Source organism: Photobacterium rosenbergii (assembly GCF_033022775.1).
GTDB lineage: Bacteria > Pseudomonadota > Gammaproteobacteria > Enterobacterales > Vibrionaceae > Photobacterium > Photobacterium rosenbergii_A.
Window position 1 is genome coordinate 1 of sequence record NZ_JAWJZI010000005.1, and the last position, 230,686, is coordinate 230,686.

Here is a 230,686-nt window from a genome sequence, read left to right on the forward strand (position 1 = left end):
ACTTAATGTCTGAGGGTATTTTCACTCAACCGTAGGATCATTCAACTGATCAATGGCTTAACTGATCGGTGTTAGCCCTGAGGCCGCTTCAATTGACTGTTTAGCTTACTGGGTTGTATTAGATAAACAGCAAATAACCCAAAAACATGGCTGCTAGCGAGTAAATCACTGGGTGAACGTCCTTTGCTTTACCAGCCACTACCATTGAGAACGCGTAGCTAACAAAACCCATTGCCATGCCGTTCGCCGGAGAGAAAGAGAGCACGGTGAACATGATGGTAAAGAAGGCAGCGATACGTACTTCAACCACTTCCCAACGGATCTTGGCAATGCGACCAATCATGTAGATACCTACAACAACCATCGCCGGAGCAACCATCGCCGCAGAGAAAATAGAAAAGATTGGGTAGAAGAATAGCGAGGCAAAGAACAAACCCGCAGCCACAACAGCACTCAGACCCGTCTTGGCACCTTGTGATGATGCAATACCTGACTCAGAGAATGCTGTTACAGACGTCGTACCTAGAACCGCACCTACAACTGTACCACCCGCATCCGCGACCAGCGCAGACTTGGCATTTGGCACTTTACCGTCCTTATCAATGATACCCGCATCACGGCCTACACCAACAATGGTGCTCAAACCGTCGAAGAAGTCGACAATCAAGAAAATCAGTACAACAAACAGTAAGTCGAACATTTTCTCAGGCGTGAAACCGGAGAAATCAAATATCTGCCCAAAAGTCGGTGCAATGCTTGGTGGGAGAGAGACAATTGAATCTGGAATCGGCGCGTTGTTGGTACCGAACACGAAATCGGCAGCGACCGTCAGCACAATCGCAGAAATAAAGGCAAAGAAAGTGGCTAGCTTGATATTGCGGATCATACAAGCCAATGCGATAAAGATAGAGATATAAGCAATTGCTACCTGGGGATCTCGGACATCGCCTAGGCTAACAAGAATGATCGGGTTTGATACGATAATACCGGCGTTTTTCAGGCCAAGGAAAGCAATGAACAAACCAAGCGATACTGAAATAGCCAGTTTTAGATCTTCTGGAATAGACTCAATCAAGCTCTTACGGATTGAAGTCATACTCAACAGAAGGTAAATGATACCTGAAATGAAGATACCCAATAGCGCTTCATGCCATACTAAGGCAATAGTGCCGCTCAGTAGAACGCCCTTAAAGAAGCCGTTCATACTCATACCCGGTGCCAGCATAACTGGGTAATTACCCCAAATCCCCATCACCAAGGTAGCTAAGCCTGAAGCAATCGCTGTTGCTGTGAATAGCGCTCCCCTATCCATCCCAGGGATATCCCCCAAAATTGCAGGGTTAACGGCAAGGATGTAGCTCATCGCCAAAAAGGTAATGAAACCTGCATACATTTCTGTCGAAACAGTGGTCTTTCGCTCAGAAAGCTTAAATATCTTTTCCAAATTCACAACAAATCCCTAAGGGCAAAAAATCATAGGAAAGATATTATTAAATAGATACTTAGCATGAGACATCTGAACCAAGATGTATAGCTACTGAGCTACAGAAAAATTGTAGTTTCAAGAATAGGTCTTGAAGTAGAAACTTTTGGTCCGTCTCACCAAAAATATACAATTTAATAATTCTTGGGCGCGGATTTTAATGGTCTGAGTTTTGATTTCAATCTTGCAAAATGAAAAAAGCGACCCCTGAAACATTTTGAAACAATATAAAGCAAACGTTTGCGTCACTATCGTAAAAATGCTTCTCAGTCGTAAACTGACGTTCACCAAATTGATACATTTCTGTCACAATCACCCTATAGGATACTGACAACAAAATGCATAACAGCCTAATATTGCGATAATAAAAAGGAAGCCCATAATGAGCGCCAAACCTGATTCCTCTCATAACGCAGAGCCTGAGTTCAATCAAATCATCGAAAAAGGACTTAACCGCCGTCAGTTCCTCAAAGCCTCTTCAGCAGCAGGTACTGTCGCATTTTTCGGTGCATCTCCACTATCGAGCGCAATTGCGGCATCGAAAGACAACAAGAATTTGATTGGCTTTGAAGCTATTCCTACTTCTACTGAAGATAAAGTCATTGTGCCAAAAGGATACCAAGCTGATGTCCTTATCTCTTGGGGTGATCCACTGTTTAAAGGTGCACCGGCATTTAGCCAAAAGGCTGACAGTAAAGCTCAAGCGCTTCAGTTTGGTGATAACAATGACGGTATGACGTTCTTCCAGATCACTGATGATCGCGGCGTCTTGTCAATCAACAATGAATACACTAACCATGAATACCTTTTTGCCCATCAGGGGAAAGAGATGTCGGCTGATGACGTTCTCAAGTCACAGAACGCTCATGGTATCTCTGTGGTCGAACTGAAAAAGGTCAATGGCCTGTGGGAAGTCAACCTGGAGGGTCGATTAAACCGCCGTATTACCGCTAACACTGAGATGGAATTAACTGGTCCTGCTGCTGGCGATGCTCTACTGAAAACAGCAGCCGACCCTAAAGGCACCCAAGTTCTGGGTACTTTCAATAACTGTGCAAACGGTGAGACGCCTTGGGGCACCTATCTCACCTGTGAGGAAAACTTCAATGGATTGTTTGGTTCAAAGGAAAGTCCAGCCCTTGACAGTAATTACACGCGCTACGGCCTGAATACAAAGGGCTCAGGTTACGATTGGTTTAAGCATGATGATCGTTTTGATCTGGCTAAAAACCCAAATGAACCACACCGTCACGGCTGGGTTGTCGAAATCGATCCGATGAATCCAAATTCGACGCCAAAAAAGCGTACTGCGCTGGGTCGCTTCAAGCATGAGAACGCCGCTTTGACTATCAACAATGACGGTCATGTTGTGGTTTACTTGGGCGATGACGAACGTGGTGAACACCTCTATCGCTTCGTTTCCAAAAACAAATACAACCCGGGCAATTCAACTGCCAACCGCGACATCCTTGATGAAGGCACCTTATATGTGGCCAAGTTCAATGCCAAAGACGGTGAACTGCAAGGTAAAGGCGAATGGATTGAATTAACGTTCGGCAAAAACGGACTAACCAAAGAAAACGGCTTTAATAGCCAGGCTGAAGTGCTAATCTTTGCCCGCAAAGCGGCGACTCAAGTGGGTGCAACGACCATGGACCGTCCAGAATGGGTCGCGGTCAACCCTAAGAATCAGAGCGTTTTCTGCACCCTGACCAACAACAAATACCGTGGTGTTAAGGCTAATCAACCTGTTGATGCCGTCAATCCACGCGAGAAGAACCCGTATGGCCACATCGTACGCTGGATGCCATCAGGCCAAGATCATACCTCGAACAACTTTGATTGGGATTTATATCTGATTGCCGGTAACCCTACCGTACACGAAGGTTTGATGGGGGGCAGTGACAACATTAATGCCGATAACATGTTCAACAGTCCAGACGGTATTGGTTTTGATAATGCCGGACGCCTTTGGATCCAAACAGATGGCAAGTATTCTAATACCGGTGACTTTGCCGGTATGGGGAACAACCAAATGCTGTGTGGCGATCCAGACAGTGGCGAAGTACGTCGTTTCCTGACAGGCCCTATCGCTTGTGAAATTACGGGATTAACATTTAGCCCAGATCAGAAAACCATGTTTATTGGTGTACAGCACCCAGGTGAAGATTTAGCGCCTTCCCATTTCCCTGACGGCGGTAACACAATCCCGCGTTCGTCAGTAATTCGTATCACCCGCACTGATGGCGGTATCATCGGCGCGGCTTAATACAACTAGAACCATAACTCACTAGCTCATTTTGGCGGATTTTCGGATCCGCCTTTTTTCACTGTAGAGTCCTCTTCCCTAGCCAGTTCAATGACACCCCGTTTATCTGCGCTAATGTGCTCACCAAAACGTGTTAGTAATATCTGTAACTTGGGCATGATCTGCCCCTCGCAAAACGGCCGGTTAGGATGATTGAAAAAGTAATTCTGCTTTTCATCATCACAAGGTTCAAACTCACCCGCATCTTCGATCTTTGTCAGCAAAAGATCGTGAAAATCATCTTGGTAAACCTCCACCGCAGCGGCTGCCCTTGCTTTTTGAGTCTCGGAGAAAGCATAAATAATTGAAGGATATCGGCTTCGAAGATCATGATCGGAGGTGCAATGATGAGTATGGAGGTGAACAGCAACTAATACATCTACCGTTATTTTCAATGGATCATATTCCACCAACACTGCTTCATAACGTTCAGTTGCATTTGACGCACTCATCCAACCCTGCTCAGCCGATATCACTCCATCTAGTGACTGGAACACCGCTTCCATACACCAATAACAACTTCCCGAAAAGCCAAGTTGCAGTGTTTTCAACATGTTTACGACCTTACAAACTGTCACCTCTAACCATTGAAGTGTAGCGTGGTCTTAAACTGTTAGGTGTTTTGCCGCTTCGATGCCCTGCTCATAGCCTTGCTGCAATCTCCGGCTATCAGTAGTTACCCGCCCTACCTCAAAATTTTCTGGGGGGGTTATCACCTTAACTTTACAATCTTCTGGCGGGTTAAAGATAAAATCTATTGCCCGATTATAACTATCGGCTCGATCCATCATAGCCTGCGCCAAATTAGGTTTATCATGCAGTAACTTTTTCACCAGCCAAGCACTCCTCGGCGCTTTCTTTCGATAACCTTTCGGGCGAGAAAGCACCACTGTAATGTCCCTGGCTCCCATCTCGTACGCTTTGATAACCGGGATGGAATCGGCCACACCGCCATCCGTCATTTCATAGCCATCCAACTCTGGATAATGCCGATAAGCTAACGGTACTGCACAAGAAGCCTTGAGCAGCTGATTCAGGTTTTGCTCTGTAGCTTGGATATAATGCGGCTCACCATTGTTTACATTGGTTGTCACAACAAACAGCGGGATCGGTTGCTGTTCTAGTTCCCAGCCATCGATAGGGATTTCATCAATCGTCACATCCCAAAGCCAATCTATATCAAGCCAGTGTCCACCGCGTATAAAACGGGGGAAGTCGATAAATTGCTTGCGGCATGAGTAGTCGGTAATCACACGATGTGAGCGACCATACTGCTTTGCCAACCATGCAGCCAAATTCGTTGAGCCCGCAGAAACGCCAATACAGAAATCAAAAGTCCGGTAATCAATATCGAGGAAATGATCCAGCACACCTGCTGCAAAAATCCCTCTCATTGCCCCACCTTCAACGACTAACGCTGACTTTGTTCCTAGTGTGCCTTCTATGATCATGCTGTCTAAAACTCCTTTTGATTCAGACAGTTTAGAATAAGAACACTAAATATTAACTGAAGAGAAGTAACAAATTGCTCAAAATTGGATCTCTGCCAAATTAAATCGACTCATGTGATCTTGGTAGTCAGGATTATCTGGCTGATAAAAAGCAGGAGGCATTCGGTTATCAAGACCAAGTTCGCAAAGAGAATGCCACTCATTACGTGACAGGATCACGTAATCCAAATTTTCATCAAGTAATGTACCAATGGCTTCTACGGTTAATTCGTCATCTCTAACCAATACTTTTAACATGCCCGTTAGCACTGACAAAGGGAGCACCAACTCTTTGATTGTATCTTTACGAGCCTTACATTGCTTAGCCTGTTTTGATGCTTTAGCAAAGCTAAAAATCTGCTGCCAATCCGGTTTTCCTTGCCGAGTAACTAAGTTATGTCGATAGCAATAGTATGCCTCGAGATACTGCTTTAACGAGTGGTAACGTTCGCTATAAACTTCAAGGTAGATATGCTGTAACTCAAGATTGGCATTAAAGTCGTTTGATGCCCCCATACTGACTCCATCTTTTCTATGTGTAACTACATACTGAGTTGGTGTACTCAGCCTGACGGATGCCGACCATACTCACTTTAATTATTGGATCAATGAAATCTTTGAAATTTTTTACTTTCTAGCTAGGTCTACTTGTTTAACATCATCTTAGGTAAAGGAATATTCAATGTTTATCAAAAAAACTTCTCAGCTAACACTGAGTGAGAATGAGGCCACTCCAGAGGCTATTTACAAGCAAAGACGCACCATCTTGAAGGCATTGGGCATTACCGCTGCAAGTATACCGCTCGCACAAACAGCGCAGGCTGGCCTATTTGATGGATTTGGAAAAAAAGAAGCGCCGGTCGATAAAAGGCGCGCATTAGCTTCCGCATCATCACCATACTCAAACAAGGCCTTGTCATTGACCCCTGAAGACAAGGTGCTGCAATACAATAACTTTTATGAGTTCGGAACGGACAAATCCGACCCAGCTGAAAGAGCTCAAAACTTTAAAACCAACCCATGGAACATAGAAATCGGCGGGCTTGTCAGTAAGCCGATCACATTGGGCTATGAAGATCTGTTCAAGTCTTTCCCTATTGAGGAGCGGATTTACCGTCTTCGCTGTGTCGAGGCTTGGTCAATGAATATCCCTTGGCTCGGCTTTCCTTTAGCTGCTTTACTCCGAAAGGCAGGTCCACTCAGCAATGCCAAGTATGTTGCATTTGAAACCCTCTATGATCCCAAACAAATGCCGGGGCAAGCGTCACGCCGCTTAGGGGGGGGTATTGATTACCCTTATGTAGAAGGGCTAAGGCTGGATGAGGCCATGCACCCTTTAACTCTGATGTCTGTTGGTCTATACGGCAAAACATTAGCCCCTCAGAACGGCGCGCCAATTCGGCTGGTCGTGCCATGGAAGTACGGCTTCAAGAGCATTAAATCGGTAGTCAAAATCACATTGACGGACAAACAGCCACCAACGACCTGGAACATACTGGCACCTAACGAATACGGGTTCTATGCCAATGTAAACCCAAAGGTTGACCATCCGCGTTGGAGCCAAGCCAGTGAACGTTTTATTGGCGAAGGCAGTATCTTTAGTAGCCGCCGCCAACCAACCAAGATGTTCAACGGCTATGAGTCACAAGTGGCGTCACTATACAAAGGTTTAGATCTAAAACGTAACTACTGAGCAAACGTTTTAAATCAAATATCAGCTTATACAGCATTAACTTTCGGCCAGGAGAATGACATGCCATTACAAATGACGACTCAATGGCGATTAAAGATGACGCCACGCCAAGTGTTTTGGCTAAAAGTACTGATCCACAGTGTGTCCTTTATTTTTGTTGGCCAGTTAGTATACCTAACGCTTACCGGCAGCTTAGGTGCCGATCCCGTACAAGGGATCAGTCACTACACAGGTAAAGCAGCCTTAAACACCTTATTGCTAACGCTGTGCATTTCACCACTGGCAAAATTGCTTAAAGCAGGGATGCTGGTACGCGTTCGCCGCCTACTCGGCTTGTATTGTTTTTTCTGGGCTGTACTGCACCTAGCAGGTTACGCGGCACTGGATTTAAATTTCAATTGGTCACTCCTGATCGATGAAATTATTAGCAGGCCCTATCTCAGCGTCGGCGCGGTAAGTTGGTTGATCCTATTGGCCTTGGCAATAACGTCGACTCAGGGAATCCAGCGACGGATGGGCAAACACTGGCAGAAACTACATAACTGGGTGTACCTTGCCACCCTACTCGCTCCTATTCATTATATTTGGTCGGTTAAATCAGGGCTTATAGAGCCTATTATCTATATTCTGGTCGCACTTGGGTTGCTGGCATTACGCTACAAAACCTTTCTCAAGGGGCTTCCGGTTAAACTAAACACTATACGTGTTAAATAAGTCACTGTTTCACCCCAACAAAATCACTGATATTAAGTGCTCATAGTCAATTTTCTGATACGATATAGATATCTACGTCCATAACGGACTTTAAGGCTGGAGAAAAGGGTTCCCACTCCAGTCTTTGCTGTGAGCTAGTGGGGCAAACTTGTTTTCTGAGCAACTTATTTCTGAATACCTTTCGACCAGCATTGAGCAGTTTCAACAAGACTGCTCAAAATTGTGCGCACAACATTACCCTACGGTTCACAACCGGGGCATGCGTGAAAACCACTTAGGAAAAGCCCTTTGCCGCAGAATCATGGCAACATTGCAACAGGCAAACCACAATGCTCATTTCTCGCAGCATAAAAACGACGAACAAATCTCACTGCCGGTTTTTGTCATCGATACAACTGAATTCACTATTGCTGTTATCGCTCACCGCCTCCTCAGTGCCAACAAAGCATGCCGTAATGGCCTAATTTCGGGTATTGCCAAGGTTAAGAGCACCCTTTCCTTATCAAAACCCACTTATATCGTAGTGGTAGCCGATCATTGGTTTGATCGCAGCAAAGCCAGTAAAGAAATCCCTGCTTGGTGGCTCGGCCAATTACCTGACAATACCGATGACTATGCCAAAGACGGCATCAAGTTGGTGGATTCAGCGGAACATATTGCCAATCAGTTGCTCAACCAACACCAAGTTTCAGATGGCGAGTATCATCTACATCACCCACTAAAGCGTGAATCAAACAGTAAAACTGTACACAAGTACCTCTTATTGAGTGCCTTTATCCCATTACATAAGTAGTTAGCTATGTCTTCAGCTTCACACCTTTCGCTCAAGGAAGATTCGATCGGTCGTCTTTTCTTGCGCTATACCATGCCCACCATTGCCGCTATGCTGGTGACAGGGATTTATGTCGCTATCGACGGTATGTTCGTTGGCCACTTTATCGGTGAAAATGGCCTTGCCGGCATCATGCTTGGTTACCCGATAGGCTCTGTTCTCTACGCGCTTGGTGCAATGATTGGTATGGGTGCCTCTGCGTTGGTATCAATTAGGCTAGGTGAAGGCAACGAACAACAGGCTAAAAACATTGTTGGCAATGCCCTATCACTTTGCGTGATTACTTCGCTAATTACTTGTACCTTGGGTGTCATTTATGGTGGGCCCTTATTAAGGTGGCTGGGCGCAGAAGGTGAAATCTTACAGATGGCTTCTGATTATCTGTTTTGGTATTTCACCCTTGGTGCCTTTCCTATTATCTCAATGGCTTTTTCTGCCCTGTTGAGAAACGACGGTCAGCCTAATCGCGTCACCTTAATAATGATTTTGGGTGGCGTGCTTAACGTAGTCTTAGACTGGCTGTTTATTGTAGTGATCCCGTGGGAGCTCACCGGTGCAGCCATTGCAACCATGCTATCTCAACTTGCAACAGCCCTACTCTGTCTTCAGCATTTCTTCTCAGATAAAAGCCAGCTTCGCATTACCTGGCAAACACTTAAACTGAGGTGGCATGATATTGGCCAAATATGCCAGCTCGGCTTTTCCAGCCTACTGATGTATCTTTACCTCTCTGTGGTACTGACACTCCATAACAAAGCCTTTTTGTGGGTTGGCAAGCCAATTCATGTGGCGGCATATGGCATTGTTAGCTACACCGAAGCCTTCTTCTATCTTATCTTTGAAGGTATCGCGCTTGGTATCCAGCCGATCACCAGTTACAACACAGGTGCAGGTCAGAACGATAGAGTCATCGCCGTCAGAAATCTCGCTTTTGCTGCAACATTAGGGTTTGCGTTATTAGGTGTGGCATTTATTTATAGCCAGCCAGACTGGCTCGTCTACGCGTTTGCCGGTGATAACCCCGCCCTTCACCCGGTTGCCATCAACGGCATTCAACATTATTTCTGGGGCTTACCAATGGAAGGGATGCTGTTAGTTGGCGCAACCTACTTCCAGTCAATCAACCGTGCTCGCGAAGCTTCGATGCTATCTGGCGGTAAGCTGATCCTCATCAGCCTATTTATTTTTGGTCTCGCAAAAGTATTTGGTGTCGATGGCGTTTGGATCGCTCTGCCTATGTGTAGCAGTGTGTTGACTTTATGGATGATTTACGAGCTACGAAAGCAACATATGAAACAATAACAAACACAGTAAAAAGGGGCGACGCAAACGTTTCGCCCCGTATTTTCGCTGCTTTTTTGCGCGACTTTCATCTATAGCCCACCAAAGAAAGTGACCATGCTCACAGAATGTGATTAGACTGTGCAATACTGATTTCTAATAAATTGCTATTCGGTATTATCTGCGCAATTTCATTGATGTCTGGTGATAATCATGTTCAAAAAAACGCTTGTAGCGGTTTCCCTTGCTGCCGCTTCCCTTGCTAGTGTTTCCAGTTTTGCTGCTGAGAATGTTGATCTGCTAATCAAAAACGCTACCGTCCTGACAATGGATGAAGACAAGAACGTTTATGAAAACGGCCTTGTTGCAGTCAAAGAAAATAAAATTGTCGCAGTGACTGACGGCAGCGATCTTAAAGAGTTTGAAGCTAAAAAAGTTATCGATGCCGACGGTGATATCGTGATGCCGGGTTTGATTAATACCCATACCCACGTATCGATGACGGTGTTCCGCTCTCTGGCTGATGACGTGCCAGACCGCCTACACCGTTACATCTTCCCGCTGGAAGACAAACTGGTGTCACGCGACATGGTTCGTATCGGTGCAGCGCTGGGTAACGTCGAAATGCTAAAAGGCGGTGTGACTACCTACGCAGACATGTACTACTTCGAAGACGAAGTCGCAAAGACTGTTGATGAGATCGGTATGCGTGCTGTTCTAGGCGAAACAGTCATCATGTTCCCTGTCGCTGATGCAGCCAATGCAGATGAAGGTATCAAATACGCAGTGAACTTCATTGAGGAATACAAAGACCACCCGCGTATTACACCAGCTTTTGCCCCTCATGCACCATATACCAACACCACAGAAACACTGAAAAAGATCACCGAACTTTCGCTTAAGTATGATGTGCCTGTTCTGACTCACCTAGCAGAGTCAGACCGTGAAGAAGAAGTGATTGCAGAACGTAGCGATGGCATGTCTCCTGTTGAGTACATGGCAGACATCGGTGCCCTTACCCCTAAACTAGTAGGTGCACACGTCATTCATGTCAGCGACAGCGATATTGAATTGCTGAAAAAGCATGATGTAGGTATTGCCCACAACATGAGTGCCAACATCAAGTCGGCCAAAGGCGTATCTCCTGCTATGAAAATGCAGCAAGAAGGTTTGCGTGTCGGCCTAGGTACAGATGGCCCAATGTCTGGTAACACCATCTCTACCATCGATGAATTCAACCAAGTTGCCAAAGTACACAAGCTAGTCAACCAAGACCGTGCAGCAATGCCTCCAGTAAAAGTCATTGAAATGGCAACTATTGGTGCAGCGCGTGCCCTGCATATGGAAGATACCATCGGCTCACTGGAAGTTGGTAAGCTGGCTGACATCATTGTCATCGATACCAAAGCGCCTAATATGGTGCCGGTTTACAACCCATATTCAGCATTGGTTTACTCGGCTTATGCACCTAACGTCAAGCACACCATCGTAGATGGTAAGATCCTGATGAAAGACCGTGAAATGACAACCGTTGATGAAGAAAAAATCCGCAAAGAAGCGCTGGATTTTGCCGATAAAGTCCGTCAGACAGTGATCGAAAGCGGTGAAGTGGTTCAATAAGTAAAAAACGTCTTCTTCCATCACATATACAACACCGCCTTCTTGGCGGTGTTATTTTATGAGGCGAATTACTGCCTATGATGAAATCAACAATCAAACTTCATTGTTTCCATAAATCTTATTATCTAGAAAAATAGTCACTTTCTCTTTAGGATGCCGGTTCAATTTTAATGTCACAGACACCAAAAAATTATAAGTCCGAGAAATTATGTTCAAGGTAAGAGAAAGACTCCAAACTGTCTCAACACACATACAATTTCGGTGTATCGAAGTTTAGATTGTTTGCTCACTTTGTGATGGTGAGTAGCTTTTTTGTGAGGACTTTAAAGAGGAAAAAAGAGGAAAAAAGAGGCACAAACAGACAAGAACATATAGAGCCATGCTAGGCTCTATATGAAAAGTAAAAGCGACTTAAACGTAGTACGCTTCTACTGTGCCCTTAAGGGTGATAAGGATTGGTTGGCCGCGGCGATCCAACGCTTTTGGTGAAGGAATTTTCACCCAGCCTTCGCTGATGCAGTATTCTTCAACATCAGTACGCTCTTTGCCGTTAAGGCGGATGCCGATCGCATGTTCGAAGCACTCTGCCACGTGGTGTGGGCTACGAGGGTTACATGCAAGATGATCTGGCAATGCTGGTTTAGAATCGCTCATAATTATGACCTGGTTATAGTAAAAAGTGCGTCATTGTAGACAATGCATGCTTGGTACTCAAGCACTGTAATCCTAGTTGAAGCAGTTATTTACCTCAATGCAATTACCTCAAAGCAGACTACTGTTTTTCTACAATCAGGTAAGTATGCAACTCTGGGTATTGGTCAAATTCAAGATGTCTTATCTTACAGCCAGATCGTAGGCTTTGCCTATTTGCTCCGGATTCACTCGACACTGCTCCTTGTAGTTAACACTCCTGGTGATCGCGATCATTGCCAAATGTCAGCCTGATAATCTCTGTGCGCGAGTTATCCAAAAAATTAGTACGACGCACCATCAATCTTACGGACACGGATACTGGCCAGAACCTCTGTCTCAGCCATTTTCATATTAACCGCCAAGACATTCGCATCACATAACTCTGTGGTTACATAATGAGTCAAACAACCACATGTATTGCAGCGGTGAAACTCGACTTCTTTATCGCCCCAGCAATAGAAATCGGTATTCTCCTTACAAGTCACCTCAACTTGCTCAGGTTTAAAGTAAGCCCATGACGCAGCATACCTACGGCATATCGAGCAGTTGCACTCACCCACTTCTTCGGGAGCTGACTCTAGTTTTATACTGACATTACCGCAGTGACAGGTTAATTCCATTTAATTATCCTTATTAATCTCAAGTCAGCAAAAGCTACCCAGATACGGTACTCTTTACGCATGGGCTTTCACGTACTTCTTGACCTTTTTCATCGCCATCTGGCGTTTCAATGGTGAAAGATAGTCAATGAACAAGTTCCCCAGCAGATGATCAATTTCATGTTGCATGACGATAGCTAGAAATTCATCACTCTCGATGGTGATTGAATTACCCTCTCGATCTAAAGCAGACACAACTACAGAAGTGAAGCGCTCTACATCTGCGTAATAGTCAGGCACTGACAAGCAACCTTCCTGCCCCATCGCTTTATCAGTCCCGCTGACAACTTCAGGGTTAACCAGGATGAGTGGTTGATCCCTGCTCTCTGAAAGATCGATAACGACAACAGCTTCTTTGCGACCGACCTGAGTTGATGCCAAACCGATGCCATTATCAGTCGCATAAAGGGTTTCCAGCATATTGTCGATTAATGTTTGAACTGTCTTGATATCCTGTACTTTCTCTGCCTTCACTTTGAGCCTTGGATCAGGTGCTTTAAGAATATCTAAAATTGCCATATATCTTCTATCCCTAACAAATATTCAAAGAACGCTACCACCGAGCTTTACATCTCCCCTTTCTTTGAGTAAATGAGTCAACCTGATAGATATCTAAATCCATTGAGTTCTCCTAATGAAATAAAGTAGGATTGCGCCGTCTCAACCCGCACGTAACGCTAACAGTTCAGGGATATTATCCGTTTCTTTGTACATAGAAAGGTTTTCATCCTGAGACTCGATTGCAATGATAGACATCCTATCAGCTAACTCATTACCTTCAATACCGACATGTCCATTTACATGATGGATTGTAACTTGAGACGATAACTCTTGGTAAACGGAGTATGCTGGCTTAATAATATCCAAGTTTTTAATTTCACCGCCGGGCCTAGTCCAACCTTTTTTCTCCCAACCACTCGCCCACTTAGTAATACAATCGATCGAGTATTTTGAGTCACAGAAAATGCCAACAGTTTTTCCAGTGGCTAGCTTATCCTTGGCAAACAGTAGAGCCTGATTAAGCCCATTGAGCTCCGCTGTATTATTGGTACCCAATGATTGATACATACCATACCAAAGCTCACTGAGTTCGTTGTTCTCATAGATGGCAAGCCCAGTCCCTGCCTCTCCAGGGTTCGGATCACATGCACCATCAGTGTATATTTTTACATCAAATGACATAGCCTCTATTTGCTCTTGAGTTAGTGGCGCTGATTTCAACTTGCTGGACTGTTTGACGGTCTTAGCTTTAGGGGTTCGAGCCTTTGATGGGGCCTTTTTACCAAACGCAACTTCAGCTTCTTCTAACGTCGGAAACGACTTAAACCTTGCTCCTGCAAAGCCATCAACCAGTGACTGACACTTCGGCCAAGTGGTGAATATGCCGGTTTCGCGACCTTTCCAAACTACGTAATATTTTTTTGCCAAACTGGGCTCCTAGCCTGAATTTAATGAATATAAAAACATAACATTAAGGTGATGAGATGGTCTCTTTATACCAGAACCATTGCATCGTAAGCACGAGATGAAAATACCTTCTACTGGTTAAAAGTACAGAAAGATAGTCATATGCTTGAGTATCTTTAGGCGACAAAACCGAACCAGAGCAAGGACGCCAAAAACCTTTTTTTTGAATAGCGCCAGCCCAGGTTAACGGAATACTGTCTAGTGGCCCTGTGCAAAGCTAGCACTTTCGCCTTTATAACTCAGCATTACACACTCACCGAACTATTGATTTCAAATATTTTTGTACCTAATACTTAATGGCATGTCGATGTAATGACATTTTGGGAAAGCGCTCACAACTTCACATGCTCGGCGTGCAGCCACAGATCCAGCATTGGTTCGAACGACTGTTGGCATCTACACTTCTAGGACATTAGCCAATAAGGACACTTCGCATGATTCAACAAGGTCAATCTATACCAAATGGTACGCTTAGCCAGTTAACCGATGATGGGATGCAAAGCCTACCCACCCAAGAGCTATTTGCCAACAAAACAGTGGTGCTATTTGCCGTACCCGGTGCTTTCACGCCAACTTGTTCAGAAGCACATTTGCCCGGTTTCGTGGTCTTGGCAGATAAAATCAAAGCAAAAGGGGTCGACGTAATTGCGTGTGTCGCTGTGAATGATGCTTTTGTCATGCAGGCTTGGGGCGATGCACAAAACGCTTCTGAGCTAATGATGCTGGCAGATGGTGATGCGAGCTTTACCAAATCACTGGGGCTAGAAATGGACACTGAAGGATTTGGTGGTATACGTTCGCAACGGTACGCCATGATTGTTGAAAATGGTGTTGTCAAACAACTGAATGTCGAAGAAGGCGGCCAGTTTGAGGTCAGTTCGGCCGAGGCGATCCTTGCCGCGTTATAACATTGAGATTTCTCTGGATCGGGGGCGAGGCTCCCGATCCCCTCACTCCTTTACTCTTGTTTAGTTTACATTCACTTAATTAACCATCTATTGTTCAATCATTCATTAGCGGCATATTATTAGGTCGCCCCTTATCCCCGAGGCTGTAATCACAGACTCCATCAGGAAAGGTTGCTTTAAGGCTTTCGAGCTTACTGGATACATCTATTGTTCCGTAAACACCCTTTTCAATCGCTTTCTCTACCGAAATCCTGTGACACTTAAATATACTCCCCTGCCACGGTGCCCCTGCTTGAATACGGCTATTACTATATATTGGGTAAGCTTGAGTGCATAGGCCATTGGCTTGTCCATTCCACTTCCCATCAAACACACCCTTTCCAGATGCGTGTATGGTACCTTCAGCATTAAAACACGTATCAACGGCCAATTGCGGTTTTGCAGCTTTGACCTTTTGCTCGTAACTCATCCCATCTGGCATGCCTTTCATTCCCATAAGCCACTCATCCATCAGGGAGTAAGCTTGTTCCACCGGATTGAATTGCTTATGGGATATCCAGATAACATGGTTTTCAGCATGGCTCTTTGCTTCCAAAATCCGTAAGCGGGTCGAGAATGATGCAGAGGTATGATGCATATTCAGGTCATCTTCGAGGTGATGACGGATATCAATGATGGGCAGGCTAACATTGCCGATAAACACTTGACCATATGAGTAAGCTCTTTCGATGGCAGATTGAGGGGCTGAGCGCCTTTTAGCCGGCGTTGTTTTGTCTTCTGTCACATTGTGCTCCCCCCAAAGAGAGAGCCAAAGAGGCGGGATACTCACGCTCAAGCTGAGTTTTTTCTCTGATTCCATGTCACTAAAGGGTTTCCAAGCACCTATTTTCTGATTTATTTCTATAAACTCATCCAGTGAAATCGTTTGTTCGCGCAGTGCCAGCAGACCATACTGTACCCCCACGTTATCCCAAGTCGACTGCGCAAATCCATGTTCGTCTTTGCCATAAACATGAACCAGGTCCTGCCAATAATTCCAATTGACCTTTTCGACGACTGATTCATGGTAATAAGGCTTAAGGAAGCCTTGCCTTGGATTGTTGAGGTAGCTGCTAAGTCCAAAATAGCCATTAATGCATTCGCTATTACCCTGCGGAAATTCAGGCATTTTCAATCGAACGAGCTGGTTTAATGGTTGCAGCCAGCCAAACCTTTGCTCCGCCTCATTAAGAGCTCTTAGCCCTTCAATATGCTGACGGGACTGCCAGTCCTGCCACCTTTCTCTATCACTGGCTCTAAAGCTGAAATAGGTGTTGAGCAAGTCACAATCTAAGGCGTATATCGAGACGCTGACCATATCCGGATAGGAGTACAATGGCAGCAAACCATCCAAAATACCTTCACTGTTTTGAGCAATGAGATATTGGGCAAGTCCTCCACCCGAACCACCAATACCTATGGTATACAAAGGCTCACCAAACAGGCTAACAAACTGGGTCTTTACTCGACGTGCGGTATCTTCAGCAAGTAACATGTTATAGCCATAGCTTGTTTTGTTACCACTTGAAGCGACAACAGCGTAACCTTTTTTAATCTGTGGCAGCTCTTTTTTGATCAAGCGGTGTAGCTTCATTTTCCCTTGGCGAAACCCTAAGCCAGAGCCCCCCTCGAAACGATAAATCAAGCGCTTATTCCATGCTTTAGCACTGTCCTGCGACCCGACCTCATCGAGCTCAATAGGCATGGCGATGGTATAGATATATCGATTAATCGTTCCTTTTTCGATTCGGACAAGGAGCTCTTCGTCACTCGGCGGATTTTGTTGTAACTCTAACTCGCTCCTTGGGGAAATAACATTTTCTTTATCAATGACTACGTAAGAAAGTTGGGTTTTTATCGCACAATCTTTTGAATAGCCAAGAAGTTTCTTACCATTAAACTCTTCGTAGATAGGAACACCGTAGCCCTCTTGGTTATCCACAACGGGCTGCCCGAGACCTGAGTCCACCGTCATACAAAAAAAAGGATATTGGTTCGGGCCAGAGTAGAGAGATTTAACAGGGCCGATCTCACCAACACGTATTGGAAAAGAAAAGGTTTCTTCTGGACGCGGGCTTTGGCTGATATGCCCTTTTATTTCAAGCAGGTAATTAGGCTGTTCAGGAGCGAGTGCTTTCACTTGCCTCTCGACAATAGCGTCTTGATTGTCAAACTGAAGAACAATAGTGATAACAACCAAAAGGCCAATCAAGCCAAATATCAGTTTTTTCATAGTCTCTACGAAGCTTTGTTTACTCTTGTATAGTCTAGCTTCGTTGCAGTACGGCAGGGTCTTGGGACTTAGATTAGAAGATGAAGAGGGAATGACTCATAGGCTAAAAACGAAAAGGAGCACAAAACGTACTCCCTCCAATCAACATATCAATCTGCGTAAATATCTGATCAAATGCTATTAATCATATAGTTACTTAGATTCAATTAAGGCTCTTCATGTTCCGATTCGAGATCTGAACAGAATCTCAGTGTGCCTGTTTCAATATGATGACATAAGGGTGCCCGTCCATTGTGAACATTTTCAACTTCTACCCATTTGCCAGCTGATTGTACGCTTCCAGCAAAAAGGAGTCCGCTAGCCACTACCCCGCTTGTTACGCCGAGTATTTTTTTTGTACGACGCATGTTATGTATCTTGATTGTAATATGCTTTTTCATCTATCTATTCTGTTTTCTTGATTCAAGCCTATTGTGCCTACGACAAAAAAGTCCTAACCCAATAGTGTGTTTGCATTCAAACAGCTGATAACTCAATGACCTAGCCAGCATCAAACTGTCACTTTTTTAACATGACCACCCATAACACTATAAATCAAAAGGAATTTAATGGTCACACCACCCCGTTACAGGGTTGAACATAATGCAAGCTGAACACAAATTAAACAACCCCAAAAATGGTTAAATGTGAGAATTTCGGTGTCATTTTATGAATGGATTAAAGCAAAGCACGACACTACTGACGGCTTGCTATACATGATGCGACGAACCCCACAAACTCGAATTGAAAAGGTTGAAATAGGGAAAATCACCGAAAAGAGATAGATTTTATATTGTCGACACAGTTGATAATGATTACCATTAGCATCGATTGTTGTTACACACTCGATATACGTAAAACACGGAGGGACTTATGGATGTATCACGGTGGGAACAGCACACATTATTGGCCGATAAAGCAGATAAACAAGCAAAACCTATGATGGCGGTGCTTCATTATCACTTGGCCCTTGCAGAGGCTCAGCAACTCTCTCCAAACTCTGGAACACAGGATGAGCTAGATGAACTGCTGACAATCAAGGTCATGTCTTGCCACAACCTGGCAAACTTTTGGCGAATCCACGGTGATGATGAATACGAACTTAAGTACTTGCAGCTAGCTTCAGAAGAAGTGATGGCGCTAATGCCACAGTGCCCAAATACTAGCTGTAAGAGTTTCGTTTCTTCGCTAGGCTGCTGCAAATCTGCATTAATTGAATATTTGAAGCGCCACCCTAACCCGGTGGCAGCAAAGCATGTTGAACAAATGCATTCCACCAGCGACTGCGAGCTAATTGTCAAATTCCAATTACATTAAATGAAGAAGAGAGTGCTATACAATTGAAGCTTGAATCAAGCTGCCATTGAATAGGACTCTCGTCCTGCATGTTTATTCTTACGTTGGAAACTCCCTTTACCCTTTTTCGCCTTCACAACGCGGGTTTTGAACAGTTGGCTAGTAACTACCGCCTTTAACGCATTGTCCTTGATGGTTCCTCTACCAAAATCAGTTTCAACACTATTCTTTTGATTTTGATCTACAACTTCCATTGTCGGAGCCGAGATCTTTCGTTTCTTGCCCATTTTCAATCCTCTTTTAGAGTTAAGTATCAGTTTCTTTTACCTCGAAACGCTGACGATACAGCTTGAGGAAGTGAAGTACAATCTCTCTTGCTACATCTGTCTCGCAATTGGTTAGAAACACCATGCCTGTCTGAGTATGGCGGTTAAACAGCATCTCAGTGCGGATCCCTTTTACCCAGCCGCCATGATGAACAAACCCAGAGATCCCCTTATAGTCAAAGGTACGCCACCCTAGCCCATAATACACATTGCTGAGTTTAGCTCGGTAACGGTATTGATTAGCTCTAATATGCGGCTTATGCATTATCTCCAACAGCGGTGGCTGCAATACCGACGGATTATGACCAAATTGTGCCAACATCCATTTCGATAAATCCTGCGCACTCGCATTCACTCCCGCAGCAGCCGGTACTCGGTAGTAATATGGAGCAGGTTTAACCGGTGCAAAGCCTGCCTTCACTTTCACATGCGGTGTGACGCGGTTTTCTGTTTCTTTGAACCCCTCCATTCCAAAGGAAGCATGATCCATCTCCAATGGGATAAAGATATTCTCCTGGACAAAGGTTGGATAGTCCATACCAACCGCTAAAGCCAACATATCCGCTGCTAAGTTATACACCACATTTTGGTAGCCGTAGCATTTGCCCGGATCACAGACGAACTTTACCCTATCAAGCATCTGGAGGATGCGTGTGTACTTGACATTATCTTCTAACAAATCTGAATAAGCCTGCGGCACCAGCCCAGTTGTATGGGACAGTAAATGACGCAGAGTGACATCTTTTCCCAACAGTGGATCGCTAAACTCTATGTTATCTAAATATGGGACCACATGGGTATCCCACTCTATGGATTTCTGATCAACTAGAATTGACACCGCAGCTGAAGCGAAAGTCTTTGAAATTGACGCTAGCGGAAACACTGTCGCTGAATCAATCTTATCTTTTCCCCCCTTCTCGGTCACTCCATAGCCTCGAAGCAACCGAATGTCGCCATTAATCACAACTGCCAGGGACGCCCCTGGAATACCCTTCTTAACCGCCTTTTTGACATATTGATCAAGTTCAATTGCCATCTCGTCATGCTCAGCACCGACGACAGGGATTGAAGCTAGCCATAGCAAGGCCAGCCCCAGAATCCGATAACTTTTCATCAATTTACTACCTAGCCAAAATAATACTTACCAAAACACGCCAAGGCGTTCGGTTTCTGTTCATTTCATACCGCTTGGCTTTAAGCGTAGACGTATCGCTGAAGTGGCTTTTTTCTCTCAAATGAGAATAATTGTCAGCAATGGGACGTTGTTGACTAGTTAGCAATTTCAAGACGTAAAGTATTTTCGTAGATGATAAATAAATGCTCTTTTTTAGAGCATTTATTTTGAAATTCTTCTAAGATAAGTTTGTTCTTCATTAGTTTTATACAGTGTATTTTTATGCTTTTATCATTAAAATAAATATACATATGTACGCTGAAATATAGGAACACATGTAAGCTGAAATAACTTACATGTGTACGCTTAAATTGAAGGCAAAGGCTATTTTTCTAACAAACGAATATCAAGCGCTGGTGAAGTTAGTATTTTTACACTAAACCAACAGCTCAATACATCACTTAATATTCAAATAGTTACAAAATGGCCCGTGAGGAAATTGGGATGTGGGGCACATTTTTCTCTTTCAATATTTTTATTTCCCATTACAATACTTCGCCTTGATTCGGCTTCAGGCAGTTATAAATAAAAAGGTATCAAGTCATGAAAGTTGTCGATTATTTTAAGCAAAAACGTGATGGCCTATCACTACATGCCTTTGAACTAAAAGACTTACTCTCACCATCTTTACGTGAGCACTGGCTTGATTTTGTTAACCGAGCAAACAGAACGCAACTCGGAGCCCTTGTTATGCATAAACAGTCTGCATCCAATGATGATGTTGTCGAACAGCCGAGTAAAACCAAGATAGAAAAAACTGTTGTGGAAAATATCGCACCCGAAGCTGTTGTTAAAGCACCAGCTCCAATTGAAATGAAGCCTGAAGCAGAAGCCTTGTACAAAGAGCTTACCGCTACCCTTGGTGAAGTGATCCATACTGGTGAATGGATGACTGTTGATCAGGGTCGTATCAACCAATTTGCTGATGTGACTGAAGATCACCAGTGGATTCACACTAACCCAGAGCGTGCTGCTGAAGAATCCCCCTTTAAAACGACTATTGCACACGGCTTTCTGACACTGTCTCTACTGTCGGTTCTAACTGACAGTGTTGACCCTGAGAACCAAAAGTTCCCAACGGCCAAAATGACAGTAAACATGGGCTTCAACAAAATTCGCTTCCCTTACCCGGTGAAGTCTGAAAACCGTATTCGTGCTACGACGAAAATTCAGTCAGTGAAACCTGTTAAGCGAGGCTTGGAGATAGTCCAAGAACTTACTGTACAAATTGAAGGAGTTCGTCGCCCTGGCTGTGTAGCGGAATCCGTTATCCAGCTTCACTTCTAATTAAAGAAGTACAACGCCTTCTCTCTTAGATGCCAAAAGCCAAAGCTTTTGGCATTTTTGTATCTGCCTCTCAAGCCTCCCCATAATCCATAGATCCATAGATCCATAGATCCATAGATCCATAGATCCATATGATATCTTGCCACCCACGCATTCATTAGTTGCACAAGCAAAAAATTACCACTACAATCAACACCCTTAAAAAAACAGCATTCAAAATAATTATCTTTTCTCTGAACAGCTCAACGAATTATTATGATTAGACTCGTTACCGTTATTGTTTTAGTCGGGCTCCTGGCCCTCACAGCAGCGCTCAAGATGCTCAACATTCAACAAGACTCTCGCCGTGCGACACTTCAATCTATCGCGGCAAACATTCACACCATGTCTGAACTCGTTCATACAAAAGCCGAAATCGGTGGCGCACTGTCAAAATGCTATCCAGATAGCAGTGAGGAACTCAGCAAAGCACTAGAAAATAAGAAGGTTTCTTTTTTCCTCGAAGATATCTATATCTGCAACGGCTACCCTTCTGGTCATATCGATAACGTCCGCAGGTCATTCGATATCGACGCGAAGCTCTATGTGACCAACAAGAGTAATGACAATGGCGGTTTGACAGCCCACATCTCCTTCCCAAAAAATGGAGCGTTAAACTACCAATGCAGGGTCATTTATACCGATGCAAAAGGTACCGACTCATATCAAGTAGAATTTATTGATTCAGACTGCTAGAGAGCCGTGCCACGGCAACATTCTTTAGCCACGAAAGTGACTACGCTAGCAACTCCAAACCCTTGAGGAAGGCCCTAGCATCTTGCTGGAACAGGTGGAGATTATTGCGAATTTTTTCATCTTCCCAATCCCACCAAGCCAATGCCTCAAGTTTTGGTCCCATCTCAGGATCTTCAAATCGCGGTCTCAGGACGCGGGCTGGATTGCCGACCACAATTGACCATGACGGGACATCTTTGGTCACCACACTGCCCGCCCCGACAATGGAACCATTGCTTATCGTGACACCAGGCAAAATGATAGCACCATGGCCAATCCACACATCATGGCCGATAACCACTTTGTCTTCTTCACGCCACGCAAACACTTCATCATCGAGAGTCGCAGGGTCATCGCCCAACTGATACTTACCAGGGCGGTAAGTGAAATGATGCAAGGTCGGCCGCCACCAAGGATGGTTACTCGGATTAACCCTGACACTAGCCGCAATAGACGTAAATTTGCCGACGTCGGTAAACATCAGGTTGCTGTCATTCTGGATATAGCTGTAATCACCGACTGACACATTGTTCAAAATGCATCGGTCGGCAATTTCCACCCAACGGCCAAGTTTGACATTATGCAGCTTGCTTGTTTCAGCAATACTTGGCTCAGAAGATAAAGTGGGAGATAGCGGTTGATTCATTATTGCTTACTCATTGTTATGAGCCAACTTGTTCATTCAAAAGCAGTTCGTTTAAAAGCAGTTCTCTCAAGAACTGTTTTCTCAATAGCTACTCGCTCGAAAGTTGTAGACTCAAAAGTTAAATTCCTGTCCATCGGACACAAGAAAGAAGTCACCATCAAAAGCTTGAGGGTTCGCCATGGCCCAGCTTTCAAGGTCATGACCAATATGGATCAAACCCATCTTATTTGGACGGCATTCTTCTTTGAGTGATTTTGCCAGTATCACATCGTTATGATTGCTCGGCTGCTCCCCTGCACTTCTATCAACAGGCGCAAAACTGCAGTCTATAAGCATTAGCTCTAATGGGTTGTCTACAAACCATTGTTTAACCTCTGCTGGTAAATCAACGGTGTCAGTTAGGTATGCGATTCGCTTGCCCTGGCATTCGAAGACATACCCTAAGCAAGGCTTCGAGTGAATCAAAGGCATAGGGGTGATACGGATATCTCGCCAATAGAAATGCTCAAAAGGCTGCCTTGCCGCTTTGAAATCCAAGATGCCGGGATGTTTCAACAGGTCATCACAACCGACTGGGTCATCTGGACCAAATACCGGAATAGATAAATTCATTCCCCAGCGCAGATCAAACAGGGATTGCACATGATCCATGTGGTAATGGGTCAATAAAATACTGTCGATATTCCCAGCGGGAAAGCGTGCCATCAAGTCATCAGCATTGGCATCTATCAACAAGTTTCTGCCTTGGTAGCTGATATACGCCGATGTTTTCCCTCGGGAATATGCCTGATTCGCTCTTGCACGTTCACAAGCAATGCAATGGCAGCCGTATACGGGCAATAGCCGGGCATTACCAGTGCCAATTACCGTGAGCTTCATTGCAGCCTCTCCTTGTTGATTGGCAGCGTATGCTGGCTGAGGCGAGGCATGGCGCTTTGGTACTGGCTGTAATTCTTAATAAATTGTTCAATGGTCTGCTGCAGCGAGCCGCTATTATCCACGACAAAACCACTATCAGGGCATTGGCCGCGGTAGTATTCTGCCCTCGCCAACCTATCTACAATTTGATCCGGCGCCTCACGCCCTCTGGCATACAACCGGGCTTCCAGGACTTCAGCGCTGACGTCAACGATGACAGGCACGACACGATAGCCAAAATCCATCATAGCTTGCTCTAAATAGGCTCTTGAGCCATTGACCACCACATCAAACCCTTGGGATAACCAAAGCTCAATTTCTTTACCTAAGGCATAATTAAAACCATTGGCCTTCCAACTCATAGCAAACAAACCTTGCTGCTTGCGCTGGGCAAACTCCTCAGTTGAGAGTTCGACATGGTTCTCCCCACCCGCCTGTGCAGAACGAGTGATATAACGATGCGCCACCAGTAACTGTTTGGGGTAAAGCGTACGAATCGCCTGAAGCAGGCTGTCTTTGCCTGCTCCCGACGCGCCCATTACATAAAATAAGGTGCCTTGTTTATTCAACGCAGATCTCCTAGCGTTTCTTTTTTTGGCATGTCCCGGTATTAATTAAAATACCTGCTTGCCCTGACGCCAAACACGAGTGACATAAGTGTGATCATGCAAATGGTGTGCAAGGAGTAAATCTGCACGTTTGCCCTCTGCTATCACACCGCGATCGTTGAGTTGAAGTGCCTGTGCAGGGTTAATCGTCGCTAGCTTGGTTGCCTGCGGCAAATCCAAATCATTTCTCTCATCGTCTGCCAACTGGAACAGCGCATCAAGCAGGCTTCCCGGGTAATAGTCTGATGACAGAATATCCAATACGCCCAGGCTCGCGAGTTCATGAGCTGCCACATTGCCTGAATGCGAACCGCCACGGACAACGTTCGGTGCCCCCATCATGACCTTCAAGCCCATCTCATGAGATGTCTTGGCGGCTTCAATAGTGGTTGGAAACTCCGCAATCACCATCCCTAAGTCTTTTGACTCCTGAACGTGCTCGATGGTTGCATCATCATGGCTTGCCATTGGGATATTTCGTTCACGACACTGGCGGGTAATTTCAGCGCGGTTCGCCGCAGACCATTGCTGGGAGCGTGCTACCTGTTCTTTTTCAAAGGCCAACATCTGCTCGTCAGAGAATTTGTATTTTCCTTGGTAGTAATCACGGTATTTCTGAACATTGACGAACTGGCGCTGGCCCGGAGCGTGATCCATCAGTGACACCAAATGTACCTCAGGCAAATTGGCATAACGCTCAAACATACCGACAGTAGTTTCATGCGGTACTTCACAGCGCAAATGCAAGAAATGCTCAGCACGATTTACCCCACGTTTGTGGCTTTCAATAACAGTATCAATCAGGTGATCCAAGTTTTCCTGGCGGCGCCCGCCTTCACGGTAATCACCCAGGGCAACAGCATCGAGTACCGTGGTGATCCCCGAGCCAATCAGCTGGGCATCATGAGCGCTCATGGCAGAGAATGGCGGCCAGTCAACCTCTGGGCGCGGCGTGAAGTACTTTTCAAGGTTGTCGGTATGGAGCTCAATCAAACCCGGCATCAACCAACCGTTCTCGCCGTCATAAGCTTGCGGCAGTTGGCTAAGTGTGTCCGACATAGATTTAATCACACCATTTTCCAACTCAACCGAGCCCTTTACGATTTCGTCTTCAAGGACCATATGTACATTGGTAATAATCACAATTTCTTCCTCATCCCTGAATTAGGCAACATGTACGGCTGCTGAAGCCATTTCAAACTGCAATGATGATTGTTCTGACATCTCGTACAAGCGATCGGCAACCTGCGCCCTCACGTCTTCATCGTGAAATATGCCCACTATTGCTGCACCGCGAGATTTAGCCTCTTCAATCAAACTCACTACAACCGCGCTGTTGGTCGCATCCAATGACGCCGTTGGCTCATCAAGTAGCAAAATCGGGTAATCGACAATAAAGCCCCTCGCGATGTTAACCCGCTGCTGCTCCCCCCCAGAGAAGGTTGCTGGAGCCAAGTGCCATAGGTGCTCAGGCACATTCAAGCGACGAAGCAACTCACTGGCTTTGCGCTTGGCCTCCTCTCGGCAGCCTCCAATTTCTAACATTGGCTGCATAACAACTTCCAGCGCGCTAATACGAGGAATAACGCGTAAGAACTGGCTTACCCACCCCACAGTGTCACGACGAACATTCAGCACTTCTCTTGGAGAAGCACTGACAAGGTCAACCCATTGGTCATTGTGGCGTACTTCAATGGACCCACAATCAACCAGGTAGTTTGCATACAATGCACGAAGCAGGGTTGACTTGCCCGAGCCAGAATGGCCATGCAGTACAACACACTCACCCTGCTCGACACCCATGGATGCATTTTGAAGTACCGGCAACTCAATACCGTTTTGATTATGCAAAACAAAGGTTTTGCTAACATTACAGACTTTCAACATTGGCTTGTTCATGTTCTTTCCTTAGTTTTGCAGTACCGATGAAACCAAAAGCTGGGTGTAAGGATGCTGTGGATCGTCCAGCACCTGATCGGTCAAGCCAGTTTCCACTACATGGCTTTGCTTCATCACCATCAACCGGTGAGCGAGCAAACGCGCAACCGCCAAGTCGTGAGTCACAATAACAACAGCAAGTTCCAGTTCTGTGACTAAGCGGCGCAATAAATCCAATAGTTTTGCCTGAACAGACACATCGAGGCCGCCAGTGGGTTCATCCATAAAAATCAATTTAGGGTGAGTCACCAAGTTGCGCGCAATCTGCAAACGCTGCTGCATACCACCCGAGAAGGTGGTTGGCATGTCGTCAATACGCTCGGCTGGAATTTCAACATCCCCTAGCCACTTCTCGGCTTCATTACGAATTTCACCGTAATGGCTATTGCCAACAGCCATCAACCGCTCGCCAATATTCCCGCCCGCAGAAACACGACTGCGCAAACCGTCCATTGGATGCTGGTGTACCACACCCCACTCTGTACGAAGCAGGTGGCGGCGCTGGCTTTCTGCCATTGCATACAGGTCTTCTATCTGGGTAAGCTGTTGTTCTGCGCCACCACGTAGGTAAAGCACTTCGCCATTGTCAGGTTGCAAGCGGCCAGAAATAGCCTTGAGCAAGGTACTTTTTCCCGAGCCTGATTCGCCAACAATACCCAATACTTCACCAGGGAATAGCTCAAACGATACCTCCGAAAACCCTTTGCCAGGCGCATAGAGTTTGGTGAGGTTTTGCACCGACAGTAGCGGTTGTTCTTTATGGTTTGTCATTTCCATTATCATCTTCTCGCACTGCCTATAGCGTATCCGTTAGTTCTGCGGTTTCAGGTGTGAATCCGGGAGCCTGTGATTCTGAGTTCTTTTCAACCTGCTGGCGGCAGTAGTCGGTATCCGAACAGACAAACATTCGGCTGCCCTCATCATCAATCACCACCTCATCCAAGAAGGTATCAGTCGAGCCACAGATACTGCATGGTTCATCCCACTTCTGTATTTCAAAGGGGTGATCATCAAAATCTAAGCTGTGAACCTTGGTATATGGCGGGATGGCATAAATACGCTTCTCACGGCCTGCGCCAAACAATTGAAGTGCCGCCATGTTGTCCATTTTCGGGTTATCGAATTTCGGAATTGGAGACGGATCCATGATGTAGCGATCATTGACGCGAACCGGATACGCATAAGCGGTAGCGATGTGACCAAAGCGTGCAATATCTTCGTACAGCTTGACGTGCATGATGCCGTACTCCTGTAGGGCATGCATTTTGCGGGTTTCCGTTTCACGCGGTTCGATAAAACGCAGCGGCTCAGGGATCGGCACCTGATAGACAAGGATCTGATCTTCCTCCAGCGCTACTTCAGGTATACGGTGGCGAGTCTGGATGATAGTGGCTTCAGTTGTCGTTTCGGTGGTATTGGCCTCGGCGACGGTTTTGAAAAACTCACGGATAGAAACGGCGTTAGTCGTATCGTCTGCCCCCTGGTCAATCACCTTCAGGGTATCGTCCTGACCAATGATGGTGGCTGTAAGTTGAACGCCACCCGTCCCCCACCCATAGGGCATCGGCATCTCACGACCGCCAAAAGGTACCTGATAGCCAGGAATCGCTACCGCTTTTAGCAGCGCCCTACGGATCATTCGTTTGGTTTGCTCGTCTAGATAACCGTAGTTATAGCCATGATTATGTTTTTGTGACATTTACTTGCCCTCACCGTCTACGTGCTGTGTTGTCATCATTTCATCGTGTTCCTTGTGCATCTTGCGCAGAAGCTCCAATTCAGCTTGGAAATCAACGTAGTGCGGTAGTTTCAGGTGAGAGACAAAACCAGCAGCCTCAACGTTATCGGCATGGGCCAAGACAAATTCTTCATCCTGCGCAGGGCCATCAACAGGCTCATCGTATTCGGCACCTTGCAACGCGCGGTCAACCAGTGCCATCGACATCGCTTTGCGCTCAGTAAAACCAAAGGTCAGGCCATAGCCCCGTGTCAGCTTAGGTTTCTGCTGCTTATTACCAATGAATCCGTTAATCATCTGGCATTCGGTCAACTCAAGCTCACCGATATCAATATCAAAGCTTTCGGCTTCGGTTTCAGATTCGGCGCATAGCTCTTCAGGATTTAGTGACAGCGTCACCTTTCCTGAGCGAATTTCACCGGCAAACGGGTGGTTTCGGCCATACCCTCGTTGGGTCGAATAGCCAAGCGCCAGCAAAAAGCCCTCATCACCACGGGCCAGCTGTTGCAAACGTGCAGAACGGTCACACGGGAAATTGACCGGCTCCATGGTGACATCGTCGGGTTGCTCACCCTTATCCTGTTCAAAAACCATCAAATCCAGCTTTTCAAGAATCCCCATGACTTGTGGGCAAGGTTCACTAGCGCTTTGAGCCCCCTCTTCAGCTGTCGCCTGCTGCGCAATATTTACCGGTTCTTCACCTTCTGCAAGCAAGCTGAAATCCAACAAGCGATGGGTATAGTCATAGGTTGGGCCCAGCAACTGACCGCCAGGTAGGTCTTTGTATGTCGCTGAGATACGACGTTCGATACGCATATCTGAGGTATCAACGGGTTCCAGCACGGCCAAACGAGGTAGCGTGGTACGGTAGGCACGCAACAGGAAGATAGCTTCAACCAAGTCACCACTCGCCTGCTTGATTGCCAATGCCGCTAACTCTTTGTCATAAATGCCGCCCTCGGTCATCACGCGATCGACAGAGCCCGCAAGCTGTTCGCTGATTTGTTCGATGTTTAACTCAGGCAAGTCGATATTGCCTCGGCGCTTTTGTGCCTGAAGTTGGTGTGCGGCTTTAATCGCTTTTTCGCCGCCTTTTACTGCAACGTACATTACATCGCCTCCACTGACGTTGAGCGCGGGATGGCCACCACTTGCTCACCTGAAACAAAAATTAAATCCAAACCTAGAGGAAACGCTTCTCCCTGAGCCAACAAGGTATTTTTTACATCCGATGAAAGCTCACCGAGCTGAATGCAGCATTCATCCTTGATACCCGGACCTGATAACTTGAAGTGCTGGCCAGAAGATACGCTATCTGTTTCGATAACAAGGGTTGTACTGCGGTCGGGGTACTCTTCATTGCCAACGTTAAAGACAAGCTCATTTAGCTTAATCCTTGGCATATCCGTTAAAGCAATGGCGGCAAATGATGCGTTGTACGGGGTTGCATTGGTTGAAGCGCCAGTGTGGAAATGGATATTTTTTGTCGCAGCATTGTCTTGCAAAAACGACGGGGACAGCCACAATGGCGTGCTGTTATCCGCCATCGCAAGTAGCACCTGGCTTGTTGCGGGCATCATTGTTCCGAAACCATGGCAGCGGTCTAATTTAACCAGGGTGCCCGGCTCAGACATTGCCTTAAGCAGGCGTCTGAAACAAAACTGGCTATCATGAACGGCATCTGTGAAAGCCGAGGTAATATGGCTCATCGTATTTCTCCTTTATCTATTACCGCGGCTTAGTCTTCACCACGAACCATGGTGAAAAAGTCTACTTTGCTGCTAGCTACCTCTTGTTGGCGCAGCTCCCTTTCCGCTTGCTTGTCCGCCGCCAGCGGGGAGATGATTTGTGCGAATACGACCTCGTGGTATTGGTCTGCTTGCAGCAATCCATCCAACACAGCTGCTAGCTCTGCATGCTGCTTGTTACGCCCCTGAAGGTAGCTGTAACCCATCTCACCGCCTGCCAGCTGAACCGCTGCACGGGTAATGGTGACATCACCAATATTGAACTGGCGACCTGTGCTTCCCATCCTTGCCCGTACTTGGGCTAGGCCGATCTCTGCCGGGCGGATGATCGTATAATCCGGGGCCAAACCATGTTGGGTTTGGCTCTGCTGCCAAAGGGTTGAGAGTTTTTCAAAACTGGCCTGGGCCAGTACAGACATCCAATGTTTTCGTTTTTCCGTGGTGTCCATTTAGTGCTCCATGACTAATTCAATGACATCGGATCTTGTATTTGAACTCGAATATTCAGCTACTTTTTCCGTGCCTTTGATGACATTTGTGGTACGTATAATTAATAACGGGATACTGCTATTTATTTGTAAAAGTCGGCAGTACTCGGTATTTGGTATTTGGGCGCGAAGACGAGTGCTTTTACGCTCTAATTCGACACCCAATTCTTTTTTAATAAAGTTATGTAGGGAGCCAGATTGAAAATGCTTTATCACTGGCCACCAGCTATAGTCAGACAAATAATGATCAATCACGGTACGTGGAACACCATCCATTTTTCGATATGTCCGCAAATGGATAATCTTACTTTCCGGTTCACAATCAAGCTTTCTGGCCAACCGTTCACTGGCTACAAGCGTACGGGACTGCAGTACTTCACAGCGAGGTAGGGAGCCTTGTTCAAGCAGGTTCCCGGTAAAGTGGGCGCCCGCGTGGAGGTAGTAGTCTGCTGGTTGTCTTAACACCATGTTCCCTTTGCCTTGGTGGCGCAAAATCAACCCTGCGGTTACCAGCTCATCAATGGCTCGTCTCACCGTGTGGCGATTGACTTGAAAATATTTCGCTAATTGTGATTCGGATGGTAAATAATCACCTGCCTGATATTTATGACGTAAGTCATCCTCCAATTCCTTGGCAATTTTTTGATAGACAGGCATTTTCATTTCCTTAAATTTTGGTTTGCTAGTCGGTAAATAGTTATCTAGACATGTAAACCGAAAATTTTTATTCCGTGATTAAATCAATATTTCAATTAAATGAATTTCTTGCGAATGATCTGGGAAACAAAATCAATAATGCTCACCGTAACAATAACAATCAGCATGATGGCTGCAGTTTGCTGCATTTGGAAACCGGAGATAGATTGCCACAACAGCACACCTATACCGCCAGCACCAACCATACCGACAACAGTCGCTGAACGAATGTTCGATTCTAGACGGTAAAGGGAGTAAGAAATCCACAGCGGCATAACTTGTGGAATAACACCATACAGAATCACTTCCAGTGGGTTTGCGCCGGTCGCTTTCACACCTTCAATAGGTCCCGGCTCTATTGCTTCCACCGCCTCGGCAAACAGTTTTGCCAAAACACCCGTGGTATGAATGAACAAGGCCATGACACCGGCAAAAGGACCCAGGCCAACAACCACCACGAATAGCATGGCAAACACCATCTCGTTGATTGCACGCAGGCCGTCCATCAAACGACGTACCGGAAAGGTAACCCAGGTCGGCATTAAGTTTTCTGCGCTCAAAATGCCAAACGGAATAGCCAACAAAATCGAAAGCAAGGTTCCCCAAATACCAATCTGTATCGTGACTAACATTTCGCTTAAATACAGCTCAACATCAGTAAAGTCTGGTGGAAAGAAGTCCTTGAGTAGCTGCACCATATTTTCAGGATGCTCAAAGAACATCATTGGTGCCATTTCTGCGCCTCGCCAAGCCCACATCAAAATGCTAAGTACAATGACCGCGATAACTGCGTTTTTAAGCGAAAGCTTTGATGGCGGCATCAAGTGTTGAGTATTGGTGTGCATCATTTTGTCCTTGTTTGGCAGGGACATCGCCCCTGCCCTCATCCTTTGTTAACCCTGTGCTTTATCTAAGCTTGCATTGAGTGCTTCAATTTCCGCGCTCAGAGAGTCCAGTTCAGCCTGGTACTGAGCAATGCGCTCTTTCTTCACTTTGTCGCTCAGGCGTGGGTTATCTTGGGTTTCTACCAGTGCCTTATATGCTTCCATCTGGCGAATCGGCAGCAACTGGTTATTGTCTGCCGGCGCAAATCCTGACCAAGCCAATAACTTGAGGTTGTCCAGCTGCTGAGGGTTGTCTTTGCCGTAAGCAAGGAAAAATTCCCGAGCCTGTTCTTTGACGTTTTCAGGTATATCCTTGCGCCAAGTAATTACATCCGAAGGGATCAGGTCAGACTGCCACACCACTTTCAACTTGCTGTACAAGTCCGGATTGCTTTGCTTGATGCGTACAAGGTTCATCGTGTGGTTCGTTGCCACATCAACCCGCTTGTTCGCCACTGCCATGGCATTTGAACCATGATTAGCAACGATGGTGCGCTTGAAATCATTCGCCGAAATATGGTTCTGGGCAAACGCATAGTAGTTCGGAACCAAGAAACCTGACGTTGAGTTCGGCTCACCATTACCCAGCATCAAGTCTTTGCGGTTATCAATGACATCTTGCAGTGTATTGATATCTTCATTTTCACTGTTGACCAACAATACGCTGTAATAACCTTGGGTTCCGTCTTTATCGATGTAGCGAGCAAAGATCTCTGCATTGGCTCGGTCAACGGCTTCCATCGCTGATTTATTGCCAAAGTAGGCGAAATCGACTTTCTTGAAGCGCATTCCCTGGATAATGCCAGCATAGTCTGGTGCAAAGTAGGCCTTCACCTTGATACCCAACTCTTCACTCAGATCATCCAACATTGGCTCCCAGCGTTGCTTTAAGTTTTGCTGGGCATCGGTTGCAATAATGCCAAAGTTAATTTCTTTCATGGTTTCCGCCATACTTGTTAGCGGTGATACCAAGCTGGCCGCAAGTGCGATGGAGCAGCCAACTTTTTTGATAGTGGTAAACATGATCATTCCCTGTCAAATTAGTATGATGGAGCCAGTTCAGCACCAACAGGTGCGGTTTCTTGTTGAGGTTTTGCTGCGGTATAGAGCGCTTTCAGTTTTTGCTCTGTTAATTCGGCCGCCGCCCCCTGATAGAAAACTTCCCCTTCACGCAGTGCGATGATCTGTTCACAGTATTTAAGGGCATGGTCAACTTGGTGGAGGGTCACAATAACCGGAATGCCTTCTTTGCGGTTAATGTCCTCGAGCAACTCCATCACGATACGGGATGACTCCGGATCTAATGATGCAATTGGCTCATCGGCGAAAATAATTTTGGCGCGCTGCATAAGCGCACGTGCGATAGCCACGCGTTGCTGCTGCCCGCCAGAAAGTGTTGATACGCGCTGATGGGCAAATTGCTCCATCCCTACACGTTGTAGTGCCTGCAGCGCTCGCTGTTTCTGCTCTGCCGTGAAAGTGCCTGTTAGTGTTCGCCACTTGGGCGTTTCGCTGAGTGCACCAATCAATACATTGGTCAGTACACTCAGTCGGTTCACCAAGTTGAACTGCTGGAAGATATACCCTGCCTGAGCACGGCACTGGCGGATCTGCTTACTCGCTTTTCCCTGAGCCTGGACGGTTTCGCCAAGCACTGATATGTGTGAATCTGTGTCTCTATCCGAAACAACCAAGCCACTTAGATGGCGCATTAACGTTGACTTACCTGAGCCCGATGGACCCAGTAGTGCTGTCATCGAGCGCTCTTTGATTGTCAGGTTTATCCCTTTCAATGCCTGCTTGTTACCGAAAGTCTTATTGATATTGCTGATGCTTATGATGGTATCCATGTCCGTCATCTCATGTCCGATTCGTGGTACAGAGTGCGGGTGAAATATGAATGTTTTATTGATTGTAAATGTCAGACTCGTGACGGGAGCAAACAACAATTAGCTTGTTGTTGTGAGGAAAACTGCCTAATAATCAATGAGCAATGCCAAAAACAAGCCAACAACAGGACAACTTGTCTAGATAACACCGTCAAGAAAGATTCATCAATCACTTAACGGGTGACACCGATATATATCCACAAGGCTTCCAACAGAGATGAGAAAAAACAGAGGGCTCTATTGGACTTACAACTGCCATTATTGCCCCCCGGAGCGCTTATTTCACCATCAGATCGGCCGACTCTTGGTAATGAGCAAACCCAGCAACAAGCTGTAAGCCATTATTTTCAGCGGACAGACGCAATGCATCTAGATCCCCCAAGTACGGTTCGGCTTCATTCTTATTGCTAGTCATATACTGGTACTGTTCGTGTCCTTTACCACAAAGCAGCAAGACATCGCCTGATTGAAGCTCGGCAATTGCTAGTTTGATTGCCAGCAACCGATCCTCAATACATGCACTAGGTTTCTTTGAGCTTAATGGCAATTTACTTGTCAGCGCTTTAAACAAATCGTCCTGATTTACCCCTAATGGATTATCCGTCGTCAGTACCAATTGATCTGAATGCTCAAAGCATAACTCACCGATATCAGCTGCATCTGCTAACCGCTCTCCTGTCACCCCGATAACAGTGACGACTTTACCGGTTTTATGCTCAAGGACATTACGATATAGGTTACTTAGGCTATCGTAATTATGGGCATAATCGAGGATCACAGTTGCACCATTACTAAGCGGGTACACTTCACTGCGTCCTGGCGCCGGCAACATAGACTCGAATAAAGCCAGCACCTCGTTAATAGGCATTCCCAGACCCAGCATAGAAGCAATAATGGCCAGGCTGTTTTCTACATTGAAACGAAACGGCAAACTCGATACCACGTGATGCTCTATCCCTTGATAGTTCAAGGTAAACTGGCTGCCACTGCAGGTTGAGAGCACCTTTGAAGCATAGAGATCTGCGCCTTCATCAACACAGCTAAAAGTGATGACTTCACAACGGCTTCGGCATCGCTCAATCACGGAAAGAGACTGCTCATCATCCAGATTTACAATAGCGACACCACCGGGCTTTAGCCTATCAATAAGCCTTAATTTAGCTTGGATATAGTCTTCACGGTGCTTGTGATAATCAAGATGATCGGAACCAATATTGGTGATGATGACAATATCAAAGTCGATATGTGTCACCCTATCTTGCGATAAAGCATGACTGCTCACTTCCATCACATGATGAGAAACACCACATTTCTCCATCGCATGAAATAGATTCAACAAGGTAATGGCATCTGGCGTCGTGTTATCTAACGGGTAATACACATCATCAAACGAACTACCCAGTGTGCCGGTATATGCCGATTTTCCCGTAAGATTGAGTAGCTGATTAAGACAGTAAGCAACGGTTGTTTTACCGTTAGTTCCCGTCACGCCAATATGCTTGATCTGATCTTGAGGGTAAGCATAGTACTGGTTAATCAAACTGACTGACGTACTATGGCTAGGTGTTACCATGCAAGTTACAGGTAACTCCAAGGGACGATTGGCGATTACACCGCAAGCACCGCGTTCGACTGCATCTTGAGCCGACAAATGGCTATCCCATGTTAAGCCCTGCCGACACACAAACACATCGCCTGGATTCACCTTTTGGCTGTGTGTCTTGAATTCCTTTACAGGTAATAAGGCTAATGAAGTTAATACTTTTTGGTGGCTACTGTTCATGCTGGTCTCACCCTCAAGGGCTTGGTGCTAATAGTTGTTATATCTCATTGTTTAGGGTATTGACTCTTCCAATCAGTTAAAGTCATACACCAAAACAGTGCGTCGATTAATGTCTTCAATGCTGTTATTTTAACGCTTTCTAAGATATCAACGAAAGTTCTTATACCGGGAGCGTCATGTTTGCTTATTCGATAACTCAGTATTGGCTCAACCCGCTTTCTTACCCAGCGCCATATGCTAATGGGCAGGCGGCTACTTTGCGTTACGGCAGCGCGACAGTGAACACCCCAAACAAAAGTGGCTTTCTGATAAAGTAAGACAGACTATTCAGAATAAAGTAGAAAAGCTCAGGGAAATAGAATGCTAAAAATAAAGCCTTTGCGGAAAGCTGATTTAAACAAAGTGTTATCAATACAGGCCAGTGCTGAGCAATTTGCCTTCTCTGCTGACCCTACATCATTTACAAAAACTCATGTCCAAGGCACGCTCCCCTTTCTAATCTGGGAAGGCGAACAAGTCATTGGTTATTTTAAACTTGATACTCTGTTATCACAAAAGCAAAACTACTGTCCTGTAAACAGTTTGGGACTGTGCACTTTACTGGTTGATAAACATCACCCTTTACTTAATCAAATCTTCATCAAGTGTTTTTAAGTCACTGCTTTTACACTATGTTTAAAGAGTGATTAAGAAGGAAGGAGTAAATTAGGATGCCATTGCAAGCTTGTCCACTTTGCGAAAAAGAAATTTCCAAACGTGCAAATACCTGCCCCAATTGCGGTGAACCTGACCCGTTTCGTTACTACAGCCGAAAAAGCTGGATAGAGCGCATCGTATGGACCATCGTCATTGCCGTTATTGTTATCTACAGTTGGGTAGAGTTACTGCCAATGGCCATAGAAGCGCTTCGATAACGTCAAGCCCAAGAGCCAATATCAAGAATAGCTCTCTTCCTTATTGTGCTGCTTCTCTTCTATCTCGCTGATAAGGTTAAGCCTGTATCGGCGAGTTTCTGTGCCATCAAACTTAGCTTCTAACCAAGTGGTCACCAACTGCTTGGCAATGGTTTTCTCAGTGGTCAATGCACCAAGCGTCAACACGTTAGTATCATTATGTTCTTTCGATTGTTTTACCGTGTAGAGATTTGCCCCCATTACAGCACGAACACCGTTAAATTTATTGGCACAAATAGACATACCTACCCCAGTACCACAAATCAAAATACCTAAATCGACTTCACCTTGATTGATTAGCCCCGCAACAGCGGTGGCATAGATGGCTGAATGGGTGCGGGCGGCGTCATTTGTCCCTACATTAACTACCTTGTGGCCAAGCTTTTCGAGTTCGACTATCAAATAACGTTTAAGCTCGACACCCGTATGGTCATTACCTATTGCTATTTTCATATTAAGTCAGTCCTTTGATTATTATTTACTTGGGCGAATATACAAAAGAGCCAGACTCACTAAGTGCAAGTCTGACTCTATTTTATTCAAATAAAAGAACCATTACATTGTCGGCATCACAAAACTGCTGCTGTGTTGTTCAAGACGTACACTTGTAGGCCAACGACTTGTCACTGTCTTCATTCGGGTATAGAAGCGAACACCGTCGTTGCCATGAACATTCAACGGACCAAACACTGAACGCTTCCAGCCTCCGAAGCTATGGAAAGCCATCGGCACAGGAATTGGCACATTCACACCCACCATACCAGCCAGTACATCTTCACTGAACTGGCGAGCCGTTTCGCCATCGCGAGTAAAGATTGCGGTACCGTTACCGTACTCGTGACGATTGATTAGCTCTAGGCCAGTCTGATAGTCAGGCACACGAACGACGGCTAATACCGGGCCAAAAATTTCTTCTTGATAGATAGTCATCTCCGGCGACACATTGTCGAACAGAGTTGGGCCAACGAAGAAGCCATTCTCATGTCCTTCAATACGGATATCACGGCCATCGACTACCAAGGCAGCCCCCTGCTCAACGCCCGATGTGATGTAATCGCAGATCCTGTCTTTATGCTGTGAGGAAATCACAGGTCCCATATCATTTTCTGGGCCTTCCACCACACCCGGACCAACCTTCATCACATCGATTTGTGACTTCAGTTTACTAATAAGCTCGTTAGCCGTTTCATCACCCACAGCGACAACCACAGACAACGCCATACAACGTTCACCTGCCGCACCATAAGCTGCGCCCATGATTGCGTTTGTTGCCATGTCCAAATCGGCATCCGGCATCAAAATACAGTGATTCTTCGCCCCACCAAGAGCCTGGCAACGCTTGCCATGCGCAGAGGCTGTTGAGTAAATATATTCGGCAATCGGTGTTGAACCAACAAAGCTAACAGCCTGAACACGAGGGTCAGTCAGCAATACATCCACCGCTTCTTTGTCACCGTTTACTACGTTGAAAACACCATCTGGTAAGCCGGCTTCTTTTAACAGTTCAGCCAATACCAAGCCAAGTGATGGATCTTTCTCTGAAGGCTTCAAGACAAACGTATTACCGGTTGCTAGGGCAATTGGGAACATCCACATCGGTACCATCGCTGGGAAGTTGAACGGCGTAATACCTGCACATACCCCAAGCGGTTGCATCAGTGAATGGCTATCAACACCCGTTCCCACATTTGCTGAGTGCTCGCCTTTTTGCAGATGCGGAATACCACAGGCAAACTCAACCACTTCAAGGCCACGAGTAACTTCACCCACTGCGTCTGAATACACTTTGCCGTGCTCGTTTGAAATCAGGCGAGCCAATTTGTCCATATTCTGCTCAAGCAATGCCTTGAACTTGAACATTACTCGGGCACGCTTCAATGGTGACGTTTTCGCCCATGCCGGGAACGCTTTATCTGCCGCGGCAATCGCTTCAGCCGTTTCTGCCGCCGAGCTCAGTACTACCTGACGCGTCTGCTCACCGGTTGCGGGGTTGAATACAGGTGCAAAGCGCTGGCTGTGGCTTTCGCTGATTTGACCCTGAATGAAGTTTTGAACTGTTTCCATGTTTTGCTCCTGTAATTACTCTTGGCCTTCGCCATTTAATAGCCCGGCCTCGCGAGCAAGTTTTTGTAAATTGTTAAACCCTAGGGTGGCATAGGTCATTGGGTGGGCTATTGCTGGATCCTGCTCTGCCTCAACTACACACCAACCTTGGTAATTCGCTTTTTTCAGCTGTTCAAACACCGCTGGGTAATTCACACAACCATCACCCGGTACGGTGAACACGCCATCTAATACCGCATCAAGGAAACTGGTTTGACGGTTCTTCACATCAGCCAATACATCAGCACGAACGTCTTTGGTATGGACGTGGTTAATTCGGTGTGCCCAACGCGTTGCTACCTGTACCGGGTCTGCACCGGCAAATGTCAGGTGACCGGTATCAAGCAGCAGCCCGACTTCTTCACTGGTGTACTCCATCAAGTTATCGATATCTTCAGCAGTTTCGATAACAGTCCCCATGTGATGGTGATAGGCGACCTCAACACCTTGGCTTTTGGTGTACTTGGCAAATTCGCTCAGCTTCTTGCCGTACTCTTGCCATTTATCAGCAGGGAAACTAGGGCGTAGACGAACCGGTGTACCTTGTTGGCCATGGATACAATCAGTCACTTCAGCAAAAACCATTACCTTTGCGCCCAACTCGCGAAGTAAGGTGAGGTGTGGTTGAACCGCTTCGATTTCTTCCTCTACCGAGCGAGTCAGCAATTCGCCGGAGTACCAACCTGAGACTAACTTAAGGTCATGATTAGCCAGTATCGGCCCAAGCACACTCGCTTCACGAGGAAACTTGTTACCAAGCTCAAAGCCCGCAAATCCTGCTTGGCGGCCTTCGGTCAAACATGTTTCTAGCGGTGTTTCAGCACCCAGAGACGGCAAGTCATCGTTGGTCCAAGTCAGAGGGTTGATACCTAGTTGAACAGTCATGCTAATTCTCCTTAAATAACTTGCTGTTGTTTGGCAACTTCATACCGTGCTCTGGCAGCACGTACTTGTTCTCGCTCAGACACTTCAGGTACTGCCACTTCCCACCATGAACCGCCCGACTCAGTGGTACTTAGCGGGTCGGTATCAAGGGTAATGACATACGTCGATGTCGCTTGCTTGGCTCGCACGAGGGCTTGCTCTAGCTCAGCTATGTTGGCCACTTTCTCGGCCTGTGCTCCAAGAGAGCGAGCATGGGCAGCAAAATCAGTTTTCGGTGCTCCCTCTTCAATGGTGTTGCAGTCTTGGAGCAAATTATTGAAACCAGCCCCACCGCAAGCGTGTTGAAGGCGGTTAATACATCCGAATCCACGGTTATCCAGTACTACCAGCACCAACTTGTGCCCTAGCATTACCGAAGTTGCTATCTCAGAGTTCAACATCAGGTATGAACCGTCACCTATCATGACGAAGACTTCAGACTCCGGCTTGGCCATCTTGACGCCAAGACCACCGGCAATCTCATAGCCCATGCAAGAAAAGCCATATTCGAGGTGATAGCCTTTATCGTAGCGGGTACGCCATAACTTATGCAGCTCGCCCGGAAGGCCGCCAGCCGCACAAACCACAATATCCTTTTCATCTGCGGCACGGTTAACTGCACCAATCACTTCTGCATCGGTCGGCAGATCTGTGCCACGGTCAGTCATAGCGATTGACACCGTTTCATTCCACTCAAGGCGAAGCGACTCAGCCTTCTGTTTCCAATCAGTACTCACTGGCCAATCCACTAACAGCTCTGTCAGTTTTGGCAATGTTGCCTTGGCATCGGCAACCAATGGCATGCCGTAATGCTTGGTCGCATCAAAACCATTGACGTTAAGCGAGACTATCTTGGCATCTGGCTTAAAAAGCGCTCTTGAGCTAGAGGTAAAGTCTTGCAAACGGCTACCAACAGCGATGATCACATCTGCTTCTGCGGCCATCTTATTGACTGCTGCAGAGCCGGTCACACCAATAGAGCCAAGGTTAGAAGTATGATCCCAAGGCAATGCCCCTTTACCAGCTTGAGTTTCACCAGCAGGTAACTGATAGGTTTCTACAAACTCACGGAATTGATCCAGAGCGCCGGAGTAATGAATACCGCCGCCAGCAATCACCAAAGGCTGATTGGCTTGCTTAATGAGTTCAGCCACTTCAGTCAGTTCATGATTATCTGCGCCTGGGCGGCGTACACGGTGAACCTTTTCGTTAAAGAAATGCAGCGGATAGTCAAACGCCATGGTCTGCACATCTTGCGGTATGGCTATGGTTGCAGGGCCACACTCAACGGGGTCGGTTAACACACGCATCGCTTGCGGCAAACTGTTCAGCAGCTGCTCAGGGCGAGTAATGCGGTCAAAGAAACGACTGACAGGTTTGAAACAATCATTCGGTGTAATGGTTGCGTCACTCCAGTCTTCTACTTGCTGCAGTACTGGATCCGGTTCACGGGTCGCAAAGGTATCTCCAGGTAAAAGCAGAACAGGTAAGCGGTTTACATGAGCCAGCGCCGCAGCTGTCACCATATTTAATGCTCCTGGCCCAACCGATGTTGTCGCAGCCATCATACGCTGACGATTATTCGCCTTGGCAAAGGCAATGGCACTGTGCGCCATTGCTTGCTCATTATGAGCGCGGTAAGTCGGCAAGGTTTCGTTGGCGTGATAGAGCGCTTCACCCAAACCGGCTACATTGCCATGGCCAAAGATGGCAAAGACCCCGGCAAACATAGGCTGAATGTCGCCATCGATATCTATTTTTTGCGCTTGCAGGTATTTCACTAGTGCCTGAGCCATTGTCAGGCGTACAGTATTAACACTCATGATTGATTCCTTTAGCCACGCTGGCGCCACAAGGTAATTAGGTTGTGATAGTTCTGTTTGATTTGTGCAATCAAACCAGCATCGTCAATCTCATTGGCAAGCCACAGGCGAGATGGCTGTCCGAAGATAGTTCTTCCCACCGCAAAGCCCTTCACTACATCGGTACTTGCTGCCGCATTAAACCCAGCTTTCAGCTCTTCTTCTGGTGCATCCAAGCCCAGCAGTACAACACCTCGGCAGTGCTTATCACGCGATTGAATAAGCGCATTAACAGCTTGCCAAGAATCAGCCTCCATCGGTGGAAGTTTCCACCAATCAGGCTTCACCCCTAGGTTGTAGAAACGTTGCATGGCACGCAGATATAGCTCATCAGTGCGTTCCATATCTGCAGGTAAAATCACCTCCAGCAGTAACTCATGCCCTGTTTTGCAGCAGGCTTCATACACTTCACGCACTTGTTTCTCTTGCTCAAGGCGTAATTCGTGATGATCATCTGGGTGGAAGAACACAAGGCACTTCACAACATGCTCAAGCGGCCAATCAATCAACTGAGAACCAATATTGCCGTGTTCTAATTCCAGCGGACGCGAAGCTGGCAGCTCTACCGGTCGTCCAATCCACCAACCTTCGCCAGTAATGTCATTCAGAACATCTTGTCCGAATGTGCTATCGCAAAGTAAACCGGCTTTACCAGACAAACCGGCTTCTTCAGCCACTTCACGGCTCGCCTGAAGGATAAGCTTCTTCAGTGGTTTGATACGGCTGATATCCGTATTGGCTTCACGAGCCATATCGACAAACTGGATACGGTGATCAAACGCAAGGACACAGAGCTCTTCCCACTCTTTATCACGGGTCGTTACACGATGGAGGTGATTAAGCGTTTCATCTAAATCTGGGCGAGGAACGTCATTGGCACGGGCTAAGTAATTGTCTAGCTCTTCTTTAGATGGCATGGCAGGTGCACAACCATGGCGAGAAACTACCAAGGCACCACATGCGTTGGCATAAGCACAGGCTTTTTCCCAACCTTCATTATTGAGGTAGCCACGCAGCAGACCAGACATAAAGGCATCGCCTGCCCCAAGTACATTCAGTACATCAACGCGAACGCCTTCAACGGTAATACCGTCGTCGAGATCATTTGGGATCTCATCAGAAAATACTGAGCAACCTAGCGGACCGCGCTTGCACACTAATTCGGCATTACTCACTTCACGAACGGCTTTCAGTGCTTCAACAGTATCTGTCGAGCCACCAGCGATGTGGAACTCTTCTTCGGTACCGACGATTAAATCGAACAGCCCGAGAACTTCCTGCAACTGCTCAGTTACCTGGCCGGATTCAATAAAGCGCGTTTCGCCATCGCCAAGTGCAGTTAAGCCCCAAAGTACAGGACGGTAATCAATATCAATGGCGGTTTTCACACCATGCTTGCGGGCATAGCGTAAGGCTGTTAAAACCGCTTCGCGAGTGTTGGGATGAGAAAGATGGGTACCTGTTATCGCTAGGCACCGAGCAGATGCAATGTATTGCTCATCAATATCGTCGGCAGTAATCGCCATATCAGCGCAGTTATCACGGTAGAAAATCAGAGGAAAAGTATCTTCATCCTTAATTCCGAGGATCACCAGGGCGGTCAGGCGTTCTTTGTCTGTAATCAAATTACTGGTATCAACACCCACACATTGCAGTTCTTCGCGCAGAAAACGCCCCATGTGTTCATCACCTACCCTTGCCAGCATGGAAGACTTCAAACCTTGCCTTGCTGTGCCATAAGCGACGTTGCCTGATGACCCACCAAGATACTTAGAGAAAGTGCCCATATCCTCTAGACGAGCCCCAATTTGCTGACCATATAGGTCAACAGCAACTCGCCCCAAACAAATAAGATCTAATTTCTTATTGCTGGTATTCATCCTTTTCACTCCTTCCTTTAACTACCGAGTAGTTAAGAACCGTTCTGATATTGATTAAACTGATTCCGACAATCTTTGCTGAGAAACCTATCCCAACCCTCATTGTTTCGATAATCACATAATACGAAATATTCATTTCACTTTAAATCAAAAATGAAATGGAAAATATATTTTGTGATCAAGGTAAAATTTCCTTACCAGTCAGAATCTCGCTCCCAGCAGAAAAGAAATGGAAAATATTTTTCAAACATTTGCAACATACTAACAACAAGGTATCGCTTGCATATTATTTTGTATAATTTCAATAACTTATACTTTTTACAGCATAGCCACTCAAATTTTAACCATAAAAATCATTAATTTAGTGGATAAGATAGCCATTAGACATTGATTCCAGTGAGACATGGTTAACAATTTTGTCATTTACACTCAATCAGTGGTGGTTATTAATTGAGCTCAGGCATATAGTTGTTTACATAAAAATAATAAATTTATTTCAATCAACGTGAACACGCTTTCTGGAGAGACATTTCACTCTAGAAAGTGATAAGCATCTATTTACCGTATTTTTGAAATGTATATTTCACCCAAGAAAACGGTTAGATGCATCATAATAAGGAGGCAACAATGCCGTCACTGATACATGGAATTACTTCTCTAATAACTAACTCTATTTCAACGACAAAGTCCCTATCCAAAGGGATCCTACGTAAGGTCGCGATCATCGGCGCTGTGTTTGTACTGGCTGCCTGTGGCGGTGAGGATGGTGAAGATAAGATTAAGATTGGCGTTGCCATTCCTAACTTCGACGACACCTTCCTGGTCAATATGAAAGACTCTATGGATAAATATGCCAAAGAGATGGGCAACGTAGACTTGATTTTCGTTGATGCAAAAGAAGACACAGTGAAGCAGTTGGGCCAAATCCAAAACTTCATTGTTCAGCAAGTTGACGGCATCATCCTCGTACCGGTAAACACCGATGCGACCCAGCCAATGACAGACAGTATCCAAAAAGCAGGCATCGAACTGGTTTACCTAAACCGTCGCCCTTCTTACCTGCCAGACGGTGTGTCTTATGTCGGTTCTGACGAGCTTCGTTTCGGTGAAGAACAGGCTAAATACGCAGCATCTAAAGTAGAAGGCGGTAACATCGGTATCATCATGGGTATGATGACAGTAGAAGCCGCTATCCTACGTACCCAAGGTGTAGAAGACTTCTTCAAAGACAAGCCTGAATTTAACATCACCCGTAAGCAAACGGGCCTTTGGCAGCGTTCACAGGGTATGATCGTAATGGAAAACTGGATCAACTCTGGCGAGCAGATCGACATTATCCTATCTAACAATGACGACATGGCTTTGGGTGCTATCCAGGCGCTACGTGCTGCGGGTAAACTTGATGACACTATCGTTGTCGGTGTCGATGCAACGCCAGACGGCATCATGGCAATCCAGGATGGTGCATTGGATGCAACCGTATTCCAAGACGGTGTTGGCCAAGCCCGCGGCGCACTTGACGCAGCAATGAATGCCATCAACAAAAAGCCTCAAGAAAAAATTACTTGGATCCCTGCTGAACTTGTTACCAAAGACAACCTAGCTGAATTCCAAGCTAAAAGTTAATCCACCACCCTCTCTATAAATAACTTATCCGGCCCTGCAACAGGCTAGCCACGCGCTAGAGACGTAGGGCCAATTTTGGAGCAATTCTGTATGAGCCAAGTAATACTTGAGATGCGTGGTATTACCAAAACCTTTCCCGGTGTAAAGGCACTTGATAACGTACAGCTTACCCTGAAGAAAGGCCGTGTAATGGCACTCATGGGCGAAAATGGTGCAGGGAAATCAACCTTGATGAAAGTGCTGTTTGGCACATACCAGCGTGATGCTGGCACCATTCGCTACCTAGGGGAACTCGTAGATTTCTCTGGCGCTAAAGAATCTTTAGAGAGCGGGATTTCAATGATTCACCAAGAACTCTCTCCCGTTCTACACCGAAATATTGCCGAAAATATCTGGCTGGGACGCGAGCCATTAAAAGGGCCACTTAAGCTCATCGACCATAAGAAGATGTTCGCTGATACCGAAGCCCTACTGCAGCGTCTGGACTTAGAGCTTGACCCACGAACACTGATGAGTGAGTTGACCGTGGCAACCATGCAGATGGTAGAAATCGCCAAGGCCATTTCCTTCGATTCAAAAATCATCATCATGGACGAGCCAACTTCAGCTCTTACCGATAAAGAAGTCGCCCACCTGTTTGAGATTATCGAAAAGCTTAAATCCCAAGGTGTGGCAATGGTGTATATCAGCCATAAAATGGATGAGATTTTCAAGATCTGTGATGACATCACAGTTTTCCGTGACGGTTGCTACATCGGCGAGCGGGAAGCCCGAGACACCAATCATGATGAACTGGTTCAAATGATGGTTGGCCGTGATCTAGGTGATGTGTTCCCACCTCCTACCGCCAAGCCTGGTAGGACGCGTCTCGAAGTGAAAAACCTCTCCGTTGATGGCTGCTTCCGTGATGTGAATTTCAAACTCCATGAAGGAGAGATCCTCGGGATTGCTGGTCTGGTCGGTGCAGGCCGTACTGAACTTATCGAAACACTGTTTGGTGTACGCGAAAAGGAAACCGGTGAGATATGGATCAACGGTGATAAAGTCGAGATCAAAGCTCCTCAGGACGCCATCAGCCATAAAATGGCTTTCTTGACCGAAGACCGCCGCCATTCAGGTCTTTACCTGATGCTCGATATCTTCGCCAACACCTCTATCGCCCACCTCGACGCTTACAAGAGCCGCGTTGCCAATGTCCTTGATGTCCGCCAAATGCGTAGCGACAGTGAGGATCACTGTAAAAAGCTAAAAGTCAAAACCCCACATATGAACGAGGCTATCGATAACCTCAGTGGTGGTAACCAGCAGAAAGTACTGCTAGCCCGCTGGATGTTAACCAAGCCTGACATCCTGTTCCTCGACGAACCAACCCGAGGCATCGATGTGGGCGCGAAATCCGAAATCTACAAATTGATGCGTCTTTTAACCGGTATGGGTAAGAGCTTGGTCATGATCTCGTCTGAACTACCTGAAGTTATCGGCATGAGTGACCGTGTGTTGGTCATGCATGAAGGGAAACTTAAAGGTGAGCTCAACGGTACTGAAGCGACCCAGGAAAAAATCATGTCAATGGCGTTGGCATAACGACCAGGCCAGCAAAAACATATATTCACTTCTGTTGTTACAGGGTGACGCAATAATTTATCAAGGAAAGTCATTATGATTGCGAAGTTAATAGAAGCAACGTCTGGTGCGAAATCGCCTCAGAATTACAAACGTTTGATTTCTAAATATGCCATCTACTTTGTTTTCATCGCCATGTGTGTGGTGATGTCGATTCTGTCTCCAGTATTCCTTACTGTAGCCAACCTGCTTAACGTTGTTACCCAAATGGCCAGTATCGGCCTGCTAGCACTAGGGGTAACCATCATCATTATCACCCGGGGTATCGACCTGTCGTCCGGTTCGGTACTCGCGGTCGCCGCTGTGGCCTCAGCTAGTATGGCGCAGACCCTCGACTGGGGTATGCGGATGTATCCAGCGATGCCTGAACTGCCGGTAATCGTGCCTATTCTGGTCGCGTTGGCGGTGGGTGCTCTATGTGGTTTCATCAATGGTGCATTGATTGCCTATACCGGTATCCCTCCGTTTATCGCCACTCTGGGTATGATGATCATCGCTCGTGGTGCAGCCCTACTCTACTCTGACGGTCGTCCAGTCAGTAGCTTGATCGATTCTTACCAGTGGATTGGCCAAGGCACCATTGCAGGCATTCCGGTTCCAGTCATCATCTTTATTGTTATGGCTATTGTGTCTTATATCCTGCTGAACTATACCCGCTTCGGTAAATACGCCTACGCTATCGGTGGTAACGAAACAGCAGCGTATGTATCGGGCATCAACGTTAAGAAATACAAAATCTTGGTTTACACCTACGCTGGCCTACTAGCCGGTATCGCGGCGCTTATCCTGTCTGCCCGTATCAACTCAGGTCAGCCTGGCCTTGGTGTGATGTACGAGCTTGATGCCATTGCATCGGCAACGGTAGGTGGTGTATCACACGCCGGTGGTATCGGTACGATTCAGGGCACCATCATTGGTACCATGATCATGGGTGTACTGCAGAATGGTCTCGACCTGCTCAACGTCTCGGCATACTGGCAGCAAGTTGTGAAAGGCTTGGTCATTGTGGTCGCTGTTGTCTTCGACATGAAGCGTCAGAAAAAGAGCAAGTAACCATTAACTCAAATGAGCCATAAAGAAAAAAACAACTCGAGCCTATAAAGAATTAACTTTACTGTAGGACTTCACGTTGAAGTGCCACGTTTCTCCCCCTAGGGTTACGTGGCTTTTTTTCATTTCACGTGTTTTTTTATTTCTAGTGCTAGATCTCAGCACCTAACTGCGTTAGGTACTCTTTCATGAAAACAGTACGCTTTTCAGCTTCAACGATTGCAGACTGGGTGTTCATCGTATCTTTTAGCTTAAAGAGCTTGGTGTAGAAGTGATCGATGGTAAATTGCCGATCATTCAGCTCCCTGTTCTGACTAAATGGATCTTCAGCATCATATAAACCGACACCCAAACTTGAACTGACCTGGATACAACGAGCAACGCCAATCGCGCCAAGTGCATCTAACCTATCGGCATCTTGAACGATCTGAGCTTCTAAGGTTTCAGGCTTTATTTTTGCGCTGAAACTGTGCGCCACAATGGCATGATGGATAGCTTCAAAGTACTTCGCTGGGTAATCAATACTGGCCAGAAACTCTAACGCTTTATCTCCAGCAATCTTTGAACTCTTGGCTCTATCCGGATGATTTTTCGGAAAGGAAAAGCAGTCATGTAAGTAAGCGGCAGGGAGCACTACCTCAAGTTTTGCCCCTTCACTGGCACACAATGTTTTGGCCGTTTTAACCACTCTCAGTACATGATTTAAATCATGCGCAAGATCTTGCTGCATTTCAGATTGGATAAACTCAATAAAGTGTTTTTCGATTTTATTATCAATAGTCGTTTTGAATGTATCTAACACTTTTACTCCTTGTTGGCTTTTTCTATCACCTACTTCAGAAAGTACCATACACGCAACTGGCTTATCGCTCTAGCGTAATATGCTTACACGGCTAATGTTACTTTTTCTTCGCTTACAAGATAAAAACCATTACAATGCGCGCGATTTTAGACGTTAATCGGGCATTTCCATTGAAACTCAGTACAAGACTAAAGCAAATTGAACAAATGGTTCCATCTGGCTACGACTATGTTTGGGATTGCTGCTGTGACCACGGCCTCATCGGTGCGGCACTGCTGTCACGACATGCCGCTCCCAATATTCACTTTGTCGATATTGTGCCTGAGTTAATGACTACAGTAGAAAAAAACCTACAGCGTTTCTATCCTGAGGATCAATGGGAAGTTCACTGTCAGGATGTCGCAACACTTCCTCTAAACCGGTATGACGGGAAGCACCTGGTGATCATTGCAGGTGTGGGCGGTGATTTAATGTGCGACCTTGTAGAATCTATTCAACAGAATCATCAAGATGCTGACTTTGATTTTTTGCTATGTCCGGTAAATAACCCATACACGCTACGTCAAAAACTTAGAGAACATCATTTTGGTTTAAAGAATGAAGTGCTGATTGAAGATAATCGACGCTTTTATGAAATCATGCATGTTACATCGACGGCTGGAGAAAACGGCCCTATCAACGCCGTCGGCTGTAAAATATGGCAATCTGATTCTGATGAGCAAACCGATTTAATCACACGATATATAGCCAAAACCTTGAGCCACTACCGACGCCTTCAACGTGGCAGTGCCGACAATATCGAGGCAATTATCGAAGGTTATAATGCTGTAGTGCCTACGATCGTAATTTAACCTGAGCAGATACAACAATAGAAGAATCAGATGCTGGCTCAATTTCGAAATATCCACCTGATGTTGAAAGTTGACGTGCAGACAGCTTATTTGCACCTAGCTTTCTGAACCAATACGGCGCTAGTGAACATTGTGCAGAACCCGTCGCTAAGTCTTCAGGTATACCGATCTTCGGCGCAAAGTAGCGTAAGACATAGCTGTCAGGCGAGCTTTTAGCCGTGACTATCACTGCATGAAAGTCCTCAATCTTGCTCATCTGGTCATAGTCAGGCACAAAATGAGCGACTGCAGATTCCGACTCTAACACCAAAATTAAATCTCGGGTTGAGTAGGCATCAACGACAGGAGTATTTAAGCCTATTTTGACCATATCTACTGGCAGAGCATTCCAGCTAGGTAAAACAATTTTGTAGCGATCATTGTACTTGGTTATTACAACCTGCCCGTGCTGGCTATTTAGCGTGACTGATTCGCTCCCGTATTTTGATATCAATGCCGCACCAGCCCCTAGACTTCCGTGCCCACAAAGGTTGATTTCACCCTCTAACGAAAACCATCGAATATCGAAGCCTGCTCCGGAGCAAGACTCAACAACAAATGAGGTAACTGGCTGCCCAAGCTTTTGAGTTATTGATAGCAAATCAGACTTACTTGACCACTTTTCTAATTCAACAACTGCACAAGGATTCCCTTGGGCAAAATCGCTACTGAACACATCGTAAATTTGCGCTTTAATAATTCACCGTCCATTGTCTTACTACAGCGTTTTTCCAGTAATCAATGACTTTGACTCAAGCCACTTAAGCACAACCAATGCAGCAACCGAGCAAACGGCTTCATCACGACCATCGATAAATTTAAGCTCTTCAATTTCTGCATCTGGAAGTAACTCACCAGAAAAGTCTGCAAAGTAACAGGTTAACTTAACAGAGACACCTTCAGCTTTGCCGTCAGCTTGAGCAATAAATGTTTCCATGTACTTAATACTTTTTGAGTCAAGCTCAACGGATAGCTCTTCTTTGATTTCGCGGACAAGCGCTTGTTGATCACTTTCGCCGGCTTCACGTTTACCTCCTGGTAGGTAGAACAGCTCTTTGCCTTTCGATCTTACAACTAAAAGCTTGCCATCTTTAATCAACACCCAAGCAAGCTTGTCTATTACTTTAATCATTATGGATCCTAAAAACGACAATATTACCCCAAAAGCCTATCGCCAGGTTATAAACTCGCTCCTTCTGGCACTATCATAGGTAAATCAGTACAACCATAATCCAAACCAAACTGACTTAACAAACAGGTAAGCTGCCCTCTATGGTGCGTTTGGTGATTAAACAGATGTTGTAGAAATTCACCAACCATTCTTTCCATCTTTTGCCCATCTATCGTTGTATACCTCACGATGCGGTTACAACTATCAGAAGTCAAATTGCTTGTGATATCTATGTATATGGAATCAACCCGTTCTCTTAGCTGAACGAGATCATCAAGATTGGAGGCAAACGTATCATTTACCGACCTGGATACGGGCAACTTGTCCAACACTGCAGCGTCCACTGAAACTAAATCATTCGTGACAAGGCGCTGAAGCATTATCAAGTCCCCGAACAATATATGGTTCCAATGCGCCATAATGCTCGGGAAAAAGGATTCGGTATCCTGATACAATTGCTCATGGCTCAGTTGGCGACACACACCCAGAAGTTGTGTATTCATACGTTGGTTGTACAGAGCTAACATTCTAAAATTTGAGGATAAATCCATTTTTTTCCCTTATTAACTATAACCAAGCAAGCATACCAGCGAAGAACAATGCAAGAAGACTCACAAGGCTGGTAGCAAAAGAGATACTTCGTAGTACTTTGAAGTCAAGGTAGTAGAATATCATATGCCCAATGCGAGAAGTCAAATAAGCCAGCGAACAAGTATTTACCACACTCGCACTAGCTGATGATAAGAAGCAAAAAATAACAAAAAGCACAAATATTGCTACACTCTCATTTGTATTTAAATGTGCTCTCGAGGCGCGAAATAAAAAATCACGATGGTTTGACTTAATAGGATAACCTGGGATATGTTTATTTTTAATCGCAATTATATCTGCTATAACCAATTGAATAAACATTAGCAAACCAACTAATCCGATTACGATAATTGATATCTGATATTCTAAAAGAAACTCCATTCTGCCTGCATTCCTGTGTTAAAGTTTTTTGACGGCACTGCCATCCAATTGATAATATTGCTTTTTTATTTACTCAGTTTTCATAGTTAAAGTCCCGTGCAAAAGAGAAATGGACAGAGATTATATTAAGCGTTTTTTGTGACTCTTAGCATTACCCCACTCCAAACAGCACCTATTCTTTTGTTGTCTGATGACTTCCAATCTTGGATGTTGTCCCAAAAAAACGGGTGTTCTTCAAATTCAGTGTCTAGCCATTGATCACGATAGTTAACGATATAATGACTTGTCATAATATCATCCAATGGATAATGAATAACAGGTATTAAAACAGCATCATCTAATGTAGACATATCCCTAAGAGATTGCATCTCACAGCTTAACTTCCTAAGCACCTCATACTCAATTTTGTATTTATCTTTAAGATGTTCAACTGTATATTCGTCATCTATAATCAACTCAACCCTTAACCCTAACTTTTTTAGGGTGTAGGCTATACAAAATATCGGATTAAATCCACCTTCCTTTATAAAACCATCCATCTTAAATGGTGAATAGATACCTGTGATTTTGTATATCTCTTTTGCTAATAAATTTAAATCACCTGATGTGTTGATTTTAACTTCATCACCACAAAAATCTAAATCAGATTCGGAAAAATGATTTAATGTAATTTTCCTTTCCTCTAATCCAAATAACTTTACACATGCAACTACACTGTATGCGCCACATAAATAACTGCCTTCTGGCTGCCTTAGATTCGGCAATACTCCCATACAAACAATACCCTAAGTATCAAATATATTTTCTATAACTATACAGTCACCGCCCCATCCGGGCAGTGAACTATATTAATCATCTTTTTTGATTTTCATCCAAGTAGAGAACAGCAAAACGAAATCACAATGCCTTAGTCAAAGACTGAGCACTGTTCTTGAGAGCTGCTATATCACTATCATTTTCGCTTATTGATTCAACGTAACACGTTCACTTTAGTATCTACGGTTAAAGTAAATATGGCAAGATACCGAGTCGTAAAACATTAACTCAGTCGAAAATCCTCAAAGTTTGTCAAATTCCCACATAACAAAGTAGATATATCAGCCTGAAGTTCGCCATAGCACCTAGCTTATATGAGTTACCTTTTCTTGATGCCAAACCGCTTCACACTCTTTTCTCATCCTTACTAGTTGGAATGTATATTCTAATTACGCATATTGGTGGCCACTTATGAAAAAAACGTTTCATAACAAAGCATAAGCCATTACAATAGATAAAGGAGCAATTGAAGGGAGTGAAAAATGTCTGTTGCCAATAACCTTACCGAACTGCAAGATCAAATACGAACGCGTTATAGCGATCTTAGCAAGCGTTTACAGCAGGTTGCCCGTTATGTGCTAGATAATTCCAACAGTGTTGCTTTCGATACAGTTGCGACTATTGCCAGCCAAGCCGAAGTTCCCCCTTCCACTCTTATCCGCTTTGCTAATGCTTTCGGTTTCAATGGTTTCAACGATATGAAACAACTCTTCCGTCGTAACCTTGTCGAAGAAACCGCGAGCTATACCGAACGGGCCAAACTGTTCAAAGAGCTCGATACCGACCAGAACGCACCGGAAAGCCCGGCGATGATTTTGCAAGAATTTGCTCGTGCCAATGCACAGGCGATGAACCATCTTGCGGCACAAACACCGAGCGATAAACTTGAACAAGCGGTTGAGATCCTCAGTGAGGCGGAAAACATCTACCTGATTGGTCTAAGACGCTCTTTCAGCGTCGCTTCGTACCTTACGTATGCACTGCGCCACTTAGAACGACGAGCCTTCCTTATCGATGGTCTCGGCGGTATGTTCAAAGAGCAGCTCTCGATGATTGGTCCTAAAGATGCAGTACTGTCGATTAGCTTTAGCCCATACGCGCAAGAGACAGTCACCCTTAGCGAAATCGCCTCTCAGGCCGGAGCCAAACAAATCGTTATCACCGACAGCCAGGTAAGCCCACTTGCTACCTTCAGTGACGTCTGCTTTGTGGTCAAAGAAGCCCAAGTTGAAGCTTTCCGCTCACAATCCGCTTCTCTGTGCTTGGCGCAGACATTGGCAGTTTCTTTGGCCTACCGACAAGGTGCAACCAGCGACTTTGTATCAAGCGTGTTGAGTTAGCCACGAAGCACAAATATACAGAATTAGTTTGAGAATGCCGTCCTACTCTATCAATAGAAGTAACGGCATTTTTGTTTCTGCCTAAAATTTTCGTTTCTGCCTAAATTAGCTTTCAGAGGTGATACCCCAATAGAAAAAGCCCCGCAAGTGCGAGGCTTAAAGAGTGATAAAACTTAAGGGGCGATGTCATTGGGGGTAACCGCACCCCACGTCATCACTCAGGAGCTGTTAATTTAAGGTTTGGATAAACCTTAGACCTGAAAGCTTAAAGCTTGATGGTTTTACCCTGCTTCATCGACTCCAGCGCGGCATCCGCCAGCACTAGCGCGTATTCACCATCGGCACCGCCACATTCTGGCTCTTGGCCTTCAAGCACACCTACAAAGTCCTGCCATTCAGCGACATAAGCTGCTTCGTAGCGCTCTAGGAAGAAGTGCTGAGGTTTCGCGGCTACGCAGCCTTCTTCGCCCCAATGCTGCACCAAGTTTTCTTTAACGTTGTGTGCCTGTAGCAAACCTTTCGAACCATGAAGTTCTAGGCGCTGATCATATCCGTAACCAGAGCGACGGCTATTGTTGATAGTTGCAATAGCGCCTGATGGGAAGTTCAAGACCAATACCGCAGTATCGATATCGCCAGCTTCACCGATAGCAGGATCAACCATGCAACTACCGTGCGCAGTGATCGAGACTGGATCCTCACCCATGATAAAACGAGCCATATCCAAATCATGGATAGTCATGTCGCGGAACATACCGCCTGATACTTTGGTGTACTCAGCTGGCGGTGGTGACGGATCACGTGAGGTGATCACCAAAGATTCAGGCTGACCGATCACACCAGCATTAAGCTGATTCTTCACTGTTCTGAACTGAGGGTCATAACGGCGGTTAAAGCCTACCATCATTGGCACACCATGCTGGCGTACAGTAGCCAAACAATCGCGTACTCGGCTGATATCCAGATCAATTGGCTTCTCGCAGAAGATCACTTTGCCATGCTGAGCTGCCATTTCGATCAAGTCGGCATGTGTATGGGTTGCAGAGCAAATACATACAGCGTGTACGTTCGGATCAGACATTGCTTCGTCGATCTCTTGTATTTTCGCGCCATATTCTTCAGAAATCTTCTTCGCACCCTCTAAATATGGGTCGATGATTGAATACAATGTCGTCTTGGGATGCTTTGCAATATTTACAGCATGCACTTGGCCAATCCTGCCAGCGCCGAATAACGCAATATTAAACATGTCTCACTCCTTTGCCGGAAACTAATTATTGATGTTTTCTTGCATATTGCTCTTCGTTAATCCATTGGTGGTCATCTTCCCAGGTAAACAACCATTTACGTGTTGGCCCTGCCATTACATTAAGGTAATAGCTGTCGTAACCTGCAATGGTTGCCACTGGGTGATACCCCTTGGGTACTTGTACGACGTCTCTGTCGTAAACCGCCATGCACTCGTCCAACGAACGGTCGTCGGTGTAGACACGCTGCATACAGAACCCTTGAGCTGGATTCAGACGGTGGTAATAGGTTTCTTCTAGATAGGTTTCGCTTGGCTCAGCGTCCTGATCATGCTTGTGGCTTGGGTAAGAGCTGGTACAGCCTTCATCGGTATACACTTCAACCACCAGTAAGCTATCAGCTTCTTTGTAATCAGGCAGAATATTATGAACGAAACGCTTATTGTTACCTGCTCCACGCTGCTCGGCGTCGATATTGTCTGGTGCAATTAATCGCGTTGGGAAGTTACCCTGGCCTGGCGCAGTACACACCGCCAACTCAAGCTCGGTATTAGCCACCACTTTAATCGCCTCACCTTTTGCGACATACACGGCATAAGGCTTTTTGCGCTCGAACGGGCTCATTCGATCGCCGATATTCTCGAAGGTAGCAGACGGTGTCGTCACGGTGGCAAAGCCACCTACCAACACCAAACAGACTTCATTATCGCTGGCTGGTAAGTCGATGCTTTGACCGCTTTCAAGTTCAAATGCTTGGAATCCTACATAGCCCCAACCTGCTGATTCCGGAGTAATATTCTGGGTATTACCCTGCTGGTCGGGTGCATGATATTTGGAGAGCAGTTTTGACATGGCGGCCTTCCCGTTTCCTATGATTAGAAATTATTTTTCAAAATCATAAGAGAATAAAAAAACCTTTTCAAACCAATTATGAAACAAATAATTCATTTTGTGGGCGAGGTAACACAGCAATAATTTCTTCATTTTTGATGAAATAATTGGCATAAAAAAATGATCTAGCCCGAAAAGAAATCGAGCCAAGCGATATGGCTTGGCTCGTGTATTTTCTATAGGAATATCAGAGGATAATTAACGACGTCTACTTGGAAGCATATCTGTCATTGAGCCTTCTACCAGTTCGGCCGCAAATGCGAAGGTTTCAGCCAATGTCGGGTGGGCATGAACCGTATGGGCGATATCTTTCGCTGTACCACCAAATTGAAGCACTGCAGCTGCTTCGTGAATAAGTTCACCGGCGTTCTCGCCACATATTCCGGCCCCCAACAAAGTGCCCGACTCTTTATCAAACAATGCTTTAGTGACGCCATTGGTTGCGCCTACACTTTGTGCTCGGCCACTGACAAGCCATGGTACTTTTCCAGCTGTGTATTCAATACCTTGTAGTTTGGCTTCTTTCTCAGTCAAACCGACCCAAGCCACTTCTGGGCTCGTGTAAGCTACCGATGGAATCGCAACCGGATGGAATGTAGCATCCATTCCAGAAATCACTTCAGAGGCGACCTTACCTTCATGAGTAGCCTTGTGAGCGAGCATTGGACCTTTGACTATGTCACCAATCGCAAAGATATGCGGAACCGAGGTCTGCATTCTGTCATTGACTTCAACCAGCCCTTGCTCGTTGATATCAACACCGATATTTTCCAGTCCAATTCCTGAAGTATTTGGCCTGCGACCAACAGCAACCAATACAGCATCAAAGACCGCTCTCTCTGGCGCTTTCTTTCCTTCAAAACCAACAACGATACCTTCCGGCTGTGCGGTCATATCCGTGACTTTGGTTTTCGTCAGCATTTGATAGGTCTTTTTCGTTGCCTTAAGCAACGGCTGAACAACGTCTTTATCAGCTGCAGGGATAATCTGATCTTGTGCTTCGACGATAGTAATTTCAGAGCCAAGCGCCGAATATACCTGCGCCATTTCCAGCCCGATGATCCCGCCGCCGATAATCAGCAGTTTTCCTGGGATGAATGGCAAAGACAGTGCATCCGTCGAGTCCCAAACCCTCGAGTCTTCCGGAGCAATAGGCAATTTGACCGAGTGTGAACCAGTCGCGACGATGGCATGTTTAAACTCTACCTGCTGCTCGCTGTCCCCTTTCACTAGCAGTGTATGTTCACCAATGAAGTGTCCCTCACCTTGGACGCGCACTACTTTTCTCGCTTTGGATAGATTAGCGATGCCTTTGGTTAGCTCGGTGATCGTCTCTTCTTTATGGGATCGCAGTGCATCAATATCGATATTGGGCGCGGAGAACGCGATACCCATTTGTGCACCATGCTTAGCATGCTCAACAAGCGATGCCGCATGAAGCAGGGTCTTCGAGGGAATACAGCCCACATTGACACACACACCACCTAATGTATCGCGCTTTTCAACGATACACACCGACAACCCAAGATCTGCAGCCCGAAAAGCTGCTGTATACCCACCGGGTCCACCACCGAGTACAACAACATCTACGTTGATAGATTCCGTCATTACAATTCCTTCTCTGCCTAGTGATTGACTTAAGTTATAAGCATCTGGATGAACAGATTTATCCCAGACTGAAGCAAAAATAAATCGCAAAGTTGGAATTTCCGATATTGGTCCACTTAATTGATAAATTTCGCCACCAAATTGTCTAGCAGCTCAATGTTTATGTTTTACAGCAGCAGAGAGCAGCGCACTAATAAAACACTTTCTAAAGACAAAAAAATGGCCCTTAATACTCATAAATAGAGAAAATAAAGGGCCGAACACTAGAGATTGTAAAGGTAGTGCAGGTGGAACACGTTACATGGAATCAGAGTTTATTTAGTATTAAATGTAAATCATTACCTTTGATAGAAGCCCACCCCGACAAGCTTGTTATCAAGAATGCGGTAGAAGGTGTGTTTATTTTCGACTTTACCCGATGTCGGGTTTAACCAGGGATAGGATATCTCGCCCTGCCCCGTTTCCTCTGCCAGCTTTAGCATCTCTCCTATCATCGGTTTACCTTGGATACTAAAGACCTTACCGACCAAATGTGGTGTAGCGCCATGGGCCAAGAATTCACCGGTGCGTTTATCAAGCACAAACACGTACAAGTCATTTTTCACAAACTGACTATCATGGCGATTGAATGCACCCAGTGCTTGCTGCTCATCGGTAATCAATGCCTTTGTTGCCTCATCTAGAAAGCCTTTAGCCTGATAAGCCACAGCACGCTGCGGGTGATAACCTACGGCCACAATGACATCACCAACTCGTTTGAAGAAAGTACGTTTGGGTTCACCGGAACTGTCGACAGGGTTCGTCCAGTGATACTCCACCACCCCGCCACCTGTCACTCTGGCTTGAGCTATCATGTCTTGGAAGAACAATTTGCCGTACATATCAGCGGTAGATTTTACATTGTCACCCACCAAAACAGCTGATGAACCACCGCTGGCAAGAAAAACGCCATCCATATCGAGCGCATATACATACAACTCGTTATCGGTAAATTGAGCCTGCTTGGCAAAATCACCCACAGCCTCGGCGCCGTCCTGCTGGATATGCTCTACCGCCTTATCCAAGAGCACCATCGCCCTTTGCGCAGCTGGCGTTATGATAGGTGGATTGTCAGTCGTCGTTATGTTCGGCTGATTGGTATCTGATGCCAATACTGTTGGACTTGCCAAACAGCTTAGAGCAACAGCTACACCTAAAGCTATACCAGAGGCTGCACCAAAGCCTATTCCCAAAGACGATTTAAACACTCGAATCCCCATTAGTTTTTTCATATTCACCCCATAACTTCTTAATAGCCAACCAGAGAAGGTAACCACAGACTTAGCTGAGGGAAGAAGGCAATGAGGAATACCCCAACAACGGAAGCCATAACGAACGGATGGATCCTCGCTGTGATTTGTTCCACGGTAGATCCACCAATACCGGATGCGACAAAGATATTCTCCCCCAGTGGCGGCGTAGCAAAACCAATTGAAAGCGTACATACCACAACAATACCTACGTGGGTCGGATCCGCGCCCAGCATATACATAATCGGTAACAGCACAGGCACAATGATCATAATGGCCGCCAGTGTTTCCATGAACATGCCAATAAACAGCAACAACATGATGGTTAACGCCCAAACCATGTACATATTGTCAGTCAGGCTTAGGAGTGAATCAGCCACGACGACTGGGATTTTTTGTTCGATCAGCAACCTGCCAAATACCGTTGCGGCAAACAAAATCAGCAGTACACGTCCGGTGATCCAAGTCGTCGTCGTCAGCGAGTTGATAATATTCTTGAAAACCAATTCACGGTGAACGAATAACCCGATAAACAGGGAATAGAAAATGGCTACAATCGCCGACTCTGTCGGAGTAAAGAGTCCAGAATAAATCCCACCCAGAATCAGGAAGGGCGCCAACAGTGACCAAACACCTCGTCTAAGTGCGACTCGGATATCCCCTGTGGACCAGTTCTCAGTCAAGCCCTTATAACCACGTTTCTTGGCAATCATATAGTTAGTTGCCATCAGGGTTGAGGCCATGATCAAACCTGGGATCACCCCTGCGACAAACAGCTTGGGAATAGAAAGTGACGCAAATTGACCATGCTGTGAAATCGCTTCTGGTGGCGGCATCAACCCCATGGCTGATATGCCAAAGATCACCAAAGGAATTGAGGGTGGAATGATAATACCCAGCCCGCCAGAAGCAGCCGTTACTGCTGATGCATAGCTGCGTTCATAGTCCCTTTTTACCATTGCAGGAACCATCAGCATCCCAACCGCTGCCGTTGTGGCTGGGCCCGAACCTGAAATAGCACCAAAGAACAGACAAGCGACTACAGTTGCCGCCCCCAAGCCGCCAGTAACGGGCCCGGCGAGGCTTTCGGCAATATCCACCAGGCGCTTAGAAATACCAGCCGCTTCCATTAATGCCCCAGCCAGCACGAAAGCAGGCAGTGCCATTAAGGGGAAATTACCCACTGAAGTAAATGCAATTTGCACTAAGGCAATTGGGTTTTTATCCAACACAAGGTAGGCAGCCATCGAGGCCCCAGCCAGAGATACGGTGATCGGTGCGCCCAATATCAGCATCACCAAGAAGCCACCAAATAGTATGAGAGTGAGATATCCTTCCATGAATGGCCCCTATCCTTTAACCCGCCGTCTTTTGAACTTGATAGTCCTGTTTCTGGACCTGATGCTGGTGATTCTGAACTTGTTGATTCTGAGTTTGTAGCTTCTGAATTTTTTTGATTTCTTTGGTATCAGGGTCAACCGCTTCAACCCCCTTAAACAACCGCTCGTAGTTATTCCATAAAATACGGATAGTCATTAAAGTAAATGCGATTGGCAGGATCATATAGAAGTACTTCATCGGAATACCCGTGGTCTGTGACTTCCAGAACAGGTTCATCTTGTTAAAGACAAAATCGTAGCTGAGATAGACAAAATAACCGTTGAATATCACCCAGAGTAGATCAGCAATGGTTTCACATACGGTTTTGACAATAGGAGGGAAGAACTTGAAGTGGAAACTCACCCTGTTGTGCGCAGACATTTTGGCTGCAACCACGGCTCCTAAATAAGCAAACCAAACGAACATATACGTCGCAACTTCATCTCCCCAGGGGATGGAATATTGAAAAAACTGGCGTAATAAAATCTGTGTAAAAAGTAATAAAACGAATAAAGCCAATAATAAGCAGCAGGTGTACTCTTCAATATTATTCAGGTGCTTTTTTATAGTATGGATAACAGACATAAAGCCTCCGGCGTATCCCTGACACTTATTCTTGGTGTACATCAGGGGAAAATGGACTCATGCTTTGCCTTTAATACCTAAGTGCATCAGAGCACCAAGCAAAGCATGAGTAATTCACTAAATTAACGTCCTAACAGTTTTAGGGTTTCATCTAGCTTTTCTTTGCCGCCGATACTGGTGTAGAACTTAGGCCAGACGGTTTTGGTCACTTTTTCAATCCACTCTTTCTCACCATTTGCCGGATCAGTGAATACCATCCCTTTAGACTCTAGATCTTTGCGGATCTTATCTTCTGTATCCTGCAGATAGGTGAAGCTGTGCTCAGTGGCCTCCTTGCCAGCCGCCAGAATATTGGCCTGCATTTCAGGGGACTGCTGCTGGAAAACCGATTCGCTCACAATAAGTGGTTCTAACGAGAATATGTAGCGAATATTGGTCACATACTTCTGGACTTCGTCAAATTTCATCGCATATACAGTGATATACGGGTTATCCTGCCCATCGACAACACCTTGCTGCAGACCGGTGAATGTCTCTGACCAAGCCATCGGGGTTGGGTTCACGCCCCATGCTTGATATGAGGCAATCATGATTTCATTTCGAGGAACACGAATAACTAGCCCTTTCAGATCTTCAGGGGAAGCAACTGGGCGTTTTGAGTTGGTCAGTACGCGGAAGCCTGAATAAGCCCAACCGATGATCCTCACCCCTGCATCGCGAATGGTGTTATCAATTAACTCCTGACCGACTTCCCCTTGTGTCAACAGTTTCGCTTCGTCGGCACTTTGAATCACATATGGCATGGTGAGCAGACCCACCGTCGGTGAGAAAGGTGTCACGTTATTAATTGCCAGAATAGAAAAGTCCAATAAGCCAATAGCCGCGTTGTTTACCGTATCTTGCTCATTACCCAATTGACCATTAGGGAATAAGTCGACTTTCACTTGCCCATTGGTTTTTTCATCCAGTAATTGGCTAAATGTTGTGCCTAATTCCCACTGCGTTCCACCAGCCGCATCACCGATCGCCATTTTGAAGTTTTTCGCGAGTACACTGGACGATGCAAACGCCATAGAGACAGCAGCAATTAGACTAACAATTTTCTTTTTCTGGAATTTCATAGTCGTGACCTTTTATTTTGTTTCGCATTATTCGCGTTATAGATAAAGGTGACCACGGTACAACGTACTGAGACATCCTGGTCGTGTTGTGTCTTTGTTATATAGCTTTGTTGTGTATTGCTTTGCTATTTAGCTTTTTTGTATAGCGTGAAAGGGTTTAAAGCACTTCGTCTTTAAGGTGATACCATCGATATAAAAACCGTTGTCCAAGCCGCCTAAATGGTGCAAAAGCTTCGGACTCGACCATCTCCTGAATATTGGGAAATGGCAATTTGGACTGGAAGATAGGCAGGTTCAGATCTTTACCTTCACCGGCAATCCATTGCGCCAACCGCTTACCCGCCTGGGCTGAATACATCACACCATTGCCGCCATATCCCAATGCATAATATATCGATTGATTAGCGTTCGGCTGGTAGATACGAGGCATCATATCGTGGCTGACATCCACCCATCCCCACCAGGAGTAATCGACTTGAATATTATTCAGAGCCGGAAACTTACGTGCCAAGTCAGCTTTTAACATGTCTTCATATATTTTATCTGGCGCGGACTTTCCTGTAATCGCACTACGGGTACCGATTTGAACCCGATTATCTGGCAGTAAACGATAGTAATGGCGCAGCACACGGGTATCAGTGATGACCTGATTGGTACGGAAATTACATGCTTCTATCTCTGACTCAGTCAGTGGCCGAGTGACCATAGAATTTGACAAAATTGGCAGCAGACGGTTTTTTAGTTGGCCGTGTAAACCCTGCGAGGTATAGCCTCCCGTTGCCACTCCAACAGCCCTAGCTTTTACTATACCACCAGGGGTTTTCAGGTAGTGAATACCGTTTCGCGTTTCCCAGCCAATAACTGGACTTGCAGGATGAACTGTCGCGCCCAACGCTCGGGCTTTCTTCAGGTAACCGAAGGCCAGTTTACCTGCATGGATGCCAATGCCTTCCGGTTCATGCATAGCACCAGCGGCTTCCTGATCGCCAACGAACTGTTTTTTAACTGTTTCTGCATCGAGGATTTGCGCGTCATAGTTAAAGGTTTGGCGCAGTAATTTTGCTTCTTTTTCTAGCGTTGGCATGACCTTGGCGCGATGAGCAACATAAAGATGGCCACCGGGTTGAGGCTCACAATCGATATCCTTAATCAGCCCCTTGAATGTTTCCATGCCGTCCAAACATTCTTCGTGCATACGGATTGCAGTATCTAATCCCCAACGTTGAATCCACTGTGAGCGTTTTAAACGCCCTGACGCACATTGCGCCTGTCCGCCGTTTCGTGTGCTGCAGCCCCAGCTTGCCCTGTTGGCTTCCAAGACTGTCGCCTTGATGCCGTATTGTTCAGCCAGGTGAATGGCGGTTGATAGGCCGGTAAAGCCCGAACCGATAATGACCACATCGACATCCACATCACTGAGGATTGGGCCGTCATCTGCTGGCGGCTCTCCTGCTGTGCCAACCCAATAAGTTGGGGCATATTCTGCGCCATGACCCGGTGTTTTTGCGACCAGGGGATCATACGCCGGATCATAATTTTCTTTTGCAGCTGTTGTCTTCTCTATTTGCTTATTACTTGCTCTATCGAGTACTACCCTTTCTTTCTCTACTGTTGAATCCATTTCAAGCTCCTTGGCCATGTTTAATATAAGAAAGTTAAACTCAGGAGCTTAATTGGAATTAAAGAAAGAAGGACGATCTTTGCGGAACGCATTTTTTACTTTGATCTTGCCATCGACAAGGGTAAAAACATCGACCATGCGCGCTTCGATACGGCTGCCATCAGGTTTAGTGGCGCAGAAAGTCGATTCCGAGACAGCTCGGTCACCACTGACGAAGTGCACACCATCAAGCCAAGTAGCATCCGGGAAATTCTTCCAGACTTGCTGAAAGCTCTCTCTTACCGCATCTCTGCCGTTGAAAGTATTACCTTGAAGCTCAGGGCCTGCAGCAGTGTGGAACGTACAATCGTCCGTCACAAATGTCATCAGGGCATCAATGTCATGGTTATTCCATGCTTGGCTGAACGCTTGTAAAAACTCGATGCTGACTTCATCGCGTTGCTTTTCTACAGACAGAGTATTCATTCTTATATCCTTATCGTTTTAAACATGGAACAGACAATTTCACCAGCCACAATGTTAAATTTTGGTTAACATATACTCGTACTAACATACCGTCAAATCATATTCTCAGATTCGAGACTTGGCGTTAGCTGGTTAATCTTCAAAGAATAATTTCAATTTTCCGCTTTTAACCCATACCACCAACTTAACAAATTGTTAACCTAAAGCTAGTTGTCGACCTTATCTCCGTCAACGTTAAATTCGAAAAATTGAGATGTTTTATTTCAAAAATCAATAAATGTGAGTTGCATCAACTATCAGTGCCAGGGATCAGTCAAAGTCAAAGTCACTGGTATAGGTGTGACGATATTGCTGGAACCCGCCTTTCATATCCCTTCTAGTTAATTCCCGTAGGGAATCACTTGAAGCGATGCTGTTAAGGCCCATGCTCTCCGATGTCAGACTATCTAACGCTTTAGTTGGTGTAAGTGACCCCGTAGCATCAGAATGGTGGTAATCGACCAAGTTTGTTTCAAGCAAGGGTTCAGCAAGACTCACCCCACCACCGGTATACTCCGCAGTATCAGCAGGCAGTTGCTCAAAGAGTTTATTGATATGCAGACATAGCCCTGTTAAATCTGGATAAATAAGCTGCTCATTAGTCCCGCACTTATCTAATTCCAGCAGTAAGTTTTCTTTTACTTCGGTAAAAATGGGTATTTCAAATAACTCATCACTATCACCCGCTTCTATTTCAAATGGGGTAAAACGCTTATTGGCCAGCTCGCCATTCACTGAAGGATGCAAGCTATACCAATTGCTTTGAGCCTTGATCCTCGCGTAGGAGACTGGCGGTTGAAATACCTTGGTTTCTGAGACTTCAAAAGGGTCTCCAGCCATATTCTGTTGCTGCCTTGCATTGGCTTTCAAAACATAGACATGAGGCTGATTACCGGGCGATTGGCAAGCAAACCACAGTGCGACCAAAGGATTGCTAGTCCAGTCCAGCAACCTGGTCTTTAACCCGTGATGGTGGGCTTCAGACATGATATGCCAGTAGTCAGTTTTTTGAGTGTTGAGTTTGTTTTTCCCCAAGCGATAGAAGTAATCGAGCATGTCTTTCTCTTGGGCAATGGTGGATATGTTCTCCGCACCTCTAGCTATCGAAGGTATTAGTGATTTCCGCTTATTGGGTTGGCCCCTGAATAAAAGAAGCTCTTCACCGTTTGTTATTTCATCAATAAGCGCTAAGTATTTCGTAATAGAGCCAATGTAAGGCAGAGAATTCATACTCTTTCTCCAAAGTTAAAAAATCATCCGTCCCAGGTACACGACAACTAACATGTATGCGGCGATAAACAGTGCATTCCCCATTAACAGCGCTATGGGCTTCCAGCCTAATTCAGACAGTTTTTCAAATGAGGTTTTTACCCCTAAAGCAGCTATTGAGATAACCAAACACCACTTGGATATATCTGAACTCATCTCAACCGCAACCGGAGGGATCCAGCCAAGGCTATTCACAACAACAAGCCCGATAAATACCAATAAGAAAAAAGGAACCAATGGTTGCTTGCCAGCTTCATCATTTCCACTCGCCTGCCTTGCTGAGCGGAACCAGAAAGCAAACACCACCACTACCGGCATCAACATCGCGACCCTAAACATCTTGGCTAACGTCGCAGAATCTCCGACTTCCGGTGAAATCATAAATCCAGCTCCTACCACTTGGGCGACATCGTGAATTGATCCACCGAGAAACAGCCCAGCTTCAGAGCGACTCAGCTCAAGTACTGTTACCACCAGCGGATAAAGCACCATAGCGATAGTTGAAAACGCTGCGACGCCAATGGCCGTCAGCAAGGTGTAATGTTCGTTTTCCCGTTTCTGTGGCAAAGTTGAAGAAATTGCCATCGCTGCCGATATTCCACATATCCCCGTTGCTCCGCCCGACAGTATTCCGAGCATCGAAGGCAAGCGAAGCAGCTTTGCCAACATCAAACTAAAGCCAATCGTCAGCACTACGGCACCAGCCAGCGCCGTCACCCCTAGAGCTCCAATAGCATGTACATCACTGATAGCAATTCGAACGCCTAACAATGCCACGCCTACTCGTACCAACTTCTTGGCCGACACCTCTATACCTGGTAGGCATTTAGGGTTATCAGATAAAAAATGGAACGAGATACCAATTAACAGTGCGTAGAGAAAAGTAGGTCCTCCATATTGAGCCGAGACAAAAGATGCAGCAGCAGCAATCACAACACACAGCATTAACCCTGGAACAAGCTCGTTCAAACCGGTCAGAAATGGTTTGGGTAGTTTTAACGCGCGTTCGGTCATGTGGCACCTCCACGTCAGGTATAAAGTAAGCCCAACTCTTACTGCTGGTCAGGCTCCAAATTGACTCGCAATTACACGTAGTCTTTATACTTGTCGAGGAAACGCACAGGCTTCGATAGCGCGTCACGACGGAACGGGTCGCCTAGTTCTTGAGTACACATGATTTCGATAATGGTGGTCTTGCCTTCGTTCATCTGCATATCGATAGCTTTTTGCAGTGCAGGGCCGACATCTTCTAAGCGGTCTACCGTGATACCTTCAGCGCCCATGGCACGTCCAATTTCCGCAAAGCTCTGGTTATCCAGCTCACCAGCTACAAAGCGACGGTTATAGAAATCAACTTGGTTCTTCTTCTCAGCTCCCCACTGGCGATTGTGGAACACCACTGCCGTCACTGGAATGTTATGGCGCACACAGGTCATGGTTTCCATCAAGCTCATTCCCCATGCCCCATCACCTGCATAAGAAATGGCTGGGCGATGCGGCGCGGCAACTTTGGCCCCGATAATGGTTGGGAAAGCGTAGCCACAATTACCAAAACTCATGGCTGCGAAGAAACTACGTGGCTTTTCGAAACGCAGATAACTATTGGCAATGGAGTTGATATTACCGATATCAGTCGACACCATCACATCTTCGGGCATGGCTTTTTCAAGCTCACGCAGCACCTGACGAGGATGCAGGTATTCACCACCAGAGAAGGGTTTTTCCTGAGCATTTTGCTCAATCATATCCAGGCTGAATGGGTCTCGCTCATGAGTCCACTCATCCAGCTCTTTCTCCCAGATTTCCTTCTCTGCTTGAACCTTGTTGAAGCGCTCATCTTTGGTTGCATCACATGCTAAGCTCCGGCCTTCAAGGCGCTCTGCTAATGCAACGGCTGAAGCCTTGGCGTCACCACAAATGCCGACCGAGATCTTCTTAACCAAGCCAAGCATCTTGTGATCGGCGTCGATTTGAATAATCTTGGCGTCCTTCGGCCAGTACTCCATACCATGCTGAGGCAAGGTACCGAATGGACCAAGACGTGAACCCAGTGCAATCACCACATCCGCCTGAGAAATCAGCTTCATGGCCGCTTTTGAGCCTTGATAGCCCAGAGGACCACACCATAGAGGATGGCTTGCTGGGAACGAGTCATTATGTAAGTAGCTGTTTACAACAGGTGCGCCCAGACGCTCAGCCAGTGCTTTACACTCTTCAACCGCATCGGCCATTACCACACCGCCACCAGAAATAATGACCGGGAATTTCGCTTCAGCCAGAAGATCGGCGGCCTCGTTTAGGCTCTGGTCACCACCTGGCCCACGGTCAAGACGGGCAGGTTTCGGAATTTCACACGTCACTTCCCCGTAGAAGTAGTCACGCGGGATATTCAGCTGGGTTGGCCCCATTTCACTCATCGCACGATCGAAACATCGGCCGGTATATTCCGCCATGCGTGAAGGGTGTGTCACATGACCTTGATACTTAGTGAACTCCTGGAACATCGGTAACTGATTACATTCCTGGAATCCTCCCAGCCCCATCGTCGTTGTGCCTGTTTCCGGCGTGACAATAACAACCGGACTGTGTGCCCAATAGGCTGCTGCAATAGCGGTCACACAGTTACTGATCCCTGGTCCATTCTGACCGATCACCACACCGTGGTTACCTGACACGCGTGAGAAACCGTCTGCCATATGCGCTGCACCCTGCTCATGTACCACAGGAATCAATCGAATACCGGCTGGCGCGAAGATGTCCATCGCATCCATAAAGGCTGAGCCCATAATGCCGAACATATCTGTCACCCCATTGGCAACCATAGTTTCAACAAAGGCCTCTGATGGGGTCATTTTTGTTGGGCCAGTTACAACTGTACGTGCATCTTGTTCGCTCATTCTCTGTATCTCCTTGATGATGGACATTCCAACTTAATGAAACATTTTGTCTCGATATTTCGAATTCATGTAAACACTAGACGCTCAACTTTTAGCCGTCAACAAAAAATTAACAATCGATACAATTTATTCCATTTTTTGATACGAGAGCATCAATTTCATCATTAGGTGGTTTCGAAATGTCTTATCGTGGAAAACAATGAAATGCCGATGAGTAGAGATAAAAGGAAGTGACATGGTGGATTTTGCGATAACTAAACCCGATATGATGGTTTCTGTTAGGGAAGTCTTTGGGATTGAGACTGATCTGCGCGTACCTGCTTTTAGCACTCGCGACGATCACGTACCAGAAATTGATCACGCCTACCGGTTTAACCCCGAAGTGACTCTGGCAATTCTGGCTGGGTTTGCCCAAGACCGCAGAACCATGATCCAAGGCATGCACGGAACGGGAAAATCAACCCACATCGAACAGGTGGCAGCACGACTCAACTGGCCTTGTGTCAGGGTTAATTTAGATGGCCACTTAAGCCGGTTGGATTTGGTAGGCAAAGATACCATCGTGATCCGAGACGGTAAGCAAGTTACCGAATTTCAAGAAGGGATTGTTCCTTGGTCACTGCAACGCCCTGTAGCACTTATCTTCGATGAATATGACGCAGGACGTCCAGATGTCATGTTCGTGATCCAAAGGATCTTGGAAAGAGATGGTAAGTTCACTTTACTCGACCAAAACAAAGTCATTCACCCACACAGTGCATTTCGGTTATTCGCTACCTCCAACACCGTTGGTCTCGGCAACCTTTCAGGCCTTTACCATGGCACCCAAACCCTAAACCATGCCCAAATTGACCGCTGGAATATTGTCGCCACACTCAACTACCTTCCTCCAGAAGAAGAGGCTGCTATTGTATTATCTCGCGTACCCGGCAAAGACAGTGAGAATGGAAGAAAATTAATAAACCAGATGGTGACTATGGCTGGTCTAACCCGAAAAGGTTTCGCTGCTGGCGATCTCTCTACTTTGATGTCACCACGTACCGTAATTACTTGGGCAGAGAACTGTGAAATATTCAACAACCCCGCCCTTGCCTTCCGTTTGTCATTTCTCAATAAATGCGATGATTTCGAACGCCCAATCATCGCCGAATACTACCAACGGTGTTTTAATGAAGAGCTTGAGGGGTCTTGGCTAGTCCATACAGGAGCCGCACAATGAAACCTGATCCTACGACTAATCAACGGGAGCGTCAGAAAAGCCAACAATTGCTTGAAGCCTCTGCCAGAGCATTGAGTGAGGAGTTAACGCTTCATTATCGCGGAGAGTCTCTCTATATCGATAATGAATTCATACCAGTATACGCCGCTCATCTTCGAAATGCCTCTGTATCAGATAACGGCAACATTAATGAAAAACGTGGCAAGATCGATGCGATCTCCATGCGTTTACGCCATTCGGATTCAGCACTTCATAGCCAGCTCCATTCACAAATAGGTTCTGACGCTCCCATCACTCGGCTCCTGTTCGAAGCCTTAGAGCAATTAAGATGCGAAAGTTACTTGTGTGACGATCATTTAAGGAAAACTCTACCCGGTGTGTGCGCCAATGTTGAACACAATTTCACCGAATGGTCGAAGCAGTTTTATCAGTCCGGTTTGGCTGATACCCACATTGGCCTGCTGTTATTTACCGTCGTGCAGATTGTTCGTTCGCGCCTAAATGCCCAGGTTATCAATGAATCTTTCGAGGATTTCATCGAAGCAACTCGAGCTGGCATTGTGCCAATAATTGGCCAAGATCTGGCGGGATTAAGGCGACATCGCCGCAACCAACAGGCTTACGCTCATCATGCTATATCGCTAGGTTCAGCAATAAGCGAGATGATTGAGTCCGAGCAGACTCAAACTGACTCAACAGATGCATCAAAGGTCGATCAGGCCAAGTCAGCACTGTCCTTTTTGCTCAATTTCGATCAGGGTGATGAAATACCTATGGCGACCGCACAAAGTGGCCAAAGTAAGGTATTCAATGACAATCACGACTCTTACCGGATCTATACTACCCACTACGATCGCGAAGTACATTCATCGAAACTGGTCCGAAAGGCATTACTCGCGACTTTGCGTGAAGAGCTTGATGAACGTATCCAACAGCAAGGGATTAATATCAAACAGCTATCAAGGCAACTTTCAGCCTTGCTGTCTTCTCCCCAGCGTGACGGTTGGCTATATGGTGAAGAAGACGGATATATAGACGGCAGACGTCTCAGCCAGTTAGTCAGCTCCCCCAATGAAAACCGCATCTTTTGTCACGAATATTACCGCCCTATTCCAAATAGCATTGTCAGCTTTCTCATCGACTGTTCGGGTTCAATGCGCGAGCACATCAATCCCATCACTATGTTGATAGACACCATGGTAAAAGCGCTCGGCCTCGCTGGCATCAACAGTGAAGTATTGGGCTTTACCACAAATAGTTGGAACGGTGGGAAAGCGTATACTGACTGGTTGAAACAACGAAAACCGTCCTATCCCGGCCGATTGAATGAAAGTTGCCACATTATATTCAAACCGGCAGAAAGCCATTGGCGTCATACCCGAAGAGATATCGCGGCACTGTTGAAAGCAGACTTCTTCAAAGAAGGAATAGATGGCGAAGCCGTGTTATGGGCCTGCAAGCGACTGACCCAAAGAGAGGAACCAAGAAAACTTCTATTTGTGATCTCCGATGGGCGCCCTATGGATACCGCTACCAACCTTGCCAATGACAAGTATTATTTGGATAACCACCTCAAGCAGGTTATTGCCCACTATCATGCCAACCGAGAAGTCGAAATTATAGGGCTCGGTGTAGGGTTAGATCTCAGTCCCTATTACCGCCAAAGTCTGGCATTGGATTTCGCTGAGTCTTCGATTCAACAAAACATCAATGAAATTATCGGCTTGTTATTGAAGCAAAGCAGATAAAGCCAAAAATCATATTATTTTGTGGGCACTAAAACGACATCTCTTACTCATTTTTGCCCAACTGCAAGTCAGCTTAGTTGCTGCTGATACTATCATTCCAAGGCAAATCTGTCATGGGTGCTATTGGAAATCCACGTACTAGCAAACTGACTATAATAGAGTACGCCTTACAGTAGTATTGATTTACAAAAGAAGATCAAAACAGCTAAAGAAAAGCACTGAGAAGCTATACAATAGTTGATTTACGAGACAATACTCGAGTTGCGACCTCGCAGCATGGGATACTCATTCACAGAAAGACTCAAAGTAGCCAGATATGTCTAAAGATTTTGAATTCACTACTGAATACACCCTCGACAAGCCCTTTTTTGCCGAGTGTTATGATCAAACTAGCCGCCCGACTGAATTTCCAAAATCCTATTACAAAGCAATACTTTTTCTTCTTTTTGGGGTGGTTTTAGTAAAGTTTGAGCTACTACCCAACAATTATGTAGGTTGGTTCTTTATTGTTTTGAGTATTATTGAGGTGCTCAGTGTTTACTTTAAGAGAACCTGGTGGTTGTGGCGACAAACACTCAGCTCAAGCTCTGGCAGCAAAGTAGGATTTCAGGTTGGCTCTACAGGTGTGAGTTATACAAGAGGTAATAAAACTCATCACATCGCTTGGAATGAAATAGACCAACTTCAACAAAGTGAATTAGGTTTAATCCTTCACATTGGTAAACAGCGCCAATATGTCAGTAAATCTTGTTTAAATGATGAAGTGATCGCGTTTATGGTGGAGCAGCACGCAGCATCAAAAATGAACTAAACGCAATGCGCGTATAATGAAGGTAATGAAACGAATACGGTCAGATCTTTCATTTTGCTAAAAAATCAGCATAATCTCGCTATACGATACTCAATGAAGAATTACTCATGACTACTTTTCAATATTTCTTTCATCAACTTCCTTGTTTTAACTGTAAAAAAACCAAAGTAAGCACGGATCTTGGCTGGTTAACGCCAGCGATGAAAGAAGAAGCAATCGCGCAAGTGACTACGATTATCGAGCAAGGCAAAGTTGAGCCAGATCTTTCGGTTAACGTGACTTGTACTAAAGAAGAAGCGCGTGATTACTTGTTGCTGAACTTCTTTGGTTACCCAGAAGAAGAGTTAGCAAATCAAGTTGAAGCTGAAGATGAGCAAGAAGTCGCTGAAGAAATCGCAGAGCTATTTGCTGAAGGTAACGAGTCGGCAGTGTTTGAGCACGAAATCGCACTTCAAAGCTGTACTGACTGCGACGTTGATTAAGCGTACAGACACGCTTAATCATTAAGATTAAAGAGAGCATCACACATAAGATGTTCTCTTTAAAGCATTTACTGAACGTCAGCGATTTATGATGAAGCCGAGCATTTCAATCAACTTGCCCTCCCTGGCTCATAAAATCACAACCACTGGTATTTCTGAAATAAATTCAGTTATCTCGCCGTACAGTTGCACTATTAAACGGATTCGCCGCAGCAGAAATTATGCCCTTATCGGCACATATAGCGATCTGGTATCGATAAAAGCTGAACTAGGACTGCTTGTTGAGGCCAAGAACTGTTTGAAATGGCAGCGAGTCTACCAAAGCTACCTTAATGGGCTGGAGGTACTGGGTAAAGAAAGTGAATCGGCAACGTATGAAATAAAGAACGTCAGTGCATTTCTTGGCAAAACAGATCGAAGCTTCTTACTTGAGAAACTGACAGAAATTGGCATTGATACCAAACGCAAAGCGAACCAGAGGCATCTTGAACTTTCTGGAGCACTGGCGAAATTAAACGCTCTACAGTCAGTACTACAGGACACGTCCAGCGAAGCGTTAACGACTATCGGAAAGTCAATTCACAAGCGTCTTGCAAAACATCACGATATCGAGGATATAGGTTTCGATTTCGGTAAGACAGAGCAACCGCGCACTCTCCTCTCCTACGTTATCGATAACCCAGCAATTACCGTTGCAGAGCTGTGCTTCCTGACAAACTGCTCAACGGCAGATGCCAGAAAAGCGTTAGATGACTACTTTGAACTCTAGTTATCGAATGGTGAAAGTATCCTGAGTATTCATCTCATCAAAAGACCGACAAGATCAAATAGATCCCTATGGCCATCAGCAAACCAAATACAATCCGTCGCATTGTTCCTGCGCTAAAAGGAGGTGGGAATCGACGTCCCAAATAAGTCGTTAACGTCACTATTGGCAATGAAACAGTAGTCAGGAGCACTATTTCAGTATTCAACTGACCCTGAACCCCGACAAACACACTACGCGATGCCGATGTACAGGCAAACACCACTAATAACATATTGCGGATCGTTGTGATATCAAATGGCTGGCGATAGAACTGATACACCAAGGGTGGCCCGGCCATACCAAACAACCCTCCGGTCAAACCTGAGCTAAAACCACTAACAAAAAAGCTGGTATTGCCCGATCGCTCAGCTCGAACCGCAGGCCGTAACATAAAATTCAACCCACTATAAACAATCATTACGCCAACAAGGCATTGCAACACACTGGCTGCCGACTGACTCAAGTACTCCAATAACACCACTCCAGCAACAACACCGGGTAGTACACCAATAACCACCAGCCGCAATGATTTCCATTCGACGAGCTTCGTCGAGCCCGGCAGTGCAAAAGCACAATTGGCCAGTGTTACCAAACTGACCACGGCAGCCATAATAGCCACCGAGGTCAACTCAAACGCTGTTGCCGCCCCGATAACAATAATCCCAAGTCCGAAGCCAGTGACGGTCTGGAAGTAGGTGCCAACCATAATAATCGCTAGCAATATAACCATTTTATCTAGCGTTATGGCACCTAGCGCTATACTGTCTAACGTAATACTGTCCAATGCTATTTCTGTCCCTGCTGTGCTTGAACCACGGTAACCGCAATAACATGATAGATATCATCGATACTGCAGCCACGAGAGAGATCGTTAGCAGGTTTAGCTAACCCTTGAAGCAATGGTCCGATCGCAACGGCTCCACCTACCCGCTCTGCTAACTTATAGCCAATGTTGCCTGCTTCCAAGTTAGGGAACACCAGGACATTTGACTGCCCTTTCACCTTAGAATCTGGAAGCTTACGCTGGGCAATTTCTGCGACAATCGCAGCATCAAGCTGGACATCGTTATCAATCGCTAAATCAGGCGCTTGTTTTTTAACCCTTTGCGATGCAGCGACGACCTTATCAACCGCAGTATGCTTGGCGCTACCATTGGTAGAAAAAGACAACATGGCGACTTTCGGCTCTTCCATCAACAAACTGCGTGCACTGTCTGCAGCGGAAAGCGCAATATCCGCAAGTTGTTCTTCATCCGGATCCACCACCAAGCCACAATCAGAAAAGATCATCCCGCCTTTCAAATGATGAAATGGCTGACACAACATCATAAGGAAAAAACTCGAGACTAATTTTGAGCCTTGCGCCATCCCAATCAGTTGTATTGCGCTACGCACCACATCACCTGTGGTATGAATAGCACCGGCAACAGAACCATCCGCTAAACCATGCTTGACCATTAGGTTGGCAAAGCAAAGAGGGTTTAGCACTTCTTGCTTGGCCTGCTCTTGTGTCATGCCTTTCTTGGCCCGCATTTCGTAAAGAGAGGCCGCAAATGGACCGGCTAATTCTGACGCTTTAGGATCGATGATCTCCATACCATCGATATCTATCCCTTTAAGTCCGGCAACAGTCTGAATCTTTTCCTGGTTCCCGACCAAGATAATGTCAGCGATGCCTTGCTGGTAAGTCAGTTGGGCAGCGGCTAACACACGCTCATCTTCTGCTTCACACAGTACGATACGCTTAGGCTGCTTTTGGGCCTGTTCAATTATTCGGTGGATTGCTTTCATGAGTCTGCCTTCACTAGCCTCAAAAACAACAAATAATGAGACAATTCATTCCAAAAATTGATATTTGAATGAATACTAACCATCATATCTTATATCGTCAACGTAAATTCAAATAATTGGAAAAATTCATAGTATTATGTAGAAAGGTATTAAATGGATATAACAATGACTACTATCGTGAAAGAGCCTATGGAACAGACACGTATAGAGGGCGACACCCCAACCTTACGCCTTTTTTCTCTGTTGGAAGTGATTGCCGGAAAGGACGAATTTTTCTCATTACAAAGCCTGGTAGAAGAAACCGGCTTACCCAAACCCACTCTCCATCGTATGCTGCAGCAACTTGAAACTGCCGGGATCATCCAACGTGATGGCGACGACCGCCACTACAGCTCGGGGGTTCGACTTCGTAATCTTGCTGAAAAACTCTTACTAAACAGTACAACTCACAGTGCTCGACACGCTGTATTGACGCAATTAAAAGAAGAAGTCGGAGAAAGCTGTAACCTTACCGCTTTGTCGGGTGGAGAAATTATCTATGTCGATCGGGTAGAAACAGAAGCTCCACTTCGATTTTACCTACACCCGGGCTCTCGGGTTCCAGTGCATTGCTCGGCAACAGGCAAATTGTTCCTGGCCAACATGAGCCCATCCCAGCGCCGCCGTCTTCTTAAAAATGTGCCCCTAACCCAATATACCGAAAAGACCATTATCGACTTTGACAAGCTAGATGATGAATTGGATTTAGTAAAAGCCAATGGTTATGCCATCGACAATGAAGAGTTCTTACCCGGGCTGTTTTGTGTCGCAGTATTGGTACCATCAGAGCGAGGCCGCTCAAACCTAGGTATCGCTATCCAAGCACCAATTATGCGTCTAAAACCCGAGCAGGCGCTGCACTTTCTTCCTGCCCTGCAACGTGCCGCTAATGCACTTGCCAAAATCGAAGCAGAAAGCTGGGCCGAAGCTATGTAACCGATGACAATATTCAGTTCATAAAAAAACAGGCTTGCAAACGCAAGCCTGTTTCGTTTCATCTATGGGTATAAGTATGTTTACGCCGCTTTTTTGGTGATAAAACCAATCACATGACCGAGACCACGATAAGTAAACAAAGCCAACAGGATCATCAAACACCCGGCTAGCTTATTGGCTGGCATTTCTTCGGCATACCAAATCACGCTTAAGATCACCGTCCACACTGGTTCCAAGATCATAATGATCGCTGCATTTGCGGCTGTGCTGTGCTTTTGCCCCATCGTCTGCATAACATAACGCAAACTGGTTGCAACCAGCATACTTAAGGTGAACCAACCCCATGTCGTCATGCTGACTGACTCAGGCCAGGTTTCAAAAAGTAATGAAGCAATCAACCCCATACAACCAATGCTGAACAGCTGGAGACAAGTTAATAGCAATGTTGGAATTTTGCGAGCGTACTGGCTGTTGAAATTAAAATGAACCGCCAACATTACAGCCGAAGCCATAAACCATAACTGGCTCGAAGACATCTGCCAGCCATTGCCACCGCCCAGTGATAGCATCAGTAGACCTGCAAAGGCGATAGGTAATGCCAACCAGAATGTCCGAGGGGGTTTAGCCTTGAATAATGGCCAAGCTATTAAAGGGACGAACAGCATGGACAAGCTCATAATAAATGCGCCTTCGCCCAAGGTTTCACTCACGGAAATAGCATGGATCCAAAGCAAGATCGCCGTACCTAAGATGCACCCTACCCCTAGCGCTTTTGGGATAACGGATTTGTCGACTTTCTTGATATCAGAAAAGCAAAATACCAGCAGACACAAAGAGGCCAACACAAAACGTAGGCCAATAAAACCAAAAGCCGGCAGCCCTTGGATAGCTTCTTTCGAAAATATCCAACCGGCTGCCGCCAACATTGTTGTTGCGACTAATATTAAATCTGCACGGCGCTCAAGGTTCATTCTTAAACGTCTCCCATTTCGGTAGCGTGCAGAAAATAACAACAAATTACATTCAACGTATTATTCCAAAAATTAGCCGCAATTCCCTGTCGGCTATTTTACTAATGCTTTCATCCCGTTCAGCATTTTTTCTGCCACTTCATAATGGTCGTGTTCCCACAATTGGTCATTGAGGAATTCGCCAGAGAAGAAGCCGTCATATCCTGTCTGAAGCAAGGCATCTACCCACTCTTGCATCGGGATATCACCTTCACCGATGTAGAAACCGCGTAGCTCTCTTTCATCAACCCAAGGCTGGCCTTCTGCTGGGCGTTTACCATCAGATAGGTGAACATTGTAAATCAATGACTTGTCAACTTGAGAGATCTGCTCAAGGGTAGCGCCGCGGCATGCCCACAGGTGCCATGTATCTAAAACGAAACCAAAATTATCACGCCCTACCGCATCGAGCAATCGATAGTAGTCTTCCAGCGTGGCAATAGGTGTCCAAGCTGCACCTTCATACTGAAACCGGATGCCATGCTCGCGGCCAATATCGGCGATAGAACGGATGTTTTTAGCCGTTAGTTGGATGTTATCTTCGGTACTGAAGGCATTTAAGCTTTCAAAGGCATTAAGCTGAATAGTCGGGGTGCCAATATCCTTAGCAAAACGACATAAAACCTCTGCCTCTTTGAATACGCGTTGCTGCTCTTCTTTGGTTGCCGCTTCCACCCCGCCGATAATATCAATCGCAGAAGGCGTAATATTGGCCGCATCAAGTCTTGCCTTAAATTCTTCACTGGTAAACCCAGCGTTAATATAGCGCCATAATTTCTCAGTATGTATTTCTAAACCCTGGTAACCCGTTTCTTTTGCCAAACGAATATCAGAAAGAATATTACTGTGAAGCGAACACATTCCATGAAGAGCAAAACGCATTTTCAATCCTTATCGACAACAAATGCCGTGCAATGAAGTTCCTAGGCGCCACGTCGAAGCACCTACCCAAATGAGAGTTTTAGCTGAAATTATTTATCTAGGATTTAACTTGTTTATACCTAAGTACCTTCTAATCCAATTTAACGTCAAAGATACTTAGATATAGGTAACCAAGTTATTTTTATTATTTTTTATAACTTGGTTACTCCATATAAAGAAGTGATTTAAGTTAATTCAGTACCATTGATTTCACGGCGACTTAATTAACTGTCCTTTACTTCCTGGCACATCAAGCTAACCGCCAGTGTTTGTGCCAGATAAAGCGAGCTACTCAGTGAACGGAAGCCCATGATCTCACCTTCCTGAACTTCGAAGCACACTTCCATTTTACTGCCCTGTGAAGTCATCTGATTATCGGTAATCGCGACAATCGGCACCTTCTTTTCAAACGCAGTATCAATCAGACTGCTGGTTTCTGGCGCATAAGGGCTGAATGTGACAGTGATCAGTACATCCTTTTCATTCATACGGCGCGTCATTGGTGACAACATACCACCATGATCATCAAGCAACACCACATTGTTGTCTGACTTCATAAGGGCATACCAAAGATAGAAAGCAACGGGATATGCACGGCGCATACCCTGAATGTAAATAGTTTCGGCCCCATCGAGTAAACTCACCGCTCTTTCAAGCTTTTGCGGAGAAACAGACATTTGCAGCTGTTCCATCGCTTCAATATTGGCTTGGCCAAAATCTTGGAAGATAGCCATTGGTGAGTCTTGGCTCACTTCTTCAGTTTCTCGCGCTTTTTTTACACGCTCGAGATAATCCCGCGGACGATTCAAATACTGATCACGGAACAACGACTGCATTGAACTAAAGCCTGAATAGCCCATCGCATTCGAAAACCGGCTCAGTGTAGACAAAGGAACATTGGCCTGTTCAGCAATGGTTGCCATTGTTTCGACCGCGACCAACATCGGCTGGGCCATCACAAAATCAGCTACCTGTTGTAGTCGCCCACTTAGGCTGTCGTATCGCTTTACGATAAGCTCACGCAGCGTGTCTAAGTCAGCTGGTACTTGTTCTTCAACATCCATAATTGGCCGCTCTCCTGCCCGAAAGCACTACTACAAAATAAGAATACCTCAAGTGCTTAACACCTGAGGCTATAGTTTATGATAATAATTCAAAGTTGCGAATCGCTTCTTCCTTCACGAAAGGCATCGCCTTCTTCATAAAGTAAATACGATCAAACTTTTGTGGTTCCGCGTTCATAAAATCGCGCAAGTTATGACCCAAAGCCTGACGCAGACATGTTCCGATATTGAACTTGGACACACGAGTACGCTTTAGTACTTCCATATCTTCATCACGGATCCCACTAGTACCATGAATAACCAAAGGAATATCTACCACATTCGCAATACGATCTAAACGACCGAAATCAATAGTACATGTAGGTTCGGTCAATCGGTGTACGTTTCCGACTGAAATGGCGACACAATCAGCGCCACTTTCTTTGGCAAAACGCAGCGCGTCTTCCGGCTCAGTATAAATCGACTTGATATGATCCCGTCCTTCATCGTATGGCACAGAGCCAATCTCACCTTCTACTGATGCACCCAGTGCATGGGCCACATCTGCAACGGCACGAGTACGAGCGATGTTCTCATCAAGCGGCAGCTGAGAGCCATCAAACATGACTGAGCTAAACCCCGCCTTCAGTGCACGGTATACGACATCTTCCTTGTAAGTATGATCAAGATGCAGGCAAACCGGCACTGTGCTGTTGTGGGCCAATGGCAGTAACATCGCCGCAGCCGTCTCTACCCCGTAGAAGTCAGCGACATCTTTGTTGCAAGCAAGGATTACCGGCTTATTCACCGCTTCAGCAGCTTCAACCACGGCACAAGCATCTTCATAGCCAAACACGTTAAAGCAAGGCACGGCGTAATCCGACGCGGCAGCTTGAGGCAACAGTTCTGTTAAATTGACGAGCATCTTGCCCCTCCTTATTTGAACTTGGCAATCATGTCCTTGATGCCAGGGATCGTCTCTACTTGGTACTCATGGTGTGGGTCGAAGTGCTGGATCAATGACTTCTCTGTTTTACCCACAATGATGGTGAAGTAGTACATTTCATAACCCGGTGCGGCCACACTTGGGTGATAACCTTTGTCGATGGCAATCACTGAGCCCGTACGCACGTGGTAAACCGGACCGAAGTCATCTTCATGCTCGTAAAGGAACTGGGCACCGAAGCCGAAGTCTGGGTTGAAACGGAACTGGTACACTTCTTCGTACAGTGTCTCTTTGCTGCCATCTGGCTTAACGCGATCTTCATCGTGCTTATGAGGAGGGAAGCCCGACCAACCACCGGCACCAACAGTGAAAAGCTCACTAACTAGCAGGCGTCCGCGGTTGTCGGCATTTGACTGGCCCAGTACGTGTTTAATCTTACGGTGGGTTTTAGTGTCATCAGAGCCATACTGAACAATATCAACATTCTCTTCACGGACACAGAATGGTTCCAGCGACTGTTCGAACTTACCGCCTGCAATCATCACATCAGCCGTATCGCTGACACAGTCAACCGTTGCGCTGTAGCCAAGCGGGACATACACCGCTTCAGGGTTACCGTCCCATACAGACTTACGCTTACCGATATTGTCAAATACTTCGGTCTTTTCACCATTGGTCACTGTGATTGAACAGGTACCGCCAGCAAGAACGATGACAGATTCATAACCTTCTACAACATGCTGGTGCTGCTCACCTTGAGCCAAACGAACTTGGTTGAAATAGCACAGTGGTGTTACTTCATCATTAACATCGATGATTGGTTGGTTTTTATTGTCAAATGGTGGGATATGCTTGCCCATGTTTCTCTCTCCTCACTGCCCTGCTATTCCAACTGTCATTGCCAGCACAGTGTTTATCAGTCTAATTTGTTTAAATAAAAAGGCCGGGCCTCGATGGTTTGTACCCTTCTAGACATGTCCAGTAAAAATACCGGCCCGGCAGGACCTAATAGCCTTTAATCACTTCGTCCGGAGGTGGTTTATTAAAGGCTTTGTTCTCTGGTCTCAATAAAATCGAATAATTGTTCTTTGGTTGGCATTGCTTCGGTACAGCTATTACCGCTCACATTAATGGCCGCAGCGGCTGAACCGTGCTTGACGCCGTCTTCCAGTTCACCACCGTTAACCAGTGTCCAAATCAGGCCGCCAGCAAATGAGTCACCAGAACCAAATGGCTTCTGAACCTCAACGCGGAAGATACCTTGCTGGAACTTGTGGCCGTCGCGGCAGTAAACTTTAGAGCCAAACTCACCGGCTTTGATCACCACTACCTGGGTGTTGGCTCGCAGGAAGCGCTCTGCCGTTGCATCGTCATCCTTGTTGCCCGGTGCCAACACGGTTTCCATCATGTCGAATTCTTCTCGGTTGCCGATAACGATATCGGACAAACCTGCTGCAATGCCGTAGTAGATAGAGGCATCAACATCGGTGCGCCAAGAATATGGGCGGTAATCAACATCTAGAACGACTAGCGTATTGCTACGGCGTGCATGCTCCATCGCAATCAATGTGGCTTCACGGCTCGGGCTTTCAGAAAGCGCTGTACCTGTAACTACCAACACTTTTGCATTGGCGATGTATTCTGGGTCTACTTGCTCTGGCTTGATGGTCAAATCAGAGGCTTTATTGCGGTAAATCAATACCGTACAGTCACTTGGTTTCATCTCGGTAAACGCAACGGAAGTGCGCGAGCCCGAGTTGTCTGTCATCATGCCATCAAGGTTAATACCCTGGCCTGACATGTACTGTTTTACGTAGCCACCGAATGCATCATCAGCGACACAACCAATAAACCCTACTTTGCCGCCTAACTTGCTAACCGCCACTGCAATATTGGCTGCAGAGCCGCCGACAAACTTATTAAAGCCAGAAATGTCTGCCATGTCCGTGTTTGATTCACGGGCGTAGAGATCTACGCCCGCACGTCCCAACACGATGGCATCCAGCTTACGGTCTTGCTGAAGTGCAATCTTTGTCATGGTCCGTCCTTTCGTTATTACTTGTATTCAACCCATGCAGCGTTTTGGTCAGCAGACTCAACACACTTCTCACATAGGCGTACGCCTTCGATACCTGCATCGATACCTGGGAACCAGATACCAGCCAGTGTTTCTTGGTCATCACGGTCTGCAGCATCGAATGCCAATGCAAAACGGTGATATAGGTTTGCCCAAGACTCGAAGTAACCTTCAGCATGACCACCACCAACGCGGTTAGCAGCAACGCCTTCTACGTCTTGGTATAGGTAGCCCATACCGCGGTCTAGAATGCGTGGAGGCTCGCCCTGAATTTCGTAGCGAAGCTGGTTAGGCTGCTCATCCCACCACTCGATAGACGCTTTAGAACCCACGATGCGGATCTTCTGCTGGTGCATAGAGCCTGCGTTAACCGCTGATGCCCATAGCGTGCCCACAGCACCGCCTTTGAATTCCATCATCACGTGGGCGTTATCTTCTAGCGGTGTACGCGACTTGATGAAGCTCTGACGCATGCAAGATAGACGGTCTACTTCTAGCCCTGTCATCACTTCACACAGGTAAAACGCGTGAGTACCGATATCACCCAGCACGTAAGTTGGGCCAGAGACTTCTGGGCTTACACGCCACTTCAGACCTGGATCATTTAGCTCGTATTCTTCGTTGTGGAAGCCATGCGCAAACTGCATGTTGATAACGCGGATTTCACCTAGGTCGCCTCGCTTAACCATTTCGCGCGCCTGCTGAACCATAGGGAAGCCGCTGTAGCCGTACATCACGCCGATAACACGGTTGTTCTTCGCTGCAATTTCCTTCAGCTCTTCTGCTTCTTCGGTTGTGAAGGTAATAGGCTTTTCACACACCACATGCAGGTTTGATTCAAGTGCTGCTTTACAAATTTCGTAGTGCGTCGAGTTAGGGGTAGCGATAGAAACCGCCTGGATACCGTCTTCGCGCTGGGCTTCTTGCTCGAACATCTCTTTGTAGTTGGCATAGCAACGGTCGCCATCAAGGCCGAGGTTTTCACCGAAGTCACGGCAGCGCTGAGGATCAAGGTCGAAAGCACCAGCTACCAACTTGAACAAACCATCACGCTGTGCAGCGTTACGGTGAGAGTAACCGATCTGGCTACCACGACCGCCGCCTACCATTGCCCAACGGATAGGTTGATCAAAATGACGTTCTTCATTAAACATGGCTTCACTCCTTGTCAGGAATCCCCCACCACTTTTTGAGAGAGACCTGCGTTTCAGATATTGGAAATAATTTGTTCTTGTTTACCGAGTTCTTTTATACAAAGTTTTTATTCTCAGAGGCTCTCAGCGATAAGAGCCTCTTGGTTAATAAATTCTCTATATAACGCGTTCCTATAAACCGCGCCTCTATACACCTCGTCTTTGGGTCGCTCGGCCTTCTTCCCAATCCGCGATTTTCTTCGCGGTGTGCTCGTTGCGAGTCACTTCAGGTAGCCCTACTTCCCACCAGCAGTCACACTTAGACCATGCTGCTGGTGATACTGGGTCGATATCAACCACAATCACGTAGGTGCGGTCAGCGTCTTTAGCGCGGGCAAATGCTGCATCGAACTCGTCGACAGAGGTCAGCTTCTCGGAAATCGCACCTTGTGCTTCGGCGTGCTTGGCGAAATCTACGCGGGCCAACTCGCCATCTGGGCGGCGGCAATCTTCAAGCAGGTTGTTGAACGACTCGTTACCGGTGTTGTTCTGTAGTTTGTTGATAACCGCGAAACCGCCGTTGTCACACACCACCACAATCATCTTGTGACCAGTCAGTACTGATGAGTAGATGTCTGAGTTCTGGATCAGGTATGAACCGTCACCAACTAGCACTACAACGTCGTTGTCTGGGTTGGCAATTTTCGCACCCCAGCCACCGGCAATCTCATAACCCATGCACGAGTAACCGAAGTCGATGTCGAACTTACCGATCTGGTAGTTCTGCCAGTTCATCGATAGCTCTGCAGGCAGGCCGCCCGCAGCAGTCAACACGGTGTCGCCTTTTTCCATCGACTTGTTCAACTTACCGATCACTTCCGCGTAAGAAGACATGCCCGGAAGCAAATCGCCTTCTTGCGGGTGAGTACGGCGGTGAACCAACTCTTTCCACTCGTCCGCTTCTGTTTTGGCTTTGGCCGACCACTCATCGCCTGAACGCCAGTCGCCAAGTAGCGCTGACAGCTTGGTCATTGATGACTTGGCATCGCCCAAGACTGGGTAAGACATGTGTTTGATGGCATCGAATTTCGCCACGTTGATGCTAACCAGCTTCATATCTGGGTTCTTGAACACAGTCCAAGAGCCAGTCGTGAAGTCTTGCAGGCGGGTACCGATAGCCAGCACGACATCCGCTTCGTTAGCCATGTGGTTGGCAGAGTTTGAACCGGTAACACCGATTGGGCCGGCGTTCAGCGGGTTATCCTGCAGCATAGTTGCGCGACCGGCAATGGTCTCGACCACAGGGATATTGTGTTTGCCAGCAAAGTCAGCCAGCTCGTCAGTCGCTAGTGAGTAGTGCACACCGCCGCCTGAGATGATCAAAGGCTTCTTCGCTTGCATCAGGATTTCTTTCGCTTCTTCCAGAACAACCATTTCAGGCTCTGGACGGCGGATACGGTGTACTTTCTCGGCGAAGAACACTTCAGGGAAGTCGTAAGCGACACCCTGGATATCTTGTGGCAAGCCAAGGAATACTGGACCACAAGTGGCTGGATCTAGCATGGTATCAAGCGCTTGCGGCAGCGTGTGCATTAGCTGAGATGGCGATAGCACGCGGTCCCAGTAGCGCGTTAGCGGCTTGAAGGCATCGTTTGAAGTGACAGACGGATCTTCGAAGTTCTCCGGCTGCTGCAAAACTGGATCTGGCAGGCGGCTAACATACGCGTCACCAGCAATAAGTAGAAGAGGTAGACGGTTGGTATGCGCGATACCAGCAGCGGTAACCATGTTTGTGGCACCTGGGCCGATAGAGCTGGTTGCAATACCGATACGGCGACGCTGGTTAGCTTTCGCGTATGCAATGGCCGCTGTTGCCATCGACTGTTCGTTCTGACCACGCCAAGTTGGAATTTTATCTTCGATATTCTTTAGCTGCTGGCCAAAACACGTCACGTTACCGTGACCGAAAATCGCAAAGGCGGCACCAAAAAGTTGTTCTTTCTTTCCATCAATTTCAATCATTTGTGCTGCAAGGTACTTAGCAAGTGCTTCAGCAACGGTCAGGCGTACAGTATTCATTGTCTTCCTCGTTTTTCGATATTCGAAAAATAAATCCTTTTCTCACAGCAACTTTTTTCATCGTTCTTGCTATGAGATGTTAAGGGGGCCTAGCCTGCCCCCTTATTCCTTGCCTGAACTTACAGGCCGTACTTGTTCGCGTAGCCAGTGATGTTCTCGTAAGCAGTCTTCGCGTAAGTTAATGGATGCGCTTTAGCAGGATCCTGCTCAGCTTCAACCAGCAGCCAGCCTTTGTAGTCACGCTCTTTCAGTGCAGCGAAAACGTCATCGTAATCAACATCGCCAGTGCCAGGAACGGTGAATACACCATCAAGAACTGCGTTAAGGAATGATTTGTCTGCATCGCGAGCGGCCTTCATAACTTCTAATCGTAGGTCTTTAAAGTGCATGTGGCCGATACGGTGGCCCCAACGCTTGATCATAGTGACAGGGTTACCGCCACCGTATGTGATGTGGCCAGTGTCCAGCGTTAGGTGAACAGCATCGCCAGTTAGTTCCATCATTAGGTTGATGTCGTCTTCTGTTTCACAGATGGTGCCGACATGGTGGTGGAAAGACAGCTTGATGCCGTGCTCGTTTAGTAGGTACTCAGCAACTGTGGAAAGCTTCTCACAGTAAGCTTTCCACTCATCCATAGTCAGGATTACGCGCTGAGATAGTGGAGTGTTGATGTCACCGTGAACCGTGTTGCTCACCTCACCAAATACCATAGCATTACATCCCGCAGCCTTAAGAAGCTTGATGTGCTCCTGCATAGCAGCGATTTCTTCTTCAGCGGTTAGCGTCATCAGGTTACCGCTGTACCAGCCAGAGGCTAGAACCAGACCGTGTTTTTCTAGAAGAGGGATAAGCACTTCAGGCTCACGAGGATATTTAGTACCCAGTTCAGTACCAGTAAAGCCAGCTTCCGCCATTTCACTCAAACATGTTTCCAATGGGATTTCACCGCCAAGTTCTGGCATATCATCGTTAGTCCAGGTCAGTGGGCTGATTCCATATTGAACATTGCTCATGTTTGTACTCCAATTTTTTTGATTATTAAATTCCGGGTCGGTGACGATTGTGGTCAGTCCAGTGGAATATGTTCTTTAGGAATCTCTGAACCGATTTTCAATCTGCACCATTTGCTTCACTGGAAATTACTATAACCGAAAAAATAAAAACGAAAAATATTTTTCACCAACTACAATCGTTCTAATTTTTTCCAGACAAAATGAAAAAACCCCAGCAATCACGCGGCTTAAGAGAAATTTATGAGCAAGATCACAATTAAAAATAACCAAACAAAATCAATTATTTAAAATAAAAAAGAACAACGGAAAATATTTTTCGCAATTTGACGTAAGTATCATTTTTAGATAAAACCACCTATTGGCTATAGCCGTAAAAAACTTGTGAGCTTATGATTTAGGCCGTCACCAAGTGGAAAATTATTATCAAGGCGATAAATTACTATTACAAATATTGGTGATGAGAATAATGCCGATGCAAATACCCTACAGTAATTAGCGCATTGGAAAGCTACCCAACTCAAACTTATTCGATGGTTGAGTAAGAGACGGGGATCTCATAAAGGAGTAGAACATGTCACCCACAACCGAGGCTGAAGCCCGAAAACATAACTTTGCTTATATCATCAGAATTTGTTGTATCGCTGCCCTAGGGGGAATTTTATTAGGTTACGATACCGCTGTTATTTCTGGCGCCATCGGTCCTATCAGAGAGCACTTCGGCTTAACCCCGGCACAAACCGGCTGGGCAGTATCAAGTGTTGTTCTAGGGAGTATTATCGGTGCTGTCAGCGCCGGTTGGTCCGCACTAAAATACGGACGCCGTAACACCCTCTTCATCGCCGCCATCCTCTTTATGATCTCCGCCATTGGCTCTGCACTGGCAACCACCTTCTCTTTCTACGTTATCCTTCGCATCGTTGGTGGTGTCGCAGTGGGCTTGGCCTGTGTGGTTTCTCCTATGTACATGTCGGAAGTGGCTCCGAAAGACTTCCGTGGCCGTGCCGTGAGTATGTTCCAGCAGTCTGCTGTTGTTGGCCAAACCGGTGTATTCTACGTTAACTACTTGATTGCTAAAGGTATGAGTGAAACCTGGCTGGTTGATATGGGCTGGCGTTGGATGCTGGGCTCAGAAGTGATTCCTGCTGCGCTGTTTGCTGGTTTGTTGTTCCTGATCCCTGAATCACCACGTTGGTTGGTACTTAAAGGCAAAATCGACCAAGCCAAAGACACCCTATCGCGTATCTCTAACCCAAAACATGCTGACCAGTTAATTGGCGAGATCCAGGCATCACTGGCTGATTCCAATCAGCCAGGCAAAAAACAAGTTAGCCTGCGCTCACCGTTGCTGTTCGCTATCTTGGTGATCGGTACCTTCGTCGCCGCAGCCCAGCAGCTGACTGGTATTAACGTCATTATGTACTACACGCCGGAAATCCTACGCCCAATTACAGGCAGCACAGAGAATGCCCTGTTCCAGACCACTTTCGTTGGTATCGTCTTTATCCTGGGTAACGCACTGGGTATGTACTTGATTGATAAAGTCGGCCGTCTACCACTGATGAAATACGGTACGTTCGGCTGTGCAGTAGGTATGACAGTGGTTGGTTTTGTGCTGTACACCGGAACGGAAGGCTACGCGGCGCTATTTGCTCTGTGTCTATACGTTGTTTCCTACGCGACCTCTTGGGGCTGTGCGTGCTGGACCATGATTTCTGAAATCTTCCCGAACAGCATCCGCTCTCGCGCGATGGCTATCGCGGTAGGTGCCCAGTGGTTCACTGGCTTCATTGTGACCCAGTCGTTCCCAATGCTGAACGAAAATGCCTTCCTGAAAGAGAACTTCAACGGCGCATTCAGCTTCTGGTTGTTCGCTGCCCTGTCGCTAATCTGTATGTTTGTGGTCGTTAAGTATGTACCAGAAACCAAAGGCGTCAGCTTGGAGAAAATGGAAGAAGCAATGGCCAAAAAGCTTGGCAAGAAAGTCCCTGCTAAAACTGCAGAAGCCACAGCTTAACTGATATAAATAGAACGAATGGCAGGCTTTCGTAGAGAAAGCCTGCTTTTGCATCATCACAAGGGAGAAATAATGCTCGATAAAATGGCTTTCTTTGTTTACGTCATCCGCACCGGTTCCATTTCTGCCGCCGCGCGGAAATTCAATATCTCTGTTTCTGCTGGGAGTCGCTGGCTACAGGATCTCGAACAGAGCTTTGGTATTACCCTCTGCCGCCGCACTAACCGGCTATTAACCGCCACCCCGGCAGGCCAAAAACTGGTTGATGAGTTCTCCCCTTTAGTGGATAACGCCGAGCAACTTTGTCGCAGCCTGCAAGATTTCCAGGAACAAGACAAAGGCCATATTAATATCGTCTGCACCCCTGTTTATGCCAATAACTTCCTGATGCATAAGATCAGCAACTACCTGATATCCCATCCGAATGTCACCTTTAACCTCAATGTGACACCGTGGGCACTCGACCATGCTGCTGAGGCCGATTTGGTGATCAGTGCCAATGCTTGCTATCAAGGCTACCAGGAAAAAGATCTGCACCTAGTGCGTAGAGAGCTGATGCAAAGCCCGTTTGTTGCGGTGGCTTCTCCAGCGTACCTGGAGCGAAACCCTGCCCCCGAACTGCCTACCGAACTTTCACAGCATCAATGCTTATTCGCCACCACACTGACAGGCAGCAATGATTGGATCTTTGAGCGCAATGGCGAAACCCAAATGATCAAAGTGCCTAAATCATTGGAAGTCAACGACAGCGATTTACTGTTACAAAGCGCGATAAAAGGCGCTGGAATTGCCTATCTTCCTGCTTTCATTGTTGATAAGCCATTATCTGATATAGAGCTTACCCCTGTGCTGGAAGAGTACGAAACCAGTATCTGGAGCCTCAACCTTTATTATCATCCACCGACAAAAGCCTCTGCGGTTGCGAGTCACTTCAAAAGCTATTTGTTGGAAAGCCATTAGTCATAATCACGAATTCTAAAAAGCGCCTAGGTTTCTAGTAAGTCTTTTCCATTTACGGCACACTCATAAATTGTTGTTAAGGCAGGCTGTTGCTGATATGGCAATCAACACATACCGAAAATGGGGAGGGATTCTATGGCTAAAGACTTAGCTCAAATGGGTACAGCGCATGTAAGGAAGACGAGATACTTAAACCAAGCTGCTATAGAAAAGCGAAATACGACCAATGTTGAAATCTACTTTTATCAGCATGTTGCACCATTGCTAAAAGAGAGCGGCGCTCACTCGCCCTCTCTTTATGATGCCGACCCACTTTCCAGAAAACTGGTGATGGAATTTATCCCGACACCTATTTCGGCTGAGGCGTTATTCCTCGAGCCAAAAGCTTTGGCACACCTTGCAGCTATCCACAAGCTTCCTCCGAGTCAGGTATTTCAACCAAGCTCATATACGGATAAACATCCATTAACCAATATTGAGCTCCATAGCCATGAATGGACCCAGCAGCAAACTGACATCACCTTTGAGTGTCTTCGTTTGCCTGCTCAAACCATGGCATTTATCGAAAATATACGCTCTCGTAGCCAATGCCTATTCAAAAAAGACAACCTTATTTCCGGAGATAGCAACCACGGTAATTGGGGATTAAGAGAAAAAGGCGAACTCGTGCAATTTGATTGGGAAAGGTTCGGCTATGGCAGCCCGGCTATCGATTTGGCGCCGATGATTCCGAAGATGGGGACGAGGGACGATTACAAAAACATTGCTACACAATATGCCCAATTCAACCCATATGCCCCACTCAATGAGATCATTAAACAAGTGGTTTGCGCCAAAGTATGGATCATCACCGAAGTGGTCAGTTTGCTTGAAATACGCGATAACCCACAGAAACAACGCTACTTTGATTGGTTCAACCAACAATTACCGGCATGGATCCAAACTGTGCAGACCTGGCCTGAGTTAGATTGTGTGAGTTGATAAATCAAGATTTTCTAACCCATGCCACAGAAACCCCACAATAGTCGGTAGTAACCTGTTGGTTTCAACAAGAATAATTCCACATAACCTTTTGGTACATCCTATGTATTTCAACCATCTGCAACAACCTATCGGCTCACCAATGCCTGATTGGCAAGGTGCCGCCGTCCCAGAGCCTGTTACACTTTCCGGGCACTATACCCGCCTAGAACCTCTTAACCCAACCGCCCATGGTGATCAGCTGTTTGCAGCATTCTCTGCCGACCAAGAGAACCGCTTGTGGACCTATATGTTCATGGGTCCATTTGATAGTAAAGAGAGCTTCTTTGAATGGCTTAATCCTCTAGAGCAAAGTCGCGACCCACTTTTCTTCGCAATTATCGACCCAGCTACTGACCGAGCTGTGGGTATCGCTTCCTTTATGAGAATTGTTCCACAGATGGGCGTGATCGAAATCGGTAACTTCCTTTTCTCGTCAAAGCTACAGAAAACACCAGCAGCGACCGAAGCCATCCACCTGATGCTCAAACATGCCTTCGAGGTACTGGGCTACCGCCGTTGTGAATGGAAGTGTGATTCTCTCAATCACCCTTCACGTCGTGCAGCTGAGCGGTTAGGGTTCAGTTATGAAGGGTTGTTCAGGCAAGCCATCGTCTACAACGGACGAAATAGAGATACCACTTGGTATGCCATTATCGACAGCGAGTGGCCGCAAATCTCCAGCGCTCATCAAGCTTGGCTGTCGGCTGATAATTTCGATGAAAATGGTATGCAGAAAAAACGCTTGGCAGAGCTACTATAGCTAGGCATGGCCTAGCTCTTCATTGCTTACTCATTGGCATTCAATTAATCTGCGCCCTATTGAGCTAATAAGAAACAAAAATCAACAAAGGGATAGCTGTGAAGATTTACCAGATCACCGACACTCACCTAGCCGAGGCTAGCAATGACCTAGATACCAATCTCATCAGGCTATTAGACATTGTTAACCAAGATAAGGACGAAAAAGTCTTGCTGCTAACCGGTGATCTTGCCAATGCCGCAGTCCCCGCTGCTTACCAGCGTATCCGAACTTACCTTGAAGCCTGCGAGCTCATTACCCATTGCTATGCGCTTGCAGGAAATCATGACGATCTGCATGTTATGAAAGCTTGCTTCAAGGGCAGCAAAATTAAGATTCGCCAATCAGCGACTGTGCACGGCATCCCTTTCCATTTCCTCGATACCAGCGAAAAACCACTGGGCAGATCTCTGGAGCTTGGTGCCGGAAGAGTTACAAGCAGAGAGATAATGGCCCTAAAAAAGGCCATAAGAAAAACACCAAGGCTAATCATCTCACACCACCCGATCCTTGATGTTAGCGAGCAATGGTTCAAACAAATTGGCATTGAAAACCAAGCTGAGGTGGTCCGCTGTTTTACAAGCAAGTGCAATGTGATTAGTGGCCATGCCCACCATTATTTCGATATCAAGCAGGGCAACGTGCGCCAGTTGGTCGGCATTGCTTCAGCCTATGGTTTTGAGCACCAAAGTAATACCCCACAACGGAGTGACTGCCTGGGGATGAGCATTTATAAAGCCAGCTGGTCAGAAGGCGAAATCTGTGTCGAACACCTCAGTAACAACCTATTGTAGCTCTACTACTGTAGCTCAACGCCATCAAGCTCCACAATGGCTTGTGACATTGGTAATACCTGCCCCTCAGAAAGGAGGGACTCAAATTTTTCATTCGGTAGCGCCACAGAGTAAGCACAGCGATCCTCAATACATACAAGTGCTTTGTCACCAGAACGACGAATCTCGGTGACCTTTTGTGTCATTGCCATACCCGCAACAAGTTGCTCGCCGGAAGGTGATAGATCGAACAAGGTTGCAGTGCTTGGATACAGCACATCAACCTGCTCAACGCTTTCAGTCGGTGTTGATGTGCATGCACTTAAGGCAAGGGCAGCAAAAGCTGGCAACAGAAGATGCTTGGTTTTCATTGTGTCCCTTAATAATAGATTCCCTCCCACAATAGGAAGAATTAGATAATATCCTACATTATCGAAAGTTTAAGGCCACTTACCTTTGTCTATATAGTCACTAAATGTCGCAAAATGACTCGTTGAAATAAAAACTGTAACTCTTGGGTTAGTAACTCGTTTATGCCCAAAAACGAGCTACGCCACTCCGTGCCGTTAACTCCCTTAGGTACAATTACTGCTAAGTCCAATATCACGGCACTACAACAATAACCATTTTGATCCTACTCGCCTAAATGCGACTTTGTTCTTACTTTTGTAATGGAGTGTAAATAGCTGTAAAACACATTTAAGCCCACCATCAAGCTTCATTTTTCCCGTCTACATTGTAATCAGAAGGATCCGAAGCAATAGAATTCACTGTGTGGATACGGAGGTAGTTATGAAAAAGTACTGTCCCAACTGCAGAACCGAATTGATTGACCACTGCAACAGATTCGTTTGTCCTAGAAACGAAATTGGTGAATGTACTTATGATGGCTATGAAGTCTATCGCCTATACCAAGAGACCCATAATCTAATGGAAAGGCATAACAGCTCGATCCATGACCAGGAATTAACGACTGTAAACTAACAGCCATTGGGCAAGACTTGAGTCCATCAACATCACAGGAGCATGTAATACGATAACCTTCGACGCGGAAAATAGGTTTATGGATTAACCTTAAAAGCACTAAGTACAGCCAAAGGGATGAACAACATTAGTGGCAGATAACCGAAAAAAAACAAAGCCTTTACTCGATAGCGGTAAACACCATTACAGTCTGATTGGATTTGTGGTGTTTCCCGCCCTAATATTTGCTGCGTCTATCTTTTACTACCAGCCCTCCCCAACCGGGCTTCGTTGGTCAGCATCATGGGTTCCCAGCCTCGACATCAACTTGAGCTTACAACTTGATGCACTCTCCTTCGTTTTTGTCGGATTAATCAGCAGCATAGGTTTTTTTATCCAACTCTATGCGTTGGCTTACATGAAGGATAAAGCAGAACGCTTTTCTTTCCACCTCTATCTCACCCTGTTCATGCTTTCTATGCTTGGACTAGTGCTGAGTGACAACATCATCTTGATGTTTGTATTTTGGGAACTCACAACAATTACTTCTTACCTGCTCATCGGTTTTAATCATGAAAATGAGAAGTCACGTAAGAACGCCCTGCAATCTTTGGTTGTCACAGGGGCTGGCGGCTTAGCACTGCTAGCTGGTTTGATCTTATTGGGGCAAATTTCCGGTAGCTATGACATAAGCACTATTATCGACAAAGCGGTCAACGCCAAAGATGATGTGATGCAACATCCCTACTTTACCCCGTCTTTGGTACTGGTTCTGCTAGGTGCTTTCACCAAATCGGCTCAATTCCCTTTCCACTTCTGGTTACCTGGAGCCATGGCTGCACCGACACCGGTCAGTGCCTTCTTACACTCGGCAACCATGGTTAAGGCTGGCATCTACCTGTTGGCAAGGCTCTCCCCTGTTTATGCCAGCAGTGATATCTGGTTTTACACTCTCATTGCCGTTGGTGGCTTCACAGCACTGTGGTCGGCAGTTATTGCGCTGATGCAAAAAGATCTCAAGCTGATGCTGGCTTTCAGCACCAATACCATACTCGGGATCCTGACTTTATTGCTCGGAATCGGAACAGAAACGGCCTTGGCTGCCGCTATCTTGTTTATTCTTGCCCATGCCTTTTATAAGGCAGCATTGTTCATGGTGGTCGGCAATATAGACAAAGCAACCGGTACCCGCGATATCAGGGTGCTGTATGGTTTGAAGGCTGTTTTGATCTTTAGTTTTGCTTCTGGCCTCATTGCCGCCCTATCAAAAGCCGGTATACCTCCGCTATTGGGTTTCCTGAGTAAAGAATATGCCTACAAGGCAGGCCTAGAAGTCCATGGCATCGTGATGTTAGCCCTTGTCATGATAAACGCAGTGATGGTCGCTCTTGCCATTGCGGTGATATCGCAGCCGTTTTTGCGGGAGAAAATTGAAGATAACCCCACAGTGAAATCCATTGAGGCAGAGGTAGGTTTCTGGATCCCACCCATGGTCTTAGCCTGCTGCAGTGTTATTGTTCCAACCCTAGGTTTAGGTTGGCTCAATGAATATGTGCTCTCCACAGCGATTTTTGAAATCAATCAAGTAGAGCAATCTAGCCCAGTGAAGTTATGGCATGGCATCAACCTGCCCTTAATTATGAGCGCCGTGACCTTAGTAATGGGTATCCTTATCTTTAAATACATGTCGTCAGTTACCCAAGCTTTAAATAAAGTGCTTAACCCTCTACCAGTAGCTAGTGACGTTTTTGAAAAGTGCATGGCATCAATGCTGTCTGTTGCCACCTGGCAAACAGCGCGTTTACAGCAACGTAGGCTTAGCGTGTATGCCTTACTATTCTTCTCAATGCTTGCTGCGATTTTGCTGTTGAGCCCAATTTTGCCAAATGGCGACTTCCTTGAGCGTATCCTTGCGCTCAAGCTGTACGAAATTTCCATCGCATTGCTATTGATTGCTGCCGCCCTGTTGTGTGTTTTCTCAACCTCACGGCTGCTTTCAATTGCGGGACTTGGTGCTATCGGCTTTTTGATGACCTTGGTCTTTATGATTTACAGCGCACCAGATGTGGCCAAAACCCTACTTCTGGTTGAAACCTTAATGGTGGTGTTTGTCGCGCTGTTAATTCGCCATTTGCCCCATTTCAGTACAGTAGCAAAACATTCGATGAGTCGACGGGCTTTCCATGCAGCCATTGCTGCCGTTATTGGTGTTTCCGTTACAGCGTTGCTCATTACTATAACCAAGGCGCCATTAGAGTCTCCGCTTGCTGACTTTTTCGCTCAAAACAGCGTCCCAGGCGGCCATGGTCGAAACATCGTCAATGTTATTCTGGTCGACTTCAGGGCCTTCGATACCATGGGTGAGGCCATTGTTGTGGTCATTGCAGCGATTGCCGCTATTAGCTTGTTCCAAAGCCACTCCCAGCAGCAGAACAGGATCCCATCTCTGATTTTCAGCACAACCGCGCATATCGTTGCTGTATTGATGATGGTCTTTTCTCTGTACCTCTTACTTCGCGGCCATAACTCACCGGGTGGCGGTTTCATCGGTGCACTGATTGCCGTTATCGGTTTAACCCTACTTATTTTTGCCGAATCGCCACAATATGTCAGGGAGCGGCTTGGCTATAGACCGATGAATATTGCAATGGTTGGGGTATTCCTGAGCTTATTAGCAGGCGGTATTGGCTTGGTGATGGGGCAACCTTTCTTAACCGGAATTTGGTGGAAGGAGATTTTACCCTTGGGCACACCGCTCATTTTCGATGTCGGCATCTATCTCGCCGTTATTGGTGGTGTGCTCGAGGTATTGTTACGCGTGAATGAGGAGCTCGATTGATGGAAATACTTTGGAGCTTGGTCGTTGGGGTATTTGTCACAGCAGGAGTTTACCTCATGCTAGAGCGACATATTATACGTATTCTTCTTGGCCTTATCTTGATCAGCAACGCGGTCAATTTGGCCATTTTCACCGCAGGCCGCCTAACGCCTGGTAATCCGCCCCTGATCGTTCTTGGCTCAGTATTACCACCTGACGGAGCTGCGGATCCCCTGCCGCAGGCATTGATTCTAACGGCCATAGTGATTGGTTTTGGGTTATTGGTTTTCGCATTGATGCTGCTGTATCGGGCATACATCGAAACAGGATCTGCTGATATCGATGCCATGCAACATTCAGAGGAGGATCAATGACCTCAGCTTGGCTCACACTACCTGTTGTTATCTCGCTACTAACCGCAACCGGTGCCTTTTTTGTCCGCCACAACCACAAGGCCATAAACTGGATAAGCGGTTCGAGCGCTCTTCTGTCTGTATTTTGTAGTGTGCAATTACTAGCCGATATCACAGCAAACGGCCCCTATGCCGTTACTTTCGGTAACTGGATGGCACCATTTGGTATTGTGTTTGTTGCGGATTTCCTTGCCGTCGCGATGACCGTTATCACTGCTATCATCGGTGCAGTCACCGTGTTTTACGCCATGGCCGATCTCAGACATAAGCCTTCTTATGGCCTCTACCACGTGCTGTTTCATGTCTTGCTGGCGGGGGTATACGGCGCATTTCTGACCGGCGATATCTTCAACCTCTATGTATGGTTCGAGGTCATGCTCATTGCCTCGTTTGGCTTAATGATTGTCGATGCCGAGCGCAAACAAATCGATGGGGCAGTTAAATACGTCTTGCTCAATTTAATTTCAACTCTAGTCTTCCTGTTAGCCATTGGCTTGACCTATGGGGCAACGGGAACCCTTAATCTCGCCGATTTGCACCTAAAATTCCCTGGTGTGGAGACGCAAACAGCCACTTTGCTGTCAGCGCTATTTCTATTTACTTTTGCCATCAAATCAGCCCTATTCCCGCTGTTCGCCTGGCTTCCGGCGTCATACCATACACTGCCAAGTGCCGTTGTCGCCTTATTTGCTGCACTGCTCACTAAGGTGGGGGTTTATGCCCTGATCCGTATATTCACCTTGGTATTTCCGCTTACCGAAACCGGTTGGCAACCCCTATTGATTTGGGTCAGCGGACTAACCATGCTTACCGGCGTATTGGGAGCAGCCAGCCAATTTGATATCAAGAAGATCCTTTCTTTCCATATCATCAGCCAGATTGGCTACATGATTATGGGCTTGGCCCTATATACGCCAATCGCAATTGCTGGTGCGATTTTCTATATCATTCACCACATCATCGTAAAGGCGAACTTATTCTTGATTGGCGGTTTTATTGAGCGAAAGTATGGTACAAGTCAGTTGCGCCATTTAGGCGGTGTTTACAAGGCCATGCCATGGCTTGCCTTCCTGTTTCTGATCCCCGCTTTCTCGCTAGCCGGCTTCCCACCGCTATCTGGCTTTTGGGGTAAATTTTTGGTTATCAAAGCCAGTATAATTAATGACTACAATGTACTGGCGGCCACAGCTCTGGTGGTTGGTCTATTGACTATTTTCTCTATGACTAAAATATGGAGTGAAGCCTTCTGGAAAGCGCCTGCAGCAGAGCAAACAACACAAGAACTTGCCCTGCCTACCACACTGCTTTACTGCTTGCCCATTGCCACCTTAACGGTGATGACAATAACTATCGGGCTGGTGGCTCAACCTTTCTTCGAGTTTGCCAATGAAGCAGCAGAGCAGCTATTGAACCCAATACAGTATATTCACGCTGTACTGGGTGAGCCTTAAAGGAGCAAAGAAATGAGTTATTTTATCCTAAACCTGTTTCTTGCCATGACATGGACACTGATCAACGGTCAATACAGCAGTATAGATTTCATAGTAGGCTTTGTTGTTGGGTATTTTACCCTTAGCCTATGCCAACCGTTTGGGTTAAAAACCGGTTACTTCAAGAAATTTACCGCATTCGTAAAACTCGGTATTTACTTCTGTTACGAAATGATCGTATCTGTCGCCAAAGTAGTTTGGGATGTCATCACACCAACCCACCTAAGCCAACCGGATATCGTCTACGTTCCGCTTGATGCAGAAACGGATCTTGAAATCACTCTCTTGGCCAACATGGTGTCATTAACACCAGGCAGCTTGAGCCTTGATGTCACGGCCGACAAGAAGTATCTCATCTTGCATGTCATGTTTGCCCCAGATCATGAAAGCGTCAAGCAAGACATAAAACAAGGCCTCGAGGCCCGGATATTGGAGGTAACACGTGACTGATTTCCTTCAAGTAAGCATTCAACTCTCGTACATCGGATTGATTATCAGCTTGGTATTGGCCTTTATGCGTCTGATACTCGGGCCAACCTTGGCTGACCGTGTGGTGGCATTGGATCTAATCTCTTTCGTTACTATCGGTTTTATCGCCGTCTACACCCTAGACAGTGGCCAGAAGTCATTGCTCGATGTTGCCATTACCCTTGCATTGGTCGCTTTCCTCGGCACTATTGCGTTTGCAAGGCTTATCACTAAACAAAAGCTTGATAAGGGTTAACCATGGACATTTTAATCAGCATACTGCTGCTTTTCGGCACCTTTTTCACCCTTGTTGCCAGCCTGGGGATTGTCCGAATGCCCGATCTCTATACCCGCATGCATGCCGCGACAAAAGCCGGTACCGTAGGGATTTGCTTCATTTTGTTGGCCGTTTCATTTTCAATGCCGGAAGTCACAGTGATCTCCAGGGTAATCGGTACGATTTTATTCCTCTTCATCACAGCCCCTGTTGCAGCCCACCTGCTCGGCAAAGCAATGCGACAAGCTAACTATCAAATTTGGCGTAATAAGAAGTAGATAGTCTCACGTTCGACATTGTCGAATCTTCTTTGATTTGTACCCAATATTCGTTTTTAGCAGCCTTCTGTGAATTAGAATTTTGCTGTGCCAATTAATCGATGAGGAATAATCAATGTCTACTGTATTGATCACTGGATCTAACCGCGGTTTGGGGTTGGAATTTGTCCGCCAATATACAGATAAAGGTTGGCAGGTTTTGGCAGCATGCCGCTCGCCAGAACGTGCTATAGAACTAAGTGAATTAGCAAAACAGCACCCAAGTATTGAGTTGCTGACGCTCGATGTGACCAAAGAGTCTGACATCCATGCCCTAGCCCAGCAGTTAAACGGTCGCGCTATTGATCATCTGGTACTCAATGCCGGTGTGCTCGGCGATGATTGCGCAACACTTGGCGAAATGACCCAGTCTAAGTGGCTGGGAGTACTGACAATCAATACCGTGGCCCCAGCTTTGCTGATTCAAGCCCTGCGCGAAAATGTGGCCGCTAGCCAGCACAAAACTATCATTGGTATCTCCACACGAGTAGCCAGTATCGGCGATAACACCTCTGGTAATATGTATAGCTATCGAACGTCAAAAGCCGCGCTGAACCAAATCTTGGTCTCTGCTGCCCAAAACCTTCGCGAGCAAGAAGTGAAAACCCTTGCTATTCACCCGGGCTGGGTGCAAACCGATATGGGTGGCGAGAAAGCGACTTTCACACCTGAACAAAGCGTTTCTGGGATCATTAGTGTGGCTGAGAACCTTACACTGGAAGAGTCAGGAAGTTTCCGTGTCTTTGATGGCTCGAGCATTGAGTGGTAAGCCTCTTATACCTACACCTCCCCTGCAACTCCTTGTAGCTATCTAGTTTCTTCACTACTAGCACCAATCACACCGGTCAGTGACGGTCTGTCGCTGGCTGGTGATTCTTCTCATAATAACTTTGGCTCTATACCGGGTTTGGCATAACTCAATCTGCCAAGTCGCTGAGTTACGTGGTAACTATCAAGACCGGAGATAGCCACACTGCCCAACGCTTCAATATCAAGGTACCCCGCTTCCGTCATTGCACTTTCATCAAGCTCTAAATGTGTGATTTCACCAATCACCATCTCCACACTGTTTATCTCCAGCGTCTGGCAAGAACGCAAAGCTAATGCGTATTTTAGGCGACTCTCTGCAACAAAAGGCGCTTTGATACCATCCAGCCATTGGGGTGTTAGCCCTACTTCAGAAAATTCAGAAACGGTTTCCGGATACCGGGCTGACGTTTGGTGTGCTTTCTGCCATATCTCATGGTTGACATGGTTAATCGTGTATTCGCCAGAGCCCAAGATATTTTCGAGCGTATCCCGCCTTACTGTATGTGGACGCATGATCATACCTATCAATGCTGGGTTGGCACCAAGGTGAAAGACAGAACTCACTATCGCTAAATTGGTATTGCCGGCGCCATCTTGGGTGCCGACCAAATTGGCACTTTTAAAACCTGAAAGACTGTTGATCAAATTAGCCCGGTACCGGTCATCCATATCCTTAAAATCGGCTTTGCGAAACATCATTACCACCACCTTGTTAAATGAGGGACTTGTAAGAGACAGTCCAATTTATACTCATCAGCAAAGCAGGTTGATCACTTTTTTAAGCTTCGTTAAATCTGTTTCTCTCCTCTCATTAAGACAAGGTAAGGCGACTGCACTAGTGGAAATTTCAGAATCTAAGCAGAAAGCTTATTGCAGATAAGGCATTGAAATGTAAAAGAGTAAATCTTAATCCGCAACTTTGATTGGTAGGTTACCAAAAGTTAACTAATTGCATTCAAACTCTAGGTAACCATAATAAACCACATCAGCAAAACGATTGAAATTATCGTTAGCACAGTACAGTCCAGTGACATCAATTGAAGGATATAGTTATGAGCAACGTTCTTATCATCAACGCCCATGAGCCATCACCTTTTTCAGAAGGCAAATTGAATGCAGCCCTAGTAGAAAAAGCACGAACCCAATTGGAGGCCAAAGGCCATGCTGTTCGGGTTGTGACTATGCAGGACGAAATTGTTGTCGAAGAACAGCTAGGTCACTTTGACTGGGCAGATCGTGTCATCTTGCAATCACCGGTCAACTGGATGACGATTCCATGGTCGTTCAAACGTTATATGGATGATGTGTTTACAGCAGGTATGGGTGGGGCTCTATGTCACTTTGATGGCCGCAGCTCAGACACCCCTACAAAGAATTACGGTACTGGTGGCACACAAACCAGTACAAAATACATGCTTTCGTTCACCTTTAATGCGCCAAAAGAGTCATTCAACGATGAAAGCGAATATCTGTTCGAAGGTAGAAGTGTCGATGATTTGATGTTCCATATGCATGCTAACTTCCGCTTCTTCGGCATGTCTGCACTACCGACATTCGCCTGTTATGACGTAATGAAAAATGGCGATATCGAAAATGACTTCAAACGCTTTGAAGCTCATCTAGACGCCAATTTTTAACAAGGAGCAGTGAAATGACCAAGTTCACCTATTACACAGCTGATAACGCGCCAGAAGAATCGAAAGAATTGGTAGAACAGTCCCTCAAGGGCTTTGGCATGTTACCCAACCTGCACAGCGTTTTGGCAGAAGCCCCGGCAACGTACCAAGCCTACAATACGACCTTTGATTTATTCATGAAGAACACGACTTTCAGCCCTTTGGAGCAACAAGTCGTGTTTATGACAGCCAATTTCGAAAACAACTGCCATTATTGCGTTCCCGGCCACACTTGGATGATGAAAGCTGGGAAAATGCCAGAAGATATGATTGAAGCTTTGCGTGAAGGTACCGTCATTCCTGACGCCAAACTGCAAGCACTGCATGACTTTACAAAAGCACTATTGGATAACCGTGGCCACATTGGTAACGAGCGACTGCAAGCTTTCTTGGATGCAGGATACACCAAGAGGCAAGCATTGGAAGTTCTGACAGGCCTGTCCGCGAAGTTGATCTCCAACTTCACCAATGCTTTAGCCCACACAAAAACAGATAAGCCGTTTGAAAAATTCGCTTGGACGCACCCTAGCGAAAGGTAGAAGCCTTTATCTGTAAACTCAGCCAACAATTCAGCTGACAATAAAGCAGAACAAGCCCATAGCCTGTTCTGCTTTTTGCTTTCTTTAAATGGCTGGTCTTGTGAAGACTAAACAAAAGCCTGCATCCAGTGATGATGCAACTGCTTATGACGGCACATCCAGATAGTCTGTTCGCAACTATACGGGCAGCCTTCGATACTAATCACTTTCAAGTTATGCTCACGGGCAATGTAGTCTGGCAAATAAGCCAGCATCCCCTGCGTTTTCACCATTGCGATAAGCATTGAGGCCGTATCAACCCTTGCCATAATGTGGCGGCTAAAATCATCATTATGCCAACCATCATGACTTCGGCTTGTATCGACGCTGCCATAAATCGCTTTTGATGGGACGACAAATGGGTATTCCAACACTTCTTCAATGAATACCGACTTTTGCCCCCTTGCAGCCAGAGGATGGCTAGAATCCACAACAGTAACAAAATTCACGGTACTGATTGCATCAGCCACAATTTGCCTATCGCTCGGGTTTTGCGTACTGAGACTTGATACGAGAGCCAAATCAACATCATGTTTACGGAGTAATGCTAAATCTTGGGCATCTTTGGTTTCCAAAGATATATGGATTTGCTTTGCCGAAAGCCGCTGCAATAGTGTTGGTAAAAAATATCCCAGAATAGCTTCCGAGCCACTTACTCTCATATGCGGTCTGCGGGGTTTTCCTAGTTCACGTTCAATCTTGTCATTAATTGCCACAAGCTCTATGGCCCGTTGAAACAGCATCTCGCCGGATGACGTCAGGGTCCAATTCGCACTATGTCGGTTAAACAATTCCTGTTGATAATAGGCTTCTATACGCTTGATAATTTTGGATAGCGTACCGGGCTGCATATCTAATTGGTTCGCTGCACTGCGTAAGCTGGGCGCTTTCGCCACTTCAACAAAGATTGCCAAGTCATTCAGTTTCATGCGTTGCCCATTTGGAAACGGTTATAGAATAAATGTTTCTTATTTATCGAGAGCAGCTAGCATAGAATAGTCAGTCATAGAATGGAATACCGAGGGACACTATGTCACGCTTTACCCCTATCAGCACTGGCTCAATCCGTCTGGATAATCGCTTAGTTGTACCACCAATGGCTTCCCAAACAGCATCTATTGATGGCATGGCAACCAAAGCCACAATCGAACATTACGACAGGCTTGCCCGATCTGGAGCTGGTTTGGTGATGGTGGAATACAGCTACATTCATCCTTCTGGACGCAGTGAATCCCACCAACTTGGTGCACATAGCGATGAGTGCATTGAGGGGATGAGAGATATCGCCAAGGCGATTCATACCCACGGAGCTAAAGCTGGCTTCCAGCTGACCCACTGCGGCGGTAAAGCCCAGCTTGATGTCTGCCCTGGACTTATGGCGCCATCGGGCATTACTGTGCCAGCTTATGACAGAACGTTACCTACTCCTAAGGCAATGACAGCCGAAGATATCATCAGTTGGCGAGAGGCCTTCATGCAGGCAGCAATACGCGCGGCAGAAGCAGGCTTCGACTTCGTAGAACTGCATTGCGCGCATGGTTATGGCCTCAACCAGGTACTCTCCCCCATCACCAACCAGCGCAAGGACCAATACGGGGGCACTATCGCAAACCGAGCGAGGTTGATTGTCGAAATTATCCGCCGAATCAAACAAACGGCACAAATTGGCGTGATGGTACGTATTCCCGGCCAAGATCTGTACCCAGAAGGGTTAACACAGAAAGATATGGTACAGGTTTGCCGACTATTCGTTGAGGCTGGCGTTGATATCATTGATGTCTCTTCGGGCATTGGTGGCTGGAATAGGCCGAAAGATCGTCGAGGAGAAGGTTATTTGGTTGCTGAAGCAGCTTATCTCAAAAGGTGCGGCCTCAATGTACCTATTATCGGCGTCGGAGGCATTGAGACCCCGGAGTTCATTGAACAAGCCTTAAGCGAGCAATGGTTGGATATGGCTGCGGTAGGACGGGCAATATTGGCCTCTCCGCAGGATTTCTTTGACAACGTAATGAGCCAGACAATGCCGGCTTAATGTGATTCTCTAAGCCCAAACTATTCCCAGGCTCACCTTATCGCTTGTGGTAGCTCTAAACGTTATGGGTTACCACTTTGGTAGCCCTTTTTTCATTAACTTTTAGTTATCCTAAAGGTAATCCTCAGCCTATTTTCGGTTAATAAAAACTCATCTACTATTTTTTCAACACAACAAGATTGAGAGAACAGAAGATGATTTCATTCAAGCAGCTCCTTGTAGCAATAGCACTTTACACCTCAGTAACTTTTCCAGCCATCGCCGAGACCGAGATAACACCTCCAACATTCGAGCCGGTGATCTCGCTACCAGCAGGACACTTTTTTGAAAACCTTACCTATCTCAACAAAGACGAATTAATCGTGACAGATTACACCGGTATGTCACTGTATAAATATCATCTTGATGGCAAAGCTAAACTCTGGGCTAAAGTCGACGGACACCCTGTTTCACTTCGGTTTGGTGAAGGGGGCAATGGCTTACTTTCCGTCCATGAAATTTCAATCCTGGAAGGTGACAGCTTTGTAAATAGCATGGCACTTTACAAAATCAATCAAGATGGTCAGCTTGAACGTCTGATTGCTCTGAATACGCCTGCTTTTCTCAATGGAATGGCCTATTTGGGCAACCAAGAATACCTCATTGCAGACGCACTCAATGGCAAAATCTTCAAATTCGATATGGCATCGAACAAGCTCTCAATCTGGCTTGAAGATACGATGCTGGAACCGGAGAAAGATCGCCCAGGGCTACCGGGTATCAACGGCATTCAGCTCCACGGCGGAGACTTATATTTCACCAATTCAGCCAAACAAGTTGTGGGGAAAATTGAAATTACCGAAGGGCGAGCAGGCGAAATTACAGTGTTAGCCGATGATATCCAAGCAGATGATTTTACCATTGATGAAAAAGGCACTTGGCTGATCACAACACACCACCATGAGGTGATCAAATTTACTCAGGACGGGACAAAAACGGTGGTTCTCAACCATGGCATCGATGGCAATACCGCGATCCAGCAGAGTACCCGCGAAGATAACGTTTTCTATATCACCAATGATGGCGGCTTGCTATTTGGTGGCGAGGAAAATGCCGGACTACACAAAATAGCCCTGTAATAGCCAATTATTCATTGGCAAAAAATGGCGACGGCCTTCCCGTCGCCATCCATTTCACCACTTCACGATTCCTAGTGTCACTTTTACCCCACCCACCAAGGTTGAACCACCGTAATCCTTGGCAAGACGCAACAAAGTGTCATGAAATCCTAGATTAGGAAACGCCGCTTCCACTTCTGCAATAATTTCCTTACTCAAGCCTTTTCGGATGGTTCCTTTTGAAGCATCTATCCAATCGGCTTTGCGGCAGGCTTCAATCACCTTTTGGTGCTCCCCTTTGTAAGGTGAGATCTTATGGTGCCAATGAATTGCACCGCGCAGCGCCTCTGGGTCCAGACCCCACTCAAATTTCTCATTATCGGCCAGTGCCACGGCTTCGGAGGGCTCCAAGTATGCCAATTCGTGATCGGTCCATAACCCTATATCGTGATAGACAAAGGCCGTTTCGACCAATTGTTCATACTCCGCATCATTTCCCAGAAAGTGCATGGCGTAAGTAATAGTGCGATAAACATGGTTCCGGTAACCGGCGTAATCATCACCGATTTGGTCTTTATACCGTGCGAACAGCATTTCAACTCGTGGACGCTCAAGCTGTATATCTATCTGGGACATGCCTTATGCTCCTTTGGAAAAGATCATATTCGCTAAAATATACACAGAATCATAATTATATTATTGATTTATCAACGCTGTAGTTAAGTACAACAAAACGGTGAGGTCATTCACTTCATAAAGTGTGGTTTATTATGGTAACCTTAAAACTTAAGTAACCCTGTATACTTTTAGTGACCAAGATAAATGAGGTAGATAACGTGGAAGGCGTCGTAAAGATTGATAGCAAAGGGCGCAAGTCAGTCGACAATGTGTGTAAAGAGCCTTGCGCCATTGAAAAAGGCATGCGCCTGATAGGCGGCAAGTGGAAAGGCTCGCTGATCTATCATCTGAAAGATGGGCCTGTCCGTTTCAATGATTTGGCACGCCTTCTGGGTGGGGCGAGCAAAAAAATGGTCGACCAGCGCCTCAAAGAGCTTGAAGCTGAAGGTATGGTTATTCGTAAAGTAATTAGTGACCGCCCTATCGCCGTCAGTTATGAACTCACTGAGTTTGGCCGCACTGCCCTTAAAATATTGGATGACCTACGCGTATGGTCCGAGAGCCATAAGCTGTAATCCACTCCAGTAAAAAATATCAAAGCGAGGCTTGATTAATGGCTATATCGTTAGAGCAAGCAAACGATCTACTAAAGAGCTGGGGTGCGACTGACATTCAGTGTAATTTAACCTTGCCTGCTAACGCAGACCAACTAGAGTCGGACACGAGGATCAAGAGCCTGTTCTTGATTCAGGAAAGTCTTGAGCTGTTGTTCGATGACGCCAAACAACGCCAAGGCTTCATGACATCGACACACAAAAACATGTTCGACAACCATAAGCCATTATCGCTTATTGCCAACGGTAAGCTTGATGATTTGATAGAGGTGCAGCGACAAATCAGAAGCTTAGTGTGTATTTAAATACGTAAACCTAACAGTGATTTATCACCTCATTAAGTTTTGCTTGTAATACGTTATCCATAGGCATACCATTAATCGTAATTTGACGATAAAGACAATTGCGAAGAACTATGGCAGATTGCTTAACTAACCTAGATCCCATTAACGTGGATGAAGCGACTGAAAAAGAAATCGCAGCCTATGCCAAGGCTATCAGTCATCCTGCTCGTGTTCGCTTATTGAAGATACTTGCTAGCGGTCAATGCTTAGGTACAGATCTTGTTGATCAGCTCGACCTTGCTCAGTCCACTATTTCAGAGCACCTTCGGGTACTCAAGCAAGCAGGGCTAGTTCACGCAGAAGTACAGCACCCCCGTACATGCTTCAGCATCAAACCTGAAGCGATACAAAGAATGAAAGATTTACTTGGCTATCTAGCCTAAGAATCATGAATGCCTGATAAAAGACATCTCAGGCATTTTTTAAAATTACATTAATCGTAATTCGACGATTACCGATAAACAAGGTACTAATAATCATGGGCATTTTTGAACGTTACCTCAGTGTCTGGGTCGGTTTGGCTATGGTGGCCGGCCTAATCGGCGGCACCACTTTTCCTGGGCTTTTCTCCTTAATGGGTGGATTGGAATACGCCAACATTAACTTCATCATCGCGGTGCTGATTTGGCTGATGATTTATCCAATGATGATGCAAATTGACTTCTCTTCTATCAAAGATATTCACCGCCGTCCGAAGGGATTAATCATAACCCTAACCGTGAACTGGCTGATCAAGCCTTTTTCTATGGCGCTTTTGGCTGTCTTTTTCATCAAATATCTGTTCGGTGACTTTCTAGGGTTGATCACGCCAGATCTAGCCAATGAATATGTTGCCGGCATGATCTTACTAGGTGTAGCTCCATGTACGGCAATGGTATTTGTGTGGAGCCAATTAACTAAAGGTGATGCCAACTACACCTTGGTTCAGGTTGCCGTCAATGACCTGATTATGGTTGTTGCTTTTGCTCCTCTAGCTGCATTCCTGTTGGGTGTAACCGATGTGAATGTACCATGGAGCACACTCATCATTGCAGTGGTCCTGTATATTGTCATTCCGCTAATTGCAGGCTTGATAACCCGTAAAGTATTGAAGTCAGAGCAGGCGCTGCAGCAATTTGGTAACAAAGTTAAACCGCTTTCCATCCTTGGTTTGATCAGCACTGTTGTTCTGCTGTTCGGTTTTCAGGCACCGCAAATCCTAGCAAACCCACTTGATATTGTATTAATTGCTATCCCACTGATCATCCAGACATTCTTGATCTTTGCTATCGCTTACTACTGGATGTTCAAGTGGAAAGAACCTCACCGTGTCGCTGCACCTGGCGGTATGATCGGTGCTTCTAACTTCTTCGAATTGGCAGTGGCGGTTGCTATCAGCTTGTTCGGCCTACATTCCGGCGCAGCACTGGCGACAGTCGTTGGTGTACTGGTTGAAGTACCCGTCATGTTAGCCCTGGTTGCGTATGCCAACAAGACCCGCGATAAATTCCCGGTTGCCCACGCCCACTAACACAAATTGGCAATCCAGAAAAAAGCAAAGGCCCTATAGGGCCTTTGCTATAACTATCGTTATTACATTTACTGGTAGCTCACTTTCAGGCTTTCTCTGGCATCCAGGTTGTCTTTGGCATGTTTCGGTGCTTCGGCCAGTACATCCCTACTCCCTTCCTCACCTTTAGCGTTGAGTTTAACTGAAGTGATTTGCCAATTGCTTCCTGCTTTGGTCAGCAAGAATTCATACTCGCCTGAAATTGCCCAGAAACCCTCCTCGCCCAACCAATGGCTATTCCTGGACTTAAAAAACCCAATCATATGGGCTTCACCGTGCCAAATATTGATGAAGAGGTATCGTATTTCAGCAAACACTTCGGCTTTGGGCTTGCCTATGAATTTGGCCCATTCGCTGCTGACGACAACTGGATGGCTGAGCATCAAAATGTGAATCCTCGTGCAGAGATCAGCAAAATTGCGATCATGAATGCCGGTGGGATTAACCTGGAAATTTTTGAATATACCGACAATATCCACCGAAGCAAAACAGCGCCGAACAACGCTGACATCGGCTGCCACCACCATACACGGGCTAATTACTGATTAACGACAACCTCTGAGCCATAAACTATCAGTGCCCTTTATCTTGAGACAGATAATCTCGCCCCCAAAGTTAGGGTAGTAATCGACTTTTTCAGCCAAAAATACGGCAGCCCTTGTTATTGGGAAAAACTTTAATTGGGATAACACTGATAAGATGATCGACCTCTTAGTTTTACATCAAAGTCATCACCCTAATCCATGATTTTGAAATAAGAAAACTACATGCTTTATTATCTTAAACAAAAACCACATGGTTCATGGCTTATTAAACAATAAAAAGGCAGGTATTTGGAAAATACCTGCCTAAATATTAACAATCTAAGTTTATTTACTTAAATCAAATATTATTTTACTTGCGGTAGCGTACCTTCACCGTTAGAAACAACAGCATCGATTTGAACCAAAGCATCCATTTCAATCTGAGAAACACCAACCACTGTACGAGCTGGTAGTTCACCATTGAAGAAAGTGGTGTAAACCTCGTTGATTGCTTCGATATCAGCAACATCTTTCAGGTGGATGTTGATTTTAACGATATCGTCCATAACATGGTCAACGCTTTCAACAATCGCTTTGATGTTCTTCAAGCACTGCTCTGCCTGCTCTTTAGCACCACCAGCAACGATAGCGTTTGTCGCAACATCCACTGGCAGCTGAGCAGCAATGTGGTTGTAGTGAGAGAACGCAACAGTTTGGGTGTGTAGCGCGTTACGTGGCGCAGCATCAGTGTTGTTAGCACGAATAACGATGTTGTGACGATCTTCAACTTCTTGTGGTGGTGTACCGTCACCGTGAGAAACAGAAGCGTCGATTTGCACTAGAGCGCCCATAGGTAGCGCATCTGCTGCAATGATTGAGCGTGCAGGTACGTATGCCACTGTACGAGCGATAGATGAATCAGGGAAGAAGGTTGAGTACACTTCGTTCACTGCATCAACATTAGCTAGATCGCTTAGGTATAGGTTGATTTTAACGATGTCATCAAATGGTACATCGATGCTTTCAAGGATCGCTTTCATGTTCTTCAAACACTGAGCAGTTTGCTCCTTCACACCACCTTCAACGACAGCACCCGTTTTAGGATCAACTGGAAGTTGAGCTGAGATATTATTGTAGTGAGAGAAAGCAACAGTGTGAGTCGCTAATGGATTTAGCGGTGCATTTTCAGTGTTGCGAGTCAGTTTAACAAGCGGGCAAGGTGCTTGAGGAGCAGTACCTTCGCCGTTAGAAATTAGTGCATCCATCTGAACGCGTGCATCGCTCATAGGTAGCGCTGAAACTTGAACCACAGTACGGGTTGGGATCAGGTTTTCAAAGAAAGTCGCGTAGACTTCGTCTACCGCTTCCATGTCTGCAATGTCTTTAAGGAACACGTTGATTTTAACAACGTCGTCCATCACGTGATCGATGCTCTCTACAATCGCCTTGATGTTTGTTAGACACTGTTTAGCCTGCTCTTTTACATCACCAACAACGATTTCGCCTGTTTTAGGGTCAACAGGTAGTTGTGCAGAAAAGTTATTGTAGTGAGAGAAAGCGACTGTTTGAGTAGATACAGTGCTTAGAGGGGCATTTTCAGTGTTTCGAGAAACTTTAATGATCGCATCAGTCATTTTTAATTATATCCTTTGATGTAGTACAGAAATAAATATCTATCTAAAGTAGATTTATTTTGAAGTGTTTTGAAAGTGAAGAGATAGTATGGGAAAAAATTAAGTTTAAATGTGACTTACATCAAAATATATTTTCACTAGCAGTCAGCTATTGATAGAATAATTAGTCATTTTACGACTAATTATCCATAAAAGTGATTATTTGCTGATTAGAGCTCCTTTTTTTATTCAAATAATTCGCAAATAATGAATACAATCTCAGCTAGTTATAATTAAATTCTGTGATGTTTTAGTCATTTTTGATAGCCTGTTCACAATAAATATATCCAAGTTAATATACACCATGCTTTTCTATGTCGTTTATAGCGCTATTAATGAATAAAAACCCTTATTAAATTCCAGTTGAGAATAAAAATCACCGCTTCATACGCATACTTCTACATGAAATTTAAGCTAATGAGCTAAATGTTAAATTATCCATTGAAATGATAGATAGTTGTTAACACCTCAATGAAAGTAAAAGTAATGAAGATATATAAAAAAGAAAAAGGCCAAACACATATGTTGGCCTTTTTAATAGGAAGCTTATTCAATAGCGGTTATAAACTATTGAAATGAGATATTTGATATCACAGATAAGTGATCAGAAGCGTAAATACCGTCTTTAATTACATTCCGATATTCAAACCTGTTGACCGCTAATTTATCATTCACGAAAATGTAATCGATATCTTCCGGTTTCTCCTTGCCATAGCCTTGATAGGTAAAGACTTGATCTTTATTGCCATTTACGCCAGTAAATGGTTGTTTGGTGATCTCCCTGGCATCCTGATACAAATCTGTTAATGCTTTATAAGATGCAGTATCACTCCGCTCAAAATTCAGATCACCCAGAACAATAACCGCATCACCTGCACCGGCTGTTATTTCATCCGCTTTCTTGCTTAGCAATATCGTACTTTTTTGTCGTGCCGTTTGGCCAATGTGATCAAAATGGGCATTAAATACCAGTACGCGCTTACCGGTCACTATCTCTTCCAAGCGCACCCACGTCGTTATACGGGTGAGATCGGCGTCCCAACCAACGCTGGCTACAACTTGTGGCGTTTCTGACAACCAGAATGTCCCACCACCAAGTTTTACATACTTATCATTGCGATAAAAAATCGGTACGGCTTCACCCTCAGCATTGCCGTCATCACGTCCTACCCCAACCCAACTGTATTCCGGCAATTGACGTGCCAGGTAACCGATCTGATCGCTGAAAGCTTCCTGTAACCCGGCAATGTCCGTTTGGGCAATGATATCTACCACTATTGCCTTACGGTTATCCCATGTATTGTTTCCATCATATTCGCTGCCGGCAACACTGTCTTTGCTATTGCGGATATTGAACGACATCACATCGAAATCCGCTGCCATCGCCGGTAGGCCAAGGGATATTAATAATGCCACTGCAATTTTGTTCATCATTAATTTCTCCATTAATGAAATTAAGAAGTGGCAGGGAAAGATGATCTTCCCTGCAACAAGAGAACATTAACCTTTGAGGTTTACTGTTTAATCTTTGGAACCTTTCCTGTTTCCAGATCCAATCGCTTCAAATCCACGATGGTTCCTTTATCCAGATTCAACTCGAAGTGATAGCTTGGCTCGCCATTAGCAAACTTGGTCAAGATGCCAAATAAGCCTCCAAAACGTTGTTTGAACACATCACCGAATTGGGTTGAATCCGTCACGGTCTGCTCAGCCAAGGTATTCGCCAAGAGTTCATATTGTGGCATCCGGTTTCGGTCGACGTCTTTGAAAGCCAATTCATCGGCATTTCTCAACCGGTAGAAATCGACAGCGAGATCAAAACCATTCCATTTTTCAAAGTCATCAAGCGATAGGCCATTGTCAGATGCTATCTGCTTGGCACTGGCCTCTGCCTGTTGCCATGCTTTAGAAAACGCGGGATCGTTAATACCTGATGGGTCGAAGTTCACTGGAGTTTCCTGACAAATTTCAATAGCATGGCGACCCTTTGCCAGTTTCATGACTTGCTCTTGAGTTAACGGGCTGTCTAACTGGCTAAGAGTCAGCATCTGACGGCCATCGAGTGCAAATACCATCTGTTTCAAGTCGCACGGCCATTCTTCCGGCAAGAAACGCATTCTTGTCAGTTCAGTGATATGCCAGTTGGTAAACTCGTAGTAATCCTTCGATGTCAGGACATCCTTGTTCCAAATTTCCTCAGCCGCTTCGGCCTTGAGGTGTTTCCACTCCTTCTCATAATGCTCAAACAACTCATCGAAACGCGGTACTTTGTCGAGTATCACCGTCTCGACTTCAACTTGGCTGTCCGTTTTAAAGCTCAACAGTTTGTAGGCTGGAACATAGGCTGCCATCGACGGAGCCTGAACGTTAAATATGAAAGACCCATCATCATAGCGTTTCACACCGGTGTCATTGAAATGCATGTGGCCACCAATATGGAGCTTGATCCCCGTTTTAGCCAAAGCATGGCTAACATCCTCTTTTGGCGAGCGTGCTAATTGGAAGTTACCCGGGCCGAAGATATCCTCTATGGTCTCCGCAGCGCCATTATAAAATTCCGTCATCGGGAAATGGCTGAAAGCCACCAGCGTCTTACCTTCGGCATGGGCCCTTTTAACGACGGTTTTCATCCATTCAATCACATGCTGTTTGTGAGTCAGCATCTTGTTGTAACCGGCATTACCCGAGCCAGCGAAGTTCGCAGCCAATTCTGGTTGAGCAGTATCGGCATCAGCATTTGGGATATACACGTTGGCATCGATTGCCAGCAACCACAACCCTTCCACAGGCTCGACGAGGTAGCTAGTATCAGGTACCGTAAAACAGGCCGAATAGTTTGGCTGTTTATACTCTCCCCCCGTCCCTTCGTGGCAAATCTCATACTGGCGCTGTTGATAGTTCGATTGGGCCAATGCCTCGTCGAAGTCATATGTGACTTGGGTATAGGTTGAATATGGTGTTTCCCAATACACATTCGATGCCTGCGGGAAGAAACCAAAATCTCCCAACTCCGCCATCAGGCCTTCGTAACCAAGTTCACGGATTTCTTCGGTACATACCGTTGGTAATTCATGGCCAGCATTAATGACAGCACTTTTGCCTTCGTAACCGACACACTCATTGGCACCTTTACTGAAAATACGCTGGGTCTTACCGTCTTTGCCGAGGAAGTCCTTCTCCCCGCTAGGTCTATCAAATGGGCGAACCGGGTCATGGTTACCGGGTGCGGCAAAGAACTCAATGCCATAAGTCTTAGCATAATGGTCGAGTATTTTTTTCAATCCCCGGATATGAACCGGTTGGCCGTCATCACTGAAATCACCCGGCAGAGCGATATACTTCACACCACGCCGCACGGCATCATCAAGCGCTGCCAGAAGGGCAAAGTAGTTTTCATTAAACAAGCGGGTCGAAGTCAGCTGGGCATGCATACTGCGGATAGTTGCATTCTGGCCACTATGGCTGTTTTTCAGGCCATCGAAACTGCCATCGTTAAAATCACCATATACATCATGGAAATGAATATCCGGCATGAAGGCGATTTGAACCTGCTCCGCTGCCGAGGCCGTATTAAATGCCAATGCTGTAGCCATAGAAACGAGGAACGCAACACTGCTTTTTCTGAACCTTTTCATTAAGGTATCTCCTTGAAGGGTCTTATTATTGGGCCCGTGTGATTTTGAATTTCGGTTTTGCTTCTTCTTGTTTTTTGGGTAGCTCTTCACCCTTGAAAACCAGCAATGAGCCAGCCGCGATGATGCCCGAGCCAACGGCAATTGCCAGCACATAAACCAGCCAGTTTTCAACAGCTAGCCAACCATAAAAACCAGAGATAGGTGCACGGTTTACAGCGCCTAACCCGACAGCCATAGCCGAGCCGACAGCTGAGCCGAGCACGTTCACAACGATAATTTTCGGATTTGCCAGTGCGAATGGAATGGCACCTTCAGAGACACCTATGAGCCCCATTAAGGTTGATGCCTTACCTGCATCTTGTAGGGAATGTGGGAAACGCTGCTTCCAGATAAGTGTAGCGACGCCAATACCGATAGGCGGAATAATAATAGCGACCTGAGCGGCGGTGTTCGGATCATAGATCCCAGATGCAAGCATAGCCATCGCGGTCGTTACCGCCGCCTTGTTGATAGGACCACCGAGGTCAAAGCCGACCATACCACCAACAACTGCCGCCAGGACAATCTTGTTGCCATCAGACATGCTTAGTAACCAGTTCTCCAATCCGCAGTTCATGGCTGCAAGCGGATCACCAATGATGTACATCATGACGAGACAGGCAAGTAAGGTACCGCCTACGGGGATAATAAAAATGGGACCGGCAGATGCAACAGATTTAGGCAGCTTAACCTTGGTAACCAGCAACTTAACAATATACCCAGCAATAAAACCAGCCGCCAAGGCACCGAGAAAGCCTGTTCCCATCTCTTTGGCTAACAAGCCGGCAACCATACCCGGAGCAATACCCGGTTTGTCTGCAATCGAGAAGGCGATATAGCCTGCGACAACCGGTAGCATCAGGCTCAGTGCCAGCCCACCAAAACCGTCAAAGGCATGGAAAAGTCGGACCAATGTATTGGCTGCTTCGGCGTGGCTTCCATCCCAAATATTGTCGATGCCATAGAATGACGCGCCGATACGGGCTATCCCCATGATCACTGCCCCGGCAATGATCAATGGCAGCATGTAGGAAACCCCGGTCATAATTGCGGTCTTAACTTCAGTTCCTACTGACTTTTCTTTTTTATTCATTGAAAACTTAGCCATTATTTATTTCCTCGCAAATTGCTTCGAAAACGGCATTTCCATGTTTAATTGGGTCTGCTACCGCACATTCCAAAATTGGTAAGGTTGAGAACCTGTCTTTTTTTGCAATCGCTACTTCAGCGGCAATAATACAACCGTCTGCACGTGCAATATCTTCCTCTGTTATTTCGTTTTCAATCCCCAAGCTACCCTGGGTTTCGACTTTTACTTCATGTCCTAATTCTTTTCCAACCATTGCCAGTGATTCTGCCGCCATATAAGTATGTGCGACACCTGTTGGACAAGCCGCAACACAAACAAAATACATAATTAACCTCATTGATTTTCACTTGGATAAAATAGAAAAAGCACAGAAAAGACATAAGTGCTTTCTGTGCTTTTATTCGGTTTGTTTCTTGCTTTGTATCTAGAACAGTTTCTAGAAGTAAAGCGAGTTCATTTTCTTGATAGTTTTGATGAGAAGTAGAACGAAAAGACAAGCAAGTGGTGAGGGTGAAAAGTTGCAAGTACGCGGCTGCTGGATCACCCATATTGCGCTGACAAGACAACATCTGTGCAATAGAAGAGTTCACACAACCATGAGATAGCAGATTAAAATCAGCAACTTGAATATTCAAGCGTGATTGCATTTCTGCTAACACAAGTAGCTCACGAACAGGCTTTTTACCCGACTTACGGAATGATAAACGATCAGTCACCGTATCCCACATTCCGCTCCACTGCTTAGCTATTGTATCTAGCTCATCAGTTTTGTTTTCATCAGACCGATTCAACTTCTCTAATTCAGGTGTTAGCGCTAGGCTAATATTTTCAAGCATAGTAAGCATGGAAAAGAGAGCATCTTTCCCCTTAACTACCACTATGCTGAAAAACAATATCAAACGAAGCATTGATATCACCTAATCAAATAAAAAGTTAACGAACTAATCCTAACAGTAATAATCTTATATCGTCTAAGACAAAGATCACATTAACAGGAGTATGTAGAAATCAATCTATTTTTTATATAGAAGGCACTTTAAGATAAATACCTTGTTTTTATAAAATTAATATTAAGAGTAAAGATTATTAAATTGCTGTATTTTCATCAGATTTAGACTTTAGCTTCATTAATAAAACAATACTTGAGAGAACCAAGGTAATACCATTGCCAAGCATAAGGGGCAGATCATGGGAGATTAATCCATAAATAAGCCAACATAAGATCCCAAACACAAACAAAACATACATAGCTAGCGAAATCCCTGCTGTATCTTTGGTCCTGATGGTATGCAGGACCTGGGGAAGAAATGACAGGGTTGTACATGCTGCCGCCAGGCTACCTAACATGGTGGGATGATCTATCATCACAGGCAGCCCAATGGCCAATATTGTCATCACGACCAATACATTCAACGATATTACTTTCATTATTTTCAATCCAATACAGCCCCTCAGGCATTTACCCGAAGTCATGTTGCCTATGCCACCTGCTCGTAGAGGATCCCTTTGAGCAGGGCAATTGTTTCCCCACTGCTAGCGGCGGGGTTCATTAATGCCTCGCGAAAATCTCGGTGCATCAGTTTCCGGGCCAGTTTGGAGAAAATACTCATATGAGTCCCCTCTTCATCACGACTGGAAATCGTCAGCATGATCACAGCAGAGACAGCTTCCCCCTCCGCTTCATTCCAAATGATTGGCTTCTCGAGTTGTGCTATCGAAATACTGTTATGGCTAACAGCGTCAGACTTACAGTGTGGAACCGCGACACCAAAGCCCAAGGACGTTGCAAAGATAGCCTCCCTTTCCCAGATAGCCTGCTCTACCGCATCGGCTTTTTCCGTCCTGCCCTGTACTTCGAGGTTATCCGTCAACTGCTTGATCACACCGGCTTTATCATTGGCATCACACCGAATAACAAGGCTTTCGGATAGAATTTCTGGTTTTTCCTGCTGTTGCCAGAAGTGTTCGATACACGCCTTCACCTGATCTGCCGTTCCTTGGGCGCAGACTTCGTCAAGCAACTTACCGCATGCATCAAAATCAACTTTAGCCAGTTCTGCTCGTAACGGGATAATACTCGGCGCCGACATGCTGATTTCATCAAACCCCATGGCTAACAGTAGTGGCAATGCCCTTTTGTCACTGGCCATCTCACCACAGATACCCAACTCAAGCCCTGCACTTTTTGCCGCTCTGGCTATGTCACGCAGGAAGGCAATAAATCCAGGATGGAAGCTGTCATAAAGAGATGAAACTTGGCGGTTACCTCGATCACACGCCATGAAGTACTGGGTGAGGTCATTACTGCCTATTGAGATGAAATCGATCAACCCTGCCACTTTTTCAATCAAGTAACGTGCTGAAGGCACTTCGACCATAATGCCTAGCCGCCACTGGCCAACTTCTGTCCCTTCGGCCTGCAATTGTGCTTGGCATTGCTGGCATAACTGACTGATCCACTCCACCTCTTCCATGCAAGAAATCATCGGGATCATGATATCGACTTGACCATAACGAGATGCCTTTAGCAAAGCTCTTAGCTGAGTCTCTACCATAGCTTGGTACTGCGGGTACATCCGAACAGCGCGATAGCCCAAGAATGGATTTTCTTCTTCAGGTAACTCCAGATAAGGCAAAGGCTTGTCTCCGCCAATATCCAAAGTACGGATAATGACTGATTTTCCTGCAGCAGCCTCGATAACTTCACGATAAACCTCGAACTGTTCATCCTCATCAGGTGCTTGTTCTTGGTCCATAAATAGCATTTCGGTTCGGAATAGCCCTATCCCTTCAGCGCCCCGTCCAAAGGCACTACCGGCTTCCATACCCATTGCGATATTGGCAAACAACGCCATACGCTTTCCGTCTTTGCTTTGGCCCTGGCTGGTCGCAAATGGTGTCAATATGGACGTTTTAGCCGCCTGTTTGCGTTGCTCTAACAGATAGAACTTATCCACTTTTTCATTTGGCTCGCGGATCAAACAACCATAGCTAGCATCAACCACCAAAGTATCAGTACCATGTGCAAAGGCATTGACGCCCTCAACAGCGGTTAATACCGGTACACCAAAAGAGCGTGCCAGAATCACGGTATGCGATGTCTGTCCTGCTTCTGCTAGTACAAGCCCCTTGAGTAGTTGCTTATCCAATGCCAAAAACTCACTTGGCGTCAGGTTATCGGCGATTACAACACTGTTTTCAGAAAGAACAATAGGCTGCTGAAGGGGTTTACCCAAAACAATACCGGCTAACCTTGCACACAAGTCATCGATATCCAACGCCCGTTCACGCATGTAATTACTCTGACTTTTCAGCAATGGTACTTTTAACTCATCGCTTGCCTTTGCAATAGCATGGATAGGATTTCCCTGAGTGCTGAACTTCACCAACGATTCACTGAACAAACTGTCACCTGCAATCTGCAAATGGGCTTTGAGGATAGTGATCTCTTCATGACTGCTTTTTGATTCAGTTTCTACGATTTCCTGTTCAAGCTGCTGGCAAAGCGTGAACAACGCTTTTGCCAGCACGCTTTCGACGTTGCTACCAGACTGTAATTGCACATCTATAGCCAATTGGTGGAGGTCGATCTTGCTGCAAACAACCGGTCGCCCTCGGCCAATACCTGGGGAAACAATGGTGCCTCGAACCAAATCCGGCTCGGCTTTCACCAGCGCCACGGGAAGGGGCTGGTTTACGTCAGCTTCGATCACTTCCAGCGGCTCATCGCAAGAGGCGAAATCCCTGTCAATGAAGGATTTAATAGCCTCACAGGCAGCTTGCTCATCAGCGCCTTCGAATACCAGAAGACAATCGTCCCCCATTACAACATCGGCACCAACCAGCGAGAGCACACTTTTGGCGTCTGCTTGTGTGCCTTTCGTTTTATTCATGAGGGTGATCTGACAGCTATACCGCTTTGCGCGGATCTCTATTTCAGCAGCAGGCCTAGCGTGAATGCCATTAACCAACGGATTGGTAAAATCAAATGATGTAGTCATGATTGCCCCTTGGGGTATATTTTGTTCGAATTTTCGGTGTAGCAGGCCACTCACCCGATCCGTTCACCCTGGATCTGTAGTGAGGGCCTAATGTTATGGTTTAGGTTTTGCCTAAAGACTTTCTTTGCTCAATCGAAGGCCAATAATGCCTTGTGCAGGGATTGTCGTATCGGTTGTCGCATCACCCATTACTCGCTCCATACCGTCTACCTGCCAGGCCTTCCATCCAGACGGAAGTTGGCCCAGTTTGGCCTCGCCTTTACCGGCATTCATCAAACGAATGACGATACTATTGGCATCGTCCTCGCAGACCTTGATGGCGCTAACAGCCACTTCTGGCGTGCCGAGCGCCACTAGGCTGAATGCTTCCGGTGCTGTGAACACTGGCGGTGCAATCATAAAGCGTTGCACCACCCCGTTATGCAAGGTCAACGGGGTACTCAACCACTCTTTCACTTGTTGACACAATCCTGCGTCAAAAGCACTACCACTGAATGGACAAAGTATCAGTCGGAATGACAGTGGCTGGCGAAGTTGAGAGTCAGGGCTGGCATCAGGCAGCCCGGACAGACGGCCTGGCCGGTATTTCAAGTCAGGTTTTCCGACAAAACCCATCGCTCGAAACAAAGTAATGGCAATCGAGTCATCATATTGCTGGTATTCACGGATACCGTCAGTCATCACAGCCAAACCACCTTTAGTGGTCTCCCCTGCAACAACACTTTGCATCGGGAAAATCGGTACTGGGCATGATGTCCACTCTTGGGCCTGCCAAACAGACAATGCAGACGCATCATCCCCACGCTTAATTAAGCCGATAGGCTGATCGGCCACACTCTGGGCTCGAGCAAAATCGCCATTAATATGTAGCTGCACCCGATGGTCGTTAGCCTGATTGTCCAGCTCAACCGAAATTTCCAAACCTCGGCTGCCTTTTGCCAACCCAAGGATCACGTCGATGCGCTGTGTTACCGAACATTGTTTCGCTGCGCGCTCAGTTAAATCCGCAGGTAACATGGCTTGGTAAGAAATACGAACTTCAGAGCGCAAGCGACCTTCGGATACACTGATTGCATCTTCAAGCACTTCATAGGAAATTTTCAGATCGTCATGCGGCTCAGAAAAGTCGTAGTTATCACCATCATCACCACCATCGATCAAGGTAATCACATCATCCCAATGCTGGCCGCTGTCGAGACAAGATAAACTCACCCTGCCATACTTATCGACATCAACTTTCATGGCTTCGTTAACTATGCTGATTGATGTCTCTTCAGTTGTTTGAGGCAGGCACGCGTTAGTGGTTATGTCCCCATCTGCCAAGCGCTCTACCCTCAGGTTGCGATAGCCACAGGCAGGCAAACCTTCCAAGGACACCCAAACGCGGTGGCGGTACCAGGAGCGGAATCGCTCATCGCCCAAAGTGGTTGGATCCTGGACTATGGCATTGATATCGACCTGTTTGCACGAGATAGACTGCATCTCGACGATTTGCCCACCGTCGTGAATGGCCAGATTGCGAGTCGGCAGCACCAGATCCAACTCTATTTGGGCATTGCGTGAATAAGGCAATGGGTTGAAAACCAACACATACTCACCCTCTTTGCCTTTGGTTGATGCATCTGCCAGTTGCTTGAGCGTGATCGCTTGTAAACGCTCTGCATTTTCACGTACAGCTTGAATACGGGCTTTAACCTGGCGGTTGACTGAGTCAGTGTTACAACCGCCGATAGAGTCATGAGCATGACTTTGCATCAGTTGTTTCCAGTTTTTCTCCATCAAGCCGTACGGGTATTTCAAGCCCAGCTCATTGGCAACCGTCAACAGTGGCTCCAACTGGTTGACCATTAAATTCTCGACATCACTATTGAGCTTCTTGATATCGTAGCGGGTTGAATAAATCCCGCGGTGGATACGGCTGTATTTGCCGTAGAGCATTTCGCTCTCAACGACAGGTAAACTGTCGTTCGTCGTTTGGGTGAAATAGTCTTCAAAAGTGCACAGCTGATATTGATAAGGCCGCGATTCATTCGCGTACTTGATAGCTTCAACCGTTTCCCTTTGCCAAGGCTTTTGATCGTGCCCTCCCATGAACAGAAAGTGCTCACGTTCACCCGGCCAAAAACGTTCAGCTATTTTCTGGTCGATACCGTCAAGGTGGGTATCCATTGGCTTCATTCCCTGGAAGGCACTGTAGCCAAACTCGAGTACCGCAGTTGTCACTTCGCTGCCATCCGGAGCCCGCCAGACAAACTCAGTATTGCTGCAAATCCCTTCCCAGATCCCACGCCAGAACACGCATTTATCTATATTAAAATGTTGGAGAAGCTGAGGCAGTTGCTCACTCTGGCCGAATGAATCAGGTACATAGCCAACTTTCATTATTGCGCCAAAGCGCTCGGCATCACGGCAACCCCACATCAAGTTTCTGATCTGCGATTCGCCATGGACCACACATTGATCGGTTTGAGTGTACCAAGGGCCAACTAATAACTTGCCCGACTCAACCAGGGCTTTCACCCTCTCTGTATCTTCAGGTACAACACTCAAGTAGTCTTCAAGCATCACCGATTGGCCATCAAGCACGAAGCAAGGCAATCCATCATCACTTTCCAGCTGTTCTAGGATTTGCTGCATGGTAAAAACGAGTAAGACTTGTGATTCTTCCGTGCTGAAGTACCACTCACGATCCCAGTGAGTATGAGGAACTATGTAGGCTTTCTTATTCATTGACATCGTTCTTACCTTAAGCAGATTTCGCTACTTGCTGCTGGTCTTCAGCATCAGTGGCCTGTTTATTAAATTGTCGCTTCATCAGTACTGTGGTGCAGACGGCAACAAAAGCCACACCGGTTGCTATAGAGATGAAATACAAGAAGAAATGGGACGAAAGGATCAGGGCGAGAATGCCTGCCGCTGGCGCTTGGACTATCGAATCAAACATAATGACCATGGCAGCTGAAATGGCACTACCTATGGTATTGATAATGATCAGCGCGGGGTTGGCAAGAATAAAAGGTATCGCCCCTTCACTGATCCCAACACAAGACATCATTAACGCAGCACGGCCATTTTCCTGCAGCTCTTTGCTGTAGTATTGCTTGGCAAAAATCGTGGACAAGCCAATACCAAACGGGGCAATCATAATAGCGATATGTGACGCGGTAACTGGCTCAAAAATTCCCTGAGCAAACAGACCCAAGCTCACTGTAATGGCTGCTTTGTTGATTGGCCCACCCAAGTCAAAACCGACCATCGCGCCCAATACAGCGGCCATCACCACCTTGTTACCACCGGACATGCCAACCAACCAGTTTTCCAAACCAGTGTTAAGGGCAATCAGTGGATAACCAACAATATACTTCATAACGAAAAGGATGATGGCAGAGCCGATAAGGGGAATAATGACCATCGGTAACAAACTGCGGAACTCTTTCGGCAGTTTAATGTTAGCCAGCATCCAGCGGACTAAGTACCCCACCATCAAGCCGCCTAATAAAGCGCCTAAAAAGCCCATTTGCATATCGCGGGCTAACATACCCGCAATGAGCCCCGGGGCAATTGCAGGTTTACCAGCTAGACCAAACCCGACAAATGCAGCAATGACTGGAAATAATAAAGTCAGGCCATATAAGCCAAAGGTTTTAAGATCATTTATTAATTGGGCAACTAAAGAGTTGCTTTCTTTTAAATCAACACCAGTTAAAGTTTCAAATAATGAACCAAATGCCAACATCATACCACCAGCGACAATTACTGGGATCATATATGATACGCCGGTCATTAATGCTTCACGTAATTTATCTATTTCTGTTTTTTCTTTTTTCAGTAGTAGGGCCATGGTAATTATCCTTAATTAGTATTAATTAAATGCATCATGGTTTCGTAAACGGCATCGGGTTGTTTTATTGGGTCTGCCACTGCGCACTCCAAAATAGTAAGAGGTTCAAATCTATCCATCCCTTCCACTGCGACTTCTGCGGCAATGATAGCGCCATCAGCTCTTGCGATATCCTCAGCCGTGATTGCATTATCGATACCCGTACTGCCTTGAGTTTCGACCTTCACTTCCCAACCGTGATCCTTACCCAAGACTTCAAGAGCTTCTGCCGCCATATAGGTATGGGCAATGCCTGTTGGACACGCTGCTACACAAACAATATACATTTTTACCTCACTAGCAACTTTTTAAGCTGCTGTTATTAAATACAAAAAAAGCAGCAATCATCTTGCGACGATTGCTGCTCATTGGATGGGTGCTAACGTAATTTACGTTGCTTTTGCTAGCATGTTCACGACCAACAGATGCAGTTCCATTGTTTAAAGACATCGCTGCGTTCGCTGGTGCGTAGCGGTAGAAGCACACCAAGGAACTGGCCGAAACCTGCTTAGCAAAATATAGGTATGTCAGAGACAAGAAAGAGAACAGAGTGCGCATCTGAGCAGCACAAAAATGGTGATTGCGTTTCCAACGTGCAAAAGATGCATCACACCAATACCTGACTTGTTTCCCTAGCATGTCACCAACACTAATATAAAGCTGGTTATAGTCCGACGCTATCTCATCCAGTTCCTTGTCAGAGCTAGAGACTAAGCTATCGCTAGAACTAATACAGACACACGAATAAATAGCATTAACCAGAGTGTGTAAAACACCCCGGATAAATGCTAATAGCGTGGCCGTATCAATTTTCATCAAAGTATCCCCTATAAAGATATGCAAATCATATACACTTGAAATCAGTTAAGATGTGATGAAATTCACAAATAAACATCAATTGTTTTTTCACATGACTATTAATGACATTCATCACAAATATTAAGTCAAATAAAATCGAAGCTTCATTATTAATATTTCATGAAATTACTGTTTATTTTAAAATAGAAACCCCTGAAATACATATTAAAAAGCCGCAGTATTATTTCCCTACGGCTTTTGTATTTATCAGCATGATATGGAGTTACAACACATCTATTACCAACTTCGTCCCTGATAAGAAAAGGAAAAGGTAGCACAGACGGTAAACTACATCCTGGCTGACACGATGAAGCAACCACACCCCCATGTACACCCCAACAGGCGCAAGTGGCATCAGTACCATCGCCGTCATTAAGTTCGTTGTATCAAACTCGCCAAGCATGCTGTATGGGATCAGTTTTGCCAAATTGATAATGCCGAACAAAACGGCCATGGTTGCAATCAGGGTGACTTTTTCCAAGCGCAATGGCAGTAGATAAATACTGGCCGGCCCGCCCCCAGCATGAATTGCAGTACTGGAGAAGCCACCTAAGCTACTCCACCACCACGCACTGGCTTTGCCGGGCTTTTTATCTTGCTGGCTACCGCCCAGTACATACTGAACACAGAACAGCAGTGATAACACCCCAATCAAAAGTTTGAGCCCTGCTTCAGGGGTTACGCTAAGAAACAGTCCGGCTAGTAATACCCCTAACAAAGAGCCTGGCAGCATTTGCTTCAGCACTGAATAATCAGCACTGCGGTAGTGCTGCCTAACCGCAAATGCGTCCATCACACACAGGATAGGAAGCAAAATAGCAGCGGCTTGTGTTGGCGAGACTACTAAAGCCATCAGGGGAACCGCGATGATCCCTAACGCCCCGCCCAAACCGCCTTTACCAATCCCGTAAATCAATACAGCAGGTACAGCAGTGATGTAAAACCAAGGATCGGTAACTATCATCTCAACCCTTACCTGCAATGCTCAGCAAGATAACCTCGGCTTTTCGCCATATCACCCTTCACGTGATCCAACTGGGTGACAGCTCGCTCTTGTTCGACAACGACCCAACCTTGGTAATCAATATCCTGCAATACCTTGAAGATACTAGAGAAGTTGATACTCCCCTCACCGAGTGGGCGGGTTAGCCCTTTACTGAAAGCATTGGTCATACCGCAACGATCGCGCATCGCATTGTGTAATTGCTGGCCATCAACATCTTTAAAGTGCAGGTGTTCCAATCGGTTTGCATATCGGCGAATAAACTCTTCAGGTTTCATGCCATCGATAAACAAGTGGCCGATATCTAAACACAAGCCAAGACGTTCAGCCGGAATTGTGTTCAGTACCGTGGCAATCTCATCAGAAAACGCCACAAAGCCGCCGGAGCTGGGATGCAGCAAGGTACGTACACCTTTCGCCCCCGCCATTTCAGCAACCTCAGAGATAGTCGATATCATCGACTGCAATTGTTCCTGCTTAAGCCTGGGTGCGATAACGCCATGGCCAACATAGGCATCCCTCGCCGCATTAGCGCGATCCATGATGATCAGCTTATCGACACCAATGGCGTTGAGCAGCTCTATCACACGCTTCGCATTTGCCAGCACCTCTTGCTTTGAATCTGGGCAACTGAAATCACCATGAAGGTTCCCAGCACAGATTTTCATTCCTCTTACTCGCAGAGAGCTCGCAAGGATCGCCGGGTCTTCAGGAAAGTACCCAACAGGTCCAAGTTCAATCCCTTCATAACCCGCTTCACGTGCTTCTACCAACACTTTCGCCCAGCTAGGGTTTCCGCCTTGCTCTGAATTTTCCACTCCCCACGAGCACGGCGCACACGCTATCTTCATTGCCATAATTACTTCCTCTAAATGACAAACTACTAAACAAAATTCTTTTGCAAATTCGCTAGCGACTAAATGAAGCCTTTTTCTACTAAAAACTGACGGCTTTTCTTAATATCGGGTAGCGTAGTATCTGAATTGCGCGGATCGCGCTCTTGCTCAATGGTGATCCAACCGTGATAACCGATGCTATCCAGAGCATGCGCCACTTGGTCATAATCCACCGCACCTTCTCCTAATGGGCACATCACACCATCGGCACAGGCTTGCCAAAAACCGACCTGCATCTCAATAGCTTGTTGCAAGCGCTGCTGGTTTACGTCTTTGAAGTGGACATATTCCAGCCGGTCTTTGTATTCAACCAAGCTCTTAGCAGGATCCATGGTTGCGTAATAGAGATGGCCGGTATCGAGGCACAGGCCTACCTCGTCAGCAGACAAATCAGCAAGCATACGATCGATTTCATCCCGGTATTCAATATACCCACCAGCATGAGGGTGAACGACGGCCCTGATCTCATGACGCTTTGCAATCTCGGCAATATCCCTAATGGTGTTCATCATCTGCGCCCAGCGCACATCGTCGAGCCTTGGTGCCTGCTCTGGCATACCGGCATATCGGCTTCTTATGTCGTTGACGCAATCAATCACCACCAGCTTTTCACAGCCAATCTGTTGTAACAGGCCACACAAGCGCTTGGTTTTACTGATAATGTCTTCATAATTAGCAGACTCGGATAGCGGCTCGAAAATGGTCCCTGCGCAAATTTCCAACTCTTTGACATACAGCGCCGTGTTTACCGTATCGGCATCGAGTGGCAAAAAACCGTAAGGCCCTAACTCTGTACCGGTAAATCCACCCAACCTTGCCTCTGACAAGACTGTCATCCAATTCGGGTTATGTGGATTGTCAGATGATTCAACACCCCAGCAGCAAGGTGCACATGCAATTGAATAACTCATAGTTCCACCCTCAAGTGATCCATTAACTGAACGAAGCAAATTACAGTCAGACTAATCACTCTGTAGTCGAAATGGCGTGACCAAGCGCGCATCTTATTTTTGCATTTTCGCAAATCAGATTTGAATCTATGCCTATAACACCCCTGGGCCCGCCCCCCATACACTGTTGATAACAAATCAAACTGAAACAGGAAGTTGTATGGAATCTGTATACATTGTTGCCGCCAAACGCACCCCAATCGGCAGTTTTAATGGTGCTCTCGCCCCAGTCTCTGCGCCTCAGCTAGGGGCAACCGCCATCAAAGGTGCACTTGAGCAATGTCATCTCGATCCAAGCCTGATTGATGAAGTAATTGCCGGTAATGTCCTTAGTGCTGGAATTGGTATGGGCCCAGGTCGACAAGCTGCGATTTTGGCAGGTATCCCTGAAACTGTACCGGCCTATACCCTTAATATGATCTGTGGCTCCGGTATGAAAACCGTGATGGATGGAGTCAGCCATATTCGTGCAGGAGAAGCCGAAATCGTTATCGCATGTGGAATGGAGAGCATGTCGCAAGCGCCTTTCATTTCTGCAAACCCACTACGTGATGGTGTAAAAATGGGTCAGCTGACACTTGATGACTCAATTATCAAAGATGGCCTGACCGATGTGTTCAACCAATACCACATGGGGATCACTGCAGAGAACATTGCCGAACTGCACGACCTTAGCCGTGAAGAGCAAGACCAATTTGCTCTATCAAGCCAGCAAAAAGCGACGGCGGCTATCAAAGAGCATGGCTTCAGCGATGAAATCGAGCCGGTCAATGTCTCCCACCGCCGTCAGCAATACAGCGTCAGCATTGATGAATACCCAAAAGCCGATGCGACGTTTGAAAAATTACAAAGTCTTCGTACCGCATTCAAAAAAGAAGGCACAGTCACTGCCGGTAATGCTTCTGGCATTAACGATGGTGCCTCCGCCATTATCCTTGCTTCTAAGGCTGCAGTTGAGCGCTATAACCTCACGCCTATGGCTGAGATCGTATCTTGCGGCCAAGCAGGCCTATCACCAAAAGTAATGGGTCTTGGCCCAGTGCCAGCCATCGCAAACGCGCTGGATAAAGCCAAATTGACCTTGGCAGATATCGAATGTTTCGAGCTCAATGAAGCATTCGCAGCCCAAGCGCTTGGGGTAATTAAAGAGTTGTGCGAGAAGCACGGAGTCGATAAGCCTTGGCTGGAAGCTCGTACCAATTTAAATGGCGGCGCAATCGCCCTAGGTCATCCTCTTGGGGCTTCAGGCAACCGCATTCTAACCACATTGATTTACCAACTTGAACGTTCACAGCAAACCTATGGCTTAGCCTCCCTCTGTATTGGTGGTGGTATGGGCACTGCTGTGATTATCCGTCGATGCCAGGCGAACAAATAGGAGCACAAGATGAAAAAATCTATTTCAGCCAATGAGATCGCCAACCTACTCCGCGATGATATGACCATCATGATCGGTGGCTTTATGGCAAACGGCGCACCTGAAGGGCTTATTGATATCATTCTTGAGTCTGATATTAAAAATATCACATTGATCACTACAGACACCGGAACACCTGAGTCAGGTTCTGGCCGCCTGATCAAAGCCAAGCGTATCAAGAAGCTCTATGCCTCCCACATCGGTACCAATCCTGAAACTGGTGCACAGATGAACAGTGGCGAGCTGGATGTTGAACTCGTACCGCAAGGCACCTTGGCCGAACGTATTCGTGCGGCAGGCGCGGGCCTTGGTGGTGTATTAACGCCTACTGGCCTCGGCACGCTGGTCGCTGAATCCAAGCAGGTGATTCAAGTCGATGGCAAAGACTTCCTACTGGAAAAACCGCTGCACGCTGACCTTGCTCTGATCCGCGGCTCTGTGGTCGATACCAAAGGCAACACCGTCTACAAAGGCACTACACAAAACTTCAATCCGCTTATGGCCACAGCTGCTGATACCGTCATTATTGAAGCGGCAAGCTTGGTCAACGCTGGTGACATTGCCCCTGAGGCGGTGCATACACCAGGGCTGTTCATTGACCATATTTACCAAGGAGCCTAACCATGACAATTCAACGAGAAAAGCATCAGATCCGACGCATGATTGCATGGCGTGTCGCTCAAGAGCTTCATGATGGCGACGTGGTCAACCTGGGTATCGGGCTACCTAGCCTTGTGGCTAATGAGACTTCATCGGATATCGAAATTCTGCTACAGGCCGAGAATGGCCTTATAGGCATCGGTGAAATGCCAGATGAGGCTAACATTGACCCTGATCTAGTCAATGCCGGTGGTCAGCCTATTACCGCGACGACAGGCGCATGTACATTCCATAGTGCTGACTCATTTACCATCATCCGTGGTGGCCACGTTGATGCAACGGTACTGGGTGCACTGCAAGTTGACCAATTTGGCAATTTGGCCAACTGGATCATCCCGGGGAAAATGGTTCCTGGTATGGGCGGTGCCATGGATCTTGTGGTCGGAGCCAAGAAGGTTATCGTTGCCATGGAGCACACCGTAAAAGGCAAGCCTAAGCTACTCAAACACTGCTCGCTACCGCTTACCGCGGCCAACCAGGTTGATCTGATTGTGACAGAGCTTGGCGTCATCAAAATCACCGAGCAAGGGATGGTGTTGACTGAACTGGCACCGGGCACCACCATTGATGAAATTCAGGCAGCAACAGAAGCAGAGTTGATTATCTCTCCTAATTTGAAAGCGATGCCGATCCCAAGCGATCTCTAGTATCAACACTACTAGCCTAAAACAACACCGAGAGCTCATTCATAAATGACTCTCGGTGTTTTGTTATCTGAGACAGTGTCCATACATCATTCTTACTTGCACGAGCACTCTGAACCCGTCACCTTGCGCAAACAAAGTCCATTACCAAACTAGTCGATAACAACATGGTTTTGAAAAGCATAAAAAAGCCAACGCATAAGCGTTGGCTTCACTCATAGAGATATTGCTAAGTTAAGCTTCTTCCGATTGACCTTGCAACACGTTAGACACTTCAATCGGCAACTTCTGCATCACATAATCGCCTGGGGCTGCACATTTTACTGGATAGTTATCACTACCAGCAGAGCGTGCATCAACCGCCTCAGCTTCTTCGAAACCTGCAATCCACTCGTTCCAGTGACCCCACCAAGAACCTTCTTGGCGTTTAGCCCCTTTCAACCATGTTTCAGGCTCAGCCGAGGACTTATCATTGGTCCAGAAACCATACTTGTTCTTGGCTGGGTGGTTAACAATACCTGCAATATGACCAGACTCCCCCAGAACAAACGTAGACTTGCCGCCTAGCTTACGAGCACCACGGTAAGTACCCTGCCACAGCGCAATGTGATCTTCCTGGGTTGAGATGAAATAGGTTGGTATCTTGATCTTAGCCAGATCAATATACACACCACCTACTTTAAACCCTTTCGGATCAACAAGACGATTTTCCAGATAAAACTGGCGTAGCAGTGTACTGTGACACGCTACAGCAACATTGGTGCTATCCCCATTCCAGTACAGCAAATCGAAATCGATTGGACTGTTACCTTTGAGGTAGTTGTTAATGTAGTAGTTCCAGTAAAGGCTGTTTTCACGTAGCAGACTGAAGGTTACACTCAGTGAGCGGCCATCCATATACCCTTTTGCTTCGTTTTGCGCTTCAATAGCCGAGATAATCGGATCATTGATGTAAGCGCCGATTTCACCTGGCTGAGAGAAATCTAACAGCGTCGTAAAGAATGTCGCCGACTTTATGCGGCTACGCATACGCTTAGCAGAGTAGTAAGCCAACGCAGTCGCTAACAGCGTACCGCCAATGCAGTAGCCGGCTGCATTTATCTGCTTCTCACCCGTGATATCTTCGATAACATCAACCGCTTTAACGACCCCATCAACAACGTAGTTGTCAAAGTCGACATCGTACATGCTGGCATCAGGGTTACGCCAAGACATCATGAATACGGTATGTCCCTGCTCCACCAACCAACGTACCATTGAGTTCTTCTCACGAAGATCCAAAATGTAGTACTTATTGATAAACGGCGGTACGATCAAAAGCGGTGTTGCGTTGACTTTTTCGGTCAGTGGCTTGTATTGAATCAACTCAAACAAGTGGTTCTTGTAGACAACATCACCAGCGGTGTTTGCCACGTTTTCACCCAGTTGAAAAGCCGCATCATTGGTCATGCGGATTTTCAACACATCGGCACTCGACTGCAAGTCCTGCTGAAGCAGCTCCATGCCTTTGATCAGGTTTTCACCATTACTCTCAACCGTCAGCTTAGCCAGCTCAGGGTTGGTAGTAATAAAGTTGGTTGGCGACAATGCATTAATCGCCTGGCGCGAAAAGAAACTTAAACGCTCCTTGGCCTTCTCATCAAGTCCTTCAATCGACTCGATAGACTCTTTCATTTTATTGCTAAATAGCAAATAAGATTGCTTGATATAGTTGTAAAACGCTTCATTTTCCCAAGCAGGGTCGGTGAAACGCTTATCATCTTTTTCGGGCTGAATATAATCTGGCTTATCGTCACTTTTCATAACGACATTTTGCCAAATCTTCATTTGATTTTCCCACCAGTCCATTTGCAATTGAGCAATGACGGCTGGCTGCGCTGAAGCTTTTTCAATGAACTCGGTCGTATCTTCCAAGCTAATTTCGTTGAGCGCTTTATTAAGGGGAGTATTCATGGCTGCCTTGCCTGAATCCAGCTCCTGCCACCACATTTGGTTCATTTCCTGGAGCTTGGCAAAGTAGTCCGAAAAAAAGTTCTGGTTCATTCCAATGACCTCTAATTTTGGACTAAAAATGCCGCCCCTGAATGGGGGCGGCAGAGTGGTCATTTTGATTAAGCTGGAGTGACTTGCTTTACGTTTTCAGCAACGAGCTCTTCAACTTCAGACTTAAAAGACTGAGCGATTGCAGTGAACTTGTTGCTGTCATCGATTAGTTGCTGAGAAAGCTTAGTCAACGTTTCTAGCTGCTGGCTGTTGTAAGCAGCAAATGACTGAACGTCTTTTACTTCGCTAACAGCTTTAAGCTGAGAAAGACCTAGCTCGCTGTATGCGCGAACTGCAGCAAGCTGAAGCTCAGTTAGCTCTTCAACATTCTTAGTGAACACTTTGTTGAACTTAACGTATGGTGCTAGTGATTTTTCAGTCTGCTCAGAGAAAGATTTAAACATTTCCGTATACATAGCTTGTTTCCTTCATTTAAAGAATGATTGAGTACCTGTGCCATGGTGAATACAGGTACTGTTTAGCTTTACAATTGAATTAGACGCTTTTCAGTACAATTGCTGTACCCATACCACCACCAACACACAACGTGGCTAGGCCATGCTCTGTGCCACGACGGCGCATTTCGTGAAGAAGGCTGACAATAATACGGTTACCTGAAGCACCCAGTGGGTGACCCAGTGCAATCGCACCACCATTTACATTGGAGCGCTCGGCCAGATCTTCGACTTGAGACCCTAGCTCGTCGGCCAATTCATGAAGTACACCTAGAGCCTGACCCGCAAACGCTTCATTGAACTCGAACAAACCAACATCCGCGATGTTAAGCTCTGCTTTGTCCAACGCTTTAACCACAGCAGGAACCGGACCTAGACCCATTACCTCTGGAGCAATACCCGCTTGGGCATAGCTTTCAATTTCAGCTAACGGCGTCAAGCCATATTTTTCGACAGCCGCTTCTGAAGCAACGATAATTGCACTGGCACCATCGTTAATGCCTGATGCGTTACCTGCTGTAACAGAGCCACCCTCTTTCTTGAAGGCTGGACGAAGTTTCGCCAAACCTTCAATACTTGCGTCCGCTTTTGGATACTCATCGGTATCTACAACACTGGTTTTTCTGCGAACAGTCACTTCTACAGGTGCAATCTCACCTGCAAATTTGCCTTGTTCGATAGCTGCCACTGCTTTTTGCTGGCTTGCCAATGCAAAGTTGTCTTGCTGCTCACGATTAAGGCCCACTTTGGCAACAACATTTTCTGCTGTTACGCCCATGTGGTACTTATTGAAGACATCGGTAAGGCCGTCGGAAATTAGAAGATCATCTAGGCTTAGAGAGCCCATTTTCTGACCATCGCGAATCGTTGCTGGTGCACAGAATGGAATCTGAGACATATTTTCTGCACCAGCTGCAACAACAAGTTCAGCATCGCCTGCTTTGATATGAGCAGCAGCATCCATTACCGCTTTCATACCTGAGCCACATACCATGTTTAGGCTGTATGCTGGTACTTCCTGAGGGACACCAGCATAGATAGCCGCTTGACGACCAGGGCCCATACCTTGTCCAGCACCAACAACATTACCAAGAATAACTTCATCAAGGTTTGCTGGGTCTACCTTAGCTTCTTCCAGCGCCGCTTTAATTGCGACAGCAGCCAGTTGGGAAGCAGGAACTGATTTCAGCGCACCATTAAAACTACCGATAGGCGTACGTTTAGCCGCAACGATATATACTTTTGCCATGATTTTTTGCGTCCTTTCAAAATTCAGAAATTAAACCATTAGTGCATGTACAAGCCGCCGTTCACAGACAGTGTTTCGCCAGTGATGTAAGCAGCAGCATCGCTTGCCAAGAAAGTCACCGCCGCCGCGACTTCAGCAGGGGCTGCAAGACGTTTCATTGGGATTTCAGCTTTAATGCTATCTAGTACTTCTGGCTTAATTGCTTCTACCATTGGCGTACCGGTGTAGCCTGGGGCAATGGCGTTAACCGTAACACCAGAACGTGCACCTTCTGCTGCCAATGCTTTAGTGAAGCCGATCATCCCTGCTTTAGCAGCAGAGTAGTTCGCCTGACCAAACTGACCCTTAAGACCATTGACTGAGGAAATATTAATCACACGTGAATTACCGTGTTCGCACATTGAAGCAAACAGCGGCTGAGTCACGTTAAACAAACTGTTCAGGTTTGTTGTAATCACATCACTCCACTGCTCTTTGGACATGCGCTTGAACGTTGTATCGCGTGTAATGCCAGCGTTATTGACAAGCACATCAATGTTACCTTCCTCTTGCAGCAATGTTGCCAATGCTTCTGCACAGTAGTCAGCATCCGTAACATCTAGCGGGAACAAACGAACCTGCTCTTCCGAATAATTATTCTCTTTAAACCATTCTTTAGCTTTGGCTTCACCGCTTGGGAAATATGTGGCAATCACACGAAAACCCGCATCCACTAATCCTTTAGTGATCGCTGAACCAATACCACCTTTTGCACCAGTTACTAATGCTTTTTTACTCATTACAGAAGACTCCATTCCATCTTTATGATGACTTACAATCCTTAAACCTCAAATACTTATAAGCATCTCATCAATAAGGACCACTAACCAACGTAGACTGTTTAATCAGCCTTATTTTTAATCTTGTTGCATCCTAGCGAGCGAAAAAGACACTTAGGTGACTTTTACATTGCACGAATATTATAAGAACACATGCACATAGCAATATCAACACGGAGCATCAATGGTCGTACCAATATTCCTGCATAGAATCACGCTAAACCGCAAAACCAAGACTAACCTTTAAATGTGTCATTAATGTTAATTTTTGTAAGCATAATAGGTGCCAAGTTTTATATAAGCGAAAACAATGATATAGAATGAGGTAATAGCTAAATTTTGACTGTTATTTGTGCAAGGTTGCACTGCAAAAGTGCATCAATAATCACTATTATTAAGAGGTCTGATCTGTTGCAGGAGTGAATAAAAAGGCTAGAAAATCACCACCCACTCCTTAGCGCTGAACTAAAGCCGCCAATTTGAGTCTTAATTTTCATATTTGACTGTTTCATTTAAGGAAAATAGCACCCCATGTTGACAACGACTTTCCAACGCCTTCAATCTCACCTGAACACTCAGGTCATCGGTCAACCGAATCTTGTTAAACAGTTAATGATCGCCCTACTTGCTGACGGCCATATCTTGGTTGAAGGGCCTCCTGGTTTGGCCAAGACACGAGCTGTAAAAGTGTTATCTGATAGTATTGAGGGTAACTTCCACCGCATTCAATTTACCCCGGATCTCTTGCCTGCCGATTTAACAGGCACTGACATTTTCCGTCCCGAAACGGGAGATTTCACTTTCCAGCCCGGTCCAATCTTCAATGCCTTGTTGCTTGCCGATGAGATCAACCGTGCACCGGCAAAAGTACAAGCCGCGATGTTAGAAGCAATGGCTGAAAAGCAAATCACCGCAGGACGTAAAACCTATCAATTACCTGAGCTGTTTTTGGTCATGGCGACCCAAAACCCTATTGAGCAAGAAGGGACCTATCCACTGCCAGAGGCTCAGTTGGATCGATTTCTACTTCAACTCAACGTTGAATACCCAGACGAATCCAGCGAACTGGAAATTCTGCGACTGAATAGAGGTGAAGCTTTAGGCATCACAGCACAAGAGCAAGTACAAATTACGCAAGAAGAGATCTTTGCGGCCCGTAAAGAAGTGCTCAACATCCATATGGCTGAAGAAGTTGAGCAATACATCATTCGCTTGGTCATGGCGACGCGTCACCCATCCAAATACAGCGAGCAACTTGCTAGTTGGTTACAAATGGGGGTTAGCCCGCGTGCAACACTTGCTCTTGACCGCTGTGCCCGTGCCCATGCTTGGCTTAACGGCAGGGATTTTGTCACACCTGAAGATGTCCAGCTGATGGCTTATCCCGTGCTGCGTCACCGCTTGCTTCTTAGTTATGAAGCCCAAGCTGAAGCTGTCGCTCCGGATACTATTATCGAGCAGCTAGTCTCACAGGTTGCTTGCGCATGAACTCACAGGATTTAACTCCAACACTCCCTGCTCACAGTGATGGTGTTAACCTCTGCCTGGCTGAATTACTGCAATACAAAAACCAGTCAGTAAGATGGTTACCCCCTGCACAAAGTGTCTGGTCACAGCTAAATGGCAAGCACCAAAGCCGTCACAAAGGGCGCGGAATGAATTTCGCCGAAGTACGCCCCTATCAGGCAGGAGATGATATTCGCGCCATCGACTGGCGCGTTACTGCTCGTACCGGTAAAACGCATACCAAGCTGTTCACCGAAGAGCGTGAGCAACCGGTGATGCTGCTGATCGATGTCAGCCCAAGCATGAAATTTGGCACCCAACTGCTGTTGAAATCTGTCCAAGCAGCCCACTTTTCCAGCTTGCTCAGTTGGCTGGCTGTTAGTGAGCAAGACCGGATCGGAGCCATTGTGTTTAACGGTAACCGCCTGTACGAATGCAAACCAACCGCTCGCCAGCAAGGGCCGTTAACAGTCATCAACGCCATCATTGCCGCCCACCAAGAAAGTGGGAGTGAAGAAGGTGGGAATGACGGTTTCAATGACAAGCGCCTGAACTTCTCCGATGCCTTGAAACACCTGCATCACCTCTGCCCTAAAGGCAGTGAAATCATCGTACTTAGTGATTTCTATCAATTGCAGGACAAAGACAAACGCCGCTTAAGCCAGCTGCGTCAACACAACCGGCTTCAGTTCGTCCAACTCTTTGACCCATTAGAGTTGGGTCAAACTACATTCAATGGCATTGAGTTTGTCACCGATGATCAGCAGTCAACGTGGCTAGACTTTTCCGCAAAAAGTACCCGTGAAAGCCTGAGCACTCAGTACCAGCAGCATCAAGAATTCATTCAGGAAATGTGCAAAAGCCTCGCTATACCATTGCACCACTTGTCTGCCGCCCAAACCTTAATGGAGCAATTGGGCCATTCCGGTTTCAAAGCCTATAAAGGAGGGGAAAATGGCTGAAGCAACAACACTACCGACGCTTCCCCTTGCAGATATTCACCTGCCTGATGCTCCGGGAGTTTGGCCACTGGCATGGGGTTGGTGGGTTGCCATCTTGCTCACTTGTATTGCAATAGCTTTTTTGGTGATGGCTTTCAAGAAACAGCGACGTTACAACCTTGCAAGACGGGAAGCCTTACAACACCTAGCAACGTTGAAATCACCCGAGCATTTCAATCAAGTTAACTTGCTATTGCGTCAGGTGGCAATGTCTTACCATTCACGAGAATACGTAGCGGGCTTGACCGGTCAATCGTGGCTTTCGTTCCTCGATCTGCATCTGGAACAAAAGGATCAAGGTTTTACCCGCTTGAAAGACACTTGGCAGCAAGGGTTATTCTCCCCAACCCCGTTAGAAAAAGAACAATTTGCTATGTGTTACCAACAAGCCAAAAAGTGGATCCGCAAGGCCAAGTTTGATGTCTTGCCGGAAGTATCCAAGGAGTCTGGTAATGTTTGAATTTACTTGGCTCTGGGCTTTCACGCTGCTCCCAGTACCTGCAGTTGTGTATTTCTTCAGCAAACCCAAAGCTCAGCCTGCGGTTATCAGGCTACCTAAGTTACCTGATGGACTCGGGCAGAAAGCCAAAGTTAGCCGTTGGTTAGTCGCCCTCATGGCAGTGGCATGGTTATGTTTGATCGGTGCATTATCACGTCCGGTCTGGTACGGCGATCCGATAGAGATCAACCCAGATCACCGGGACATGATGCTAGCAGTCGATTTATCAGGATCAATGTCGATCAAAGATATGATCACCGAAGACGGCGAGGCTATTGATCGCCTAACGGCTGTTAAGGATGTGCTGCATCAGTTCATAGGCAAGCGTAGTGGCGATCGTCTCGGGCTGGTTTTGTTTGCCAACCATGCCTACCTGCAAACACCACTGACCTTTGACCGAGATACCGTCCAGCAACAACTCGACCGTACTGTATTAGGACTTATTGGCCAAAGTACCGCTATCGGTGAGGGGCTAGGTATTGCAACCAAGACCTTCATCGATAGTGAAGCACCACAGCGAGTGATTGTGTTGCTGAGTGACGGTGCTAATACCGCTGGTGTCATTGAACCACTGGAAGCTGCTGAGCTTGCTGCCCGCAGTGATGTCACCATTTATACCGTTGGTGTCGGCGCTGAAGAGATGGAACAACGCACCTTCTTTTCTACCCGTACGGTTAATCCTTCCCACGATCTCGATGAGAGGATGCTAACCCGCATTGCGGAAATGACCGGCGGACAATACTTCCGAGCTCGTAACCCGCAAGAGTTGGAACAAATTTATCAGATGATTGACCAGCTAGAGCCTATCAATACCGCCCAGCAAACTTGGCGGCCTCGTCAGGAGCTATTCCGATTCCCCTTGGCTCTATCTCTGTTGTTGTCGGTCGTTATTGTTGTTATGAGAAAGCGTAATGGTTAGTTTTACATTTCTATATCCATATTGGCTAATCGCTCTGCTGCCATTGCTGATGATCTTGCCTTGGTTAGCCAAGAAGAAACACAAGCAAGGGCTTATCGCACCGCACTTGGCCGAAAAACTGGGGCTATCAACTAAAGCTCAATCTCGGGCTACCTTGCCAGCTCTGGGTATCCTCTGGACTCTCGCTGTTGTCGCACTTGCAGGCCCAAGCTGGCAGAAATCACCGATTCCTGCTTTTAGCCTCTCAGGAGCTCGGGTCTTGGTCATGGATATGTCTCGTTCCATGTATGCCGATGACATTGTGCCGAACCGCCTTAGCCAAGCCCGCTTCAAAGCACTTGATCTCCTGCCCGGTTGGAAAGAAGGCAGCACCGGCTTGGTCACTTATGCGGCAGATGGCTATATTGTCAGTCCATTAACGAAAGACAGCTCGACGTTAGCCAACCTTATCCCTCACCTCTCCCCCGAAATCATGCCTATCCAGGGCAGTAATGCTGCGGCAGGTATCCAGGAAGCCATCAACCTGCTTAAGCAAGCTGGCCACCAGCAAGGGGATATCATATTGATCACTGATGGTCTAAGCCAAAAAGAAAGTCGAGATAGCAAAAAGCTACTGGATGAGAATCAGTATCGTCTTTCTATTTTAGGTGTCGGGACAACGGATGGTGCACCAATTAGGCTACCAGACGGAACGCTACTGACTAATAGCAACGGCAAAACTGTGATCGATAAACTGGAAATCGCTCCTCTGCGTGAGCTAACACGCTTAACGGGAGGTGTTTTCCAACTATCCCAACCTACCGACTTTGATATCGAAGCGCTCATCAAGGCAACAGAGAAACCTATCAGTAACAATAACAGCGATGCCAGCAAAGAGCTTGAAGAACGAATTAATGGTGGTTTCTGGTTATTGCTTCCTATTGCCTTACTCGCCTTACTTGGTTTCCGCCGTGGTGTGATTATCGCTGCCATATTGATAATCACACCCGTTGATGATGCATTCGCTGCGTCCTTGTCTGCTCCTTTCACCAATAATGACAATTTGGGTTTTGAGTTATTTGAACAGGAAAAGTTTGCAGAAGCCGCAGAGCAATTTTCTTCGCCGCAATGGCGTGGTGCCGCGCAATATAGAGCGGGAGACTTTGAAGGGGCAATAGATACTCTCTCGCCGCTTTCTGATGAACACTCCCAGTACAACCTTGCCAATGCCTATGCGCAAAGCGGTGATTTAGACCGAGCTGAATCTCTATATCAATCGATTCTGGATAAGAACCCGGATCATCAAGATGCTCAAAAAAACCTGTCACTAGTCCAAGCCCTCAAAAAACAGCAAGAGAGGCAACAAGAAAAGCAAGAACAGAGCCAGCAGCAGAGCGATCAGCAATCAGAGCAAGATCAGAATCAATCTCAGGGGCAACGGCAGCCCCAAGATAATTCATCTCAGAATGGGAAAAACCAGTCGCAAGACAATCACCAAGATCAGCAACAGGAGCAACCAGAAGAAAATTCTGACTCTGAACAAGGCCAAAATCAAAATCAACCAAGTGGTTCACAGCAACAGAGCCAACAAACTCAAACTGATCAGCAAAGTGAACAAAATGGCCAGCAGCAGAGTGATCAGCATCAAAATGATCAACATTCAGGGCAAGCTCAGAGTCAATCCAATAATGACCAGAGTGATGCGATGAACCAACAACAGGCTCAGTCTTCTGGAGAGCAACAACAATCAAATGAAGAGTCTTCAGCACAATCATCACAACCTGGGGATAGCAATGACGAACCAGAAGAAAACAACGCCAGTGCTTTAACAGGTTCACAAGGCCAAGAAACGCCAGACAGCGTTACCGCCAGTGATCCGGTTCTAAAAAAATTGGAACAAGTGCCGAATGACACCAGTGCCTTGATCCGCGCTCAGCTCATCTTGCAGGCTCGAGAGAAACAGGCACCTGAAGCAACAGATAACTCTTGGTAAATATATGATTAGTAATAATATGTTTAGCTTTCAACGTAAAAATCATGCAGTGAATCACTGGCTGAAAATACTCTTTTGGGGCTGGCTACTGTCTTTTTCAGTGTCTTCATATGCCGCCCAAGCCGTCGCCACGGTTTCTAAAAATATCGTTGGTGTTAATGAGGTATTCCAACTGACGATTAGCGTCGACGATAACGTGAATACAAATGCGCTAGACCTTAGTGTGCTCGACGATGACTTCAATTACGGCTCCCCAGCGGTGAGCAGTGGTACCAGCTTTGTTAACGGTGTCGTGACTCGCCAAACTGAATGGAAAATTGCCGTTGCCGCAAAAGAAGTCGGGGAATTTACTATCCCGAGCTTTCGCATCGGTGCCAGTAAGACCGATCCTATTACCATGACGGTCATGAAGTCTGCGAACAAGTCGACAGCAAATACATCCAAGCCTGAAATTCGAATTGATGCGGAAAGCAATAAAGACCAACTGTATGTCGGAGAAAGCATTCGCTACACCGTGAGAATACGAATTGGCGAGCAAATGAGCCAAGCAGCTCTGCAAGCTCCTTCTGGTGATGGCCTAAATGTGAAGCAACTGGGCGAAGACCGACAGGTCGAAACAGTACTGAATGGGCGCCGCTACCTGATCATTACCCGTGACTACCAGATCACTGCCAATAAATCTGGTGACATACTACTTCGCGGTGCCAAATTTACCGGTAACCTGATTAAAGGTAACCGTGGTTTTGGCTCAACCTTGCAGATCCCGTTCGAACAACAAGCTGATGACCTGACACTCTCAGTATTGGCCAAGCCTGCTGATTACAAAGGGCTGTGGCTTCCAACCGAAGCCTTAGTACTCGAGCAGCAATGGCAACCAGAAGTCAATGAGATAAAAGTTGGTGAACCAATTAGCCGTACTATCACCTTACGTATTAAGAATGCGGAACAAAGTACGTTACCCAACCTTAACTTGCAGTACCCGAACTCAGTGAGAGTTTACGATGAAAGCCCTGTCTATGGCAGCGATGATGACTTTACCTTTATGACCATCAAGCAAGTGATCATCCCGCGTCAAGCTGGAGATATCACGCTACCGCCGTTGTCGATCAATTGGTGGAATACTGCTACCTCAAAGCAAGAAACCAGCAAAATAGACGGCTTAACATTATCGGTACTGCCAGGCGATCCAAGTTCACAGGCATTGTTGCCCCCTCAAGCTCTGCAATCAGACAACGTTGAGCCGGTAGCAACCAGTGTTCAGACAGAGATTGTGAAAGACAGTGGTTGGTGGCCTTGGCTTTCTTTGTGCCTTGCCATACTTTGGCTAGCAACGTTAGTGCTATGGCTCCTTGAAAGGAACAAGCCTAAACAACTACAACCATCAAATACAGCAGCCAAACCACAACAGCTTACGCCTGTTGACGGGATGATGGATGCACTGGAGAGAAGCCAACCGGTTCTGCTTCAAAGCTACTACCAACAGTGGCTTAAACTGCACCCTGCCCATCCGCTCAATAAAGAGTTGGACGAAGCAATACAACATGTTATGCAATGTCATTACAGCAAGAATAAACGCCAGTTTAGCAAAGAAGACAAGCATAAAGCACTATCGGTTATGCAAAGGCTGAATAAAACAACCACAAAAAGTGTGAATGTGAAGTCAAGTGTACTTGAACCAATAACCCCTAAATAACAGCGCTTTAGTACTTGCAAAGCCCACCTTCTGGTGGGCTTTTTAACATTCCCCCTCTAACCATGGACTCCACCTTTAACAACCCCCAGCGACTAAGCGAATAGAATTAAAGGCTTCAAAGCTAGCAGAAATAGCCTGTTAATATTGTGTGAATCAAAAGTTTCTTTAATCGACTATGGAAATGTGCCAGAATTCCTGTTACAAAATGTGTCGCAGGCAAGATTTAATGCTTAGCGTCAAAACTATAAATATGCAGGATGTAATATGAATCAAACACAACCCTTTCTAGCCCGAGTCGCGAATGGAAGCCTGGTGGTACAAATACTGATTGGTATTGTCGCCGGTGTTATCCTCGCACTATTCTCACCCGCTTCAGCTGTTAAAGTTGGCTTCTTAGGCGGCTTGTTCGTCAGCGCCCTTAAAGCTGTTGCTCCGATTTTGGTCTTCATTCTTGTCGCCTCTTCGATTGCTAACCAGAAGAAAGGCGCACATACCAATATGAAGCCGATCATTGTACTGTACCTATTCGGTACTTTGATGGCAGCACTCACCGCCGTAACCATGAGTTTCCTTTTCCCTACCACTCTAACTCTGGTTACCGGTGCGACTGGCGCTACACCGCCTGAAGGCATTACCGAAGTTCTGAATACTTTGCTATTTAAGATTGTCGATAACCCTGTAAACGCCCTAATGTCTGGCAACTTCATTGGTATTCTGGCTTGGGCGATCGCCCTTGGCTTTGCTCTTCACCAAGCTAGTGATGCCACCAAGCAGGTTTTCCATGATGTTTCTAATGGCATCACGCTGATTGTTCGCTTTGTTATTCGCCTAGCGCCAATTGGTATCTTCGGCCTAGTGGCAAATACGTTTGCAGAAACAGGTTTTGACGCCCTATTTGGTTATGGCCACCTACTCGCTGTTCTACTAGGCTCTATGGCTGTCATCGCATTTGTGGTTAACCCAATCATTGTTTTTGTGAAAACCAAAGAGAACCCATACCCACTGGTACTTCGCTGTATCCGTGAAAGTGGGATTACGGCTTTCTTCACCCGTAGCTCAGCGGCAAATATCCCGGTCAACATGCAGCTATGTAAAGATCTAGACTTGCATGAAGATACTTACTCTGTATCTATTCCTCTGGGTGCAACCATCAATATGGCGGGTGCTGCAATTACCATTACGGTTCTGACTCTGGCTGCCGTGCACACTATGGGGATCGATGTGGATGTCGCAACAGCTGTGCTATTGAGTGTGGTTGCGGCAGTATCGGCGTGTGGTGCTTCTGGTGTAGCTGGCGGTTCACTATTGCTGATCCCTCTAGCATGTAGCCTGTTTGGTATCCCAAATGATGTGGCGATGCAGGTTGTTGCTGTTGGCTTCATCATTGGTGTTATTCAGGATTCAGCTGAAACCGCTCTGAACAGCTCAACTGACGTTATCTTTACAGCTGCAGCGTGTAAGGCAGCTGAAGCAAAGCTTGAAAGTGCTGATATCAAAACCGCTTAACAAAGCATCTTTATCAGCACATAGTCAGCAATAACAAAATGAAAAAATCCAGCATCAAAGATGCTGGATTTTTGTTTGAAAAACTAAAATTACCTAAGTGTTATTTTTCCATTTCGAAGCCCGGAACAAACACTTCAACACGACGATTCTGAGCCCGCCCCTCTTCGGTATCATTAGTTGCAACAGGCTCTAACTCACCGCGACCCTGTGCAACGATACGGCTCTCATCAATACCAAAGTGATTACCTACATAGCCTGCAACTACCGCAGCACGATCTTCAGATAACTTCTGGTTGTATTCAATCGAACCACGACTATCGGTATGACCGACCACATAAAGCTGGGTATCAGGGTACTTCACGAGCTGCTGGGCAACCGGCTGCAGCCGTTCGATATCACGTTGAGTCAACTTATCACTATCAAAAGCAAATGGTAATACAGCGCCTACGGCTTCAACCTTCACAATTTCTGGTACTGGCTCTGGCATTGCTTCTGGCTCTGGCTCGACGACAGGCACCGGTGCAGGCGCTCCCCAGTGATACACTAAGCTCAAGCCATAAAAGTGAACATCACTTTCTCCAGGCGATTCCGTTTTACCCACTTGATTGTAATATTGGTACTCAGCCCTGGCAGATAAATCATTATTGAAGAAATATTCAATACCGACACCCGCAGTACCCGCTAGGTTCGTATTGTCATCGTTTTCTTCACCATTGTCTGCATAAGCGACGAAACCGCCAAGCTTGCCGTAAATATCAAACGAATCAGACACTTCGTAGGTAAATTTACCTAACAGATCAATACCCTGTACTTCAAACCCGTCAGAACCGATATCAGCTTGACCCAGGTAGGTATAACCACCTTCCAATGCAAACCAAGAGTTGAAGTTATACCCTAAGAAGACACCGCCACCCCAATCATCTTTGTCGGCATTCTGGCCTTTGATCACGCCATCTAGGTTGTCATACGTTGTTCCACCGACACGGGCACCCACATACCATGGATTATCAGTGGCAGCGTGAACAGCGCCGGATATCAACAGTGCAAGCGGAAGTACCTTGAAGACTTTATTCATAACTAACTGTCCTTATTTATTATTTACCACTACCCCATTATGTGTAGAACAAAGAACAGCTTTTGTACAAATTTAGATAACAAAAATCTTTAATAAAAAGAGCAAATAAGGTGATCTTTCGGCCAGATTATTTTCGAATAGCATTAAGTTCAAACAGTGGCTTAGAGCGTTAACACTCGAAATCTGTTTTAAACAAGTCCAAAAATCTTACGTTGAAAGCAAAAAAAATCACACAAAATTTTTATTCACTTACCAAAAATTATAATGTCCCTATTCTTTTTCGGTTTTCAATGTGATCTATGCACAGTAAAATCAGGTAACTTAGATTTTGTAATATAACGACGCGCATTTATATGAAAGAACAAGCTAAACCGCATAATCATCACCCCTCTTTGTCGGTAGGTATTATTGGCGGTGGCATAGCAGGCTCAACCATTGCGCTGCGTCTGGCTGAGTTAGGCATCAACGTTGAGATTTTTGAAGAAGGTACCAGCCTGGTAAATGGGCCACCTATCTGCCATCTTCATGCCGGTGGTAATTTATACCGTGAGATCTCAGACGAACAATGCATCGCACTCCTCCAGCAGTCTATCGATTCACTCAAAATCTTTCCGCATACTGTCAATATCCGCCCGACGGTAATTGCAACGCCGAAACATGATAAAGGGGAGCCTGATGCCCTTATCCCTCGGTTAGAGAAGCTGCAGTCTTTTTACCAGCAGTTAGTCAATGAAGATCCCGCTAACCAAGTAATCGGCAAACCGGCTAGTTATTTCAAGCTCTACTACCAGGAAGATCTTGAAGCGCTTTCTAAGCTAGGCATGCCTTCGTGCCCAGTCAGCTTTGATGACTGGATGATCCCGGTTGCGAGAAACTTAGATCTAGACCAATTCAAATATCCTTTGGTGCTTGTTCAAGAATATGGCTGGAGTGTTTTCCGCCTTGCGGCTACCGCCAACCTTGCGCTGAACAAGCTTCCTACCAGCCGTGTCCATACACAATCTAAAGTCACGCACGTATCTCAATATGCTGATTCCAGCTGGCAGATTGAATACCAGAAGTACGATACAAACTGCCAGGACCATGTCACCCATCACCTAAATGTTGACTACCTTATCAATGCCTGCGGCTTCCAAACCGGTGTCATTGACGATATGGCGAAACAACAACGTAGTCGCCTAGTGGAATTCAAAGCAGCCTACGTTACTCAGTGGCCTGATTGCCAAGGAAGCTGGCCCGAAGTGATATTTCATGGTGAACGCGGCACGCCAGATGGCATGGCGCAGCTGACACCCTACCCTGACGGTTATTTCCAGCTACACGGCATGACGGAAGATATTACCTTGTTCAAACAAGGTCTCGTCAAGAGCACCTCGCACAGTGCACAACCGAAACTGTCAGATAGCTTTATACGTAAAATTAAATCTGGCTGGGATAATAACGAAGTCGACACCCGTACAACTCGTGCCATTAAGCACATGTCCCGCTTCGTACCGACTTACCAATCTGCCCAAGTCGGAGGTAAACCCCTGTTTGGTGCCCAGCAAGTCCCTGGTGACGATATTACCTTACGAGCAGCAGATGTTTCCTTCGCCGGAAATCGTTATGCCCGTACTGAAATTGTGAAAGCATCTTCTGCGCTGTCGGCTGCAAACAGTATCGTTAAACAACTTCAACACGATGGCTTATTTGCATTACATAACAGCAATGCCTCTCAAAGTATTGAGCAATCTTTTCCTGTGACAAGGTCACTTTCAGCACATGATGTCGAAGCCTATGCCATCCAGCTTGCCCAGGAACGAGACTACCCAGAAGCACTGGCAAAAACCTTGTCGTTTGATTTGGAAAGCTAGACCCTCCTAATGAATTAAACAGGGGCTAAAACAGCCCCGCTTGTTCATTTAAAATTCAGTGTCTTAGCCTAAAGTTTTAGCCAAGCTCTAGTACTAATTGTCCGAGTAAAACACAGCTAGCCAAATGGTATCCTGATCAGGATCAGTCCAAGAGACACGGTGGCGTTGATGAGCAGGGATATTAATGTGATCGCCTGCTTCCATTGAGACTTCACGCATTCCGTCTTCAAAAAGGAGCTTGGCACTGCCTTTTACCACCATCACCCACTCCCCTTCATCTTGATCGTACCAATCGCCTTCCGGGGTAATGTGGCCGCGGGAAACAATGCGCTCAATCCTCACCTTATCCGTCTTTAGGATATCCTCAACAAGCTCATCCGGTAATGAGGCAGGGATCGTGCAAAACAAGTTATTCATTCGCTCTCCTAAAGAAAAAGGCGAGCATAAGCTCGCCTTTTACCTAATTCATAAATTATTTCAGTTTCGGAATTTCTATCTCAATACGTTGGTTTAACTGGTCGAGCTCTTGCTCCAATGCAGCCAGTTGCGCTTGCTCACCTTCAACCACTTTTAACCGCGCCTCGTATTTATCACAGTCGGCTTGTGAAACCCAGTTCCAGCTAGTACCTGACTTGAACTCATCACAAGCTTGCTTGAATTCAGCAGCCACTTGTTCTGCCTTTTTGACATCTGCTTTTGCTGTTCTGATCTGCTTTTGAAGCTCCAACTGTTGTTGGTACAAGGCTTTCGAGTTATCCAATACCGCTTTTTGCTGTTCAGCGGTGCTGGTTAATTTAACGACTTGGGTATCTAGCTTTTTCTTGGTCACAACCAAAGACTTTTTCTCAGTCGTCATGGCCGCCATTTTTTGCTCAAATTCGGCTTTTTGATCCTCAATCGCTTGCTGAGAGGCTTTCAACTCAGTACGAACTTGCTCAATATCAAGTGCACTTTGGGTTTGAAATGCTTCAAACTCTTGCTCGACGGCTAACTTTTGAGCAATCAATTGCTGGTTTTTCTGCTGAAGAAGATCAAACTCTTCTTGTGTTGGTCCAGGTGTGCGATGCCACACAGCAGTTGTCAACAAACCACCCACCACCAAACCTGCAACTAAAGATATTTTCCAAGATGTCATATAACGATATCCATAAGTATTGGAAATGTTTCCCTCACCGGGCAGCAATACAGCTATTTACAACAGAAAACGGTTGGCAATCGAACAAGCAAAATCAACGGCCAACTAGTAAAGTATCAGTGTAGAGAAACCGAATGTCAGATTTATATCAAATTTTCCGTAAATTCTATACAGCTAAAAGACTTGGAATAATTTGTTACTGCAAGTTGAGCTTTAGATCACCTGTTTTGATCCAACCAGCTTTTCTAAACATCTCTGAAAACAGCAAAGTCAGAATTGCAGGAAGAACAAAGTGAAGCAAGGCAATCACGCTATACATCGTCACGCTATCCCAGCCAGCTGCTTCTAAGGCAATAAAGGTCTGGATCTGCCCAACAAAGCCCGATGTCCCCATACCTGCACCCAACGGGGTATTTTCCACCGCAAATACAGTCGTCGCTAATGGGCCAAGAATTGCAGAGGTTAAAATGGTCGGGATCCAGATTTTATAGTTGTTGATGATATTAGGCATTTGTAGCATAGACGTTCCTAGCCCTTGAGCCATCACCCCAGCCCAGCGGTTTTCACGGAAACTCATTACCGCAAAACCCACCATTTGGGCACAGCATCCTACTGTGGCCGCACCGGCAGCAAGCCCGTTAAGGCTCAACATAATAGCTATCGCCGCACTACTAATGGGTAGTGTTAACGCCATCCCCATCAAAACAGCAACAATGGCCCCCATAAGGAAGGGCTGCAGCAGTGTTGCCGACATAATCAAGTCACCCAGCGATGTCATAAGCTGGCTGATATAAGGGCCAATCAATGTCCCGACTAATACACCGCTAACCATTGTTACAGCCGGTGCCACAAGAATATCGACCTTAGTTTCATTGGCGACCAGCTTACCCAGCTCAGTGGCAATCAATGCCGATACGAACGCACCTACAGGCCCTCCTAGCATGGCACCAGCTGCGCCTACCGTCGTTACCGAAAACATAACCAGTGGTGGAGCCTTCAACGCAAAGGCCACAGCTACCGCAATGGCAGGGCCAGTCATTTGCTTGGCTAAAGGCCATAGCGTTTCAGTAAACAAAGGGATACCAAATTTGATCCCTACCGTGTTCAAAATCGAACCGATCAGAAGTGACGAAAACAACCCCAGAGCCATAAAGCTCATGGCATGGATAAAGTAAGTTCTTGGCGAAAGCGAGACACCTTTGCGCTGGAAAAACGCTTGGCATTGAGCAGAAAAAGTAACGGGCTGGGTACTGGACATGATTAAACGTAACTAGATATCTAAAGCACAAACACGCAATTTTATCCCTCGCCTTCAAAGATGCAACTAATTATACCCAAGCTACTTCAAGATGCTGGTTCAGCGAGAATTTATAAGCTTATAGACAAGGCATTGTTTTGAAGATCTAGTGGCTCTAAATCAAGAAACAATAACGCGGTATAGAAGCTTAGAAAACTCGCCCTCCGGGAGGGTGTCAGCACATTCACTCCTTCGTTGAAGCTTTTTGAAAGGGAGTGCCATTCCTGCAAACCTTCGCCTTGCATTGAATGCGCGGACAACCCTCTGAATCCTGCATCTTGAGGTAACTTGGGTATAAACCTTCCAATGACAACGCTCCATTTCTCATTAGGCGTCCATTCTTGCACTAAGAGGGCTTAAAAAATGCCTAACCGATCCTATTATTTGGGATCACTTAATAATGTCATTTTTATCAATGCTCACATAACCTTTACCGTTTTATGCATATTGTATTCTAATGAGGCTAACGTTAATGATCCAAGGTCTGTTTCCGTCCTGCTTTCAGTACAGCTCACTCACTGCCTGTATCATCCTGGCAGTGAGTCCTTTTAACCCCGCATCCGCTTCCAGCCCAATCAAACAAGCGTTGATGCATGCTCAAAGCAAGACGATGGATGCTTTAGAGCATGACGAATCCTTCAAATCACAACTTAATGGCTATCTTGCCAGTGAAAAGCTCGATGGTATCAGGGCTATCTGGACAGGGAGCTCACTTGTCACTCGCCAAGGGAATCCTATTTTTGCCCCGACATGGTTTACTGACAAGCTTCCTCAAAATACCTGGCTGGAAGGCGAGCTTTGGGTTGGTAGGCAACAGTTTCAATTAGTCAGCAGTATTGTCCGTGATCATACCCCCAACGAAAATGAGTGGAGGAAGGTGAAATTCATGATATTCGATTCCCCTTATTTGCACACGCCGTTCAAAGACAGGCTAAAAACACTTGAGGCGCTGATCCCCTCCCTCAACTTGCCCTTTGTTCAATTACTGGCTCAATATGAAATCAACCACCTTGACGATTTAGAAAGCCTACTCGAATCTATTGAGAGCCGAGGCGGCGAAGGAGTGATGCTGCACCAACAAAGCAACCTCTATCAACCCGGTAGGAATCCGCAACTTATTAAGGTTAAATCTTTCACGGACAGCGAAGCTGTCGTTGTTGGTTATGAACCTGGTAAAGGCAAATACCAAGGGCTGATGGGCGCAATTTGGGTAGTCACGCCTGACAACAAGCGATTCAAAATTGGCTCAGGCTTTAGTGACAACGACAGACAACGCCCTCCAGCATTAGGTTCGATTATCCAATACCGTTTCAGCGGCTTTACTGACAGTGGACTACCTCGCTTTGCTCGATATCTCAGGGAACGCAACAGCCCAGACACATAAACAAGGTTAAGAGAGACAAATAAAAAAAGTACTACTCCCCCGCTACTGAGAGTAGTACGTAAAAAGATGTGATTGTGTACCATCTGCTGCAATCCTAAGCTCTTATAAGAAGTGTCAGATTGCATCTAATCTAATGCATGATGTTTGCCAACTTTACAGCCATGAAAGATCAAGTACTTACTCAAGTACAAGACTTGTTTGTGCCCCATAACAGTGAATAGCTGCACTACTCAGTGGCAGTGCAGTGGCAATATCCGTAGCAAATCGACAACCCATTAGCGGGAAATGCACTCGATCCTATGCCTTCATAAAAAAATCATCTCACCACTATCAAGAAAGTAAATGGATAGCTAAACTTCAAATCATTTAGCTTACTAAGCATTTATCGGGTATTAACCCCAATCAATATTACAGCACTAAACTTTTAACTCATTACAATTCAATCGAATAAGTGTAAAAACATCTAATTACCATATCCAAACATAATATTTCCAATCAAAAGATTAATTTACCCTTATTAGTCAGATAAATTTGATTGTAATTTCGCATTAGAATTAGTCATTTTACTCAAACATTTTTTCTCGCCATAGTCCCGTTCAGCGACAACCCCTTAGGCATATCCTATGCCTATTCCATCGCCTAAATACCCTGTTACCACCGCTTCTCAAGCTGAGTTAGTGGTCATTATTTTTTTGCTTACTTTTTTGGAGATTTAAGTAGTGAACAAGCACGCTACGACATCAGCAAAGAGCCCTGTTTGGGTTCCTATTTTGGGGCTATCAATTTTTGCAATTGCCTCAGGGTATTTCATGAGCGTGCTGCCTCTTACACTGGCTAGCCACCAAATCCCAGAGACCGCGGCAGGATGGCTGGCAAGTATTTATTACTTTGGCCTATTGGCCGGCGCTATGTTTATTGAGCCCGTGATAAACAAAACAGGCCACCGTATGGCCTTTATTGGTTTCATAGCCTTATTGGCTCTTTCTGTAAGCTTTATGGCTATCACCTCAACCCTCAGCCTTTGGATGGCTAGCCGTTTTGTGGCAGGTTTTGCGGTTGCGGGGATTTTTGTCGTGATCGAGTCTTGGTTATTGATCGGAGACAGCAAAGAAGAACGAGCAAAGAATCTTGGCCTATATATGACTTCCCTTTATGGCGGAACGACAGTCGGCCAATTTGGCATCAGTGTAATAGGTACAAGCGGTGCATTGCCATTTATTGTAACCGTTGCTTTGTTAGCTATTGCTATTATTCCTGCGCTAACGGCTAAGCAATCAAACCCTGCTCATGAAGAACATGTGAGCCTGAGCGTGAAGCAAATCCTAGCCCTCAGCAAACCAGCACTCATCGGCTGTTTAGTCTCAGGCGTTGTAATGGGCTCAATATATGGCTTGCTCCCTCTGGCTTTAAAAGCTACCACCAGCAACCTAGAGCAAGTAGGCAGCCTTATGGCCGCGACTGTACTGGGTGGAATGAGCATCCAGCCAGTACTGAGCAAACTATCGTGCCGAATGCCAAAATCGCTGCTATTGGCGTTGATGAGTCTCCTCGGGGTATTTGCGATGGGTTTATTGCATATAGATAACAGTTATGGAGTACAAATCATGGCTCTGGCTCTACTGGGAATGTCTGCCTTTGCGCTATACCCTATTGCCATTACATTAGCATGTGATGGGTTGGCGTCGGCTTCGATTGTATCGGCTACCCAGGTAATGCTATTTAGCTACAGTGTCGGCTCAGCGTTTGGCCCCATAGCAGCAAACTACATCATGCAAACAGAAACAGGGCTTACTGGATTTTTCTTTGCTGTGTTGACAGCTACAGCCATTTATATGTTGATGGCGAGTCTAAGAACCAAACCGACTGCGATTGCTCAATAAAACTCAAAGTGAATTGGGTGATAAAAATTTTATAGGACTATAAAAAAGAACGGGCGCGACTTTCGTCGCGCCCTTTGGTCTTACTTGCAGCAATCCGGCTACTAAGGTGCTCCCTGCATCATTCCATGATCATGCTGTTTCCGTCAGCGTTTCCTTTTATATCCGTCCTGGACATGTCCTATTGGTCTCGCCTTGACCCGTCGATTCTTCCTGTCTCGACTCTCTTCTCCATCCTGGAGGTGTCCCTGACTTCTTCCTGAAGTGGTCCATCTGCGTCGTCATGACTGGCAAGCATCCTACCTACCGTATCGCTTCCGTTCAATTTTCCCTTCACAGTCCTTGTCCGATAAATCATCCTGATCCACCGACCTCATCCTGAGGTTGCCAACTTCCCTGGCCGCTTTCCTGTTCCGTTCCGTCAGTTCCTTCCGACGCAGTAAAGATTACGCGAACTGAAATTCTTAACAACCAATTAAGATCACATTTCTTGTATCTATTTCGGCACTATACAACAAGTTACTTATAAGTAACTGTTTTTAAAAAGATCTATTTTTGATGAAAAAATCTTCTGACATACATAAACATAAAAATCCCACCATTTTGTAAGAGATCTCTTACAAGCGGATGGGATAATTGCGTATTAAAACAACTAAACCACCTGCTCTTCTACATTTTTTGAACTAGTAAGATCTTGGAGCTTTTCTAGCAAAATATCCTTCTTAAACGGTTTTGCAACATAATCATTCATACCTACTTCATAACATTTCGAAATATCTGCATCGAGTACGCTCGCCGTGAGGGCGATAATATGCAAGGCTTGCGCTGCTGTTTCTTCTTCCCACGCCCGTATAGCCTCTGTCGCGGTAAAGCCATCCATCACCGGCATCATACAATCCATAAGAACGGCATAGTATTGCTTGCCCGCTTTCACTTTATCAACAGCTTCCTGGCCATTATTGGCGATATCAAACTGGTAGCCGGCTTTTTTCAAGAACAGTCCTGCTACCTTTTGGTTTACAGCATTATCTTCAACAATCAGTACGTTTGGTTGTACATTATTATGCTCCTGAATTTGCTCTGATGCTTCAGTTGCTGCTTTTGTTGGTCCTGTTGTGGCGTAAGCTGCCTCAACAGGGGTAATGGATATATTTTGCTTCATCTCACTTTGCGGGTCTGAAACGTGCGTTTTTTTCACTTCCAGCGCTTTATTGAGAGTTTTGACCAGCCGCTTACCAAAAAATGGCAACGTGACAATGCCGCTAATCTGATCTCCAAAGCCATTTTGTTCATGTCGATGATCAACACACAGCACGATATTCAAACTTGGCATCATCGAATTAATTAATCCAAGGTCATATTGCGTCTGTTTAATGCTTTGCTGGCAATAAAATATAACATCAAAGTCATTTTCTGATTGAGTTGAAAGTTCAGCAATATTCACTGTTGTAGCCTGCAGGCCAAGTCCTTGACACTCGGCCTCGATACGGTGCATTGCCTGTTGATTTGCACCAAGGATCAATGCCTTGTGTTTATCAAAAGCCCCCAGAGAATCGTCATGCGCTTTACACACCTCAACATCCAAACTGAAGAAAAACCGACTGCCGATCCCTTTTTCTGACTCCAGTGCCAACCGCCCTCCCATTAACTCCACCAACTGGCGACAAATTGCCAGACCCAAGCCCGTACCACCAAACTGCCGAGTAATCGAACCGTCCTCTTGAATAAACGGTGCAAATACCTGTGCTTGTTTATCTTTCTCAATACCAATGCCAGTATCTATCATTGAAAACATAATCTTGGCACGGCCATCGCAATGTTCAATGCAGCGGATCTCAAGGGTGACCCCGCCTTCCTGCGTAAACTTCACCGCATTGGATGCCAAGTTCATCAGCACTTGTCTCAAACGGTGTTCATCCAGGATAACCATGGCAGGTAAATCAGGATCGATTTTGACATCAAGATTGAGCTGACTCGCTGTCGCTTTAGCCAATACCACCGTCAATGTGTCATAGGCAACTTCAGCCACCCGACTTTCACTCGCCGCCAGCACCAAGTTTCCAGATTCAATTTTCGATAAATCCAGGATGTCATTGATCAGCAGTAACAAGGTTTGAGAAGAGGTTTCAATCGTTTGTACATACTCAGATTGTGAAGGCGTCAGATCTGTATCAGCCAAAATACCAGACATGCCAATAATGCCATTGAGCGGCGTACGGATTTCATGGGACATGTTTGCCAAAAATGAGCTTTTTGCAAGGTTAGCTTTTTCTGCCTCATCCTTAGCAATGATCAGCTTATTGTGGTTATCAATCCGCTCTTCTATCATGCCATTGAGTTGATGGCTAAACACCGTAAATTCATCCTTGCCATCAACCTTTATTTTGGCCTCAACTCCATTATTACTGCTGGTTTCAAGCAAAGACATAGCCTTGAGTATCCGGCTCAAATACGAGCCGATTCGCCTGATAAGGTTTACCCCCAGCCAAATAATCATGGTGACAGATAATAAAATGACACCAGCATATACCCAAATCAGCACCTGAGCCTGGCTGATACTTTCCTGAATATCTCGGGCTAACTCACGACTTATCTCAACAACAACAAATTGAATTAATGCATAGCGCTCATCAAGCGCCGAGAATGAATCACTCGTACTAAAGCCATTAAATGAATCTGAAAAAATATTTTCACGCAGCTGGTAACTTGTCGCAAAAACCGGGTTGGCAAAAGTTTTGCGTAGCAATTCAATCTGTGATGGATTGGCACTCACCGACAAATAACGCTCAATGATTAGCTGCTGCCTTTCTATAATCGTATCCAGCTGCTCCTTGTAGTCAGAGACTTGCTCGGGCTGACTTGCGATAATTCGGATATACCAGTTTTCTTGCTGAGCCCATAATTGCAACCATTGCAATTGATACAAAATTGATAGCTTTTGTTCAATATTGACATCAGCTACATACAACGGTGCTTTTTCTAATGAGATCAAGTTATGAATTAAAAGGTCAAACCCCCAATCAGACCAATCATTCACATCAATCTGTTCCACAAACTCATATTCAGTGAGTAAATCATTCATTTCAGCACTGGATGATATTTGCTCTGTGAGGTCAATATTAGGAAATGCTTGTGGTATCAAAGCCGAATAATGTGATATTTGTTCAGAAGCAACTTTCTTTGTTTCATTATTTTCATCGTTAGATAACTTATCAAGCTTTAACGCATGTACTGCATTTGAAAACTGAGAATTCGCTTTAAGCAACTCCATTCGTGCCGTTAATGTATTCAATGAAGAGACTTTGTCGAAAAGACTCGAAATCTCTATCGTTGCAAATACCCCTGAAAACGTAAGTGGCAGAACAACAAGAGAAATAAGCCTAAATTTTATCGAAAATCGATTTAACAGCCCCATAACCTCACCTTGATCAAAAAATCCATTTTTGCCTATTTGTACTCACTTCAATGTCTACTAACATTTATAGCAGGAATAGACGCAAAGATGGAACTAAATCAATGATCAAAGGATTGACTTTAAAAAGGTTATTGCCTTTATCGTTATTATTGTCAATTACATCAATAATAATGCCAGCATATGCTGAGGATAACCAAAATATAAAAGATGTAGAGTTTGCAGTATTTTCATTAAATAATGAGATCCCTGCCCTTACAAAAAGTAAAGCGAGAATGCTTTATAAAGGAAGGACAAAAAAGCTAAATGGTAGCATCAAGATTGTCTTGGTCGATTTACCTGAAAAATCGATACACCGGGAAGAGTTCTACAGCATGCTGTTAGGTAAGTCGGTATCCCAAATGAACGGTTATTGGGCAAGCCTTTCTTTTTCTGGTAAAGGCACACCACCAGAGGAATTGAGCAGCGATGATATTAAAGACATCCTTGAATGGTTAAACGATAATCCCAATGGCATAGCCTATGCACCCGTTAGTGCAGTACCAGAAAATGCCAACATCCTCATCACAGTCTTACAAGGAGAGTAAGATATGACTCATAAATCATTACTTGCATTTACTCTGCTTGTATCACCATTGACCAGCGTGGCTGCAATACAGATCACAGATAATTTTTCAATCAGCGGATTTGGTTCCACTTCTATTGCTAAAACTGATAACCGCACCCCGTTGTTCGTCAACCGCGAAATTACTGATGATACCTGCTACGACTGTGACACAACCTTTGGCTTGCAAGCTGACTTGTCCATTATCGACAACCTTAATGCATCGGTGCAGGTGGTTAAACGCCCTCAGGACGATTGGTCAGATCCTGAATTGGAATGGGCTTATCTCAATTACGAATTTAACCAGTTCTCTTTTCGGGGCGGTAAGCTTCGTATACCACTATTCCTTGTATCTGAATACTTCTTTGTCGGACAGGCATACACTTGGGCTCGCCCTCCGCAGGATGTCTATGACAGTATTCTCGGCTTTACCTCTTTCGAAGGCTTAAGTGCAACATGGCAATGGGATGCCAGCGATGAAATTGTGGTAAACATTACCCCGTACTATGGCCTTGGTAACGACAATAAAGTCGAGTTCAGTGGCAATCAATATAATTTCAAGTCTGATTACATGGCAGGTTTATCTACTGGGGTTAGTGGGTTTAACTACCGAATTCACCTTGGATATATGCGCTCTGAGTATCAAATTGAAAGGCCTGGTTCCCCAAAAGAAACAACCAATATTTATACCTTAGGCGGTGAATACTCCTATGAACAGTGGCACTTCATGTCCGAGGTCCAGACGGATGATATACAGACTAACTGGTATGTAAGTGCAGATTACAACATTAACGACTTCACCCCCTATTTGGTATATGGCGAGAGTCACCACCGCCGTAAAACCAACAGTGTAACAGCGGGCGTTCGTTATGACCTCACTCCGAAGATTTCACTCAATGCCGAGTGGCAGGGTATATACATGGACCAGAAAGATTACGACAACTTCAACGACGGTCAATTCGTCAATCCGCCCAAAAGTTACGGAGAAGACAAGGACGCGAACCTATACACCTTGATGGTTAACTTTTTCTTCTAAAAAAGTTTCGTAAGCCCAATACAGCGGAAGCGTCTCCGGTTATTAGCCTAAGACGCTTCTTCTGTCTTTGTACACCCGAGAGAAACCTCAGGGTCATAAACATTTATCGATGTAACTCACATTCGAGTCTATTTCACTAGCATCGCCGCGCCGAACACTCCCGCACTGTCTCCTAGCGCCGGTTTTGCCAGCACGGTATTGAGAGTCGGGTTAAACAGATGGGGAAGAATCGCATCTCTACCCTCTGAATAAAGCGAATCAATATTACCCACACCGCCACCTACGACAATGACATCCGGGTCGATTACATTAATGATTGAGGCAACCGCAAGGCCGAAATAGGAATGCATTCTGTCAATTGTCTGCTTCGCAAATTTATCTCCCTGTGAAGCCATTGACACAATGCTAGGTAAACTCAAGTTGCTGTCACTATGCTCTCTGTAATAGCGCTCTAACCCTTTGCCAGACAGTACGGTTTCAACACAGCCCTGTTTGCCGCAGTAGCAAGGTGCACCATTGGCTTCAAGCACATTGTGCCCCCATTCACCGGCAATGCCATGGCAGCCATTAAGCACCTTGCCATTAACGACAATACCGCTACCAACACCGGTTCCCATGATGATGCCAAACACCACTTCGGCATCCGGTTTAATCTGCTTCGCTATGCCCAATGTCGCTTCAGCCAAAGCAAAGCAATTGGCATCGTTGGCTAACTTAACAGGGCATCCCAGTAAGGCTTGAAGATCTTTATCCAGAGGCTGGCCATTAAGATGGGTCGAGTTACAGTTCTTCATATTGCCCGTCGCAGGATCTAACGTGCCTGGCGTTCCGAACCCAACCGATTTAGGATACTCACCAACTTCTTCAGCACATTGGTCAATCAGCTTTTTAATCTGCCCCAGAACATGCTGGTAGCCCTGTTCGCCCTCAGTGGGTAGGCGCTTACGCAATACACAGTGATCATCAGCATATTGCATCACCGCACACTCAATTTTCGTCCCGCCCAGGTCAATACCCCAATAAAAATTACTCATAGCTCTCCTGCTCTGCAAAGCGCGTAAAATCAGCCATACTTATACCAAAACATAATGGCTCCGATGGTGAATTATCATCATTATTTCAATAAATTTTGGAGATTTGTGATGTTTCTAAAAGAGTCACGCACCGGTGATTTAGTTGACGTCATCGACATGTCTTCTCTGATCAACCCATTCTCCTCGCACGTAAAAGTGCAATATCAGTCTGGCGAAGATCTTGCCGATCCAGTCACTATCGACAAACAAAATCTAGCCTTTCCTTCAGGAGAAGAGTTACCTGAATGCTGGATCAACGGTTACTATCGGCACAGTCAGCGCTGAACCAAACAGTTAAACCATGCAAAGCGCCCTCACTATATGATGAGGGCGCTTCCTTATGACGTCATCTTAGATTAAATGGCGACTACAACGTTAAGCCATTCATGCTTTGGGTAATTTGGTTGGTTAAACGCGTGACCCCTTCTGCAAGGGCTTTGACCTGCGCATCGTAACCATCTTGTTCCAATGGGACCTGAATGAAAAACGGTTGCCTTGCCAAGGCTTCTCCTTGCTTGCCAACTAGAAGCCATTGCCCACTCAATCTTGCCAAACCGCTGTAATGCCCATTGAACTGGGTAAACTTCACTTGTAGCTTGGGCAAACCACTATTATTTACCACCGGTGTCAACTCATCAAACCAATACCTGGATTGCTTTTGGCGTAAATCTTGGGTAATCATCCGGGTTAACTGACGAGATAAGCTCTCGGCCCATAAGTTCTGCTGGGCCTGTACGACTTCTGTTTCAGTGGTTTGATAAACTAGCCCTGTGCCTGCCAAATGCTCTGCAACTTCTACCGGGCGAACAATCACAATTGGCTGATGCTTGTTGGCAAAGGCCATGGTTAAATCACTGCTTTGTGCTGGCAATAAGTACGTTTTTGTCACTGGCTCTGTGGAGCTACACCCTGCTATCGCGAGCAGAATGAACGCCATTAAGCTTTCCTTTAACATTATTGACGTCCTCCTACTGGAATGGGATCGGCAGCTTTCTCACCACTAAAAATCAATGAGTTGGGCTTTTCATTTATCTGTCGCAAGACCGGCTGTAACTCAGCCATTACCTGCTCAAACTGAACCAGAGCCTGCTCCAAGTTCTGATAAGGTACGCCATCAGGGCTGAATCCATTCAATGTCTCCTGGAGTTGCTGCAAGCTATTGCGCACTTCCCCCGGAATCGCCTTGGTCTCTTTCTGAGCAAGTAGCTGATTTAACTCGACGGCAACTTTCTCCGCCGCCAGCAGCGTTTGCTGGGAAGTATCGAGTGTCTTATTAAGGGTCAATAAGGTATCTTCAACCGGCAGATTGTTTATCTTCTTCACAAAGGAAGAGATTTCTTTCTGGATCTGGGCAAAACCGCCCGCCTTGGTCGGGAATACGTCATAATCACCGTACCGCTGACGTTTGTAGGCTGGCTCATCGGCAAAAAGGCTGACATCCACCAATAGGGCCCCGGTCAGCAAGTTCGCGGTTTTTAGCGATGCTCGCAAGCCATAGTTGAATTCTTCCTTCAGGCTCGCTTTTAGCATCTCCAAATTCTCGTAATACACATGCGACTTCACCCTGTCCAATTCGATCCGCACCAACACCGGAATGTCTTTGTTGGAAAAATTTTTGTCGCTGTGGATCATCTCGAGGGGCACTTTGCTAACAGTACCAATTCGGATACCTCGGTATTCCACAGGCGCCCCCACTTGGAGGCCCCTTACCGACTCGTTGAACAACATGACATATTCAAGGTAGTCTTCGTAAAAGCGTTCACGGACTTCCTTGATATTATTGTACAGGCGGAATTTAGATTTCTGCTTGGTGATGAGCTCCCCCGGTTCACGCCCCCTCGGGACCCTAAAGCTCACGCCGCCGGTGATCAACGATTCGATAGAACCGATCTTGAGGTTGAAACCTTCAGCCGACATTTGTAGATCAACCCCAGAGGTAAGCCAAAAGCGGGTTCTTTTTCTGATCAGACTGTTGTAGGGTTCGAAAATAAACAACTGGTAATGTGCTTTCTTGCTTGCGGTATCAAAGCTGACGTTCTCAACCCGCCCTACCGTAAAGCCTTCATACAATACAGGATCGCCGACCCCCAACTTGCCCGCTTCATTGTGACTCAAGATAAGGCGAAGCCCTTTTGCATCTGGCGGCGCTACCGGCGGAATATCCAGTACTTTAAATGTTCGCTGTTCGTTTTCGCTCTTGCCCGGTCGCAATTGGATATAGGCCCCAGAGAGCAGAGTATCCAGTCCTGAAACGCCTGATTTCCCTATCCGCGGCTTTACCACCCAAAACAGAGTGTCGTCTTTGAGCATGCGCGCAGCATCTTTGTCCATTTGGGCGGTCACTTCAATGGCACTGTAATCCTCATTCAAGGTCACACTCGTCACCACACCAACTTTGACATTCAGCGCTTTGATTTCTGTCTTGCCGACCTCAATGCCCTCAGCCGTATCTATTTTCAGTGTAATTTCCGGACCTTGACTGGTGATAAACTGAAACAACATCCAGATACCGATACCCACAGCAATAACAGGCACCAGCCATATTGATGAGATTTGTTTTATGGCTTCTTTCTTAGCCTGTGGAGGTGAGGGGTTACTCATAACTATTTTTCTCTTTATTATTGTTCACATAGCCTGCAGGTGATTCAAACGCCGAATCCTTTGGCCAAAAAACGCGCGGATCAAAAGTCATTGCCGATATCATGGTTAGCAATACAACACAGGCAAAGGATAGTGCAGCAGGGCCCGGATAAATTGCCATCAGACTCTGAAGCTGAACCAAAGCCACCAAAATAGCCACCACAAAAATATCGATCATCGACCAACGGCCGATAAATTCTGTAATTCGATATATCTTCAATTTCTGCACGGCTTTCTTTTCATCAGCAGTTCCACCTTTACCTGCCACAACATATAGCCAGGACAGGGCAATTATTTTTGCCAGGGGAATAACAACGCTAGCGATAAAGATAACCGCGGCAATAGGATAGGATTTCAATTGCCACAACAGCACCACCCCACCAAGTATGGTAGAACCTTCAGCCTTACCCAAGCTGACGGTATACATCATGGGATACAAGTTGGCCGGAATAAAAAAAACCGCAGCAGCAATTAACAATGCCCATGAGCGTTGCAGCATTTGTTGTGGCTCATAAGGGTGCAACCGGCCATGGCAACGCAAGCATCGCGCATGTTTCTCGTCTATTACCGGGTTTAACTGCGAACAAACATGGCAACTAATATGGTTATTGCTGTTATGACAATCTCCCGCTTTGACTCCCTCCTGAGGTTTTAGAGGAAGAAATTGCAGCCACAACCAAGTTCGGTCAGCCATAGAGACACATTTCACCACCAGCATGGTGTAGATACAGAAGGCCCAGAATGACATGCCCAAGCCAATATCTGCCAACGACGCTATTTTGATCAGGCTAACCAGCACCCCTATCAAGAAAACATCCACCATTAACCAAGGCTCGATGCGGATCATCAAACGGCAAAGTCGCTTTTCCCAAAACGCGATAGGCTTCTTCTCTGGCCGCTTAATACGCTGGCCTGCCCGGAAATAGAGATAAAGCAGTGAGAGCAAATACATCGCCGGTAATACGATGACCGTCAAGAGCAGCAGCAGTGCCAACAAACTGTTTTGAAAAACACTTAACATCTCGGCTGAGTGCATCAGGGTGATCTCCTGGCTGATCCCCTGAACACTGAATGACATAAAAGGAAAGCTGACACTGGCGACAAGCATGACTAGGCTGGCCAAGCCGTAAGACAGTGGTCTCTGAAAGGGCTGTGCTATGCGTTTAACCAATGTGTGATGGCACCTAGGGCAAACTGATTTCTCGTCATCTTTGAGCTCTGGCAACGCTACCACTAACCCACACTCTTCACAGCCGACTAGCGCTTGTCGTTGTTGTGGTTCACCCATTTGTACCTCAATCCACCCTGCCAACTAGCAAGGTCATCCTGTTTGTGAGCGGTATAGTACTTTATTTTCACCTTGGAGCATATTTAAGTTATTAGCACATAACAGAAAAAGCACCCGTCTAATTCGAGTGCTTTTCTGAAATAAGAGTCAATAAAAACTATTCCGACGACAAAAGCTGATCCGTTTTGGCAGCACAAATAAAGTCATTCTTGTGGAGCCCTTTTGCCGCATGGCTCCACCAGCGCACCTTCACCTTACCCCATTCCAATGTGATTTCAGGGTGATGAAACTCTTCCTCGGCCAAGGCAGCGACTTGGTCGGTAAAAGCCCAAGCCAATTTGAAATTCTTGAAGGTATACTGACGCTCCAGCTGTTCAACACCGTCAACTTCAACCGCCTGCCAATCAGGCAAAGTGGCCAACAATGCTATTTTTTCATTTTCTGTCACTTTTGGCGCACCACTGTGGCACGCTTCGCATTTTTGTTGATGTAATTCTGTCATCAGTTCCCCTTAACCCGCGTCCTTGATTTTTGTTTCGAATAGTGGCTGATGTAACCCCTGTTGTTGCGCTTTGACTACCATAGACATGATGTCTTGATGTGCCAATTCGTAAAGCTGGTTGATGTCTTCAAGAATGAAATAGAGTGGCTGCATGATATCAATCCGATAAGGCGTACGCATGATATCCACCGGATCAAATGACCTATAAAGTGGCCTTGCTTTATCCGCTTTGTTTACCGCAATAGAGTCACTGTTCATTTTCCCCGCCAGGGCATATTGTGTCTCGCCGGGTGAGGATAAAATACCACCGCCATAAATTCGCAAGCCCTCTGCTTGCCGCAGCAATCCAAATTCAACTGTAAACCAGTATAGCCTTGCTAAATATACTCTTTGCGAAGAATTGGCTTTAGCTCCCAATTTTCCGTAAGTATGAGTGAAAGCCGCAAAAGCGGGATTGGTCAGCATGGCACAGTGGCCAAATATTTCATGGAAGAAATCCGGCTCTTGCAAGTAGTCAAATTCCTCCCTAGAACGTAAAAACGTCGCGACGGGAAACTGCTGGTTGGCTAACAAGGCAAAAAAACGGTCAAAGTTGATCAAAGCCGGAACGGCTACACATTCCCAGCCTGTGGTTGATTTCAATACCGCGTTAATTTCAGCCAGTTGAGGCGCACGATCTAAGGGTAATTCCAATAAATCCAAACCATCAATATAGGCTTGGCAAGCACGCCCTTTTATACAGGCGAGCTGACGCTCAACCAGATCGTGCCAAACACGGTTTTCTGAACTGTCCCAATGAACAACCCCTTGCTCATCTGGCTTTTTAGAAATATATTTCGTTCCGCTACCCATAAATGACCTTCATCTTTGTTACTGCCTCACCCTGGCATCCGAATATTCCGCTTATTTCACGTTCGTTTCCTTTAGATTAGGTCGGGTAACGAAGACTCCGAAAGCTGTTCTCAGCAATGAAATCAGCCCGCAATGTAACATTTATTTTACACACGCCATTTTTGCATGTGGCACATCCATAGCGCCACCCCATTGCATGGCCATAGCCATCAACACATTGGGAAATATCGATAAACAGATGATTTAACTTGCAGTTATTGTAAATCATCACGGACAGACTTTGCGCTGTGTAGTTGTGGCCAATAATTGCCTTGCCCCGCTGAGTACGCCAGAGTTAAGTCATTGAGCTAACATTTTATTAACAGCGTCAATCTGGAATGACTGTGATCACGAGGGATATGCAATGCGGCAATGGTTTCAATTTCCTATCACCGAAGGAGACGCTTCGCGGCAAGCACACTGTGACTTACCAGAAGGTACTTTCGAGCGCGAATGTGGCAGAGAAGGTTTCTTTGGCCCAGCAAGTCACATGTACCACCGTCACCCTCCTACTGGGTGGATTGATTGGGACGGCCCACTTCGTCCCAGAGCAATAGACACCAACAAAATACCATCTGAAGGGCTATCGCCTTGGGATGCTTCACTGATTTTGTTCAACAACAACATCAAGATGAGGGTGTGGCATTGCGATAGAGCAATGGAAGCTCTAGCCCGTAATGGTGACGGCGATGAAGTGCTGTTTATCCACCAAGGAAGCGGCGAATTGTTCTGTGATTACGGCCATATGACGTTCCGCGATGGTGACTACATTGTGCTGCCAAGAGCCACCAGTTGGCGCATTGAACCCAAAGAGCCGGTATCTATGCTGCTGATAGAGGCGTCTAACAGTGCTTATCAAATGGCAGAGCGGGGCATTGTCGGCCAACACGCGGTCTATGACCCAGCGGTATTGGAATACGCCCGAATAAACGATGCATTCCTCAACCAGCAAGATAGCAACCAGCACTGGAAGGTTCAGTTAAAAGCCCGCAACCAACTCAACACGATTACTTATCCATACAATCCGCTCGACGCACAAGGCTGGAAAGGTAACCTAACAGCTTTCAAGCTGAACTGGCGTGACATCAGGCCGTTGATGAGTCATCGCTACCACCTTCCCCCATCGGCACATACCACCTTTGTTGCTGATGGCTTTGTGATCTGTACTTTTGTCCCTCGCCCGATAGAAAGTGATCCCAATGCGTTGAAAGTACCCTTCTACCATAACAATGACGATTACGACGAAGTGCTGTTCTACCACCGGGGGAACTTCTTCAGCCGTGACAATATCGACGCCGGCATGATCACCCATCACCCTTGCGGATTTTCCCATGGCCCTCACCCTAAAGCGTTGGCTGCCAGTATGGCTTCTCCGAAGAAAGAAACGGATGAAGTCGCGGTGATGATAGATGCCCGCTGGCCACTCGAAGTCGCTCCTCTGCCCGAAGGCGCTGAAAACAAAGATTATGTCTTTTCGTGGAAAGGGAAAAAAGAAGGGCAGTAACGCTGAATAACCGGCTCAAGTGTTCTCATTCAATTAAGAGTGGCTTAGGTCGAGACGGATTATATAAATTAAGGAGACGAACGTGAAACTTGCATCACTTAACCATGGTCGCGACGGCCAGCTTATTGTGGTTTCCCGTGACCTGAAACAGGCTGTTCATGCCCATGACATAGCCCCGACACTGCAATTTGCCCTAGATAACTGGCAGGAAGTAGAAGCTGACTTGCAGCACCTGTACCGTAACCTCAACGACGGTGTCGCTCAGCATACCTTCCCTTTCAATCCTGCTCTATGTAGCTCACCACTGCCACGGGCCTACCAGTGGGCTGATGGTAGCGCTTATGTCAACCATGTCGAGCTGGTACGCAAAGCCCGAGGTGCTGAAATGCCAGAAAGCTTCTGGACCGACCCTTTGATATACCAAGGAATGTCTGACGGTTTCCTCGGCCCCACAGAAAATATAAAAATCGCCGATGAACAATGGGGCATCGACTTTGAAGGGGAAGTTGCTGTCATCACCGATGATATCGACATGGGAACCCGCACCGAAGAAGTTCATGGCCATATCAAGCTACTGATGCTGGTCAATGATGTCTCGCTTCGCAATTTGATCCCGAGTGAATTGGCCAAAGGCTTTGGTTTTTTCCAGTCCAAGCCCTCTTCTGCGTTCTCTCCTGTCGCAGTGACACCCGATGAACTCGGTGATAGCTGGCACGATTATAAACTGCATCACCGCCTGACCGTTCACCTCAATGGAGAATTATTCGGTCAACCCCATGCCGGCACAGACATGACGTTTAACTTCGCCGAACTTGTTCAGCATGTAGCCAAAAGCCGAGCGGTCTGCGCCGGCACCATCATAGGCTCAGGTACCGTGTCCAACAAAGATCGCAGCAGCGGCTCTTGTTGTTTGGCAGAAAAAAGGATGCTGGAAACGCTGGAATACGGTAATCCGGAAACACCATTTATGAAATTTGGCGATACGGTCAAAATTGAAATGTTCGATAACAACGGCGACTCCATCTTCGGGGCTATCGAACAAACCGTGGTTAAGTTCGAACATCAGTACCATGATGAAGATTTAAACCACCATAACCCGCACCATCACCAATAATAATTAGAGTGTCAGGTGTTATAAACGGTAAGTCAAAACTAAGGGATTTGGGAACGTGAAACTGTATGATTACTATCGCTCATCTGCATCATACCGGGTGCGAATTGCGTTAAACCTCAAGGGCTTGAGCTACGAGCAAGTATCGATATCGTTACTGAATAAAGAACAAAACAGTGCCGCCTATTCGGCGCTCAACCCGAACCAATTGGTACCGGGGTTTTCTCGTGGAGATACAAACGAAAGCGGCTTTGAAGATACAGCGGTGCTAGGCCAATCGCTCGCCATTATCGAATATCTCGACGAGTGTTATCCCGAACCCGCATTGCTGCCCAGCGATCCCTGGCACAAGGCCCAATGCCGGGAAATCGCCCTTATCGTCGCGTGCGACATCCACCCACTCAATAACCTCCGAGTCCTCAACTATTTGAACAGCGAATTCGGTGTTAGCCAAAACGAGAAGATGATTTGGTACCACCACTGGCTCAAGCAAGGCTTCCAGAGTCTCGAGAGCCTATCGAATCGCTACAGTACACAATTCACCTGTACCGAGACTCCATCTCTTGCTGATATTTGCCTAATTCCGCAACTTTACAATGCCAAACGATTCGGCTTTGAGACCAAACATTACCCGCGCTTGTTAGAGATTGAGCAAAGGTGCCTAGTACTGCCCGCTTTCCAGCAAGCCCACCCAGATAGCCAGTAAGGAGACCGCTGTGAATGATAAAAAACCTGAAAAATCAGCATCTTCTACCACTAAACTTCAACCAGCAGAGCAACCTAAATTGCTGTGGATGCCGGAAAAGGATCGCATCCACGATAGCAAGCTGTATCAGTTCATGGTCGAGCTCAGTGAAAAAAAGAACACCCTCTATCATGACTACAACCAACTCCACCACTGGAGTGTCAACCACAGTGAAGAGTTCTGGAGTATGGTTTGGGACTTCTGCCAGATAGAGGGAGCAAAAAAGCCACCTGTCACATTTTGTTCGCCTGATAGCAGCACGCCAGCAAAAGACACCCAATGGTTCCCACACGCCAAGGTCAATTTCGCCGAGAACCTGTTGCGTAACTGGCGCACTCGTGCAGCGGCTGATGCCATCATTTTTCACTGTGAGGGCGACCCTGCGCATCGGCAGCATCTAAGCTGGCAACAGCTTTACCGGCAAACCTCCCAGGTTGCCAGTTTTCTGCATAACCACGGCGTCAAGAAAGGCGATGTAGTGGCCGGATACCTGCCGAATATCCCCCAGACCATCGTCGCTATGCTGGCCACCGCATCACTTGGCGCGATATGGACCTCTACCTCACCGGATTTCGGCGCTGATAGTGTCATCGAGCGATTCGGCCAAACCAAGCCGAAAGTGATGTTTTTCGCCCAAGGTTACCAATACAACGGCAAGCCTATTTCTTACCACGATAAAGTGATGGCGGTCAGTGAGAGTATTCCCGAGCTTGAACACTTGATCGAAATACCAGCAGCCATACCTGTATCAGACCAATCCAGCAAGGTCACCATTCCTGATAGGATTCATCATCACTACTGGAGTGACATCCTCGACAGTACAGTACCCAGTGAACTTGGCTTTACCCCCGTTCTTTTCAATCATCCGCTCTATATCCTTTACTCATCGGGTACCACAGGCAAACCCAAGTGCATTGTCCATAGCGTGGGCGGCACCCTACTTAATCATCTTAAAGAACACCAGTTGCAAACGGACATCCGAGCCGGAGACAAAATCTTCTACTTCACCACCTGCGGTTGGATGATGTGGAATTGGCTGGTATCGGGACTTGCCTCGGGGGCTACGCTGATCCTCTACGACGGCTCCCCTTTCTATCCCGACGGTAATGTTCTGTGGCAACTCGCCGAGCAGGAAGAAGTCACCTTATTTGGCACCTCGGCCAAATACCTCGAAGCGTTGGAGAAACAAGGCTATCGCCCTAAGGACAATACTGAGCTGTCATCGCTTCGCACCTTGTGTTCAACGGGTTCCGTACTCTCCCCTGAACAGTTTGATTATGTTTATGAGGCTATTCACAGTGACATTCAGCTCGCCAGTATTTCAGGAGGCACTGATATCTGTGGCTGCTTTGCCATCGGTAACCCGCTCAGCCCTGTGTACCGTGGTGAGTGTCAAGGGCTAGCGCTGGGTATGAATGTGCAGGTGTTCAACCAGCAAGGCCAGTCGGTATATCAACAGCATGGTGAACTGGTCTGCCTCAATAGTTTTCCCAACCAACCGGTAGGCTTCTGGAACGATCCCGATGGCAGCAAATATCACAACGCCTACTGGAACCACTTCCCCGGAGTCTGGCACCATGGCGATTATGTCAGCCTCTCCAGCACCGGCGGCATGGTGTTTTACGGTCGCTCCGATGCTGTCCTTAACCCTGGAGGCGTAAGGATCGGTACCGCTGAAATCTACCGTCAGGTAAACCGCTTAGATGAAATCAAAGACTCGTTGGTGATAGGTCAGAACCAAGGCGCTGATGTGCGAGTAGTATTGTTTGTTCAGCTCGTTGAGGGAGAAGTGCTGACTGAAGAGTTAAAAACCAACATCAAGCAGAAAATCCGGGAGCAGTGTTCACCCCGCCATGTCCCCGAGGTGATCCTCGCAGTGAGAGATGTCCCCCGCACAAAATCCGGCAAACTAGTAGAGCTGGCAGTTCGCAATATCGTCCATAACCAACCGGTCAAGAACGTTGGTGCGCTAGCCAACCCTGAATCTTTGGAAGAGTTTAAGGATAGGGATGAGCTAAAACAATAGTTTGTCGAGTTGGAGGCTAACTATTACAAAAATAGGTAACCTCCAACTAGAAACATTTATCAGCTCTTCGATTTAAGGTCATGAGCAATTTCAAAAAACATTTTCGGCCTATCTCTTTCTTCGAATCGTAAAGGCTCCACTTCGCGTAATGTTAGTTGGCATCGAGAAACCAATTGATGATACATTTCTGTACCTCTTTCCTTCCAAGCTAACTCGTCATCCTTCACATGACGTTTAAACTTAGCGGGGCTCCCCAATATCATGCTCCTGGCTTCAAACTGGCTATGGGCTTTAATAAAACTGTGGGCACCGACTATCGATTCTTTGCCTATAACCGCCAGATCCATCACCACGGCATTCATACCGATTAAGCAGTTTTCTTCGATGGTACAACCGTGGATCACCGCGCCATGGCCGATATGACTATTCTTCCCCAACACGGTTTCACGGTTTGGGAAGCCATGAATAACACAACCGTCTTGAATATTACTGCCATCTTGAATAACGATTCGTCCCATATCGCCACGAATAGCGGCTTGAGGGCCAACATAGACTTGTTGGCCAATAATGACATCACCAATAATGTCTGCACTTGGATGAACGAAACTTTCAGGATGAATGACAGGGGTTATCCCATCAAGTTGGTAAATAGGCATTTTGATTCCTTTCAATCTATACCAAGCACCCTAGCATCCAAGTGATTGGTCGTTATTGGGGTTGTAACCCACCAAATCGAGCATAATAGTCTGATGCTGGCAGCGGCAGAGGACCCGCTACCGTTTCGCCGTGCTCTGATACATAATTTCGACCTTGTAGGTGAATTTTTTTATAGATGTTCATTGCTAAGCTCTGGGCAATACCGCCTGCCCAGTTGTCTGGGAGTAACTCTGCAGGCAGCAGTGGATCACGTATAATGATACGGCGATAAAAATGTACCAAAAGCAATCTTAATTTAAAGCACTCCTCCGGGTTGACTTCATCAACATTTAAGTCTTTAAGCTCTTGCCACACAGGGTTAAACATGTCGCAAAATGCCTTATAGTCATCATTCAAGCGGGATAAGTCCCAAGCTTTGCGGACTAATTCTTGCTCATTTCCCTTTGCTGTTGAATATAAAGATGTTTGCGTAAAAATGTGTGATTCTGGAAAATGCTTAGCAATCTTTTCGATATCAACATGGTCTAATTGGTTTTGGTCAGCCTGAATATAAATCCCCTTATCTAAAGTACCAAATCCAAATCGAGCCAAATATTTTGCATGTTGTTTCGAGTCATTTTGGGTGGTCGACGATATATGGATAATATTCCACTTTCCATCCCAACCTAATTTCTCAACGCTATAAATTTTTTTATTGGCAGCGCGTATTTCATCAAATCGCTCTGGCGTCATGAAGTAATAGCTTTTTCTACCTGACTTTTTAACATCAAGCCATCCGTCTTGCTTTAAGCGAAATACAGAAGAGCGTACGAAACGCTGATTAAAGCCTAACGATTCCATAAAGTTAATTAGGCTTCCCATCCATATTCCTCCACCGCTGTGGCAAAGGTAATCACCTAGGAAAGTCACAACCAACGACGTACCACTTATCGATTGGTGCTCTGTTGCAGAGGTGAAAAAATCATCAAATTTACTATTCAAAATTAACCTCGATGAATCCTTACATCTGTATTGCAGCATGGTAATTATCAAGCCACTTCTACCGTCATCTTGAAGTAACTCAGATACAATTGCAACACAGTATTATTTACACAGTATTTGTATCCTCCTACTATAAGAGATCATTTTCATCTCAAGTGAAAAATAGAATATTCTGGGCTGCTTTATCTGTTGATAAAACAGCCTCAGCTAACAATTACGCTTGCCTTAGGTCGAGCACGCGCTGCGCTTTACCCTCTGAGCGAGGAATATTTCCGCTCGGCAGAATATCAATATTGGTAGAAATACCAACCATGGTTTTAATTCGTTATTCAACATACGTTTTAAAGCACATGTTAAGCAACTACGTCACCTTCTTTACGCGCTACCAGGGTTAAAATTGTATACAGCGCCACAGGGTTCCCCTCTTGGTTCGTCACCTCAACGTCCCAAGCCACAACCCCCTGCGGCGTTTCCTCAATATTTCGCTGACGCTTCTTCACCTTCTTCTGGCAGGTCAACTTCACTTGAATCGTATCGCCGATAGCAACAGGCTCAATAAAACGAAGGCTCTCCATACCATAGTTAGCTAACACTGGCCCCGGTGCCGCTTCTACAAACAGGCCTGCCGCCGCCGAAATAACAAAATAGCCATGAGCAACACGCTGACCGAACATCGACTCTTTCGCAGCAATCTCATCCATATGAGCATAAAAGTGATCGCCGCTGAGGCATGCAAAATTAACAATATCTGCTTCAGTGATCGTTCGTCTCGCGGTTGTCAAGCTCTCACCAATGGCAATATCTTCAAAGTGCTTCTTGAATGGGTGCACCAAATCTTCGGTTGTTTCCGCCCCTCTTACCCACTCCTTACCCACGGCTGCAAGCATCGATGGTGAGCCCTGCACGGCAGTACGTTGCATGTAATGCTTAATACCTCGCAAACCGCCCATTTCCTCACCGCCACCAGCTCGCCCTGGGCCGCCATGCACCAGCATCGGTAGAGGTGAACCATGGCCCGTTGATTCCTTGGCAGATTCATTGTTCAGAATATGCAGGCGACCATGGGCATGACCAATACGCGCAACCATTTCAGCGGCAAACGCCGTTGATGCGGTTACCACACTGCCAACGAGGCTGCCTTGCCCTAGCTGCGATAGGAGCACTGCTTCGTCACGGTTGCCATAAGGCATCAAGGTACAGACAGGGCCAAAAGCTTCGATATCGTGAACCGGTGTGGCCGTTAACGGCTCATCACAAACGAGCAATGTCGGCGGATAATAGGCGCCTTCATCATTTCCATTTGGGCTGAAACCCGACAGATCGCCGCCAGTCACCACTCGGCAGTAGTTTGATAGCGAGGTCACTTTTTCCTGTACATCATCGCGTTGTGAGCGGCTGATCAATGCTCCCATTTTCACGCCTTCCAGACTAGGGTCTCCCACCACAACTTTGGCCAATCGGGCACTGATGGCTTGGCTAACCGCGTCAAGCAAATGGCTTGGTACCATGGCACGGCGAATTGCAGTACATTTCTGCCCAGCTTTAACCGTCATCTCGCGGCATACTTCTTTGACGAACAAGTCAAACTCTGGCGAGTCTGGAGTAACATCATCCCCAAGGATTGCACAGTTAACCGAGTCGGCCTCCATCGTGAATGGCACAGACTTGGCAATCAGGTTTGGCGTGGCGCGGAGCATTTGGCCTGTTTGAGCAGAGCCGGTAAACGTCACGACATCCTGATAGTCTACACGGTCTAGCAAATCACCCACAGAGCCACACACGACTTGAATTGCGCCCTCTGGTACCAAGCCACTTTCAACAATGACCTTCACCATTGCTTGGGTCAAATACGCCGACTCAGAAGCAGGCTTGATGATGGCAGCCATTCCCCCCAGCCAAGTCGGAGCCAGTTTCTCCAGCATCCCCCAGCAAGGGAAGTTGTATGCGTTGATATGAATCGCAACACCCGGTTTTGAGGTTAAAATATGGCGGGCAGCAAACGTACCTTCTTTAGATAGCGGGATCAGATCATCTTCAGCCCATACCGTCTCATTTGGTAACTCGCGATTGGCAAGGCTTGCATAGTTAAAGAAAGTGGCAGCACCACCTTCAATGTCAATCCATGAGTCGACTCTGGTTGCACCGGTATGAGCAGATAGTGCATAAAACATTTCTTTATTGGCAAGTAGCAGCTTGGCCACTTCTTTGAGCATATTGCCACGCTCAAGGAAGGTCATTTGCGCTAATGCTTTGCTGCCCTTTTCTCGGCCAAAAGCCAGCATCGCCTGATTATCAATGTCCGTGCTATCTAGCTGGTATAACCCTTCATTGGTCAATGCACTGGATACAATCCTTGGTTTGCCATTGCCATAGTGCCACTTACCCAATACATAACTGTGCAACTGTTCCATCGTTTCATCCTTTTTGAAATTACTGGCTCATGAGCAAATTGCGCTGCTCCATACCTGCCCGCTACAACTTGATTTTGCTATCTAAGAAATGTCTCTCGACTACAAATGTAACACTTAAACAACATTTCACAAATAGAAATGACTCATTTTATTTTTAAATAAAGATTTTTTGTATCGCATACCAAAGCAAAACCCAAGCGTGGCAGAAAAGGAATATAGGACGCTGTAAAAGTGTTGATGAAGGACACAGCTGGCTTAGCAGCAGGTATGGTTTAGCGGACACATCATGAGCTGAAGACTGTTCTAACAATAAAACCAACACACGATCACAGTTTTAACAAACAATCAACATCATTTGAAATCAAAAGATACAATAATTTCATTAATTAAAAAATTTAGTATCACAATAAACCTATAGTTAAAAGGACTAGCGATAATGAAAAGCACCCTGTTCGCTGCGTCACTGCTGGTTGCATATAGCTCTGCCAGTTACGCACAAACTCAACAGCCTAATATTCTGTTTATTCTCTCTGACAATCAGCATGCCGGACTTTTAGGTGCGTACGGCAATCAAGAGATAAAAACGCCCAACCTCGATCAACTCGCCACTGAAGGGGTTAAATTTACTAATACGTTTGCGGTAAATGGCATGTGCTCCCCAACTAGAGCCACACTCATGACCGGCCTAATGCCTTCCCAACATGGTCTGCACGACTGGCTAAACGATGAGGAAATGGAAGGCTGGCCTGATGATTGGTCTGCCGTCGCTGAATTTCGAAGCCTTCCCTATACCTTGAAGCAACACGGATATAATACCGCCATGATCGGCAAATGGCATTTGGGTCAGCCATGGAAGCCGTCGCTTGGGTTTGATCATTGGATGACCTTTACCAGTGGGCACACTCTAGATTTTTGGAACAATACCGTAATCGAAAATGGACAAATTTCTGATATATCAGGCATTCACATGGTTGATTATTTTGGCCAAAAAGCAGTTCAGTACCTTGAGTCCTACGATTCAGACAAACCCTTCTTCCTCAAGGTCTCTTTTGATGGACCCTATATGGATCCACCAACCAATATGGGACCAGCCAAAAACCGTCACTATGAATATTACAAAGACAAGAACCTAAGCACTTTCCCGAACGAGCCGATTAACAAAAATTATCTCAACCAGCTGATTAGTTTCGCCAAAAATAATGAGGACGAACACTTTCTAAATAAAATCATAAAAATGGTTATCACTGACATGTCTGGCGACCAAGCAACCCGAGCCAACATGGCATCACAGAATACCCTTGTCGATGATAACGTGGGGATGTTGTTGGATACACTAAATAAGAAAGGGCTGGATAAAAATACGATTGTCATTTATACCTCGGACCAGGGAGTCTACTATGGACAGCAAGGCCTCTGGACACACACTATCCTGAGTCAACCTTCAACGCTGCAGGAAACGGCGTTCAATGTACCATTGATTATCCGCTCGCCAGACGCCTCGCAAGGTAAAACGGTCAATCAGCTCATTGGTCAGTACGATATACCAAACACCATTCTCGATCTGGCCGGGATCAAACAGGCGCTTCCTAATTCACCAGGCAAGAGCTTTGCCCAATTGCTGGAAAACAGTACTAGCCAGCCAATCCATGACGCCATTTTTTACGAGCAAACGGAAACGCGTGGGATCCGCACTCAGCAATACGCCTACTGGAAGCGAATGGATAGCGAATTTGGTCCGAGTGAACTCTACGATATGATTAATGATCCGAACCAGACCAATAATTTGGCAGACAACCCTGAATATCGCGATGTTATTGCTAAGCTCGATAACAGACTCACTGAGTTTTATCAGCAATATACCGATCCTCAATATGACTTATGGTCAGGTGGCACGGCCAAAGGCAGTATTTCACACCCTAAGTTATTCCAGAAACGGTTTGGGCAGGACTGGACAGTAAAAACAGACATTGTTCCTGCCTTTAAGGAATAAACATGGGGCCCGTATATGCAACCATTAGGATTGGTAACCATCATTCGTATTGTTGCCGTGATGTTATTTGTCTTGAGCCCTACTGCTAAGGCCGCATATTCGGGCTCTTCTTCCTGCTCAAACTGCCATAGCAAAGAGTACCGGCAATGGAGCCAGTCTCACCACCACCAAGCCATGACTAAATTGGACGAAAAACACTTTAACGGCAGTGTCTATAAAGAAAACGGTAAAGAGGTGACATTTTTCAAACAAGCACAGCAACACTATATCAAGATTCAAATATCCAATGAGCCACCACAACAATACCAAGTGGCCTATGCGCTGGGGTTTACACCATTACGGCAATACATTATCGATCTCGGTGACGGCCGCCTGCAAGTTTTTGACATTGCTTGGGATACCCGTGCAGAGCACGAGGGGGGGCAAAGGTGGTTTTCCGTGAACTCGGAAGATGGCTTAGGCAGCTTCAACTGGAAAAGCAGCTTCATGAACTGGAACAGTCGCTGCGCAAGCTGCCATACCACGGGCTTCAGTCGCAACTATGCTGCTGATACGGAAAAATATAACAGCACCTGGTCAGAAATCGGGGTGGGATGCGAATCTTGCCACGGCCCGGCATCACAGCATGTCGAATGGGCCAACTCAGCCAATCAACACTCAAACCCGAAAGGATCGAAAGGATTACAGGTAGTCATTGAACCGGTGCCTGAGTGGCGTAATTCAGCCCAACTGCCGACCCCAGTAGTGACGAGCAGCCAAGCTGTGACCGCCGATACCGCCACCTCAGAGATGGAAATCTGCCTAAACTGCCATTCTAGAAGGCAGCAACTGGCAGATGAAAGTAACCATGAGCTATTTTCAAACACCACCCGACTAAGGTTGCTCGAACCCGACTTGTACTTTCCCGACGGCCAAATCAAGGACGAAGTGTTCGTCGCGGGATCATTCCTGCAAAGCAAGATGCATGGCCAGGGTGTCACCTGCCGCAACTGCCACGATCCGCATACTAACCAGCTCACTCAACCGGGTGATCGCCTTTGTACCCAATGCCACCGGCCGGATCACTACCAAACCGAGCGGCACCATGCCCACCGGAGTAGAGCTGGCGTAATCTGCATTGACTGCCATATGCCCCAAAGAACCTATATGGGTGTGGACGCAAGGCGCGATCATGGATTTCAAAAACCCAACCCAGTGCTGAGCAATGAGCTGGGTACACCTAACGTGTGCTTAAACTGTCACAGCAGTGCAAACTCTAGCCAGTGGATTGAGCATAACCTCCCGGCTCATTGGCAACACATGCTACAGGGTAACGACTTGCGCTCTTTGACAGCGAGGAAGCTGGCACAGTTGTGGCAATCACCCGAACCGACCAACAGTGACCAGAACAGCCTCCTGTATCAACTGATCAAGAAGAATCACTCACCGTTTGTTAAAGCCTCTCTTGTCAAATATGGCTCGGCTGAATTAACTGTGGATCAAAAGCTCTCATTGCTATCTGAGCCTAACCCCATGACTGAATCCAGTACTCTGGACGCTTTATACAACACGACATCAAGGCGCGCTATCCATACCCTGCTCACCTCTCTCAACGCTGCAGCTCTTAATACCCGGTTGACGGCCTACAAAACCCTGCTGCCATATAAGCTGGTACAGCAATACATCCCACAATTTTGGGATAGTTATCTGCAAGCCGAAAGCGAGTATCTTGCTGCCCTAGACATAAATCAGGATACCCCGATGGGCATGGTCGAATATGCCAACTGGTATTTCCTAAAAGATCAGCTTGAGGATGCTGTCCAGCTTCTGGATAGCGCCTTGGATAAACAACCGGATCTCCTTATCGCCACCATCAACCTAGCAGATATCTATCGTGCAGCAGGCCAAGAAAATAAAGGGATGCAGATGCTCAACAGTGCACTGGCCTTTCATGGTGAAAATCCAACGTTGCAGTACGCAATCGGTCTTAGCCACATCAGGATGAAGAACTATAAACAGGCCACTACCCACATCGAGCAGGCATTCGAGCTTTCGGCTCACCGACTCGACTATGGCATCACCCTCCTGCTTGCTTTGCAACGCGAAGGCGACGGCCGCCGGGTAGCCAAGGTACTTACCCAACTTGAGCACTTGTATCCTGCCAACCGTCAATTGAAACAGGTAAAAGCGGCAATGCCATGACAATGCCGCTAAACAACCAAGTGACCCCCTAACGGACCCGCTTTGCCAGCCCTATTAACACAAGGCAACCTCATCTACCATTGATCCCCCCTCGATATCCATTTAGCTAAAATCGACTGAATACCATATAAACAATGAAGTGGGTACAGCGAACTACTTAGCTCTAAACAGCTCTAAAAAAAAACCGAATAGCCCAAAAGACTATTCGGTTTTTATTTATCAAGCGGGCAATTATTGGGTTCGCCCTTGCTGGTCATAATACAGCGCAACTTGCTTTCTTTGCTCCAGCGTCAACTCGTTAGCAATTTGCTCCATAATGACCGATTTCCTCTCCCCGCTGGCAAACTTGTTCAGCTGGTTGAAAATATAGTCATGGTTCTGGCCCAACAGGTTCGGCCATTCGGTATTGACGGTATTGCCAGAAAGGCCATGGCACGAGACGCAGCGAGCCCTTACATCCGCCCCTCGTCTATCCGAAGCCTGTTTGGCTTCTTTTACAAAAGTTTGCTGAGAATAATGCTGCGCCAGCTCAGTAATGTCGCTGTCACTTAGATTTTGTACAAGCCCAGCCATCATAGGGTTTTCCCGGGTCCCATCACGAAACGCCTCGAGCTGCTTCTCTAAGTAGCCTTGTTTTTGACCATGAAGTATAGGGTACGACGGCACCTGGGAGACCATGTTAGTACTATGACAAGCCTCACACGCCTCAATCAGTTTAGGTGCCGCATGGGCTGAGCCCATCAGCCCCAAGTTTATTCCCAAACAGCTAAATAAAAGCAGTGACCAGTTCCTTTGTGCACATTTCATTTATTCACTCTCTTCTGTCGCTTTTCCGTTATTCAACGCAATTTTTTGAATTAGCATTTTCCGATATTCCGTCACTTCCATTAATGGACTTTTTCGCAGCTCTCCGACTTCTTCACTGGTAAAACGAGCAAAGCCATCAGGCGCACTATCGCCACCGAATTCTTTCACCATCCAGTTCATTAAGTTGGCGAGGTCCGCATCATTTACCGCGGAGTTTGCCGAACCAGGGACTTGAATGAGGTACCGACGCCCCTCGGGAATAGTCAGGAAAGCGCCGATATGGTCTCGCATATCGGGCACGTCCTTTCCTCCGCGGCCATCGGCAACATGACACCCCTGACAAAACATCTGATATTGAAAGCGAATTTTATGTAACTCTTTGGCTGACGGACTCTGGTAAGCAACCGTATGGTTGCTGACTAAGAGCAGTGCACCCAATAAACAGATTTTCGTCATGATGTGCTTCATTCTTCAAATGCCATCCCTACTACGATTGCTGTCGAACAGTGGTAAACCGAGCTACTTGCCCCCAGACACCAGTTCACATCATTGGATTTATCCGAGCGGTATAGCGGTCGATCGCCCTCGTCTCGCTGACACAGGCAGGTACCGCACTGCGTCTTGCCACAACAGTCGTTGTAGGAGATGACATAATTCCGGCCATCGACCGGGTTGCGGCATGTGCCAATCCAGGTGATAGGCGACATTTCCGTTCCTGGCGGACAAGAATTCGCCGAGCCACCACAGCAATCGCACAAAAAACCGTCAATGGCACAGTACCGCCAATAGTCACACGATGAAGGGTCGCCTGCTTCAACAGGGGCACCCGCGGGTTTCTCACTGGCCCTGGCGACTGGCAGCAGGGGAATGCTCGCCCCGCCTACCAACAAACCGCCGAGCTTTTTCATTGCCCCGCGCCGCGAGCTGTTCTGGGCAACGGTACGGACTGACTTCTCGAAAAACCGGTCAAAGAAACTCATTACTTCACCTCTACGAATTGGTTTTCAGTGGTTTTGCCTTGCATGTAGTCCTGGATTGAAGCAACACTGTGCTCTTTGGCCTCGAACAAGCTGTCCAAATGCTCCCTGGAGTTGATGATACCCATGGATGCAATTGACCCGCTTTCGTCCATGAGTACCGCATAAGGCAATTTTGATACGCCGAAACTCTTGCCCAGCAATTCGGAGACCACGTACGGGAATGCACTTAGCTGCGCCTTTTCGATGAAAGCTTGATGGTCTGCCTTGTCGCCATCACTAGCCAGCACCACATCGAGCCATTCAGATTCATGCTTGGATGCCGATTTCAGTGCGGGCAGCAATGTTTTACACACCGGGCAATCTGGCGATAGGAAAAAGACAAGTTGCGACTTGCCGCTTTTGCTGCCACCGATATTGACCAGCTTCTTGTTCACGGTTTGCAGCGACATCTCCGGCGCTTTCTGTCCCACTTCCAGCTTTTGGTTCATAGCCAGCGCGCCAGCGGGGGCCACCCGTTCGAATAAAACGCCAACCTGGCGAAGCAATGCATAAATGACCAGAGATTGGGCAATGACTACAATCCAAAGAAGCGCCGTTGAAATACTTGTAATATCCATATTAATTTGCCTTCAATAATTTAATTTTCTGAAAATTTGATACCGCTTTTTCGGCACTTGAATAAGTAAGGGTCATGAAAATGGCTAAGGCCAGAGAAAGGCTGATGGTTGAAAGCAGATCGCCCACTGCTGGCAACATACACAGCCCTGCAATGCCCCCAAGAATCACATTCCTTGCTAAGGATTCAGCCCCGATCTTGATGTTGGCGCCCGGTCCCGCACAGCCACAATCCATGTCCACTTTGCCTTGGTAAAGCTGGTATGCCATCAATGCCAGGTAGGCCACGAGCAGCCCGAGTATGCATGCCATCCCAACAAGCCGGGTCGCTGGCACAACGACAAGCAGGCCGGAAACTACCTCAATACCGCCCAGTAGTAGTACGGCGTAGCGGAGCAGAAGGCTGGTGCCGACATATTCGGTCGCTAAGTCCAGGTAATACTGGCGGTTTGCGGGTTTTAGCTTGCCAACCCCCGCACTGACAAACAGCCAGAACAGGAATAGCGCACTGCCGTCTGATAATATTTTCCCGATCATAGTTAATACGCCTTATGCACAACTAATGGAGTGACATTGCCGAAGTCAGATACGGTCTGTATCAATTGGCCGGTTCTCGGATCGATAATATCGAGGTTCATTTCGCCGTTGGTCACCACCAGCACAGGGTTTACGCCACGGGTTACCGTCATCGATACCGCCCAATTCGGGGCATCGATGGTCTTAATGCGCTGTTTCTTGTTGACATCGAAGACCCAGACTTGCGAGCCACCGTGAGTTTGCGAACCGTCAAAACCCTCCGGGTTCATTATCACGTAAAACAAGCCTTGCTCGTCTGAGTCGGTCAATGCCAATCCACCTGGACGCCAGTTGGTGCCCGGCTCAGACACCAGACTCCATTTTCCTCGGTATTCGGCAACGTCACCGGACAGATCCACTTCGTGCACCATGCCTTTGAAGGTTGGGAAATACGCAATACCATCTATGATTGCCGGCCTTTCAAAAATGGGGGTCTCGTCGGTGTTAAAGAACGGGGCGACGAACTGTTGCTTGAGCTTATGGCCATCATCCTTCAGCACAGTGGTCATCAGCGACCCATTGCTACACAGCGATGTCACACTGCGCTGCCCGGTGGCAAACGTCAACACACACCCCGGGGTGTCGATCGACTCGACAATTTCGCGTAACTCTAAGTCATAGACTGTAAAAGAAGCAGCCGGGCTGAAGTTGGCGACATAAAGGAAACGTTCATCCGGCGAGAGTGCCATTGCATGCCTTCTTGGCAGCGCGTTGAGGCGAGTTTTCGGCCATTTTATTTCCTTGATAGGAGACAGGGTTGGCTTGTCATAAATCACGAGCCAGTCAGTCTTCTCACCGCGGCTGCCCCTTTCGTGGAAACTCTCAATGACATAGAACTCGTTTCTGGTTTTTGCCGCCAGAAAGCCACCAAGTAGGTTTTTATCTACCATACCCTTGATACGCTTGCTGTGCTTGGGCTCCAGCACATCCAAGACAATGACTTTGCCGCCAAACATGCTCATAAAGCTGGCTTCATCGACATATACCCAACTTTCCGGAAAGGAAAGCGGTAGTCTTTCTATCTTACCGATTTCCTCTATAGGCAGACTGGGCAAAGACGGATCTGGCGTGATCGGTTGGGCGGCCCCTTCTTGGACAGCCATCGCTTCGTCAGTATCGATGCCTGCCGTCTCCTGGGAGCTGCTGCACGCTGCCAACTGCATGGCCCCAAGCAGATATAAACTCCATTTAAGTACTTTTAGTTGTTTCATTTTCATCCTTTCCTTGAAGAAAATTATGCTTTACATACCTTGACGGTTTTTAGCGCTACGTATTCATGCAGCCCGTATTCACCGAACTCCACCCCTAGACCGGACTGTTTAATCCCGCCAAAAGGCGCGTTCGGCTGGATCGCACCGTGGTCGTTAATCCACACAGATCCACTTTCAATCCGTGCCGCAATGCGCTGCGCTTGTTCAACATCCCCCGTCCAAAGCGATGCACCCAGCCCGTAAGGCGTTGAGTTCGCGAGCTCAATCGCTTCCTCAATCTCTGAATACTTGATAATCGGTAATACCGGGCCAAACTGTTCCTCATCGACAATTTGCATACCGTGCTTCACGTCAACAAGCAGTGTCGGAGCAAAGAAGAAGCCTTTTCCTTCTACGGGCTTCCCGCCAGCCAGTACCGTGGCACCCTGCGCAATCGCTTCCTGCACCAAATGATGCACCTTGGAGAACTGCTGGGCATTTTGCAGCGGTCCCAGCTGGGTGTCTTCCGACATTCCGTCACCGACTGTTACGGCCTGTGCAATACCGGCAAGTGCCGTGCAGACATCATCAAAGATACTTTCGTGAACATAAAGCCGCTTCAGGCAAGCGCATGTCTGGCCGTTATTGTGAAAAGCAGCGGCAAACAACTTCTCGGTGATGTCCTCCACCTTTGCGTCAGGTAGAATAATCCCCGCATCGTTCCCGCCGAGCTCGAGCGTGAGTCGCTTCAGGCTCGCTGACGCGGAGCGCATGATATGCTTGCCCGTTTGCGTGGAACCGGTAAAGACGATCTTATTGACGAGGGAATGTGACACCAGGGCTTCGCCCACCTCGGCTTCGCCCGTAACAACATTGAGTACGCCAGCTGGGAGCACGGAACTTGCCAACTCGACAAAGCGCAGTGTTGACATCGGTGTCAGAGGAGACGGCTTGATCACCACGGTATTGCCCGCCCGCAACGCCGGAATAACATGCCAAATGGCAATCATCAGCGGCCAGTTCCAAGGGGTAATCGATGCAACAACCCCCAACGGCTGGCGGATGACCTCGACTTTTGCCACATCGGAATCTTCAATAAGGTCATTACCAAGCGCCAAACTGGCGGTATATTGCGTCCAGGCGATGGATGCCCCCACTTCCATAACCGAACCGATACCATTCAAGCCATTGATTGGTTTCCCTGTTTCCTGAGTAACCAGTTGCGTCAATTCGGGCATGTTTGCCTCAAGAATTGATGCCAGGGCATTGATCTTTTCTACACGAACACTGTCATCAAGCTCTCTCCACGACGTAAATGCACGGTCGGCAGCTTGTACGGCCTGTTCGACGTGCGCGCTGTTTCCTAGTGGGCAGGTAGCAAAAACCTCTTCGGTTGAAGGGTTGATCACTGACAATGTTTGGTCGCTAGAAACCGCCTCGCCATCGATCGTCATAGAAAAATGATACATTTATTTATCCTTTGTTCTTAATGTGTGTTTCTTTAAATCCACTCGAAAGCGGTCCGCACTTCATGCTCATAATTGCTATCAGCGACTACCAACACAAAACAATTAGTTAACATCTTGTTAAAAAGTAATTCGTCATTTTAAAAAAAACAATAATTATGTATCACTTAAACCGCAAAGGTCTTGCAAGTGTGATTTGGAGCAAAAAACAAAAAGAAATATTCGCCCCAGGCAATAGATAAACTTTGACATGCCGCATGAGAATTCGGCGTAGGGATCCCCCCGTGAAAACAGAATAAGTATCAATGTGGGAGGCACTTTATACAGATAAAGAAAGAAGCTCTCGAAGAAGGAAACTTGGAGCGGGCTGCGGGAAACGAACCATCGGCTTGAAGTAGGTTTCATACCCTTCGCAGAAATAGTTATGACCAGGCTGACCTGTTTGTGAAATGTGGAAACGATGCTTAGCGCAGGCGAAACGGAATGCTTTTACAATGAGAAGAATGTACGAATAAGCGACTTCAAGATAACTCTTGTGGCGTTATCTTGAAGTCTCTTGGCATATAAATATTGGCTGCTTTACCTACCGATAAAGCAGCATCAATTTACTCTTACGCTTGCCTTAAATCTAGCACGCGTTGGGCTTTACCTTCCGAGCGAGGAATTTTACCGCAAGGCAAAATATCAATATTGGTCGAAATGCCGACCATTGTTTTGATACGGTGGCGAAGCTGACTCTCGACCTTGTCATAGCAAGCCGTATTGGCCGCCTCTTTCAGCTCGACCCTCACGGTCATAGTATCTAGGTTGCCCTTCTTGACGACTTCCAATTGGTAGTGAGGGCTCAGCTCAGCCACCTCAAGGATCTGTTCCTCAATCTGCGACGGGAAGACGTTCACGCCCCGGATAATCAACATATCGTCACTTCGGCCGGTGATTTTATCCATCCGGCGCATCGTCCTAGCGGTCCCTGGCAGTAGGCGGGTCAGGTCACGGGTACGATAGCGGATCACAGGCATGGCCTCTTTGGTCAGCGAGGTAAACACCAGTTCGCCGTGTTCGCCATCCGGCATAACCGAACCGCTCAGCGGGTCGATGATTTCTGGGTAAAAATGATCTTCCCAGATAGTCGGGCCGTCAGCGGTCTCGGCACATTCCATCGCGACCCCCGGTCCCATCACTTCAGACAAGCCATAGATATCGAGCGCTTTGATACCCAGGCGCCGCTCGATTTCCTCTCGCATCGAATCAGACCATGGCTCAGCACCAAAAATACCTATTTTCAATGAGCAGTTAGACGCATCTCCGCCATGTTTTTTCTCCAGCTGATCAAGCAAATTCAGACAGTAGGACGGTGTCACCATGATAATCGTCGGTTGGAAGTCTTCGATTAGCTGGATTTGCTTCTCAGTTTGACCGCCAGACATCGGCACCACTGTCGCACCGAGTTTTTCTGCACCGTAATGCGCGCCAAGCCCACCGGTAAACAAGCCATAACCGTAGGCAACATGAATCATGTCTTCTGAACTACCACCAGCTGCACGGATAGAGCGCGCAACAATGGTTGCCCAAGTATCGATGTCTCTTTGGGAATAACCCACAACGGTTGGCTTACCTGTCGTCCCCGAGGATGCATGGACACGAACCACATCCTTCATCGGAACTGCGAAAGTTCCGAACGGGTAGTTATCACGCAAGTCTTGTTTGGTGGTATAAGGAAATTTATTTATATCTTCTAAACATTTAAAATCTGACGGATGAACACCCGCTTCGTCAAATTTTTTTTTGTACATCGGAACGTTGTTGTAAGCATGCTCGAGCGTCCATTTCATGCGTTCAAACTGCAGCGTGCGTAGCTCGTCTACCGAAGCGGTTTCTATCGCTTCTAGTTGATTAAAGTCGGTCATTCCTTCGCTTCCTTTTGGATGTTCATAATTGTATTCGCTGAACTTACTTTACACTTGAATCGTTATAATTTTGTTATAAATATGTAAACCATCAATACCTTATACGCGCTCGATGATCATGGCAATACCCTGGCCTACTCCAACGCACATACAGCACAGTGCATATTGGCCTTTTTTGCAATGAAGCTCATTCGTCGCTGCCATTACAATGCGCGCCCCACTCATACCTAGAGGGTGACCCAGCGCAATAGCTCCGCCATTAGGATTAACATGCGCGGCATCATCCGCCACACCCAGTTCTCGTAACACGGCCAACGCCTGAGCTGCGAACGCTTCGTTGAGCTCTATCACATCCATGTCGTTTATCGACAATCCCGCCATCTCGAGCACTTTCTTTGCCGCAGGTGCCGGGCCAATCCCCATAACCGCGGGTTCAACACCTACGGTTGCGCAGGCGATGATTTTTGATTTAGGCACTAAACCGTATTCAGCAACGGCTTCATCGCCAGCGATTAATAACGCCGCAGCCCCATCATTCACACCCGATGCATTGCCTGCGGTAACACTTCCTTGTTCGGCAAATGGAGCGCGTAAGCTAGCCAGTTGCTCAAGCGTAGTCTGTGGCCGTGGGTGTTCATCCTCGCTTACCTCTATCGCTGGCCCCTTTCGGTTAGGGATGGTGACCGGAACAATTTCCTCTGCTAACTTGCCCGCCTGCTGAGCGGCATAAGTACGCTGCTGGCTTCGCACAGCATAGGCATCTTGATCTTCGCGGCTGATACCATAACGCGAGGCGACATTTTCCGCTGTTTCTGGCATCGAGTCGGTGCCAAACTCACTTTGTAACTGCTTGTTGATAAAGCGCCACCCTATGGTGGTATCGTACATTTCAGCCCGACGGTCAAAGGCGCTCCCCGCCTTGCCCATTACAAAAGGGGCGCGTGACATCGACTCAACACCGCCAGCCACCATGAGCTGCGCCTCTCCTGCCTTGATGGTACGTGCCGCCAAGGCCAGTGCGTCCATGCCCGAACCACATAAGCGGTTGACTGTCGTTCCAGAGACTTCCTGCGGCATGCCCGCCAGCAAGACCCCCATCCTGGCTACGTTACGGTTATCCTCCCCGGCCTGGTTTGCACAGCCAAGGATGACATCGTCTACTTTTCGCCAATCCAGATTAGGATGACGCTCAACAAGTGCCTTTAGCGGCACGGCTGCTAAGTCATCCGGGCGCACCGATGACAGAGCCCCGCCATAGCGGCCTATAGGGGTTCTTACTGCGTCACAAATATAAGCGTTATTCATTTTCTCCCTCCAAAACTGACATTCCCAAGCGGTGTGCTTTGCCGCGGAAAAGCGCGACCAGCTTTCCTTGCTGATTGGTAATTTCGATATCGTAAGTCCCTGTTACCCTGCCTTGTGATTTCACATCCGCGGCAGCCGTCAGTACATCTCCTTCCTTAGCGGGGCGGATATACTCAATGCTGCACCCCGCGGCTACCGCAGCCTGGTTCTCGCTATTGCATGCGAAAGCAAAAGCAGAGTCGGCCAGGCTGAAAATCATGCCTCCGTGGCAAGTCGCAAAGCCGTTCAGCATGTCTGCCGTGACCGCCATGCTAACCACGGCACGTCCCTTATCCATCTGCTCGACTTTCATGGCCAATTTATTCGAGCAGCCATCATCGCTATACATTTTCTCGGCGCAGCGCCAAGCTAGTTGTTGTTGACTATCCATCTTTGATTAACTCCCGTATGCCATTTGTCGTAACAAGGGTGATGGACGGTAACGTTCCTCACCGTAGAAGTGCGTTAGTTGCTCTAACGTCCGTTCGATATGTGTCCAGCCTAACTGACGCCCCCATTTAATAGGGCCTTGCGGGTAGTTCACGCCACTTTTCATCGCCATGTCGATATCTTCCAAGCTGGCGCCGCCTTTGTTGGCGAGGTCTAGCCCTTCATTAACCAACATGCCAAGGGTTCGCCACATCACCATACCGGGGTAATCCTTGGTCAGAATCACTTGCTTGCCCAACGACTGAATGAAAGCGACCACTGCCTCCGTCTGTTGCCGGGTATTTTGCCGGGCTGGTGCCAATGCAATAACTGGGGTTGTTAGGTAGTCGCTGCAATAATCGAACATCACCACTGGTCGCTGAAGTTGCGCGGCAAGCTGGGTGGCAGTATTGCCCCTGGTCGGTACAAGCAATACACCGCCAATGTCGAGTGCCGCCCCCTCCAACTCGGCACAGTCCGATGGCACCTTGGCGATATTTGGTTGATAGCTAGATACCAGTCGCTCGAACGTATGCTCTGGCTGCTGCCATTGTCCAATTTGCGTAACTGCGCCTGGGGCAAGGTTCACCGCGGGATGAAAGCCGGGGTTCGCCGTCGCGGCGTCGGCTTGGTATTGGTATTGGTAGAAGCCACGGCCTGTTTTGCGGCCATAAAAACCGGCATCGACCAGCTCTTTTTGGATCAGCGATGGCTGGTAGCGCCTATCGTGGTAGCAAGCATCAAAGACACTCTTGGTTACCGCGTAGTTCACGTCGTGGCCTATCAAGTCCATCAGCTCAAACGGCCCCATATTAAAGCCACCAGCACGGCGCATCAGATAATCGATTTCATCAACCGATGCAACCTGCTCTTCCAAGGCCCGCAACCCCTCGGCATAAAATGGCCTCGCTACGCGGTTGACAATAAAACCAGGCAACGAGCGAGCTAGCACTGCATCCTTGCCACACGAACGTGCCCAATCGAGAGAAGCCTGCGCGGCATCATCGCTGGTAGCAACCCCCTTAATCACTTCCACCAACTTCATCACGGGTGCCGGATTGAAAAAGTGGATGCCCACCATACGCTCCGGCTTTTCCAGTGCGCTGGCAATGGCGGTAATGGAGATAGACGACGTATTGCTGGCCAGAATACAGTCGGGATGACAGAGGCGCTCGAGGTCACGGAATACCGACTGTTTTACTTCCAGGTTCTCAACAATTGCTTCGATGACTAGACCTGCACCTGCCACCTCATTAAGTTGAGCTGAGCATTCAATTCGCGCTAAAGTCGCATCAGCTTCATCTTGGGTGACTCGCCCTTTATCTACCCGACGCGATAACCCCTTCTCGATTTGTGCTTTGGCTTGCTGGGCTTTGCCTTCCTGCAAATCAAACAAGCAGACCTGGTAGCCAGACTGGGCAGCAACTTGCGCAATGCCCGCCCCCATCGCCCCCGCACCGATAACCGCGATTTTTCTAATAGAATAACGACTCACGATTATTTCCCCTTGAACTCAGGCTGGCGCTTGTCAAAGAACGCCGAGACACCTTCGCGATAATCTTCGGTCCGGCCGGCAAGGCGTTGCAAGTCGCGCTCCAGATCCAACTGTTCTGCCAGGGAGTGCTCGGTGCTGGCGTTAATGGCATATTTGATATAGCCAAGCCCCGCGGTTGGCTGGGTTGCCAGGCGCTGGGCCAGGCCCATCGCCGTTGTCATAAGATCCTCATCGTCGACACACTGCCAAATCATGCCCCATTGCTCGGCTTGCTCTGCCGGCAGCTTGTCACCAAGCAGTGTCAAGCCTTTCGCCCGGGCGCTGCCCACCAGGCGAGGCAGTGTCCATGTGCCCCCCGAGTCAGGCACCAAACCCAACCGACAGAAAGCTTGGATAAAGCTGGCGGACTTCCCGGCAATCACCAGATCACAAGCCAAGGCTAAGTTCGCCCCGGCTCCTGCAGCGACACCATTCACCGCGGCGATAACCGGTTTATTGATTTGGGTAATTTTCTTGATTAATGGGTTGTAGAAACGCTCAATACTCTCCCCCAAATCCGGCATAGACTGATCAGCACTAATGTTGCGATCATTCAGGTCTTGTCCGGCACAAAATGCCCTGCCCGCACCAGTAATGACCAGCGCTCGTACTGACTCGTCTTTTTCTGCTTGTTTTAAAAATCCCATTAATGCTTGATGCATTTGTGGATTGAAACTATTTAATTGATCCGGTCGATTTAGGGTGAACAAAGCCACTCCAGCCTCAACGGAGTAATGAATGCTGTCTTCCATTATTATTTTCCTTGGTAATTTGGTGAGCGCTTATTAAAAAAAGCGTCGATCCCTTCTTGTCTATCCTGACTGGCAGCAAGCAAACTAAATAACTGACGTTCTTGCTTTAAACCTTGCTCCAATGTGGTGTTTTGTACTTGCTGCAAGGCTTGTTTTGCTGCCCTGACCGCTAGAGGCGCACGTTGAGCAATCTTGTTAGCGATTTGCTGGCAGCGCTCTAGCGTTAATGCATCAACAACAACTTCGCTAACTAAACCAGCTTGCTGGGCACGTGATGCCGAAATAGATTCGCCGGTTAACACCATTTGATTGGCCAATGACTTACCGACAGTACGGCTCAAACGTTGTGTTCCCCCGGCCCCTGGCATCAAACCAAGGGTGATCTCAGGGAGTCCAAAGACGGCCATCTCTCCGGCAACAACCACATCGCACAATAAAACCAATTCCAATCCGGCACCAAGCGCGTACCCATTGACGGCAGCTAACAAGGGTTTGTTAAATTCATTCAGGCGTTGCCACAAACGAGGCCTAACATTCAACCAGGTATCGATTGCCCTTTGACTTGCGAGTTCATTAAGGTCGGCACCAGCAGCAAAGCACCGCTCCCCGCCCGTAACCACTACCGCACCAATATTCGCCTCGCCTTCAGCCCAATCAAGCACATTTGCCAACTCTTCCAGGCAATCATTGGTGAGTGCATTGCGTTTTTGGTAATGTGTAAAGCAAACCGTTAAAACACCCTGTTGCTGGCTGCAATCAAGATAAGTTAAATCCATACCTAACGTCATAACGAGTGACCTTACACATCGAAGTCGATAGAGACTTCGTCAGACGTTGGTACCGCCTGACAACTGAGTACATAACCTTTATCAATCTGATCTTGTTCAAGACTATAATTCACCGCCATTTCCACTTCGCCTGATTTGACCTTACAAATGCACGTCGCACATACGCCCCCTTTACAGGCATAAGGCAAATCTGCTCCCTGGCGCAATGCGGCATCCAGCAGGCTGTCATCTTGGGCGGTCATCTCCAAATCCATCACACGCCCATCTCGCTTGAGCTTAACGCGGCTAAACGCCGCTTTATTTTCGACGGTTGGACGGGGGCCCGTGCCGCTATTAAAGCGCTCGACATGGAACTTGCGCTCATCCATACCGCCTTCGCTCAAAGCAATATAAGATGCTTCCAGCATTTCCTCTGGGCCGCACATATAGCAAGCATCGAACTGGTTCCAGTCAAACAGCGACTGCCCCAGCTGACGCAGTTTTTCCGGATCTAGACGGCCGTTTAATAATTCAGCCTCGTTGCTTTCGCGCGAGAACAGATAAACGATTTGCAGCCTTTCCGGATAACGGTTTTTGAAATCCGCCAACTGCTCTCTGAACATGGTTGAATTCAGGTTCTTGTTACCGTATAGCAAGGTGAACTGGCTGTTTGGCTCTCCTTCCAATACCGACTTCAACATGGAGATAATTGGCGTAATTCCCGAACCAACAGCAATGCCTAGGTAATGCTTACTTGATTGCGGTTCCGTCACAAAGCCAAACTTTCCCTGAGGTGGCATGACATCGATGATATCGCCAACCTTCAGTTCATTATTGGCATAGTTTGAAAAGCGCCCATCCGGAATGGCTTTTATCCCCACTTTTAATTGCGATTCATTGGTTGATGAACAAATGGAATAACAACGGCGCAACTCTTCTCCGCCCACATCGGCTTTTAATGTTAAATATTGCCCAGGATGAAAAGTAAATTGATCCTCTAAATCTTCAGGTACTGAGAACGTCATTACCACGGCGTTATCAGTTTCTCGTTCTAGCTTGTTTATCGTTAACGAATAAAAATCTGTCATGATACGTTCTCGTTTAAATACACTTGAAATAATCAAAGGGCTCATAACATTGACGGCATTGGAAATGCGCCTTGCAGGCTGTTGAGCCGAATTCACTAACCAATTTGGTGTCTTTACTTTGGCAATGTGGGCAAATCACTTCATCGGGTAATGGCTGGCTAAAACATGCTTCCCCTTGCGGTGGTGCAATTCCATAATCAGCCAGTTTTCTTCGGCTCGCTTCCGACATCCAGTCCGTTGTCCAAGCAGGATCGAGACAAACCTCAACCTTTACTGGGGTATACCCAGCCCTATTCATACACTCGGTAATGTCGTTAATTAGCATGTCAGTCGCCGGGCACCCCGAATAGGTTGGCGTAAATATCACAACCCATTGCTGATCTTCAAAGCGAACCTCACGCAACATACCTAGCTCGGCAATGGTCACTACCGGTATTTCAGGATCTGGAATACTCGATAACAGCTGCCAAACGGCTGATTGAGCCGGGTGAGATAAGCCCGCTAATGTTTGAACAAGCATGCTGCCTCCTTACCACTGGCAGTTTGGATAAACCCGCTGCATGTACTGCATTTCCGCCAATATGTAGCCAAGGTGCTCACTATGCTGTCCCTGCTTGCCGCCTTGTCGACTGAAGGTCGAATCCGGCACCATTAAGTTAGCTTTCTCCAGCACCTTAGAAACTTGCTGCAGCCACTTCACTTTCAGTTCACTCACATCGACCGCAATACCTGAGCTGACTAATACGCTTTCTTGTAGCGACGGTGTAAACATTTCATCCGTAAAGCGCCATAACTCAGTCAAAGCAGACTGTATCTTTTGATTACTGGTGTCCGTGCCATCGCCTAGGCGGATCATCCAACCTCGACTGAAACGTAAGTGGTAAGCCGCTTCCTTGATCGATTTTTTCGCAATCGCCGCAAATTGAGGATTGGTACTCTTTTGCAGTTCAGCTAAAAATAGATTGTGAAAAACATCAAACAAAAACTGGCGGGTTAAGGTGATATCAAACCCTTCATTGGGCTGTTCAACCATGAGCAAATTTAAATAACCAGACTGGTCACGGAAATAAGCAAAGTCATCTTCGCTTCTACCTGCTCCCTCTAGTTCGGCAGCATATTGATAGAAGTTTCGAGCCTCACCCAATAAATCGAGCCCGATATTGGCTAGTGCCATATCAATTTCTAGCTCAGGCGCCACACCACACCATTCAGATAAGCGATGCGATAAGATCAAGCTGGTATCGGCAAGTTGAAGCGCATAGTGCAGTTCAGGATTATCTTTAACCATTTCTTTCCCCTTCTACATATGCTTAATGTCTGCCGGAATGCTGTAGAAGCTGGCATGGCGATACACTTTATCTTCTGAAGGGTCAAAAAATGGCCCCTTCTCGCTAGGCTGCGAAGCGGTGATCTGCGACGATTTCACAACCCAAATCGAACACCCCTCATTTCGTCGAGTGTATAGATCTCTGGCACCCTCCAGCGCCATTTGATCATCTGCCGCACGCAAACTGCCTACATGCTTATGGTCAAGTCCTTGCTTGCTTTGGACAAACACTTCATACAACGGCCAACTTACTGAACTCATCATTCTCTCCTTGCTTATGCGACATGTTTTTGTTGTTTGTTGCTATGTGCGATCGCTGCCTCGCGAACCCATGCTCCCTCATCCCAAGCACGCTGTTTGGCCTGAATGCGTTCATGGTTACAAATGCCGTTGCCATGAATAACCTGCATGAACTCTTCCCAATCAATCTCACCATGATCGTAATGGCCGCGCGCTTCGTTCCATTTCAAGTCAGGGTCAGGAATTGTCATACCCAAGGCTTCAACTTGGTGTACCGTGTTATCTATAAACTTTTGCCGTAGTTCATCATTACTTAGGCGCTTGATCTTCCAGGCCATGCTCTGAGCAGAGTTTGGAGATTCGCTATCATTGGGACCGAACATCATTAACGATGGCCACCACCAACGATTAATCGCATCCTGCAACATCGCACGTTGCTCTTCGCTGCCATTCGCCAGAGCCGTCACCGCCTCATAACCTTGACGCTGATGAAAACTTTCTTCCTTACAAATACGCACCATGGCACGGGCATAAGGACCATATGACGTTCGGCATAACGCGACTTGGTTAACAATGGCTGCCCCATCAACAAGCCAGCCCACAACACCAATATCCGCCCAATTCAATGTCGGGTAATTGAAGATCGACGAATACTTCATCTGACCCTTCAGTAACTTCTGGTACAAGTCGGCGCGATCACCGCCCAGCGTTTCAGCTGCGCTGTACAGGTACATACCATGCCCGGCTTCGTCCTGTATTTTTGCCAGTAGTACCGCTTTACGACGAAGCGATGGTGCTCGAGTTAGCCAGTTTGCTTCTGGCAACATGCCTACGATTTCAGAGTGGGCATGCTGACCAATCTGGCGGATCAGTGTTTTTCGGTAGTGCTCTGGCATCCAGTCTTTCGGCTCGATGGCAATCTCATTTTCTAGTTTGTGCTCGAAGCAAGCATTCTCAGAAGACATTCCCTGACCTCACGTTGTGATACGATATTTTTACATAATGTATATTTACTGTATCACTTAATTGGTGATTAACAACCCCCAACACCAAATAAGTTAACAATCACTTTACAATCATCATTTCCATCGAAGTGTTTCTGCACCGCCAGCAGAACGGCCAGAGTGTCATATACATTAGTAACTTGCCATAAAGTATTTAGGTGCAAGAAGGTTGGAAAGCGTCCAGATCGTGAGCTGGGGTTGCCGTTAACACTTGGTGTCGCTATCTAAGAACTTGTCCCTCGATCACAAATGCAACATTCCGACAACATTTAGCAAATAAAAATGAATCATTTTCTTTGTGAAATTAAAATTTGTGTGTCATGTTTATTTTTAACCAAAACCCAAACATGGCAGAAAGGAATACAGAATGCTGAAAAAAGTGATGATGAAGGGCATAGCTGGCGTAACAGCGAGTATGGTTTTAGCGAGCACATCTTGGGCTGCCGATTATGAGTTGCGCATCGCGACGTGGTTAAGCCCAACGCACACCATGAACCAGGACGTTTTCCCAACGTGGGGGAAATGGGTTGAAGAAGCCACCGAAGGCCGAGTCACTATTAAGCTTGAATACGATGTTGGTCACCCGAAAAGCTTGGTTGATATGGTAGAGGACGGTGCGATTGATGCGGCCTGGACATTCCATGGCTATTTACCCGGCCGTTTTCGCCTACCACAAATGACAGAGTTACCGGGTTTGGATGCCGGAGCCGAAGCGGTATCGGTTGCTCACTGGCGCATTAACGATCAGTATTTCCAAGAGTCCGGTGAGTACGATGGCATTGAAGTCGCTGGACTATTTGTACATGGCCCAGGGCAAATCCACCTGCGCTCACCTATCGACTCCATCAAAGAGCTAAAAGGTAAAAAAATTCGTGTCGGCGGTGGGATCTCCACAGAAATTGGCAAACGCCTTGGGGTCACGGGTGTAAATGCACCAGCAAACAAAGCCTATGAAATGCTCTCTCAGGGTGTTGCAGACGGCCTGTTCATGCAAATGGATATGATGAAAGTTGGTCGTTTCAAGGATGTTGCCCCTTACACCATTAAGCTCCCTAATGGCCTATACCTAGGTTCTTTTGGCATCTTTTTAAGCCCAGATTTCATGGCAAAACTATCGGAAAAAGATCGAGAGGCGATCCGAAGTGTATCAGGCGAACGTCTATCTGCCCTTGCAGGCCGGGCTTGGGCGAAAGCTGACGAAGTAGGCGAAGCCGATATCATTGAGAGCGGTAGCCAAATCACCAACGCCTCTGCAGAAGATATTGCTTTCTTCAATGAGCTAATTGAAGGCATGGATCAAAAATGGATCAAAACAGCCAAGCGTCGTGGTGTTGATGCCGAAACCGCACTTGAGGCATTCCGCACTGAAGCACGTAATTATCAACCTATCGAGCTATAAGGGCTGAGACATGCGTGATTCAATATTTAAATTAGTCCAGTGCTGGGAATGGGGAGCCCAGCACTTCGACCGAGTCCTCAAGCTCTTTGCTGGGATGATCTTATTTAGCTTGATGCTTATTACCTGCGTCGACGTTTTGGGCCGTTACTTATTTTCCTCACCACTAGTCGGTAGCGTAGAACTCACCGAGTTATTATTGGGAAGTTTGATCTTTGCCACCCTGCCCTTAATCACTTGGCGCAAAGAGCACATTAGCGTTGACCTAACTGACTCGATCATCCCTACCGCAATAAAGAAAGTTCGAGACAGTATTTTTAATATCTTGGTGGGTATCAGCCTATTTACTATCGGTTTTAAAATCTGGGATTTGGCGACCCGCTCCCAACGCTACGATGAAGTCTCGGAGTATTTGGAAATACCGATTTATTACTTTACCTATTTTCTCGCGATCTCGTGTTGGCTCACAGCCATTACCTCGATTGTATTGGTAGTTACCCAAGCATTTAATAAACAATACGATAATCAAGGATAGATTATGCTCATCACACTGATTGGTTTTGCAGTATTAATGTGTTTAATACTGCTGCGAATGCCTATTGCCTTCGCCATGGGGATAGTTGGCTTCATTGGTTATTCTGCCCTTGGCGATTGGAATTTCAACGGTGCCCTATCGGTAAGTGCCAAGCGCTTAATCGATACATCCCAAGACTATGGGCTATCGGTCATCCCTATGTTCATTCTTATGGGTAACCTGATCACCAAGGCTGGGTTATCCCAAGAATTATATCGCGCTTGCTATGCTTTCTTCGGCCATAAAAAAGGTGGACTAGCAATGGCTACAGTTGCTGCTTGTGGTGGCTTCTCAGCGATATCTGGTTCAAGCCTTGCGACATCGGCAACTATGGCAAAAGTCGCCATGCCATCCATGCGCAAGTATGGCTATTCCGACGGCTTGGCTGCCGCTTCTATAGCCGCTGGCGGCACCCTTGGAATTTTGATTCCCCCTAGCGTGATCTTAATTATCTACGGCGTGCTCACCGAGCAAAGTATTCGTGATTTGTTTGCGGCGGGCTTCATTCCGGGTGTACTTGGCATCGTGTTATATATGCTGGCAACCCGCTACGTTGTATGGCGTAACCCTAAGTCAGGCCCTTGCGGTGAACGCATGAGCAAGGAAGAAAAATGGCATGCGATCCGCTCCGTTTCTGCCATCTTGGGGCTATTTGTTCTGGTGATGGGCGGCATTTATGCCGGCATATTCACCCCAACCGAAGCCGCTGGCGTAGGCGCAGGTGGTGCATTTGTAATTGCGTTATATCGTCGCTCGCTAACCCTACCTATACTGCAAGATATTCTGTTGGAAACGGCCAGAACCACAACAATGCTATTTGGGGTGATCATCGGTGCCCTGATCTACTCAAACTTTGTAAACCGTGCAGGGCTTCCTTCCGAGCTAGTGAACCTTATCCAGTCTGTAGGTGCGGATCCTATCCTGGTCATGCTTGCTATTTTGGGTGTGTACATACTGCTGGGAACGGTATTCGAAAGCCTCTCTATGCTACTGCTAACTATTCCTGTCTTTTACCCACTGGTCCAAAGTATGGGATTCGACCTAGTTTGGTTCGGCATTATCGTGGTGGTAGTGACAGAAATTAGCTTAATCACCCCGCCAGTTGGGCTGAATATTTTCGTTCTTAGCGGCGTCATCAAAGACATTAAAACTAGCACAATATTCAAAGGCGTCACCCCTTTCTGGTGTGCCGATATTATCCGTCTGGCTCTATTGCTGTTTATTCCGGCTTTATCGCTGTGGTTGCCCGGAATGTTATATAGCGCTTAAACAAACCTAAAAAAATAAAAACGATAAGCCTCACTCTAGTGAAACAAGGAATGACAATGTTTAATAAAACTCTAGTGGCACTTTCTACCCTAATTGGCCTAAGTGCCATCAGTGGCTGCAGCACAATATCCGACACACAAGAAATCACCATCAAACGTGATAGTTATGGGACGCCTCATATCTATGCAGATACCACTTATGGCCTTTTTTATGGCTACGGTTACGCCATTGCTCAAGACCGACTATTTCAACTGGAAATGGCCAAACGCAGTGCGCAAGGCAATGTAGCGGCGGTATTAGGGAAGGACTACCTGCCTTTAGATATCAAGGTACGCGAACACTACAATCCGCATACCATCAAAGCCGCAATGGAAGAACTATCGCAGGAAGATCGCGATATCTTCAGGGGCTACGCCAATGGCATCAATCAATGGATCGCACAGATCAACCAGTCCCCTTCCACACTGTTGCCGAAACAATTTATTGATAACGATTTCGCCCCTTCCAAATGGGATGATTTCGATGTCGTTATGGTGTTTGTCGGTTCGATGATTAACCGATTCGGCGATTACAATACTGAGCTGGATAACCAGCAATTACTGGCCGCATTAACCGAAAAGCATGGCGAAACGCTTGCCCGCTCTATCTTTGATACGGTACTTCCCCATCAAAGCGACAATGCCGTTGATACCATCCCAGCCGGTGAATGGAGCCCAGCACAAAGAAACCAGCTCAAAGCACAACTGGTCGCTAAGCTGGAAAAACAAGCACCACTGCCAGATAGCAAGCAAAGGCTAGGTACTGAGCAGCAAGTACCACTTTTAGCCTCCAACTCCCCTAGCACAAATGGTCTGCAGGGAACCTTAAATTGGCGAGGCTTTAACGAAGCCCCATTCAGTAATATTTTGGTGCTCGGTAAAGAGAAAACCCATGGTGCCAATGCCGTGCTGATCAATGGGCCGCAGTTTGGCTTCTATCGGCCAGCCTATACCTACTCTGTCGGTCTTCACGGTGCCGGATACGATGCGGTGGGTAACTCTCCAGCCGGCTACCCATTGGTGCAATTCGGTCACAACGGCAAAATTTCTTGGGGAAGTACCTGGGGCGCCGGCGATAATGTTGACCTGTTTCTGCTTGAATTAAACCCAAATAATGCCGAAGAGTATCGCTACAAAGGAAGCTATATCCCATTTGAAAAAGAGGCCCAGACAATAAAAGTTAAAGGCCAGCAAGACGAGGTGATCACCGTTTATCGCTCAGTCCATGGCCCCGTTATCAAACACTCGGCAGAAAATAATCTTGCCTATGCCAAAAAACGTGGCTGGGCTGGTAAAGAGCTCTCAACCCTGCTGGCATGGAACAAGGTCTCTAAGGCTGAAAACCACCAGCAGTGGTCGGATTATGTCGCCGATAGTGCCATCAACGTGAACTGGTACTATGCCGATCAAGACGGCAACATTGCCTATGCCCTTGGCGGTCACTACCCAGTACGCCACCCGAACTTTGATGGTCGTCTGCCGACACCGGGAGACGGGAGTGGTGATTGGCTAGGCATTTATCCATTCAGCTCCAACCCACAAGTACTGAACCCAGAAACTGGTTATATCGCCAACTGGAACAACCGCCCTGCCGCTGGTTTTCCGAATCCAGACCAATGGTGGTATAGCTGGAATACCGTTGATCGCAATGTCGAACTAACCAAGCGTGTTGATGCACAAAACAATTTTACCTCGCAGCAAGCGTGGGACTTAATGATGGAAGCCTCGGTCATCGACCCTAATGCTCGCCATTTTGTGCCTAACTTAATAGAACTAGCACAATCGAGTGAAGAGCCAGCGCATCAGAAAGCTGCAGATATTCTGGCTAGTTGGGATTTCAGCAATACCGACAATAACCAAGATGGGAAATATGACCACCCTGCTTCTACCTTGTTCCGCACTTGGCTCACGGAAGTCTTAGCAACGGCCTATTCACCTGTCATGCCCGAAAGTAAACTGGCTTGGTTTACTAACCCCGGCTACGGCAATAAAGACAGGGTTCTCGCCAATAGCTATAACATTCAAACCAGCACGAAAGCGCTTTCTGATATTCTGACCAATCCAAAGCTATTTGATGACAGCGACAAGCAGGCAATCAAGCTCGACGCCCTATCTAACGCCGTTGCTTCTTTGACCGAGACATATGGCACAAATAGTGACAACTGGTTAGCCAATGTCGATATTCTTCGCTTTGACAACAAAAACTACATCGGTGTCCCGCAAGCAGGTAAAGATGAAGTGTCAGATACCCCACTCGCCCTCAACCGAGGAACTGAAAATAACATGACAGTGTTTAGCGCCGACGGTATTGAAGCCTATGAAGTGGCTGCACCTGGGCAATCTGGCTTCATCGCACCTGACGGCACTCCGTCTCCCCACTATGATGACCAATACGAAGACTTCATCAACTTCCGCCTTAAACCGGTTTACTTTGAGCGTGATGTACTAAAAGTAAATTCTGGTTCGAAAACGGTCTTAACCATCAACTAAGAGTCAAGGCCAGAACCCAATGGTTCTGGCCTCCTTTCCGATTCGCCCAAAGACAAATTTCGCATAACTAAATCGTAAGGTACACGATATTATCGCTCATTATTAACTAAGAGTACTTCAACCACGGTGAAGTAAGGCTAAAGCTCTGCCGGTCGAAATCTATCTCGCCTTGAACGCCAATAGGCGTTACCAACATAGGATGGGTATGGCAGCTATCGAAGCCATTTAAGATTGGAACAGCTTGTCCGTTAAGGACTTCCATTAAAGCGTCTAAAGGTTGGCGACCTGTTCTTTTATCATCAAACAGCTCATGCTTACCGAGCACAATGGCGGAAATCTTGTCGAAAACACCACATAGTTTTAAGTGGCAAAACGCACGCTCAACGGTTTCTATCCCTTTTAGGCTGTCTTCTATTAGCAAGATATCTCCTTGCTGGATCTCAGGCATATATGGGCTTCCCCATATCCCCGCCATGGTATTTAAATTTCCACCCACAACTCGGCCTTTGACCACCCCATTACCGATAAACTGCCAGGTATTAGCCAAAGTCGGTTTGGCTTCACTTTGGCTTTCCCAGTCAATTTTTACGTCTGTCCACACCTTGGGCATTGAGTAAGAGTAAGGGAGATTTTGCTGTTCAACTGCTTTTTCACTTAGCCTGCCACACAACAGCACTTTAAAAGAAGCAAACGTCTCATCGACCAATGGAGGGAATTCGCCAAACGATGCCACTAATGCTGGGCCGTAAAAAGTTACCAAGCCTGTCTGGGCATAAATCCCCAGCAGCAAGGCTGTGACGTCTGAATAGCCGATAATGATTTTCGGATCTTGCCGTAACGCTTCGTAATCAATGTAGGGCAGCAAGGCATTACTGTTATTACCGCCGATGGTGGACATTATGCAGCGGACTTCTGGATCACGGATTAACGCATTTAGCTCTTCCGCTCGTGCTTGGATACTCCCCGAACGGTAATAGTCAGACTTCCCGGTTAGATGTCCCGCTTTTAGCTTAAAGCCTTTATGCTGTAAAAAAGCTTTTGCCCTCTCAAATCGCTTCGGTGCAAAACACGTTGCGGGTGAGGACGGAGAGAAAAAGCCTATGGTGTCACCGCTCTGTACCGGTTGGGGTAATAGTGTCATCCTTGACTCACTCTTTAACTGCACTAAATTACTTACACTATCTTACGCAAATTACATTCATATTTTCCATTACTTAACAGACACTTAGACCCTCATCACAAAGTTTGCTTCTATCCAACGTTATCTAAAACACATTTCTGAAACAAAAATTTCATTAGAGCTCGAAACATATTAAAATCAGCAAAACAAATTCCAGCCATAAAAATGAGATCTACATCTTACATGAGTAGCCTTAAATCCTTATGTTACAGATAAAAAAGCAAAACTTAGTCACATTTATTCACAAATCATATACAATCTTATTGAGCAACTCATTTGAACACTAATAATTGTGTTGGGTGAACCTAAAATTTGAGGAAGGATACTCGATATGAAATATAAAACCCCATTACTGCTTGCCATAGGCGCATTGGCAATAAATGCCAATGCCAGCGAATGTGGGAAAGTCACCATTGCTGACATGAACTGGAGCTCTGCCAGCCTTATCGCCAACATTGACCGCTTTATCTTAGAGCACGGCTACGAATGTGACGCCGAGTTAATCCCGGGCGATACCATGCCAACCGGCACATCCATGATTGAAAAAGGCCAACCTGATGTTGCCCCTGAACTGTGGAGCAACAGTCTAAAAGATGCTTTAGATAAAGGCGTAGAAGAAAAGCGTCTGCGCTATGCGGGTAAAGCCCTTGTCGACGGTGGTGAAGAAGGGTTTTGGGTTCCTTCTTACTTAGTCGAGAAATACCCTGAGATGAAGACCATCGAGGGTATTGAAAAGCACGCCAAACTGTTCGAACACCCAGAAGACCCAGATAAATCGGCTTTCTACAGCTGTCCGGCTGGTTGGAACTGCCAAATCAGTGCAGGTAACCTCTTCAAGGCCATGAAGCTTGATGAATCAGGCTTTGTGATTGTTGACCCAGGTTCAGCGGCGGGTTTATCCGGCTCGATTGCAAAAGCTTATGAGCGCCAAGAACCATGGTTTGGCTACTACTGGGCACCGACTGCCGTACTGGGTAAATACAATATGGTCAAAGTCGACTTCGGCAGTGGCATTGACGAAGAGGAGTTCGTCAAATGTACCACCAATGCCGAATGTGATTCCCCCAAAACAACTATGTACCCACCATCACCAGTCCATACCGTTACCACTGAAAAGTTTGCTGCTAGTGCCCCAGAGGCTTATGAGTACTTTACCAAACGCGGTTTCACCAATGCTGACATGAACCAGATTCTGGCATGGATGGAAGATAACCAGGCTGATGGTGAAGAGGCGATGTTCTACTTCCTCGAAGAGTATCCGCAAATTTGGCAACAATGGGTACCACAAGATGTCGCGAAAAAAGTGCAGAGCGCACTGTAAAAAACATCTAATTTTTAAGGTATAGGATTACCTTGTAGTACGCCAGAGCCCTTCGGGGCTCTGGTATGAAAAGGAATTAAAACATGTCAGAGTCTAATTGGCTTAGTGAATTTCCAGAGATGGATCGTTCTGATCTCCGAGCAATTCGCAAATCACTTGATGGCGCTTATCGCGACTTTTCTCGCGAGTACGGTGACCTCATCGAATCTTTCTTCGATCCCCTACTTTCTTTCTTGGTCTGGTTTGAAAAGCTCCTCATTTCCACCCCTTGGGTTATTGTACTTGGCGTCTGTACCGCGTTAATTTACGCGGCTAGCCGCTCTTGGAAGCTTTCCCTAGGTTGTTTTGTTTCCCTCATTCTCATCGGCTATTTCGGCATGTGGGAAGATACTATGCGTACCCTTAGCATCATCACGGTATGTACCCTGCTCGCTATTCTAATGGGTATCCCCATCGGCATCGCCATGGCCCGCTCTAACCGGGTACAAGCAACAGTGACCCCCTTGTTGGATGTCATGCAGACCATGCCGGCATTTGTCTACCTCATCCCGGTCGTCATGTTGTTGGGCATAGGGAAAATCCCAGGGCTGATTGCCGTTGTGATTTATGCTGTTCCGCCAGTGATCCGCTTAACCAATTTGGGGATCCGCCTTGTCGATAAGGAAGTGTTGGAAGCGGCAACCGCTTTCGGAGCTAACAAGAAACAGCGCTTATTGGGCGTCCAACTTCCTTTGGCCATGCCCACTATCATGGCCGGCATTAACCAAACCATCATGATGGCGTTGTCTATGGTCGTTATTGCTTCCATGATTGGCGTTAAAGGATTGGGCCAACCTGTACTTAAGTCGATAACCAATCAATACTTTACACTGGGGTTGCTAAATGGCTTAGCCATTGTTGCCCTGGCAATTTTGTTTGATCGCGCATCTCAGGCTTATGCCAAACGTACTCAGGCCCACTTAGGAGACCTTACCCATGACTGAGCCATTAATTGAAGTAAGCGGTCTGTACAAGATCTTCGGCCCCAAACCGGCATCGGTCATTGACAGGGTAAAGAGTGGCGAAAGCAAAGATAAGGTACTTAATGACACCGGCCATACCGTTGGCCTCAAAGACATCAACCTGAAGATCAATAAAGGGGAAATCTTTGTCATTATGGGCCTTTCCGGTTCAGGAAAGTCTACCTTGATCCGTCATTTCAACCGTTTGATCGACCCAACATTGGGGCAGATTTTGGTTGAAGGTATCGATGTGATGAAACTATCTGCTGATGAACTGGTTAACTTCCGCCGGCACAAGATGTCGATGGTCTTCCAGCGCTTTGGTCTGTTACCTCACCGTACCGTTGTCGACAATGTTGCCTATGGCCTTGAGATCCAAGGTATCAAAAAAACCGCGCGACTAGCGAAAGCAACTGAGTGGCTGGAAACCGTTGGCCTTAAGGGATACGAAAACCAATACCCTGCACAGCTTTCAGGCGGACAGCAGCAGCGCGTTGGCCTAGCCAGAGCCCTTAGCACCGATGCGGAGATCTTATTGATGGACGAGGCATTTTCAGCCCTTGACCCCTTGATCCGTAGCGAGATGCAAGACCAGCTGATTGAACTTCAGGAAAAGCTGCATAAAACCATTATCTTCATAACCCACGATTTGGATGAAGCCCTACGGTTAGGTGATCGTATTGCGATTCTTAAAGATGGCGAACTGGTGCAACAGGGGTCACCAGATCAAATACTGCTTCACCCTGCCGATGAGTACGTCGAAGCCTTCGTTAAGGATGTCAATCGAGCCCGCGCATTGACTGTCGAAACCGTCATGCAGCCACCGGCTTATCGCATCACGGCGAAGACGATTGAAGAAGCCTTGGTTGAGATGAAGCGGATCAAACAAGATTACGCCTATAACGTCACTGAAGAAGGTTATCAGGGTGTGGTGACCAAAGAAAGTTTGCTCGATGCGGCCAAAACGGATGCTACTCAGGATCTTCAAGATGACATCTATGAGGAAGTCCCTGTTATCTCGCCAGACTCCGTGATTGAAGAAGTGCTCCCCGACACCATGTCATGCGATTACTCTCTGCCGGTCGTTGACGAAGATGGTAATTTGCAAGGTGAGTTGGAGCGTAGTGCAGTTGCAGAAATCTTTACTGACGTCAGCGAGGCTAAGCCATCCACAAAGGAAGATCTCAGCATCCACCCCGTGATGGATAAAGCTTCATAGCCAAAATTCGAATACCACGACCTATCGGCTTACAACACCAGTCGTCTCACAATATAAAAAGCCGCCCACACCTTAATAGTGTGGGCGGTTTTAATTTCTAAGCTCAATGGAAGAATTAAGCGCTCTCTTTCATTGCCGAGATAACCGAAGGGTCATTGAGCAGATTAAACAGCATGCTTTTGGCTGATGCACGCTGAGCATCCGAAAGCACCTTCTTCGGGTTCTCTCGAGCCATAGTCAGGATATTCTTAATGAACTTGCTGTTAGTACCTGAAAGCTCGTACACATAACGCAGGGTATCAAGCAGCTCGCCTTGTGGCAGGCTGTAAACCGCCATTTCACAGCTCAGGCCATCCATCGCTAGGAAATTGTTCACCACTTCCCTGCGCTCGGCATTGAACTTCTCTTTGGCAATATGGCCATCAATCAAGGCCTGCACTCGATCAGCGATAGCTAAAGGCACTTCCATTGTTTTTGTTTCTTGATTCATTTCTGTTTCTCCTGCCCTAGCTGGGTATTATTGCCTTTGTGGGCGACGTATTTAACCAACAGCTCGGGCATTTTAGTTACGGTTCATTCCTGACAACTTTAGACTATTCGCCTTCTAATGAAGGGTTATAAATCTGAGATACCCAATAGTACCTGCTCTAATTCGTCCCAAGGCATAAGTTGGCTATCGATAACTTCGAGACGGCTTTCAAAGCCTTCCAGTGTCACCTGGTTAACCGAGACCACGCCATTGTTCACATTAAATGCGTGGCAGCCTTTATTGGTGTTGATCACCCCTTTCACACGCTCTGCAGTCAAATTACAGAACATGGAAAATAACTGGTCAAAATCAAAGGTGACTTCGGCACCGAAAATCCAGCCGCAGCTGTAATATCCCTGCCCTTTGTTTTCCTTGCGGATAAACTTCTGATTTGGCGGCAACTGAAACTGCGGCTCCATCTCAGCATGTTCATGATGATGCGCTTCAATTTCGCTAGCTTCGTCTTGCTGCTCCCGTTCGGTATCAAGCATCTCAAGCGGAAACTCGCCCTGCTTAACTAACATGCTGGCTAGTTTTTTCGGTTGCTGCGTCGCGACCCAGTGCTCGAAGATCCCGACATCCACCTCATCGCATTCGTCGAGTTTGTTGCCTATTACAATCTCGGCCACATCGAGCTGATCGTTGAAGTTTTGGTTTTCCGTATACTTTTTATCAGAGAGGTTACGAGGGTCAACCAAAGCAACAGTGGCTTTTAAATCGATGTAATCTTTGAACTGGTTCGAGGTCAAGACCGAGATAATCTTGTGGGGATGACCAAGCCCGGTCGGCTCGATAAGCAACCGGTCGGGGTTTTGGCGCAGCAAAGCTGTGATCCCAACTGAAGTAGGCACACCTGCGGTGCAGCACATACAACCACCAGGGACTTCTTTGATCATCGCGCCAGAATCAGTAAGAATGGCACCATCAATACCGATTTCACCAAACTCATTGACCAGCACAGCCCATTTTTCATCGGCAGGCTTATTCTTCAGTAAGTTTAAAATCGTCGTGGTTTTTCCTACTCCAAGGAAACCGGTGATGACATTCGTTGGTATTCGCATAATGAGTGATTTTTCCGTAAATGTTGACGGGAAATTTACATGAAATACGCCCCGGCCTCAAATCATTGTGGCTATCTTGTGGCGCTGAGGCTTTTGATTTATTTTAGTTTATTACCCAAGATTAAAGTATTGGGTGAAATGTCACCCTTTTTGAGCACTTGCCTCTTATAAAACCCGTAAATCCAAGCCATTAATGGCATTTCTGCTCACGATTTGTTTACATAACGTTTTTCGTGAGATTGCTAACACGCAAGGAGCATCTATGCTAAACCCTGCAACAGCGCAAGCAGTGATCGACCATGCCCTCTTCCTTGGCGCCGATTTTGCCGAACTGTTCGTTGAACACCACCAATCCAGCTCAGTCGAGCTACTGTCCGGTAATATCGACAAAGTAAACTCCGGTATCGATTTCGGTATTGGTGTTCGCCTGTTCTTCGGCCACAAGGTGCTTTATGGTTACACCAACAGCACCGACGAAGAAGAGCTAAAGCGCGTCACCAGCTTACTTGCTGCCAAAGACAAGCGCGATCAAATCGCCAACGCGGGCGCATTAAATCTTAGCCGCTACCAGAGCAAACACGCTTGTCAGCAGCCGTTGAGCCAGAACCCTAACCTTGAAGCAAAAATAGCCTTTCTCCGCCAGTGTGACACCGCTGCGCGAGATGAAGACGAGAAAATCAATCAGTTCATTGGCCGTATCTTACAGCGTGAACAACAAGTTGAGATTTTCAACTCTACCGGCCTGCATATTGGCGATACCCGCCACTATACCCGCGTTGCAGCAACGGCTATCGCGCAAAATGGCAGTGAGCAATCAACTGGCTTTGAAGCGCCAGGCGCGCTAACCGGTTGGGAATTCAATAGCCAGCTAGATGCCAAAGAACTTGGCCACACTGTTGCCAAACAAGCGATGGTGAAACTCTTTGCCGAGAACTGCCCATCAGGTGAAATGCCGGTCATTATCGGTAATGGTTTTGGTGGTGTTATCTTCCACGAGGCTTGTGGCCACCTACTCGAAACCACATCGGTTGCGAAAAAAGCTTCTGTTTTCCACGACAAAATGGGCGAAATGATCGCCAACCCAGTGGTTAGTGCAGTCGATGACGGCACCATGACTAACGAATGGGGCTCAATCAATATCGATGACGAAGGGATGGAAACCCAGCGCACCCAGCTGATCAAAGACGGTAAGCTAACCAGCTTTATGGTAGATCATATGGGCTCGCTGAAAACCGGCTTCACCCCGACAGGCTCTGGCCGTCGTGAATCCTACAAGTTTGCCCCGACCTCACGTATGCGTAACACCTTTATCGAGCCGGGCGACAGCTCTCTAGATGAGATGATTGCCAGTGTCGAGAAAGGCATTTACGCCAAGAAGATGGGCGGTGGTTCCGTACAGCCTGGTACGGGTGAATTCAACTTTGCAGTACAAGAAGCTTACTTGGTCGAAAATGGCCAGGTCACCAAACCTCTAAAATCAGCAACGTTGATCAGTACGGGTCCAAAAGTACTCAAAGAGATCTCCATGATCGGGCGTGATTTTGCCCTAGCCGCAGGAATGTGTGGCTCTGTAAGCGGCTCGGTGCCTACCACCGTTGGCCAGCCAGCACTTAAAGTGGACAACATTCTTGTAGGGGGTAACTAATGGCCGATCAACAACAACTTCAACACGCGATTGATCAAGTCCTTGATCGTGCCAAGGCTGCAGGTGCCGAAGCAGATGTCATTGCTAGCAGTAGCAATAACTTCTCACTCAAAGCCAACGCCGGCGAGCTGGATGAATACAAGGTAACGTCAGGCCAAGTGATTGGCGTGCGTATTGTCAAAGATGAGCATATCGCCACCAGCTATTCGGAGTCACTAGAGCCTGCCAGCCTGGATATGATGGTTGAGCATGCTCTTGCCAACGCGACATACACCAAAAAAGATCCTCATCAGACCATTGCCTGTGCAAACAGCCAGCTGACTACTGAGTATCCTGAGGTTTACCAATCAGATGCTGCGTCGGTCGATGACAAGATCTCACTAGCCCTAGCCTTGGAAAAAGGTGTGGTCGAGAAGCCAAACGCGACCTCAGCGCCATACAATGGGTTCGGCGAATCTGACAGCCAGGTAATTCTTGCTAATACCTTGGGTACCCGCTGTTACCACAAGGAACGTTCGACTTATTGCTATGCCTATACCCTTTTTGAAAAAGACGGCAAGCAATCTATGCATGGTGGCATGTCCACCGGGCGCCGCTTTGATGAGCTGGACCCTGAGTACTGTATCAACCATGGCTACGACATGGCAAAAGCTCTGTTGGATGGTGAGCCAATCAACACGGGTAACTACAGCGTAGTATTCGACCTAAACTGCCTGAGCAGCCTGTTTGGCGCATTTGGTATGTGCTTCTCGGGTCAGTCAGCCATGAAGGGCATCAACCCTTGGCGTGACTCCCTACATGCTACTGTTGCCAGTCCATTGTTGACCATTTCGGATGCAGCCTATATCGAAGGTGGCTCTGCCATCAAAGCCTTTGACAGTGAAGGCTTTGCAACTTGCGATACTATCCTGATTGGTGAAGGACAGCTGCAGAGCTTGCTGCATAACAGCCATACAGCGAGTTTCTTCGGTATCGAGAATACTGCAAATGGCTCTCGCTCAGCGAAAGGCGGCCTAGGCGTGTCTGCCCGCCATACTGTTATCGCTACAGGTCAAAGCAGCGAAGCTGAACTAACTGGCGGCGAATACCTAGAGCTGATCGAGCTTCAAGGTGTTCACTCCGGTGCCGATGCTATCAGCGGTGACTTCTCATTTGGCGCGAGTGGCTTCTTGTGTCGTGATGGTAAACGTATTCAGCCTGTACGCGGTATTACAGTGGCAGGTAATTTCTACCAAATGATCAAAGAAATTGATGCGGTTGGCGATACGCTCACTCACGACCACGGTAAAAACTTCTTTGCTCCACTTATCCGCTTTAGCAAGCTGAGCATTGCAGGTAAATAAGCTGCGTGTAAATAATCTCGTTTAATGACTTGGCTACCAGTAGATATATCCTGCTGGCAGCCTTAATAACAATCTTGTAATTAGCCAGTCAACCTTTCGCCCTTAGTGAAATATTCTTCTTCTCAAACCTTCAGTCAAAGTAAAACACCAGATCATTTGCGTGATTCAAGTCACAATTTTATTTACCTTTACTTTCCTCTGACTTTAGCAACTAAAAAACAAGCAGTTGCTGATTTTCCCATAACAATTGCTTTCACAATTTCTGTTTTAATAGCGCTCATACTGAAAAGCATAAATAAAACTGTTTAAAACATAAAAACATCGTACAAAAAGGTATTAAAATTTGGCAAAAAAGCTAAAAGATGAAGTTACTGACACATTTTTTATCTATTTTATTGTTAAATAGAATGACTTTATGTAATGCTAATTCAGTGTTTGTAGCAGTAGTAAATATCAACCAATTGTGGAGAATTACAATGAAACGTTCTATGACTCTAGTCGCTGGCCTAATTCTAAGTGCTACTCTTATGGGCTGTTCAAGCAGCGAAGAAGCAGAGCAGATGAGCCAACTAACAAATAAAGTTGATGCCCTATCTGAGCAAGTTGCAGGTCTTCAGAGCCAGCAAGATCAAATGGCAGGCGCAGTTAACGACACTCGTGCTGCATCTGATGCTGCATACCAGGAAGCAATGCGTGCAAATCAGCGTATCGACAACATCGCTGATTCTTACACCAAATAATATAAAAAGTGGCGCAATCCCATTGCGCCACTTTTCTCTGAAGCCTTATACCCAAGTTACCTCACAATCAACCAATCGCTTTATCTGGATCGACCAAACCATAGGTATTGATACTCGCCTCTCCTAATTCCGGCTCTAGGTAATTCCGCACAACATCGATTGATTCAGCTTCCCACATACACTGACACAACTTATGCCGCTCAACAACCATTGTGGTGTGAAGCCGCATACCTGAAGGTGGATGGGTCAGCACTCCACTTGCTCGTTGCCAAAACAATTCGGGATCGGTGATCTCATGTTGGATAACAATAAACATTCCCTACTCCTTGTTTTAACAATACCCACAATTCAATTATAGCTGGACTACTGTGCTTGTGATGTATCAACTATAAGGATAATCAATCAGTTGTAGCAACAACGTCTCCGAGTTCCGGTTGCATGGATACAATCTTTTCAAGCAAAGATTCGCTTAAGCTGGCACGCTTTTGTGTTTTAAAATTAAACATCACCACCTTTGCCGTACCAGTAGTTGTCACAGCTCCCTGTTGCTTACTGACTATTTTGTATTCCATCACAAAACTATCTTCAGCAAGCTCGGATACCCGACTTCCGACCAATAGTTTATCAGGGTATGTCACGGGCCTGCGGTATCGACTTGAAGTTTCACTGAGAACAGGTCCCGTCTGTGTTTCCTGCATTTCTTCCATCAAACCAATATCGGCGAAATAATCTAGCCGAGCTGTTTCAAAATAGCGGAAATACACCACGTTATTAACATGGTTTAATGCATCCATCTCCCCCCATGCAACAGGGATTTCGGTAATGACGGGATAACCTTCAAGTAAGTTAGACATATGCAGTTCCTTGCAACAAAAAAGTAAAAGTACAGCTAAACGACAACCTCTTGCTGTAAACACTTAATTTAAACATGTGTTCGACTATTAACCTATACAGCGCGCAACAAGTTTGCAACAACTCTTTCTGTTTCTTGTCGGTTAGATCCTTTTCCCATATTCCCCAAAGGGATGATGGACATCTTTTCTACAGTTATGAAAGCAGCGTGTAAAAAAACAACGTAAAAACGGCAAAGGCCTTAATTTATAAGGGATAGAAGTCTATTTTACGTTATCCTAGGCCACCTTTTTTCTACCTGACGATAGACGGTACGTTTTTCGGCAGGTAACTGTCGGCGCTTGCGCCCGTTACATGTATCAACAATTATGCTTTACGATAACAACATTCCAGTCCGTTACCCCAAAGGGGCCTTTGCTATGGGGACGGTATATAGCTTTACCGGTGCCTCCATTCTTGCATCTATCATTTTCTCACTGCTGCTGTTTCTTTCCATCGACGAAGATCCTGTCATGCAGATCTTGTTTGGCGGCTTGGCTGTCATTTTCGAATTGGGTAAGTTCTTTGCTTGGTACGAGTTTGGCGAACGCCGTGCGAGACGCAACTATGGTGGTGCCGCTTCGGCCTTTGCTTTCTATACTGTCCTCGCTGCCATTTCAATTGGTGGTTCAGTAGGCGGTATCAACAGTGCCACTAACCAAGCCCAGAGTCATGTGAATGTGCAGCAAAGCAGGGTCAACAACTACGACATGCAAATTGCCGCGATTGAAAGACAAATTGAACTGAACAACTCAGCGGCTGAGAAATATATTGAGATGGAGCGTATCGCAACCGGTGTTGCCCGTATCCAGCGTGAGAACGATGAGCTTCGTGAACAACAACTTAAACTTGCCGCCGAGCGAGACAGCTTACCGGTTGTCAATCAAGGCTCGGTCATTGGCCTTATTGACAGCTTAGCAAAATCGCTAAAAGTGGAAACAGAAACCGCACAGCTAAGCTTGGTGATATTCCTCTCTGTTCTACTGGATTTCTTTGCGGCCTTCTTTGTTGGACTTATTGGTGAAGAGCTTCGTTTCAGGAACCAGTTCCGCCGTGTCGGCCCTATTACTATCAACACCTATGCGGACAATGAAATCAAGCAGCCTGAATTGCTGACTAATCAGCAACAGGAATCAACTGAAGACAACGTCGAAGCGGAAACCGAAGTAAATGAGCCTGTAGCGCCTACCGAGCCGGAAAAACCAAAGTCACTTTACGAGCAGGCCATCGAGGCGTTGAGCACCAACCAGGTAAACTGTACCAAGCGGGCCGTAACTAAGTACCTCAAGACCAGCAGTGACGAGGTTGACGACATCTTCAGCCGTTTTATGGAAGAAGGTATTGTCAGCAAGAAGCCAAACAACCACTACCAGTGGCATGGTGTTTCTGAGGCCGTCGAAGCTTAAATTGTTCACTTGCTAACGAAGACGCAAATAAAAGCCCGACTTTATGTTGATAAAGTCGGGCTTTTTTCATGCTTTTGCGAGCGAGGGAGTGATTGTCCTACAAGCCTTTTTTGTATTGCGCCATCGTCGTTGGGGCAAGCATGGCATGAAGTGCTGTCGGCGCAACATCACCATTGAGCAGCTCTCGGAAAGCATCAAGCAATTCAGGTTTTTCCAACGCCATCTGGGTATGGGTTTTAATATCACGCAGATCCACCATATAGCCATCAAATAGGCCAGAGTGATCCCGAAGTACATCCAAGTTCAGGTAATTCTCTTGGCTGTATAAGGCGTTATGGGCACCGCGCTGTTTATCCACTACATAAGAAGCATGCTTGAGGCTTAGGATAGACGCCGACTTATCACATTTACGCAGGCACTTGTCATCGAACCGCTTCTTCTTACAGCCTACAGTTTGGTGGAACAGGCACTGTCGGCTGGTCAACAAGGTGATTGGGTGGTAGATGCTGTAGTACAGCTCGAAGTTATCCGGCTTGACCAGTGGTTTGATCTGCTTTTTGTTGATCTCGTTAGAGACAAACGCCCCCACACAGTTAAACTCCTCTTTCAAGCAAGCCAGACTGTACGAGTTGTTAATGTTCATCTGTGGACCGGCAACCCAATCAACGCCCTGCTGATAAGCAGCGTAGCCCACCCCACTATTGTTAGTCACAATACGGCTTGGTTTCACCTGCTCAAGGAAACTGACAGCCGCCTCGTAGTTTTCCCCAATTAAGATAGCCGGGAACCAAGGCACCAATTGGTCATTGTCTTTAAATAGCGCAACCATCCTCGGTAAGTCACTCGCCAACGCTTCAGGCAACTGGAAGTAGACGGTTGTGTTTGGCTGATCCAGCAATAGTAAATCGCTTTGCGATGAAATCAGTGTGTAAAGGTGAGGTTGTTGGCCTACTTCATGGCCAGAAGCGGTATTTGCGCTCTGTTGAGGTTTATCCAACTCAACTGGTGCAACAAGCGGCTTGTTTCCATTGAGGACAACTGCCACCTGCTCTTTAATTACAGTTTGCTCTTTGTAAGGAATGTACAGACCGCTTGCTAATGCACTCAGGTCAATCTCATTGATCTGGTAATCTGCATTGGCAAAGCTGTTGACCCACTTGGCTACCCCTTCGCTATCGAGGGTGTATTTGCCTGACGCCACCAAGTTTGACTCTGACTGCAGCTCAACCAAACCATGAAGAGTGCGCAGTTCGACCTTCAGCGGTTGACCTTCAACCGCAATCAGTTTGACATCAAGCGGCAATTTCTCAACACACAAGTCTTTAGTGACGCGTTCTACTTCATGAATAATGTCTGTTTTGGTGTCATAGAGCTTTTTCTTTACCGCTTTAACATCATCCATGCTGGTGCAGCTGTAGACATTCGAGAAGTGGGTCGCAGCATGATCCCTTGGGTTATCAATAAACATGTTTTTATTGATATCGCCTTTCAGGAATGCATTGGAAAAATCACGGTTAAATACCGTGTAAAGCCGGCTGGTGTCCGTCAGCATCTCTCCCTTACTGCAGTAGCTATCGATTTGCTTGCGCCAGGAATCTACCACCGTATAGACATAGTGGGACTTCTTGATCCGCCCTTCGACTTTCAAGGAATACACACCCGCGTCAGCCAGAGCCGCCATATCAGAATAGGCTGAGTTATCCTTCAGGTTGAGCGGATAATCTTTGCCTGCGTCGGTTGTTTGGTACTGTTCACGACAAGGCTGGCTACAACGCCCCCGGTTACCTGAGCTACCATTTCTCACCGAGCTGATATAGCAAAGACCAGAGAAGCCGATACAGTAAGAGCCATGGACAAAGACTTCCATCAGGACGTCATGCTGATGACCAAACTGCGCCAGGTGCTTGATCTCTTGTATATTCAGCTCACGTGATAGGTTCACACGCGAAGCCGTCAATTGCTTGAGAAAAAGGATCTGCCCTTCATTGTGGGTATTAAGCTGCGTTGAAGCATGCACATCCAAAGTAGGGAAATGCGTCTTCAAAATAGAGAAAAGACCGATGTCCTGAACAATCACGCCATCAATATCGGTATTGACCAGTTTATTCAGCAATCGGATCAGCGCTGGTACTTCGCTTTCGAGGATGATGACATTGAGCGTCAGGAAGATCTTGCATTGGTGCTGATGAGCAAGTCGAACCACACCACTGAGGTTTTCGAAAGTAAGGTTTGTCGCCCGGTTACGCGCATTAAAGTTATCCAGTCCGCAATACACTGCATCAGCGCCTGCAATAATAGCGGCTTTTATTGATTCTAAATCGCCGCCCGGTGCTAACAGCTCAAATTGGTCACTCATTTCGACATTACCCTTTTGCCAATACCCAATGCAAAAGGGCGGTATTCTACGTGGTACGAACAGTAAATTCCATGAATAACACTAATAATACCATGGAGATTAATGGCGATCAGTTGTCGCCGTCATGTTCGAAACATTGCAGCTTGAGCCATTGGCCGAGTGTTTTGATTTCAAATTGCTTAGCTCTCGATTGCTTGTAGACAAAATAGAGATTGTCACCGGTCGGCAGCTCATGCATCGGTATGCGGACAAGGTTCTGTTGGTGGTCGTGATCATTGAGGAAGTAATCATTCAAAAACGCAATACCCTGATGATACTTTACCGCTTCGGCGGCAAGTACCATATGGCTAAAATGGCTGACCTTCACATCTTCGGGTAAATCGAACCCACCTCTCTGGCACCAGGTTTGCCAGTCTTTCGCCTGATTGCCATCTTTAAAGATTGAATGCACTGACAGCAAAGGGTGCTCCCATAGAGCTTCTGGCAATGGCTTTTCTTGGATCTGTTGCCACAGTTTTTGACTGCAAAACGGGTACAGCAACTCTTTATATAAAAAGTCGCTGACATAGTTTTTCTTGGGAGGATGAGCCGTAATGAAGCAATCTGCCACCTGATCACTAAACTCAGGCTCATCAGCAAACATCGCAAGTGATAAATCAATTTCAGGGTGTTGCTGGCGCAAATTTTCCAGCCTTGGCACCAACCATTTCACCGCCAGTGAACTGTACATCGCGAGTCGAATCTTCCCGCTTTCCCCTTCCCGGATCTGCTGGCTGGCCTGCGCAATATTCTGCAACGAATGGGAGATCTCCTCGTAATACTTCTCTCCCATAGGGGTCAAAGACAAGCGCCGGCCCTGCCGCACGAATAAGGTTTCACCTAAGTATTCTTCCAACAGTCGCACCTGATGGCTAATCGCACTTTGTGTCACATTCAGTGATTTTGCGGCAAGCGAAAAACTATTTAAGCGAGCAACAGATTCGAAACACTGAACAGCACGTAAAGGTGGCAGTTTCATTATTAGATTGGCTCATACTTAGTGAATATTTATCATTATATATGAAGGTTATTTATAGATTAAGCTTACCCAATCACAAATCTTCACTTCTTTTTGTACGAACACGGAATGCGTGTCAGTCAATGACAGGAGCTTAGTCATGCCTTCAATATCTGTTGGAATGGCAATGAGTTTACTCATTGTCGGCAACCTTATTGCGGTTTTTTCTGATGCCTTAATTAAAACCTTGGGCGAAGATACAGCAGTTTTTCAATTTGTCTTTTTCAGGCAATTAACAGCGGTATTGATATTATTGCCCTTTTGTTATGGCGTCAGTAAAAAGAGCTTTAGCGACGGACTGAAATGGCATGCCTTGCGAGCCCATATCTGGTTGCTTGGGGCTATCTTTATGGTATTTGCTATCAATGCTATGCCACTGGCAACGGCCAATGCCATCTTCTACGCCGCACCTTTAATGATGTTGCCGCTTGCATTGGTATTCTTCAAAGAGCAACTTACCCGTTACTCCATCGCCGCTGGAGTGCTTGGCTTTATTGGCGTATTGGTGATCATTCGGCCGACAGAAATTGACTGGGCGGCTATCGCTGCATTGGTTGTTGCCCTGACAATTGCTAGCAACAACCTATTGATCCGCAAATTGCCCAAGCACCAGACGGTGGCACAAACTTTGTTGTTGACCAACCTGGCAGGTATTCCAGCTTCATTGGGTTTGGCGCTATGGGAAGGACGCGAGTGGGATTGGGCACCACTCATCACTGCGGCTGGTTCTAGTAGCTTCATCTTAATCTATGCCGCTATCTGTGTAATTGCCTATCGCTCAGCAGAAAGTAATAAGATAGCCAGCGCCGAATACAGCGGCCTACTCGGCGCTGTAGGGGTTGGCTTAGTCTGGTTTGGAGAAACCCCTGATATTGCCATGATCCTTGGCACCGCCATGATTGTACTACCGCTTATCTGGCTGGCTCGAATCGAGAAGAAAAAGAAGGCCGCAGCGAATACTGAACTTTAGAAAACATCATCAAATGTAGAAAAGGGCCTTCGGGCCCTTTTTAACGTTAATCTCTGGTCGATGTTAGGTCGTCGCCTTGTCTGTTCTTTCCTTCACCTTTTCAAGGATGGCAGAAATCGGAACAATAGGGCCCATCATATTTACCCTCATTGCATCAGTGCCCGATGCATAATGCAGCTCAGACGAATCATAAGAGGAATAGTTATACTTGTAGTTAAACTTTCCCGTTGCGATATGTAACAAATCGAATTCTTTTCGATGGCAAGAGATATAAGCACGCCAGTACATCGCATCCACAATTTCTGACGGCCGATCTGCACGAATGATAAATCGCCAGCTCCCATCCTCGCCGTAGAAATCCAAAGGAAAAGTATTTTTTGTTTTTCTTTTGCTAAACAAAGTCAATTAATCCACTTAACCAGCCTATCAAGTGAATTATGCAAGGATTGGAGAATAATGGAAGAGATTACCGATCAAAACCGTCAATTTTGACATAACTGTACAATTTTCGACGCATTTAATTTAACCAGATTCATCATTTAGCCCAATCTACGAGCGCTCATTTAATGCATCGATAAACGCCTTATTTAGAGCAATGGTTAAAAGTCCACCGCTCTAAGCTCTCACAAAAGGGCCACTCCTTTACATTGTCTTCAAGCCGTATTTCAGAAGCAATATCAACATACAAATGAAAGTCATTACTATTGATATTAATAAACAGATCTGACCAGATCTTAAAACTTGCTCTGCAAGCTATTGAAAAACATATTAAATCCATTTATATCAGCAATTTCCATTAACTGACAAAAACCTCTACATAAAAATTATTAACCTTATTGATAAATATATCTAATGTTCACTTGGTCACTAAAAGCACATTATTCAGCGTACACAAGGGGAAGAAGTGATAACATCCCCACCAATTTACATTTGGTTACATTTAGCCAGGTGTGCCTCAAACACTTAATCCAAAAACATAGAGATGTATTATGTGGAATAGACTCAATAAGTCGATGATGGTTTGCCAAATGATGTTTGGCCTATCTTTCTACGGTGTGATGGTTATCCTCACCCGCTTTTTCCTAGAAAACCTTAACTACAGTGAAGCCGACACCATGATGGTCGTGGGTGCTTTCTCATCAATAGGCCCGTTGTTTGCCATTGCAGGCGGTTTTATTGCTGATAAATTTCTCGGGGCTTACCGTTCACTCACTATTAGCTATTTCGGTTTTGCCATTGGCTATGCCCTGCTTGTGATGGGTGCATCGACACTAAATGTGCCAATGAGTTTGATTGGTATTGCGCTTGCCAGTTATTCCCGTGGTCTAATGTCACCTTCTTACCCAAGCCTTTACAAGCGTACCTTCCAATCTGAAGAACACTTTGAGAATGCTTACCCGGTTAACTACTCGGTCAACAACGTTGGTGCACTACTGGGACAGTACTTCTTCCCGATGCTCGTATTGATCCTTGGCTTCCATGGTAGTTTTGCCCTTTCCGCGGCTATGGCGACGCTAGCATTTATTATCCTGTTCGTTTCGCGTAAGCCTCTTCTTTCTGTTGCTACTGACATGGATAACAAGCCTGCTGGTGCGAAAAACTGGTTGGCCTTTATTGCCATTTCGGCTTCGATGATCGGCCTTGTTTTCTTCATGTTCTCCAACATGGATATCGGCAAGAACATCGTATACGCGATTGGTGCAGCGGCTATCAGCTACTTTATATGGTTGATGATGAAAGCTAACCGCTCTGACTCTTTGAAAATGGGAACTATCTTGATCATCACCGCATTGACCACGGCGTTTTTCGTCTACTACGGTCAGATGATGACTTCAATGACCATGGTGACTATCAACACTATGCGTGGTGATCTGTTTGGTATCATCCCAATCGCACCGGAAGCCTCAATGGCGATGAACCCACTATGGTGTATTGTCGGTGGTCCTTTGGTATCGTGGGGGTTCTCTTCACTGGAGAAGCGCAATATCAATTTCTCTACCGCAACAAAAGTAAGCTTCTCCTTCGTATTGACCGCTATTGCCTTTGGTATTCTCACCATGGCGATCTACAACATCGGCGAAAATGTCATTATCCGCCCTGAAGTGTTCTTGGCTATCCACTTCTTCCAGGCACTGGCAGAAGTGATCGTTGGTAGCTTGGTGGTTGCCTTCATCCTATCGGTAGCACCTAAGCACATTGAGAACTTCTCAGTCAGCCTGTTCTCCGTGGCTATTGCCCTAAGTGGTATTGTCGGTGCGGTATTCTCAACATCGATTGCTCTGGAAAAAGGTCAGGAAATCACCCAGGAAATCGTAAAAACCGTTTACGGTGACTACTTCAGCCTATTGACGATGCTTGCAGTCGTGATGGTTGCAGTTGCCCTGCTTGCCTCGCGCATGATCCGTGTAATGCTGATAAAAGCAGACGCCGAACAAGAGCAAGATGCCACCTTGGCTGAAGCCTAATAGCTAACATGATCTAATGGATAAAGGCACCATAATTGATTAAGGCTCCGTGAGGGGCCTTTTTTATCCTTTTCATGCCACCAGCCACTCTCAAATACATATCTCCTTACACTCTTTGTCCCCAAACAAGCCCCCCGAACCAATCTGAACAAGTGTGTACATCGTAAACATGGGTAGTTATAACGTGAACAAGTTATGCGGAGGCAGATATGGACTTAGCAGACAAACTCAGATCAAGAGGTAAAGCTGTCGAAGATGATTACTTTGCCCGTGAAGAAAGAGCACTGATTGAAGCTATCCGAGAAAAACGTCAGAACGGAGAGCTTGATAACTGGCACCGAGATGATGAATCCCTAAGCGAATAGCAAACATCGTATACATTTCGATTCAGCTTAGCTAAATGCTGTACCCAAATGCCACATCATAGTGGCCTTTGAAATTATTGCTGACACTGATTCAGATATTCAACCAATCCATCGAGGTCTACAGGGACAATCGTAGAGTTACTCTCCCCTTTCTTCACAAGACCTTCTTTAATCAGTTCATGAATGATCCGGGTATAGGCTCTATCAGTACAACCAAAGCGCTGCGCTTCCTGATACATATAATCATGTTTTAAAGAACGAACGTCAGTCGTACACCTGTCTACGATATCTTTAACAATGTTGAACTTCAGCGGATACAAGGAGCGTTCAATGGCAATGTTCATTGACGATTGATACATATTGGCCATGCGGTGATTCATCCAAAAAGAAATTGACGCGTCTTCAAGCAGGATCTCGGCGAAACGCTCTTTGGGGATCACAACAAGCTCTGTCGTCGCGGTTGCCACCACATCGAATGAACAACGATTACCCGAGAAAAACTCGATCTCTCCAAAGAAGTTATCTTCGAGGTAGTAGTCACCTAGGCTAAGCGTCTTACCATTAAGAGCTGTATGCAACAACATAAATTGGGCGGCAGCAGACCAATAGACTTCGGTGATTTCGTGTCCTTGCCTGACGATATAGTCGCCCTTATGCCGGGTAATGCGCCGAAAGTTCTCATTGGCAATTAACTGGCGAAACCTTTCTGGCCCTTTGCTCAAAATTTCAGACATATTCATTTTATGTAAACTGTGTCCAACCTATCAAAATATAAAATTATTTTTGCCACACCCGGACAATTGTCGTGCTAGTGTCCCCAAGCGATTCTATAAGCTACAGTTCATAAGCTTAGGAAGCAAAATGCTAACTATCTATACTCACAATAATCAACCGCAATTTGGGAAACACTGCGTTTTCCCGGATTATACATTGTTGGGACAACACGAATGAATTACTTCGATCTTCCGAAAATTGATCTTCATTGCCACCTAGATGGCAGTGTCAGACCACAGACTGTTATCGATCTGGCCAAACAGCAAAACATCACGCTACCTAGCTATGATGTTGATGAAATCAACGCTTTGATGGTTGCCCCAGAAACTTGCCCTAACCTGCCAGAATACCTCAGCCGCTTTGACCTGCCGGTATCTGTGATGCAGACAGCTGAAAGCTTGGAGCGTATTTCTTTTGAGCTGTTTGAAGACGCCGCCAAAGAAAATGTAAAGTACTTGGAAGTTCGCTTTGCGCCACAACTTCACATTCAAAACGGCCTGACGTATGAAGAAATCATTGCCAGCGCAGTTAAGGGCATGAAAAAAGCAGAAGCACTCTATGACATCAGAGGTAACTACATCCTTTCGATGGTGAAGTTCCTGCCTTCTGATACCATCCCACAGGTTATTGATGCAGGTGTTGGCCTACTGAACCAAGGTGTTGTTGCCTTTGATCTTGCTGGTAGTGAGCTTGATGGTTTCAGCCATGACTATGCCACTTTCGCACAGGATGCAAAAGACAAAGGCTACAGAGTCACTATTCATGCTGGCGAACAAGGCTGCGGCCAAAATGTCTATGAAGCTATTTCTATCCTAGGTGCTGAGCGCATTGGTCATGGTGTAGCGATTAAAGATCATGAACAAGCTTACAACCTAGTGAAAGATGAAGACGTCGCGCTTGAAACTTGCCCAAGCAGCAATGTTCAAACGAAAGCAATCCCAGAACTATCGCAGCATCCAATCAAAGCGTTTTACAAAGATGGCGTGCCAGTGACGATCAACACTGACAACCGAACAGTTTCAAACACTACAATGACTGATGAAGTTCGCAAGGTGGTAGAGCAGTTCGGTCTAAGTGAAGAAGATTACTATCAAATCTACCAGATGAGTGTTAAGCACTCTTTCGCTTCAGACGACGTCAAGCAAGCATTGATGCAGTTCGCTAAGTAAGCGAAATCAAAAGTAATTAAAAGGCCACTTCATCGGTGAAGTGGCCTTTTTCATGTTCGCCGTATACCGAACAGCTAATACAATCAATCCAACGATTTTTTGAACCGCTTGGAAGCCACCAGCAGGCCGAACACTGTAAAACCTGCTAGCCATAGCGTATCTTTCCATAACCCAAGCAAATCAGCCCCACGCAGTACAACCCCTCTGATCAAGCGCATAAAGTGTGTCGCTGGCAGTACTTCTGATATCCACTGCGCTGCGACAGGCATGGCTTCGTAGGGAAACATAAAACCGGAGAGCAAAATCGATGGCAGCAAAATGAACACTGTCATTTGCATCGCTTGGAGCTGGGTAGAGGCGATCGTCGAGATCACCAGGCCCAAGGTCAAACTGGCAGAGATAAACAACAAGGTACCAAACAAGATCTGGCTGATCGCTCCATTGATCGGCACATCAAAAATAAAATGCCCCAGCCCGAGGATGATAAAAACCTGAATCAAGCCGACAAAGATATAGGGGACTATCTTGGCGACCATCAATTCAAACGAGTGAATTGGTGTGGTGATCAACAGTTCGAGATTTCCGCGCTCACGCTCCCTCACTATCGCGGCGCTGGTAAACAAGATCATCGTCATAGTTAAAATCACCCCCAAAAGACCGGGAATAATATTCACCGCCGAGCGCTGGGTGGGGTTGAAATACAACGCTACCTCAAAGGTTTTTTCTATTGGCGGGCGAATTTCGATGTCCAAATCCGTCAGCGGCATGGTTTGTAAGCCAAGGATTGCTGCACTGATCATAGTATCCGAACCATCGACGATCCATTGGCCTAGCTCTCGACCCTGCATCGCTCTTTGGGTTAAATCACTTGGCAGAATCAGCGCAGCCCTCACCTCACCTTGTTGAATCGCGAGTTCGGCTTCTTGCGGTGATGAATACTGCCTCTTTATCTCAATAACCTGAGTCACCTTAACTGATTCGACAATCATGCGCCCTGCGACACTATTGCTCTGGTCCACGATTGCGACAGGGATATTGCGAACGTCAGTGTTTATAGCAAAGCCAAACAGCAGCAACTGGATCAACGGGATCATCACCACCATGCCAAAGGTAATACGGTCGCGTGATAACTGGCGGATCTCTTTCACCATCACCGCTTTCATACGTTTGAGCGCATTCATTGCCTGCCCTCCCCAGTCACTGTCACGAAGACATCTTCAAGGCTGGGCCGGGCAATGTTCATCTCGCTGTTGGTCAATTGAGGGAAAGTCCCCTTCAACCAGGCGATAGGATCATCGATATGTTGCCGTATTAGCACCCGTAAACGAATGCCGAGTTGCGCCGCCGAGCGGACTTCATATTTTTTCAATAGTTGTTCTTTTAGCGCGCGCAAGTGCTCTGCCTTGATCTCGACAACTTTTACACCCATCTCTTCCATTAGGGTTTCTGGCTCGCCATCAGCCCGGATCATCCCGGCATCCATGATCGCTAGCCGGTGGCAACGCTCTGCTTCATCCATATAGTGGGTTGTCACCAAAATCGTGGTGCCCTGATCGCAAAGATCAAAAAGCTGCTCCCAAAACTCTCGACGGTTTTCAGGATCCACCGCCGATGTCGGCTCATCGAGAAACAGTAATTCCGGTTTATGCATAGTTGCAGCCGCCAACGACAAGCGCTGCTTTTGACCGCCACTCATCCCGGAAACCCGCTGCTTTCGCCGCTGATCTAAGCCATAGGTAGCTAACTGCTCGTCTACTCTTTGCGCTAATTCCTTTTTCCCCATCCCGAAAATCTGACCAATAAACTCCAAGTTTTCTTCCACGCTAAGGTCATCGTAAAGGGAGAACTTCTGGGTCATGTAGCCTATTTTGAGCCTCAGCTTTTCTGACTCCTGCGGGATAGTTAAACCCAGTACGGAAACCTCACCTTCCGTTGGGCTCAACAAACCCGTAAGTACACGGATGGTGGTCGATTTGCCGCAGCCGTTAGGCCCTAAAAACCCGTAGATACTACCTTTAGGCACATTGAGGTTAATGTTGTCGATAGCAGTGAAATCACCAAACGCTTTCTTTACATTTTGGGCTTGGATCGCGTATTCCGTCATGATCATTCCCCAGCCAATTCCACTTGGGCAGGTAATCCTGAAGGTAGCTGTTCAGCACTACCTGGTAAGTCAACTTCGGCGAGATACATCAAACGCGAGCGTTCATCTTCTGTCAGTGCATAATAAGGAGTAAATGCAGATTCAGACGATACCCACCGGACAGTTCCTTCAAAAGGTTGCTTTACTCCATCGACATATACAGGGACTTTTCGCCCTGGGACGAAATCGACCCGATGGCTGGCGGGTACATAGACCCTTGCATAAGGAACACGATTTGCCTGAACAACAGCTACTACACCATTAACAGGCACCCGCTCACCAAGGTTATATGGCAGGTTATCCAAGATGCCATCTCGGGTAGCGACAATCGTCAACTCATCAAGCCTTTGTTGCTCCAAAGCCACATCGGCTGTGGCGGCGGACAATTCAGCTTTAGCTTGATCAATGTCTTCAGGTCTTGAGCCTGCAGTAAGCTTACTGAACTCCTCGTTGGCTGAGTCCAACTCAGCTTTGGCTGAATCCCTTGCTGCGAGCGCACTGTCTTGCTCTGATTGACTGATCAGTCTTCTATTGACCAATTCGGCCTTACGACGATAGTTCTTATCGGCCTCTGTTAGCTGTGCCTGCGCTCTAGCGACTTTGGCCTGTGCCGCGGCAATATCTTCCGGCCTTTCCCCGTTTGTGAGCCTGAGCAAATAGGCTTCTGCTTTAGATTGCTCAGCGACGGCATGCGCCAGTACCGCTTGCTGATTCTTACTATCAAGCCTTACCAGCACATCCCCTTGCTGTACCGTACTGCCCTCTTTGATGGGAAGCTCCCGAATGATTTCATTGGCTGTCGCACTAAAAGTCACCCTGTCACGTTCAAGAGTGCCTAAAGCTTGGCTGGGTGAGTCTTTCAAACATCCTGCTAGCAACAAGGGGACAAGTAGGAGGAAAATGATACGTACGTAAAAGCTTCCTTTCATTGCTTTTTCTCTTAAGATTGGTTCATTGAATCAATGACGTGATCACCACTAATTACAATAGCACTTTGGTAGAGCCAATAACTCCGTGCGACCTCATAACTTCAACGATTTAATTGTTAATCAAGAAGTAAAATATTACTTACCACTACGGAATGAAATACTCATTTAATCACTTTCTTCTCATTGAAGAATTAATTGAGGGCAATACAATCGAAGTATAAACTTCAATATAATCATAACCTTAAATTCAATCCTGTATTCAGAGCGACATCAGCATATATTGTGTGTCACCGGCATGAGTATTACGAGATATTAGGGGCAATTGAAGGAACAGGGAGCCACTGTCTAGCAAAAAGACCACCTATGCGGTCTTTTTTATGAAAACGTCTATCTGAGTTCAGAAAGCGACGTAGCAGCAAGATAATTTTCTGCTTTATCTGCTAAAAACTCTTTCAACGCCTGAACCTGAGGGTTAATGACCCTTCTACTCGCACAAACCAGATACAAAGGAGCAGACTCTGGCTCCCTGCCAATATTAATCTCCTGCAATCGCCCTGCAAGCATGTCTTCTTTGGCATCCAATAAAGACTTGTAAGCAACCCCCTTCCCTGCAAGGGCCCAGCGCCTTACCGCCTCACCGTCATTAGCATAGCGATTCCCCTTCACAACCACTGTCACCTCCTGGCTATCGTGGAAGAAACGCCAACGGTTATACAGGCTATCGCCCAAAGCAAAGCATAAGCAATTGTGCGTCACCAAATCTTCGGGTGTCACTGGCGAACCGTGTTCCGCCAAATAGTCAGGCGATGCGCACAAGACGCGAGTATTTCCCCCTGCAATCGGCAAAGCGACCAACGAAGAGTCACTTGGCTCGCCATAGCGAAGTGCAACATCGACAGGCTGGGTATACATATCTGCCAAGCCATCACTCAACTGCACTCTAACTTCCAACTTTGGATGCAGCGCCATGAACTCATCGATCCATCCCAGTAATATATTTCGACCGCAATCTGATGGCATGGAGAGTTTAATCACCCCCTGAAACTCCGCCTGACCTTCTGAAATCGTACTACACGCCTCGGCCATCAAGCCAACGGCCTGCTCGCAGTAATTCAGAAATTGCTCCCCTTGCTGGGTAAGCCTGATATTTCGGGTTGAGCGAATAAACAGTAAGGTGCCGACCTCTGCTTCTAGCCTTTTGAGGGCAGCACTGGCCGCCGCGGGGGTAATATCCATGTTTCTGGCTGCAGCAGAAAGACTGTGCTGTTTTGCCGTTTCTATAAAAATCTTGAGATCGTTGAGTGCTTTCACCGAGAGCCTTTATCTTCAAAAATTATTTGAAAGTAATTTAAACCAATATTGGTTTTTCAAAATTTCATTGTCAAATAAACTGCAACCATAAATTTGATAAAGCACCTACCCTTTTGTAAGGGAAGCTAAAGGAGAACACCATGAAAGCGGTCGGCTATCAGCAATCACTACCTATTACTGAACCTCAATCCCTGGTTGATATTACCCTGCCAGTGCCAGTTGCGACTGGCACTGACATCTTGGTTGAAGTTAAAGCCATCTCGGTGAACCCGGTAGATACTAAAATCCGCATGCGTGCAGCGCCTGAGCATGGGGAATACAAAGTTCTCGGTTGGGATGCTGCAGGTATCGTCAAAGCCGTTGGCCCCGACGTGACTTTGTTCAAGCCTGGCGACAAAGTTTGGTATGCCGGTGATCTGACCCGTTCTGGCTCAAACGCCGAATTCCAGCTCGTTGATGAGAAGATTGTCGGCCATATGCCTGAAAGCCTTGGCTTTGATGAAGCTGCAGCCTTACCACTAACGACCATCACTGCATGGGAATTACTGTTTGACCGATTACAGGTCGAAAAAGAGAATAATAAGAAGCTACTGATCATCGGCGCAGCAGGTGGTGTGGGCTCCATTATGGTTCAGTTGGCGAAGAAACTGACTAACCTAACTGTTATCGGTACCGCCTCCCGCCCAGAAACCCAATCATGGCTTGAGGATCTAGGGGCTGATCATGTGATCAACCACCGCGAATCGCTGAGCAAGCAACTGACTGATAAAGGTCTTGGTGAAGTGGATTACGTTGTAGGACTTACTAATTCGGATGATCACCTAAGCGAGATTGTTGCATCCATCAAACCACAGGGGAAGTTTGGCCTAATTGATGATCCGGCATCATTTGACATTCTTCAGCTCAAGCGTAAAAGCATTTCATTGCATTGGGAATTTATGTATACCCGCTCATTATTTGGCACAGAAGACATGATTGAACAGCATCACCTGCTCAACAATGTTGCAAAAATGGTCGATAACGGGGACATAAAATCAACAGTTGCCCATCAAGGTGGTAAGATTTGCGCAGATAATTTGAAAAAAGCGCATGAGTTGTTGGAGTCACAAAAGGCGCTGGGCAAAATCGTACTTGAGGGTTTCTGATTTATAATCAGTAGCTTGATAATAAATTAAAGTGAATTTTCGAAGGTAGCAGGCAAGAATCGAGGTGCTATCTTCGTAAAGGTAACACAAAAAAATTTATATTATTAGACTTGTTAAAAAACTTTCTCAGCCTATAATGCTGAAAACCGGAGCGTCTGCCAACGCTCCGGTTTTTTTGTGCCTGCAACATGGTGAACCTGATTGCTATCTGCCAATAGCACCAAGCCATGATGCAAAATTCGATAAGATAAGGAATGACCAATGCGTATCGAACAAGACTTGAAACTGGGTTTTAAAGATGTACTGTTTCGTCCAAAACGTTCAACCCTAAAAAGCCGTTCTCAAGTTGAATTAACCCGCGATTTTACATTCAAGCATAGCGGTCGTCAATGGTCTGGTGTACCTATTATTGCTGCCAATATGGATTCTGTAGGTAGCTTCGAAATGACGGCTGCCCTTGCCAAGCACGGCGTAATGACGGCAGTCCACAAACACTACACTGTTGCTGACTGGGCTGAGTTCGTTAAAAACAACGACGCAAGCGTGCTGAACAACGCAATGGTTTCTACTGGTACCTCTGAAGCAGACTTCCAGAAAACCAAAGACATCATGGAACTGTCTGACGACCTTATCTTCATCTGTATCGATATTGCCAACGGCTACTCTGAGCACTTGGTAGAATACGTACAGAAGGTTCGTGCTGAATTCCCTAATAAGGTTATCAGCGCTGGTAACGTTGTTACAGGCGACATGGTTGAAGAGCTTATCCTCGCAGGTGCTGACATCGTTAAAGTCGGTATCGGCCCTGGCTCTGTATGTACTACCCGTGTTAAGACCGGTGTGGGCTACCCTCAGCTTTCTGCCATCATCGAGTGTGCTGACGCAGCTCACGGCCTAGGCGGTCGTATCATCGGTGACGGCGGTTGTGCTTGTGCTGGTGATGTTGCCAAAGCTTTTGGTGGCGGTGCTGACTTCGTAATGCTAGGGGGTATGCTGGCTGGACACGAAGAGAGCAACGGTGAAATCGTCGAGCAAGACGGTAAGACTTTCATGAAGTTCTACGGCATGTCTTCTCAGAGTGCGATGGACAAGCACTCTGGCGGTGTGGCTAAGTACCGTGCTGCTGAAGGTAAAACCGTTCTTCTGCCATTCCGTGGTCCGGTTGAGAACACTATCCAGGACATCATGGGTGGCGTGCGATCAACCTGCACCTACGTCGGTGCCGCGAAGCTGAAAGAGCTGACTAAGCGCACGACGTTCATCCGCGTACAAGAGCAAGAAAATAACGTATTCGGTAAAGAGTAAAGAGTCCGTATTAAAGAATTAATCTCTTTTACGAAGCATAGATATCAAAGGCCACTTCAGATCAGTGGCCTTTTTAATTCTTGATTCCGAATTATTCTAAAGCAATATTTTTTTCAACAACCTCACCTACTTATTGTCCACGATTTTGCTTCGGATAGTTTGATGGAAACAGCGCACGACGGCTTTCATCATCCACCGTTGATTTAAACTCGATATCTTTGTCTATGTTGCGAGCAACAGCCACTGCCGGGCGGCTATTCACGTTATCAAACCAACGCTTTAGATTAGGATATGGGGCAAGCCCCTCTTCGCCTAAAACAACCTGGGCTTTATCAATCCAGCCCCATGCAGCCACATCTGCAATCGTGAACTCATCACTGACAATGTATTCACGCCCTTCCAGATGACCATCTAGCACTTCATAGTGACGTTGTGCTTCTCGTAAGTAACGATTTTGCGCGTAGGGGATTTGCTCTGGTGCCATACGGTTAAAATGTACACATTGCCCGGAAAACGGCCCTAGCCCTGAGGCAATAAACATCATCCAGGACAGCAATTCTGCTCGGTCTTCTGCCTTACCTGCCAACAACCCTGTTTTTTCTGATAGGTATAACAAGATGGCATTAGAGTCGAATACGCGGGTACCTTCATCGACAATCGCTGGGAGCTTGCCATTTGGGTTGATCGCGCGGAACTCCGCAGTGTGCTGTTCCCCTTTTAGCGTATCTACCGCAACCAGTTCATAAGGTAGATCTGTTTCAGCAAGAAATAGGGCAACCTTCATTGGGTTTGGGGTTTGATGAAAATAAAACTTAAGCATTGATGACTCTCCTGATGAATAAAGTTTAGCCACTGCAAATATCGGCAAACCATAGTTATTCCTTGTACCCATACTGGTACTTCGACTGATTGATTTAACTATAGAGCCTTTTGAACGACCGCTCAATATATTTTTGAGCAAACGTTCAAAATCTAACAGGTGATGATGACTAACCAGAAGGAAACACAAACTATTAACCTGAAAACCAGTATAAAATCAGCTTTTACAACACATATAACTAGTTCATGCTAATGAATGGACTTTTTCATGCTTTTTCGAACTGGAAAAATGTCCGCACACGTCTACAGTAATGTCTAATACCACCACCTATGGCTATGCCATATAAGCTGACATTATGAACTCCCACCAAGAAGCTCTCGGCAATCAGTTTCAAGGAAGAATCATCGGACCTGATGACAATGATTACGATGACGTACGGCAAATATGGAATGCGATGATAGATAAACGGCCAGCAGTTATCGCTCAGTGTAGCAACGCTTCAGATGTGCTTGTTGCTCTCAATTACGCCAAAACGAATAACCTAGATATCACCGTCCGCGGGGCTGGTCATAACATCGCCGGTAATGCGATATGTGATAGCGGACTAATGATTGATCTGTCCAGTATGAAAAATGTGACTGTAAATCCTGGAACCAAACGGGCACTTGTCCAACCCGGTGCCACATTGGCAGATATTGATGCCGCAACCCAGCAACACGGGCTCGCCACCCCTGTCGGCATAAACTCCACCACCGGTATTTCTGGGCTAACACTGGGTGGCGGTTTTGGCTGGCTCACCCGCAAATACGGTATGACTATCGATAACTTAGTCTCCGCCCAAGTCGTGACCGCCGATGGTCGCCAACTTTCGGCATCAGCCTCTGAAAACAGTGATCTGTTCTGGGCTATTCGAGGCGGCGGCGGCAATTTTGGTATTGTCACTGAATTTGAATTCCAGCTTCACTCTGTTGGCCCTGAAGTACTGGCCGGCCTCATTGTTTTCCCGTTCGAGCAAGCTAAACAAGTGCTAGAGCAATATCGGACGTTCACTCAAACCGCCCCTGCTGACCTTAACGTCTGGGTCGTCATGCGCCAAGCACCACCACTACCGTTTTTGCCTGAAGCGGTGCATGGCAAGGAAGTCATTGTTTTGGCAATATTCTATGAAGGTGATTTAGCGGTGGGTGAAAGCTTAATTGATCCCCTGCGTCAGTTTGGTACTCCTCATGGCGAGCATATAGGTGCCCAGCCTTACACGGCGTGGCAACAAGCCTTCGATCCCTTACTCACCGAAGGCATGCGTAACTATTGGAAGTCACACAATTTCACCGAGCTGCATTACGAGGCCTTGGATCTCTTACTGCATTACGCGGGTAACTTGCCCTCACCGCACTGCGAAATATTTATCGGCCAGTTGGCAGGGGCTGCCAATCAGGTCGCTTCTGATGCCATGGCCTACAGCAGTCGTGATGCGAAGTTCGTGCTCAATGTCCATGCCCGTTGGGAAACGCCTGCCGAAGATGAAGTCGCTATAAGCTGGGCAAGAGATTTCTTCAAAGCCACCACGCCATATGCATCTGCGGGCGCTTATGTGAACTTCATGACTGAAGAAGAAGGCGGGCGAGTAACCGCTGCCTATGACAGTAATTATCAACGACTGGTTGAGCTCAAGCGCCAATACGATCCTGATAACCTGTTTCATCATAATCAGAATATTAAGCCATAATATCAAACCAAATTGTCATTCTGTGCCAAGGCTGCTTTTGCGGTCTTGGCTTATTTTGCGACAAGCTTCCCACACCCAATTATCTTACTCGACCCAGATCAAACTTCTGTCACTTAACCCCAAGCGCTTCAATACTATGACTACACTTAAAGTGAAAATCATCATTGGAGGGGGAAGGATTATGGACTTCACACAAAAGATGAGATTGAGGGGTAAAGCCGAAGAAGATCTCTATTTCGCCGAGCAAGACAGAGCACTTATTGAAGCCCTGCACGATATGCAAGAAAACGGTGAAATTGACAACTGGCATAAGTCGTCAAAGCGTGACAGCCAAGCAAAGCCGCAATAAATCTGAGCCAAATAACTTTTCGCGGCCTTGAGGCAAGACAGATAAGGAACCTTGTTCAATGAGGTTTCTTAGGTCATGTTTGGTTTTTGACGCAACTCACTGAGCCTGAAGGCTCATTCTAGCTCAAAAGATTCATTCCAGATTCAAGTCCGGTTTATGCAGTCAACACTTTCTTCATATAGAGTGCAGTCCAACTTTCCCCGTTTGCAGCCACAAACCCCGGCTTTCGCTCATAAACCTCAAATCCTAGCGACTCATAACATCTTCTTGCTTGACGATTATGCTCAAACACAGTGAGCTTGAGATTCTCAGCGTTTAACTGGGTTCGTGCATGCTCTATTGCAAGTTCAACCATCCTCCGCCCATGGCCTTTACCCCGGCTTGATGGTTCACCAATTAGGACACGGCATAACCGATAAGTCGTCGCTGACTCTCGGAATAGCTCTATGTATCCGAACCGTTGCCCATTTTCATGCAGTATCATAGGGGTGACTTCTTCACAGATAAGGTGATTTGAAAGTTGGTATTTATCGAGTGGGAATGTGAACCGATCACCACTCCAGAGGTGATTAAGCTCTGGGGAATGAACCCAATTAAGCAACACATCCATATCTTCCTGACTAAAGCTGACTAGCCTCATCCCTTGCTCCTTCCTTGGACACACCAGCCTATTACTGGTAACTATCGAGTAATGCGCCGCCGAAAACATTTATGTATTTCGCCAGTTACGTTAAACTTCACGACAACTAACAGTCAATAGTCACCCTGATATCTCTAATCGGCTCGAAAATCACCGATTCGGTACTGATTTATCTTCGGAGACTGATTTCGAAACATCAACCTTGTATCTACGACGATACTAAACGTTGATTTTCGAGCAAATAAGAGTTAACAGTCAATGAGTAACACAATCCAGTGGTTTCCGGGCCACATGCACAAGGCTCGTAAAGAGATCGAAGAAGTTCTACCTAAAGTCGATGTGATCATCGAAGTGCTTGATGCACGCATCCCTTTCAGTAGTGAAAACCCATTGATCAAAACATTCCGTGAGAAGACCAACAAGCCTGTTGTTAAGGTTTTGAACAAGCGTGACCTTGCTGATCCTGAAATGACCCAGCTTTGGATTGAGCACCTTGAACAAGAACAAGGTGTTAAGGCTCTTGCGATCACCACAGAGAATGTCAACGAAGTTAATAAGATCATGGATCTTTGCCGCAAGCTAGCGCCAAACCGTGAAGAAATGGGCAAGAACATTCGTACCATGATCATGGGTATTCCAAATGTTGGTAAATCTACCATCATCA

218 protein-coding genes, 1 pseudogene and 1 riboswitch (1 of these 220 cut by a window edge) are annotated in these 230,686 nt (G+C 46.5%); of the genes and pseudogenes, 87 read left to right on the top strand and 132 right to left on the bottom strand.

What is annotated here, in order from left to right; all coding sequences use genetic code 11:
* Positions 1–118 precede the first annotated feature (118 nt).
* Positions 119–1,450 carry an NCS2 family permease gene (locus tag R2X38_RS13545; RefSeq protein WP_317522807.1) on the bottom strand — a complete coding sequence of 444 codons (1,332 nt, stop codon included), beginning with the start codon at positions 1,448–1,450 and terminating at the stop codon, positions 119–121.
* 86 nt (positions 1,451–1,536) lie between these two features.
* A riboswitch (purine riboswitch) is annotated at positions 1,537–1,636 on the bottom strand.
* A gap of 229 nt (positions 1,637–1,865) precedes the next feature.
* Here R2X38_RS13545 and R2X38_RS13550 point away from each other — a divergent pair.
* Positions 1,866–3,752: a PhoX family phosphatase gene (locus tag R2X38_RS13550; RefSeq protein ID WP_317522808.1), complete on the top strand. Its 1,887-nt coding sequence runs from the start codon at positions 1,866–1,868 to the stop codon at positions 3,750–3,752.
* A 26-nt stretch (positions 3,753–3,778) separates the two neighbouring features.
* On the opposite strand, the gene R2X38_RS13555 is transcribed toward R2X38_RS13550, so the two are convergent.
* The 3 genes from R2X38_RS13555 to R2X38_RS13565 form a co-directional block, all read right to left on the bottom strand.
* Positions 3,779–4,345: a peptide-methionine (S)-S-oxide reductase gene (locus R2X38_RS13555; RefSeq protein WP_317522809.1), complete on the bottom strand. Its 567-nt coding sequence runs from the start codon at positions 4,343–4,345 to the stop codon at positions 3,779–3,781.
* Positions 4,346–4,396: 51 nt separating this feature from the next.
* Positions 4,397–5,242 carry a patatin family protein gene (locus R2X38_RS13560; protein WP_317522810.1) on the bottom strand — a complete coding sequence of 282 codons (846 nt, stop codon included), beginning with the start codon at positions 5,240–5,242 and terminating at the stop codon, positions 4,397–4,399.
* A 78-nt stretch (positions 5,243–5,320) separates the two neighbouring features.
* The gene (locus R2X38_RS13565; protein WP_317522811.1) at positions 5,321–5,797 is read right to left on the bottom strand and encodes a hypothetical protein; all 477 of its coding nucleotides are present in this window, start codon (positions 5,795–5,797) and stop codon (positions 5,321–5,323) included.
* A gap of 166 nt (positions 5,798–5,963) precedes the next feature.
* Here R2X38_RS13565 and msrP point away from each other — a divergent pair, with 166 nt between their 5' ends.
* From msrP to R2X38_RS13590, 5 genes are all read left to right on the top strand, one after another.
* A complete protein-coding gene (msrP, locus tag R2X38_RS13570; protein WP_317522812.1) occupies positions 5,964–6,974 on the top strand; it encodes a protein-methionine-sulfoxide reductase catalytic subunit MsrP in 1,011 nt (336 codons plus the stop codon).
* 60 nt (positions 6,975–7,034) lie between these two features.
* Positions 7,035–7,688 carry a protein-methionine-sulfoxide reductase heme-binding subunit MsrQ gene (gene msrQ / locus R2X38_RS13575; RefSeq protein ID WP_317522813.1) on the top strand — a complete coding sequence of 218 codons (654 nt, stop codon included), beginning with the start codon at positions 7,035–7,037 and terminating at the stop codon, positions 7,686–7,688.
* Positions 7,689–7,989: 301 nt separating this feature from the next.
* The gene (locus R2X38_RS13580) at positions 7,990–8,481 is read left to right on the top strand and encodes a hypothetical protein (RefSeq protein ID WP_317522814.1); all 492 of its coding nucleotides are present in this window, start codon (positions 7,990–7,992) and stop codon (positions 8,479–8,481) included.
* A 6-nt stretch (positions 8,482–8,487) separates the two neighbouring features.
* A complete protein-coding gene (locus R2X38_RS13585; RefSeq protein ID WP_317522815.1) occupies positions 8,488–9,822 on the top strand; it encodes an MATE family efflux transporter in 1,335 nt (444 codons plus the stop codon).
* 189 nt (positions 9,823–10,011) lie between these two features.
* On the top strand, positions 10,012–11,421 hold the full coding sequence (locus R2X38_RS13590; protein WP_317523254.1) for an amidohydrolase: 1,410 nt from the start codon (positions 10,012–10,014) through the stop codon (positions 11,419–11,421).
* A 411-nt stretch (positions 11,422–11,832) separates the two neighbouring features.
* Here R2X38_RS13590 and R2X38_RS13595 read toward each other — a convergent pair whose 3' ends face one another.
* The 4 genes from R2X38_RS13595 to R2X38_RS13610 form a co-directional block, all read right to left on the bottom strand.
* On the bottom strand, positions 11,833–12,075 hold the full coding sequence (locus R2X38_RS13595; RefSeq protein WP_107296735.1) for a DUF3297 family protein: 243 nt from the start codon (positions 12,073–12,075) through the stop codon (positions 11,833–11,835).
* A gap of 320 nt (positions 12,076–12,395) precedes the next feature.
* On the bottom strand, positions 12,396–12,734 hold the full coding sequence (locus R2X38_RS13600) for an aldehyde-activating protein (protein WP_317522816.1): 339 nt from the start codon (positions 12,732–12,734) through the stop codon (positions 12,396–12,398).
* Between the two features lie 54 nt (positions 12,735–12,788).
* Positions 12,789–13,292, bottom strand: a complete 504-nt coding sequence (gene def, locus R2X38_RS13605; RefSeq protein WP_317522817.1) for a peptide deformylase — start codon at positions 13,290–13,292, stop codon at positions 12,789–12,791.
* A gap of 141 nt (positions 13,293–13,433) precedes the next feature.
* On the bottom strand, positions 13,434–14,201 hold the full coding sequence (locus R2X38_RS13610) for a ribonuclease H family protein (RefSeq protein ID WP_317522818.1): 768 nt from the start codon (positions 14,199–14,201) through the stop codon (positions 13,434–13,436).
* A 473-nt stretch (positions 14,202–14,674) separates the two neighbouring features.
* Here R2X38_RS13610 and R2X38_RS13615 point away from each other — a divergent pair, with 473 nt between their 5' ends.
* Entirely contained in the window at positions 14,675–15,148 is a 474-nt protein-coding gene (locus tag R2X38_RS13615) for a peroxiredoxin (protein ID WP_317522819.1), read from the top strand.
* A 94-nt stretch (positions 15,149–15,242) separates the two neighbouring features.
* Here the strand turns inward: R2X38_RS13615 and R2X38_RS13620 are convergent, their stop codons facing one another.
* Positions 15,243–17,420 carry a DUF6351 family protein gene (locus tag R2X38_RS13620; protein WP_317522820.1) on the bottom strand — a complete coding sequence of 726 codons (2,178 nt, stop codon included), beginning with the start codon at positions 17,418–17,420 and terminating at the stop codon, positions 15,243–15,245.
* Between the two features lie 912 nt (positions 17,421–18,332).
* On the opposite strand from R2X38_RS13620, the gene R2X38_RS13625 reads away from it, so the two are divergent.
* A complete protein-coding gene (locus tag R2X38_RS13625; protein ID WP_317522822.1) occupies positions 18,333–18,776 on the top strand; it encodes a DUF2753 family protein in 444 nt (147 codons plus the stop codon).
* A gap of 35 nt (positions 18,777–18,811) precedes the next feature.
* Here the strand turns inward: R2X38_RS13625 and R2X38_RS13630 are convergent, their stop codons facing one another.
* The gene (locus tag R2X38_RS13630) at positions 18,812–19,009 is read right to left on the bottom strand and encodes a ribosome alternative rescue factor ArfA (RefSeq protein ID WP_317523255.1); all 198 of its coding nucleotides are present in this window, start codon (positions 19,007–19,009) and stop codon (positions 18,812–18,814) included.
* 52 nt (positions 19,010–19,061) lie between these two features.
* Positions 19,062–20,195 (bottom strand): serine hydrolase domain-containing protein, encoded by a 1,134-nt coding sequence (locus tag R2X38_RS13635; RefSeq protein ID WP_317522823.1) that lies wholly within the window; start codon positions 20,193–20,195, stop codon positions 19,062–19,064.
* Between the two features lie 603 nt (positions 20,196–20,798).
* Here R2X38_RS13635 and R2X38_RS13640 point away from each other — a divergent pair.
* Both R2X38_RS13640 and R2X38_RS13645 read left to right on the top strand, forming a co-directional pair.
* Positions 20,799–21,542, top strand: coding sequence for a MaoC family dehydratase (locus R2X38_RS13640; protein ID WP_317522824.1), 744 nt, complete (start codon positions 20,799–20,801; stop codon positions 21,540–21,542).
* 255 nt (positions 21,543–21,797) lie between these two features.
* A complete protein-coding gene (locus R2X38_RS13645; protein ID WP_317522825.1) occupies positions 21,798–22,277 on the top strand; it encodes a hypothetical protein in 480 nt (159 codons plus the stop codon).
* Between the two features lie 40 nt (positions 22,278–22,317).
* On the opposite strand, the gene R2X38_RS13650 is transcribed toward R2X38_RS13645, so the two are convergent.
* The 15 genes from R2X38_RS13650 to R2X38_RS13720 form a co-directional block, all read right to left on the bottom strand.
* Positions 22,318–22,962 (bottom strand): DapH/DapD/GlmU-related protein, encoded by a 645-nt coding sequence (locus R2X38_RS13650; protein ID WP_317522826.1) that lies wholly within the window; start codon positions 22,960–22,962, stop codon positions 22,318–22,320.
* 111 nt (positions 22,963–23,073) lie between these two features.
* Positions 23,074–23,841: a phosphonate metabolism protein PhnP gene (phnP, locus tag R2X38_RS13655; RefSeq protein ID WP_317522827.1), complete on the bottom strand. Its 768-nt coding sequence runs from the start codon at positions 23,839–23,841 to the stop codon at positions 23,074–23,076.
* On the bottom strand, positions 23,838–24,449 hold the full coding sequence (phnN, locus tag R2X38_RS13660) for a ribose 1,5-bisphosphokinase (protein WP_317522828.1): 612 nt from the start codon (positions 24,447–24,449) through the stop codon (positions 23,838–23,840). The genes phnP and phnN overlap by 4 nt, the downstream gene beginning before the upstream one ends.
* Positions 24,450–24,494: 45 nt before the next feature.
* Positions 24,495–25,631: an alpha-D-ribose 1-methylphosphonate 5-triphosphate diphosphatase gene (phnM, locus tag R2X38_RS13665; protein WP_317522829.1), complete on the bottom strand. Its 1,137-nt coding sequence runs from the start codon at positions 25,629–25,631 to the stop codon at positions 24,495–24,497.
* Between the two features lie 21 nt (positions 25,632–25,652).
* A complete protein-coding gene (phnL, locus tag R2X38_RS13670) occupies positions 25,653–26,387 on the bottom strand; it encodes a phosphonate C-P lyase system protein PhnL (RefSeq protein WP_317522830.1) in 735 nt (244 codons plus the stop codon).
* A gap of 9 nt (positions 26,388–26,396) precedes the next feature.
* Complete coding sequence (phnK, locus tag R2X38_RS13675; RefSeq protein WP_317522831.1) at positions 26,397–27,203, bottom strand: phosphonate C-P lyase system protein PhnK; 807 nt, start codon at positions 27,201–27,203, stop codon at positions 26,397–26,399.
* Between the two features lie 19 nt (positions 27,204–27,222).
* Positions 27,223–28,125 carry an alpha-D-ribose 1-methylphosphonate 5-phosphate C-P-lyase PhnJ gene (locus tag R2X38_RS13680; RefSeq protein WP_317522832.1) on the bottom strand — a complete coding sequence of 301 codons (903 nt, stop codon included), beginning with the start codon at positions 28,123–28,125 and terminating at the stop codon, positions 27,223–27,225.
* Entirely contained in the window at positions 28,126–29,274 is a 1,149-nt protein-coding gene (locus tag R2X38_RS13685) for a carbon-phosphorus lyase complex subunit PhnI (RefSeq protein ID WP_317522833.1), read from the bottom strand.
* Positions 29,274–29,873, bottom strand: a complete 600-nt coding sequence (gene phnH, locus R2X38_RS13690; RefSeq protein WP_317522834.1) for a phosphonate C-P lyase system protein PhnH — start codon at positions 29,871–29,873, stop codon at positions 29,274–29,276. The genes R2X38_RS13685 and phnH overlap by 1 nt, the downstream gene beginning before the upstream one ends.
* 29 nt (positions 29,874–29,902) lie before the next feature.
* On the bottom strand, positions 29,903–30,361 hold the full coding sequence (phnG, locus tag R2X38_RS13695; RefSeq protein ID WP_317522835.1) for a phosphonate C-P lyase system protein PhnG: 459 nt from the start codon (positions 30,359–30,361) through the stop codon (positions 29,903–29,905).
* Entirely contained in the window at positions 30,362–31,057 is a 696-nt protein-coding gene (gene phnF / locus R2X38_RS13700; RefSeq protein WP_317522836.1) for a phosphonate metabolism transcriptional regulator PhnF, read from the bottom strand.
* Between the two features lie 95 nt (positions 31,058–31,152).
* A complete protein-coding gene (phnE, locus tag R2X38_RS13705; protein WP_411185312.1) occupies positions 31,153–31,917 on the bottom strand; it encodes a phosphonate ABC transporter, permease protein PhnE in 765 nt (254 codons plus the stop codon).
* A gap of 72 nt (positions 31,918–31,989) precedes the next feature.
* On the bottom strand, positions 31,990–33,003 hold the full coding sequence (phnD, locus tag R2X38_RS13710; protein ID WP_317522838.1) for a phosphonate ABC transporter substrate-binding protein: 1,014 nt from the start codon (positions 33,001–33,003) through the stop codon (positions 31,990–31,992).
* Positions 33,004–33,020: 17 nt separating this feature from the next.
* A complete protein-coding gene (phnC, locus tag R2X38_RS13715) occupies positions 33,021–33,830 on the bottom strand; it encodes a phosphonate ABC transporter ATP-binding protein (protein WP_317522839.1) in 810 nt (269 codons plus the stop codon).
* Positions 33,831–34,146: 316 nt separating this feature from the next.
* Positions 34,147–35,652: a UDP-N-acetylmuramoyl-L-alanyl-D-glutamate--2,6-diaminopimelate ligase gene (locus R2X38_RS13720; protein WP_317522840.1), complete on the bottom strand. Its 1,506-nt coding sequence runs from the start codon at positions 35,650–35,652 to the stop codon at positions 34,147–34,149.
* A gap of 360 nt (positions 35,653–36,012) precedes the next feature.
* On the opposite strand from R2X38_RS13720, the gene R2X38_RS13725 reads away from it, so the two are divergent.
* Together R2X38_RS13725 and R2X38_RS13730 are read left to right on the top strand one after the other, a co-directional pair.
* Positions 36,013–36,306: a hypothetical protein gene (locus R2X38_RS13725; protein ID WP_317522841.1), complete on the top strand. Its 294-nt coding sequence runs from the start codon at positions 36,013–36,015 to the stop codon at positions 36,304–36,306.
* A gap of 56 nt (positions 36,307–36,362) precedes the next feature.
* Positions 36,363–36,566: a hypothetical protein gene (locus R2X38_RS13730; protein WP_317522842.1), complete on the top strand. Its 204-nt coding sequence runs from the start codon at positions 36,363–36,365 to the stop codon at positions 36,564–36,566.
* Between the two features lie 21 nt (positions 36,567–36,587).
* Here the strand turns inward: R2X38_RS13730 and rpiB are convergent, their stop codons facing one another.
* The 5 genes from rpiB to R2X38_RS13755 form a co-directional block, all read right to left on the bottom strand.
* A complete protein-coding gene (gene rpiB, locus R2X38_RS13735) occupies positions 36,588–37,058 on the bottom strand; it encodes a ribose 5-phosphate isomerase B (protein WP_317522843.1) in 471 nt (156 codons plus the stop codon).
* Positions 37,059–37,160: 102 nt separating this feature from the next.
* Positions 37,161–38,669 (bottom strand): CoA-acylating methylmalonate-semialdehyde dehydrogenase, encoded by a 1,509-nt coding sequence (locus tag R2X38_RS13740; RefSeq protein WP_317522844.1) that lies wholly within the window; start codon positions 38,667–38,669, stop codon positions 37,161–37,163.
* A 15-nt stretch (positions 38,670–38,684) separates the two neighbouring features.
* Positions 38,685–39,593, bottom strand: coding sequence for a myo-inosose-2 dehydratase (iolE, locus tag R2X38_RS13745; RefSeq protein ID WP_317522845.1), 909 nt, complete (start codon positions 39,591–39,593; stop codon positions 38,685–38,687).
* Between the two features lie 11 nt (positions 39,594–39,604).
* Positions 39,605–41,455, bottom strand: coding sequence for a 3D-(3,5/4)-trihydroxycyclohexane-1,2-dione acylhydrolase (decyclizing) (iolD, locus tag R2X38_RS13750; protein ID WP_317522846.1), 1,851 nt, complete (start codon positions 41,453–41,455; stop codon positions 39,605–39,607).
* A gap of 11 nt (positions 41,456–41,466) precedes the next feature.
* Positions 41,467–43,374: a bifunctional 5-dehydro-2-deoxygluconokinase/5-dehydro-2-deoxyphosphogluconate aldolase gene (locus tag R2X38_RS13755; protein WP_317522847.1), complete on the bottom strand. Its 1,908-nt coding sequence runs from the start codon at positions 43,372–43,374 to the stop codon at positions 41,467–41,469.
* Between the two features lie 627 nt (positions 43,375–44,001).
* On the opposite strand from R2X38_RS13755, the gene R2X38_RS13760 reads away from it, so the two are divergent.
* The 3 genes from R2X38_RS13760 to R2X38_RS13770 all read left to right on the top strand — a co-directional run bounded on the left by R2X38_RS13760 (position 44,002) and on the right by R2X38_RS13770 (position 47,676).
* Positions 44,002–45,000 carry a sugar ABC transporter substrate-binding protein gene (locus tag R2X38_RS13760; protein WP_317522848.1) on the top strand — a complete coding sequence of 333 codons (999 nt, stop codon included), beginning with the start codon at positions 44,002–44,004 and terminating at the stop codon, positions 44,998–45,000.
* Between the two features lie 90 nt (positions 45,001–45,090).
* Entirely contained in the window at positions 45,091–46,584 is a 1,494-nt protein-coding gene (locus R2X38_RS13765; protein WP_317522849.1) for a sugar ABC transporter ATP-binding protein, read from the top strand.
* A 75-nt stretch (positions 46,585–46,659) separates the two neighbouring features.
* The gene (locus R2X38_RS13770) at positions 46,660–47,676 is read left to right on the top strand and encodes an ABC transporter permease (protein WP_317522850.1); all 1,017 of its coding nucleotides are present in this window, start codon (positions 46,660–46,662) and stop codon (positions 47,674–47,676) included.
* A gap of 148 nt (positions 47,677–47,824) precedes the next feature.
* Here R2X38_RS13770 and R2X38_RS13775 read toward each other — a convergent pair whose 3' ends face one another.
* Positions 47,825–48,451 carry an HD domain-containing protein gene (locus tag R2X38_RS13775; RefSeq protein ID WP_411185314.1) on the bottom strand — a complete coding sequence of 209 codons (627 nt, stop codon included), beginning with the start codon at positions 48,449–48,451 and terminating at the stop codon, positions 47,825–47,827.
* A 194-nt stretch (positions 48,452–48,645) separates the two neighbouring features.
* Here R2X38_RS13775 and R2X38_RS13780 point away from each other — a divergent pair, with 194 nt between their 5' ends.
* Complete coding sequence (locus tag R2X38_RS13780; RefSeq protein ID WP_317522851.1) at positions 48,646–49,326, top strand: tRNA (adenine(22)-N(1))-methyltransferase; 681 nt, start codon at positions 48,646–48,648, stop codon at positions 49,324–49,326.
* Here the strand turns inward: R2X38_RS13780 and R2X38_RS13785 are convergent.
* The 5 genes from R2X38_RS13785 to R2X38_RS13805 form a co-directional block, all read right to left on the bottom strand.
* Complete coding sequence (locus R2X38_RS13785) at positions 49,310–50,041, bottom strand: PhzF family phenazine biosynthesis protein (RefSeq protein WP_317522852.1); 732 nt, start codon at positions 50,039–50,041, stop codon at positions 49,310–49,312. The genes R2X38_RS13780 and R2X38_RS13785 overlap by 17 nt on opposite strands.
* 42 nt (positions 50,042–50,083) lie before the next feature.
* Positions 50,084–50,497 (bottom strand): NUDIX domain-containing protein, encoded by a 414-nt coding sequence (locus tag R2X38_RS13790; protein WP_317522853.1) that lies wholly within the window; start codon positions 50,495–50,497, stop codon positions 50,084–50,086.
* Between the two features lie 47 nt (positions 50,498–50,544).
* The gene (locus R2X38_RS13795; RefSeq protein WP_317522854.1) at positions 50,545–51,087 is read right to left on the bottom strand and encodes a DinB family protein; all 543 of its coding nucleotides are present in this window, start codon (positions 51,085–51,087) and stop codon (positions 50,545–50,547) included.
* A gap of 16 nt (positions 51,088–51,103) precedes the next feature.
* Entirely contained in the window at positions 51,104–51,508 is a 405-nt protein-coding gene (locus tag R2X38_RS13800) for an MAPEG family protein (RefSeq protein ID WP_317522855.1), read from the bottom strand.
* 125 nt (positions 51,509–51,633) lie between these two features.
* Positions 51,634–52,281, bottom strand: a complete 648-nt coding sequence (locus R2X38_RS13805; RefSeq protein ID WP_317522856.1) for a hypothetical protein — start codon at positions 52,279–52,281, stop codon at positions 51,634–51,636.
* Positions 52,282–52,806: 525 nt separating this feature from the next.
* Between R2X38_RS13805 and R2X38_RS13810 the strand changes: the two genes are divergently transcribed.
* The gene (locus R2X38_RS13810) at positions 52,807–53,664 is read left to right on the top strand and encodes a MurR/RpiR family transcriptional regulator (RefSeq protein WP_317522857.1); all 858 of its coding nucleotides are present in this window, start codon (positions 52,807–52,809) and stop codon (positions 53,662–53,664) included.
* Between the two features lie 265 nt (positions 53,665–53,929).
* Here R2X38_RS13810 and iolG read toward each other — a convergent pair whose 3' ends face one another.
* The 12 genes from iolG to xsc form a co-directional block, all read right to left on the bottom strand.
* The gene (iolG, locus tag R2X38_RS13815; RefSeq protein ID WP_317522858.1) at positions 53,930–54,913 is read right to left on the bottom strand and encodes an inositol 2-dehydrogenase; all 984 of its coding nucleotides are present in this window, start codon (positions 54,911–54,913) and stop codon (positions 53,930–53,932) included.
* A gap of 25 nt (positions 54,914–54,938) precedes the next feature.
* Positions 54,939–55,763 carry a 5-deoxy-glucuronate isomerase gene (iolB, locus tag R2X38_RS13820; protein ID WP_317522859.1) on the bottom strand — a complete coding sequence of 275 codons (825 nt, stop codon included), beginning with the start codon at positions 55,761–55,763 and terminating at the stop codon, positions 54,939–54,941.
* Positions 55,764–56,000: 237 nt separating this feature from the next.
* Positions 56,001–57,410: a dihydrolipoyl dehydrogenase gene (gene lpdA / locus R2X38_RS13825; protein WP_317522860.1), complete on the bottom strand. Its 1,410-nt coding sequence runs from the start codon at positions 57,408–57,410 to the stop codon at positions 56,001–56,003.
* A 338-nt stretch (positions 57,411–57,748) separates the two neighbouring features.
* Complete coding sequence (locus R2X38_RS13830) at positions 57,749–58,669, bottom strand: cache domain-containing protein (protein ID WP_411185316.1); 921 nt, start codon at positions 58,667–58,669, stop codon at positions 57,749–57,751.
* A gap of 29 nt (positions 58,670–58,698) precedes the next feature.
* Positions 58,699–60,039: a TRAP transporter large permease gene (locus R2X38_RS13835; protein ID WP_317522862.1), complete on the bottom strand. Its 1,341-nt coding sequence runs from the start codon at positions 60,037–60,039 to the stop codon at positions 58,699–58,701.
* Positions 60,040–60,055: 16 nt separating this feature from the next.
* Positions 60,056–60,664: a TRAP transporter small permease gene (locus R2X38_RS13840; protein WP_317522863.1), complete on the bottom strand. Its 609-nt coding sequence runs from the start codon at positions 60,662–60,664 to the stop codon at positions 60,056–60,058.
* Positions 60,665–60,786: 122 nt separating this feature from the next.
* Positions 60,787–61,785: a TRAP transporter substrate-binding protein gene (locus tag R2X38_RS13845; protein ID WP_317522864.1), complete on the bottom strand. Its 999-nt coding sequence runs from the start codon at positions 61,783–61,785 to the stop codon at positions 60,787–60,789.
* A 157-nt stretch (positions 61,786–61,942) separates the two neighbouring features.
* The gene (locus R2X38_RS13850; RefSeq protein ID WP_317522865.1) at positions 61,943–63,406 is read right to left on the bottom strand and encodes an FAD-binding oxidoreductase; all 1,464 of its coding nucleotides are present in this window, start codon (positions 63,404–63,406) and stop codon (positions 61,943–61,945) included.
* Positions 63,407–63,454: 48 nt separating this feature from the next.
* Positions 63,455–63,871 carry a nuclear transport factor 2 family protein gene (locus R2X38_RS13855; protein WP_317522866.1) on the bottom strand — a complete coding sequence of 139 codons (417 nt, stop codon included), beginning with the start codon at positions 63,869–63,871 and terminating at the stop codon, positions 63,455–63,457.
* Positions 63,872–64,180: 309 nt separating this feature from the next.
* On the bottom strand, positions 64,181–65,140 hold the full coding sequence (locus R2X38_RS13860) for an FRG domain-containing protein (RefSeq protein WP_317522867.1): 960 nt from the start codon (positions 65,138–65,140) through the stop codon (positions 64,181–64,183).
* A gap of 15 nt (positions 65,141–65,155) precedes the next feature.
* Positions 65,156–66,193, bottom strand: a complete 1,038-nt coding sequence (locus tag R2X38_RS13865) for a YeiH family protein (RefSeq protein ID WP_317522868.1) — start codon at positions 66,191–66,193, stop codon at positions 65,156–65,158.
* Between the two features lie 71 nt (positions 66,194–66,264).
* The gene (xsc, locus tag R2X38_RS13870; RefSeq protein WP_317522869.1) at positions 66,265–68,076 is read right to left on the bottom strand and encodes a sulfoacetaldehyde acetyltransferase; all 1,812 of its coding nucleotides are present in this window, start codon (positions 68,074–68,076) and stop codon (positions 66,265–66,267) included.
* A gap of 235 nt (positions 68,077–68,311) precedes the next feature.
* On the opposite strand from xsc, the gene R2X38_RS13875 reads away from it, so the two are divergent.
* From R2X38_RS13875 to R2X38_RS13895, 6 genes and pseudogenes are all read left to right on the top strand, one after another.
* Complete coding sequence (locus R2X38_RS13875) at positions 68,312–69,295, top strand: AAA family ATPase (RefSeq protein ID WP_317522871.1); 984 nt, start codon at positions 68,312–68,314, stop codon at positions 69,293–69,295.
* Positions 69,292–71,043 carry a cobaltochelatase CobT-related protein gene (locus tag R2X38_RS13880; protein WP_317522872.1) on the top strand — a complete coding sequence of 584 codons (1,752 nt, stop codon included), beginning with the start codon at positions 69,292–69,294 and terminating at the stop codon, positions 71,041–71,043. Before R2X38_RS13875 ends, R2X38_RS13880 begins: the two co-directional genes overlap by 4 nt.
* 316 nt (positions 71,044–71,359) lie before the next feature.
* Positions 71,360–71,854 (top strand): YcxB family protein, encoded by a 495-nt coding sequence (locus R2X38_RS13885; RefSeq protein ID WP_317522873.1) that lies wholly within the window; start codon positions 71,360–71,362, stop codon positions 71,852–71,854.
* A gap of 107 nt (positions 71,855–71,961) precedes the next feature.
* On the top strand, positions 71,962–72,336 hold the full coding sequence (locus R2X38_RS13890; protein ID WP_317522874.1) for a hypothetical protein: 375 nt from the start codon (positions 71,962–71,964) through the stop codon (positions 72,334–72,336).
* 91 nt (positions 72,337–72,427) lie between these two features.
* Positions 72,428–72,502 (top strand): annotated as a pseudogene (locus R2X38_RS26800) (hypothetical protein); the annotation flags it as partial.
* Between the two features lie 132 nt (positions 72,503–72,634).
* The gene (locus R2X38_RS13895) at positions 72,635–73,105 is read left to right on the top strand and encodes a ribosome recycling factor family protein (protein WP_317522875.1); all 471 of its coding nucleotides are present in this window, start codon (positions 72,635–72,637) and stop codon (positions 73,103–73,105) included.
* 37 nt (positions 73,106–73,142) lie between these two features.
* Here the strand turns inward: R2X38_RS13895 and R2X38_RS13900 are convergent, their stop codons facing one another.
* Entirely contained in the window at positions 73,143–73,889 is a 747-nt protein-coding gene (locus R2X38_RS13900) for a sulfite exporter TauE/SafE family protein (protein WP_317523257.1), read from the bottom strand.
* Between the two features lie 41 nt (positions 73,890–73,930).
* Positions 73,931–74,935: a phosphate acetyltransferase gene (pta, locus tag R2X38_RS13905; RefSeq protein ID WP_317522876.1), complete on the bottom strand. Its 1,005-nt coding sequence runs from the start codon at positions 74,933–74,935 to the stop codon at positions 73,931–73,933.
* A 165-nt stretch (positions 74,936–75,100) separates the two neighbouring features.
* Here pta and R2X38_RS13910 point away from each other — a divergent pair, with 165 nt between their 5' ends.
* Positions 75,101–75,910 carry an IclR family transcriptional regulator gene (locus R2X38_RS13910; protein WP_317522877.1) on the top strand — a complete coding sequence of 270 codons (810 nt, stop codon included), beginning with the start codon at positions 75,101–75,103 and terminating at the stop codon, positions 75,908–75,910.
* An 80-nt stretch (positions 75,911–75,990) separates the two neighbouring features.
* On the opposite strand, the gene R2X38_RS13915 is transcribed toward R2X38_RS13910, so the two are convergent.
* The 9 genes from R2X38_RS13915 to iolE (R2X38_RS13955) form a co-directional block, all read right to left on the bottom strand.
* Positions 75,991–76,881 carry a DMT family transporter gene (locus R2X38_RS13915; protein WP_317522878.1) on the bottom strand — a complete coding sequence of 297 codons (891 nt, stop codon included), beginning with the start codon at positions 76,879–76,881 and terminating at the stop codon, positions 75,991–75,993.
* A gap of 93 nt (positions 76,882–76,974) precedes the next feature.
* The gene (locus R2X38_RS13920) at positions 76,975–77,802 is read right to left on the bottom strand and encodes a sugar phosphate isomerase/epimerase family protein (RefSeq protein ID WP_317522879.1); all 828 of its coding nucleotides are present in this window, start codon (positions 77,800–77,802) and stop codon (positions 76,975–76,977) included.
* A 263-nt stretch (positions 77,803–78,065) separates the two neighbouring features.
* On the bottom strand, positions 78,066–78,905 hold the full coding sequence (locus R2X38_RS13925; protein WP_317522880.1) for a MurR/RpiR family transcriptional regulator: 840 nt from the start codon (positions 78,903–78,905) through the stop codon (positions 78,066–78,068).
* Positions 78,906–78,981: 76 nt separating this feature from the next.
* The gene (locus tag R2X38_RS13930; RefSeq protein ID WP_317522881.1) at positions 78,982–79,809 is read right to left on the bottom strand and encodes a class II fructose-bisphosphate aldolase; all 828 of its coding nucleotides are present in this window, start codon (positions 79,807–79,809) and stop codon (positions 78,982–78,984) included.
* Between the two features lie 11 nt (positions 79,810–79,820).
* A complete protein-coding gene (locus R2X38_RS13935; RefSeq protein ID WP_317522882.1) occupies positions 79,821–80,690 on the bottom strand; it encodes a 5-deoxy-glucuronate isomerase in 870 nt (289 codons plus the stop codon).
* 182 nt (positions 80,691–80,872) lie between these two features.
* The gene (gene iolC, locus R2X38_RS13940) at positions 80,873–81,868 is read right to left on the bottom strand and encodes a 5-dehydro-2-deoxygluconokinase (protein WP_317522883.1); all 996 of its coding nucleotides are present in this window, start codon (positions 81,866–81,868) and stop codon (positions 80,873–80,875) included.
* 17 nt (positions 81,869–81,885) lie between these two features.
* Positions 81,886–83,061, bottom strand: a complete 1,176-nt coding sequence (locus tag R2X38_RS13945) for a Gfo/Idh/MocA family oxidoreductase (protein WP_317522884.1) — start codon at positions 83,059–83,061, stop codon at positions 81,886–81,888.
* A 186-nt stretch (positions 83,062–83,247) separates the two neighbouring features.
* Positions 83,248–85,119 (bottom strand): 3D-(3,5/4)-trihydroxycyclohexane-1,2-dione acylhydrolase (decyclizing), encoded by a 1,872-nt coding sequence (iolD, locus tag R2X38_RS13950; RefSeq protein WP_317522885.1) that lies wholly within the window; start codon positions 85,117–85,119, stop codon positions 83,248–83,250.
* A 119-nt stretch (positions 85,120–85,238) separates the two neighbouring features.
* Positions 85,239–86,132 (bottom strand): myo-inosose-2 dehydratase, encoded by an 894-nt coding sequence (iolE, locus tag R2X38_RS13955; RefSeq protein ID WP_317522886.1) that lies wholly within the window; start codon positions 86,130–86,132, stop codon positions 85,239–85,241.
* Between the two features lie 571 nt (positions 86,133–86,703).
* Between iolE (R2X38_RS13955) and R2X38_RS13960 the strand changes: the two genes are divergently transcribed.
* The 5 genes from R2X38_RS13960 (at position 86,704) to R2X38_RS13980 (ending at position 91,722) form a co-directional block, all read left to right on the top strand.
* Entirely contained in the window at positions 86,704–88,146 is a 1,443-nt protein-coding gene (locus R2X38_RS13960) for a sugar porter family MFS transporter (RefSeq protein WP_317522887.1), read from the top strand.
* Positions 88,147–88,218: 72 nt separating this feature from the next.
* Positions 88,219–89,106, top strand: coding sequence for a LysR family transcriptional regulator (locus R2X38_RS13965; RefSeq protein WP_317522888.1), 888 nt, complete (start codon positions 88,219–88,221; stop codon positions 89,104–89,106).
* 135 nt (positions 89,107–89,241) lie between these two features.
* Positions 89,242–90,087 (top strand): aminoglycoside phosphotransferase family protein, encoded by an 846-nt coding sequence (locus R2X38_RS13970; RefSeq protein WP_317522889.1) that lies wholly within the window; start codon positions 89,242–89,244, stop codon positions 90,085–90,087.
* A gap of 103 nt (positions 90,088–90,190) precedes the next feature.
* Positions 90,191–90,889, top strand: a complete 699-nt coding sequence (locus R2X38_RS13975) for a GNAT family protein (RefSeq protein ID WP_317522891.1) — start codon at positions 90,191–90,193, stop codon at positions 90,887–90,889.
* Between the two features lie 98 nt (positions 90,890–90,987).
* Positions 90,988–91,722: a metallophosphoesterase gene (locus tag R2X38_RS13980; RefSeq protein WP_317522893.1), complete on the top strand. Its 735-nt coding sequence runs from the start codon at positions 90,988–90,990 to the stop codon at positions 91,720–91,722.
* Between the two features lie 5 nt (positions 91,723–91,727).
* On the opposite strand, the gene R2X38_RS13985 is transcribed toward R2X38_RS13980, so the two are convergent.
* Complete coding sequence (locus R2X38_RS13985; protein WP_317522895.1) at positions 91,728–92,072, bottom strand: hypothetical protein; 345 nt, start codon at positions 92,070–92,072, stop codon at positions 91,728–91,730.
* Between the two features lie 806 nt (positions 92,073–92,878).
* On the opposite strand from R2X38_RS13985, the gene mbhE reads away from it, so the two are divergent.
* The 7 genes from mbhE to R2X38_RS14020 all read left to right on the top strand — a co-directional run bounded on the left by mbhE (position 92,879) and on the right by R2X38_RS14020 (position 99,216).
* Positions 92,879–95,503, top strand: a complete 2,625-nt coding sequence (mbhE, locus tag R2X38_RS13990; RefSeq protein ID WP_411185318.1) for a hydrogen gas-evolving membrane-bound hydrogenase subunit E — start codon at positions 92,879–92,881, stop codon at positions 95,501–95,503.
* Entirely contained in the window at positions 95,503–95,856 is a 354-nt protein-coding gene (locus R2X38_RS13995) for a Na+/H+ antiporter subunit C (protein WP_317522896.1), read from the top strand. The genes mbhE and R2X38_RS13995 overlap by 1 nt, the downstream gene beginning before the upstream one ends.
* Positions 95,853–97,346 carry a proton-conducting transporter membrane subunit gene (locus R2X38_RS14000; RefSeq protein ID WP_317522897.1) on the top strand — a complete coding sequence of 498 codons (1,494 nt, stop codon included), beginning with the start codon at positions 95,853–95,855 and terminating at the stop codon, positions 97,344–97,346. The genes R2X38_RS13995 and R2X38_RS14000 overlap by 4 nt, the downstream gene beginning before the upstream one ends.
* A gap of 12 nt (positions 97,347–97,358) precedes the next feature.
* Entirely contained in the window at positions 97,359–97,835 is a 477-nt protein-coding gene (locus tag R2X38_RS14005) for a Na+/H+ antiporter subunit E (protein WP_317522898.1), read from the top strand.
* A complete protein-coding gene (locus tag R2X38_RS14010; protein WP_317522899.1) occupies positions 97,828–98,109 on the top strand; it encodes a monovalent cation/H+ antiporter complex subunit F in 282 nt (93 codons plus the stop codon). The genes R2X38_RS14005 and R2X38_RS14010 overlap by 8 nt, the downstream gene beginning before the upstream one ends.
* A gap of 2 nt (positions 98,110–98,111) precedes the next feature.
* Entirely contained in the window at positions 98,112–98,408 is a 297-nt protein-coding gene (gene mnhG, locus R2X38_RS14015) for a monovalent cation/H(+) antiporter subunit G (protein WP_317522900.1), read from the top strand.
* A 115-nt stretch (positions 98,409–98,523) separates the two neighbouring features.
* On the top strand, positions 98,524–99,216 hold the full coding sequence (locus R2X38_RS14020; RefSeq protein WP_317522901.1) for an SDR family oxidoreductase: 693 nt from the start codon (positions 98,524–98,526) through the stop codon (positions 99,214–99,216).
* Between the two features lie 110 nt (positions 99,217–99,326).
* Here R2X38_RS14020 and R2X38_RS14025 read toward each other — a convergent pair whose 3' ends face one another.
* Positions 99,327–99,956: a flavin reductase family protein gene (locus tag R2X38_RS14025; RefSeq protein ID WP_317522902.1), complete on the bottom strand. Its 630-nt coding sequence runs from the start codon at positions 99,954–99,956 to the stop codon at positions 99,327–99,329.
* A gap of 353 nt (positions 99,957–100,309) precedes the next feature.
* On the opposite strand from R2X38_RS14025, the gene R2X38_RS14030 reads away from it, so the two are divergent.
* Both R2X38_RS14030 and R2X38_RS14035 read left to right on the top strand, forming a co-directional pair.
* Positions 100,310–100,894, top strand: a complete 585-nt coding sequence (locus R2X38_RS14030; protein ID WP_317522903.1) for an NAD(P)H-dependent oxidoreductase — start codon at positions 100,310–100,312, stop codon at positions 100,892–100,894.
* 14 nt (positions 100,895–100,908) lie between these two features.
* The gene (locus R2X38_RS14035) at positions 100,909–101,472 is read left to right on the top strand and encodes a carboxymuconolactone decarboxylase family protein (RefSeq protein ID WP_317522904.1); all 564 of its coding nucleotides are present in this window, start codon (positions 100,909–100,911) and stop codon (positions 101,470–101,472) included.
* Positions 101,473–101,579: 107 nt separating this feature from the next.
* Here R2X38_RS14035 and R2X38_RS14040 read toward each other — a convergent pair whose 3' ends face one another.
* A complete protein-coding gene (locus R2X38_RS14040; RefSeq protein WP_317522905.1) occupies positions 101,580–102,440 on the bottom strand; it encodes a LysR family transcriptional regulator in 861 nt (286 codons plus the stop codon).
* Between the two features lie 101 nt (positions 102,441–102,541).
* On the opposite strand from R2X38_RS14040, the gene R2X38_RS14045 reads away from it, so the two are divergent.
* Both R2X38_RS14045 and R2X38_RS14050 read left to right on the top strand, forming a co-directional pair.
* Positions 102,542–103,543, top strand: coding sequence for an NADH:flavin oxidoreductase (locus R2X38_RS14045; RefSeq protein ID WP_317522906.1), 1,002 nt, complete (start codon positions 102,542–102,544; stop codon positions 103,541–103,543).
* A 194-nt stretch (positions 103,544–103,737) separates the two neighbouring features.
* On the top strand, positions 103,738–104,661 hold the full coding sequence (locus tag R2X38_RS14050; RefSeq protein ID WP_317522907.1) for a hypothetical protein: 924 nt from the start codon (positions 103,738–103,740) through the stop codon (positions 104,659–104,661).
* A 54-nt stretch (positions 104,662–104,715) separates the two neighbouring features.
* Here the strand turns inward: R2X38_RS14050 and R2X38_RS14055 are convergent, their stop codons facing one another.
* Positions 104,716–105,276 carry a phosphohydrolase gene (locus R2X38_RS14055; RefSeq protein ID WP_317522908.1) on the bottom strand — a complete coding sequence of 187 codons (561 nt, stop codon included), beginning with the start codon at positions 105,274–105,276 and terminating at the stop codon, positions 104,716–104,718.
* A 200-nt stretch (positions 105,277–105,476) separates the two neighbouring features.
* On the opposite strand from R2X38_RS14055, the gene R2X38_RS14060 reads away from it, so the two are divergent.
* The 4 genes from R2X38_RS14060 (at position 105,477) to arsB (ending at position 107,726) form a co-directional block, all read left to right on the top strand.
* Positions 105,477–105,833, top strand: a complete 357-nt coding sequence (locus tag R2X38_RS14060) for a helix-turn-helix domain-containing protein (RefSeq protein ID WP_317522909.1) — start codon at positions 105,477–105,479, stop codon at positions 105,831–105,833.
* Positions 105,834–105,871: 38 nt separating this feature from the next.
* The gene (locus R2X38_RS14065) at positions 105,872–106,177 is read left to right on the top strand and encodes a hypothetical protein (RefSeq protein WP_317522910.1); all 306 of its coding nucleotides are present in this window, start codon (positions 105,872–105,874) and stop codon (positions 106,175–106,177) included.
* Between the two features lie 110 nt (positions 106,178–106,287).
* The gene (locus tag R2X38_RS14070; protein ID WP_317522911.1) at positions 106,288–106,599 is read left to right on the top strand and encodes a metalloregulator ArsR/SmtB family transcription factor; all 312 of its coding nucleotides are present in this window, start codon (positions 106,288–106,290) and stop codon (positions 106,597–106,599) included.
* Between the two features lie 95 nt (positions 106,600–106,694).
* Entirely contained in the window at positions 106,695–107,726 is a 1,032-nt protein-coding gene (gene arsB, locus R2X38_RS14075) for an ACR3 family arsenite efflux transporter (RefSeq protein ID WP_317522912.1), read from the top strand.
* A gap of 68 nt (positions 107,727–107,794) precedes the next feature.
* Here arsB and R2X38_RS14080 read toward each other — a convergent pair whose 3' ends face one another.
* Positions 107,795–108,028, bottom strand: coding sequence for a hypothetical protein (locus tag R2X38_RS14080; RefSeq protein WP_317522913.1), 234 nt, complete (start codon positions 108,026–108,028; stop codon positions 107,795–107,797).
* A 12-nt stretch (positions 108,029–108,040) separates the two neighbouring features.
* Between R2X38_RS14080 and R2X38_RS14085 the strand changes: the two genes are divergently transcribed.
* Positions 108,041–108,310 (top strand): hypothetical protein, encoded by a 270-nt coding sequence (locus R2X38_RS14085; RefSeq protein WP_317522914.1) that lies wholly within the window; start codon positions 108,041–108,043, stop codon positions 108,308–108,310.
* 344 nt (positions 108,311–108,654) lie between these two features.
* On the opposite strand, the gene R2X38_RS14090 is transcribed toward R2X38_RS14085, so the two are convergent.
* The 15 genes from R2X38_RS14090 to R2X38_RS14160 all read right to left on the bottom strand — a co-directional run bounded on the left by R2X38_RS14090 (position 108,655) and on the right by R2X38_RS14160 (position 126,275).
* Entirely contained in the window at positions 108,655–109,923 is a 1,269-nt protein-coding gene (locus tag R2X38_RS14090; protein WP_317522915.1) for a RidA family protein, read from the bottom strand.
* Positions 109,924–110,529: 606 nt separating this feature from the next.
* Positions 110,530–111,396 (bottom strand): endonuclease/exonuclease/phosphatase family protein, encoded by an 867-nt coding sequence (locus R2X38_RS14095; protein WP_317522916.1) that lies wholly within the window; start codon positions 111,394–111,396, stop codon positions 110,530–110,532.
* 80 nt (positions 111,397–111,476) lie between these two features.
* Positions 111,477–113,597 (bottom strand): metallophosphoesterase, encoded by a 2,121-nt coding sequence (locus tag R2X38_RS14100; RefSeq protein WP_317522917.1) that lies wholly within the window; start codon positions 113,595–113,597, stop codon positions 111,477–111,479.
* A gap of 25 nt (positions 113,598–113,622) precedes the next feature.
* On the bottom strand, positions 113,623–114,744 hold the full coding sequence (locus R2X38_RS14105) for a PTS fructose transporter subunit IIC (protein ID WP_317522918.1): 1,122 nt from the start codon (positions 114,742–114,744) through the stop codon (positions 113,623–113,625).
* Entirely contained in the window at positions 114,737–115,051 is a 315-nt protein-coding gene (locus R2X38_RS14110; RefSeq protein WP_317522919.1) for a PTS fructose transporter subunit IIB, read from the bottom strand. Before R2X38_RS14110 ends, R2X38_RS14105 begins: the two co-directional genes overlap by 8 nt.
* On the bottom strand, positions 114,954–115,634 hold the full coding sequence (locus tag R2X38_RS14115; RefSeq protein WP_317523268.1) for a hypothetical protein: 681 nt from the start codon (positions 115,632–115,634) through the stop codon (positions 114,954–114,956). Before R2X38_RS14115 ends, R2X38_RS14110 begins: the two co-directional genes overlap by 98 nt.
* Before the next feature lie 178 nt (positions 115,635–115,812).
* Positions 115,813–116,154, bottom strand: a complete 342-nt coding sequence (locus R2X38_RS14120) for a SemiSWEET transporter (RefSeq protein ID WP_317522921.1) — start codon at positions 116,152–116,154, stop codon at positions 115,813–115,815.
* 50 nt (positions 116,155–116,204) lie between these two features.
* On the bottom strand, positions 116,205–118,727 hold the full coding sequence (gene ptsP, locus R2X38_RS14125; RefSeq protein WP_317522922.1) for a phosphoenolpyruvate--protein phosphotransferase: 2,523 nt from the start codon (positions 118,725–118,727) through the stop codon (positions 116,205–116,207).
* A gap of 111 nt (positions 118,728–118,838) precedes the next feature.
* Positions 118,839–121,463, bottom strand: coding sequence for a glycoside hydrolase family 38 C-terminal domain-containing protein (locus R2X38_RS14130; protein ID WP_317522923.1), 2,625 nt, complete (start codon positions 121,461–121,463; stop codon positions 118,839–118,841).
* A 10-nt stretch (positions 121,464–121,473) separates the two neighbouring features.
* Positions 121,474–122,568 (bottom strand): PTS fructose transporter subunit IIC, encoded by a 1,095-nt coding sequence (locus tag R2X38_RS14135; protein WP_317522924.1) that lies wholly within the window; start codon positions 122,566–122,568, stop codon positions 121,474–121,476.
* A gap of 11 nt (positions 122,569–122,579) precedes the next feature.
* Complete coding sequence (locus R2X38_RS14140) at positions 122,580–122,894, bottom strand: PTS fructose transporter subunit IIB (RefSeq protein WP_317522925.1); 315 nt, start codon at positions 122,892–122,894, stop codon at positions 122,580–122,582.
* Between the two features lie 10 nt (positions 122,895–122,904).
* Positions 122,905–123,423: a hypothetical protein gene (locus R2X38_RS14145; RefSeq protein WP_317522926.1), complete on the bottom strand. Its 519-nt coding sequence runs from the start codon at positions 123,421–123,423 to the stop codon at positions 122,905–122,907.
* Positions 123,424–123,688: 265 nt separating this feature from the next.
* Complete coding sequence (locus R2X38_RS14150) at positions 123,689–124,429, bottom strand: sulfite exporter TauE/SafE family protein (RefSeq protein ID WP_317522928.1); 741 nt, start codon at positions 124,427–124,429, stop codon at positions 123,689–123,691.
* A gap of 8 nt (positions 124,430–124,437) precedes the next feature.
* Entirely contained in the window at positions 124,438–125,325 is an 888-nt protein-coding gene (locus tag R2X38_RS14155) for a sugar phosphate isomerase/epimerase (protein ID WP_317522929.1), read from the bottom strand.
* Positions 125,326–125,384: 59 nt separating this feature from the next.
* Positions 125,385–126,275, bottom strand: coding sequence for a TIM barrel protein (locus tag R2X38_RS14160; protein ID WP_317522930.1), 891 nt, complete (start codon positions 126,273–126,275; stop codon positions 125,385–125,387).
* Positions 126,276–126,474: 199 nt separating this feature from the next.
* Here R2X38_RS14160 and R2X38_RS14165 point away from each other — a divergent pair, with 199 nt between their 5' ends.
* From R2X38_RS14165 to R2X38_RS14175, 3 genes are read left to right on the top strand one after another with little or no spacing between them, the layout of a single operon-like run.
* Positions 126,475–127,692 (top strand): acetyl-CoA C-acetyltransferase, encoded by a 1,218-nt coding sequence (locus R2X38_RS14165; RefSeq protein ID WP_317522931.1) that lies wholly within the window; start codon positions 126,475–126,477, stop codon positions 127,690–127,692.
* Positions 127,693–127,701: 9 nt separating this feature from the next.
* A complete protein-coding gene (locus tag R2X38_RS14170) occupies positions 127,702–128,352 on the top strand; it encodes a 3-oxoacid CoA-transferase subunit A (protein ID WP_317522932.1) in 651 nt (216 codons plus the stop codon).
* 2 nt (positions 128,353–128,354) lie between these two features.
* Positions 128,355–129,038, top strand: coding sequence for a 3-oxoacid CoA-transferase subunit B (locus R2X38_RS14175; protein WP_317522933.1), 684 nt, complete (start codon positions 128,355–128,357; stop codon positions 129,036–129,038).
* Positions 129,039–129,269: 231 nt separating this feature from the next.
* Here R2X38_RS14175 and phaC read toward each other — a convergent pair whose 3' ends face one another.
* The 4 genes from phaC to R2X38_RS14195 form a co-directional block, all read right to left on the bottom strand.
* Positions 129,270–131,078 (bottom strand): class I poly(R)-hydroxyalkanoic acid synthase, encoded by a 1,809-nt coding sequence (gene phaC / locus R2X38_RS14180; RefSeq protein ID WP_317522934.1) that lies wholly within the window; start codon positions 131,076–131,078, stop codon positions 129,270–129,272.
* Between the two features lie 68 nt (positions 131,079–131,146).
* Positions 131,147–131,494, bottom strand: a complete 348-nt coding sequence (locus R2X38_RS14185; RefSeq protein ID WP_044620913.1) for a phasin family protein — start codon at positions 131,492–131,494, stop codon at positions 131,147–131,149.
* A 79-nt stretch (positions 131,495–131,573) separates the two neighbouring features.
* Positions 131,574–132,782, bottom strand: coding sequence for an acetyl-CoA C-acetyltransferase (locus R2X38_RS14190; protein ID WP_317522936.1), 1,209 nt, complete (start codon positions 132,780–132,782; stop codon positions 131,574–131,576).
* Positions 132,783–132,820: 38 nt separating this feature from the next.
* Positions 132,821–133,561 (bottom strand): SDR family oxidoreductase, encoded by a 741-nt coding sequence (locus R2X38_RS14195; RefSeq protein ID WP_039460827.1) that lies wholly within the window; start codon positions 133,559–133,561, stop codon positions 132,821–132,823.
* Positions 133,562–134,131: 570 nt separating this feature from the next.
* Between R2X38_RS14195 and R2X38_RS14200 the strand changes: the two genes are divergently transcribed.
* From R2X38_RS14200 to sstT, 7 genes are all read left to right on the top strand, one after another.
* A complete protein-coding gene (locus R2X38_RS14200) occupies positions 134,132–135,088 on the top strand; it encodes a MoxR family ATPase (RefSeq protein ID WP_317522937.1) in 957 nt (318 codons plus the stop codon).
* Positions 135,085–136,068: a DUF58 domain-containing protein gene (locus tag R2X38_RS14205; protein WP_317522938.1), complete on the top strand. Its 984-nt coding sequence runs from the start codon at positions 135,085–135,087 to the stop codon at positions 136,066–136,068. The genes R2X38_RS14200 and R2X38_RS14205 overlap by 4 nt, the downstream gene beginning before the upstream one ends.
* Complete coding sequence (locus R2X38_RS14210; RefSeq protein ID WP_317522939.1) at positions 136,061–136,567, top strand: DUF4381 domain-containing protein; 507 nt, start codon at positions 136,061–136,063, stop codon at positions 136,565–136,567. The genes R2X38_RS14205 and R2X38_RS14210 overlap by 8 nt, the downstream gene beginning before the upstream one ends.
* Positions 136,560–137,525, top strand: coding sequence for a VWA domain-containing protein (locus R2X38_RS14215; RefSeq protein ID WP_317522941.1), 966 nt, complete (start codon positions 136,560–136,562; stop codon positions 137,523–137,525). Before R2X38_RS14210 ends, R2X38_RS14215 begins: the two co-directional genes overlap by 8 nt.
* Entirely contained in the window at positions 137,518–139,497 is a 1,980-nt protein-coding gene (locus R2X38_RS14220) for a VWA domain-containing protein (RefSeq protein ID WP_317522942.1), read from the top strand. Before R2X38_RS14215 ends, R2X38_RS14220 begins: the two co-directional genes overlap by 8 nt.
* 4 nt (positions 139,498–139,501) lie before the next feature.
* A complete protein-coding gene (locus tag R2X38_RS14225) occupies positions 139,502–141,190 on the top strand; it encodes a BatD family protein (protein WP_317522943.1) in 1,689 nt (562 codons plus the stop codon).
* 264 nt (positions 141,191–141,454) lie between these two features.
* Entirely contained in the window at positions 141,455–142,696 is a 1,242-nt protein-coding gene (sstT, locus tag R2X38_RS14230; protein ID WP_317522944.1) for a serine/threonine transporter SstT, read from the top strand.
* Between the two features lie 100 nt (positions 142,697–142,796).
* On the opposite strand, the gene R2X38_RS14235 is transcribed toward sstT, so the two are convergent.
* Positions 142,797–143,771 (bottom strand): outer membrane beta-barrel protein, encoded by a 975-nt coding sequence (locus R2X38_RS14235; RefSeq protein ID WP_317522945.1) that lies wholly within the window; start codon positions 143,769–143,771, stop codon positions 142,797–142,799.
* 353 nt (positions 143,772–144,124) lie between these two features.
* On the opposite strand from R2X38_RS14235, the gene R2X38_RS14240 reads away from it, so the two are divergent.
* Positions 144,125–145,624 carry an NAD(P)-binding protein gene (locus tag R2X38_RS14240; RefSeq protein WP_317522946.1) on the top strand — a complete coding sequence of 500 codons (1,500 nt, stop codon included), beginning with the start codon at positions 144,125–144,127 and terminating at the stop codon, positions 145,622–145,624.
* A gap of 93 nt (positions 145,625–145,717) precedes the next feature.
* On the opposite strand, the gene R2X38_RS14245 is transcribed toward R2X38_RS14240, so the two are convergent.
* The 3 genes from R2X38_RS14245 to R2X38_RS14255 form a co-directional block, all read right to left on the bottom strand.
* Positions 145,718–146,041: a cupin domain-containing protein gene (locus tag R2X38_RS14245; protein ID WP_317522947.1), complete on the bottom strand. Its 324-nt coding sequence runs from the start codon at positions 146,039–146,041 to the stop codon at positions 145,718–145,720.
* 55 nt (positions 146,042–146,096) lie between these two features.
* Positions 146,097–146,759 (bottom strand): chromosome segregation ATPase, encoded by a 663-nt coding sequence (locus R2X38_RS14250; protein WP_317522948.1) that lies wholly within the window; start codon positions 146,757–146,759, stop codon positions 146,097–146,099.
* 196 nt (positions 146,760–146,955) lie between these two features.
* Positions 146,956–148,017, bottom strand: coding sequence for a PTS sugar transporter subunit IIC (locus R2X38_RS14255; RefSeq protein WP_317522949.1), 1,062 nt, complete (start codon positions 148,015–148,017; stop codon positions 146,956–146,958).
* Between the two features lie 511 nt (positions 148,018–148,528).
* On the opposite strand from R2X38_RS14255, the gene R2X38_RS14260 reads away from it, so the two are divergent.
* The gene (locus R2X38_RS14260) at positions 148,529–149,440 is read left to right on the top strand and encodes a DNA ligase (protein WP_317522950.1); all 912 of its coding nucleotides are present in this window, start codon (positions 148,529–148,531) and stop codon (positions 149,438–149,440) included.
* Positions 149,441–150,159: 719 nt separating this feature from the next.
* Entirely contained in the window at positions 150,160–151,320 is a 1,161-nt protein-coding gene (locus R2X38_RS14265) for an MFS transporter (RefSeq protein WP_317522951.1), read from the top strand.
* Between the two features lie 649 nt (positions 151,321–151,969).
* Here R2X38_RS14265 and R2X38_RS14270 read toward each other — a convergent pair.
* The gene (locus R2X38_RS14270; RefSeq protein WP_317522952.1) at positions 151,970–154,732 is read right to left on the bottom strand and encodes an ATP-binding protein; all 2,763 of its coding nucleotides are present in this window, start codon (positions 154,730–154,732) and stop codon (positions 151,970–151,972) included.
* Between the two features lie 101 nt (positions 154,733–154,833).
* Between R2X38_RS14270 and R2X38_RS14275 the strand changes: the two genes are divergently transcribed.
* Together R2X38_RS14275 and R2X38_RS14280 are read left to right on the top strand one after the other, a co-directional pair.
* Complete coding sequence (locus R2X38_RS14275; RefSeq protein ID WP_317522953.1) at positions 154,834–155,316, top strand: hypothetical protein; 483 nt, start codon at positions 154,834–154,836, stop codon at positions 155,314–155,316.
* A gap of 3 nt (positions 155,317–155,319) precedes the next feature.
* Positions 155,320–156,369 carry a porin gene (locus R2X38_RS14280; protein ID WP_317522955.1) on the top strand — a complete coding sequence of 350 codons (1,050 nt, stop codon included), beginning with the start codon at positions 155,320–155,322 and terminating at the stop codon, positions 156,367–156,369.
* 128 nt (positions 156,370–156,497) lie between these two features.
* On the opposite strand, the gene R2X38_RS14285 is transcribed toward R2X38_RS14280, so the two are convergent.
* Entirely contained in the window at positions 156,498–157,403 is a 906-nt protein-coding gene (locus tag R2X38_RS14285) for an ROK family protein (protein ID WP_317522956.1), read from the bottom strand.
* A gap of 108 nt (positions 157,404–157,511) precedes the next feature.
* Here R2X38_RS14285 and R2X38_RS14290 point away from each other — a divergent pair, with 108 nt between their 5' ends.
* The gene (locus tag R2X38_RS14290) at positions 157,512–157,727 is read left to right on the top strand and encodes an acetyltransferase (RefSeq protein ID WP_317522957.1); all 216 of its coding nucleotides are present in this window, start codon (positions 157,512–157,514) and stop codon (positions 157,725–157,727) included.
* Between the two features lie 82 nt (positions 157,728–157,809).
* Here the strand turns inward: R2X38_RS14290 and R2X38_RS14295 are convergent, their stop codons facing one another.
* The 5 genes from R2X38_RS14295 to phhA all read right to left on the bottom strand — a co-directional run bounded on the left by R2X38_RS14295 (position 157,810) and on the right by phhA (position 162,724).
* Entirely contained in the window at positions 157,810–158,379 is a 570-nt protein-coding gene (locus R2X38_RS14295; RefSeq protein WP_317522958.1) for a membrane integrity-associated transporter subunit PqiC, read from the bottom strand.
* Positions 158,380–158,396: 17 nt separating this feature from the next.
* Complete coding sequence (gene pqiB, locus R2X38_RS14300; RefSeq protein ID WP_317522959.1) at positions 158,397–160,043, bottom strand: intermembrane transport protein PqiB; 1,647 nt, start codon at positions 160,041–160,043, stop codon at positions 158,397–158,399.
* A complete protein-coding gene (locus tag R2X38_RS14305) occupies positions 160,036–161,370 on the bottom strand; it encodes a paraquat-inducible protein A (RefSeq protein WP_317522960.1) in 1,335 nt (444 codons plus the stop codon). Before R2X38_RS14305 ends, pqiB begins: the two co-directional genes overlap by 8 nt.
* A gap of 157 nt (positions 161,371–161,527) precedes the next feature.
* Positions 161,528–161,872 (bottom strand): 4a-hydroxytetrahydrobiopterin dehydratase, encoded by a 345-nt coding sequence (locus R2X38_RS14310; protein WP_317522962.1) that lies wholly within the window; start codon positions 161,870–161,872, stop codon positions 161,528–161,530.
* Between the two features lie 9 nt (positions 161,873–161,881).
* On the bottom strand, positions 161,882–162,724 hold the full coding sequence (phhA, locus tag R2X38_RS14315) for a phenylalanine 4-monooxygenase (RefSeq protein WP_317522964.1): 843 nt from the start codon (positions 162,722–162,724) through the stop codon (positions 161,882–161,884).
* A gap of 403 nt (positions 162,725–163,127) precedes the next feature.
* Between phhA and R2X38_RS14320 the strand changes: the two genes are divergently transcribed.
* The 4 genes from R2X38_RS14320 to R2X38_RS14335 all read left to right on the top strand — a co-directional run bounded on the left by R2X38_RS14320 (position 163,128) and on the right by R2X38_RS14335 (position 168,149).
* Positions 163,128–164,267, top strand: coding sequence for a homogentisate 1,2-dioxygenase (locus R2X38_RS14320; RefSeq protein ID WP_317522965.1), 1,140 nt, complete (start codon positions 163,128–163,130; stop codon positions 164,265–164,267).
* 82 nt (positions 164,268–164,349) lie between these two features.
* Entirely contained in the window at positions 164,350–165,381 is a 1,032-nt protein-coding gene (locus tag R2X38_RS14325; protein WP_317522966.1) for a fumarylacetoacetate hydrolase family protein, read from the top strand.
* Between the two features lie 55 nt (positions 165,382–165,436).
* Positions 165,437–166,084 carry a maleylacetoacetate isomerase gene (maiA, locus tag R2X38_RS14330; protein ID WP_317522968.1) on the top strand — a complete coding sequence of 216 codons (648 nt, stop codon included), beginning with the start codon at positions 165,437–165,439 and terminating at the stop codon, positions 166,082–166,084.
* Between the two features lie 88 nt (positions 166,085–166,172).
* Entirely contained in the window at positions 166,173–168,149 is a 1,977-nt protein-coding gene (locus R2X38_RS14335) for an acetoacetate--CoA ligase (protein WP_411185321.1), read from the top strand.
* 59 nt (positions 168,150–168,208) lie between these two features.
* Here R2X38_RS14335 and R2X38_RS14340 read toward each other — a convergent pair whose 3' ends face one another.
* The 4 genes from R2X38_RS14340 to paaZ form a co-directional block, all read right to left on the bottom strand.
* Entirely contained in the window at positions 168,209–168,805 is a 597-nt protein-coding gene (locus tag R2X38_RS14340) for a transferase hexapeptide repeat family protein (RefSeq protein ID WP_317522970.1), read from the bottom strand.
* Between the two features lie 52 nt (positions 168,806–168,857).
* Positions 168,858–169,787 (bottom strand): phenylacetic acid degradation operon negative regulatory protein PaaX, encoded by a 930-nt coding sequence (paaX, locus tag R2X38_RS14345; RefSeq protein WP_317522972.1) that lies wholly within the window; start codon positions 169,785–169,787, stop codon positions 168,858–168,860.
* Between the two features lie 214 nt (positions 169,788–170,001).
* Positions 170,002–170,100 (bottom strand): hypothetical protein, encoded by a 99-nt coding sequence (locus tag R2X38_RS26805; RefSeq protein WP_411185235.1) that lies wholly within the window; start codon positions 170,098–170,100, stop codon positions 170,002–170,004.
* 40 nt (positions 170,101–170,140) lie between these two features.
* Positions 170,141–172,198 (bottom strand): phenylacetic acid degradation bifunctional protein PaaZ, encoded by a 2,058-nt coding sequence (paaZ, locus tag R2X38_RS14350; RefSeq protein WP_317522973.1) that lies wholly within the window; start codon positions 172,196–172,198, stop codon positions 170,141–170,143.
* A gap of 436 nt (positions 172,199–172,634) precedes the next feature.
* On the opposite strand from paaZ, the gene R2X38_RS14355 reads away from it, so the two are divergent.
* Both R2X38_RS14355 and R2X38_RS14360 read left to right on the top strand, forming a co-directional pair.
* Positions 172,635–174,188 carry a sulfatase-like hydrolase/transferase gene (locus R2X38_RS14355; protein WP_317522974.1) on the top strand — a complete coding sequence of 518 codons (1,554 nt, stop codon included), beginning with the start codon at positions 172,635–172,637 and terminating at the stop codon, positions 174,186–174,188.
* A gap of 15 nt (positions 174,189–174,203) precedes the next feature.
* Positions 174,204–176,369 (top strand): multiheme c-type cytochrome, encoded by a 2,166-nt coding sequence (locus R2X38_RS14360; RefSeq protein ID WP_317522977.1) that lies wholly within the window; start codon positions 174,204–174,206, stop codon positions 176,367–176,369.
* 231 nt (positions 176,370–176,600) lie between these two features.
* Here R2X38_RS14360 and R2X38_RS14365 read toward each other — a convergent pair whose 3' ends face one another.
* The 18 genes from R2X38_RS14365 to paaA all read right to left on the bottom strand — a co-directional run bounded on the left by R2X38_RS14365 (position 176,601) and on the right by paaA (position 192,356).
* The gene (locus R2X38_RS14365; RefSeq protein WP_317522978.1) at positions 176,601–177,176 is read right to left on the bottom strand and encodes a hypothetical protein; all 576 of its coding nucleotides are present in this window, start codon (positions 177,174–177,176) and stop codon (positions 176,601–176,603) included.
* Positions 177,177–177,644, bottom strand: a complete 468-nt coding sequence (locus tag R2X38_RS14370) for a hypothetical protein (protein WP_317522979.1) — start codon at positions 177,642–177,644, stop codon at positions 177,177–177,179.
* Positions 177,641–178,156, bottom strand: coding sequence for a methylamine dehydrogenase light chain (locus R2X38_RS14375; RefSeq protein WP_317522980.1), 516 nt, complete (start codon positions 178,154–178,156; stop codon positions 177,641–177,643). Before R2X38_RS14375 ends, R2X38_RS14370 begins: the two co-directional genes overlap by 4 nt.
* Complete coding sequence (locus tag R2X38_RS14380; protein WP_317522981.1) at positions 178,156–178,773, bottom strand: redoxin domain-containing protein; 618 nt, start codon at positions 178,771–178,773, stop codon at positions 178,156–178,158. The genes R2X38_RS14375 and R2X38_RS14380 overlap by 1 nt, the downstream gene beginning before the upstream one ends.
* Before the next feature lies 1 nt (position 178,774).
* The gene (locus R2X38_RS14385) at positions 178,775–179,308 is read right to left on the bottom strand and encodes a MauE/DoxX family redox-associated membrane protein (protein WP_317522982.1); all 534 of its coding nucleotides are present in this window, start codon (positions 179,306–179,308) and stop codon (positions 178,775–178,777) included.
* Positions 179,309–179,310: 2 nt separating this feature from the next.
* The gene (locus R2X38_RS14390; protein WP_317522983.1) at positions 179,311–180,558 is read right to left on the bottom strand and encodes an amine dehydrogenase large subunit; all 1,248 of its coding nucleotides are present in this window, start codon (positions 180,556–180,558) and stop codon (positions 179,311–179,313) included.
* 23 nt (positions 180,559–180,581) lie between these two features.
* On the bottom strand, positions 180,582–182,006 hold the full coding sequence (locus R2X38_RS14395) for an aldehyde dehydrogenase family protein (protein WP_317522984.1): 1,425 nt from the start codon (positions 182,004–182,006) through the stop codon (positions 180,582–180,584).
* 608 nt (positions 182,007–182,614) lie between these two features.
* On the bottom strand, positions 182,615–183,910 hold the full coding sequence (gene paaK, locus R2X38_RS14400; RefSeq protein ID WP_317522985.1) for a phenylacetate--CoA ligase PaaK: 1,296 nt from the start codon (positions 183,908–183,910) through the stop codon (positions 182,615–182,617).
* A gap of 99 nt (positions 183,911–184,009) precedes the next feature.
* Positions 184,010–185,215: a 3-oxoadipyl-CoA thiolase gene (gene pcaF / locus R2X38_RS14405; RefSeq protein ID WP_317522986.1), complete on the bottom strand. Its 1,206-nt coding sequence runs from the start codon at positions 185,213–185,215 to the stop codon at positions 184,010–184,012.
* Positions 185,208–185,645 carry a hydroxyphenylacetyl-CoA thioesterase PaaI gene (paaI, locus tag R2X38_RS14410; protein ID WP_317522987.1) on the bottom strand — a complete coding sequence of 146 codons (438 nt, stop codon included), beginning with the start codon at positions 185,643–185,645 and terminating at the stop codon, positions 185,208–185,210. The genes pcaF and paaI overlap by 8 nt, the downstream gene beginning before the upstream one ends.
* Positions 185,646–185,651: 6 nt before the next feature.
* Positions 185,652–187,178, bottom strand: coding sequence for a 3-hydroxyacyl-CoA dehydrogenase (locus tag R2X38_RS14415; RefSeq protein WP_317522988.1), 1,527 nt, complete (start codon positions 187,176–187,178; stop codon positions 185,652–185,654).
* Between the two features lie 2 nt (positions 187,179–187,180).
* Positions 187,181–187,969 carry a 2-(1,2-epoxy-1,2-dihydrophenyl)acetyl-CoA isomerase PaaG gene (paaG, locus tag R2X38_RS14420; protein ID WP_317522989.1) on the bottom strand — a complete coding sequence of 263 codons (789 nt, stop codon included), beginning with the start codon at positions 187,967–187,969 and terminating at the stop codon, positions 187,181–187,183.
* 2 nt (positions 187,970–187,971) lie between these two features.
* Positions 187,972–188,757, bottom strand: coding sequence for a 2,3-dehydroadipyl-CoA hydratase PaaF (gene paaF, locus R2X38_RS14425; protein ID WP_317522991.1), 786 nt, complete (start codon positions 188,755–188,757; stop codon positions 187,972–187,974).
* An 11-nt stretch (positions 188,758–188,768) separates the two neighbouring features.
* Positions 188,769–189,824 carry a 1,2-phenylacetyl-CoA epoxidase subunit PaaE gene (gene paaE / locus R2X38_RS14430; RefSeq protein ID WP_317522992.1) on the bottom strand — a complete coding sequence of 352 codons (1,056 nt, stop codon included), beginning with the start codon at positions 189,822–189,824 and terminating at the stop codon, positions 188,769–188,771.
* 13 nt (positions 189,825–189,837) lie between these two features.
* Positions 189,838–190,344 carry a 1,2-phenylacetyl-CoA epoxidase subunit PaaD gene (gene paaD / locus R2X38_RS14435; RefSeq protein WP_317522993.1) on the bottom strand — a complete coding sequence of 169 codons (507 nt, stop codon included), beginning with the start codon at positions 190,342–190,344 and terminating at the stop codon, positions 189,838–189,840.
* A gap of 9 nt (positions 190,345–190,353) precedes the next feature.
* Positions 190,354–191,112 carry a 1,2-phenylacetyl-CoA epoxidase subunit PaaC gene (paaC, locus tag R2X38_RS14440; protein WP_317522994.1) on the bottom strand — a complete coding sequence of 253 codons (759 nt, stop codon included), beginning with the start codon at positions 191,110–191,112 and terminating at the stop codon, positions 190,354–190,356.
* A gap of 12 nt (positions 191,113–191,124) precedes the next feature.
* Positions 191,125–191,415 carry a 1,2-phenylacetyl-CoA epoxidase subunit PaaB gene (paaB, locus tag R2X38_RS14445; protein ID WP_409996831.1) on the bottom strand — a complete coding sequence of 97 codons (291 nt, stop codon included), beginning with the start codon at positions 191,413–191,415 and terminating at the stop codon, positions 191,125–191,127.
* An 11-nt stretch (positions 191,416–191,426) separates the two neighbouring features.
* Positions 191,427–192,356, bottom strand: coding sequence for a 1,2-phenylacetyl-CoA epoxidase subunit PaaA (gene paaA / locus R2X38_RS14450; RefSeq protein WP_222549176.1), 930 nt, complete (start codon positions 192,354–192,356; stop codon positions 191,427–191,429).
* Between the two features lie 406 nt (positions 192,357–192,762).
* Here paaA and R2X38_RS14455 point away from each other — a divergent pair, with 406 nt between their 5' ends.
* Genes R2X38_RS14455 through R2X38_RS14470 form a run of 4 tightly spaced genes read left to right on the top strand, consistent with a single transcriptional unit; the run spans position 192,763 to position 198,162 of the window.
* Positions 192,763–193,794, top strand: a complete 1,032-nt coding sequence (locus R2X38_RS14455; RefSeq protein ID WP_317522995.1) for a TRAP transporter substrate-binding protein — start codon at positions 192,763–192,765, stop codon at positions 193,792–193,794.
* 10 nt (positions 193,795–193,804) lie between these two features.
* Positions 193,805–194,326: a TRAP transporter small permease gene (locus R2X38_RS14460; RefSeq protein WP_317522996.1), complete on the top strand. Its 522-nt coding sequence runs from the start codon at positions 193,805–193,807 to the stop codon at positions 194,324–194,326.
* Between the two features lie 3 nt (positions 194,327–194,329).
* Positions 194,330–195,634: a TRAP transporter large permease gene (locus R2X38_RS14465; RefSeq protein WP_187460099.1), complete on the top strand. Its 1,305-nt coding sequence runs from the start codon at positions 194,330–194,332 to the stop codon at positions 195,632–195,634.
* Positions 195,635–195,690: 56 nt separating this feature from the next.
* Positions 195,691–198,162: a penicillin acylase family protein gene (locus R2X38_RS14470; RefSeq protein ID WP_317522997.1), complete on the top strand. Its 2,472-nt coding sequence runs from the start codon at positions 195,691–195,693 to the stop codon at positions 198,160–198,162.
* Between the two features lie 106 nt (positions 198,163–198,268).
* Here the strand turns inward: R2X38_RS14470 and R2X38_RS14475 are convergent, their stop codons facing one another.
* Positions 198,269–199,303, bottom strand: a complete 1,035-nt coding sequence (locus tag R2X38_RS14475; protein ID WP_317522998.1) for an LD-carboxypeptidase — start codon at positions 199,301–199,303, stop codon at positions 198,269–198,271.
* A 370-nt stretch (positions 199,304–199,673) separates the two neighbouring features.
* On the opposite strand from R2X38_RS14475, the gene R2X38_RS14480 reads away from it, so the two are divergent.
* From R2X38_RS14480 to R2X38_RS14490, 3 genes are all read left to right on the top strand, one after another.
* Positions 199,674–200,663, top strand: a complete 990-nt coding sequence (locus R2X38_RS14480) for an ABC transporter substrate-binding protein (RefSeq protein WP_317522999.1) — start codon at positions 199,674–199,676, stop codon at positions 200,661–200,663.
* 83 nt (positions 200,664–200,746) lie between these two features.
* Complete coding sequence (locus R2X38_RS14485; RefSeq protein WP_317523000.1) at positions 200,747–201,646, top strand: proline/glycine betaine ABC transporter permease; 900 nt, start codon at positions 200,747–200,749, stop codon at positions 201,644–201,646.
* Positions 201,639–202,883 (top strand): glycine betaine/L-proline ABC transporter ATP-binding protein, encoded by a 1,245-nt coding sequence (locus tag R2X38_RS14490; protein ID WP_317523001.1) that lies wholly within the window; start codon positions 201,639–201,641, stop codon positions 202,881–202,883. The genes R2X38_RS14485 and R2X38_RS14490 overlap by 8 nt, the downstream gene beginning before the upstream one ends.
* 115 nt (positions 202,884–202,998) lie before the next feature.
* On the opposite strand, the gene R2X38_RS14495 is transcribed toward R2X38_RS14490, so the two are convergent.
* A complete protein-coding gene (locus R2X38_RS14495) occupies positions 202,999–203,373 on the bottom strand; it encodes a hypothetical protein (RefSeq protein WP_107296947.1) in 375 nt (124 codons plus the stop codon).
* 125 nt (positions 203,374–203,498) lie between these two features.
* Positions 203,499–204,473 (bottom strand): GTP-binding protein, encoded by a 975-nt coding sequence (locus R2X38_RS14500; protein WP_317523002.1) that lies wholly within the window; start codon positions 204,471–204,473, stop codon positions 203,499–203,501.
* Between the two features lie 262 nt (positions 204,474–204,735).
* Here R2X38_RS14500 and R2X38_RS14505 point away from each other — a divergent pair, with 262 nt between their 5' ends.
* The 3 genes from R2X38_RS14505 to R2X38_RS14515 all read left to right on the top strand — a co-directional run bounded on the left by R2X38_RS14505 (position 204,736) and on the right by R2X38_RS14515 (position 208,201).
* Positions 204,736–206,118: a TldD/PmbA family protein gene (locus R2X38_RS14505; protein WP_317523003.1), complete on the top strand. Its 1,383-nt coding sequence runs from the start codon at positions 204,736–204,738 to the stop codon at positions 206,116–206,118.
* Positions 206,118–207,461: a TldD/PmbA family protein gene (locus R2X38_RS14510; RefSeq protein ID WP_317523004.1), complete on the top strand. Its 1,344-nt coding sequence runs from the start codon at positions 206,118–206,120 to the stop codon at positions 207,459–207,461. Before R2X38_RS14505 ends, R2X38_RS14510 begins: the two co-directional genes overlap by 1 nt.
* A gap of 476 nt (positions 207,462–207,937) precedes the next feature.
* Positions 207,938–208,201 carry an Lpp/OprI family alanine-zipper lipoprotein gene (locus R2X38_RS14515; protein WP_317523005.1) on the top strand — a complete coding sequence of 88 codons (264 nt, stop codon included), beginning with the start codon at positions 207,938–207,940 and terminating at the stop codon, positions 208,199–208,201.
* 67 nt (positions 208,202–208,268) lie between these two features.
* Here R2X38_RS14515 and R2X38_RS14520 read toward each other — a convergent pair whose 3' ends face one another.
* Both R2X38_RS14520 and R2X38_RS14525 read right to left on the bottom strand, forming a co-directional pair.
* Positions 208,269–208,517: a hypothetical protein gene (locus R2X38_RS14520; RefSeq protein WP_317523006.1), complete on the bottom strand. Its 249-nt coding sequence runs from the start codon at positions 208,515–208,517 to the stop codon at positions 208,269–208,271.
* Between the two features lie 82 nt (positions 208,518–208,599).
* Complete coding sequence (locus R2X38_RS14525; protein ID WP_317523007.1) at positions 208,600–209,055, bottom strand: thioesterase family protein; 456 nt, start codon at positions 209,053–209,055, stop codon at positions 208,600–208,602.
* A gap of 366 nt (positions 209,056–209,421) precedes the next feature.
* Between R2X38_RS14525 and R2X38_RS14530 the strand changes: the two genes are divergently transcribed.
* Positions 209,422–210,498 (top strand): Preprotein translocase subunit SecY, encoded by a 1,077-nt coding sequence (locus R2X38_RS14530; protein WP_317523008.1) that lies wholly within the window; start codon positions 209,422–209,424, stop codon positions 210,496–210,498.
* 97 nt (positions 210,499–210,595) lie between these two features.
* Here R2X38_RS14530 and R2X38_RS14535 read toward each other — a convergent pair whose 3' ends face one another.
* Both R2X38_RS14535 and R2X38_RS14540 read right to left on the bottom strand, forming a co-directional pair.
* A complete protein-coding gene (locus R2X38_RS14535; protein WP_317523010.1) occupies positions 210,596–212,854 on the bottom strand; it encodes a peptidase U32 family protein in 2,259 nt (752 codons plus the stop codon).
* 109 nt (positions 212,855–212,963) lie between these two features.
* A complete protein-coding gene (locus R2X38_RS14540) occupies positions 212,964–213,872 on the bottom strand; it encodes a LysR substrate-binding domain-containing protein (RefSeq protein WP_317523011.1) in 909 nt (302 codons plus the stop codon).
* Between the two features lie 139 nt (positions 213,873–214,011).
* Here R2X38_RS14540 and R2X38_RS14545 point away from each other — a divergent pair, with 139 nt between their 5' ends.
* Positions 214,012–214,881 carry a DMT family transporter gene (locus tag R2X38_RS14545; protein ID WP_317523012.1) on the top strand — a complete coding sequence of 290 codons (870 nt, stop codon included), beginning with the start codon at positions 214,012–214,014 and terminating at the stop codon, positions 214,879–214,881.
* 63 nt (positions 214,882–214,944) lie between these two features.
* Here the strand turns inward: R2X38_RS14545 and R2X38_RS14550 are convergent, their stop codons facing one another.
* Positions 214,945–215,286, bottom strand: coding sequence for a hypothetical protein (locus R2X38_RS14550; RefSeq protein WP_317523014.1), 342 nt, complete (start codon positions 215,284–215,286; stop codon positions 214,945–214,947).
* Positions 215,287–215,870: 584 nt separating this feature from the next.
* Here R2X38_RS14550 and R2X38_RS14555 point away from each other — a divergent pair.
* Together R2X38_RS14555 and R2X38_RS14560 are read left to right on the top strand one after the other, a co-directional pair.
* Positions 215,871–217,346 carry a peptide MFS transporter gene (locus R2X38_RS14555; protein WP_317523016.1) on the top strand — a complete coding sequence of 492 codons (1,476 nt, stop codon included), beginning with the start codon at positions 215,871–215,873 and terminating at the stop codon, positions 217,344–217,346.
* Positions 217,347–217,555: 209 nt separating this feature from the next.
* Positions 217,556–217,711, top strand: a complete 156-nt coding sequence (locus R2X38_RS14560) for a hypothetical protein (protein WP_317523019.1) — start codon at positions 217,556–217,558, stop codon at positions 217,709–217,711.
* A gap of 74 nt (positions 217,712–217,785) precedes the next feature.
* On the opposite strand, the gene R2X38_RS14565 is transcribed toward R2X38_RS14560, so the two are convergent.
* Positions 217,786–218,445 (bottom strand): Crp/Fnr family transcriptional regulator, encoded by a 660-nt coding sequence (locus tag R2X38_RS14565; RefSeq protein WP_317523020.1) that lies wholly within the window; start codon positions 218,443–218,445, stop codon positions 217,786–217,788.
* Positions 218,446–218,658: 213 nt separating this feature from the next.
* On the opposite strand from R2X38_RS14565, the gene add reads away from it, so the two are divergent.
* The gene (add, locus tag R2X38_RS14570; protein WP_317523021.1) at positions 218,659–219,654 is read left to right on the top strand and encodes an adenosine deaminase; all 996 of its coding nucleotides are present in this window, start codon (positions 218,659–218,661) and stop codon (positions 219,652–219,654) included.
* A gap of 83 nt (positions 219,655–219,737) precedes the next feature.
* Here the strand turns inward: add and R2X38_RS14575 are convergent, their stop codons facing one another.
* From R2X38_RS14575 to R2X38_RS14590, 4 genes are all read right to left on the bottom strand, one after another.
* A complete protein-coding gene (locus R2X38_RS14575; protein WP_317523022.1) occupies positions 219,738–220,835 on the bottom strand; it encodes an ABC transporter permease in 1,098 nt (365 codons plus the stop codon).
* The gene (locus R2X38_RS14580) at positions 220,832–221,758 is read right to left on the bottom strand and encodes an ABC transporter ATP-binding protein (RefSeq protein ID WP_317523023.1); all 927 of its coding nucleotides are present in this window, start codon (positions 221,756–221,758) and stop codon (positions 220,832–220,834) included. The genes R2X38_RS14575 and R2X38_RS14580 overlap by 4 nt, the downstream gene beginning before the upstream one ends.
* Before the next feature lie 2 nt (positions 221,759–221,760).
* Positions 221,761–222,726 (bottom strand): HlyD family secretion protein, encoded by a 966-nt coding sequence (locus tag R2X38_RS14585; RefSeq protein WP_317523024.1) that lies wholly within the window; start codon positions 222,724–222,726, stop codon positions 221,761–221,763.
* 387 nt (positions 222,727–223,113) lie between these two features.
* On the bottom strand, positions 223,114–224,037 hold the full coding sequence (locus tag R2X38_RS14590; RefSeq protein WP_317523025.1) for a LysR family transcriptional regulator: 924 nt from the start codon (positions 224,035–224,037) through the stop codon (positions 223,114–223,116).
* Positions 224,038–224,177: 140 nt separating this feature from the next.
* Here R2X38_RS14590 and R2X38_RS14595 point away from each other — a divergent pair, with 140 nt between their 5' ends.
* Together R2X38_RS14595 and R2X38_RS14600 are read left to right on the top strand one after the other, a co-directional pair.
* Positions 224,178–225,182, top strand: a complete 1,005-nt coding sequence (locus R2X38_RS14595) for a zinc-binding alcohol dehydrogenase family protein (protein WP_317523026.1) — start codon at positions 224,178–224,180, stop codon at positions 225,180–225,182.
* Between the two features lie 261 nt (positions 225,183–225,443).
* Entirely contained in the window at positions 225,444–226,487 is a 1,044-nt protein-coding gene (locus R2X38_RS14600) for a GMP reductase (protein ID WP_317523027.1), read from the top strand.
* A gap of 130 nt (positions 226,488–226,617) precedes the next feature.
* Here R2X38_RS14600 and R2X38_RS14605 read toward each other — a convergent pair whose 3' ends face one another.
* On the bottom strand, positions 226,618–227,307 hold the full coding sequence (locus R2X38_RS14605; RefSeq protein ID WP_317523028.1) for a glutathione S-transferase family protein: 690 nt from the start codon (positions 227,305–227,307) through the stop codon (positions 226,618–226,620).
* Positions 227,308–227,662: 355 nt separating this feature from the next.
* On the opposite strand from R2X38_RS14605, the gene R2X38_RS14610 reads away from it, so the two are divergent.
* Both R2X38_RS14610 and R2X38_RS14615 read left to right on the top strand, forming a co-directional pair.
* Positions 227,663–229,033, top strand: coding sequence for an FAD-binding oxidoreductase (locus tag R2X38_RS14610; protein WP_317523029.1), 1,371 nt, complete (start codon positions 227,663–227,665; stop codon positions 229,031–229,033).
* 181 nt (positions 229,034–229,214) lie between these two features.
* Positions 229,215–229,382, top strand: a complete 168-nt coding sequence (locus R2X38_RS14615; protein WP_317523030.1) for a hypothetical protein — start codon at positions 229,215–229,217, stop codon at positions 229,380–229,382.
* Positions 229,383–229,536: 154 nt separating this feature from the next.
* On the opposite strand, the gene R2X38_RS14620 is transcribed toward R2X38_RS14615, so the two are convergent.
* On the bottom strand, positions 229,537–230,022 hold the full coding sequence (locus R2X38_RS14620) for a GNAT family N-acetyltransferase (RefSeq protein WP_317523031.1): 486 nt from the start codon (positions 230,020–230,022) through the stop codon (positions 229,537–229,539).
* Positions 230,023–230,280: 258 nt separating this feature from the next.
* On the opposite strand from R2X38_RS14620, the gene ylqF reads away from it, so the two are divergent.
* Positions 230,281–230,686: the beginning of a ribosome biogenesis GTPase YlqF gene (gene ylqF, locus R2X38_RS14625; protein ID WP_317523032.1), read on the top strand. Its footprint extends 548 nt past the window's final position; only the first 406 of its 954 coding nucleotides appear in the window; its start codon is at positions 230,281–230,283; the stop codon falls past the right edge of the window.

What these genes read in the sequence shown, in the direction of transcription:
- sstT (WP_317522944.1), top strand. Translation starts at nt 141,455, where the DNA reads ATGAATCAAACACAACCCTTTCTAGCCCGAGTCGCGAATGGAAGCCTG.
- R2X38_RS14260 (WP_317522950.1), top strand. Translation starts at nt 148,529, where the DNA reads ATGATCCAAGGTCTGTTTCCGTCCTGCTTTCAGTACAGCTCACTCACT.
- R2X38_RS14585 (WP_317523024.1), bottom strand. Translation starts at nt 222,726, where the DNA reads ATGAAAGGAAGCTTTTACGTACGTATCATTTTCCTCCTACTTGTCCCC.
- R2X38_RS14615 (WP_317523030.1), top strand. Translation starts at nt 229,215, where the DNA reads ATGGACTTCACACAAAAGATGAGATTGAGGGGTAAAGCCGAAGAAGAT.
- R2X38_RS13880 (WP_317522872.1), top strand. Translation starts at nt 69,292, where the DNA reads ATGAAACCTGATCCTACGACTAATCAACGGGAGCGTCAGAAAAGCCAA.
- R2X38_RS13765 (WP_317522849.1), top strand. Translation starts at nt 45,091, where the DNA reads ATGAGCCAAGTAATACTTGAGATGCGTGGTATTACCAAAACCTTTCCC.
- R2X38_RS13615 (WP_317522819.1), top strand. Translation starts at nt 14,675, where the DNA reads ATGATTCAACAAGGTCAATCTATACCAAATGGTACGCTTAGCCAGTTA.
- paaD (WP_317522993.1), bottom strand. Translation starts at nt 190,344, where the DNA reads ATGCTTGTTCAAACATTAGCGGGCTTATCTCACCCGGCTCAATCAGCC.
- R2X38_RS14320 (WP_317522965.1), top strand. Translation starts at nt 163,128, where the DNA reads ATGCGGCAATGGTTTCAATTTCCTATCACCGAAGGAGACGCTTCGCGG.
- phnH (WP_317522834.1), bottom strand. Translation starts at nt 29,873, where the DNA reads ATGAGCCATATTACCTCGGCTTTCACAGATGCCGTTCATGATAGCCAG.
- R2X38_RS13875 (WP_317522871.1), top strand. Translation starts at nt 68,312, where the DNA reads ATGGTGGATTTTGCGATAACTAAACCCGATATGATGGTTTCTGTTAGG.
- R2X38_RS14200 (WP_317522937.1), top strand. Translation starts at nt 134,132, where the DNA reads ATGTTGACAACGACTTTCCAACGCCTTCAATCTCACCTGAACACTCAG.
- R2X38_RS13930 (WP_317522881.1), bottom strand. Translation starts at nt 79,809, where the DNA reads ATGCTCGTCAATTTAACAGAACTGTTGCCTCAAGCTGCCGCGTCGGAT.
- paaG (WP_317522989.1), bottom strand. Translation starts at nt 187,969, where the DNA reads ATGGAAGACAGCATTCATTACTCCGTTGAGGCTGGAGTGGCTTTGTTC.
- R2X38_RS14135 (WP_317522924.1), bottom strand. Translation starts at nt 122,568, where the DNA reads ATGGCCCTACTACTGAAAAAAGAAAAAACAGAAATAGATAAATTACGT.
- R2X38_RS14050 (WP_317522907.1), top strand. Translation starts at nt 103,738, where the DNA reads ATGATTTCATTCAAGCAGCTCCTTGTAGCAATAGCACTTTACACCTCA.
- R2X38_RS14385 (WP_317522982.1), bottom strand. Translation starts at nt 179,308, where the DNA reads ATGATCGGGAAAATATTATCAGACGGCAGTGCGCTATTCCTGTTCTGG.
- R2X38_RS13555 (WP_317522809.1), bottom strand. Translation starts at nt 4,345, where the DNA reads ATGTTGAAAACACTGCAACTTGGCTTTTCGGGAAGTTGTTATTGGTGT.
- phnG (WP_317522835.1), bottom strand. Translation starts at nt 30,361, where the DNA reads ATGGACACCACGGAAAAACGAAAACATTGGATGTCTGTACTGGCCCAG.
- R2X38_RS14510 (WP_317523004.1), top strand. Translation starts at nt 206,118, where the DNA reads ATGGCCGATCAACAACAACTTCAACACGCGATTGATCAAGTCCTTGAT.
- R2X38_RS13760 (WP_317522848.1), top strand. Translation starts at nt 44,002, where the DNA reads ATGCCGTCACTGATACATGGAATTACTTCTCTAATAACTAACTCTATT.
- R2X38_RS14100 (WP_317522917.1), bottom strand. Translation starts at nt 113,597, where the DNA reads ATGAAAAGGTTCAGAAAAAGCAGTGTTGCGTTCCTCGTTTCTATGGCT.
- R2X38_RS14470 (WP_317522997.1), top strand. Translation starts at nt 195,691, where the DNA reads ATGTTTAATAAAACTCTAGTGGCACTTTCTACCCTAATTGGCCTAAGT.
- R2X38_RS14305 (WP_317522960.1), bottom strand. Translation starts at nt 161,370, where the DNA reads ATGGGTGAACCACAACAACGACAAGCGCTAGTCGGCTGTGAAGAGTGT.
- R2X38_RS14090 (WP_317522915.1), bottom strand. Translation starts at nt 109,923, where the DNA reads ATGACTGATGCGATCATTAAAGTTTCTCGAAACACTGAAAATGCCCCT.
- R2X38_RS13620 (WP_317522820.1), bottom strand. Translation starts at nt 17,420, where the DNA reads ATGAAAAAACTGATATTTGGCTTGATTGGCCTTTTGGTTGTTATCACT.
- R2X38_RS13755 (WP_317522847.1), bottom strand. Translation starts at nt 43,374, where the DNA reads ATGAATACCAGCAATAAGAAATTAGATCTTATTTGTTTGGGGCGAGTT.
- R2X38_RS13635 (WP_317522823.1), bottom strand. Translation starts at nt 20,195, where the DNA reads ATGAAAAGTTATCGGATTCTGGGGCTGGCCTTGCTATGGCTAGCTTCA.
- R2X38_RS14605 (WP_317523028.1), bottom strand. Translation starts at nt 227,307, where the DNA reads ATGCTTAAGTTTTATTTTCATCAAACCCCAAACCCAATGAAGGTTGCC.
- R2X38_RS14245 (WP_317522947.1), bottom strand. Translation starts at nt 146,041, where the DNA reads ATGAATAACTTGTTTTGCACGATCCCTGCCTCATTACCGGATGAGCTT.
- R2X38_RS13975 (WP_317522891.1), top strand. Translation starts at nt 90,191, where the DNA reads ATGTATTTCAACCATCTGCAACAACCTATCGGCTCACCAATGCCTGAT.
- R2X38_RS14355 (WP_317522974.1), top strand. Translation starts at nt 172,635, where the DNA reads ATGAAAAGCACCCTGTTCGCTGCGTCACTGCTGGTTGCATATAGCTCT.
- R2X38_RS13945 (WP_317522884.1), bottom strand. Translation starts at nt 83,061, where the DNA reads ATGTTTAATGAAGAACGTCATTTTGATCAACCTATCCGTTGGGCAATG.
- R2X38_RS13640 (WP_317522824.1), top strand. Translation starts at nt 20,799, where the DNA reads ATGAAAGTTGTCGATTATTTTAAGCAAAAACGTGATGGCCTATCACTA.
- R2X38_RS13925 (WP_317522880.1), bottom strand. Translation starts at nt 78,905, where the DNA reads ATGGATGTTGAAGAACAAGTACCAGCTGACTTAGACACGCTGCGTGAG.
- R2X38_RS13840 (WP_317522863.1), bottom strand. Translation starts at nt 60,664, where the DNA reads ATGTCTGTTATCCATACTATAAAAAAGCACCTGAATAATATTGAAGAG.
- R2X38_RS14285 (WP_317522956.1), bottom strand. Translation starts at nt 157,403, where the DNA reads ATGAGTAATTTTTATTGGGGTATTGACCTGGGCGGGACGAAAATTGAG.
- def (WP_317522817.1), bottom strand. Translation starts at nt 13,292, where the DNA reads ATGGCAATTTTAGATATTCTTAAAGCACCTGATCCAAGGCTCAAAGTG.
- R2X38_RS14065 (WP_317522910.1), top strand. Translation starts at nt 105,872, where the DNA reads ATGGCTATATCGTTAGAGCAAGCAAACGATCTACTAAAGAGCTGGGGT.
- lpdA (WP_317522860.1), bottom strand. Translation starts at nt 57,410, where the DNA reads ATGACGGAATCTATCAACGTAGATGTTGTTGTACTCGGTGGTGGACCC.
- R2X38_RS13920 (WP_317522879.1), bottom strand. Translation starts at nt 77,802, where the DNA reads ATGCGTTTTGCTCTTCATGGAATGTGTTCGCTTCACAGTAATATTCTT.
- iolG (WP_317522858.1), bottom strand. Translation starts at nt 54,913, where the DNA reads ATGTTTAATATTGCGTTATTCGGCGCTGGCAGGATTGGCCAAGTGCAT.
- paaF (WP_317522991.1), bottom strand. Translation starts at nt 188,757, where the DNA reads ATGACGTTAGGTATGGATTTAACTTATCTTGATTGCAGCCAGCAACAG.
- iolB (WP_317522859.1), bottom strand. Translation starts at nt 55,763, where the DNA reads ATGTCAAAACTGCTCTCCAAATATCATGCACCCGACCAGCAGGGTAAT.
- R2X38_RS14485 (WP_317523000.1), top strand. Translation starts at nt 200,747, where the DNA reads ATGTCAGAGTCTAATTGGCTTAGTGAATTTCCAGAGATGGATCGTTCT.
- R2X38_RS14610 (WP_317523029.1), top strand. Translation starts at nt 227,663, where the DNA reads ATGAACTCCCACCAAGAAGCTCTCGGCAATCAGTTTCAAGGAAGAATC.
- R2X38_RS14295 (WP_317522958.1), bottom strand. Translation starts at nt 158,379, where the DNA reads ATGGCGTTCATTCTGCTCGCGATAGCAGGGTGTAGCTCCACAGAGCCA.
- R2X38_RS13830 (WP_411185316.1), bottom strand. Translation starts at nt 58,669, where the DNA reads ATGGGGATTCGAGTGTTTAAATCGTCTTTGGGAATAGGCTTTGGTGCA.
- R2X38_RS13795 (WP_317522854.1), bottom strand. Translation starts at nt 51,087, where the DNA reads ATGGATTTATCCTCAAATTTTAGAATGTTAGCTCTGTACAACCAACGT.
- R2X38_RS13835 (WP_317522862.1), bottom strand. Translation starts at nt 60,039, where the DNA reads ATGGAAGGATATCTCACTCTCATACTATTTGGTGGCTTCTTGGTGATG.
- R2X38_RS14545 (WP_317523012.1), top strand. Translation starts at nt 214,012, where the DNA reads ATGCCTTCAATATCTGTTGGAATGGCAATGAGTTTACTCATTGTCGGC.
- R2X38_RS14005 (WP_317522898.1), top strand. Translation starts at nt 97,359, where the DNA reads ATGAGTTATTTTATCCTAAACCTGTTTCTTGCCATGACATGGACACTG.
- paaA (WP_222549176.1), bottom strand. Translation starts at nt 192,356, where the DNA reads ATGTCTTCTGAGAATGCTTGCTTCGAGCACAAACTAGAAAATGAGATT.
- iolD (WP_317522846.1), bottom strand. Translation starts at nt 41,455, where the DNA reads ATGAGTGTTAATACTGTACGCCTGACAATGGCTCAGGCACTAGTGAAA.
- R2X38_RS14455 (WP_317522995.1), top strand. Translation starts at nt 192,763, where the DNA reads ATGCTGAAAAAAGTGATGATGAAGGGCATAGCTGGCGTAACAGCGAGT.
- R2X38_RS14460 (WP_317522996.1), top strand. Translation starts at nt 193,805, where the DNA reads ATGCGTGATTCAATATTTAAATTAGTCCAGTGCTGGGAATGGGGAGCC.
- R2X38_RS14040 (WP_317522905.1), bottom strand. Translation starts at nt 102,440, where the DNA reads ATGAAACTGAATGACTTGGCAATCTTTGTTGAAGTGGCGAAAGCGCCC.
- R2X38_RS14070 (WP_317522911.1), top strand. Translation starts at nt 106,288, where the DNA reads ATGGCAGATTGCTTAACTAACCTAGATCCCATTAACGTGGATGAAGCG.
- R2X38_RS14225 (WP_317522943.1), top strand. Translation starts at nt 139,502, where the DNA reads ATGATTAGTAATAATATGTTTAGCTTTCAACGTAAAAATCATGCAGTG.
- R2X38_RS13595 (WP_107296735.1), bottom strand. Translation starts at nt 12,075, where the DNA reads ATGAGCGATTCTAAACCAGCATTGCCAGATCATCTTGCATGTAACCCT.
- R2X38_RS14250 (WP_317522948.1), bottom strand. Translation starts at nt 146,759, where the DNA reads ATGACATCTTGGAAAATATCTTTAGTTGCAGGTTTGGTGGTGGGTGGT.
- R2X38_RS14530 (WP_317523008.1), top strand. Translation starts at nt 209,422, where the DNA reads ATGCTTTACGATAACAACATTCCAGTCCGTTACCCCAAAGGGGCCTTT.
- R2X38_RS13865 (WP_317522868.1), bottom strand. Translation starts at nt 66,193, where the DNA reads ATGACCGAACGCGCGTTAAAACTACCCAAACCATTTCTGACCGGTTTG.
- R2X38_RS14045 (WP_317522906.1), top strand. Translation starts at nt 102,542, where the DNA reads ATGTCACGCTTTACCCCTATCAGCACTGGCTCAATCCGTCTGGATAAT.
- R2X38_RS14025 (WP_317522902.1), bottom strand. Translation starts at nt 99,956, where the DNA reads ATGATGTTTCGCAAAGCCGATTTTAAGGATATGGATGACCGGTACCGG.
- R2X38_RS14185 (WP_044620913.1), bottom strand. Translation starts at nt 131,494, where the DNA reads ATGTATACGGAAATGTTTAAATCTTTCTCTGAGCAGACTGAAAAATCA.
- R2X38_RS14340 (WP_317522970.1), bottom strand. Translation starts at nt 168,805, where the DNA reads ATGCCTATTTACCAACTTGATGGGATAACCCCTGTCATTCATCCTGAA.
- R2X38_RS14120 (WP_317522921.1), bottom strand. Translation starts at nt 116,154, where the DNA reads ATGAAAGTAATATCGTTGAATGTATTGGTCGTGATGACAATATTGGCC.
- R2X38_RS14365 (WP_317522978.1), bottom strand. Translation starts at nt 177,176, where the DNA reads ATGAAATGTGCACAAAGGAACTGGTCACTGCTTTTATTTAGCTGTTTG.
- R2X38_RS13770 (WP_317522850.1), top strand. Translation starts at nt 46,660, where the DNA reads ATGATTGCGAAGTTAATAGAAGCAACGTCTGGTGCGAAATCGCCTCAG.
- R2X38_RS13790 (WP_317522853.1), bottom strand. Translation starts at nt 50,497, where the DNA reads ATGATTAAAGTAATAGACAAGCTTGCTTGGGTGTTGATTAAAGATGGC.
- R2X38_RS14620 (WP_317523031.1), bottom strand. Translation starts at nt 230,022, where the DNA reads ATGAGGCTAGTCAGCTTTAGTCAGGAAGATATGGATGTGTTGCTTAAT.
- R2X38_RS14105 (WP_317522918.1), bottom strand. Translation starts at nt 114,744, where the DNA reads ATGGCTAAGTTTTCAATGAATAAAAAAGAAAAGTCAGTAGGAACTGAA.
- R2X38_RS14150 (WP_317522928.1), bottom strand. Translation starts at nt 124,429, where the DNA reads ATGATAGTTACCGATCCTTGGTTTTACATCACTGCTGTACCTGCTGTA.
- R2X38_RS13890 (WP_317522874.1), top strand. Translation starts at nt 71,962, where the DNA reads ATGACTACTTTTCAATATTTCTTTCATCAACTTCCTTGTTTTAACTGT.
- iolC (WP_317522883.1), bottom strand. Translation starts at nt 81,868, where the DNA reads ATGACAAAGATTGCACTTCAGCAAGACCGTAAGCTGGATGCCATCGTG.
- pqiB (WP_317522959.1), bottom strand. Translation starts at nt 160,043, where the DNA reads ATGAGTAACCCCTCACCTCCACAGGCTAAGAAAGAAGCCATAAAACAA.
- pta (WP_317522876.1), bottom strand. Translation starts at nt 74,935, where the DNA reads ATGAAAGCAATCCACCGAATAATTGAACAGGCCCAAAAGCAGCCTAAG.
- phnD (WP_317522838.1), bottom strand. Translation starts at nt 33,003, where the DNA reads ATGTTTACCACTATCAAAAAAGTTGGCTGCTCCATCGCACTTGCGGCC.
- R2X38_RS14275 (WP_317522953.1), top strand. Translation starts at nt 154,834, where the DNA reads ATGATCAAAGGATTGACTTTAAAAAGGTTATTGCCTTTATCGTTATTA.
- R2X38_RS14095 (WP_317522916.1), bottom strand. Translation starts at nt 111,396, where the DNA reads ATGATGAACAAAATTGCAGTGGCATTATTAATATCCCTTGGCCTACCG.
- iolE (WP_317522886.1), bottom strand. Translation starts at nt 86,132, where the DNA reads ATGAGCAATGTTCAATATGGAATCAGCCCACTGACCTGGACTAACGAT.
- R2X38_RS14565 (WP_317523020.1), bottom strand. Translation starts at nt 218,445, where the DNA reads ATGTCTGAAATTTTGAGCAAAGGGCCAGAAAGGTTTCGCCAGTTAATT.
- phhA (WP_317522964.1), bottom strand. Translation starts at nt 162,724, where the DNA reads ATGGGTAGCGGAACGAAATATATTTCTAAAAAGCCAGATGAGCAAGGG.
- R2X38_RS13970 (WP_317522889.1), top strand. Translation starts at nt 89,242, where the DNA reads ATGGCTAAAGACTTAGCTCAAATGGGTACAGCGCATGTAAGGAAGACG.
- R2X38_RS13720 (WP_317522840.1), bottom strand. Translation starts at nt 35,652, where the DNA reads ATGAACAGTAGCCACCAAAAAGTATTAACTTCATTAGCCTTATTACCT.
- R2X38_RS14170 (WP_317522932.1), top strand. Translation starts at nt 127,702, where the DNA reads ATGAAAAAATCTATTTCAGCCAATGAGATCGCCAACCTACTCCGCGAT.
- R2X38_RS14055 (WP_317522908.1), bottom strand. Translation starts at nt 105,276, where the DNA reads ATGTCCCAGATAGATATACAGCTTGAGCGTCCACGAGTTGAAATGCTG.
- R2X38_RS26805 (WP_411185235.1), bottom strand. Translation starts at nt 170,100, where the DNA reads ATGGTTGGTATTTCTACCAATATTGATATTCTGCCGAGCGGAAATATT.
- R2X38_RS14035 (WP_317522904.1), top strand. Translation starts at nt 100,909, where the DNA reads ATGACCAAGTTCACCTATTACACAGCTGATAACGCGCCAGAAGAATCG.
- R2X38_RS13560 (WP_317522810.1), bottom strand. Translation starts at nt 5,242, where the DNA reads ATGATCATAGAAGGCACACTAGGAACAAAGTCAGCGTTAGTCGTTGAA.
- R2X38_RS14560 (WP_317523019.1), top strand. Translation starts at nt 217,556, where the DNA reads ATGGACTTAGCAGACAAACTCAGATCAAGAGGTAAAGCTGTCGAAGAT.
- R2X38_RS14495 (WP_107296947.1), bottom strand. Translation starts at nt 203,373, where the DNA reads ATGAATCAAGAAACAAAAACAATGGAAGTGCCTTTAGCTATCGCTGAT.
- R2X38_RS14480 (WP_317522999.1), top strand. Translation starts at nt 199,674, where the DNA reads ATGAAATATAAAACCCCATTACTGCTTGCCATAGGCGCATTGGCAATA.
- add (WP_317523021.1), top strand. Translation starts at nt 218,659, where the DNA reads ATGAATTACTTCGATCTTCCGAAAATTGATCTTCATTGCCACCTAGAT.
- R2X38_RS14165 (WP_317522931.1), top strand. Translation starts at nt 126,475, where the DNA reads ATGGAATCTGTATACATTGTTGCCGCCAAACGCACCCCAATCGGCAGT.
- R2X38_RS14580 (WP_317523023.1), bottom strand. Translation starts at nt 221,758, where the DNA reads ATGACGGAATACGCGATCCAAGCCCAAAATGTAAAGAAAGCGTTTGGT.
- R2X38_RS13855 (WP_317522866.1), bottom strand. Translation starts at nt 63,871, where the DNA reads ATGAATACTCTGTCTGTAGAAAAGCAACGCGATGAAGTCAGCATCGAG.
- R2X38_RS14210 (WP_317522939.1), top strand. Translation starts at nt 136,061, where the DNA reads ATGGCTGAAGCAACAACACTACCGACGCTTCCCCTTGCAGATATTCAC.
- R2X38_RS14020 (WP_317522901.1), top strand. Translation starts at nt 98,524, where the DNA reads ATGTCTACTGTATTGATCACTGGATCTAACCGCGGTTTGGGGTTGGAA.
- rpiB (WP_317522843.1), bottom strand. Translation starts at nt 37,058, where the DNA reads ATGAAAATAGCAATAGGTAATGACCATACGGGTGTCGAGCTTAAACGT.
- ptsP (WP_317522922.1), bottom strand. Translation starts at nt 118,727, where the DNA reads ATGACTACATCATTTGATTTTACCAATCCGTTGGTTAATGGCATTCAC.
- R2X38_RS14540 (WP_317523011.1), bottom strand. Translation starts at nt 213,872, where the DNA reads ATGAAACTGCCACCTTTACGTGCTGTTCAGTGTTTCGAATCTGTTGCT.
- R2X38_RS14525 (WP_317523007.1), bottom strand. Translation starts at nt 209,055, where the DNA reads ATGTCTAACTTACTTGAAGGTTATCCCGTCATTACCGAAATCCCTGTT.
- R2X38_RS13800 (WP_317522855.1), bottom strand. Translation starts at nt 51,508, where the DNA reads ATGGAGTTTCTTTTAGAATATCAGATATCAATTATCGTAATCGGATTA.
- R2X38_RS13885 (WP_317522873.1), top strand. Translation starts at nt 71,360, where the DNA reads ATGTCTAAAGATTTTGAATTCACTACTGAATACACCCTCGACAAGCCC.
- R2X38_RS14595 (WP_317523026.1), top strand. Translation starts at nt 224,178, where the DNA reads ATGAAAGCGGTCGGCTATCAGCAATCACTACCTATTACTGAACCTCAA.
- R2X38_RS13995 (WP_317522896.1), top strand. Translation starts at nt 95,503, where the DNA reads ATGGAAATACTTTGGAGCTTGGTCGTTGGGGTATTTGTCACAGCAGGA.
- phaC (WP_317522934.1), bottom strand. Translation starts at nt 131,078, where the DNA reads ATGAACCAGAACTTTTTTTCGGACTACTTTGCCAAGCTCCAGGAAATG.
- R2X38_RS13650 (WP_317522826.1), bottom strand. Translation starts at nt 22,962, where the DNA reads ATGAATCAACCGCTATCTCCCACTTTATCTTCTGAGCCAAGTATTGCT.
- R2X38_RS14465 (WP_187460099.1), top strand. Translation starts at nt 194,330, where the DNA reads ATGCTCATCACACTGATTGGTTTTGCAGTATTAATGTGTTTAATACTG.
- R2X38_RS14395 (WP_317522984.1), bottom strand. Translation starts at nt 182,006, where the DNA reads ATGTATCATTTTTCTATGACGATCGATGGCGAGGCGGTTTCTAGCGAC.
- R2X38_RS14290 (WP_317522957.1), top strand. Translation starts at nt 157,512, where the DNA reads ATGTTTCTAAAAGAGTCACGCACCGGTGATTTAGTTGACGTCATCGAC.
- R2X38_RS13810 (WP_317522857.1), top strand. Translation starts at nt 52,807, where the DNA reads ATGTCTGTTGCCAATAACCTTACCGAACTGCAAGATCAAATACGAACG.
- R2X38_RS13625 (WP_317522822.1), top strand. Translation starts at nt 18,333, where the DNA reads ATGGATGTATCACGGTGGGAACAGCACACATTATTGGCCGATAAAGCA.
- R2X38_RS14335 (WP_411185321.1), top strand. Translation starts at nt 166,173, where the DNA reads ATGCCGGAAAAGGATCGCATCCACGATAGCAAGCTGTATCAGTTCATG.
- phnP (WP_317522827.1), bottom strand. Translation starts at nt 23,841, where the DNA reads ATGAAGCTCACGGTAATTGGCACTGGTAATGCCCGGCTATTGCCCGTA.
- R2X38_RS14555 (WP_317523016.1), top strand. Translation starts at nt 215,871, where the DNA reads ATGTGGAATAGACTCAATAAGTCGATGATGGTTTGCCAAATGATGTTT.
- phnC (WP_317522839.1), bottom strand. Translation starts at nt 33,830, where the DNA reads ATGGATACCATCATAAGCATCAGCAATATCAATAAGACTTTCGGTAAC.
- R2X38_RS13845 (WP_317522864.1), bottom strand. Translation starts at nt 61,785, where the DNA reads ATGAAATTCCAGAAAAAGAAAATTGTTAGTCTAATTGCTGCTGTCTCT.
- R2X38_RS14535 (WP_317523010.1), bottom strand. Translation starts at nt 212,854, where the DNA reads ATGAGTGACCAATTTGAGCTGTTAGCACCGGGCGGCGATTTAGAATCA.
- phnK (WP_317522831.1), bottom strand. Translation starts at nt 27,203, where the DNA reads ATGGAAATGACAAACCATAAAGAACAACCGCTACTGTCGGTGCAAAAC.
- R2X38_RS13860 (WP_317522867.1), bottom strand. Translation starts at nt 65,140, where the DNA reads ATGAATTCTCTGCCTTACATTGGCTCTATTACGAAATACTTAGCGCTT.
- phnL (WP_317522830.1), bottom strand. Translation starts at nt 26,387, where the DNA reads ATGAACAAGCCAATGTTGAAAGTCTGTAATGTTAGCAAAACCTTTGTT.
- R2X38_RS13565 (WP_317522811.1), bottom strand. Translation starts at nt 5,797, where the DNA reads ATGGGGGCATCAAACGACTTTAATGCCAATCTTGAGTTACAGCATATC.
- R2X38_RS14475 (WP_317522998.1), bottom strand. Translation starts at nt 199,303, where the DNA reads ATGACACTATTACCCCAACCGGTACAGAGCGGTGACACCATAGGCTTT.
- R2X38_RS14190 (WP_317522936.1), bottom strand. Translation starts at nt 132,782, where the DNA reads ATGGCAAAAGTATATATCGTTGCGGCTAAACGTACGCCTATCGGTAGT.
- R2X38_RS14220 (WP_317522942.1), top strand. Translation starts at nt 137,518, where the DNA reads ATGGTTAGTTTTACATTTCTATATCCATATTGGCTAATCGCTCTGCTG.
- R2X38_RS13730 (WP_317522842.1), top strand. Translation starts at nt 36,363, where the DNA reads ATGCCATTGCAAGCTTGTCCACTTTGCGAAAAAGAAATTTCCAAACGT.
- R2X38_RS13910 (WP_317522877.1), top strand. Translation starts at nt 75,101, where the DNA reads ATGACTACTATCGTGAAAGAGCCTATGGAACAGACACGTATAGAGGGC.
- R2X38_RS14140 (WP_317522925.1), bottom strand. Translation starts at nt 122,894, where the DNA reads ATGTATATTGTTTGTGTAGCAGCGTGTCCAACAGGCATTGCCCATACC.
- R2X38_RS13850 (WP_317522865.1), bottom strand. Translation starts at nt 63,406, where the DNA reads ATGGATTCAACAGTAGAGAAAGAAAGGGTAGTACTCGATAGAGCAAGT.
- R2X38_RS13600 (WP_317522816.1), bottom strand. Translation starts at nt 12,734, where the DNA reads ATGGAATTAACCTGTCACTGCGGTAATGTCAGTATAAAACTAGAGTCA.
- pcaF (WP_317522986.1), bottom strand. Translation starts at nt 185,215, where the DNA reads ATGAATAACGCTTATATTTGTGACGCAGTAAGAACCCCTATAGGCCGC.
- R2X38_RS14240 (WP_317522946.1), top strand. Translation starts at nt 144,125, where the DNA reads ATGAAAGAACAAGCTAAACCGCATAATCATCACCCCTCTTTGTCGGTA.
- R2X38_RS13915 (WP_317522878.1), bottom strand. Translation starts at nt 76,881, where the DNA reads ATGAACCTTGAGCGCCGTGCAGATTTAATATTAGTCGCAACAACAATG.
- paaE (WP_317522992.1), bottom strand. Translation starts at nt 189,824, where the DNA reads ATGACAGATTTTTATTCGTTAACGATAAACAAGCTAGAACGAGAAACT.
- R2X38_RS13685 (WP_317522833.1), bottom strand. Translation starts at nt 29,274, where the DNA reads ATGTACGTTGCAGTAAAAGGCGGCGAAAAAGCGATTAAAGCCGCACAC.
- R2X38_RS13935 (WP_317522882.1), bottom strand. Translation starts at nt 80,690, where the DNA reads ATGGGCAAGCATATCCCACCATTTGACAATAAAAACCAACCAATCATC.
- R2X38_RS13740 (WP_317522844.1), bottom strand. Translation starts at nt 38,669, where the DNA reads ATGGAAACAGTTCAAAACTTCATTCAGGGTCAAATCAGCGAAAGCCAC.
- paaC (WP_317522994.1), bottom strand. Translation starts at nt 191,112, where the DNA reads ATGGTTAAAGATAATCCTGAACTGCACTATGCGCTTCAACTTGCCGAT.
- R2X38_RS14195 (WP_039460827.1), bottom strand. Translation starts at nt 133,561, where the DNA reads ATGAGTAAAAAAGCATTAGTAACTGGTGCAAAAGGTGGTATTGGTTCA.
- R2X38_RS14500 (WP_317523002.1), bottom strand. Translation starts at nt 204,473, where the DNA reads ATGCGAATACCAACGAATGTCATCACCGGTTTCCTTGGAGTAGGAAAA.
- R2X38_RS14110 (WP_317522919.1), bottom strand. Translation starts at nt 115,051, where the DNA reads ATGTATTTTGTTTGTGTTGCGGCTTGTCCAACAGGTGTCGCACATACT.
- xsc (WP_317522869.1), bottom strand. Translation starts at nt 68,076, where the DNA reads ATGAGCGAACAAGATGCACGTACAGTTGTAACTGGCCCAACAAAAATG.
- R2X38_RS14205 (WP_317522938.1), top strand. Translation starts at nt 135,085, where the DNA reads ATGAACTCACAGGATTTAACTCCAACACTCCCTGCTCACAGTGATGGT.
- R2X38_RS13725 (WP_317522841.1), top strand. Translation starts at nt 36,013, where the DNA reads ATGCTAAAAATAAAGCCTTTGCGGAAAGCTGATTTAAACAAAGTGTTA.
- R2X38_RS14520 (WP_317523006.1), bottom strand. Translation starts at nt 208,517, where the DNA reads ATGTTTATTGTTATCCAACATGAGATCACCGATCCCGAATTGTTTTGG.
- mnhG (WP_317522900.1), top strand. Translation starts at nt 98,112, where the DNA reads ATGGACATTTTAATCAGCATACTGCTGCTTTTCGGCACCTTTTTCACC.
- R2X38_RS13585 (WP_317522815.1), top strand. Translation starts at nt 8,488, where the DNA reads ATGTCTTCAGCTTCACACCTTTCGCTCAAGGAAGATTCGATCGGTCGT.
- R2X38_RS13630 (WP_317523255.1), bottom strand. Translation starts at nt 19,009, where the DNA reads ATGGAAGTTGTAGATCAAAATCAAAAGAATAGTGTTGAAACTGATTTT.
- phnE (WP_411185312.1), bottom strand. Translation starts at nt 31,917, where the DNA reads ATGCCGCCATCAAAGCTTTCGCTTAAAAACGCAGTTATCGCGGTCATT.
- paaK (WP_317522985.1), bottom strand. Translation starts at nt 183,910, where the DNA reads ATGACCGACTTTAATCAACTAGAAGCGATAGAAACCGCTTCGGTAGAC.
- R2X38_RS14145 (WP_317522926.1), bottom strand. Translation starts at nt 123,423, where the DNA reads ATGAAAATTGATACGGCCACGCTATTAGCATTTATCCGGGGTGTTTTA.
- R2X38_RS13985 (WP_317522895.1), bottom strand. Translation starts at nt 92,072, where the DNA reads ATGAAAACCAAGCATCTTCTGTTGCCAGCTTTTGCTGCCCTTGCCTTA.
- R2X38_RS14030 (WP_317522903.1), top strand. Translation starts at nt 100,310, where the DNA reads ATGAGCAACGTTCTTATCATCAACGCCCATGAGCCATCACCTTTTTCA.
- R2X38_RS14175 (WP_317522933.1), top strand. Translation starts at nt 128,355, where the DNA reads ATGACAATTCAACGAGAAAAGCATCAGATCCGACGCATGATTGCATGG.
- R2X38_RS14115 (WP_317523268.1), bottom strand. Translation starts at nt 115,634, where the DNA reads ATGCTTCGTTTGATATTGTTTTTCAGCATAGTGGTAGTTAAGGGGAAA.
- R2X38_RS14375 (WP_317522980.1), bottom strand. Translation starts at nt 178,156, where the DNA reads ATGAGTTTCTTTGACCGGTTTTTCGAGAAGTCAGTCCGTACCGTTGCC.
- R2X38_RS14080 (WP_317522913.1), bottom strand. Translation starts at nt 108,028, where the DNA reads ATGATTGGGTTTTTTAAGTCCAGGAATAGCCATTGGTTGGGCGAGGAG.
- R2X38_RS14235 (WP_317522945.1), bottom strand. Translation starts at nt 143,771, where the DNA reads ATGAATAAAGTCTTCAAGGTACTTCCGCTTGCACTGTTGATATCCGGC.
- R2X38_RS13580 (WP_317522814.1), top strand. Translation starts at nt 7,990, where the DNA reads ATGGCAACATTGCAACAGGCAAACCACAATGCTCATTTCTCGCAGCAT.
- R2X38_RS14000 (WP_317522897.1), top strand. Translation starts at nt 95,853, where the DNA reads ATGACCTCAGCTTGGCTCACACTACCTGTTGTTATCTCGCTACTAACC.
- R2X38_RS13550 (WP_317522808.1), top strand. Translation starts at nt 1,866, where the DNA reads ATGAGCGCCAAACCTGATTCCTCTCATAACGCAGAGCCTGAGTTCAAT.
- R2X38_RS13680 (WP_317522832.1), bottom strand. Translation starts at nt 28,125, where the DNA reads ATGTCACAAAAACATAATCATGGCTATAACTACGGTTATCTAGACGAG.
- R2X38_RS14130 (WP_317522923.1), bottom strand. Translation starts at nt 121,463, where the DNA reads ATGTCAATGAATAAGAAAGCCTACATAGTTCCTCATACTCACTGGGAT.
- paaI (WP_317522987.1), bottom strand. Translation starts at nt 185,645, where the DNA reads ATGGATAGTCAACAACAACTAGCTTGGCGCTGCGCCGAGAAAATGTAT.
- R2X38_RS14360 (WP_317522977.1), top strand. Translation starts at nt 174,204, where the DNA reads ATGCAACCATTAGGATTGGTAACCATCATTCGTATTGTTGCCGTGATG.
- R2X38_RS13805 (WP_317522856.1), bottom strand. Translation starts at nt 52,281, where the DNA reads ATGGGAGTATTGCCGAATCTAAGGCAGCCAGAAGGCAGTTATTTATGT.
- R2X38_RS14155 (WP_317522929.1), bottom strand. Translation starts at nt 125,325, where the DNA reads ATGGCAATGAAGATAGCGTGTGCGCCGTGCTCGTGGGGAGTGGAAAAT.
- R2X38_RS14255 (WP_317522949.1), bottom strand. Translation starts at nt 148,017, where the DNA reads ATGTCCAGTACCCAGCCCGTTACTTTTTCTGCTCAATGCCAAGCGTTT.
- arsB (WP_317522912.1), top strand. Translation starts at nt 106,695, where the DNA reads ATGGGCATTTTTGAACGTTACCTCAGTGTCTGGGTCGGTTTGGCTATG.
- paaB (WP_409996831.1), bottom strand. Translation starts at nt 191,415, where the DNA reads ATGATGAGTTCAGTAAGTTGGCCGTTGTATGAAGTGTTTGTCCAAAGC.
- R2X38_RS13645 (WP_317522825.1), top strand. Translation starts at nt 21,798, where the DNA reads ATGATTAGACTCGTTACCGTTATTGTTTTAGTCGGGCTCCTGGCCCTC.
- R2X38_RS13965 (WP_317522888.1), top strand. Translation starts at nt 88,219, where the DNA reads ATGCTCGATAAAATGGCTTTCTTTGTTTACGTCATCCGCACCGGTTCC.
- iolE (WP_317522845.1), bottom strand. Translation starts at nt 39,593, where the DNA reads ATGACTGTTCAACTAGGTATCAACCCTCTGACTTGGACCAACGATGAC.
- iolD (WP_317522885.1), bottom strand. Translation starts at nt 85,119, where the DNA reads ATGAATACTGTACGCCTGACCGTTGCTGAAGCACTTGCTAAGTACCTT.
- R2X38_RS14505 (WP_317523003.1), top strand. Translation starts at nt 204,736, where the DNA reads ATGCTAAACCCTGCAACAGCGCAAGCAGTGATCGACCATGCCCTCTTC.
- phnF (WP_317522836.1), bottom strand. Translation starts at nt 31,057, where the DNA reads ATGCCTGTCTATCAAAAAATTGCCAAGGAATTGGAGGATGACTTACGT.
- R2X38_RS14270 (WP_317522952.1), bottom strand. Translation starts at nt 154,732, where the DNA reads ATGGGGCTGTTAAATCGATTTTCGATAAAATTTAGGCTTATTTCTCTT.
- msrQ (WP_317522813.1), top strand. Translation starts at nt 7,035, where the DNA reads ATGCCATTACAAATGACGACTCAATGGCGATTAAAGATGACGCCACGC.
- R2X38_RS14215 (WP_317522941.1), top strand. Translation starts at nt 136,560, where the DNA reads ATGTTTGAATTTACTTGGCTCTGGGCTTTCACGCTGCTCCCAGTACCT.
- R2X38_RS14160 (WP_317522930.1), bottom strand. Translation starts at nt 126,275, where the DNA reads ATGAGTTATTCAATTGCATGTGCACCTTGCTGCTGGGGTGTTGAATCA.
- paaZ (WP_317522973.1), bottom strand. Translation starts at nt 172,198, where the DNA reads ATGGAACAGTTGCACAGTTATGTATTGGGTAAGTGGCACTATGGCAAT.
- R2X38_RS14600 (WP_317523027.1), top strand. Translation starts at nt 225,444, where the DNA reads ATGCGTATCGAACAAGACTTGAAACTGGGTTTTAAAGATGTACTGTTT.
- R2X38_RS14490 (WP_317523001.1), top strand. Translation starts at nt 201,639, where the DNA reads ATGACTGAGCCATTAATTGAAGTAAGCGGTCTGTACAAGATCTTCGGC.
- R2X38_RS14310 (WP_317522962.1), bottom strand. Translation starts at nt 161,872, where the DNA reads ATGACAGAATTACATCAACAAAAATGCGAAGCGTGCCACAGTGGTGCG.
- R2X38_RS14370 (WP_317522979.1), bottom strand. Translation starts at nt 177,644, where the DNA reads ATGAAGCACATCATGACGAAAATCTGTTTATTGGGTGCACTGCTCTTA.
- R2X38_RS14280 (WP_317522955.1), top strand. Translation starts at nt 155,320, where the DNA reads ATGACTCATAAATCATTACTTGCATTTACTCTGCTTGTATCACCATTG.
- R2X38_RS14575 (WP_317523022.1), bottom strand. Translation starts at nt 220,835, where the DNA reads ATGAATGCGCTCAAACGTATGAAAGCGGTGATGGTGAAAGAGATCCGC.
- msrP (WP_317522812.1), top strand. Translation starts at nt 5,964, where the DNA reads ATGTTTATCAAAAAAACTTCTCAGCTAACACTGAGTGAGAATGAGGCC.
- R2X38_RS14380 (WP_317522981.1), bottom strand. Translation starts at nt 178,773, where the DNA reads ATGGATATTACAAGTATTTCAACGGCGCTTCTTTGGATTGTAGTCATT.
- R2X38_RS14515 (WP_317523005.1), top strand. Translation starts at nt 207,938, where the DNA reads ATGAAACGTTCTATGACTCTAGTCGCTGGCCTAATTCTAAGTGCTACT.
- R2X38_RS13960 (WP_317522887.1), top strand. Translation starts at nt 86,704, where the DNA reads ATGTCACCCACAACCGAGGCTGAAGCCCGAAAACATAACTTTGCTTAT.
- R2X38_RS14390 (WP_317522983.1), bottom strand. Translation starts at nt 180,558, where the DNA reads ATGAAACAACTAAAAGTACTTAAATGGAGTTTATATCTGCTTGGGGCC.